The organism is Dawidia cretensis (assembly GCF_018598175.1).
Classification (GTDB): domain Bacteria; phylum Bacteroidota; class Bacteroidia; order Cytophagales; family Cyclobacteriaceae; genus Ohtaekwangia; species Ohtaekwangia cretensis.
In genome coordinates this window covers 1-217,112 of sequence record NZ_JAHESE010000007.1, presented here as the reverse complement: position 1 = coordinate 217,112, position 217,112 = coordinate 1, and the positions used below count along the sequence as shown (strand labels likewise).

Annotated in this window: 160 protein-coding genes; 94 read left to right on the top strand and 66 right to left on the bottom strand. The window is 52.1% G+C overall.

Annotation, left to right across the window (positions count from 1 at the left end):
• Positions 1-871: PAS domain S-box protein (locus KK062_RS10385; RefSeq protein ID WP_254084221.1), on the top strand; the 871-nt coding region annotated here is incomplete at its 5' end.
• Positions 872-1,317: 446 nt separating this feature from the next.
• Here KK062_RS10385 and msrA read toward each other — a convergent pair.
• From msrA to dinB, 9 genes are all read right to left on the bottom strand, one after another.
• A complete protein-coding gene (gene msrA, locus KK062_RS10380; protein ID WP_438835853.1) occupies positions 1,318-1,962 on the bottom strand; it encodes a peptide-methionine (S)-S-oxide reductase MsrA in 645 nt (214 codons plus the stop codon).
• Between the two features lie 112 nt (positions 1,963-2,074).
• Positions 2,075-3,250: a hypothetical protein gene (locus KK062_RS10375; protein ID WP_254084220.1), complete on the bottom strand. Its 1,176-nt coding sequence runs from the start codon at positions 3,248-3,250 to the stop codon at positions 2,075-2,077.
• 163 nt (positions 3,251-3,413) lie between these two features.
• Positions 3,414-4,751 carry an MFS transporter gene (locus KK062_RS10370; protein ID WP_254084219.1) on the bottom strand — a complete coding sequence of 446 codons (1,338 nt, stop codon included), beginning with the start codon at positions 4,749-4,751 and terminating at the stop codon, positions 3,414-3,416.
• 67 nt (positions 4,752-4,818) lie between these two features.
• Positions 4,819-7,227 carry a glycoside hydrolase family 31 protein gene (locus KK062_RS10365; RefSeq protein WP_254084218.1) on the bottom strand — a complete coding sequence of 803 codons (2,409 nt, stop codon included), beginning with the start codon at positions 7,225-7,227 and terminating at the stop codon, positions 4,819-4,821.
• A 374-nt stretch (positions 7,228-7,601) separates the two neighbouring features.
• Positions 7,602-8,648, bottom strand: coding sequence for a LacI family DNA-binding transcriptional regulator (locus tag KK062_RS10360; protein ID WP_254084217.1), 1,047 nt, complete (start codon positions 8,646-8,648; stop codon positions 7,602-7,604).
• Positions 8,649-8,756: 108 nt separating this feature from the next.
• Positions 8,757-11,789, bottom strand: a complete 3,033-nt coding sequence (locus tag KK062_RS10355; protein WP_254084216.1) for a DNA polymerase III subunit alpha — start codon at positions 11,787-11,789, stop codon at positions 8,757-8,759.
• A gap of 1 nt (position 11,790) precedes the next feature.
• Positions 11,791-13,926: a DNA helicase RecQ gene (recQ, locus tag KK062_RS10350; RefSeq protein WP_254084215.1), complete on the bottom strand. Its 2,136-nt coding sequence runs from the start codon at positions 13,924-13,926 to the stop codon at positions 11,791-11,793.
• A 49-nt stretch (positions 13,927-13,975) separates the two neighbouring features.
• Entirely contained in the window at positions 13,976-14,515 is a 540-nt protein-coding gene (locus KK062_RS10345; protein WP_254084214.1) for a 2'-5' RNA ligase family protein, read from the bottom strand.
• A 17-nt stretch (positions 14,516-14,532) separates the two neighbouring features.
• The gene (gene dinB / locus KK062_RS10340) at positions 14,533-15,720 is read right to left on the bottom strand and encodes a DNA polymerase IV (RefSeq protein WP_254084213.1); all 1,188 of its coding nucleotides are present in this window, start codon (positions 15,718-15,720) and stop codon (positions 14,533-14,535) included.
• A 314-nt stretch (positions 15,721-16,034) separates the two neighbouring features.
• On the opposite strand from dinB, the gene KK062_RS10335 reads away from it, so the two are divergent.
• From KK062_RS10335 to KK062_RS10315, 5 genes are all read left to right on the top strand, one after another.
• Positions 16,035-16,820 carry an XRE family transcriptional regulator gene (locus KK062_RS10335; protein ID WP_254084212.1) on the top strand — a complete coding sequence of 262 codons (786 nt, stop codon included), beginning with the start codon at positions 16,035-16,037 and terminating at the stop codon, positions 16,818-16,820.
• 422 nt (positions 16,821-17,242) lie between these two features.
• Positions 17,243-18,064 carry a helix-turn-helix domain-containing protein gene (locus KK062_RS10330; protein WP_254084211.1) on the top strand — a complete coding sequence of 274 codons (822 nt, stop codon included), beginning with the start codon at positions 17,243-17,245 and terminating at the stop codon, positions 18,062-18,064.
• Positions 18,065-18,130: 66 nt separating this feature from the next.
• Positions 18,131-18,652, top strand: a complete 522-nt coding sequence (locus KK062_RS10325; RefSeq protein WP_254084210.1) for a YybH family protein — start codon at positions 18,131-18,133, stop codon at positions 18,650-18,652.
• A gap of 24 nt (positions 18,653-18,676) precedes the next feature.
• Positions 18,677-19,141: a nuclear transport factor 2 family protein gene (locus KK062_RS10320; RefSeq protein WP_254084209.1), complete on the top strand. Its 465-nt coding sequence runs from the start codon at positions 18,677-18,679 to the stop codon at positions 19,139-19,141.
• Positions 19,138-20,388, top strand: coding sequence for a styrene monooxygenase/indole monooxygenase family protein (locus KK062_RS10315; protein ID WP_254084208.1), 1,251 nt, complete (start codon positions 19,138-19,140; stop codon positions 20,386-20,388). Before KK062_RS10320 ends, KK062_RS10315 begins: the two co-directional genes overlap by 4 nt.
• A gap of 85 nt (positions 20,389-20,473) precedes the next feature.
• Here the strand turns inward: KK062_RS10315 and KK062_RS10310 are convergent, their stop codons facing one another.
• Together KK062_RS10310 and KK062_RS10305 are read right to left on the bottom strand one after the other, a co-directional pair.
• Positions 20,474-21,862, bottom strand: coding sequence for a phospholipase D-like domain-containing protein (locus KK062_RS10310; RefSeq protein WP_254084207.1), 1,389 nt, complete (start codon positions 21,860-21,862; stop codon positions 20,474-20,476).
• Between the two features lie 262 nt (positions 21,863-22,124).
• The gene (locus KK062_RS10305; protein WP_254084206.1) at positions 22,125-22,532 is read right to left on the bottom strand and encodes an EthD family reductase; all 408 of its coding nucleotides are present in this window, start codon (positions 22,530-22,532) and stop codon (positions 22,125-22,127) included.
• A 236-nt stretch (positions 22,533-22,768) separates the two neighbouring features.
• On the opposite strand from KK062_RS10305, the gene KK062_RS10300 reads away from it, so the two are divergent.
• The 8 genes from KK062_RS10300 to KK062_RS10265 all read left to right on the top strand — a co-directional run bounded on the left by KK062_RS10300 (position 22,769) and on the right by KK062_RS10265 (position 35,738).
• Entirely contained in the window at positions 22,769-23,743 is a 975-nt protein-coding gene (locus KK062_RS10300) for a hypothetical protein (RefSeq protein WP_254084205.1), read from the top strand.
• Positions 23,744-24,176: 433 nt separating this feature from the next.
• The gene (locus tag KK062_RS10295; protein WP_254084204.1) at positions 24,177-25,979 is read left to right on the top strand and encodes a purple acid phosphatase family protein; all 1,803 of its coding nucleotides are present in this window, start codon (positions 24,177-24,179) and stop codon (positions 25,977-25,979) included.
• On the top strand, positions 25,976-26,425 hold the full coding sequence (locus tag KK062_RS10290; protein WP_254084203.1) for a hypothetical protein: 450 nt from the start codon (positions 25,976-25,978) through the stop codon (positions 26,423-26,425). The genes KK062_RS10295 and KK062_RS10290 overlap by 4 nt, the downstream gene beginning before the upstream one ends.
• 497 nt (positions 26,426-26,922) lie before the next feature.
• Entirely contained in the window at positions 26,923-30,324 is a 3,402-nt protein-coding gene (locus KK062_RS10285; protein ID WP_317195761.1) for a SusC/RagA family TonB-linked outer membrane protein, read from the top strand.
• An 11-nt stretch (positions 30,325-30,335) separates the two neighbouring features.
• Complete coding sequence (locus tag KK062_RS10280) at positions 30,336-31,982, top strand: SusD/RagB family nutrient-binding outer membrane lipoprotein (protein WP_254084202.1); 1,647 nt, start codon at positions 30,336-30,338, stop codon at positions 31,980-31,982.
• Positions 31,983-32,067: 85 nt separating this feature from the next.
• Positions 32,068-33,447 carry a purple acid phosphatase family protein gene (locus KK062_RS10275; RefSeq protein ID WP_254084201.1) on the top strand — a complete coding sequence of 460 codons (1,380 nt, stop codon included), beginning with the start codon at positions 32,068-32,070 and terminating at the stop codon, positions 33,445-33,447.
• A gap of 60 nt (positions 33,448-33,507) precedes the next feature.
• Complete coding sequence (locus tag KK062_RS10270; RefSeq protein WP_254084200.1) at positions 33,508-34,878, top strand: PhoPQ-activated pathogenicity-related family protein; 1,371 nt, start codon at positions 33,508-33,510, stop codon at positions 34,876-34,878.
• 11 nt (positions 34,879-34,889) lie between these two features.
• Positions 34,890-35,738: a glycerophosphodiester phosphodiesterase family protein gene (locus tag KK062_RS10265; RefSeq protein WP_254084199.1), complete on the top strand. Its 849-nt coding sequence runs from the start codon at positions 34,890-34,892 to the stop codon at positions 35,736-35,738.
• A 36-nt stretch (positions 35,739-35,774) separates the two neighbouring features.
• On the opposite strand, the gene KK062_RS10260 is transcribed toward KK062_RS10265, so the two are convergent.
• Together KK062_RS10260 and KK062_RS10255 are read right to left on the bottom strand one after the other, a co-directional pair.
• Positions 35,775-36,953 carry an AraC family transcriptional regulator gene (locus KK062_RS10260; protein ID WP_254084198.1) on the bottom strand — a complete coding sequence of 393 codons (1,179 nt, stop codon included), beginning with the start codon at positions 36,951-36,953 and terminating at the stop codon, positions 35,775-35,777.
• A gap of 320 nt (positions 36,954-37,273) precedes the next feature.
• A complete protein-coding gene (locus KK062_RS10255; protein ID WP_254084197.1) occupies positions 37,274-38,458 on the bottom strand; it encodes an OmpA family protein in 1,185 nt (394 codons plus the stop codon).
• A 418-nt stretch (positions 38,459-38,876) separates the two neighbouring features.
• Between KK062_RS10255 and KK062_RS10250 the strand changes: the two genes are divergently transcribed.
• From KK062_RS10250 to KK062_RS10235, 4 genes are all read left to right on the top strand, one after another.
• Positions 38,877-42,146: a SusC/RagA family TonB-linked outer membrane protein gene (locus KK062_RS10250; protein WP_254084196.1), complete on the top strand. Its 3,270-nt coding sequence runs from the start codon at positions 38,877-38,879 to the stop codon at positions 42,144-42,146.
• A gap of 13 nt (positions 42,147-42,159) precedes the next feature.
• On the top strand, positions 42,160-44,115 hold the full coding sequence (locus KK062_RS10245; protein ID WP_254084195.1) for a RagB/SusD family nutrient uptake outer membrane protein: 1,956 nt from the start codon (positions 42,160-42,162) through the stop codon (positions 44,113-44,115).
• A gap of 24 nt (positions 44,116-44,139) precedes the next feature.
• Entirely contained in the window at positions 44,140-45,429 is a 1,290-nt protein-coding gene (locus KK062_RS10240; protein ID WP_254084194.1) for a DUF5013 domain-containing protein, read from the top strand.
• A 109-nt stretch (positions 45,430-45,538) separates the two neighbouring features.
• Positions 45,539-46,480, top strand: coding sequence for a family 43 glycosylhydrolase (locus tag KK062_RS10235; protein WP_254084193.1), 942 nt, complete (start codon positions 45,539-45,541; stop codon positions 46,478-46,480).
• Between the two features lie 66 nt (positions 46,481-46,546).
• Here KK062_RS10235 and KK062_RS10230 read toward each other — a convergent pair whose 3' ends face one another.
• Together KK062_RS10230 and KK062_RS10225 are read right to left on the bottom strand one after the other, a co-directional pair.
• Positions 46,547-47,824: a glycoside hydrolase family 99 protein gene (locus KK062_RS10230; protein WP_254084192.1), complete on the bottom strand. Its 1,278-nt coding sequence runs from the start codon at positions 47,822-47,824 to the stop codon at positions 46,547-46,549.
• Between the two features lie 87 nt (positions 47,825-47,911).
• A complete protein-coding gene (locus KK062_RS10225) occupies positions 47,912-49,438 on the bottom strand; it encodes a M81 family metallopeptidase (RefSeq protein WP_254084225.1) in 1,527 nt (508 codons plus the stop codon).
• 426 nt (positions 49,439-49,864) lie between these two features.
• Here KK062_RS10225 and KK062_RS10220 point away from each other — a divergent pair, with 426 nt between their 5' ends.
• Positions 49,865-50,173: a hypothetical protein gene (locus KK062_RS10220; RefSeq protein ID WP_254084191.1), complete on the top strand. Its 309-nt coding sequence runs from the start codon at positions 49,865-49,867 to the stop codon at positions 50,171-50,173.
• A gap of 31 nt (positions 50,174-50,204) precedes the next feature.
• On the opposite strand, the gene KK062_RS10215 is transcribed toward KK062_RS10220, so the two are convergent.
• Positions 50,205-50,531 (bottom strand): hypothetical protein, encoded by a 327-nt coding sequence (locus KK062_RS10215; protein WP_254084190.1) that lies wholly within the window; start codon positions 50,529-50,531, stop codon positions 50,205-50,207.
• A 222-nt stretch (positions 50,532-50,753) separates the two neighbouring features.
• Between KK062_RS10215 and KK062_RS10210 the strand changes: the two genes are divergently transcribed.
• Both KK062_RS10210 and KK062_RS30910 read left to right on the top strand, forming a co-directional pair.
• The gene (locus tag KK062_RS10210) at positions 50,754-50,984 is read left to right on the top strand and encodes a hypothetical protein (RefSeq protein ID WP_254084189.1); all 231 of its coding nucleotides are present in this window, start codon (positions 50,754-50,756) and stop codon (positions 50,982-50,984) included.
• A 90-nt stretch (positions 50,985-51,074) separates the two neighbouring features.
• Positions 51,075-51,989 (top strand): VOC family protein, encoded by a 915-nt coding sequence (locus KK062_RS30910; RefSeq protein WP_317195762.1) that lies wholly within the window; start codon positions 51,075-51,077, stop codon positions 51,987-51,989.
• 73 nt (positions 51,990-52,062) lie between these two features.
• Here the strand turns inward: KK062_RS30910 and KK062_RS10200 are convergent, their stop codons facing one another.
• Positions 52,063-52,989, bottom strand: coding sequence for a DUF2167 domain-containing protein (locus KK062_RS10200; RefSeq protein WP_254084188.1), 927 nt, complete (start codon positions 52,987-52,989; stop codon positions 52,063-52,065).
• Positions 52,990-53,116: 127 nt separating this feature from the next.
• Positions 53,117-55,561 (bottom strand): ABC transporter permease, encoded by a 2,445-nt coding sequence (locus tag KK062_RS10195; protein ID WP_254084187.1) that lies wholly within the window; start codon positions 55,559-55,561, stop codon positions 53,117-53,119.
• 172 nt (positions 55,562-55,733) lie between these two features.
• Here KK062_RS10195 and KK062_RS10190 point away from each other — a divergent pair, with 172 nt between their 5' ends.
• Positions 55,734-58,235 carry an ABC transporter permease gene (locus KK062_RS10190; RefSeq protein WP_254084186.1) on the top strand — a complete coding sequence of 834 codons (2,502 nt, stop codon included), beginning with the start codon at positions 55,734-55,736 and terminating at the stop codon, positions 58,233-58,235.
• 10 nt (positions 58,236-58,245) lie between these two features.
• Here the strand turns inward: KK062_RS10190 and KK062_RS10185 are convergent, their stop codons facing one another.
• Positions 58,246-59,799, bottom strand: coding sequence for a sensor histidine kinase (locus tag KK062_RS10185; RefSeq protein ID WP_254084185.1), 1,554 nt, complete (start codon positions 59,797-59,799; stop codon positions 58,246-58,248).
• A 21-nt stretch (positions 59,800-59,820) separates the two neighbouring features.
• Complete coding sequence (hemF, locus tag KK062_RS10180) at positions 59,821-60,726, bottom strand: oxygen-dependent coproporphyrinogen oxidase (RefSeq protein ID WP_254084184.1); 906 nt, start codon at positions 60,724-60,726, stop codon at positions 59,821-59,823.
• A 151-nt stretch (positions 60,727-60,877) separates the two neighbouring features.
• Here hemF and KK062_RS10175 point away from each other — a divergent pair, with 151 nt between their 5' ends.
• Positions 60,878-62,974 carry an alpha-ketoacid dehydrogenase subunit alpha/beta gene (locus KK062_RS10175; RefSeq protein WP_254084183.1) on the top strand — a complete coding sequence of 699 codons (2,097 nt, stop codon included), beginning with the start codon at positions 60,878-60,880 and terminating at the stop codon, positions 62,972-62,974.
• Between the two features lie 17 nt (positions 62,975-62,991).
• Here KK062_RS10175 and tamL read toward each other — a convergent pair whose 3' ends face one another.
• Positions 62,992-65,562, bottom strand: coding sequence for a translocation and assembly module lipoprotein TamL (gene tamL, locus KK062_RS10170; RefSeq protein ID WP_254084182.1), 2,571 nt, complete (start codon positions 65,560-65,562; stop codon positions 62,992-62,994).
• A gap of 9 nt (positions 65,563-65,571) precedes the next feature.
• Here tamL and KK062_RS10165 point away from each other — a divergent pair, with 9 nt between their 5' ends.
• Positions 65,572-66,315, top strand: coding sequence for a TrmH family RNA methyltransferase (locus KK062_RS10165; RefSeq protein ID WP_254084181.1), 744 nt, complete (start codon positions 65,572-65,574; stop codon positions 66,313-66,315).
• A gap of 55 nt (positions 66,316-66,370) precedes the next feature.
• Positions 66,371-68,629 carry a WG repeat-containing protein gene (locus KK062_RS10160; protein WP_254084180.1) on the top strand — a complete coding sequence of 753 codons (2,259 nt, stop codon included), beginning with the start codon at positions 66,371-66,373 and terminating at the stop codon, positions 68,627-68,629.
• 73 nt (positions 68,630-68,702) lie between these two features.
• Here the strand turns inward: KK062_RS10160 and smc are convergent, their stop codons facing one another.
• Positions 68,703-72,239 carry a chromosome segregation protein SMC gene (smc, locus tag KK062_RS10155; RefSeq protein ID WP_254084179.1) on the bottom strand — a complete coding sequence of 1,179 codons (3,537 nt, stop codon included), beginning with the start codon at positions 72,237-72,239 and terminating at the stop codon, positions 68,703-68,705.
• 337 nt (positions 72,240-72,576) lie between these two features.
• Here smc and KK062_RS10150 point away from each other — a divergent pair, with 337 nt between their 5' ends.
• From KK062_RS10150 to KK062_RS10120, 7 genes are all read left to right on the top strand, one after another.
• Positions 72,577-73,182 carry a hypothetical protein gene (locus KK062_RS10150; RefSeq protein WP_254084178.1) on the top strand — a complete coding sequence of 202 codons (606 nt, stop codon included), beginning with the start codon at positions 72,577-72,579 and terminating at the stop codon, positions 73,180-73,182.
• 310 nt (positions 73,183-73,492) lie between these two features.
• Entirely contained in the window at positions 73,493-74,602 is a 1,110-nt protein-coding gene (locus tag KK062_RS10145) for a hypothetical protein (RefSeq protein WP_254084177.1), read from the top strand.
• Between the two features lie 133 nt (positions 74,603-74,735).
• Positions 74,736-75,482, top strand: a complete 747-nt coding sequence (locus tag KK062_RS10140; RefSeq protein WP_254084176.1) for a hypothetical protein — start codon at positions 74,736-74,738, stop codon at positions 75,480-75,482.
• A 359-nt stretch (positions 75,483-75,841) separates the two neighbouring features.
• Positions 75,842-76,297, top strand: coding sequence for a hypothetical protein (locus tag KK062_RS10135; RefSeq protein WP_254084175.1), 456 nt, complete (start codon positions 75,842-75,844; stop codon positions 76,295-76,297).
• A 134-nt stretch (positions 76,298-76,431) separates the two neighbouring features.
• A complete protein-coding gene (locus tag KK062_RS10130) occupies positions 76,432-76,629 on the top strand; it encodes a hypothetical protein (RefSeq protein ID WP_254084174.1) in 198 nt (65 codons plus the stop codon).
• Between the two features lie 367 nt (positions 76,630-76,996).
• Positions 76,997-77,755 carry a hypothetical protein gene (locus KK062_RS10125; protein WP_254084173.1) on the top strand — a complete coding sequence of 253 codons (759 nt, stop codon included), beginning with the start codon at positions 76,997-76,999 and terminating at the stop codon, positions 77,753-77,755.
• A 110-nt stretch (positions 77,756-77,865) separates the two neighbouring features.
• Complete coding sequence (locus KK062_RS10120) at positions 77,866-78,054, top strand: hypothetical protein (protein WP_254084172.1); 189 nt, start codon at positions 77,866-77,868, stop codon at positions 78,052-78,054.
• On the opposite strand, the gene KK062_RS10115 is transcribed toward KK062_RS10120, so the two are convergent.
• Genes KK062_RS10115 through KK062_RS10100 form a run of 4 tightly spaced genes read right to left on the bottom strand, consistent with a single transcriptional unit; the run spans position 78,039 to position 88,579 of the window.
• Complete coding sequence (locus tag KK062_RS10115; protein WP_254084171.1) at positions 78,039-80,162, bottom strand: sensor histidine kinase; 2,124 nt, start codon at positions 80,160-80,162, stop codon at positions 78,039-78,041. The two genes, KK062_RS10120 and KK062_RS10115, sit on opposite strands and share 16 nt — an antisense overlap.
• A gap of 4 nt (positions 80,163-80,166) precedes the next feature.
• Positions 80,167-81,756, bottom strand: a complete 1,590-nt coding sequence (locus KK062_RS10110; RefSeq protein WP_254084170.1) for a tetratricopeptide repeat protein — start codon at positions 81,754-81,756, stop codon at positions 80,167-80,169.
• A gap of 9 nt (positions 81,757-81,765) precedes the next feature.
• On the bottom strand, positions 81,766-82,695 hold the full coding sequence (locus KK062_RS10105) for a PorP/SprF family type IX secretion system membrane protein (RefSeq protein ID WP_254084169.1): 930 nt from the start codon (positions 82,693-82,695) through the stop codon (positions 81,766-81,768).
• 1 nt (position 82,696) lies between these two features.
• Positions 82,697-88,579: an HYR domain-containing protein gene (locus KK062_RS10100; protein WP_254084168.1), complete on the bottom strand. Its 5,883-nt coding sequence runs from the start codon at positions 88,577-88,579 to the stop codon at positions 82,697-82,699.
• A 239-nt stretch (positions 88,580-88,818) separates the two neighbouring features.
• Here KK062_RS10100 and KK062_RS10095 point away from each other — a divergent pair, with 239 nt between their 5' ends.
• Genes KK062_RS10095 through KK062_RS10085 form a run of 3 tightly spaced genes read left to right on the top strand, consistent with a single transcriptional unit; the run spans position 88,819 to position 91,258 of the window.
• Positions 88,819-89,052, top strand: a complete 234-nt coding sequence (locus tag KK062_RS10095) for a hypothetical protein (protein WP_254084167.1) — start codon at positions 88,819-88,821, stop codon at positions 89,050-89,052.
• 5 nt (positions 89,053-89,057) lie between these two features.
• Positions 89,058-89,777, top strand: a complete 720-nt coding sequence (locus KK062_RS10090) for an ABC transporter ATP-binding protein (RefSeq protein ID WP_254084166.1) — start codon at positions 89,058-89,060, stop codon at positions 89,775-89,777.
• Positions 89,774-91,258 carry a glycine betaine ABC transporter substrate-binding protein gene (locus KK062_RS10085; protein WP_254084165.1) on the top strand — a complete coding sequence of 495 codons (1,485 nt, stop codon included), beginning with the start codon at positions 89,774-89,776 and terminating at the stop codon, positions 91,256-91,258. The genes KK062_RS10090 and KK062_RS10085 overlap by 4 nt, the downstream gene beginning before the upstream one ends.
• A 10-nt stretch (positions 91,259-91,268) precedes the next feature.
• On the opposite strand, the gene KK062_RS10080 is transcribed toward KK062_RS10085, so the two are convergent.
• Both KK062_RS10080 and egtB read right to left on the bottom strand, forming a co-directional pair.
• Positions 91,269-92,234 carry an L-histidine N(alpha)-methyltransferase gene (locus tag KK062_RS10080; RefSeq protein WP_254084164.1) on the bottom strand — a complete coding sequence of 322 codons (966 nt, stop codon included), beginning with the start codon at positions 92,232-92,234 and terminating at the stop codon, positions 91,269-91,271.
• A complete protein-coding gene (gene egtB / locus KK062_RS10075) occupies positions 92,228-93,382 on the bottom strand; it encodes an ergothioneine biosynthesis protein EgtB (RefSeq protein ID WP_254084163.1) in 1,155 nt (384 codons plus the stop codon). Before egtB ends, KK062_RS10080 begins: the two co-directional genes overlap by 7 nt.
• A 164-nt stretch (positions 93,383-93,546) precedes the next feature.
• Here egtB and KK062_RS10070 point away from each other — a divergent pair, with 164 nt between their 5' ends.
• From KK062_RS10070 to KK062_RS10045, 6 genes are all read left to right on the top strand, one after another.
• Positions 93,547-94,950 (top strand): sensor histidine kinase, encoded by a 1,404-nt coding sequence (locus tag KK062_RS10070; protein WP_254084162.1) that lies wholly within the window; start codon positions 93,547-93,549, stop codon positions 94,948-94,950.
• Between the two features lie 21 nt (positions 94,951-94,971).
• Positions 94,972-96,633, top strand: coding sequence for an NAD(P)/FAD-dependent oxidoreductase (locus KK062_RS10065; RefSeq protein WP_254084161.1), 1,662 nt, complete (start codon positions 94,972-94,974; stop codon positions 96,631-96,633).
• A gap of 19 nt (positions 96,634-96,652) precedes the next feature.
• A complete protein-coding gene (locus tag KK062_RS10060; protein WP_317195760.1) occupies positions 96,653-96,910 on the top strand; it encodes a UBP-type zinc finger domain-containing protein in 258 nt (85 codons plus the stop codon).
• A 222-nt stretch (positions 96,911-97,132) separates the two neighbouring features.
• On the top strand, positions 97,133-97,696 hold the full coding sequence (locus tag KK062_RS10055) for a hypothetical protein (protein ID WP_254084159.1): 564 nt from the start codon (positions 97,133-97,135) through the stop codon (positions 97,694-97,696).
• 159 nt (positions 97,697-97,855) lie between these two features.
• Positions 97,856-98,191, top strand: coding sequence for a hypothetical protein (locus KK062_RS10050; RefSeq protein ID WP_254084158.1), 336 nt, complete (start codon positions 97,856-97,858; stop codon positions 98,189-98,191).
• Between the two features lie 32 nt (positions 98,192-98,223).
• Positions 98,224-110,055, top strand: coding sequence for a PKD-like domain-containing protein (locus KK062_RS10045; RefSeq protein WP_254084157.1), 11,832 nt, complete (start codon positions 98,224-98,226; stop codon positions 110,053-110,055).
• An 83-nt stretch (positions 110,056-110,138) separates the two neighbouring features.
• Here the strand turns inward: KK062_RS10045 and KK062_RS10040 are convergent, their stop codons facing one another.
• Positions 110,139-111,140: an acyl-CoA reductase gene (locus tag KK062_RS10040; protein WP_254084156.1), complete on the bottom strand. Its 1,002-nt coding sequence runs from the start codon at positions 111,138-111,140 to the stop codon at positions 110,139-110,141.
• Positions 111,141-111,346: 206 nt separating this feature from the next.
• On the opposite strand from KK062_RS10040, the gene KK062_RS10035 reads away from it, so the two are divergent.
• Complete coding sequence (locus KK062_RS10035; RefSeq protein WP_254084155.1) at positions 111,347-111,703, top strand: 4Fe-4S binding protein; 357 nt, start codon at positions 111,347-111,349, stop codon at positions 111,701-111,703.
• Positions 111,704-111,794: 91 nt separating this feature from the next.
• On the opposite strand, the gene KK062_RS10030 is transcribed toward KK062_RS10035, so the two are convergent.
• Complete coding sequence (locus KK062_RS10030) at positions 111,795-112,703, bottom strand: DUF58 domain-containing protein (RefSeq protein ID WP_254084154.1); 909 nt, start codon at positions 112,701-112,703, stop codon at positions 111,795-111,797.
• Between the two features lie 171 nt (positions 112,704-112,874).
• On the opposite strand from KK062_RS10030, the gene KK062_RS10025 reads away from it, so the two are divergent.
• The 3 genes from KK062_RS10025 (at position 112,875) to cas6 (ending at position 115,390) form a co-directional block, all read left to right on the top strand.
• Positions 112,875-113,246 (top strand): DUF3276 family protein, encoded by a 372-nt coding sequence (locus KK062_RS10025; RefSeq protein ID WP_254084153.1) that lies wholly within the window; start codon positions 112,875-112,877, stop codon positions 113,244-113,246.
• A 118-nt stretch (positions 113,247-113,364) separates the two neighbouring features.
• On the top strand, positions 113,365-114,462 hold the full coding sequence (gene ychF, locus KK062_RS10020; protein WP_254084152.1) for a redox-regulated ATPase YchF: 1,098 nt from the start codon (positions 113,365-113,367) through the stop codon (positions 114,460-114,462).
• A gap of 127 nt (positions 114,463-114,589) precedes the next feature.
• Positions 114,590-115,390 (top strand): CRISPR-associated endoribonuclease Cas6, encoded by an 801-nt coding sequence (gene cas6, locus KK062_RS10015; protein WP_254084151.1) that lies wholly within the window; start codon positions 114,590-114,592, stop codon positions 115,388-115,390.
• Here cas6 and KK062_RS10010 read toward each other — a convergent pair.
• Entirely contained in the window at positions 115,387-116,688 is a 1,302-nt protein-coding gene (locus tag KK062_RS10010) for a type IX secretion system plug protein (RefSeq protein WP_254084150.1), read from the bottom strand. The two genes, cas6 and KK062_RS10010, sit on opposite strands and share 4 nt — an antisense overlap.
• 165 nt (positions 116,689-116,853) lie before the next feature.
• Here KK062_RS10010 and KK062_RS10005 point away from each other — a divergent pair, with 165 nt between their 5' ends.
• Both KK062_RS10005 and KK062_RS10000 read left to right on the top strand, forming a co-directional pair.
• Entirely contained in the window at positions 116,854-117,411 is a 558-nt protein-coding gene (locus tag KK062_RS10005) for an RNA polymerase sigma factor (RefSeq protein ID WP_262899191.1), read from the top strand.
• The gene (locus KK062_RS10000) at positions 117,368-119,587 is read left to right on the top strand and encodes an outer membrane beta-barrel protein (protein ID WP_254084148.1); all 2,220 of its coding nucleotides are present in this window, start codon (positions 117,368-117,370) and stop codon (positions 119,585-119,587) included. Before KK062_RS10005 ends, KK062_RS10000 begins: the two co-directional genes overlap by 44 nt.
• A 405-nt stretch (positions 119,588-119,992) precedes the next feature.
• Here the strand turns inward: KK062_RS10000 and abc-f are convergent, their stop codons facing one another.
• Positions 119,993-121,903, bottom strand: a complete 1,911-nt coding sequence (gene abc-f / locus KK062_RS09995; protein ID WP_254084147.1) for a ribosomal protection-like ABC-F family protein — start codon at positions 121,901-121,903, stop codon at positions 119,993-119,995.
• Positions 121,904-122,081: 178 nt separating this feature from the next.
• Between abc-f and KK062_RS09990 the strand changes: the two genes are divergently transcribed.
• Both KK062_RS09990 and KK062_RS09985 read left to right on the top strand, forming a co-directional pair.
• The gene (locus KK062_RS09990) at positions 122,082-123,287 is read left to right on the top strand and encodes a PQQ-dependent sugar dehydrogenase (protein ID WP_254084146.1); all 1,206 of its coding nucleotides are present in this window, start codon (positions 122,082-122,084) and stop codon (positions 123,285-123,287) included.
• Positions 123,288-123,309: 22 nt separating this feature from the next.
• On the top strand, positions 123,310-124,449 hold the full coding sequence (locus KK062_RS09985; protein ID WP_254084145.1) for a C1 family peptidase: 1,140 nt from the start codon (positions 123,310-123,312) through the stop codon (positions 124,447-124,449).
• 15 nt (positions 124,450-124,464) lie between these two features.
• On the opposite strand, the gene KK062_RS09980 is transcribed toward KK062_RS09985, so the two are convergent.
• The 4 genes from KK062_RS09980 to KK062_RS09965 all read right to left on the bottom strand — a co-directional run bounded on the left by KK062_RS09980 (position 124,465) and on the right by KK062_RS09965 (position 126,803).
• Positions 124,465-124,890, bottom strand: coding sequence for an META domain-containing protein (locus KK062_RS09980; protein ID WP_254084144.1), 426 nt, complete (start codon positions 124,888-124,890; stop codon positions 124,465-124,467).
• A 70-nt stretch (positions 124,891-124,960) separates the two neighbouring features.
• Positions 124,961-125,719, bottom strand: a complete 759-nt coding sequence (locus tag KK062_RS09975) for a 3-keto-disaccharide hydrolase (protein WP_254084143.1) — start codon at positions 125,717-125,719, stop codon at positions 124,961-124,963.
• A gap of 23 nt (positions 125,720-125,742) precedes the next feature.
• A complete protein-coding gene (locus KK062_RS09970; RefSeq protein WP_254084142.1) occupies positions 125,743-126,270 on the bottom strand; it encodes a hypothetical protein in 528 nt (175 codons plus the stop codon).
• Between the two features lie 5 nt (positions 126,271-126,275).
• Positions 126,276-126,803 carry a DUF2911 domain-containing protein gene (locus KK062_RS09965; RefSeq protein WP_254084141.1) on the bottom strand — a complete coding sequence of 176 codons (528 nt, stop codon included), beginning with the start codon at positions 126,801-126,803 and terminating at the stop codon, positions 126,276-126,278.
• A gap of 99 nt (positions 126,804-126,902) precedes the next feature.
• On the opposite strand from KK062_RS09965, the gene KK062_RS09960 reads away from it, so the two are divergent.
• Positions 126,903-127,385: a deoxycytidylate deaminase gene (locus KK062_RS09960; RefSeq protein WP_254084223.1), complete on the top strand. Its 483-nt coding sequence runs from the start codon at positions 126,903-126,905 to the stop codon at positions 127,383-127,385.
• A 74-nt stretch (positions 127,386-127,459) separates the two neighbouring features.
• Here KK062_RS09960 and KK062_RS09955 read toward each other — a convergent pair whose 3' ends face one another.
• From KK062_RS09955 to KK062_RS09930, 6 genes are all read right to left on the bottom strand, one after another.
• Positions 127,460-127,789, bottom strand: a complete 330-nt coding sequence (locus KK062_RS09955; protein WP_254084140.1) for a hypothetical protein — start codon at positions 127,787-127,789, stop codon at positions 127,460-127,462.
• 508 nt (positions 127,790-128,297) lie between these two features.
• A complete protein-coding gene (murB, locus tag KK062_RS09950) occupies positions 128,298-129,311 on the bottom strand; it encodes a UDP-N-acetylmuramate dehydrogenase (protein ID WP_317195759.1) in 1,014 nt (337 codons plus the stop codon).
• Positions 129,312-129,416: 105 nt separating this feature from the next.
• A complete protein-coding gene (locus KK062_RS09945; protein WP_254084139.1) occupies positions 129,417-130,655 on the bottom strand; it encodes a hypothetical protein in 1,239 nt (412 codons plus the stop codon).
• Between the two features lie 8 nt (positions 130,656-130,663).
• Positions 130,664-131,569 carry an outer membrane beta-barrel protein gene (locus KK062_RS09940; protein ID WP_254084138.1) on the bottom strand — a complete coding sequence of 302 codons (906 nt, stop codon included), beginning with the start codon at positions 131,567-131,569 and terminating at the stop codon, positions 130,664-130,666.
• Positions 131,570-131,601: 32 nt separating this feature from the next.
• On the bottom strand, positions 131,602-133,332 hold the full coding sequence (locus KK062_RS09935) for a DUF1501 domain-containing protein (protein ID WP_254084137.1): 1,731 nt from the start codon (positions 133,330-133,332) through the stop codon (positions 131,602-131,604).
• A 12-nt stretch (positions 133,333-133,344) separates the two neighbouring features.
• Positions 133,345-135,126, bottom strand: a complete 1,782-nt coding sequence (locus tag KK062_RS09930) for a DUF1800 family protein (RefSeq protein WP_254084136.1) — start codon at positions 135,124-135,126, stop codon at positions 133,345-133,347.
• 220 nt (positions 135,127-135,346) lie between these two features.
• On the opposite strand from KK062_RS09930, the gene KK062_RS09925 reads away from it, so the two are divergent.
• Together KK062_RS09925 and KK062_RS09920 are read left to right on the top strand one after the other, a co-directional pair.
• On the top strand, positions 135,347-136,198 hold the full coding sequence (locus tag KK062_RS09925; protein WP_254084135.1) for a hydroxymethylglutaryl-CoA lyase-like TIM-barrel protein: 852 nt from the start codon (positions 135,347-135,349) through the stop codon (positions 136,196-136,198).
• Positions 136,199-136,263: 65 nt separating this feature from the next.
• On the top strand, positions 136,264-136,887 hold the full coding sequence (locus KK062_RS09920) for a tetratricopeptide repeat protein (protein ID WP_254084134.1): 624 nt from the start codon (positions 136,264-136,266) through the stop codon (positions 136,885-136,887).
• On the opposite strand, the gene dprA is transcribed toward KK062_RS09920, so the two are convergent.
• The 5 genes from dprA to KK062_RS09895 all read right to left on the bottom strand — a co-directional run bounded on the left by dprA (position 136,888) and on the right by KK062_RS09895 (position 141,562).
• The gene (gene dprA / locus KK062_RS09915) at positions 136,888-138,030 is read right to left on the bottom strand and encodes a DNA-processing protein DprA (RefSeq protein WP_254084133.1); all 1,143 of its coding nucleotides are present in this window, start codon (positions 138,028-138,030) and stop codon (positions 136,888-136,890) included.
• 71 nt (positions 138,031-138,101) lie between these two features.
• Complete coding sequence (locus tag KK062_RS09910) at positions 138,102-138,443, bottom strand: MerR family transcriptional regulator (RefSeq protein ID WP_254084132.1); 342 nt, start codon at positions 138,441-138,443, stop codon at positions 138,102-138,104.
• 1 nt (position 138,444) lies between these two features.
• The gene (locus KK062_RS09905; RefSeq protein WP_254084131.1) at positions 138,445-139,542 is read right to left on the bottom strand and encodes a CapA family protein; all 1,098 of its coding nucleotides are present in this window, start codon (positions 139,540-139,542) and stop codon (positions 138,445-138,447) included.
• Between the two features lie 80 nt (positions 139,543-139,622).
• Entirely contained in the window at positions 139,623-140,588 is a 966-nt protein-coding gene (locus KK062_RS09900) for a M23 family metallopeptidase (RefSeq protein WP_254084130.1), read from the bottom strand.
• On the bottom strand, positions 140,588-141,562 hold the full coding sequence (locus tag KK062_RS09895; RefSeq protein WP_254084129.1) for a M23 family metallopeptidase: 975 nt from the start codon (positions 141,560-141,562) through the stop codon (positions 140,588-140,590). Before KK062_RS09895 ends, KK062_RS09900 begins: the two co-directional genes overlap by 1 nt.
• Positions 141,563-141,741: 179 nt before the next feature.
• Here KK062_RS09895 and alaS point away from each other — a divergent pair, with 179 nt between their 5' ends.
• From alaS to KK062_RS09875, 4 genes are read left to right on the top strand one after another with little or no spacing between them, the layout of a single operon-like run.
• Positions 141,742-144,357, top strand: coding sequence for an alanine--tRNA ligase (alaS, locus tag KK062_RS09890; protein WP_254084128.1), 2,616 nt, complete (start codon positions 141,742-141,744; stop codon positions 144,355-144,357).
• A gap of 35 nt (positions 144,358-144,392) precedes the next feature.
• Positions 144,393-145,853: an Asp-tRNA(Asn)/Glu-tRNA(Gln) amidotransferase subunit GatB gene (gene gatB / locus KK062_RS09885; RefSeq protein ID WP_254084127.1), complete on the top strand. Its 1,461-nt coding sequence runs from the start codon at positions 144,393-144,395 to the stop codon at positions 145,851-145,853.
• Positions 145,850-147,064 (top strand): peroxiredoxin family protein, encoded by a 1,215-nt coding sequence (locus KK062_RS09880; protein WP_254084126.1) that lies wholly within the window; start codon positions 145,850-145,852, stop codon positions 147,062-147,064. Before gatB ends, KK062_RS09880 begins: the two co-directional genes overlap by 4 nt.
• A gap of 7 nt (positions 147,065-147,071) precedes the next feature.
• The gene (locus KK062_RS09875; RefSeq protein ID WP_254084125.1) at positions 147,072-147,842 is read left to right on the top strand and encodes a DUF3298 and DUF4163 domain-containing protein; all 771 of its coding nucleotides are present in this window, start codon (positions 147,072-147,074) and stop codon (positions 147,840-147,842) included.
• On the opposite strand, the gene KK062_RS09870 is transcribed toward KK062_RS09875, so the two are convergent.
• The gene (locus tag KK062_RS09870; RefSeq protein WP_254084124.1) at positions 147,823-149,346 is read right to left on the bottom strand and encodes an FG-GAP repeat domain-containing protein; all 1,524 of its coding nucleotides are present in this window, start codon (positions 149,344-149,346) and stop codon (positions 147,823-147,825) included. The genes KK062_RS09875 and KK062_RS09870 overlap by 20 nt on opposite strands.
• Entirely contained in the window at positions 149,346-150,026 is a 681-nt protein-coding gene (locus KK062_RS09865; protein ID WP_254084123.1) for a DUF4159 domain-containing protein, read from the bottom strand. Before KK062_RS09865 ends, KK062_RS09870 begins: the two co-directional genes overlap by 1 nt.
• A gap of 75 nt (positions 150,027-150,101) precedes the next feature.
• On the opposite strand from KK062_RS09865, the gene KK062_RS09860 reads away from it, so the two are divergent.
• The 15 genes from KK062_RS09860 to KK062_RS09795 all read left to right on the top strand — a co-directional run bounded on the left by KK062_RS09860 (position 150,102) and on the right by KK062_RS09795 (position 173,151).
• Entirely contained in the window at positions 150,102-150,980 is an 879-nt protein-coding gene (locus tag KK062_RS09860; RefSeq protein WP_254084122.1) for a hypothetical protein, read from the top strand.
• Positions 150,981-151,203: 223 nt separating this feature from the next.
• On the top strand, positions 151,204-151,998 hold the full coding sequence (thyA, locus tag KK062_RS09855; RefSeq protein WP_254084121.1) for a thymidylate synthase: 795 nt from the start codon (positions 151,204-151,206) through the stop codon (positions 151,996-151,998).
• Between the two features lie 104 nt (positions 151,999-152,102).
• Positions 152,103-152,564: a hypothetical protein gene (locus tag KK062_RS09850; RefSeq protein WP_254084120.1), complete on the top strand. Its 462-nt coding sequence runs from the start codon at positions 152,103-152,105 to the stop codon at positions 152,562-152,564.
• Positions 152,565-152,663: 99 nt separating this feature from the next.
• A complete protein-coding gene (locus KK062_RS09845; RefSeq protein WP_254084119.1) occupies positions 152,664-155,180 on the top strand; it encodes a PIG-L family deacetylase in 2,517 nt (838 codons plus the stop codon).
• 12 nt (positions 155,181-155,192) lie between these two features.
• Positions 155,193-155,318, top strand: a complete 126-nt coding sequence (locus KK062_RS30700) for a hypothetical protein (protein WP_262899189.1) — start codon at positions 155,193-155,195, stop codon at positions 155,316-155,318.
• Positions 155,315-157,018: a sodium:solute symporter family protein gene (locus KK062_RS09840; RefSeq protein WP_254084118.1), complete on the top strand. Its 1,704-nt coding sequence runs from the start codon at positions 155,315-155,317 to the stop codon at positions 157,016-157,018. Before KK062_RS30700 ends, KK062_RS09840 begins: the two co-directional genes overlap by 4 nt.
• Before the next feature lie 349 nt (positions 157,019-157,367).
• Positions 157,368-165,320 carry an Ig-like domain-containing protein gene (locus KK062_RS09835; protein ID WP_254084117.1) on the top strand — a complete coding sequence of 2,651 codons (7,953 nt, stop codon included), beginning with the start codon at positions 157,368-157,370 and terminating at the stop codon, positions 165,318-165,320.
• 174 nt (positions 165,321-165,494) lie between these two features.
• The gene (locus tag KK062_RS09830) at positions 165,495-166,442 is read left to right on the top strand and encodes an acetyl-CoA carboxylase carboxyltransferase subunit alpha (protein WP_254084116.1); all 948 of its coding nucleotides are present in this window, start codon (positions 165,495-165,497) and stop codon (positions 166,440-166,442) included.
• A gap of 6 nt (positions 166,443-166,448) precedes the next feature.
• Positions 166,449-167,282, top strand: coding sequence for an MBL fold metallo-hydrolase (locus KK062_RS09825; RefSeq protein WP_254084115.1), 834 nt, complete (start codon positions 166,449-166,451; stop codon positions 167,280-167,282).
• Between the two features lie 12 nt (positions 167,283-167,294).
• Complete coding sequence (locus KK062_RS09820; RefSeq protein WP_254084114.1) at positions 167,295-168,062, top strand: patatin-like phospholipase family protein; 768 nt, start codon at positions 167,295-167,297, stop codon at positions 168,060-168,062.
• Positions 168,059-170,059: a urocanate hydratase gene (gene hutU / locus KK062_RS09815; protein ID WP_254084113.1), complete on the top strand. Its 2,001-nt coding sequence runs from the start codon at positions 168,059-168,061 to the stop codon at positions 170,057-170,059. Before KK062_RS09820 ends, hutU begins: the two co-directional genes overlap by 4 nt.
• A 76-nt stretch (positions 170,060-170,135) precedes the next feature.
• Complete coding sequence (locus tag KK062_RS09810; protein WP_254084112.1) at positions 170,136-170,759, top strand: outer membrane beta-barrel protein; 624 nt, start codon at positions 170,136-170,138, stop codon at positions 170,757-170,759.
• A gap of 328 nt (positions 170,760-171,087) precedes the next feature.
• Complete coding sequence (locus KK062_RS09805) at positions 171,088-171,696, top strand: outer membrane beta-barrel protein (RefSeq protein WP_254084111.1); 609 nt, start codon at positions 171,088-171,090, stop codon at positions 171,694-171,696.
• A gap of 102 nt (positions 171,697-171,798) precedes the next feature.
• Positions 171,799-172,377 (top strand): porin family protein, encoded by a 579-nt coding sequence (locus tag KK062_RS09800; protein ID WP_254084110.1) that lies wholly within the window; start codon positions 171,799-171,801, stop codon positions 172,375-172,377.
• Positions 172,378-172,554: 177 nt separating this feature from the next.
• On the top strand, positions 172,555-173,151 hold the full coding sequence (locus tag KK062_RS09795; RefSeq protein ID WP_254084109.1) for a porin family protein: 597 nt from the start codon (positions 172,555-172,557) through the stop codon (positions 173,149-173,151).
• A 92-nt stretch (positions 173,152-173,243) separates the two neighbouring features.
• Here the strand turns inward: KK062_RS09795 and tyrS are convergent, their stop codons facing one another.
• The 4 genes from tyrS to KK062_RS09775 all read right to left on the bottom strand — a co-directional run bounded on the left by tyrS (position 173,244) and on the right by KK062_RS09775 (position 177,399).
• The gene (gene tyrS / locus KK062_RS09790; protein WP_254084108.1) at positions 173,244-174,533 is read right to left on the bottom strand and encodes a tyrosine--tRNA ligase; all 1,290 of its coding nucleotides are present in this window, start codon (positions 174,531-174,533) and stop codon (positions 173,244-173,246) included.
• Between the two features lie 90 nt (positions 174,534-174,623).
• Positions 174,624-176,192 carry a SulP family inorganic anion transporter gene (locus tag KK062_RS09785; protein ID WP_254084107.1) on the bottom strand — a complete coding sequence of 523 codons (1,569 nt, stop codon included), beginning with the start codon at positions 176,190-176,192 and terminating at the stop codon, positions 174,624-174,626.
• 25 nt (positions 176,193-176,217) lie between these two features.
• Positions 176,218-176,874, bottom strand: coding sequence for a carbonic anhydrase (locus tag KK062_RS09780; RefSeq protein ID WP_254084106.1), 657 nt, complete (start codon positions 176,872-176,874; stop codon positions 176,218-176,220).
• A 162-nt stretch (positions 176,875-177,036) separates the two neighbouring features.
• Positions 177,037-177,399 (bottom strand): hypothetical protein, encoded by a 363-nt coding sequence (locus tag KK062_RS09775; protein ID WP_254084105.1) that lies wholly within the window; start codon positions 177,397-177,399, stop codon positions 177,037-177,039.
• 96 nt (positions 177,400-177,495) lie between these two features.
• Here KK062_RS09775 and KK062_RS09770 point away from each other — a divergent pair, with 96 nt between their 5' ends.
• Complete coding sequence (locus KK062_RS09770) at positions 177,496-177,966, top strand: pyrophosphohydrolase domain-containing protein (RefSeq protein ID WP_254084104.1); 471 nt, start codon at positions 177,496-177,498, stop codon at positions 177,964-177,966.
• On the opposite strand, the gene KK062_RS09765 is transcribed toward KK062_RS09770, so the two are convergent.
• Both KK062_RS09765 and KK062_RS09760 read right to left on the bottom strand, forming a co-directional pair.
• Positions 177,963-178,190 (bottom strand): hypothetical protein, encoded by a 228-nt coding sequence (locus tag KK062_RS09765; protein ID WP_254084103.1) that lies wholly within the window; start codon positions 178,188-178,190, stop codon positions 177,963-177,965. The genes KK062_RS09770 and KK062_RS09765 overlap by 4 nt on opposite strands.
• A 12-nt stretch (positions 178,191-178,202) precedes the next feature.
• On the bottom strand, positions 178,203-178,445 hold the full coding sequence (locus KK062_RS09760; protein WP_254084102.1) for a hypothetical protein: 243 nt from the start codon (positions 178,443-178,445) through the stop codon (positions 178,203-178,205).
• A 350-nt stretch (positions 178,446-178,795) separates the two neighbouring features.
• Between KK062_RS09760 and KK062_RS09755 the strand changes: the two genes are divergently transcribed.
• The 9 genes from KK062_RS09755 (at position 178,796) to KK062_RS09715 (ending at position 191,306) form a co-directional block, all read left to right on the top strand.
• Positions 178,796-179,689 carry a hypothetical protein gene (locus tag KK062_RS09755; RefSeq protein ID WP_254084101.1) on the top strand — a complete coding sequence of 298 codons (894 nt, stop codon included), beginning with the start codon at positions 178,796-178,798 and terminating at the stop codon, positions 179,687-179,689.
• Positions 179,690-179,760: 71 nt separating this feature from the next.
• Positions 179,761-181,800: a carboxy terminal-processing peptidase gene (locus tag KK062_RS09750; protein ID WP_254084100.1), complete on the top strand. Its 2,040-nt coding sequence runs from the start codon at positions 179,761-179,763 to the stop codon at positions 181,798-181,800.
• A gap of 119 nt (positions 181,801-181,919) precedes the next feature.
• Positions 181,920-185,009, top strand: coding sequence for an ATP-binding cassette domain-containing protein (locus KK062_RS09745; RefSeq protein ID WP_254084099.1), 3,090 nt, complete (start codon positions 181,920-181,922; stop codon positions 185,007-185,009).
• 10 nt (positions 185,010-185,019) lie between these two features.
• Positions 185,020-185,457: a hypothetical protein gene (locus KK062_RS09740; protein WP_254084098.1), complete on the top strand. Its 438-nt coding sequence runs from the start codon at positions 185,020-185,022 to the stop codon at positions 185,455-185,457.
• 564 nt (positions 185,458-186,021) lie between these two features.
• Entirely contained in the window at positions 186,022-186,699 is a 678-nt protein-coding gene (gene sdaAB / locus KK062_RS09735; RefSeq protein WP_254084097.1) for an L-serine ammonia-lyase, iron-sulfur-dependent subunit beta, read from the top strand.
• Between the two features lie 4 nt (positions 186,700-186,703).
• A complete protein-coding gene (locus KK062_RS09730; RefSeq protein ID WP_254084096.1) occupies positions 186,704-188,188 on the top strand; it encodes a TolC family protein in 1,485 nt (494 codons plus the stop codon).
• A gap of 13 nt (positions 188,189-188,201) precedes the next feature.
• The gene (locus KK062_RS09725) at positions 188,202-189,566 is read left to right on the top strand and encodes an efflux RND transporter periplasmic adaptor subunit (RefSeq protein WP_254084095.1); all 1,365 of its coding nucleotides are present in this window, start codon (positions 188,202-188,204) and stop codon (positions 189,564-189,566) included.
• 79 nt (positions 189,567-189,645) lie between these two features.
• A complete protein-coding gene (locus tag KK062_RS09720; RefSeq protein WP_254084094.1) occupies positions 189,646-190,185 on the top strand; it encodes an inorganic diphosphatase in 540 nt (179 codons plus the stop codon).
• Positions 190,185-191,306 carry a glycosyltransferase family 4 protein gene (locus KK062_RS09715; RefSeq protein ID WP_254084093.1) on the top strand — a complete coding sequence of 374 codons (1,122 nt, stop codon included), beginning with the start codon at positions 190,185-190,187 and terminating at the stop codon, positions 191,304-191,306. Before KK062_RS09720 ends, KK062_RS09715 begins: the two co-directional genes overlap by 1 nt.
• 8 nt (positions 191,307-191,314) lie before the next feature.
• On the opposite strand, the gene KK062_RS09710 is transcribed toward KK062_RS09715, so the two are convergent.
• From KK062_RS09710 to accC, 5 genes are read right to left on the bottom strand one after another with little or no spacing between them, the layout of a single operon-like run.
• Positions 191,315-192,427, bottom strand: coding sequence for a glycosyltransferase family 4 protein (locus tag KK062_RS09710; protein ID WP_254084092.1), 1,113 nt, complete (start codon positions 192,425-192,427; stop codon positions 191,315-191,317).
• 9 nt (positions 192,428-192,436) lie between these two features.
• The gene (locus tag KK062_RS09705; RefSeq protein ID WP_254084091.1) at positions 192,437-193,204 is read right to left on the bottom strand and encodes a glycosyltransferase family 2 protein; all 768 of its coding nucleotides are present in this window, start codon (positions 193,202-193,204) and stop codon (positions 192,437-192,439) included.
• 12 nt (positions 193,205-193,216) lie between these two features.
• On the bottom strand, positions 193,217-193,792 hold the full coding sequence (locus KK062_RS09700) for a Maf family nucleotide pyrophosphatase (protein ID WP_254084090.1): 576 nt from the start codon (positions 193,790-193,792) through the stop codon (positions 193,217-193,219).
• An 8-nt stretch (positions 193,793-193,800) separates the two neighbouring features.
• Positions 193,801-195,096, bottom strand: a complete 1,296-nt coding sequence (locus tag KK062_RS09695; protein ID WP_254084089.1) for a DUF1015 domain-containing protein — start codon at positions 195,094-195,096, stop codon at positions 193,801-193,803.
• Positions 195,097-195,111: 15 nt separating this feature from the next.
• Positions 195,112-196,611 carry an acetyl-CoA carboxylase biotin carboxylase subunit gene (accC, locus tag KK062_RS09690; protein WP_254084088.1) on the bottom strand — a complete coding sequence of 500 codons (1,500 nt, stop codon included), beginning with the start codon at positions 196,609-196,611 and terminating at the stop codon, positions 195,112-195,114.
• Positions 196,612-196,723: 112 nt separating this feature from the next.
• Here accC and KK062_RS09685 point away from each other — a divergent pair, with 112 nt between their 5' ends.
• Positions 196,724-197,980 (top strand): aminotransferase class I/II-fold pyridoxal phosphate-dependent enzyme, encoded by a 1,257-nt coding sequence (locus KK062_RS09685; protein WP_254084087.1) that lies wholly within the window; start codon positions 196,724-196,726, stop codon positions 197,978-197,980.
• An 86-nt stretch (positions 197,981-198,066) separates the two neighbouring features.
• Complete coding sequence (locus KK062_RS09680) at positions 198,067-198,243, top strand: BF3379 family histone-like protein (protein WP_254084086.1); 177 nt, start codon at positions 198,067-198,069, stop codon at positions 198,241-198,243.
• Between the two features lie 84 nt (positions 198,244-198,327).
• Here the strand turns inward: KK062_RS09680 and bcp are convergent, their stop codons facing one another.
• The 3 genes from bcp to KK062_RS09665 are packed head-to-tail and all read right to left on the bottom strand — an operon-like array spanning position 198,328 to position 201,627.
• Entirely contained in the window at positions 198,328-199,125 is a 798-nt protein-coding gene (gene bcp, locus KK062_RS09675; protein ID WP_254084085.1) for a thioredoxin-dependent thiol peroxidase, read from the bottom strand.
• A gap of 5 nt (positions 199,126-199,130) precedes the next feature.
• Positions 199,131-201,047: a M23 family metallopeptidase gene (locus KK062_RS09670; RefSeq protein ID WP_254084084.1), complete on the bottom strand. Its 1,917-nt coding sequence runs from the start codon at positions 201,045-201,047 to the stop codon at positions 199,131-199,133.
• Positions 201,016-201,627 carry a fumarylacetoacetate hydrolase family protein gene (locus KK062_RS09665; protein ID WP_254084083.1) on the bottom strand — a complete coding sequence of 204 codons (612 nt, stop codon included), beginning with the start codon at positions 201,625-201,627 and terminating at the stop codon, positions 201,016-201,018. Before KK062_RS09665 ends, KK062_RS09670 begins: the two co-directional genes overlap by 32 nt.
• Positions 201,628-201,782: 155 nt before the next feature.
• On the opposite strand from KK062_RS09665, the gene KK062_RS09660 reads away from it, so the two are divergent.
• Positions 201,783-202,580 (top strand): M48 family metallopeptidase, encoded by a 798-nt coding sequence (locus tag KK062_RS09660; RefSeq protein WP_254084082.1) that lies wholly within the window; start codon positions 201,783-201,785, stop codon positions 202,578-202,580.
• A gap of 76 nt (positions 202,581-202,656) precedes the next feature.
• On the opposite strand, the gene KK062_RS09655 is transcribed toward KK062_RS09660, so the two are convergent.
• Entirely contained in the window at positions 202,657-203,460 is an 804-nt protein-coding gene (locus KK062_RS09655; protein WP_254084081.1) for a 3'-5' exonuclease, read from the bottom strand.
• 51 nt (positions 203,461-203,511) lie between these two features.
• Positions 203,512-204,885, bottom strand: a complete 1,374-nt coding sequence (locus tag KK062_RS09650) for a UDP-N-acetylmuramate--L-alanine ligase (protein WP_254084080.1) — start codon at positions 204,883-204,885, stop codon at positions 203,512-203,514.
• 201 nt (positions 204,886-205,086) lie between these two features.
• On the opposite strand from KK062_RS09650, the gene dnaB reads away from it, so the two are divergent.
• Together dnaB and KK062_RS09640 are read left to right on the top strand one after the other, a co-directional pair.
• Positions 205,087-206,622 carry a replicative DNA helicase gene (gene dnaB, locus KK062_RS09645; protein WP_254084079.1) on the top strand — a complete coding sequence of 512 codons (1,536 nt, stop codon included), beginning with the start codon at positions 205,087-205,089 and terminating at the stop codon, positions 206,620-206,622.
• A gap of 72 nt (positions 206,623-206,694) precedes the next feature.
• A complete protein-coding gene (locus tag KK062_RS09640) occupies positions 206,695-207,492 on the top strand; it encodes a SprB repeat-containing protein (RefSeq protein ID WP_254084078.1) in 798 nt (265 codons plus the stop codon).
• A gap of 3 nt (positions 207,493-207,495) precedes the next feature.
• Here KK062_RS09640 and KK062_RS09635 read toward each other — a convergent pair whose 3' ends face one another.
• Positions 207,496-207,807, bottom strand: a complete 312-nt coding sequence (locus KK062_RS09635; RefSeq protein WP_254084077.1) for a tetratricopeptide repeat protein — start codon at positions 207,805-207,807, stop codon at positions 207,496-207,498.
• A 184-nt stretch (positions 207,808-207,991) separates the two neighbouring features.
• Here KK062_RS09635 and KK062_RS09630 point away from each other — a divergent pair, with 184 nt between their 5' ends.
• From KK062_RS09630 to thrS, 8 genes are all read left to right on the top strand, one after another.
• Positions 207,992-208,732: an electron transfer flavoprotein subunit beta/FixA family protein gene (locus KK062_RS09630; RefSeq protein ID WP_254084076.1), complete on the top strand. Its 741-nt coding sequence runs from the start codon at positions 207,992-207,994 to the stop codon at positions 208,730-208,732.
• Positions 208,733-208,765: 33 nt separating this feature from the next.
• Positions 208,766-209,719 (top strand): electron transfer flavoprotein subunit alpha/FixB family protein, encoded by a 954-nt coding sequence (locus KK062_RS09625; RefSeq protein WP_254084075.1) that lies wholly within the window; start codon positions 208,766-208,768, stop codon positions 209,717-209,719.
• A 79-nt stretch (positions 209,720-209,798) separates the two neighbouring features.
• Positions 209,799-210,395: a bifunctional nuclease family protein gene (locus tag KK062_RS09620; protein WP_254084074.1), complete on the top strand. Its 597-nt coding sequence runs from the start codon at positions 209,799-209,801 to the stop codon at positions 210,393-210,395.
• Between the two features lie 182 nt (positions 210,396-210,577).
• Complete coding sequence (locus KK062_RS09615) at positions 210,578-211,885, top strand: NupC/NupG family nucleoside CNT transporter (RefSeq protein ID WP_254084073.1); 1,308 nt, start codon at positions 210,578-210,580, stop codon at positions 211,883-211,885.
• A gap of 33 nt (positions 211,886-211,918) precedes the next feature.
• Positions 211,919-212,602 (top strand): TrmH family RNA methyltransferase, encoded by a 684-nt coding sequence (locus tag KK062_RS09610; RefSeq protein WP_254084072.1) that lies wholly within the window; start codon positions 211,919-211,921, stop codon positions 212,600-212,602.
• A 26-nt stretch (positions 212,603-212,628) separates the two neighbouring features.
• Positions 212,629-213,267, top strand: coding sequence for a SanA/YdcF family protein (locus KK062_RS09605; RefSeq protein ID WP_254084071.1), 639 nt, complete (start codon positions 212,629-212,631; stop codon positions 213,265-213,267).
• A gap of 167 nt (positions 213,268-213,434) precedes the next feature.
• Complete coding sequence (locus KK062_RS09600) at positions 213,435-215,852, top strand: DUF5686 and carboxypeptidase-like regulatory domain-containing protein (RefSeq protein ID WP_254084070.1); 2,418 nt, start codon at positions 213,435-213,437, stop codon at positions 215,850-215,852.
• Between the two features lie 57 nt (positions 215,853-215,909).
• Positions 215,910-217,112 (top strand): threonine--tRNA ligase (thrS, locus tag KK062_RS09595; RefSeq protein ID WP_254084069.1); only part of this gene is annotated, 1,203 nt, incomplete at its 3' end.

Below are 217,112 nucleotides of genomic sequence, written 5' to 3'. Positions count from 1 at the left end.
CAATCAACACATACGCGAAGCCCATCAGGATGTGCCCCCCCCCCCCCCCGCACCCCCCCCTGCCTCTACGTGTCGGGGGCGCGGAGAGGTGCATACGAGACAGAAGAAATCCCGCACCCATCCGATGCCGCGGGGCGCAGGCCGGGCCGGCCAGGCCTGGCAGGAGGGCGACACCGTATACTTGACGGAAGTACCTCAAAACTACGTACGCATCGTGTCAGGTTTGGGTGACGCAAACCCTACCGCAGTCGTGATCGTGCCGCTGAAAGTAAACGACCAGATTTTCGGTGTCGTGGAGATCGCGTCATTCGGCGAGTTCAAGGACTTCGAGATCGAGTTTGTACAGAAGATCGCCGAGAGCATCGCTTCGACCATCTCTTCGGTGAAGGTCAACGCCCGCACCCAGCGCCTGCTGGAAGAATCGCAGGAGATGACCGAACAGATGCGTGCGCAAGAAGAAGAAATGCGTCAGAACATGGAAGAGCTGCAAGCCACACAAGAAGAAATGCAGCGCAGCCAGGGCGAGACCGAAAGCACGCTCAACGCTATTCACAGCTCGTTGGCCGTATCCGAGTACAACCCCGATGGTACGATCGTGAAAACAAACAGCAACTTCTTGGAGCTCTTTGGATACACGCAAGACGAAGTATTGGGTGAGCACCATCGTGTCCTGGCCTCCAAAGAAGAAAAGAATAGCGAGGAATACCGTCAATTCTGGAGAGACCTGGCCAATGGTTATCCCAAGAAAGGACTCTTCAAACGGCAGAACCGGAAAGGTGAGCTGATCAATGTCCGTTCAGCCTTCTCGCCCATCAAGAACCGCTCCGGCGAGGTCGTAAAGATCATGGAGATTGCCTATGAAATGAAGTAAAGCATACGAGCCTGACAACCGTCAGGCTGCCACCCGGAAGCCCGGAGTTCTACCAAGAGCTTCGGGCTTCTGCATTTAACAGATAGCCACTACGTTTGAATGATATTGGCAACGATACCGGTAAAGTCAGGTATACACATCAGCATATTGCAAATCGCCATAACAAGACGAAAATCATGCCTGCATAGAAAGCGTTGGCATCGGCAGGTGTGTAGCGTGTACTGTAGAGGATTCAGTACATTCTTCGGTGAAGTGTAGGAAAGGCCCAATAGATGGTATATAGAGATGATATATAACAGAAGAATGGGAAGTATATAAAATGCAAAAGAGCCCAGCGTCTCTGGGCTCTTTTGTTTTACCTAAACCTAAACCTATGAGAAGAATTACTCTACTCACTGTATACTAACGGAGACCGTAGCATGGGGTTTCATTAGGATTAAAAAAAGTTAAGATTTTTTCAGCTTGTCTTTAAACACCTTCTTGAACTTCTCCACCTTCGGTTGAATAACGAACGAGCAGTAGGGTGCACTGCCATTCAGGTTGTAATAGTTCTGATGGTAGTCCTCTGCTTTGTAGAATACTTCGAACGGTACAATCTCGGTGACGATCGGTGCAGTGAACGCACCGGATTTATCCAGCGCTTGTTTATACTTCTCCGCCAGTTGCTTCTGCTCATCGTTGTGATAGAAGATTGCCGAACGATACTGCGTACCCTCATCAGCACCTTGACGGTTCAACGTCGTTGGATCGTGTGTCTTCCAGAACACTTCCAGTAATTCGTCGTAGCTAATCTTCGCCGGGTCGTAGTGCACATGGATTACTTCCGCGTGGCCCGTCTGCCCGGTACACACTTCTTTGTAGGTAGGGTTCTTCACGTGGCCACCCGAGTAGCCGGATTCTACCAGTTCGACACCCTCCAGGTTTTGAAAGACCGCTTCTGTACACCAGAAACAACCGTTCCCAAAGGTTGCTACCGTCAGACCCTCTTTTACAGGTTTATTTGTCATCGTTGTTGCTTGTTTTTGCTTTTGTCCGCAGGAAGTCCCGGCGACCAGCAGTGCCAGGATCGTTGCCCATAATCCGAATTTCATAAGGAGTCCGTGTTTAGTCATAAAAACCTAAATACGGGAAAAATGGTTTGCCTGGATTCCCGTTTTCAGAAAAACGCAAATCCAGGCAAAGGACTGTACGCCAGGGAAGGCGTTAGTAGTTCTGATAGAATCCCTTAATGGCCGGGATCAGTTGATTATAGATCGGCTTGGTGAACTCCAGGAACAGGTCCTGGGCCACCGGCGGTTGTTGCTCGCGTTGTTTGGTCAGGGCAATCTGCTGGCTCGTCAGGGCGCGGTCGTCGCCGTTAAAGCGTGCCCACTGGCTTACCCACACATACTCACCGTTGAACTTCCGGTGTGCCAACACACCGTTGGTCTTGCCGTCCATCACGACCATGCTCAGCAGACCCGAGGAAACAATCTCCTTGCGGTAGGTTGTGTACTTGGCCTTCACCGTGTTATACACCGGCACGGTCTTGCCCGCCACTTTGGCTTCGCCGACTTTCACGCTGTCTTTGGAGAAAGTCTCTTCCTTCTCCTTCATGTTCGAATTGCCTACTGAGAAGTCGTCGAACTGCACACGCACGATCTGGTCAATGCGTTTCAGGCGAATTGTCTTCATCTCTTGAGGAGTATAGAAGTGGATAAAGGTTTGTTCCGTATAGTTGGAGCGTACAAACTCCTCGACCTTGTCCTGGAAAAAACCTCCGCTCAGGTTGTAACGTGCCGGCACGGGAATCTGCTCCAATACCACGATCAGTGTCGCTTCCTCTTTGGCTTTGTCGAGGTACTCCACCACATCCTTGTAGCCCGGCACAAAGCTCTGGGCATCTGCAAAGCTGTAATACGCCTTCTTGGCTTCGTTCCGGTTGCCCTTCATCAGGGCGTCTATGCCCGCGTTGTAGCTTTCTTCAGCAGCCTTTTCTTTCAGGGGGCCAATCTCCGCGTAAACGTTCACCGGGTTCTTGACAGCTTTCATACAACCGGGGCACGCGCGGATGGCCTCGTACATCTGGTTGATGGAGTTGTAATACTGGATGGAGTTTTTCCACTTAAAGGCCGCATTGGAGGCGATCTCGTTCTTGGCCTGGGTCTGGAATTGCTCGACCGCCAGCGGATAGGCATTCTTCAGCGCGTCGAGCGTCTTGGAGTGATCAGGGTTGCTGCGCAGCTTGTTCACCGCCTTCATCACGGCGCCGTAATAGTCGCCGCGCTCGTACGACTTCTTGGCAGAGCCGCAAGCGGAAAGATAAACAAGCGCGATAAAGAGAAAAATGAGCCTGCCTACCGTCAGGCAGGCGTGAAAACGTAAACGTCCGGTTTGCATAAAATGGTAGGTGTAAGAGAGGTCAGTCAAATAATAAACCAAAGTTAATCAGCCGGGCACGAAAAAGTAAACAGGTGTGTCTCGTCGGCCACACGTAGATATGTAATTTTTGACCCGGAAAAACACCTTTTAGATCGCTTTAGCGGGATGAACCGCTGCATGCCTACCTTTTCGCACGGTCCTCGGAGTCGTCAATAAACCGCGCAGAGACGGCGCCCAGCAGCATGAAGACGCCCGCCGTCACCAGCGCGTAGATGGCCTGCGAGCCATACAGGTATTTCACCACCGGGCCGCCGATAATGCCATTAACGATTTGCGGTAGTGTAATGAAGAAGTTGAAGATACCCATGTAGAGGCCCATCTTATGGGCGGGCAATGCGCCACCCAGAATGGCATACGGCATCGCCAGGATGCTGGCCCATGCTATCCCAACACCGACCATGGATATTACCAGCCATGCAGGATCGTGAATGAAATAGATGGAAATAAGCCCCAGGCCGCCCGCTGTCAGCGAGACTGCATGCGTGGTACGACGGCCCAGCTTAAACGCCAGGTAGGGCAGGAGCAAAGCATACACGGCCGATACGCCATTGTAAATACCAAACAATGAGCTTACCCAGTTGCCCGCGCGTTGGTACGCCACCGACGATGTGTCGCTGGCGGCCAGCCCATACACGTGTGTCGCAATGGCCGGTGTACTAAACACCCACATCGAGAATAGCGCAAACCAGGAGAAGAATTGTACCAGGCCGAGCTGCCGCATCGTGCGCGGCATCGCGGCAAAATCGTCGGCAATCTGGCGTAGGCCGTGGCCTTGTCCCTCGGCAGCGTCGTGATGTTGATATGGTGACTCCCGCGTCGTGAATACCGTCCACAAAATGGCCGACAAAAACACCGCACCGCCAATGTAAAACGAAAGCGAAAGATAAAAAGGCACCTCACCCTTGGGCAATGCTTCATCAAACCCGAGAAACGATGAAAGAATAGACGGCAGGAACGATCCAATGACCGCGCCTATACCGATGAGGCAGGTCTGAATGGAAAAGCCCAGCGTACGTTGGTCGGAAGGCAGCAAGTCCGCTACCAACGCGCGAAAGGGCTCCATCGCCACGTTAAAAGAAGCATCCATAATCATCAGAATGCCGGCCGCCGCATAGAGGGTTGGTAATGCATGCACCAGTACATCGGCATTTGGCATAAACAACATCGCTATCGATGCCGCTAGCGCACCGGCCAGGAAGTAGGGACGGCGTCGTCCCAGCCGCGTCCACGTACGGTCGGAATAATAGCCAATGATGGGCTGCACGATCATGCCCGTCAGCGGAGCCGCCAGCCAGAACCACGACAAGTGCTCCACATCGGCGCCGAAGATGCCGAGGATACGGGAGGCATTGCCATTTTGCAGGGCAAAACCAAACTGGATACCAAAAAAGCCAAAGCTCATGTTCCAGATCTGCCAGAACGACAAACGGGGCTTGGAAAGGGCGACGGTAGGTTGCATCAGGGTAGGTTCAAACGATTGAATCCACGAATGTGTCGAAAAACGAAGAGACAATCAAGCCGCGGTATTACCACTGGATCACGATCTCGCCCGCGGTATAGGCGATCTCCGCACTGTACACAGCCTCCTGAGGTGCCGGCTCGGGATCGAAGAACGGGTCGAACTTCTCCAACGCCGCCAGGAACTGGCTCACATCGGGATGGATCACCACCGGCTCGCCCTGGACCAACGCCTCCGTCGGATGCTCATCCAATCCGTGCCACACAATCTTGAGCTTCTTCACCGGCGAAACGTATGTGCCTTCCGTAGTGCCAACCACCAGCTTGCGTGCCGCGGCGTAGTACGCCAGTGGTCGCCGGGCATATATACCCGATTGGTATTCGAACGTCGCGCCGTCGTCTTCGTAATAAACAAACGTCGAGTCCTGCTTGCCGGTATAGAGGTGCAGAATCAGCAGCTCGCTCACCGCCTGTGTATTGGGCGCGGCCGGTTTCAGCGGAAGAAGCGCCCCCGCCTTCACAAACACCGGCAGCCGGTGTACCGGACATTCGGTAATCACTTCCGCGTGACCTGCGTGTTTATGGCCGGTATAGAGGGTATACCAATCGCCGTCCGGCAAATACACTTTGATAAACTCTTTCGTGCTTTCAGCCGGCGCAATCAACAGCGATGGCCCCAGCAGGTATTGATTGTGAAACTGGCCGTCGTACACCTTCCGGTCGTGGGTATAGTCAATCGCCAGCGAGCGTTGCACCGGCATGCCCGTTTCGCTGGCTTCGTGGAAGAGCGAATATAAATAGGGCAGGAGCTGGTAACGCAACTTGATATAATTGCGCGAGATCTGTTCCACTTCCTCACCATACGCCCACGGCTCGGAGTCGCGGCTGTTGATCATCGAGTGACCGCGGAAGAACGGCGAGAACGTACCGATGGATACCCAGCGCGCAAACAGCTTTGAGTTGGCGTCGCCCACAAAGCCACCGACATCATATCCGGCAAAGGCAATCCCCGACAAACCCATGCTGTTCACGAGTCGTACACCCAAAAGCATGTGCTCGTCATACGCCACATTGTCGCCCGTCCAGACCGCCGCATAGCGCTGCACACCCGAGTAGCCCGACCGTGTAAGGTTAAACGGCCGCCGTCCAGCCAGCAGGGCCTTGGTACCTTCATACGTGCTGCGGGCCATCAGGAAGCCGTATAAGTTTCGGCCGCGGCGCATCGTTGCCTGCTGACCTTCAAAATCCATCGTCATCAGCTCGGGCAACATCTGGCCCCAGGTGGCGATCTCGTTCATGTCGTTCCAGAAGCCATCGACCCCGAGTGCCACATATTCCTTGAACTGCTCTTGCCACCAGGCGCGTGCCCGAGGGTTGGAGAAATCGGGGAAGTGACACCACCCCGGCCATACCTGCCCGGTGTACGGCGTGCCATCGGGGTATTGAATAAAGATATTCTCCCGCATGCCCGCGTCGTACGTGGCATAGCCTTCTTCAACCTTGATACCAGGGTCGCACATCACCACCACGTGAAAGCCCATGTCGCGCAGTTGCGTCAGCAGGATCGCAGGATCTGCGAAGTCGCGGTTGTTCCAGGTAAAAATCTTATACTGGTCCATGTAGTGAATGTCGAACACGATCGTATCCGCCGGAATATCCTTCTCGCGAAACGTCCGCGCCAGGTTCAACACTTCTTTATCGGGATAATAACTATAGCGGCACTGCTGATAACCAATACTCCACAGCGGCGGCATCTCCATACGGCCCGTCAGGTGCGTGTAATGACGAATGATCTCGGCGACAGAGCTACCATGAATGAAATAATAATTCATCTCACCCGCGTCGGCATAAAAGCTCGCAAAGCGATCGTTCGAAGCACCGAAGTTGAAGAACGACTTAAAGCTGTTGTCAAAGAAGATACCATAGGCCACACCGTTGTGTACGCCGATGTAAAAAGGAATAGAGCAATACAGCGGATCCTGCCCGGGCGAATAAGCAAAGCTATCCGTCGCCCAGTTCTGATACCCTTGCCCTTTGCGATCGAGTGGGCCCGTCTTTTCGCCCAGGCCGATGAAGCGCTCACCCGTCTGCATCTTCTTGTACGTCGTTACTTGCTCACCATTCCAGCTCGTGCCAAAGGCGGGATCGTCCTCATTGATCGGTTGTCCCTGCAGGGTATAAAAACTAAAGCGCACCGGCGCGGTATCGATCTTCAAGACAAAAGCATTCGTACGCAACTCCAAAAAACCTGATAGCTCCGTCAGGGTAGGAGTGCCCTGCGGCGAAGCCACAACCGCATATGAGAAATCTTCAAACGCTTCGTCGCGCGTCACGCTGATGCGTGCGATGTGATCGTTGTAACATTGCACGCGGAATTTACCATAGCTGGTTTCTCCCTGAACACCGGCAGCCTCACGCTGCCACGAAGTAATATTTCCTAAGCTCTGGTTGAGCATACGATTGATCTTAAGGGTCATGTGTTTGTGGCGATTACATACCAAGTAACATGAATTCGTGCCATTAAACCTACGGCAATGCCGCACTAAAAAACAGAAATCGATTGCGGTAACTGGTTAGTCGCAATCCCGCAACCGGCTGAAATGCCACAAAACGCCCGAAAACTAAAAGTGTCGAAATGAATCGTATGGGTTGCGCAATCTGAACCCGACTTGTCGGCAGGTCAAAGCCTGGATTGCAGCATACCTGTTGTATGGCTGAAGCATAGCTGTGGCATAATTGAAGCAACCTATAGGGCGTTGCTTCTATGCTTGATCCTCCCGGTTTCGGCGGGAGATAATAAAAAAAAGCCGCCCTTTCAGGCGGCCTCCTAAACTTCAAAAACTCAAAAGACTTATTTCTTCTTGCCCGACTTCAGCGAAGAATCACGCACGATCAAACGTGTCTTGAGAAGCTTCGTCTCCGGTGTAGGATCAATATGCTCTTTCGACTTCACCTCGATCTGACGGATCAGCAGCTTCGCTGCTTCTTGACCCATTTCAAAACCAGGCTGGTCAACCGATGTCAGCGGCGGATCCATCAGCGAGCTAAAGAACCAGTTGCTGAAACCTACCACCGCAATGTCTTGCGGTATTTTCAGACCGGCTTCTTTAATAGTCTGCATGGCACCCATCGCAGCGGGGTCGTTTGTAGCGAAGATCGCATCCGGCGGATTGGCCATCTTCAACAGTTTTTCGGCCGCAGCCTTACCCTCTTCAATGGTGCCCTGCGGGCAGCTCACGATCAGATCCTCGTGTACGGGCAGGTTGTTTTCTGTCAGCGCTTCGCGGAAGCCTTGCAGACGCTGCTTCGTAATATCGAGGTTCGGAGGTCCTTCCAGGTGAGCAATGCGCTTGCAGCCTTGCTCAATCAGGTGCAGGGTGGCTTCTTTGGCACCGCTCAGGTCGTCCACGATCACTTTGCTGGAATTAGCAGAATCGTATACGCGGTCAAAGAACACCATCGGCACACCTTTCGCCATCATAGCGTCAATGTGCTCGAAGCTGTTGGTCTCGCGTGACAGCGAGATCAGCATACCGTCCACACGGCTGTTGAACAACGCTTTGATGTCAGTCTTCTCTCGCTGCAGTGACTCGTTTGACTGGGTGATAATGATGTTGTACCCGGCGCTGTAGGCCACATCTTCAATACCGCTAATGACGGTCGAGAAGAAAAAGTGAACAATCTCCGGGATGACGACCCCGAGTGTATTGGTCTTACTTTGGCGCAGGCTTAGCGCGACTATGTTGGGTTGATAATTCAGTTTCTCGGCCAGCTCGTTGACAGCTTTTTTCGTCTCCGGGCTAATGTCCGGGTGGTCTTTCAACGCCCTGGAAACAGTCGAAGGAGATATGCCCAGCTCGCGGGCAATGTCCTTAATGGTAACCTGATTGTACTTCATACCACAAGTTTAAAAACTCTTCCGGAATTCTCCGCAACGTTTGCGCAACTTTATTTACAAAATCGCAAACGAATGCGATTCCGATTCCGGATGCGGTTTTGTGACTTTTTAGGCCATCCCCACCGGCAATTCCGGCAACTCCGCCCGTTTATCGATCATCGGTACCTTCTCAAATCCATGCACCTCAATCATTGGCACCCCAAAATCTTCCACCACCTTTCCCTCGATATAATAAAACCCCCGCCCGCGAAACGGAAACTGCTTCGCCACGATAGGAAAGTGCACCGTGTCAAACACCTCGCCATGCCGGTCATAAAACGTCCCGAAGTACATCATCTCATGCTTCTGCGTCCAGGCATTCTTCGTCGTCACAACATATCCTAAAATCGACACCCGCTTCCCAACACAACCAACAAGCTCCCGTGCCGCAGTATCTCCCACGTGCCCACCCGACACCAATTGAAACGGATCACACAATGGAAACCCCAACAGCTCGATCTCATCAAATGCGTCTTCCTGTGCGTTCCGCTGCAACGTCGGCAGCGGATACTCTTTCGGCGCCGTGTCAAACAAGGTCTGCATCCCTGCCGGTTGCTTTGTTCGCGATTGCCCGAAAAACAACATTGCCTCCCACAACAGCTGCGGTTTAGTCTTACCCGTGAACCGAAACGCGCCCATCCGGATCAATACCCGCATTTGCTCCAACCCCAGTGGCAGACGGCGTAAGAAATTATCCAGGCTGGTATACGCACCCTGGCGCCCGCGCTCGACGGCGATCTCCCGCGCAATCCTTTCCTCGAGGCTTTTGACATGCACAAACCCGATGTATAGCGCACGCCCTTCTATCGTTGTCAGGTATTCACTATGGTTCACGCAAGGGGGCGAGATTTGCCCGCCGAGCATACGCGCCTCGTGAAAATAAAACTCGGTCTTATAGAAGCCCCCAAAGTTATTAATGACCCCCACCATAAATTCCAGCGGGTAATGTGCCTTGAGGAAAAGACTTTGATAGCTCTCCACGGCATAGCTCGCCGAGTGCCCCTTCGCAAACGAATAGCCCGAGAAGCTCTCGATCTCATACCACACCCGCTTGATCACCGCCTCGTCATATCCTTGTGCACGACAGGATGTATAAAACCTGTCCGCTACACGCTGAAACTCTTCACGCGAGCGATACTTCCCCGACATACCACGCCGCAGTACATCTGCCTCCGTCAACGTAAGCTTCGCAAAGTGGTGCGCCACCTTGATCACGTCCTCCTGGTAGATCATCACCCCAAACGTATCACGCATTAGCTCGTCCATCATGGGGTGAATCGATGCATACGACTCACCACGCCGCACCGCGTGAAAACGCTCCAGGTAGGTGCGCATCATCCCCGAGCTGGCAACTCCTGGCCGAATGATCGAGCTGGCGGCCACCAACGTCAGGTAATCGTCACAACGCAGCTTGCCCAGCAGCATACGCATGGCGGGCGACTCGACATAAAAGCAACCCACCGTCCGCCCGGTACGCATCAGGTCTTTGATACCTTCGTCCTGCGTAAAGGCCTCGAACTGGTGAATGTCCACGTGCGCATCCCGATTGCGTTTGACATGCCGAACGGTTTCTTTGAGATGGCCCAGACCACGCTGGCTGAGAATGTCGAACTTAAAGATGCCGAAGTCTTCCGCGTTGTGCATTTCGAAATGCGACACGGGCAGCCCTTTCGGCGGAAACTCGAGCGTCGTGAACCGGTAGATCGGCTCTTCCGTGATCAGCACACCCCCCGCGTGAATAGACATGTTCGAGGGCAAGTCCTTCATGCGCTCGGCATACCGCAAGATCAGTGGCGCAATATCCTCTCGATCGGGTGTATATTCATTGCGGTCCGCCAGCGCTTCAATCTCGTCCTTCGGCAAGCCAAACACCTTGCCCAGCTCCCGCAACAGCGATCGCCGCTGATAGGTCACGTGCGTGCCCAGTAAGCAGACATGCTGCTCACCATAGAGGTCAAAGAGATGCTGGTAAATCTCGTCACGATTGTCCCACGAAAAGTCGATGTCGAAGTCGGGTGGCGACGCGCGCTCTTCGTTCAGGAACCGCTCAAAGTAAAGATCGAGCTTGATCGGATCGACATTGGTAATGTCCAAACAATACGCCACCACGCTGTTCGCTCCACTGCCGCGGCCCACATAATCATAGCCCCGCTGCGTAGCGTATTGGGTCAGCTCGTAGGCAATCAGGTAATACGAAGCGAAGGACTTTTTATGGATAATGTCGAGCTCTTTCTCGATCCGTGTACGCACAACAGCCTCGTCTGCGTGGCCATAACGCCGTGTAAATCCCTTCCAGGTCTCTTCGGTCAGGTACGCGAGATCGGCGGCCCGGCTGCCGCGCAAGTGTTTTTTATTCTGATCACCACCGGGCCTCAAATCGAGCGAGCATTGCGCTATGAGCGCCTCGGCATTCGCGATCAGCTCCGGAAAGCGCGCATAGCGCTGCCGTAACTCTTCTTCGGTCAGCATAATCTCGTCAGGCTGCGCCTCCTGTGTTTTAGACAGCTTGCTCAGCAATGTATTGTTGGCCATCGCTCGCAGCAAACGATGCATGTTAAAGTCGGTCTTGCTGGCAAACGTCACGGGGTGCAGCGCAACAAACCGATCTGCATACTCCTGGTACGGTGCATACAACGTCAATGGACCCAGATCCTGCGGGCGTACCCCGAGATATTCATATGGCCGCAACACCTCCGGCGCGCAACGCCCAAGGGGATATAGAATGAAGACTTGATCAAATACCGGCGCTCGCTCCGGCAACGCCTTGTGCTCCCGGTTGTATCGGGACAGGAACCGGTTGAGCTCTTCAAAGCCCGCGTTATTCCGGGCGATGGCGATGTAGAGTAGCGCATTGTCTTCTCCGCGACATTCCACGCCGACGGCAACATCCAACACATAAGGCTCTTTTCCATACAGCGTCAACCCATCGGCACCGGGCCGATGCTCGTGACACAGGCGCAGCATCTCCAGATACGAAGCGGTATTGTTAATCTCCGTCAGTACCAACGTATGAACACCACATCGCCGCGCCTCGTCAAACAGCTTCTGCACGGTCAACGTGCCGTATCGAAAGCTAAAAGCCGTGTGACAGTTGAGATACATGTTAGGAACGTCCGCTCTGCGTGGCAACGACCATGCGAATCTCGCGGTAGCTGTAGGCATCACCCAGAATATCTTTGATAGGCGTCAGCATCAGGCCGCCGCTCTGCGCGATCGCCGCCTGAATAGCAGGAAGCCTGGTAACGTCTACTAATGCTTCGACCGGTATACGTCGTTGCTGTACATAAAACGCCAGGTGGCCTTCAATTGTAACGGGACTCAATTCACGCGTAGCGGCAATGGCCTCAATGGAATAGCCCTTATTGAATAGCTCCAGCGTCTGCTGTTTCGTGTCGTTGTCGCGGTCAGTGGAGTCCTTGCGCTTCGGCTTACGGGTCTTGAGGTGTATGCGTGAGGTAAGACCCTGCCGCGCGCAAAACGAGGTAATGATCTCACCAAAGGCGTCCGCATAGCGCTCCAGCTTTTGCTGACCAAAACCCGAGATACGACTGAACTCTTCGCGGCCATGCGGCAGATAGGAGGCAAGCTCTTGCAACGTCGCGTCCGACAGAACAATATACGCCGGTACATTGTCAGCCGCAGCCAGCTGACGACGCAGGTCTTTTAACTGCTGGAACAAGGAAGTATCATACGCAGGTGTAGCCTCTTCTACCGCCGCCGATTCAAGCTCGACCGGCCGTGCCAACGATTTTCGTAGCAATACGGTGCTCGTACGGCGTAGTACATCGTCACTGCGGTCGGTGAGTTGCAGGAGGGGATATTGCCCTTCTGCCTTGGCCAGGTAGCCCTGGTCGATGAGCTCCCGAATGACATCGTGCCAATCATCCTTGCTCACATCCGCACCGATGCCATACGTCGGCAGCTTCTTATGAAACTCTTGGATACGCGCGGCCTGCGAGCCCCGCAGGAAGTCGATGACATACCCGGCGCCAAAGCGCCCTTTTAATCGGGTTACCGCAGACAGCACCTTTTGAGAAAGGATGGTCGCGTCTACCAGCTCATGTTCTGCCAGGCAGATATCACAATTTCCGCAATGCTGTGGCGCGGTCTCGTCGAAGTATTGCAACAGAAACCGACGCCGGCAACTGCGAAGATCACCATACTCTGCCATCTGTTCGAGCTTGCGGAAGGCAATCTCGGTCTGCGCCTCATTGCCGGGCACCTGGGCCAGCCGTTTAATCTTGATCACATCGCCGTAGGAGAAGAACAATAGTGCTTCACTGTCCAGCCCATCGCGACCGGCGCGACCCGTCTCCTGGTAATACCCTTCGACACTTTTGGGCAGGTCCATGTGTACCACAAAGCGCACATTCGACTTATCGATCCCCATACCGAAAGCAATCGTCGCGACGATGATCTTGACCTCATCCCGCAGGAAGAGATCCTGGTGCTTGCTCCGTAGCGTGCGGTCCAGTCCGGCGTGGTAGGGTAGTGCATCAAAGCCTTCCCGTGTCAGAAAGGCGGCAACTTCCTCGGTACTGCTTCGCGACATACAATAAATCACCCCCGAGTCGTCGCGCCGCGAACGGAGAAACTCGACCAGCCGCTCGCTGCTTTGCCGTTTGGGCTCCACTGTATACCGGATGTTGGCGCGGTTGAAGCTCGACACAAACATCGCCGGGTCGCGCAGGGAAAGCTTGTCGACAATATCTTTTCGTGTCTGGCGATCGGCCGTCGCCGTCAGCGCAATCACAGGCACCTTCGGCAACAACGTGCGCAGCTGCGCGAGATTGAGATAGTCCGGCCGGAAGTCATGACCCCAATGCGAAATACAGTGCGCCTCGTCGATGGCCAGTAAACTAACGTTGTAGCGCGGCAACTCTTTCAGGAATGTGCTTTCCGGCGCCAGGTATAATAACTTGAGCGTGCCGGCACGGACTGCGTCGACGACGGCGCTTTGCTCGGGCGGTGATTGTGTCGAGTTAAGGAAGGCCGCGTGCACGCCGTTCAGGCGCAACGCGTCCACCTGGTTTTTCATCAGGGCAATGAGGGGGGAGATAACAACGGTCAGGCCCGGAAAACACAACGCAGGCACTTGGTAACACAACGATTTGCCCCCGCCCGTCGGCATCAGCACAAGCGTGTCGCGTTGCGCCAAAACGGCGTGGACAATGGCTTCCTGCTCCAACCGAAAGGACGAGTAGCCGAAATGTTTCTGGAGAATCTGTAACGGGTTCATGAGCATAAAGGTAACGAATTAGAAAAAAATGGGTAGTGCATTGTGGCTGCTAGTCTTCACCGAGCATAATGTCGCGATAATGCATCCAATGGCCATCGCCACGGGCCAACACCGTGATCCGGTCACACAGAAAATGTTGACTGTAGCGCAAGTCTTGCAGGTGCGGCCAGCATTTGTCGAAATCCTGTAAAGACAGCATCGGCGCAATGGTGATGTGGGGCGTATAATGTGAATCTTCACGCACCAGCTTTTCGAAGATATCGCGTACGGGATATTTGTTGATGATGTCGAGATAAATAGTCCGGTGATGGTTACCGTGGTGGAATGCCGCCAGATTCTTTACAAAAATGTTGAATGGCGTCATATAAACGGCTTTCGCCTCTACGTACCGGATCATGTCCTCCAGATGCTCATCTTTATACTTAAACAAAGAAATATGAGCCGTCGAATACCGGCCTGGAAATGGATGTCCAAGGAGGTAATGCACATCGTCTTTTAACACAAAGACGTCGCTGCGAATGTGGGGCGGGGGAGAGATAATGAACGATAATTCTTTTACAATAGAGCCGGTTTTTGTCGTGAGTTTCATATCGCTTCGTCGTTTAATTATTTTCCTTTGAACATGTTCATCTCCATGCGCACCCGGCGGCTAACGTCCAGGGTTGTGGCCCGGATCAGTTTCTCCGCACCGTGTTTGTGTTTGATAAAGTCAATCGCCTCGTACAGGTTAACCGAGGCCGCCGTGTCGTTGAACAGGTCGATCTGATGGCTACCATGCAGCAGGCCACTCAGCCGTACGCCCACCAGGCGGATCAGCATACGTCGATTATACAGCTTGTCAAACAGCGCGGTCACAGTCGGCAGCAACACGTGGTCAGACGCCGTATAGGGAATCTTTATTTGCTTGGTTTCCGTGTCGAAGTTGGTATAACGAACCTTGACCGTGACACAGGAGGTAAGCTTGCCCTGGTCACGTAACTGGAAGGCTACCTTCTCCACCATGGCAATCAGAATCGACTTGAGCTTGGCGGTGTCCATTGTGTCCGCATCGAACGTCGATTCCGTGGAGATCGACTTCGCCTCGCTATGGGGCACAATTGGGGAGTCGTCAATACCGTGGGCCTTGTTCCAGAGTGAAACACCGTTCTTACCAAACGCGCCGACCAGGAAGTTCATCGGCATCTCGCGCAGGGTCGCCACCGTGCGTACGCCCATATCATATAAGAAGCTCGCGGTCTGTTTGCCGATCATCGGAATCTTCTCCACACCGAGCGGCGCCAGGAATTCCTTTTCTGTACCCGCTAGAATCTGTTTCTGTGCGTTGGGCTTAAACTCGGCGGTGGCGATCTTGGAAACGAGCTTATTGACCGAAAAACCCAAAGAAATGGGCAGGCCACTTTCCTTTATAATATGGTGACGCAGCTCGACAGCCCATTTAAAGCCGCCAAAATAGCGGTCCATGCCACTGGCATCTATATAGAACTCATCGATGGACGCCTTTTCAAACAGCGGGGCCTTTTCGGCGATAATCTCCGTCACGATATGCGAGTGCTGGCTGTAGGCCTCCATGTCGCCGGAAATGACCCGGGCGTCGGGGCAGAGTTGCAGGGCCAGGTACATGGGCATGGCGGAATGCACGCCGAACCGGCGCGCCTCATAACTGCAGGCGGCCACGACCCCGCGACGGCTGCTACCCCCGACAATAAGGGGCAGGCCTTTCAGCGACGGGTTCTTTTTACATTCTACCGCCACGAAGAAAGCGTCCAGGTCAAAGTGGATGATGTTGCGATCCATGATTCGAAGTAACTAAAAATATTAGTTTGATTTTTGTTTTTGAACTAATTTTTTTAGCTTTGTTCCATCATTGTAGGAAACAAACAGAATACGCTGATTTTGCCATCTTGTAGATATTCTTTTGTCTAACAGTGACTACGTTGTGGTGACGTGAAACATCATAAGACCTCCTTCCATCGGCGACGCCGGTGGGGGAGGTTTTTGTTAATCCGTTGTGAATGTCAATGATATCGTGTAAAATCGATCTATAAAATGAACGTCCTGTACGTCCTATACACTTTCTCACCCATCGGTATACTTACCCCTAAACCACTATGGCCACTGTAAATCAGAATCTGAAGTTCTTACGCGCTGAAAAAGGGTTGACGCAAAAACAGCTCGCGGAAAAGCTCGGCCTCAAACAAGCCACCATTGGTGCCTATGAAGAAGAACGCGCCACCCCGCCGCTGCCCGCCCTGCTCGACTTCACGCGTATCTTCCAGGTAAGCCTGGACGCCCTCGTCAGCCAGGACCTCAGCAAGATTCCCGAAAAAGAACGCAAGAACCTGCGCCCCGGCCGCGGCAAAGAAGTCCTTGCCATCACCGTGGATAGCACCAGTAAAGAGAACGTCGAGCTCGTCATGCAAAAGGCATCGGCCGGCTACCTCAACGGTTACCAGGACCCTGAGTTCGTCCGCGACCTGCCTAAGATCAACCTCCCCGTCCTGAACCGTAACCGCACCTACCGTGCCTTCGAGATCCAGGGCGACTCCATGCTCCCCATCCAACCGGGCAGCATCATCTTCGGCGAGCACGTCGAAGACGTCTCCACCATCAAAAACGGCAAGCTCTATATATTAGTGACCAATCAGGAAGGTATCGTCTTCAAACGCGTCTTTAACTTCAACGACGAAGAAGGCAAAGTCCTGCTGGTATCCGACAACCGGCAGTACGCACCGTATGCTGTGGCGTCTACCGATGTGCTGGAGCTTTGGGCAGCGAAGGGTTTTTATTCTAACCAGTTTCCGGAAGGGTCGAATGATAACGTGGCGCTTTCGGATCAGCTGGCGTTGCAGTTGGTGAGGTTGCAGAGTGAAGGGGGAAAGAAGAAGAAGGCGTAAGGAAGGGGTATTATTAACTGCTGGTGTTGGAGATGACCAGACTTGTCGTTAGTATACCAATGTTCTGTTATTGGGAGTTATGGTTCGAATCCTTTCGCCTGGACTTCGCCCGCCGTCGCCTTGGCGATGGCTTTTTTTTATTCCATAGTTTTTGGGTACAGGTTTGTGGTGCATCAAGGCTACGTCGGGCGAGGCCTGACTGAGGTTGTTTGAATATTAAGTGTTATCGAATAGTTGTGGTTTGTTTACATTTTGAAATGCTCTGATGAACACTTGTATACAGGTTGTATTGAAAATCTGAGCGCAGACCTCGATTCCTCTATGGGGTTCCGGCAGCGGGGTTATCCGCGACTTGCATTGGCGTAGCGATTATCCACAACTTTTGTTATCTTTCTTTTGCCTACGACGTATAAGCAGCAAATATGCTCAGTTATCAGAAATATGGCTCCCAACCGATACTGGAACCGTTTATTGTGTGCTATTACGACCTTGCCTATACCCACGGTGAAACGCAGATTATCCAGTCGCCGCCCAGTGGCTACTCAGCCATAATTTTTAACCTGGGCGATCCGTATGCCGTGTGCACAGCAGTCGAAAAGGACTTCCAGACCTTGCCAGATTGTATATTGGCCGGACAGCAAACAAAAAACTATCGCATACGACTTTCGGGAGCCGTGCGCCAGGTAGGCGTCGTGTTTAAACCTACAGCCATTGCCACGCTGTTCGATTTTTCAATGCGCACCGTAGTAAACAAACGTATAAACCTTGATGCACTGCTGGGCGACCAGGCGAGTGCGCTTTATACATCCCTGAAAACTGACATGGACGTCGCCGAAAGGCTCGATATATTGAACACATATTTTGCAACGTGGTTAGACGGCCATGAGAAAAGAGTTAATGTCGCCGATATGGCCGCAGAGCTTATTCTAAAAAATACGGGTAATATAACCGTTGAACGCCTTATGGAAGAGCTGTGCGTAAGCCGCCGGCACCTTGAACGTAAATTCCTAGAAAAGACAGGTCTTACACCCAAACAATATTGTCGCATTGTACGTATGGCACCCATTTCAAACCAGGTGGCTCATGCTTCGCGCGTCGATTGGCAGGACATGGTTTTTCAGGGAGGCTTTCACGATCAGAACCATTTCATAAAAGATTTCAAAGCCCTGAACGATCTGAGCCCTGCACGCTACCTACAGGAACACGCGGAGCTTACACGACTGCTGGATAAAAAGAAAGAATAATACCCGACCGCATTTTTACTATCGTCGCCGGTTTGCACTCCATAGCTTTGTAAAAAAACAAGACTCATGAAAATTTTACTGATTAAAGGGATTGTGGCGGCAGCTTTTGCTGCACTATCTTTTATGGCCCCGGACCGTCCGGTGGTACGTGTAAGTGCAGACGAGGATGCTATCAAAAAAGTGATCATTGCCGAGACCGAAGCCTTCTGGGATAAAGACTTCAGCACCCTCGCGAACCAATGGGCGCACGGCGACTACGTGCGTGTAGTCGGGTGGTGGCAGCGTGGCGGTGTAACCGTAATGAAAGGGTGGTCGGTTATCGGAGGCCGGATGGAGAAGCTTATTATAGACAACCCTGAAAAGAACCGCCAGCAAGTGCGCCGTGAAAATATGAACATACGTGTTTCCGGAAACATGGCCTGGGTAACATTCGAGCAATACGGTACCGATACAGGTGAGACAGCTATGGACATGCCCGGTTTGAGTTATGAAACCCGTATACTCGAAAAACAGGACGGACGCTGGAAAATTGTATACGCCGGGTGGCTTCTGGATGGTGGCCCCGAATCGAAACAGGCAACGAAGTAAGTATAACTATAAAACAACCTCTCTATGAATGAAACAAAAACGCAGCAAAAGGAAGCAACCTCCGTGCTGCAAATGAAGGGAACCTGCATCGAGTTCTTTTCGGCGTATCAGGAAATGGATATCGAACGGATGCTGAACCTGTGCACCTCCGAAAGCATCGTTTACTTTGAGCCGCTGGATCAGGCCGGTACAGGTCTTGTTCATGCGCTCGGCAAAAACATCTGGACTGCACTGATGGATTGTTTCCCCGACCTCGACAACACAGTAACATCGCTGGAATGGATCGAAGCGCAGCACGCCGTAAAATGCCGGGTATCTATTTTCGGCACGCAACGAAAGGACTTTGCCGGTATTCCCGCGCACGGCCTTCGTTTCGATTCCGAGCACATCTTTATCTTCAAGTTTGACGACCAGTCGCACGTAACCGAGCTGCGCGTGTTGTGGGATCACGATAAGTTCGTACAACAACTTACCCCGGCAGGCCTATGAGGAAAATAGCAATCGCCGGTGCCGGTCAGTCTGGCCTGCACCTGGGCCTGGCATTGCTGCAAGCCGGTTACGATGTCACCCTGTTTTCCGATAAGACCGCTGACCAGATATTTAACGGTGCTCCTACCGGCGGCACCTATCTGTTTCACAGTAGCCTCCAGCTGGAAGATGCGCTCGGCATAAACGCATGGAAAGACCGTGCTTTTCATTCAACAGCATTCGATATCAATTTTGGTACGCCGGATGGTGCCTTTGCCTTCGGTGTACATGCTGACCTCCGGCAGCCGGGTGTGTCGATCGACCAGCGCCTCAAGTTCTATCACTGGATAACGCTGTTCCAGCAACGCGGCGGGAAGTTTATAGTCGGCGATGTCGACGTGCCGGCTGTCGCGCGCTGGACACAGACGTTTGACCTGGTGGTAATATCTACCGGTAAAGGTCCGTTGTGCGGCTTATTCACGCGCGACAATGCCCGTTCCTCCTGGAGCATGCCGGCGCGCAAGCTTGTGCAGCTCCACATCACCAGCCCGTACGATCTGCCGTTCAGATCGATCAACCTCGGTAATATCATGGAAGGGGGGCAGATCATCACGTGCCCGTTTTATCATAAGAGCGGCCTGCAGTGCGCATGGCTTTTGATGGAAGTGGTTCCGGGTGGCATACTGGATGTGTTCGATGACGTGCAGGGTGGTCCCGGGCTGCTGGCAAAGGCCAAAGAGGTAATCAATCGGTACATGCCCTGGCAGGCCGCCGCTTTTGATGATGTCGTGCTTGTAGACGACAACGCATTCCTCAAAGGCTCATTTGTTCCTGTAGTGCGCCACCCCGTGGCCATGGTGGCGAACAATGCTCCTGTGCTCGGTCTGGGCGACACTGTTATACTCAACGATCCGATTGTAGGGCAAGGAGGAAATAATGCGGCCAAAATGGCACATCACTACGCCACCTCCATTCTCGCCCAGGGCGACCGGCCGTTCGATGAAGCATGGATGCAGCGTACATTCGACTCGTTCTGGCAATACTCACAATACGTAAACCGGTTCTGCGACGTATTCTTGTTACCACCTTCGCCCTACGTTATGCGGATCATCGATGCGGCGCGATTTAATCCGTCCATTACAGCAGATCTCGTCAATGGCTTTAATCATCCACCCGATCTTTTTCCCTGGCTTGACGAGCCGGAGGCGGGCACAGCATACCTGGAACGCAATGCAGGAGCTGTAGCGAGCTCGGGTGTTATTCTGTAAAATTGTAATAGTCCGGTCTGTCTGTCCGGACTATTCTTCTATTGATGGAGCAATGCCCTTCATTGTACTCAAACCGGCAAACGCATTACCCCACGTATTTGCCAGGATCGAGCTCGAAAGCGAGCCCTTCCCAGGCATGATCACCGACTTCGTACTTTCTACGGTTCTCCCGGGCGATCTTTCGGAATAGTTGGAGCGCGTCACGATCACTTATATCCGACGTATCCTGATCGAGGTGCTCACGCAAAAGCTCACACCGGAGGGCGCGAACGGTATGGGGCTCTGAGAAGGCGACGTTCATCTCGCTATTTCCGAAGAGTGAAAAACGGTGAAGGTTGCATGAGCCGACAGTAGCCCATTCATCGTCAATTAACATGAGCTTGGCATGGACGTAGATTGATTTGCGACGACCATCAACGCCGATGCCTGCAATACCCGCCAGCATGAAGCCCTCGAAAGTCCCAAGCTCAGCCCGAGCTTTGAGAAACGTCTGTCGCTCTGGCGGAATCGGCAAACCCACGTCCGGTTCAGCCGGCATCAGCAACACCACGTCTACGCCTCGCGTGAGCGCCCGATGAAGGCAATCCACGATTTCAGGCACATCAACATACTGGTTTTCCATATAGATTGAGCCGCGTGCAGCATTGATGGCCGCACAATACTGATCGAAATTTGATTGCTCACCCGAAGCGATGTCGTATGATATTCCTTCCGGCGTTGCTTGCCCGTCGAGATAGCATCCCTGGTGGATGGTTCGTTGTATTTGCACGACTGCGCTACCGCGCGCACTGGAAACTTGGGTTGGAAACTGCAGCGTGGCTTCGCTCCCCGTTCCCCAACGACCATTTTCCGCCAATCGCTCGCTTGCTTCGTTCCAGCGTTGTACAAAGTTGTGATGAACATCGACCACCGAGGGGCCTGCTAATTCTACGTAAACGTCGTGATTGTGTCCCTCGCCGTTATGACCAGGCGTGACCATGGAATGGGGATTGAGATTAATCCCCCCGACAAAGGCTGTTTCATTTCTGATACCGGCATCCATAAGCCAGCTTTTCTGATGCTGGCAGAAACCGGGATGAGCGCAGTCCCAGCGGATTTTCACGCCAGATCGGCGTCCGTTGAGTAAATCAATATGGGCCGGAGATCCCCAGAATGCGTTGCGCCTGAGCCCCTCGGTCTTTGCTTCCGGCCGCCAAAAAATCACCCGCACATCGATGCCACGTGCAGCCGCGCGATCAAGAACGTCGAATGTACCACCACGGCCGTCCGGCATCTCAAAGTCTCCCCACATGAAAGTTACCGTCACCCAGACGCTCTTTTGAGCTGCCTCGATTGTCTCGCAGATGCGACGGAACGCGGGTTCGCCGTCAATTAACGGCCGCACCAAATTCCCAGGACGAATCGGATAGGAAGCTGATTGCACGAAGGGAATAACGTTGTTCGTCATCGTCACAATATCCACAAATTGCATCATTCACATACTAACATTTGCCAATGGTGTACCACAGAAAAATAATTTCCATCAATACAAAATTATACCCACCACGAGCCCATGCTGACGCGCCATCAAAACCATGATATCAGACATTATAAGAACCACCCTTTGCTCTAAAGCTTTTTCGGCTTGCTGATCCGGTACTTTGAGATGGAAGGAAGTGTTAGTAGACTGCTAACGCTATGGAGAGCGACCGGGAAGATTGTATACAAACCGGACATGGACGATTACAATAGAAGAGTTACCGGATCACCTCACTGACCAAAATTACCGGAGCAATATTCGTGTAGTTCGGAAAGTCGGCCATTATCGCATCTCTCTTTGGGGCAATTGCCGTCTGATAATCATTCAGGCTTTTTACATAAAATACACCAATTGCCATAAACGGCAATGGTTGGTTGGGAATACCGCTGGCAAGGCCTTTTTCAATGGTGTATTTTACCAAATTCGACCCCAAAAATCCCGCTACCATTGGCATATGCTTAGTTTCATAATACTCCATATTGAATGTCTTGCCTTCTGCAAAGGGGTACATGATGGATACTTTGATTAATCCTTTGTCTACAACAGCCGAACTGTTTTTTTCTTGACCAAATGCACTAAAACATGCGGTCAGAAATAAAAACGCCGTAATAAGTCTAATTTTCATTGGTATTTTTTTAGTTATTGAATGTAAGTCCACAAGGTTTTCCACCTGAAACCTCATACCCTAATGTCTGGAAACGGCATGTATTTACAAAATAGTATTTTTCGATGGGATCAATCGATATTGCCTTCAGGACGTTGCCGAGCTTCCACGGGTATTTTCCCGGTAACGTCTTCCTTTCGTATCATTCAGGCAGGCGAATTCGTAAGTTCGATAACAATACATCAAACCCTCCCTTTATGAAATTATCGAGAAACCCTCTCTCATTTCTCGTGGTCTTACTGCTGCTCATTGCCTGCGGTGAAGATCCACTACGAGATGTCACCGAACGCGATCTCGTCGCTCGCGAGGCCAATCCTGGTACAACGGGTATCGGCCCGCCGCCACCCCAGATTCCCTGGACGTGCTCGCTCACAACAAGCACAGAATCTCTCGCATATCATTTTTATGCGTTAGGTGACCAGTTCTTTCAGGGACAAGACCCGACGGCAGAAATTGTGCCGATAGAATATAATAGCCTGGGAAACCCCATCAGCATCAAGACATACGGCGGGTATTTCGATAGTACGCGTTCGGTTTTTAGCTACGATGCATCGGCACGGCTAAAACGCCTTGTCCGGAATGGATACCATATGATAAATAACGGGTTGAACTATACCACCACCTATAATTTTTCCTACCAGGGCACAACCTCTGTTACTGTATCCCGGGTAACAACGCCCAGTGCACTATGGCCGCCTTTCGATATGGGATACACAAAGCTTTATTTGGATGCCGAGGGGAGAGTCAGGGAAAAGCGTGAATATCATGCTTCTACGGATGCTACGGCACAGTATATTTTGAAGTATGCGTATAATTCAGCCGGTAACCTGTTGACCATACTCTATATCGAGCCGAACGAAGGTCAAATGACCCTGGCTAGATTTGATGCCTACGACACGAAAAAGAATCTCTATAAAACAAACAAGGTCTGGCAGATGCTGATGGAACAGTACAGTAATAATAATCCCACGGACTTTACGGTACAGTGGCCGGGAGCGGGTTTTAAAATGCGGTTTACCGTACAATATCTTTATAATTTGCCCGGCTATCCGATTAGTTTTGACAGAGAGCGGAATGACTACTATATCCCCACAGGCGAGTGGCAATATGCCTGCTGCACCGTCCACAATGAAATGACGTATAACTGTCGCGTGGTGCTGCCAACCCCGTAACCGGCGGCGCAATACCTTTCACCCCGACTTCGTCCGCCATCGCGCCGCTTAGCACGATGGCGGGCTTTTTATTTCCTGTTCCTCAAAACTTCACCGTCAGCGACCCCCGAATGATCCTGGGCGCCTGTGCATTCAGATAGTTACCCCAATACACTTCGTTGGTAAGATTATCGGCCTTCACCACTAACAATAAACGTCCGTAGATTATATAAATAGGTGAGTCCGGAATTCTGTAATAAACCACCCCAACCAGGCCGCTTTCATCGGGTCCCAAACACCAGGGCCACTTTGACGTTTTTTGAACCTTTCCTTACGCAAAGTTAAACATCTGCGCCCGTGCTCGTTCGCTATCTTTGATGGGCGCAGCAATTGAAATTGTATTGCACGGCGTGCCACGCTGGCGGTATGCGCTAGAAAGAATAATATGATTGATATGACGATAGACAGGCCTTTTGGGAAGTGGTGTACGTGTTTGGTATTGGTAATTCTGCTGTATGCATGCGGCGAAAAAGCCGATACGGTATCGGCGTTGTCGGTACACGAAGTGATGGATAGCGTCATCACAAGGCTGTACGCGCAGGTGCCAGCGGAGCAATTTGACAGCATTGATGATGCCTTTATGTTACGGTTTTTGACCCCCGAAGAAAAGAAGGTCCTGGCTACCCGGTATCAATACTTCCGCGTAAATGTGCCCGCGGTGGTATCGCTGATGCGACACAAGGATCAGCAGACGGTACCTTTTTGGCTGGAGGATACCGGCTTTATCCGATCAGAAAAGATCGTAAAAAACGAAGAATATGAGTATGAAGTGTGGCAAAAGCAATTCGAGCCCGGGTTGGTACAGCTTGGCATCAATGGATTCGACAAACACCGGCCGGTATACTTTGTTTCCGTAGGGCCGGTAAACGCCGCGGATGAGCTGAAAATAACAGACGCGTTTCCGGAGCAGTTCCCCACCGTGTCCATGAAGGTGGGAGCGTTTACGTACCATGACTGGCCGGGCCTGGAGTTGACGGCAGTACCGCCGGAACTGGTCGGACAACCGCTGTTTACGACGGTACGTGGTCGGGCGCGGGAAGCACATGTCGTCGGGGCGTTTCGCGAAACACTTTTCCCTTCGTCCGCCAGGCCGGATCAGGTCATGCTGACGTGGAGCGGCGATCCGCAAACGACAATGGATATACAGTGGCGTACGCGCCCAGGAGTAAAGGGCAGCGCCGTAAGGTATTGGGTGGCCGGGACGGCGGATACGTTGGAGGCAAAAGCGGTTTCGAATACGCTGCAAGACCGCATGCTGTACAATGACCGGTATATACAGCGTCACACCGCACAGCTACAGGCGTTGAAGCCGGGTACGACCTATGCCTACACCGTTGGCGCCGGGTCGGGTAATGACTGGTCGCCGGCTGCGACCTTCGGGACGGCAGAGGACGCTGGCAAGGGATTTTCTTTTATCTGGTTTGGCGATACTCATTGCTTCTTGGATTCCGGGCGAATGATTACACTGGCGGATCAGCAGCAGAAAGACATCGCCTTTTACTCCATCGCCGGCGACATCGTCAGCACGGGCCTGTATCGCGATGAATGGGACCGCTTGTTTCGGTACTCGGGCGAAGCGTTTTCCCGGAAACCGCTTATGCCTGTACCGGGCAACCATGACCGTCAGGACGGGCTGGGTGCGCAGCTATACTACGATCTTTTTAGTTTGCCGCACAACGGCCCGCCGCGCGTAGAACCGGAGGCATCGTATGCGTTCGAGTATGGTGATGCGCTGTTTCTCATGATCGACGCTACCTCCGAAGTGACCGACCACACCGCCTGGATCGAAGAGAAACTGAAGGGCACGAAGGCATCCTGGAAGTTTGCCATGTTCCACTTCCCGCCATACAACTTTGAGGAACCCTACCAGGATATTCAGCAAGCCTGGGTACCCCTGTTTGATAAGTACCATGTGGACCTGGTGATGGGTGGCCACATTCATTATTACATGCGTTCCAATCCCATGGCCGGAGGAAATGTGATGAATAGCTTCGATCAGGGCACCGTGTACACCATCTCGATCAGCATTCCCAGCGAACACAACGATATCGGTATAGAGCCCTACGCCGCCGTGCGGTATAAAGACGGATACTTTTACCAGCGGGTAGACATCGCGGGCGATGTGTTGAGCTACCGCACATTCGACGACAAGGGTACCTTGAAAGATTCGTTCACCATTCGCAAAAAGCAAAAATGATGAGACGTCTCGCATCTTATTCTTTTATACTGGCCGTTGGCTTGTCGATCGTGGCCTGTAAACCCGATCAACCCGCAGCCATCCGCCAGCCTGTTTTTCAGGACGTATCCTTTCAGCAGGACTACAGTAAGAAATATACTACGACCGACAGTACGCTGGTACTAAATCATGTCGGGACCGATCGCAATGGCGTGGTACAAATCCTGTCCTCTCAGGGGCTGCTGCATCCGTATGCCGGGGAATCTCTGTACCCGGGCACGTTGGTCGCCGACAGGTCTTTCCGGCCCTTACAGAATAAAAAGATACGTGCGTTTGCCACATATCGGCAACAACTGGTATACCTGGACGACAAAGCTGTGTCTGGTTGCCCTACTGGATGGGGCGCTACCTGGGTGTTATCGGCGCAGCCGACACCGTTAAACCTTAACCCCGAGCACGTAGGATAATAGGAGTCGACCTGGGGGAACCAACGTGCGGGCTGGAGTGGAATCAGAAGGGTGTATCCATCAGCAACGCGGTGAGATCTTTAACAACCGCGAGTCGCCGGCTGGAAATCTATCAATCTAGAAATGAGAACATCGCCTTGCTCGGCGCGGCGGCACTGCTCAACCGTCAGCCCGCGACTATCGGCATGCGATGAACCGTTAGGTGTACTATAGACTGTTATTGCGCGTATTCACCAACGCAAATTCTGCGTACGCGTGCCGCGATGTAAAAATATCTCTTTCACTTCTTGCGCAAAGACTGAACTGGTTAACGCAAAATGCGCGCACGGTGCGGGGCATTCGTCGCTACCTTTGTTCGTTGAAAGACGAATATATAGCGGTTGACGGAAAAAGTATAGATTATTTGATTGTATAGTTACTTCCGCTTTATGAAATGATTACCGTTTTATAATCACCGTAACCGAAACTTAACACACATAAAACAAACCTGTTTATATATGGAATTAGACTTTTACAAACAAAGGCAAGGACGGCGACGTGCACGGTTGCTGGCCCTGTTCATGATGCTGATTGTAAATGCCGGAATGGTGTTTGCATCGAACGACATTACGGTGTCGGGAAGAGTGACGTCTGCGGAGGACGGTACCGCACTGCCAGGTGTGAATGTATATGTCAAAGGCACGCAGTCGGGTACCATGACGGATGTTGAAGGTCGGTATACGTTATCCGTGGCAAATAGCGAAGCCGTTGTTATTTTTTCGTATATCGGGTTCACGACACAGGAAGTTGTTGTTGGCGACCGTACGACCGTGGACGTGACGTTATTACCGAATTCCGAGTCGTTGGACGAAGTGGTCGTAACGGCCCTCGGCATTAAACGCGAAGAACGTTCCCTGGGATATTCCGTGGGAAAAGTGAATGGCGAAGACCTGAGCCGCATTCCGCAGGAAAATGTGCTGAACGGCCTGGCCGGCCGGGTACCGGGTGTGGCTATATCTTCTACCGGCGGACCGGGTTCGTCTGTGAGCATGATTATCCGGGGAGCTAAATCCCTGAGCAGCGATAACCAGCCGCTCTTTGTCGTAGACGGCGTGCCGGTGGCGAGTGGCCTCAATAATATCGGCGGCTTTGGAAGCGACAATCGCGTGGACTATGGCAATGCTATTTCGGACATTAATACGGATAATATAGAGTCGGTGTCGGTGCTGAAAGGCGCCAGCGCGACCGCGTTGTACGGTTCGAGGGCAGGAAACGGTGTGGTGTTGATTACCACCAAATCCGGATCGCGGGCTAAGCGTATGACGATAAATGTATCCACCAACAATGCCTTTGATATACCGTACAAGTTTCTTCCTTTTCACAGCAAATTCGCTATCGGAGTACGTCCCTACACCCCCGACAATAACCCGTCCGGTGTGTTGACGATCGACGAGGAGTCGGTGGCCGGCAATGGCCCGGAACTTGACAAAGGTTATAAAGCCATCCAGTGGAACAGCCCGCTCGACGAGAATGGCAATCCCATTCCGACAGCATTGGTGTCGCACCCAGACAATGTAAAAGACTTTGTACAGACCGGGATCACGTCGACAAACTCAATCTCTATCGCTAACAGCACCGAGCAGCTGAATTACAATATTGCATACACAAACATGTCCAACCGCGGGATCATTCCCAACTCCGACCTTTTTCGGAACTCCCTGGATCTGAGTACCGGAGTGCAGCTGAATCCGAAGGTAAAGGTGAGCACCAACCTAAACTTCACCCGGAGCAATTCCAACAATCGCCCGGCTAACAACCGCGGCGCGAATCCCATTCAGTGGGCGTACTATGTATCACCGCACATCGATATCAACGATCTGCGTAATTACTGGGTAAAAGGCCAGGAAGGCCTACAACAGCTTACACAGGACAATGGAGCCGGGGAATACAACAATCCCTATTTCCTGGCGTATGAAGTGAACAATAGTTTTGTTCGCGATCGGGTGTATGGCAATATCAAAGCCGAATGGCAGATCTCCAACGCTTTCAGCCTGATGGGACGTTACTCGATGGATACGTATCGTGAGCAACGTGAATCCAAAATAGCCAACAGTTATACCGGCGAGCCAAACGGTGCCTATGGTGTGGTAAACATGGACCGGCTCGAACGCAACGCTGACTTTCTGCTTACCTATAAAAAAGACTTTGCGCCCTGGCACGTCACAGCGTCGGTGGGCGGGAACACGATGTATCAAAAGTCGGGCAATGTGTCGACTTCCAGCAAATCCGGAGCCGGTCTGATTACACCGGGAATATATACTATCCAGAATATTGCTGTGGACAACCTCGACTACAGTAACTATTTCGGTGAAAAAGGTATTTATAGCGCGTACGGCCTGGTAAACTTGGGGTATAAAGATATGATCTACCTGGATCTTACCGCGCGTAACGACTGGTCGAGTACGTTGCCGAAAGGAGAAAATTCTTACTTCTATCCATCCGCCTCCCTCAGTGTGCTGGTGAACGAAATGTTGCCCATGCCTGAACAGGTAAGCATGCTGAAGCTACGGGGCGCGGTGGCACAGGTGGGTAATGATACCGGTCCCTACCAGTTGATCAATATTATGAATACCGCCAGCGCATGGGAAGGCACGCCACGGGTAACAAGGCCGGCGGACTTGCTTACACCCGCCTTAAAGCCCGAGATCTCTACTTCTACGGAAGCGGGAGCGGAGTTCGGCCTGCTGGACAATCGCATACGATTCGAAGGAACATACTACACGACGGACAACAAAAACCAGATCATTCTGACGGACATGGCGCCGTCGTCGGGGTTCGAAAGGCAAAAAATAAACGCCGGACTTCTGCAGAGCCGTGGCTGGGAGTTTGGCCTGGGCGGTACACCCGTTCAAAAAGGCGACTTGCGCTGGGACGTTTCGGTGAATTACAGTCGCAACCGCACCAAGATCATAGAGCTGCCAGAGGAGCTTAAATTCTATTCTTTCTGGAGCGACGGGCGGGCCGAGGTGAGAACCTATGTCGGCGAAACCATCGGCGACATCTACGACAGCAAGATGGTGACGGTAGAAGATAAGAACTCTCCGTACTATGGTTACCCGCTCCTGAGCGACGAAGGCACCTGGCAGGTGATCAGAAGTAGCAATGTCAAGAACAAGATCGGAAACTTTAATCCCAACTTCACCATGGGGCTGCAAACTACGGTAGCGTACAAGGCCTTTACGTTGAATATGTCTTTCGACTGGCGCAAGGGTGGCGATTTTATCTCACAAACATATCGATACGCAGAGTCGGATTTGAAGACACAAAGATTTTTGGATTTGCTGATCAATCCGGGAAATCGCACAGGCCAGGAATTGCGCGATTGGCTGGTGGCAAACCAGGGAAGTTTGATTACCGATGGTATCAATATCGTCGGTGGTCCAACGGCAGCGTATGGCGGGCAACCACTGGAGCCCGGCGACGGTGTAACGCTCAATGACGGCGTCTTCAATCCCGGCGTAATAGCACAGTATGATGGTGACGGAAATATCATTGGGTATTCTGAAAATCTGGGTGGAGAGGGAACGAAGTATGTTCCCTACGCCGATAACTATCCCTGGGATTTTATGGGTGCTGCCATGTTCGATGCCTCATTCATCAAGCTCCGGGAGATCTCCCTCGCGTATCAGCTGCCGGCGCCGTGGGTACAATCCATCGGCATTCGCAACGCGTCGCTGTCGGTCTACGCCCGGAACATCATGCTCTGGACGGCCGCCAAGATAGGAGTAGATCCTGAACTGGCGTTCCAACCCGAGTCGGGCGCGCAGGGAAATGGTATCCAGTTCAAGCAAGGAATTGAACGGTACAACGTTAGCCCCTGGACTATTTCTACAGGTTTTAAATTGAGCCTCACTTTCTAAAACGCGATCACATGAAACTTAAATATTTCGCAATAGGTATCCTGATGGTCTGTCTCTCGTGTGACGACCTGACCGAACTCAACGAAAATCCGAACGGCGTAGAACCCGGCGTAATCAATCCCAACCTGGTATTACCAACTGTTGTGACGGAAGCATCAAAGCTATACCTCAACCTGGGTTTTGGAAACATTGCAGGGGTGATGCAGCATACGCAACTCGACGCATGGTTCGACGAGCATAACGACTACGCCTGGACGAATCAGAGCTGGACACCCTACTATGGCGTCTTGCGTGACAACAAAGTTTTATATGAGCGTTCTGCCGAGCTGCACATGGAGTTTCACCAGGGTGTTTCACTGATCATGAAGTCTATGATGTTTGGACTGATCACAGACCTGTGGGGAGACGCTCCCTATACCAATGCCCTGAACGGCGATCTGTCAGGCCTGGAGAATAAGCTGCCGGTATTCGATGATCAGGAGACGATCTATCGCGGCATTATTGCCGATTTGGAGACAGCCAACACGCTGCTGTCAAAAGACAAGCAAGAATATATCGGCCTATACGAAGATGACGAGGTACCGTACGCATCGATGCATATGGATCCGGCCCTATGGCGAAAGATGGCCAACTCCCTGTTATTGCGTTATTATATGCGTATCTCTTCCAGGCTTCCGGATGTTTCCCGTCAGGGAATTGAGAAGATTTACGCGCATCCCGACGAGTATCCGCTGATCACCTCCAGCGACGAAGACGCCACGATGTCCTATGCCGGCAATAGCGAGGGGGACTCCTGGCCGTCGAATGCGGTGTTCGATGCCAGCGGTAGCAACTACCGCCGGAACAGAATGTGTGCTACCCTGGTAGAGGTTTTGCAGGCATCGAACGATGCGCGACTCGGTGTATGGGCAAGCAAGGTGGAAATTCCACTGGTGGTCGACGCGGGGCTTCCGGAAGGTACCGATAAGATAGAGGACGGTATGCGCTACCTGTCGCCCGACGTCGTGGGAGCAAAATTGATTGATACCGACCCTGAGTACGTCGGTATACCGCCCAGTATTTCGAACTTGCCTTCGGGCTACAACCTGAATCCTACCCCAGGCCAGACGTCGAACAACCCACACGTTTCTTACCTCAGCCCGATATACGCCGACGCTGCCGGCCCGTTGCTGAAAGCCAGGCTGATCTCTGCTGCCGAGGTCCACTTTATCCTGGCCGAAGCTGCTCTGAAAGGTTGGGCCACAGGTGCTGCAAGCGAGCACTATTTGGCGGGTATCCAGGCGTCCTTCGAGACGTGGGGCGTAGCCGACACGTACGACGACTATGTAACGCAACCAGGCGTGATGCTGTCGGGTGACACCGATGAGCGTTTGGAAAAAGTAATGATGCAAAAATGGATCGCCAGTTGGTCGGCCACGACAGAGTCCTGGTTTGACTACCGTCGTACCGGCTTACCGGTTTTGAGCGCAGGACCTGCTGCTGCGCGAGATAAACTGCCCGTCCGGTTTTATTACATGCAGGACGAGATCGAGATGAACGCCGCCAACACAGCAAAGGCCCTCGAACGGTTGGAGAAAACGCAGTACACCCAGGCCGACGGCGCCAACAGCGCATGGTCCAAGCCGTGGTTGTTGCAAGGTACTTCGAAGCCCTGGTAACATTTGTTAGTAGTTTGTAGGTATAGCGGGGGCTATGGCTCCCGCTATTTTTTATACAATTTCATCGATTCAAATTCTGTTTTTCATGCATAAAAAGTGGTTTGTAGCGCTGGCAGTGGTTTTTACCGTGTCTGCTGGCTTTGTCCGGTATATGTACGTACGCGGCGCAGATGCCGAGTATTACGACTACAACGAGGAACATCATGGTCACACGCACGGCCATGCCGTTGCGCTGCCCAGCACGTTGCTATTCCCCAAGCCAGAGCCCGATCGGGTCATTCTGAACCTTTCGGAGATGCCGGAGACATGCCTGGCCGTAAATTGGCGGACCGATACCACGGTGGTGGCGGGCTTTGTGGAATATGCTGTGGCTACGGCAGGGCCGGAGTTCCGCGACAAGGTCATGCGGTTGCCGGCGCAACGCGAGTATCTCCAGGTGCGGCGCGAAGAAGAACCGATCGTCACCGCGCATTACTTTTCGGGACGTCTGGAAAAACTCACACCCGGTGAGCAATACGTATACCGCGTGGGGAGTGAAGCCGCGTGGAGCGAGTGGTTCCAGGTGCGCATGCCCGACGCTGCGCACAACAAGATCTCCTTTCTCTATTTTGGCGACGCGCAGAACGACCTCAAGTCCATGTGGTCGCGCGTTATCCGGGAGGCCTACAAAACGGTGCCACAAGTGGACTTCATGCTGCACGCGGGCGACCTGATCAACCGCTTCGATCGCGACGTGGAGTGGGGCGAATGGTTTTATGCAGGCAGTTATATTCACGCCACCGTGCCCAGCATGATGACGCCCGGAAACCACGAGTATGGAAAAGGCGTGCAGCTATCGCCGCAGTGGCGCCGGCAGTTCAATTTGCCACGCAACGGCCCCAAGGGCCTGGAGGAAACGTGCTATGCCGTGAACTATAAAAATCTGAAGGTGATCTCGCTCGACGCCGAGCAAATTGATGAGTCGACTGTATACCGGGAACAGCAGGCCGTATGGCTGGATTCCGTGCTAACGCACGACCCGCGCCCCTGGACGGCGATTACTTTTCATTACCCTGTATTTTCGACCTCGCCCAATCGTGACAACGAAAACCTGCGTAACCATTTTAAGCCGATCTTCGATAAACATCGTGTCGATATCGTGCTGCAGGGCCATGACCATGCCTATGGAAGGGGTATGGTGAAAAACGTGCCGACGGGCTATAGCGTCAAAGACAAGACATCGGGTACGGTATACGTTGTGTCGGTTAGCGGCCCCAAGATGTATGAGCTGTCCAACGATCCGTGGATGCAACGCAAAGCCCGTAATACACAACTGTTTCAGATCATTTCCATCGAAGGCAATACGTTGTCGTTCGGATCGTATACGGCCCGGGGCGAGCTGTACGACGCATTTGACCTGGTAAAATCGAAAAAGGGTGTCAACGCATTGGTAAACCGTATTCCCGATACCCCCGAACGCTTGTAACCGGCACTCCGGATAATTGTACTATTTTCACGACGCTTTTATATTACGAATGTCACTGCTATGATGAAAAATAAAGTACTGGTCGCCATTGTCCTGATGCTGCTGACGATCTTATTCTTTGCGCAAAGCCTCCCGGCACAATCCACCGTAACCGCCGCTGCGGCGCTGGAGGCGTATCTCGGTAACGGCGATACATCATACCGGTGGGAGGTGAAAGACACGTATACCCGGGGATCGGTCCAGGTATATAACATCCGGTTGGTATCGCAGCAGTGGCATGAATATCGGTGGACCCACCAGCTCTCCGTGTTAGTACCGGCAGATTGCCGTCACGACGGGGCGCTGCTTTTTATTACCGGTGGGGGGAATAAAAAAGGCGAACCCGAGTGGCGTGGTCCTGACGATAAGCTGACGGTAAGTCTCGGCGACATGGCGACCGCAAACCACGCGGTGGTCGCCATCCTGCGCCAGACTCCCAACCAGCCGCTGGTGGGCGATCTGACCGAGGACGCCCTGATCTCCTATACGCTGCATCAGTTCAAAGAAGATGGCGACTACTCCTGGCCGTTGTTGTTCCCGATGGTCAAAGGGGTGGTGCGCGCCATGGATGCGGTCCAGGAGTTTTCAACGAAAACGTTGCAGCGGGATCTACACCGGTTTGTGGTGACAGGTGCCTCCAAACGCGGCTGGACCACGTGGCTGACCGGCGCCAGCGACAAACGGGTGGCGGCCATTGCCCCGATGGTGATCGACGTGCTCAATATGCCGGTAAACCTGGATTACCAGGTCAAGATGCTGAAAGAATATAGTGTGCAGATTCAGGATTATGTCAAGCTGGGTATTCCGCAAACGGTTCATTCTGAAAAAGGAGACGCCATTACGGCGATGGTAGATCCCTATGCTTACCGTAAAAAACTGACGATGCCGAAGATGATCTTCATGGGGACGAACGACGAATACTGGACGGTCGACGCTGTGAAGCATTACATCGACAGCATACCGGGCCGTAACTTTATACACTATGTGCCAAACGTGGGGCACGACCTGGGCGATAAGAACCAAGCCTTTCAGGCCCTCAGCGCATTCCTGGGAATTACCCTGGCGCATCAGCCCTATACGGCCTGCCAGTGGAATGTTACCCCCGGTAAAAAAGGCGTGACCCTGAGCGTAACGGTAACACCGGATGCCCTGGTGGACGCCGTGCTTTGGTCGGCTGCGTCAGACGATACGGATTTCCGAAACGACACCTGGAAGGGACAATCGCTGGGACTTAAAAAGAAAACGGCGGTCATTACCACGACGACGCCGTACCCGCAGAAGGGGTACCGGGCCTTTTACCTGGATTTGAAATACAAAGATCCCAAAGGCGGTGAATATACTGAAAGCACCCGCATGTTTGTGACGGATAACGACGAAGTATTCTTAAAATAAACAGCTGCGATATGAACGTGCGTGTTTTAGGGTTGGTGTGTTGCGTATTTCTTTACTGGACCGATGCCACCGCCCAGCGAAGCATAGAAGCTATCCGCCAGGACTTCCGGAATGTTACCGGTACAACGGTATTGGTGGCCGCCCACCGGGCGGTACACAATCGTTACCCTGAAAATTCTATTCCGGCGATCCGGGAAGGCATTCAGGTGGGAGTGGACATTGTGGAGATCGATGTGAAGGTATCCCGCGACGGTGTGCCATTTCTGCTGCACGATCATACCCTCGATCGTACCACCACGGGTAAAGGCGAGGCCGAGGCGCTCACCTGGAAACAGCTGCAGGAGTTTTTCCTGGTTGACAAGGGCCGGAGAACATCGCTCAAAATCCCGTCGCTGGAAGAAGCTCTGGAGGCCGCCGCCGGACATGTGCTGGTCGACCTGGACCTGAAGACCGACAACATTATGCCAATCCTGGCGATTGTTAAAAAAACGGCCACAGAGGATATTGTCTTTTTCTTCGATTCGGATTATGCCATGCTTCGCCGTATTCAACGGGCGGAGGATAAGCTCATGATAATGCCGCGGGTGCACAACAATGCCGAGACTGACTCCGCGCTTGTCTTTGACCCGCCCGTGGTACACATCGACTTTACCTGTTATACCGAGCAGGTTACGCAGCGTATACGCGACAGTTTTGCCCGCACGTGGATTAACGCCCTCGGCGACCTCGACGACGATTTGCGTAAAGGCCGCGAGAAGCGTGCGTTAAAGACGTTGCTCGAGCACGGCGCGAACATCGTACAGACAGACGAGCCTGCGTTGTTGCTGACCATACTTCGCAAGAACGACCTGCACCCATAACAAACCTGCATTTCAAAGAAAGAACGGATTTACACACTATGCCGTAGCGCCTTGTTTTGCCAGCATATATTTTTTGCGATACTCCATCGGAGTAACACCCTTTATTTGTTTGAACTGCCGTGCAATGTTCTTGCTATCGCTTAGTCCCAGATCGAGCGCGATCTCGAAAATGGTCATGTCCGTTTCCAGTAGCTTTTGCGTAAAACGTTCAATACGCTGATTATAGATATATTCGTAGACGGGATACCCGGTAATCTGGATAAAACGTTTTTCAAGTGACCGGCGGGACAATGGCACTTCCTTTAATACCTGCTCCACATTGAGGTTTTTGTCCAGGTTATCGTGTATATATTTCAGCGCGCTAACAATATATTTGTCCTGGCTGGCAAAGATGTCGGTCGATTGCCGGGAAATTATCTGGGTCGGCCGTACGATGATGTCCGGGCCGGAGCAGGTGCCTGTACGGATCATTTGTTCCATGACACGAGCGGCGTCGTAACCGCTTTTTTCCGTGTCGAGGCCGAGGCTCGAAAGGGGAGGGTCGGAGAGGTTGCAGACCATCTCGTCGTTGTCCACACCCAGCACGGCCATGTCTTCGGGAATGCGTATGCCCGCGTGGCGCGCGGCCTCGGTAATATGATGCCCTTGGTTGTCATCGCAGGTCATCAGCGCCATCGGTGTGGGCAGTGACCGAAGCCACTGAATCAGCACGGAGGGTTTATAATACCATACATCCGCTGGAGCGTCTTCGCTATGCTCATAGTAATGCACCGTATGGCCCGCCTGCCGTAGACGCTCTTCAAAACCCTCGGCACGCTCACGTGACCAGACGATGTGCTGGAAGCCATAGAAGGCGAAATGGCTGAATCCTTTTTTTAGAAAATACTCAGCACCCATTCTTCCCGCTTCGTGGTAGTCGCCGGTAATGTTGGGGATATTCGTAAAACGTTCTTTGAAGTCCTGGGCCAGCACGGGGATTCCCGCCCGGGTGAATTTCTGGATTTCTTCGGTATGATAGAACTGACCGATGATGCCGTGCGCCCCCCATTCCCGAGCCCATTGCAGTATACCATCGATGCCGAGGTGCTCACGGAAGTATGCGGGCATACGACAAAAGGCCCAGGGACCGTGATCTTTCGAATAGCGGGTGATGCCGCGGAGCAGGCTCTTGCCATACTCCTCGCCGAAATCGAATAGTAGAATGATCTTGATCATAAGTATTATTATTAATGGTTTGGTAAAATCCTAATACTGATGTCATGTTATTCAACGTGTGTCTTCGCTCGAAACGGTTGGATTATAAAATATACTAATTTAAACGGAGTTCTTTTCGCGTTCACCGCGACGGAAGTGGGTGTTGTGGTGGGCATAGTGCAAAGGAAAGACTGGCGGTGGGCACCACAGCTGTAAGAGCATGCGATGTGAACCACCCCGGAACATAAAGGAAGATTTTTCCTGTGTCGTGGGCGTAATGGCTGTGTGAATATTATATTAACTTACATCGGCATGGCTATCCGAAAGAATCGAAGACTTCCTTAGTTTTTCAGGACCTCTACTTCTATCCGGTCGTTAGCAGCAGCCTGTTCATAAACAGCCAACTGGGCACCATAGCCTTTGGTACTGATGCGTGCGGCGTCAATGCCTTTGCTGACGAGGTATGCCTTAACGGCTTCGGCGCGAAGTCTTGACAGCTCCTTACCTGATCCATGGTTGGTGGTATTGGTGGCAGGGTCTGGCGCAAAAAAGTTAGTAGTAGTAGTACCGAGTGTTGTTATGTCGCCACGTTCGTTGCTGTGGGTGTGACCATTGAGGCGAATCCGACAGCGGGGATTGCCCATCAGGTTTACAAGCTGGAGAAGCTCGTCCTCAGATGCCGGTGTGAAGATGGCAGTATGATCAAAAAATTTAACGTTCTCGAGCTCTATATAGTCACCCTGGGCTACGGGCACAAGCTTGATGGGAATAACGCCATCTCCCGCAGCGCCAGGATTGTCGTAGGGTATGATCCGTTTGGCAAGCTTGTAACCGACCACATGGCAGACAATTGCCAGTTTCCTGGACGTTGGCGGAAGTATAATAACTTTCTCATCGGAGGCGATGCGCTGTGGCTGCGTGCCTGCCTCCTGCAGGAGGTAAACAGGGCCGGAAACTGCGGTGTTATCAGCACCGGTCGTAAGCCGGAAGATAAATTCTTTGCCTGCCGGCGTAGCAGGTGTTGTTTCGATGGCAGATTTAGTAGCCTCCGTATTGGCGGCAGAGTCTGTTGCCAACGTTTGTGGAGCCGGCGGTTCGGACTGGGTTGTGGCGATGACGTTGGAAGCAGGCAAAGGGGCGGCGCCTGTCTCTGTATCATATTCTGCGAGAGCGTTGGCCTCAATAGCCGCGTTTCCTTCAAGTGAACCCTGGTAGATCCAGGTACCCGTGAACTCGGATTCCAGGCGTAACCGATAGGCTATCTGCCGCGCGCGCTGCGGATCGGCGGTAACCTGTACGTATACATAGTAAAGCTTGCGGGCGGAATTGAACGCATATCGCGCCGGATGGTTACTGGCGAGCACATGCTCCGTGAACCGCTCGGCATTCTTTTGAACAGCAAAGCCACCGACAACCACATAATAGGTTTCGGACTGATTCTGGGCCTGGGCTATGCCGCATGTGACGGAAGCGATCAGGATGAGGAGATTCCGCAGCGCGGTAGAGGAGGGTCGACCTATAGACATAGAGGGGCGAATGTAAATCGAAAAACAAATAAAACCAGCGACACATTATTCCTTTCAACTCTTTTTTCGATCGCCCTTCAGGAGTTTCTGAAAATTCAGCCAGGGTAATTGTTTTGAGAAAACACGCAAGATGGATTGGAAACCTCCGCTTAAAATCGCGGCACCTCTCTTTTTAAGTAGAGATTAAGTTATCTCTCAGCCTCAATTTCTCCACGAGAATCAGTTTCCCAATCACCCCAACCCCACCAATTTTGAAAATTTTGAAAAAAATTATCGCATTAATGGGTTAAAAGCCGAATTAATAAGGATTTAAGAGAAAATTAATTGAACCCGCCTAGGTTTGGTTTACCGCCAACGATTGAATTATTGGTCGCAAACGGTAACAGTAATCATAACCAAAACCTAAATGTTCAATTCTATGGGTAAAATCTACCTGCTTTTTTCTCTGGCCTGGTGTGCTTTGGCCTCGGCGCAGGCGGCGTCAGTCAAGGGGACCGAGGCTTCTCTATGGGAGAATAAACATGCTGAAGGGCAACGAACCGTTGGCATTTCAACGGCAAGCGATGGGGCCTTCCGGGCAACTGGAAGGATGAAGAATGAAGAGGCTGATGCGGTGATTCCGCAAGGCAGGCAAGTTACCGGTACAGTGAACGACGAAACCGGTGCAGGGCTTCCGGGTGTTAGCGTCATCATCGAGGGGTCGACCGGGGGGACTGTGACAGACGCCGACGGAAAGTATTCCATCGTTGTCCCGTCAGACGAATCTGTGCTGTTATTCAGCTTTATAGGATATGTTATGCAGAAGGTCACAGTCGGCGCCCAATCGGCAGTCAATGTGTCCCTGGAGGCCGACGTCACAAGCCTGGGTGAAGTTGTTGTAATGGGTTACAGCACACAGAAAAGGGCAACCCTGACCGGCGCGGTATCGGTAATCGATAACAAGGATATCGTCCGGACCAAAAATGAAAACGTGCTGAATGCACTGACCGGTAAGCTGCCAGGCGTCCGGATCGTACAAAAAAGCGCTGCACCGGGCGCCTATGATACGCAAATTGATATTCGGGGTATGGGTGATCCATTGTTTGTCATCGATGGCATCGTGCGTGACAAAGACTTTTTCGCCCGGATGAGCTCGGAAGAAATAGAAAATGTGTCCATCCTGAAAGATGGCTCCGCAGCCGTCTACGGGTTGCGCGCAGCCAACGGTGTGGTCGTGGTAACAACCAAAAAAGGTGTTGCAAACCCGAACGGAAAGGTCGATATCACCTTGAATAGCAGCACCTCCTGGCAGCAATTCCTGTATGTACCCAAAAGCGTCAACGCCGTGGAATACATGACGTTGAAAAATGAGCAAGTGGCGCAGGACTTTGGAAAAAGCTACTTCGAGCGTGCCACGCCCATCTATACCGAAGATCAGATCGAGGAGTTCCGCAACGGAACCCGAAAATCCTACGACTGGTTCGATGAGGTATTTAAAAAAACTACCCCACAAACCGAAACCAACCTCAGCGTAAACGGCGGCGGCGAAAAAATGCGCTACTACTTCAACCTCGGCTATAATAAGCAGATGGGTTCCTATAGAAGTAACGACTACTACTCCTCCCGGTGGAACATGCGCACCAACATCGACGCTCAGATTACCGAAAGATTGAGCGCACGCGTTTCATTAGGAGCGATCATGGTCGATACACACCAACCGAATGGAACAGGCTGGAGCACCTACAAACAAACCTGGCTGGCCCGTCCGGATGCAGCCTTCTATGCAAACGACAATCCCATATTCCCGAACGGTGACCCCCAGTTCCTGCCCGAAAGCACCAACATGGTGACACAGACAAACTCGGACTATGTGGGCGAAAATATCACCAAAGACAGAAGGTTCAACGGAACCCTCACGCTGGAGTACGAGATTCCCGGAATAGAAGGACTGTCCGCAAAGGGCGTCTACGATTATTCTCCGAGCGTGCCCGATTACACTACGTATAAACGCGCATACACCGCGTTTCGCTACAACGCAGACACGGATACGTACAGCCCTATTGCGAGAAATACACCTTCCAGCATCCAACGGAGCGTCGACATCAACTACAGCACAAACATGCAGCTGGGATTGCACTACAACCACACCTTTGCAAGCGACCATAATGTAGGCAGCTTCCTGATTTATGAAGAAAGATACAACGCCTGGGATGGCATCAACGCATACCGCGAGCTGTTCGTAGATTCTGAATACTTATTCGCCGGTGAAGATAAAAATCAACAGGCCACCCAGCGCGGCGTGGGCGACCAGGCGAGCAAGTCGCTGATCGGTTCCTTAACCTATGACTTCCGTGGCAAATACATGGTCGATTTCAAATTCCGCTACGACGGATCCTCACGCTTTCCGGAAGGCAATCGTTTTGGTTTCTTCCCCTCTATCTCCGCCGGATGGCGCCTGAGCGAAGAAAGCTTCATTCGCGACAACTTCGACTTCTTGAACAACCTGAAGATAAGAGGTTCGTATGGCGAAATGGCGGACGACGCCATCGCCGGAATTTATCCTCCCGCACCGGGCTACAGCTTGAATGGTGGTGAGTACGGCTGGTACTACGGGGGCACACTAACGGGCGGTGTATCGGCCCAAGCCATTCCGAACGAGAACCTGACATGGTATAACGCGAAATCCTATAACGTCGGACTCGATTTCACGTTCCTCGACCAAAAGTTGAGCGGTACGTTCGACCTCTATAAGCGCGACCTGACCGGCATCCTGGCAACCAGCTCTGCTGTCATCCCGGGTACTGTAGGCGCCAGCTTGCCGCAGGAAAACCTAAACAGCGAACGTAACTTCGGATATGAAATATCCCTCCGCTATACCAATACTTTTAAAGACATCAATTACTATATCGGTGGCCAAATTTCCGCAACCAAGCGTAGAAGAATCGACTGGCTGGAAACACCCGCCGGTAACTCATACGACAAATGGAGAAACCGCACCGCCGGACGTAACACCGATATCTGGTGGGGCAACGAGTCTGAACATCAATTCACCAACTACGAACAAATTCAGAACTATGGAATTCCTGTAGGACAAGGCACATTGCCCGGCGATTGGGCCCTGAACGACTGGAACGATGATGGCGTGGTGAACAATTTGGATGAACATCCGATCGCGTCCATGGGCCGTCCTGTATTTAACTATGGCATTTCACTCGGTGGAAACTGGAAAGGGCTTGACCTGGCGTTAGACTTTCAGGGAGCGTGGGGTGTATACGTGCAGTATTCTGAAGTACTCACGGAAGCATTGCCATTCGGAGGACAAAATACACTGGACTACTTCATGGACCGCTGGCGTCCGGTGGATCCCAATGCGGATTATTTTAATCCCAATACACAGTGGATCTCCGGATATTACCCCGTTACAGGGCACGACGGTCGTCGCACAGGCACCAACGGTGTTCAGAATGCTTCCTATATGCGTTTGAAGACTGCGCAGATCGGTTATACACTTCCGTACGCATGGACATCGAAAATCAAGATGCAAAATTTGCGACTCTATGTAAGCGGCTACAATCTGCTGACGTTTACCGGTCTTGAGAACATCGATCCGGAACGTCCTACCTCCGGTGGTACCGGTGCCCAGTCCGTCGAGTTCTACAACTATCCGGTGAATAAGACCTACACCATTGGAGCAACTGTCAAATTCTGAAAAGAACTGAACTATGAAAAAACAATTTTTAATATATATAGTATTCCTGTGCTTTGGGATTTTCTCGTGCCAGGATTTGAATCTGGAGCCCAAAGGCATCCTGGGTGAGCCCGAGCTCTTTGGTAACGAGAACGGCGTGAAGAAATACTTCGCAGCGATTTACAACGGTCTCCCGATAGAGGATTTCATATACTTCGCAACGGAATCCGGCAACTATTCAGGATTCCGCCCCGACCCGGACGGCTACTGGCAGTCCGGTAAAAACAGCCAGGGAAACATGAGTGGCGAGTTTTTCAACACCTGGGTGCTGCCCGATAACGACGGGTTTGCGTATTGGCCCTACGACCGTGTTCGCGACGTGAATATGTTTATTCAGAACTTTCCCAACTACAAGGGAAATTATGCAGACGAAGTGTATAACAGTCTGCTGGGGGAAGCGCACTTCCTACGCGCGTTCTACTACTTCGGCATGGCGAAACGCTATGGCGGTGTTCCCATCGTGAGAGACGTACAGGATCCGCTGGCAGGCGCAGAAGTCCTGGAAGTACCCCGGAATACAGAATACGATACATGGAAGTTCATCTATGAAGACCTGACATTTGCCATTGCCAATATGGGGACAAAGGTCGATGAAATAGGACGGGCAAATAAGTATGTAGCCGCGGCATTGCTGTCACGCTCCATGCTGTACGCAGGTTCTATTGCGAAGTATAGCCAGTACCTGGGTTTTCAGGGTGAAGCCGCTACGGCCGCTGGCTTTGCGGGCATTGATGCTTCAAAGGCGGATGAGTTTTTCCAGTACTGCGTAGACGCAGGCAAAGTGGTCGAAGAAGGTCCTTTTGCATTGTATACCAAAGCATATCCCGACAAAGCCAAGAACTTCGCGGATCTTTTTCTGGACAAGTCGTCGACCGAGAATATCTTCGTCAAGCCCTACGACATAACCTCTCCCGGCGGCCTCCGGCTGCGTCACAACTATGATGCACTCATGTGCCCTGCGCCCGACATGTCATCGTTCGTTGGCGCGGAAAGCTATCCGCCGCTGGATTTCATGGAACTGTATGAAATGCCGGACATTGTGAACGACGACGACGGTACACCGGTTCGTTTTGACAATCGCAGCGATATCAAAAATGGCATGGAGCCGCGCGCGCTCGGCACGATGTATTTCGACGGCGATGTATTGCGTGGCGCGACCTTTAACATCCAACGAGGGATCTATAAGAAATTCGACGTATCGGCATCAGCGGCTGATTTCGGTAGCGGTCTTGCCCCGATTAACAGCGGCGGGAATCGAATAACAGGCACCAGAACCACGTTGGTAGAAATGGACGACAACGTGGAGTACTCCGTTACAGGAAGGCACGGGAATTTTGAAAACGAGGGTGGAGAGAATAACGGCTGGGGATCAGCTTTCGTGCGCAAGTATGTAAATCCGGCGCAGGCAACAAGTGATGTTCAGGTGTACCGCAGTGCCCAGTCCTGGATTGTATTCCGCCTGGGTGAAATCTATCTGAACTCCGCCGAAGCCCTGTATGAGCTTGGCAGCAGAGATGAGGCGTTCAATTATATCGAAAAAATCCGCGAGCGCGCGGGTGCCGCGACAGTCCGTCCAATTCTCGATGTGTCGACTACGAATATCGGTACCATCAACCAGGCGAACTATCCGTATTCACTCGAAAGATCCCTGCAGTACATCCGCGACGAACGCGCACGCGAGCTGTATGGTGAAAATCACTGGTGGTGGGATCTTCGCCGCTGGAGAACGGCCGACCAGGTGTTGAACCAGTTCCGTCACCGCCTGCTGAGTTGCTACTGGGTGTATGATGAAAATAAGTACATCTACCTCGAAGAGTATAACCGGATCAACCGCGCCTGGACAGCTTCCAAACAATGTTACTATGAGCCGATTCCATGGGGAGAGATTGGTAAGAATAACAAGCTCCTGCCGCAGAATCCGCTTTATTAATTGTTAACCATTGAGATGAATACTATGAAAAAGATACTATATATAGCGCTTGGCATATTATTGATGTCGGTTACCGCCTGTATGGAGGTCGACAACTGGGCCGAACCCGATGCGGGGGTTCATGGTCGGGTAATTGATTCCTATACAGGGGAGAATTTACTCACCGCACAAGGCGATTGGGGAATTCGTATCTGGGAGAGAACCTGGAAAGAGTCGGTCCCCACGCCTCAATCACTTTCTGTGAAGCAGGATGGATCCTATAATAACAGTAAGCTGTTTGGCGGCACATATGACATGCTTCCGTATGGTGGTCCGTTCTGGCCGGTGGATACCCTTCAGGATGTCGTATTCGGCGGAAATACCGAGCAGGACATTACCGTTACACCCTATTTGCAGTTGCTCGGTTTTGAATATGCACTGAATGGTTTAAAATTAACCTTGAGCTGCGTGGTGAAGGCCCCGATTCGTCAGGGGCTCCCGAACCTGATTGAAGTGAAGCCTTTCTTAAGCCTTAGCCAATTTTGCGGAGCAACAAATTACATTGATCAGGCAGACTATAACAACAAAAGAATACAGTATAACAAGTCCTGGACGGAAGCGTTCGGTGATGTTGAGGAGAGTACTGTTCTCCACATAGGTCCACTGCCAGTAAAAGCCGGTTATACTTATTATGTGCGTTTGGGGGCCAATGTCAACGATGCCAACAAGAAGTATAACTATTCAGAGATCATCAAAGTGGTGGTGCCGGCAGATGCTCAGAACGATCCGGACGCAATCCCTGATTTTAAGAACGGAACATATCCCTTTACCAAAGCGGACTGGGATGGCACACGGTGGGGCAATTTAGCGGACTGGAAAACCAACGCAGCCATGCGCACCCGGGAGGGCAGAGGTGGTTATGACGGTGGCTGGGAAGGTGCGGCAAATGATAGAAAAAGCTTGGGATTTGAACATTGGAACGCCGGTGAAACGGCTATCGTAAACGGTAAGCTCTATCAAACATTCGACCTCCCTGTTGCGGGCACGTACCGGTTTACCATGAGCCTGGCGGGAGATAATCCCATTAAAGCAAATGGCGGCAACGATCCGCGGTATATTGTGGCCGCGCTTGGCGAGGATCTGCCGGATATCGAAAACATAGCGACGGCGCTCGCCTCTACCAACTTTGCCGGCTTGAATCAGGATACCGGCATAGCAACGATCGACTTTACGATCGATGGCCCTAAAAAGGTGTCGGCTGGTTTTGTTGTCAACTTTACCGGTAACGAGCAAAATGTGAGGGCGTCCTTTGTAAAACTGGAAAAGATCAATTAGGTCGTAGTTTATAGAACGGTTGTCCGGCACTGTTGTGCGGGACAACCTTTTTTCTTTTCATGATCACACCCCGGTTAATTCGTTGACTAAAAAATAATGAAACACATTTATGAGCGTATTTAGTAGCACGATAGTTTTGTTTTTAACGGCATTGATTTTTGGTTCAATCAATGTCACGGCGCAGCAAAAAAAACCTTTTATCACCAACATGTATACGGCCGATCCTTCCGCGCACGTCTGGCAGGATGGTCGCTTGTATGTTTACGCATCGCACGATATAGCACCGCCCAAGGGGTGCGATCTCATGGACCAGTACCATGTATTTTCTACAGACGACATGGTGAACTGGACTGATCACGGTGAGATCTTACGTGCCAGCCAGGTAAAATGGGGGAGGCCCGAAGGCGGTTTTATGTGGGCGCCCGACTGTGCCTATAAAAACGGCACCTATTACTTTTATTTCCCACACCCCAGCGGTACAGAGTGGAACAAAACATGGAAAATAGGAGTCGCAACCAGCAAACATCCGGCAAAGGATTTTGTAGCACAAGGCTATATCGAGGGGTTGGAATCCATGATCGATCCATGTGTATTTGTCGATGATGATGGGCAGGCTTATTTCTACTACGGTGGTGGTGGTACCTGTAAAGGTGGAAAGTTGAAAGACAACATGGTGGAAGTCGACGGAGAGTTAAAGACCATGGAAGGCCTGGTGGATTTTCATGAAGCCAGCTGGGTGCACAAATATAAAGGTGTGTACTACCTGTCGTATTCTGATAACCACGACGAAAATAACGATAAGGAAGGTGTTAAAGGTGATAACCGCCTGCGATACGCTACCAGCAACAGCCCCCTGGGGCCCTGGAAACATCAGGGGATCTATATGCAGCCTACTGACAGCTATACAAACCACGGCTCTATCGTCGAGTACAAAGGCAAATGGTATTCCTTTTATCACAACAGCTCACTTTCCGATCACGATTGGTTGAGATCAATCTGTGTTGACGAGCTCTTTTATAATAAAGATGGAACGATAAAAATGGTGAAGTAGTCCACCGTTAAAAGTGAAACAGGAACGTGCGTTGCCATCCGCCGTTCCTGTTTTTATTTTATCATACTATTTCCGTTCGGGCAACGTAAGCGCCAGCGGCTTCTCGCGTCGCAGCATTTTTGCGGCTTCCCCCGTCAGCCATAGGTAGTGATCGGAAGGTTTGTGATCCATATCGATAAACAACGTATTCTTGCCAACGGGCGGGTTGTCGGAGCCCTTGAAAATAGCTGTGCCCTCGTTCACCTCATCGAACATGGCGACATACAGCATCTCGGCACCGGCATTCAGCGCTGTAGAGATCATCTGCCAATAAAACCGTCCACCTTGACGGGGAATAGACCCTACCGGTTTAATATCATCCGGGAACGCATGCACACTGAGGTTATGCCAGCTGAAGCCGGGATACACACACGGTACATAGTCGACGTTGTTCTCACGACACCATTTCATGTCCTGTAGAAGGATGTCGCGGTAACGATCAATGTCGCTGTGCAGCAAAGGAGAGAAACGTTGCACGGCCCACGGCATCACCAGGTCGGCGCGGCGGATGAGCTCGTGCAGGTAAGGATCGGGTGTGCAGTCGGCGTCGAGTGAGCGCCAGGCGGTAGGGACTCCCAGCATCACCGAGCAGTTGCCGTAGACGGGATCGTTCTTCAGAAAATCCAGGAACCGGTCCATGCCGATGTTGCGAATGTTGTACGGACGATCGGGAAACCCGAGGCCCCATATTACTACCAGCGGTTTGCCGCGATGGTGCAGGTATGTCTTCTCGCCTTTTTGCTGCGTTACCTTCAATTGGTCAACCAGGTATTTCCAGTCTTCGATCAGCGATGAGCAATCCTGGCCGGAGCCCTTCAGCCCGGAGAGGTCGTACATCACGGCAATAGCACGTTTGTATTTGGATGCGGCTTCGAACGCATTTTGCAGAATAACCGAGGACTCTCTCTTGCGGTTCTCATCCCGTGCGTCGTCAAAGAAGCGTTGCATAAAAACGCCGTCCACACCATACTGCTGCATCCACTTGAAATGCAGGTCGACCGTGCTCTTATCGAGCGAGCTGAAGAAACGCGCTGGCGTTCCGTCGGCAAGCTTGTGGGGTGTCTCGTACGTTTTTTCGTATTCGCTCACGTCGGGCCACATGTCCACGCCGGAGCGATTGTCGTCCCCATAGGCATATCGTTTGGTGGCGCTGCCGTCGCCGGCGGCACGAAACCAACCCTGATAGCCAGCCATCACTAACCCTTTATAGGAGGGGAAGAGCGTGGCCGTATTGTGACGCACCTGCGCAGATGTTACAGTAGCAAAACTGATGAGAAGTAAGGATAGGATATAGTTCTTTTTCATGGTCGCCAAACTAGCGCGACGCTCTTAAAAAGAGATTAACAACCGATTAAACACCGGGGCTTCAAATGGTTTTTTGATGATCGGTACTTACTGCGTTACTTCCACAAGCTTTGCTTTCAAGTCCGGCGCCGGCATATCCTTGTCGAAGGGAAACATAGGCCGTTGAATACGTTTAAACGGGAGACGTTGCAGGTCCTGGTCCACGCCGCCTGGCGTTAATGCCATAATCCAATCTGCACGCATGTCGTATAATTCAGGAACAAGGTATCCCAGCTTTACGACAACGATATCCGCCTTGCGTGGATCTAATCCCAATCGGGTGAAGTCTGTCTCATGATGATAGGGTTTTCGTTTTTTAGTCACGATCACGTTTACGCTGCCGACTTGAACGACCACCTCCGTTTCAGCATGCTCGTCGCCCTGCACGATTGCTTTTACAATACCGCGCAGGAGCACCGGTGGTGCATACCGGTTATCCACCGCAGCACCCGCTACTCCTTCTACCTTTCCGCCGACACCGGCTTTTACAGCCTTCTCCACGAATTCCGGTCCGGGGAGGGCGGCGTAGATGAGCGACGGGCCTTTTTCAGTTTTGAGCTCCGGACGCTTCAGAATCTCGGTTAACGTCCAGGTGACGTCACCCGCGCCACCAGCGGTAGGGTTGTCACCCATGTCGCTGATCATGAAGGGATGTTTGTCACTCTTCAGCGCCTTGTCAAGACTTTCCTGTAGCGTAGCCACCGGCGCGATAAACTCGAACTGATGTCGGACGTCCCAAAAGCTTTGTGCCAGGCGTTCCGCGGTCGACGTGACTTTGTCCCGGTCGTCTCCCACAACCATCACCACAGCATGATTACGCGGCTCATCGGCCCAGGCATAACCAATCCAGATGGCAGCGTCCACTACACCCGGTTGATCCGCCGCCGGTGCGACTTGCGCATACAAACTTTTACCGGGGTCTACACGTGTGCTGGTCTTTTCACCCGGCAACAAAATGGGTACGGTGACATAAGCCTTAAATGGCGGCTTACCCTTTCCGCTCTCGATACGCGACAACAGGTTGTCCACAGCACGTTTGTCTGATTGCACGGCGTCTTCATGCGGCGCCATGCGGTAGCAGGTGATCAGGTCGCTGTTTTGTGCCAGGCGCCAGGACACGTTGCCGTGCAAATCCATGGACGTAGAGATGATGGTTTTGAAGCCTACGATTTCGCGTATTCGGACAATCATGTCGCCTTCCGGATCATCAAGACCCACAACGCTCATCGCGCCGTGTATGTCGAAAAAGAGACCGTCGTACGGAAGATTTTTCCGAAGACTGTCAAGCATTTTAGTCATGAGTGACTCATAGGCCTCACGCGTCACAATCCCACCCGGTATGGCCCGGCCGATCAGGGCGGGAAACCATGTCGCCCGTTTAAAATCAGCCGAGTCGGGCGACAGGAATCCATAGGATGACAAAATCGACTGACCTGTCCTGGCGTGAAAAGCTTCTTCGTGGGTTTGTGCTGGTGAAAACGTGCTCGACTCAATGCCAAGCCCAGCAATGGCAATACGGGGAAGGTCGTTTTTAGCAACATCGCTTTTTTCGGACTTGCTGCAGCAGGCAAGCATCACGGCTACTATAACGATGCAAGAGGCGTGGAATATTCTCATTTTACATACTTTACAGTCAAAATATAGGACAACTTCCATGCAGCTGCAAGAAAAATGCAGCAATGTCCTACATTAAGTGACCATGCCGGGGATGTGTAAGAGAAACAACGCTGGAAATTTTCTTCCTGAAAATGAAAAATTTCCGTGGGCGGCATGAGAGGTAAATTTCGAACGATCCGGGAAGAAATCGCTATCCTTATTGACAGACGAAGTCCGTATCCTATCCCGCATCATGCCTGATCTACTTTCTTATCATCGATCACGGAGAAAACGGATCGGAGCAAGGAATCATGTGCTTAACCTACTACTCCGTACGTGACAAACATTCGTGCTGACTTCAGCGTTACCAGGGTAGTACGGTCATTCAAGAATAAACTGAATTGTATGAAAGCGCATCCATCAGGTTCACGAGTAACGCTACGTTCTAACAACGAACATGTCGTCGAGGTCACAATTCTGAAAAGCCAGATGGAAAAACGGTTTTCCATTTTCCCTGCCTTGAGTGCATGTGCCATCCAGCCGTTGCCAAGAATTACAGACGCAGGCGAAACGCTACTGTTCCGTTTCCATCTTGAAGATTGGAACAATGTCGTCAATGATTTTCTGGATGAACGTACGGTCCCCTACAGCAATTTTCGTGTTCTTACAGCGGAAACAAATCGCGCGAAGGGTATTCAGTTCCTGCCCGGGTAACGCGGGCGATAGGCCAGGCTAAGCGTAGAATTTACTGAAATATAGTAACAGAAGACTGAAAGTGCGCAATAGTAATGTGCCTCAACCGCGTAATCCCATCCGATGCATAGCCAATTCTCGTTTGCGATTGTCCGGCACGCTGGTCGGTAATATCGATCGTGACATTTTCAAAACCTGGCGTCAGCGCGAAGTCTCCTGCGTTGATAAGAATTCCACTGCAGTTAGGGTCTTTACGAACCCACACCGTCGTCATTTGAACCGTATCTCTGGTAGGAGACAGCAAAGCAAGCGAGCTTCCGATACCGGCCAGGCTAATACAGGCCACAGCGATAATGATGAAGAAGACTTTACGTTTCATGGCGTTCAGATTGGTTAAATAAGTGTTTCTCTTATTCCGTGGATAGTGAGCGCTATCCTTACGGCGCCATGAAGGTAGCCTACAAGATTTCCCCAATGTTGACAAAAATTTACGTTTGCGGGAGCGTTTTTTAGTTTTCAGGAAGCGTCCGGACCGTGCACGCAAAAAGCTGGCAGGCATCCTTTTTTAGCTACTGCCAACAACCTTAAAGCACTATCAATCATGGACGCACCCATCACATCAGAAATTAACATTGAAACCGGAATGGTATTAAAGGAGATCGCTACCGGTCGGCTCTTTTTGGTTGGCGAGCGCTTGCTGCAGAAAGTAGAAGTAGCGGGCGAAGATACCTGGCGCATAACGCCTACCGACGCTGAAAACCCGGATAGGTCATCCCGGGTGTTAACCCGTCAGGAACTCTCTGAAAGATATTTTGCCGAGGTCGAAGAGTAAGTATCATCCATAGAGGATCGTCACAAACAGCCCGCCAGGTTGTCGCTTTTGCACCCCTGACTGCCATCATTTTGTATGTAAGTTTGGTTCATACAAAACCCAATACCGTATGCAAAAAATAACCCCGCTTTATGGTTTGACAAAGAGGCGAAGGAGGCAGCCCGGTTTTATACATCGGTTTTCCCTTCGTCGAAGATCAACAGTGTAACAACGATGTACGATACGCCCTCCGGTGATTGTGACGTTGTTTGGTTCGAGCTCGCCGGACAGTCGTTCATGTCGATTAGCGCCGGGCCACTTTTTAAATTCACACCTGCGGTTTCGTTTCTGGTGGCGTGCAGCACAAAAGAAGAAGTCGATTCGCTTTGGAAGAAGCTGAACGACGGAGGCCAGGCACTGATGCCGCTGGATCAATATCCCTTCAGTGAACGGTATGGATGGACACAAGACAAATATGGCGTCTCGTGGCAGATTATGTATTTCAACCAGGAGATCAAACAAAAGATCACGCCGGTGCTGATGTTTGTAGGCGATGTCGCCGGTAAAGCCGAGGAAGCGATGCGTTTTTATACTTCCATATTCAAAGACAGTCGTATCGGCGATATCATGCGCTATAGCAAAGGCCAGGAGCCGGACCGCGAAGGCACCGTGGCACATGCTTCATTTACCCTGGCGGGACAACAGCTCGCAGCAATGGACAGTGCGCAGCAACATCACTTTACCTTTAATGAAGCTATATCCCTGTTGGTTTATTGCAAAGATCAACAGGAGATCGACTACTATTGGGAAAAACTGTCGGCCGTTCCGGAAGCAGAACAATGCGGATGGTTAAAAGACAAGTTCGGCCTTTCGTGGCAGATCGTTCCCGAGTCCATGGACAAGATGATGACCGACAAAGATTCTGCGCGCATGGCCCGCGTTACCCATGCATTTCTGAAAATGAAGAAATTCGATCTGGCAGAACTGGAAAGAGCGTATAGGGGAGAGGTCGGAGTTCCCTCCTGACGATCTTCATCCCATAGCAAAAAAAAGCCATCTATCGACAGATGGCTTTTTTTATGCTGACGGCAGCGGGCTGTTAAGCCTGCGGCGTATCGCTGTTCTCTTCTCCGCCGATCGTGCGTACGGTGGGCGGTTCGGTTTTGCGTTTAAACCATTTCCACACGCCTGTGAAGAGTGCCATAATGCCAAGGCCGATCAGCTTGATGTTCTTCAGGATGATGGCAAAGAAACCAGCTTTCGCCAATACCTTACCGGCTACGAGGCCGCCAATTGTCCAGGCAGCTACCTCGTCGACATCCGGATCGAAGTCTGCATACTTTTTGCCCTCTCCATACGTGAACGACGAAAGCACAGGGTCGATGTTGGCCTGCACGTCGGGCAGCTCATGCACCAGGGCTACAGCGTTCAGCACCAGCACACCTTTCCGGCCCAGTATCCGCACGTTGTAGTTCAGGGTATGCTCTACTTCCGCGCTGTCGCCAAACTGAATCTCCTTGGCCCAGTGGAGTACCTTTTTGTCGGCGTCATAATAGGGTTTCGCGGCCCATCCGATCATATACATCGGGTCATAACCTGCTTCTATGCGGGTCTTATTTATCTCGGGCTCCTCTTTCTGTATCCCTTCCAGCATCTCCTCATAGTTGATTTCATCGGCGTCGTCATCTTTCACGTAACCCATTTCATCGTAGGTAATGATGAACGCCCAGGCATCATTGGTAATAGCCATATTTTCAGGAACAAGCATACCCAGGGTTCCCTGACCACCCGGGTTTCCCCACATGTCGTGGATCACAAATCGGGCTTGCGCCGAGTCGAGGTAGCGAAATCCTTTCGGTACTTGTAGCGTGCCGATATCTCCGAATTTAATTTCACCCGTCTGGTACTGGAAGGATGCTTCCAGGCTGTCTAAAAATGTGTTGGTAGTATCATTTTCACCGGTGAACGCTGCGAAAGCAGGCATCATAAAAATGCCTGCCAGGAAGGTCAGTAGGATCTTTCTCATTTCGTTAAGTTGGTATTGCACATCGAAGAAAGATATTACGGGCCAAAAACGGAAACCGAAGTAAGTTTTTCAAATAAAAACGATTTTACGGCAGCCCTATCCTCCTATAGGAATTACCCCATGCGTTTCATTCGTGCTTCAAGGTATCGGCCGGATTCCTCATAGCAGCTTTCAGCACCTGGAAGCTGATGGTGAACGTGGCAATCAGCAGCACCGCGAGCAACGGTATCACAAACTGCGCCCACCCCGGCGTAACGCGATAGGCATATCCCTGAAGCCAGTGCTGCATACTGAAATAGGCAATGGGTATCGATAGCAAGGAGGCTATCAATACCAGCCGGACAAAGTCAGCAGAGAGTAACGAAACGATGTTGACAACAGAGGCGCCCAGTATTTTACGAATGCCGATCTCCTTCGTACGCTGCACTGCCGTATACGACGATAATCCAATAAGCCCCAAACATGCCACGATAATGGCAAGCCCGGTAAAGATGCTAACGATCTTTCCAAAACGCATGTCGTCATGATACTGGCGGTTGTAGCGGTCTTTCAGAAAGAAATATTCGAAGGCGTTTCCAGGGAAATACTTTTTATAGGTATTCTCAATGGACGCGAGGATACTTTTTGTGTCTTCTGTTTTTATTTTGATGGATGTAGCAGCATATGTACTATAGGTAGGCATCAGCACGGTAGGTTCCATGGGCGACTTCAGCGATTCCTGGTGAAAGTCCCGGATCACCCCGACAATGGTCCAGGCGTGCTTATCGTCCGTTAATTCTTTTCCGATGGCATCTTCCGGGGTACTGATCCCCAAAAGCCGGGTGGCATTGACATTGAGGATGATCGACCGGATCTTGTCGTAGTCCACCTGATGATCCGTCGGTAAAAATCCACGGCCTGCTACCAACGACATGTTGTAGGTACTCATGAAATGATGATCGACGCCGAGATAGCTAATGGTATACTTGGCAGATGTCTGCTCTTTCAGGTGCAGGTTGAAGCCCCGCGCCAGCCGGTCGCCAGGCAGGTTTGCGGATGTAGCGGCATGCTCCACCCCGGGAAGTTGTAGCAGAGCATGTTTGTAGCTCTCCACACGCTGCATGAAACTGGAGTCCCACGCAGACAGCTCGGGCGCGTTTACAATGACGGTATTGTCGATAACCATCCCGAGGTCAGCGTCGTTTATAAAATTCAACTGTTGGGATACAATGATCGTGCCCGTGATCAACGCCGCCGAAGACGTAAACTGAACAATGACGAGGGCTTTTCGGAGGAAATTACCCCGGGCGGAGCGCTGAAATTTTCCTTTGAGTACCGTAATGGGTTGGTAAGAAGAAAGAACCAGCGCCGGATAAAACCCCGACACCAGTGCGCCCAGGAGCAACAAGGCAGCAACAGCGACGAGGGTTCTCGTGTCGGTTGTTTGAATGATTCGCCACAGCGATAAATCATTGCCGGTAATTTTGTTAAACGGCGCTTGCAGCAGCTGCGCCATCATCATGGCGACCACAAAGGCGAGGCCTGTCAGAATAAACGATTCAAAAATGAACTGCTTGATGAGTTGTGTTTTGAATGCGCCCATTACTTTACGAAGCCCGACTTCCTTGGCACGGTCGAGTGCGCGCGAGGTCGTCAGGTTGATATAGTTGATCCACGCGATCAATAGGATGAAGAGCGCCACAATCAACATCGCCCATACGGCCTTGCCGCTCGCAACTTTGGCAATATCGTACTCATACTGAGAATAGAGGTGTGCATCGCGCAGGGGCTGCAGATAGAATTTCTCCACGCTGCCCGAAACCTTATCGCCCTGGAAATGGCGGTCGCTGAAGGCCGGAAACTTGGCTTCCAGTTGCGTATGGTCCACGCCGGGTTTTAGCACCAGATAATGCCGCATATCCGACCATGTCCAGCTGTTATCAGCCTCCATCTGGGTGGCGTGTACCAGGGTGGCATAGGATATTAGCACATCAAACTGGATATGAGAATTAGCGGGAATGTCCTGGCATATTGCCTTTACCGTGTACGGCTCCGTGTCCGTTCCCCAGTAAAATGTTTTTCCGATCATGGACGCATAGTCGGCCCCCTGTGCGGGGAAGAATTGTTTGGCTGCGTGCTCCGTCAGTACCGCCGAGAGCGGCTCTTTCAACGCCGTAAGACGGTCGCCGGCCAGCATGGAAAATGAAAACACGGAAAAGAAATGTTCATCGGCAAAATGAGACTGCCCGCTCCGGATGTGTTGATCGTCGATTCGGATATTCAGGGTTCCTGCCGGCATCAGGCGGGTATATTCTTCTATCTCCGGAAAGTCCCGGACCATCGCGGGGCCGACCGCCGGGTAGGTGATCGTGCCATGCTGAATCAGCTTGCCGTGCTGGAAACGGTCGTTGGTGACGCGGTAGGTGCGATCGATCTTGGCATGAAATGTATCGTAGCTCAGCTCGTAGCGAACGAATTGAAAAATAAGAAGACATGCCGCCAGTCCAATGCCAAGCCCTAAAATATTGATGCCCGAGAACACCTTATTCTTGACGATATTGCGGAAAGCGACGGTTAAATAGTTGCGCAGCATACGGGTACACTTTTCGTTGGCTCGAAGTATAGCTAAAAGTATAATTAATATTGGTGGAAGGCAAACGTAGATAGGAAGTGATTCTGTATCATTTTGTGCAATTGCCGACAGGAAAATGCTTTTTGTCAGGTAAAAAATAGTACTTTGTTTACTTGACTAAAAATATAAGTAAATGGCCAAAGACTTTCGTACCGCCGGTTTGCTGCAAAATCACTTCAGATTGGCAGTAAGGCATCTGATGAAAAGCAAAGGCTTTTCATTGATCAATATTCTTGGCCTTGCCGTCGCCATCACGTCGTTCTTCTTCATGATGGTCTATACATCGTTTGAGATGAGCTACGATGATCTCCACGCGAATAAGGACCGTATTTACAGGATTGCGCTCAACGGACACGAAGTTGGATCAAACGCCAATAGCGCAGCAAAAAGTTACCCGGGCATTTACAATTTCCTGCATGAGCTTTCCGATGTAGAGACAGCCACGCGCTTCATGAAGATCCCGGCCAATACCGGCTTCTTATTCGGACATGACAACAAGATGTTTAATGAGTCAGGTGGACACATCAACGCCGACTCCAACTTCTTTAAAGTGTTCCCAAGCCTACTGATAAAGGGAAATGCGGCAACCGTACTGAAAAATCCCAACAGCATTGTGATCTCCGAGTCCGTCGCCAGGAAGGTCTTTGGAAACACCGATGTGCTGGGACAACGGCTCGACCGCGTAGAGGAAAACGGCGAGGCTCCGCTGATCGTGACGGGAGTCATGATAGACATTCCAAAAAACGCGCACTTTCATGCAAGGTTTGTTTCAAAGCTCGAAGATGTATGGCCGGAAGTTTTGGAAGACAACTGGTTACCCTCCCTCATTTTTAACTATGCGATGTTAAAAGAACATACAGACCCCAGCGCTGTTAAATCCAGACTAAATCAAATGCTCGCACAAACGTCAAAGGAAACCCCGAAGATCAAAGGCACGTCTGTATTTCTTCAACCGCTCAAAGACATACACCTTCAATCAGATATAAAGGACGAGTATGAGGCGAACGGCAGCGCGACACTGGTTTACCTTTTGCTCGCAATCGGTGTTGTTATTATCATCATGGGCTGGATTAACTACATCAACGTCGAAACAGCGCGCTTTTTGAGAAGGGCAAAAGAGGTAGGGGTGAGGCGTATCATAGGGTCATCAAAGATAGACCTCGGGCTTCAGTTTTTAGTTGAATTTGTTTGCATCAATCTTTTGGCGCTGGCCATCGCCGGTATGCTGGTGTTCACGTTTACGCCTTATTTTGAAAATGTCAGTGGTATCCCCGTCCAACAGGCCTATCGGAATACACCGGGGCTTTGGCTGATGGCGCTCTTATTTTTCGCCGGGGGCTCGATCACCACCGGCATTTACCCGGGACTTTACCTCATAAAACTAAATGCAGCGCACGCGTTGAAAGGAAAATTCAGCCCACAAAAAAGTCGCGGCTTTCTTCGCAAGCCGTTGCTGGTGGTGCAATTCAGTGTGTCGATCATGCTGATAGCATTTCTGCTGGTAATCAATGGACAACTCGGGTACATGCAGCGGACAAACAAAGGCATTGAAGTGGAAAGCGCGGTCGCCGTGAGAAACCCGGTGGCCTATGCCAACCAGGAAGTATTCGAAAAGTACAACAACTATAAACGCCTTCGTGACAAACTATTGCAGCGCGCATCCGTGGACATGATATCGACATCGTCGGCGATACCGGGAACGGAGATCGGCTTTACATACGTGGACCTCATTAAAAGAAGCTTGAACGATTCCTATGATCCAACCCGCTACAAGACAATGTTTGTAGGAGAAAATTTTATTCCATTATATAAGATCAAAATATTAGCGGGACGAAATTTTGAGGCGGAAGAGGTCAACGTATGGAAGGAGCCCTGGGAAAGAAAAGACTGGCTGAAGATCATCCTGAACGAAAGTGCCATGAACGCGCTTGGATTCAAATCGCCGGAAGATGCCATGAACAAAACGGTCAAGTTTCAGGTCTTCGATGATTTTGAAGATCATGAGATCATCGGTGTGATGGAAGACTACCACCACGAAGCGGTAAAAAATGAAATCTATCCGATGATCCTGAAACTGAACTACAACAGCTATCAGCAAGTATACTACTCCATACGCTTGAATTCCGGAAGTAAGCCACAACAAGTACTGGGCGAAATAGAACAAACCTGGAAAGAAGCATTTCCGGGACAGCCGTTTGAATATTTCTTCATGGACGAATACTACGACCAGCAGTTCAAATCGGAAAGGCAATTTAGTCAGGTGTTCTCTGCCTTTTCAGGCATCGCGGTCTTCATAGCCTGCCTCGGCATTCTGGGAATGGCGTTGTTTGAAACCACTGCCCGCCTGAAAGAGATCAGCATCCGAAAAGTACTGGGAGCGTCCGTATCGCACCTGCTGGCGTTGCTCTTAAGTGATCAGGCGCGCTGTATTATCATTTCTTGCCTGGTAGCCATTCCGGTCGTCTGGTACGGCGCGGATCGATGGCTATCCTCATACCCCGCACACACCCCGCTATCGCCCTGGATCTTCGCCATTCCGCTGCTGACGGTTGTGTCCGCCGTCGCCGTTCTTTCGGGTATGCAAATGGTGAAAGTGGTAACACGAAATCCGGTCGATCACTTAAAGAGTGAATAAAAATATAATGCTACTTCCTCACCGGAAAGAAAACCCGGAATGTCGCGCCCGCATCCGGCACACTCTCCACCTCAATCCTGCCATTGAGCTTTTCCACCTGCTGCCGCACCAGGTACAGCCCCAGTCCTTTGCCTTCTGTATGCGTATGAAATCGCTTATACAACTTAAACAGATCACCCCCAAAACGCGTCAGATCAATACCCAGCCCGTTATCCGCAACCTCCAGCACCGCATACTCAGCGGTCTCGTGCGACGAGATCCGTATGAACGGCTTGCGATCCGGCGAACGATATTGAATCGCGTTACTCACCAGGTTATATAAAATACTGTTGACGTATGCCTTGATCGACACGATGTGCTCACACGCAAACCGCGCATCCACTTGCACGTCGTTCTCCCGCAGGAACGACTTCAGTGACTGCTTGATCAGATCCAGCTCATCCTTGAAACGTACGTTCTCCAACGCCGAGAACTTATCATGCCGTATATCGATGATCTTGTTCAGGTCGCGAATGATCGTCTCCAGCGACAGCGCCGACTGCTCGATCAGCTGCATGATGTTCGTTTTCTCCTCGTACGTATCCGCCAGGCGGTGGATATTCATCAGGCCCATCATGCTCGCGACCGGGCCCCGCAGGTTGTGCGATACCGTATAGGAAAACTGTTGCAGCTCGTTGTTCTGTTGCACCAGCTGTTGGTTGGTGTGCAGCAAGTCAAGGCTCTTTTCGTCAAGCGACTTCTCGAGAAAACGATTCTGCTCTTGCAGAGCGGTCTTCTGACGCTCGATCTCGTTGCTGGCAAGGATCAGACTTTCCTGGCTTTGAATCAGCTCTTCGCTTTGTGCCTGAATTTCTTCGTTCTGGGTCTCGATGTTTTTGTTGAGCTCGTGCAGCTCGCGGTTGGTGGACTCCAGCTCGAGATTCTTCAGGTTGAGGCGGGCGATCAATAATTCGTTGCGCGCTTCAAAGCGATCGAGTACACTCTTGAGCGACAGCACACAACTGGTCAGTAAGATATAGGAAGTAAGCAACGAAAGATTATCCCCAATATATTGCTTCGCGGTAGGCAGTGCGTGCAGGTTGCTGAAATAACGCAGGAAGATATCGACCGTCGCGAAGACCACCGCATGCACCATCATACACGCAAACATTACCAGCTTTTCCGAACGGGTAAAGATCAATGCGGGAATGATGGAGGTTGCCATCAATACCGAGTAGATGCCCGGCGAGCGGTAGTAGTCATACAGGTCGGGATGTTGTACGCGGTTCAGGAAGAGGATCGTAAGCGACGCCAGCGGAATGGCGAGGGCCAGCAGCACGCGCGCGAGGTGCACCTGCCTGGCGCGGTTCAGAATGGGGACGCTGCAGAGGACGAGTAGCGTTACCGAAAGCACCTGGGATGAAAAGCCCCACCCATGTGGCAGAATGTATACCAGGTAGACAGACGTAAGGATCGCCGAGATCAGGGCGATGATATTCGTCAGGATGATCGCCCGGGCATGCAGGGTAGGCATGTCCTCGGTGACGCCCGTTTGGATGAAGTTATTCCGAACCGATGATCTCATATAGGTTGTGCCGGCCTGTGCTTAGGCTATCCAGTCAATGTCTTTTTTCAACAGGTCGAGCGTGTGCTGCTCGGGCGAGTCCGGCGCGGGGTGGTGGTTGTATTCCCACCGAGCCTGGGGGGGAAGGCTCATCAGAATGGATTCGGTGCGCCCGTCGGTATCGAGCCCGAACTTCGTGCCGCGGTCCCATACGAGGTTAAACTCCACGTAACGGCCCCGGCGCATGTATTGCCATTCCTTTTGCCGCTCCGTATACGGCTTGCTGTGATTGTTCTGCATATAATAAATATACAACGGCGCGAACGCTGATCCCACCGCACGGATGAACTCAAAACGTGACGCTTTTGTAAAACCTTCGTTGTCTTTGAGGTAGTCAAAGAAAATACCGCCAATGCCGCGCGTCTCCTGCCGGTGTTTGATGTAGAAGTAGTCGTCTGCCCACTTCTTGAACTCCGGGTAATAGGAGGGATGATGCTCATCGCAGACGGCCTTCAGTTGATGATGGAAGTATCGCGCATCGGCTTCGTCCACGTAGTGCGGCGTCAGGTCGATGCCACCACCGAACCACCATGCGCCGTTGCTCATTTCAAAATAACGGGTGTTCATATGAATGATGGGCACCATGGGACTGTGCGGATGCAGCACGATCGATACCCCCGTAGCAAAGAACTCCAGCGACTCGCTGGCCGGAACTTTGAGGGAACGCAGCACATGCTCGGGCGCAGGGCCCCACACGGCAGAGAAGTTGACGCCACCCTTTTCGAGGATCTTGCCGTCTGTGATCACCCGGCTTACGCCACCGCCGCCACCGGGACGTTCCCAGGCGTCGGAGATAAAGGTGCCGGTGCCATCGGCTGCTTCCAACTGTGTACAGATATCCTGCTGGAGGGTCGAGAACCAGTCGCGGATAGAGTCTTTTGTAGGCATCGTGTTCAAAATCGGATGTAAAGTTAATCCTAAATCCTTCTTGCGGTGGCATTGCCTTCCGGAAACCCGGTGGAATTAGATGAAATGCAATCGAAATCGTTTGAATCGGTCGAAATCGTGTATCTTTATCCCGAGACCAATTGTTACCATCATGGCTGTTGAAGAGACCGCAAGAGCCAGAAAGATGATCCGGTCGGATGTTGACCGTACCATTCTTCTCGACGCTTATACCCACCTGTGCACAGCCCGGCGGATGGCTGATCTGTACGATGAGCACCGCGAGGTGTGCAGCAAGTATGTGCACAGCACTTCCCGTGGCCACGAGGCCATTCAACTCGCCGCCGGCATGCAGCTGGCGCCCCACGACTACGCATCCCTGTATTACCGCGACGAGTCTATGCTCCTGGGCATGGGCCTGGAGCCGTACGAGCTGATGCTGCAGCTCATGGCAAAACGCGACGACCCCTTCTCCGGCGGCCGCACGTACTATGGCCACCCATCATTACGACGCCCAGGCTTCCCAACCATACCGCACCAAAGCTCTGCCACCGGCATGCAGGCTATACCGGCCACCGGCATGGCCCACGGCATTGCCTACCTCGAGTCGCAAGGGCTGGCTTCCTGGCCGGCGCCACCCGTAGTGCTCTGCTCGCTCGGCGATGGCTCCGTCACCGAAGGGGAAGTAGCCGAAGCCTTCCAAATGGCCGTGCTCAAAAATCTCCCGATAGTCTACCTCGTACAAGACAACGACTGGGGTATCTCGGCCACCGGCGCCGAGATGCGCGCCATGGATGCCTACGAATATGCCGCAGGCTTCAAGGGCCTCGAACGCATGACCCTCAACGGGGCGGACTTCGTCGAGTCCTATACCGGCATGCAAAAAGCATTTGCCCACGTTCGCAGCCGCAAAGGTCCCATACTGGTGCACGCCCGTTGCCCGCTGTTGGGCCACCATACCTCCGGCGTACGCCGCGAGTGGTACCGCGGCGACGACCTGTCCATCCATCAGCAACGCGACCCGCTCGCGCACCTCGAAGCGTACCTCTTAGCCCACGGCGAAACCGAAGCAACACTCGACGCCCTGCGCACACGCGCAACGGCCCGTGTAGCCGCCGACTTCGAAAAAGCCCTGGTGGCCGCCGATCCCGATCCCGCGACGTTCGACACCCACGAGTTTGCACCCACACCTATCACGGAAGAGCGCGGCCGTCGTATACCGGCCGACGCCACCAAAGTGGTCATGGTGGATGCTGCCCTGCACGCGGTCGAAGAAATACTAAAAGACCATCCCGAAGCACTGTTCTATGGCCAGGACGTTGGCGGTCGCCTCGGCGGAGTCTTCCGCGAAGCCGCCACCCTTGCCGGCAAATACGGCGATGCGCGCGTCTTCAATACGCCGATCCAGGAAGCTTATATCGTAGGCTCGACCGCCGGTATGTCCGCCGTAGGAGCGAAGCCTATCGTCGAAATCCAGTTTGCCGACTATATCTGGCCGGGCATGAACCAGTTGGTGGAAGAGCTTTCCAAAAGCTGCTACCTTTCCAACGGCAAGTTCCCGATTCAGGCACTCATCCGTGTGCCCATTGGCGCCTACGGCGGGGGTGGACCCTATCACTCGGGCAGCGTGGAGTCAACGCTCCTCACCATCCGCGGCATCAAGATCGTATACCCCAGCAATGCCGCCGACATGAAAGGCCTGCTCAAAGCTGCCTTCTACGATCCCAACCCGGTGGTATTATTAGAACACAAAGGTCTTTATTGGTCTAAAGTCCCCGGCACCACCGACGCCAAGACCCCCGAGCCCGACCGCGACTATATCATTCCGCTGGGCAAAGCCGCCACGGTACAGCAAGCCACAGCAGACAAAATCGCCGTCGGCGAATCCTGTGTCGTGATTACCTACGGCATGGGCGTCTACTGGACCAAAGAAGCCGCCCGCGTCTACGAAGGCCGCGTGGAAATTATAGACCTGCGCACGCTCAACCCACTCGACTGGCACGCCGTCACCACCGCCGTACAACGCCACGGCCGCACGTGTATCGTCACCGAAGAACCCTTACTAAACTCCTTCGCCGAGTCCCTCGCCGGCCGCATCAGCAAAGAATGCTTCGAGTACCTGGATGCACCGGTATGGACCATCGGCGCCGCTGACTTACCCGCGGTAGCGTTGAATGTGGAGTTGGAAAAGATGATGTTGCCGAGCGCTGCCAAAGTGCAGCAGGCACTGAAGGAGTTGTTGGAGTATTGAGGTAGTAGAGCACGGGTTTAAAACGGGTAACCAATGCCCACATTATAAATAATCGGCTCGCGATAATTCGTCCAACCATCTGCTGTCTGTGTCGCATACGGCTTAAAGAACCGAACTTTATCCAATACAAACTTGTCGCCTTCTTCTCGCGCCGGATCCCACACTTTCATCCCCACATCCAATCGCAAAATCAGGAACGTGAAGTCAAAGCGAAGACCAAATCCCGTTCCCACAGCAATTTCTTTATAGAACTGATCAAACTTAAACTGCGAGTTGCCATTGGGGACCCCTGACTCCGATGTTGTCATCGGTCCGTTTTCTTCTCTTTCATTCTCGGGTATCAGCGTGTACACCGTTTTAAAGCGGTGCTGAAACGTCCAGGTATTACCGACGTCGACAAAGACTGCACCGCTCACAAAGCCGAACAGCTTCTGGCGGATTTCCAGGCTCGCCTCCAGCAAGATCTCGGCAGGCTGTTCGATGCTATAGTCAAATAGTCCATCGTTGCGTGGGTTGCCGTTGGGATTGCCGTTGATATCCACTTCTTCTGTGGTACGCGGTTTGAAGGAACCCGGTCCAAGACGACGAGGGCGCCAGGCGCGGATACTGTTACTACCGCCGGCAAAGAAGAACTTTTCATAGGGAAGACTCCTGCCGTCACTATACGAGTACGCCAACCCCGAATTAAACCGGTAGGCTACCGTGGTATTTTTGTGCAGCACGTTGATGCGCCGCATGTCGAGGCTAAAGCGAAAATATTTGAAATAGTTCAGATCGTACTGCGTCACGATTTTCGGATCGACAAAATTCCAGATCGTACCGCCGCTTTCCACCTGCGCGCGAATAAAGCCCGAGCTGCGCTCAGCGTTACCGTAGTTTTTGTAGTTCCACGTTACGCCGAAGATAATACTGTTCACAAATGACGGTCGAAAGGAATTAATCAGACTGAAGTTACCCTGTTCGGCCTGCTCCAGGAGCAGCGTTTTGAAGTCACCCGACAGGTTTGCCGTGTCGATCACGCTGAGGTTGACCGGTGTCAGCTGGTAGGAGCGACCCTTGTTGTTCTGCCAGGTATAGCTGCCCACGACCGACACCGCCGTACGCCGGTACTCGGGACGATCCGTGTACGCATAGCCCGCCGTAAACTTCGTCTTCGGGTTATACGCGGCATGCCGGAACCGCGTACGGTCGCGGAAAGGCCAGATAAACTGCGGGAACGTGAACGACGCGTTCACACCTGCTTCTGTGCTCTTGTAAAAGTTCTGATCACTTGTTGCAGACGCCACACCTTCGAAACCAAACCGGCCACTCAGGTCAAATGTCTCCATGCCCTTAAAGACATTGCGCTTTTTGAAGGAGATGTTATAGAAAGGACCCGGGTATCCTTGCGTTACGTTCACACCGGCTTCATTACTCCATTCATACCGTGACAGCGGACTGGTAAAGATATTGGCGACAAACCGGCCGCCGGTAGTGTCATAGTTGATGTTGACAAACTTAAAAGCGTCGATGTTGGCCAACTGGCGTTGCGTATTGAGCGTTAGCGCACGGCTGTATTGATCGCCCGGTTTCAGAAAGACGCGTTGGGAGAGAATCTTGAGGTTGTAGTTGTCTTCGTAGTACCGAAAGTGAATATCGCGGTATGAACGTTCCCGGCGCTCGCGGCGGAAGCGGTTGGTACTGGCGTCGGTCGTGAAATTTACCTCGTCAATGGTAAAGCGTTTGTGCTCCTCGCGCTTCGCCGGCTCGTGGATCTGCACCATGATGGAGATACGACGGTCGGGGCTTTCGTACGCGGTGTCCATCTTAAACTCAACATATTGACGGCTGAAATCGTAGTAGCCATTATCTTTTAACAGGATATCCAGGCGCTCGCGCTCACGCGTGAGATTGTCTTCGTCGTAACGATCGCCCTTTTTTAAGAAGCTGGCCCGTTCGTTCTCGATGACGGTGCGAAGAATGGCCGTATCGGTGATCTGGTAAAAAATTGAGTCGAGGTGGTAGGCCGCGCCAGGCTGAACGATATACAATACTTTTACACGCTTACGCAAAATGCGCGAGGTGTCAATGCGGGCATGTACCTTGTTGACAAAATAGCCTTTGGAGAATAAATATCCGCGGAAGCGCCCTTCGGTAATGCTCACCAGCGAGCTGTCGAACACCGCCACGGGCTCGCCCCATTGCATCACGGTGTTACCCTCGTCGATCTTTTTGTCGAACTTCTCGAGCTTCTGTTGTTTGCGGAACTGCAAGTTGTTGATCTTACGGGGCTTGGTGGCCGCGGCCATCTTGGCGTCGAACTTCTTCTCAGCCTTCTCCTTGCGTTTGATCATCTTCTCCTGATCGTAAGACCGATACCCTAGGTAATAAATGCCCACAAGGGGGGCAATGGGCAGGCCGAGCATCTTGCGGTTGGACTCCTGGGCATAGAATTTGCTCAGCTCGTCCCGGTCGATCTCGCGGGGGGCGTCGATGCGCTGCTGGTACAACAGCTTTTCGTTGTCCTTGAGATGCTTGATGCCCAGGCAGCCTGATAGCAGCGGGATGAGAGTGATAAAAAGAAAATATTTACCTTTCGAAGTTCTCACGCGTCAACCATGCTGTCAAAAGCCAGAATCAAGTTCATTAAATCATTGCAATTAAAGAAATACCGCAAACAGGAACAATGTTTTGTGGTCCAGGGTGCCAAGAGTGTTCAGGAATTATTGCATTCCGACTTCGAGACCCTGGCTGTACTGGGCACCGCCGAGTTTCTGGCCACGTGTCCACCCGCCGGCAAAGCCGAAGTGTTGGAAGTGAGCCCCAAAGCCCTGGAAGAGCTTGGCGAGTTCCAATCCAACGATGCCGCCCTGGCCGTGGCCCGCCTCAAACCCAACAACCCACTGACCGTCGGCCCCACCGAGTTTGCCCTCGCCCTCGACGACATCCGCGACCCCGGTAACCTGGGCACCATCTTGCGCACCGCCGACTGGTACGGCATCCGCAAAATCATTGCCTCTTCCGAAACCGCCGACTTCTATAACGCCAAAGTAATCAGCGCCACCATGGGCTCCTTCACCCGCGTGCAGGTCTACTACACCGACTTGGAGACCTACCTGCCCGCAGCAGGCTGCCCCGTCTTCGGCGCCTTCCTCAACGGCTCCAACGTACACATGACCAGTTTCGGGCCGAACGGCATCGTCTTGATCGGCAACGAGTCGCGCGGCATCAGCGATGCGCTGGCGCCGTCGGTCACCCACAAAGTCACCATCCCCCGCTACGGCCAGGCCGAGTCCCTCAACGCCGCCATCGCCACCGCCATCATCTGCGACAACCTGGCGCGGGGCCGCCACGCACTATAATGGGAATTTGAAATATTCCGCGTCACTCACTACTTTGTAGTGGATAAATTGCTGTATGCGCATGGTTTTTTCTTGCCGCGACGCCGTCGCAGCGTCATTGTTTCTGTTGATCGGTATGACCACCGCGTCGTGCAGCCGCAAATTGTCTCAGCAAACAACCGCCAAAACTATTCACCAGCTCCTCGGGCTGGACGCAGGCGGTTGCCAGTTCACCAGCCCCAAGCCCAAAAGCAGTGCTGTCTCCGACGAGCAGATGCCGGCCGTAGAACAGGGCCCGGTGACACCGGACTCGGTACTGGAGAAGATCCTGCGCGAAGCCAAGCCACGGTTTCTGCAACCCTCGCGGTATGCGGACAGGTTTACGGTGCCAGGCATAGTCCTCGCCAACGGCAATACGCTTTACATAGAAAATAACCGGTATGGATTGAAGAAATCGGACGGCACAGTCATACTGGCACCGATGTTTGACTATATAACGCCGGCATTCACCTACGCTGCACCCGACAGCGCGAAGGGATTTGCAGCTTGTGTCGGTACAGGCTGCAACTATTATGATGCTGATGGAAAAAAAGTGTTGGCAACGGACTACGCCGGCGTACTGCCTACCGCCGCGGGAACGTTCATTATATATACCCAGGAAGGCGTGGGCATAGTCGATGCCGCCGGTCGGACGCTAGTGGCGCCGTCGTTCTACGATATTACCACACTGGATGACTCACGCTACCGACCGGTTATTGGCCGCGATGGCCAGGGACCCCTTGTGCCGACGGCAGTAAACGTAAACGGAGAGACCTACAAAAGTCATTTCTTCTACCGCGTATATACCCATGCTTATCGATCGTTCCTATTGAGCGGAGATGTCAGCGATACGCTGTGGCTACCGGAAAGCAAATACGGGCATGAGTTATTTGATGTCCACCCCCACTTTGTCTCGGCTGGCCACCTGATGATCGACGACATGCTCGTAAACGTTAAGACCAGGCGCAAGCTGATCTGCGAGCCCGGCTATGAAGTCCGCGTGGTTAACGAAGTTCGCCAGTTGGCATCCGTTGTGGCTCCCGACGGCCTGGAGTATCTGGTGCATTTTGACGGTACGCTGGTAACACCCCAGGCGTTCTATAACATCGCGGGAGTCGACATGTATGAAGGAAATGAAGCGTCACCCAACCCCGTTTCGGTTGTATCAGGGGCCATGCCGGCCCCTGGTTCAGGCATAGATCCGGTAACCCTGGATGGAGCCATCGATCGTAACGGGCAATGGGTAATACCCCCTGAGTACAGTGTTGTTAGTATAATGGGGCCGGGCGTGCTGGCGGGGTACAGTGGCGGGACGATCGATTTGTTCGATGCGGCCGGAAACAAACTGACCGCCTTCAAATATACAGAGATATCCCCGTTCGGCGATGGATTGCTTCTGGTGGCAGGCGAAGGTGGGGCCGACGTTGTCCGCGCAAGCAGCGGCGAGAAGCTGCAACACGACTTACCGTATTCAAAAATCGAAGCAGTAGACTTTAACGGCGTTACATATTACATCGCCGAAGGACCGGAAGGAGAAACAGTCTTGAATGAAACGTTCACCCCGGTACTACCGGGATTCTACGCCGCGGTATTTGAGACACTGCATAACGGAGCGATTAAAGTATTAACGTCGTATGAGGAACGTTCCGGGCGGTATCGGCTTTACGAATGCAATGGCAAGGTTCGTAAAATTAAAGTTCAGGGACGGGAGTACGATTCTTTTTCCTGGATCGCCAGCCCTGACGCCGGTCTCACACACGTGGTGCTCAACGATGGCACCGCCTGGTTTGTTCTCTCTGACGGCAATAGCGTGCCGGGTGACGCCCGCATACGCACTATGGCGCCGGCCAACTATCGCAATCTATACATTACTTCTATTGCTATCCCGGAAGATTTGGGCGGAGGAGAAACGTTCCTTCGAATTAAGTACGGAATGGTTAATACCGAGGGCCAGACGGTAATACCGCCTACTTTTGACAAGATTGAACCCTTTTCTGCCGAAACAGGCCTTGCCTACTTTTTATACAACGAATTTAGCGATTACGCCGGGAGTGGCTACATTACTCATGGAGGCGACGTACTCTTCGATATGCAATACATGTATCCAACGGACCTGGAAGGCGGTCTTTTCAGAGTCTGGAAAAACCACCGGTGTGGTGTCGTGACACGTTCCAACAAAGTCATCGTGCCGATAGTCTACGACGAAATCGAACACAATGACTCCTTCTTTCTGCTTGAAGCTAAGCGAGGTAAAACCATAGACCGCTATACCCCCCAAGGCACAAAGATCAAGTGAGTATGAATGAAAAGCGAAAAAAAAAGCCCGTTACAATCGTAACAGGCTTTTTTAGTTATGGCGTTAAACAGTGTTACACCATCTCTCTCAAATCCACCGGCACGACGCGCGACACACCCTTCTCCACCATCGTAATACCGTAGATCACGTCCGTAGAGGTCATCGTACGCTTATTGTGTGTAACGATCACAAACTGTGAGTCCTTGCTAAAGGTCCGGATGATATTGTTGAACTTGTCGATGTTGGCGTCGTCCAACGGAGCGTCCACCTCATCGAAAATACAGAACGGCGCCGGCTTTAACAGATACATCGAGAACAGCAGGGCCGTAGCCGTCAGCGTCTTCTCACCACCCGACAGCTGGTTGATCGTCAGCGGGCGCTTGCCTTTCGGCTTGGCGATAATATCGATCTCCGACTCCAGCGGGTTGTTCGGGTCTACCAGGCGCAGGTCGCACTGGTCGTCTTCCGTAAACAACGACCGGAATACACGTACAAAGTGCTCCTTGATCTTGTTGAACGACTCCATGAAGGTGGCGCTCGCCACGCCTTCGATCTCGCCGATCGTGCTCAGCAGCGACTCCTTGGCCTTGACAAGGTCGTCCTTCTGTGCCATGATAAAGTCGTTGCGTTGTTTGATCTCCGTATAGGCTTCCATCGCCATCGGGTTGATGGGGCCCATGTTGTCGAGACGGTTGCGGATCTTCTGCACTTCCTCGCGAATCTTGACTTCGTCCATGGCGCTCAGCTGCTCCGCCTCTTCCGGCGTAGCTTCTCCTACGACCGTATCCAGGTCCACATTGAACTCGACTGACAGACGCTCTTTCACCGAGTTGAGGTGCATCTTGCTTTCGTTCAGCTGGCCTTGCAGCTCGATCAACGTGTTGTCGATCGCCTGACGCTGATGCTGAATCTCGCGCAGTGACTTCTCCACCTTGTCGATCGCGCCGCGCGCTTCGTAATATTCTTTTTCCGCTTCCGCCAGGCCTTTCTCCATGGCTTCTTTTTCTTCGTACATGCCCAGGAGCTCGTCGTCGTTGCTCTCGGTATTTTCGATGATGCGTTTTACTTCTTCTTCGTTCTTCTTCAGATCTTCCACGTTGACGTCGATCCGTCCCGCACTTTGCTCCATCGACTCCTGCTTAAAGCGGATCTCCTGGTCGATGCTCTTCACGCGGTTGTCCTGCTGGTGGAAGAAAATGTTCTGCTCGTTATAGGCGGCAGACTTCTGTGTCAGCAGCTCGTTGTTGCTGGCCAGGTCCTGTGCGATATCCGCGAGGCGCTCTTCCTGTGCTTCGTAGTCGCGTTGTATTTGTTGCGCTTTGGGGCGCAGGTCTTCCAGTTCCTGGCGCAGGGTGTCGATCTTTTCGAGAATGTCTTCGCGGCGCAGGTCGGCACTGTTCAGCATTTCGGAGAACTGCTCGCGCTTCGTGCGGAAGGAAACGTACTCTTCGTTTACCTGACGGATGGTGTTTTGCACCTCGTCGATCTGCTGGCGGATCTTGTTGTTGCGCAGCTTCTCGAGATCGGCTTGTTTTTCCAGCAGGCTGTGACGGATGTCGTCCAGCTTGGTGGTCAGCTCCTTGATCTCCTTCTCCAGCTTCTCCATGTTCTTGGCACGGCCGATCTTCTTACCTTCGAAGAGGCCCACGGAACCACCGGAGATGCTGAACCTGCGCTTGGTGAGCTTGCCGTTCTTGGTAATGAACGTATTCTCATCGCTGCCGGGCAGCTGCTTCATATCACCCTCGTAGATATATACCTTGTCGAGGATGTACGCCATCAGCTTGCGATACTTCTGGTCGTACTCGATGATCTCCGTTGCCGGGAAGGCGTTGTCGTAAATACGGCCCGGCGTGGACTCGAACTTGTCGAACGAGTCGAGTATAAAGAAGTGCGCCTTGCCTTTCGCCGCGTCGCTCAGAATGTTGATGGCTTCGTATGCCTCCGACTCATGCTCGACGATATAGTAGTTGAGGTATTGCTCGAGGTAGTTCTCGATCGCCACGCGATACTCTTCTGACGTTGTCAGGATATCCGACAGGAGGGGAGCATTCTTGCCTACTTTCTTCTTGAGGAACTTGATGGCTTCGGGGAAACCTTCCAGGTTCTCGACCAGTGACTTGGTCAGGTTATATTCGTTCTGGCGGGCGTCGAGCTTACGGCCGGTCACGTTCATCTCCTCACGGATCATCTCGATGGTTTTTTCCATCGCCGTGATGCGGCTCTGTACCTCTTCTTCTTCCTTCTTCAGGCGGTCCTGCTGCGCATTGCCTTTGTCAAGCTCTTCTTGTAAGACCTTCAGCTTGTTTTCGAACTCCACCAGGCTGGCGTTTTGCAGCGACGTATCCGAAGCGGTCTTCTCCAGCTCCTGTTTGAACGACGATACCTGGATCTCGCGGATCTCTACCGACTTGTTGATCTGGAAGCTCTCTTCCTGCTTCTCGCGTTGTACACGGCGCAGGGAGTCGGTCTGTGTTTGCAGCTCGGTGGTGACACGTTTCTGATCTTCGTACTCACCCTTCAGGCGTTCCAGCTTCTGGGTGATCTCTTCGAGAATGCCTTCGGCTGAGCCACGCTCGCCCTCGAGGCTCTGCACGCTGAAGCGCGCACGCTCGTTGCTTTTCTTATCCTGCTCAATCTGGTCGCGCAGACCGTTAGCCCGGTCGTTGAGATATTTGAGACGTTCGTTCTTGATCTGCTTTTCGCTTTCGTACTGGCGGATCTTCGACACAAACTCGTTGATCGCCTTCTGACGTGAGCTCAGCGTTTTTTCCTTGATGACCAGGTCGGCCTTTTCTTTTTCGATGGAGGCTTCCTTCTCTGCCACATCGGCGGCCATGCCGATCTTGCGGTCATTCTCCGCCTGCACTTGTTTGCTGATGGCGTCGAACTTGTCCTTTTGTCTGTTGACCACCACCTTGGCCAGGGTAATGCTTTTGGCCTTATACTCGTCCTTGACGCGGTAGTATGTCTCTGTCTGCTTGGCCTGCTTCTCCAGGCTCTTCATGTTCTTCTCGATCTCGAACTGCAAGTCGGCCACACGCTCCAGGTCGGCGTCGGTGTCTTCGAGCTTCTTGAGCGTCTCTTTCTTGCGTTTCTTAAACTTCGAGATTCCCGCCGCTTCTTCAAACAGCATCCGACGGGAGTGATCCTTGTCGTTGAGCAGGTCGTCGACCATGCCCAGCTGGATGATGGCGTAGCTGTTCGAGGCTACCCCGGTATCGAGGAACAAGTTGGTGATGTCTTTGAGACGACACGTCACGCCGTTCAGCAGGTATTCGCTCTCACCGGTGCGGTAGAGGCGCCGGGTAATCGTGATCTGCGAATATTCCGTTGGCAGAATGTTCTTGGTATTGTTAATGGTCAGCGCCACTTCCGCCATTTGCTGGGCGCCGCGGCCGCTGGTGCCGTTGAAGATTACGTTCTCCATCTTCTCCGAGCGTAGCGCACTGGTTTTCTGTTCTCCCAGCACCCACCGGATCGAGTCAACGACGTTCGATTTTCCACACCCATTCGGTCCGACGATGCCGGTGATCCCTTCATCAAAATTGATAACGACCTTGTCGGCAAAACTCTTGAAGCCTTTGATCTCCAGTTTCGCTAATTGCATGCTCTATCGATTGTTATAGATTGTTAAAAACCGCTGTATCCGCCTCCCATCCTGATCCGAGGGTGATGTAACCTTGTGGTAACGGCCCGTCAGGAAATAGGGAAGTCGGCAAAGATAAGGTACCGCATCGGGCAATTCAAAATTAAAATTGTGAGACCGCCAGGACGTCAAAAACGACGTTTTGAGGTCTTTTTCACCACCACCAGCCCAAAAACAGATCAAAATTCGACCGTCATCGCGCAGACCGGACATTAGGCACCCATGTGCTTTTTTTGATCGCTGTCAAAGGCACGGGCACCACGCCGTTCAGATATTTGACTAGCTAATCTTTTCCCTCATGATCCGATTTTTTCTGCCGGCTATTGCCGTATTTTTTGCCCTGGGCGCTTTTGCGCAATCGCCTGCCGCGTTGGACCAGGAACAGTACACGCTGGCCAGCATTCGTCGCATGCGTGCTGTTCAATTTTTGATGGGCCCCTGCGAGCCGCTTGCAAAGAAGAGTGTAATCCGGCGCCACCGGTATGAAGTCCGGCTGAAAGGCGACAGCACCTTTCAAAAAGCCGGCCGCATCGAGCGGTATGGGCGGGGTGATATCTTCGTTATGGGAGGTGGCCATAACTATGACATTATCAAACCCGACAGTACCGTACGCATGAACCGCATTGTGAACAATCGCCGGAAACTGGAGGGTGTGCCACACAAGGGTGGCTGGGTATTTCGTATTGTGACGGGTGCCGTTCGGGGATATTCGCCGTACCCGGAGGAGACACTGAGCCGCGTGGTCTATATGCAGCTCGAACCCAACGGTCCGATAGAAGTGGCCGACGTACAGCGTCTGGGTGAAATCATGGAGGGAAATGAAGCTGCCCTGGCGTTGCTGCGCAGGAAAAAGATCGGCGCTGCGATGGAGCGGTATAATCAGGACGTTGTCGGGGAGGAATAACCGCGGTAACGCATTGAGTTATCCACAGAGTTATTCACATTGTATGCACAAATATAGACGTCGAGTCCTTCATGTTTCCCCAAAAAGTATACTATAAGTCAAGATAATCCAGTTTTGATCCAGAAGTACCCTACTCCTGGGCTACTGTATACCTACATCTTATTAGATCTGGGTTATCTTCTTATGAAAAATAAATTAAGTGTCAGGTATATCCTGGTAAGATAGGAAGTTGCTATATTGTTCGTGGATACCGTTTGGACCCTCGCGGCGTTCGTATAGTAAACTCGTTATAACCGTTTAACCACCCTGTATGGCCTATCTAACCGAATTGAAATTTAGTGGAAGTCTCGGCGACTTCACCGCGTACAAAATGCGCGGCACTGACAAAACCGTCGTCCGTCGCAAGGGCGGCGCCAGCAAAGAAACGATCCGCACCTCCCGTCGGTTTGCCACGGCACGGCTATGGATGACCGAATTTGGCGGCTGCTCGACCATGGGAAAAGAAGTGCGCTTTATGATGAGCCCCATGAAAGCCCTCGCCGATTATAACTTCAGCGGCTTTGTAAACAAAGCGCTAAAACAAATCCAAAAACTGGACGGTGTCAGTGCGCTCGGACGCCGTGCCATCCGCCTTTCGCAATACCCGGAACTATTACAAGGTTTCTCGCTGAATAAATATACGACGTTTGATTCGATGGTCCGCACAGCCGTTACGTGTACCATCGACCGTGCCACGGGTTCCGCACGCATCAACATCCCCCAATTGGTACGCGACATCAATTTCTTCCCCAACAGTCAACACCCGGCGTATAGCATCGTGGTATGCCTGGGCGTTGTACCGGATTTTACCTTCAATAGTACCACCGGTAAATACGCCGCACCAAAATGGTACGACACCATGCAGGGCTGGAATATGGTCGAAACGCCCTGGTATTCGTCGCTCAAAGGCTCGCCCGCCCAGACACTGGACGTCGTGCTGAACAACACCATCCCGCCAGATGCGGGGTATAGCTTGCAACTAACGGTGGGGGTGCAGTTCGGCGCACTTCATGACAATGGTATGGTGAAACAAGTTAAACGTACAGGCGCCGCGAAAATCCTGGCTATTGCTGGTAGCGAATCAACAGACAAAACCATGCCCATTATAAAACCGGTTTCAGATACCGAGGCCTTTTTGCCAGAAACATTTTTAGCAGACAATTCTCAGAAAGCTATAACTGCCGTGTCCAGCCCGGCACCGGAAATGCCTGCGGAACCGAAGGCATGCCAGGAACCGCCGGCAGATCCGTGGAAAGTTACGTATACCTATACGTCCATGACTGATCGGGCGATTGATCCCACGGATAACAGGAGGGAGCGTGTTTTTGAAATCGGAGGGATGGGTTTGTACCATAGCGGCTGGTCCTATGGCGTACAGTAACCCGACCGCTGCGGAGGCAGACAACAGTATTTTAGGTAGTCATGAGCACGTAGAAAGAGTTGTTGGAGGACCTGATCGCCGCTTTCGCGCAATTCGTATATTGCACCATCGCTCTAAATAAACTACCCAAAAGATGCTCTCGATCCGCACCTTACTGTTTAGCATGTTGGTGTTTACATGTTGCTGCTCGTGTAGCAGCGATGACGACGCACCCAATGTGTCGCTGGAAGACGTCGCGCTAAGCTTCGCCGACTCGCTTTATTATATTCACCATGCGCCGCCGCTGGGGCTTTGGTCCCGCGATGATCACGCCAACCAGGCGCTGGATTATGTCGCGTTTGCCAACAATGTCATGATCAAGTACGTGCAACGCTATCTTACTCCGTCGCAGTGGACGGAAATTCTTGTCGAACAGCCAGTGGCAGGCAAGCCAGGTGTGAAGTACAGGACGCGCACGTGGTTTATTTACAACGATAACGAATATGCCTACCAGGTAAGTCAACAGCGTGGTCGTTATGTTTTTGAAGCGTTTATCAGGAAAGGCGAAGCGTGGAAGTCGGTGGTGTATGCCGAAGAATACCGGGACCGCAGCCGTGGACTCATGAAAGTTTACAGCCTTGCAACAGACGAAATAATTACCGAAGGCACCTGGGAGCGTCGAGACGATAGGTTTAACCTCATCCTGAAATATCCTGCCGCTAAATATCACGAGTTGCACATGGACATCGATGAAAAGACCGGTGCCGGTACGGTAAACCATTGGCAGGATGAACAACATATATACGACGTTACCTGGGATGCACTGGGCAGCGGTAGCTGGATCCGATACAATGCCGATAGCAATGTAGACGCTACGGGCACCTGGGAGGCAGACGATTAGAGAGATATGAGTAGGATAGGTTTCTGCATCGGATTATTGTCCGTTATTTTGTAAGCTGTTCTTCCCGGGAGGTACGTCAGGAGTATTTTGCCAATGGAACGCTAAAGTTGCAGACGGCCCTGGAAGCCGGGCTTCGGCATGGGGAAACGTTGGTATATGATTCGCTGGGAAATCTCCTTGAACGTCGGACTTATGTTCGGGACACGTTGCAAGGCTCACTTTTTACATACTTTAAAAGTGGCCATCTTTCAACGGTTACGGGGTACGTACAGGGAAAAAAGGAATGAGCTTTTTTTTCTTTTTATAGGAATGGGAATATTGCTCAATTCGGTCCTTTCAAAGGAGGTTACCAGTGTGGGATGTGGCAGAATTATAGCGAGACAGACAGCGGGAAGGTTATGTTGGAGGCCGGTGTGCTAAACGTGCAGGGACATGCTGAAACGTACTATTTGAAGCGGCCTTCGGCGGAGGGGAAAATGGTTTATACGTATTTACCGCTGGCGATCAGCCTGCGGCCTACGTTGAGTCGGAAGGATATGATGGTGTTTAGTGTTGAATTGTTTGAGAACGAATATGATAGCGCTTTTTTGATTGTTGGTGATTATGATGAAAACTTTTACCTGAAGGGGAAGGTCGATACGATAAAGGTGAAGGATAATCACGCCGTACTTAGATTTGTGGTAGAAAAATCCGGTACCTTTTTTGTGCGCGGATTCGTATGGACCTTTCAGACAACGACCTTCGAAGATTCTGTAATGTTATCGGAGACATTGCAATCTTCGTTGCATTTTGAGGAGAAGTATAAAGTTCTCTAGAGAGAATTTTTGTATCAAATTTGAGATAGTAAGAGGTAAAATGAGAAGAAGTGTTTGGGGAGTTGTTGTTACGACATGGACACTTCTATGAGTATTATGCTTCTGATAGCGGTAAGATCAAACTGGATATGTATATGGTCATCGTTGTCGAAGACGAGTACCTATACCACAACAAGCTGTATGATGAGCAAGGTGTTTTAATAAAAAAGGAGCGGACATTGGACGTTAGCATCGATAGCGTGCCGGATAAGAGAACCCAATTTTTGGTCAATATACACTATGTCGATTCGGTGACATACGACTCCATGAAAGGTGATCGTGGGGAAATTTGAGGAATTGAACGCAAAAGGAGTAAAGAAACTGGATGCAGTAAGGTTTAAGAATAACATGGCAAGCTTTGTGGTTGATACGCACGGCCTTGACGATTCTACCGTTAGAGGTACATTTCTTGCGTATTCACAGTTTGTGAAAGAGGATACCTTGGTTATGGAAACGCTGGTGAAGTTTTTCGAAGAGAGAATACCACAATGACGAGTATCGATGTTCGTACGTTAATGTTTATAAGTGTATAGTTGATAGTCTACACGTGTAATATTATAACTTCAAAAGCATATTATTCTGCTATCCGGCGTTTTTTAAACTGGAAGAAAAATTCAAAATTGCGTGCATAATTCACCTTCACAATTTTATCACCTTTCTATGAAAAAACTTAACAAGTTTCTATTGCTGGTTGCTTTCTCGGCAGCGGCGTTTTCGTGCTCGAAGGAAGACGATGCTACTCCCGAGAAGAGCCTGGAGGACGTAGCCTTTAGTATGTCGGGGTCAAGTAGCGTCGTTACGCCGCCTTCGGCCATGGCGAGCTCGGACGACACGTATGCGGTCCAAGCCTCTTCCTATGTGAATATGGCCAATGCAATGAGCGGCTACTTGCAGTATTTCAAGCCGCCGCAAGGCGCTGTGAAAGGCTCGACACCCATTATGGTTGCCAACGGACGCGTTGCTGCAACACAGACGGAGTACCTGGTCTATACCTGGACGGATTCGCAAGGTAGCGGCATGAGCGTAGCGTACCAGGTAAGCGAGCAGTCAAATAAATACGTATTTGAGATCTTTATCAAGTACTCTCAGGACGAAGGTTGGACGCGGTATGTATACGCTGAAGAGACTAAAGACGGCAGCGAAGGCCTGATGCACATCTACGGCGGCGACGACGTTGTGTTCATTACCTATAGCTGGAAGCATACCGGCGATAATTTTGATTTTGTCATATCGGGCGTTGAAGACCAGACTTCGTTCGAAGTAAACATCCATGTCAATACAAAAACAAAAGCCGGTTCAGTGGAGTATGTCATCAATGACGAGCTGATGTACAAAATGGAATGGGATGCAGCCGGTAACGGCGAGTGGGCGTACTATGTCGACGGCGAAGTAGACGAAAGCGGTACCTGGGAAGTTTAAGCTTCTCTTGCTATACATACGGCAGCCAGGGTTAATCGCCCTGGCTGCCTTATTTTTTAGGTTGGTAATCGATTCGAAATGATTATCTTCCGTGAGAAACCAGTTTCATTATGGGAGCAGCACAGATTCGGGAGGAATTGACTGAACTTATTAACCGTATGGACGAGCGTACATTGTATATCATTTATGAGGTAGTGATGCATGCTCACGGTGGATTAACGTTGGAACAAGAGAAAGATTTAGCGGAACGAATAGCCCGTTATAAAAGTGGCGAGTCAGCATCCTATACATCGGAATAGGCGCTCGACGGGATGGCCGTATCGGTATGCAGGGGAAGCTGAACGGTGAACTCTGTATATTCGCCGGGCACCGATTCGAGGGTGACGCTGCCTTCGAGTGCTTGCACCGATTTCTGCACGATGTACAACCCCAAACCGTTGCCTTTGGAGTCGGGGTGGCCTTTGAAGAACATGTCGAAGAGGCGGTGCTGGATGGCGGCGTCTACGCCGATGCCGTTGTCGCGAACGCTGAACCGGACTTCACCGTTTACGGTGGCCCTGAATGTGATGTGCGAGCCTTCGCCGTGCTGCATGAGGCTATAGACAAGCGCGTTTTCCACGAGGTTGTTGATCACCACTTCCACCAGGTTGGGATAGGAGTGGAAGATGAGATCGGCCGGGCAATCCACCACAAACGTCACGCGTTTTTCTTCCATGAGATTGCGATACCGGTACTGTACGTTCTCTACGATGCCGAGTAGCATAATGGATGAATAGCCTGTGGGTTGGTTAATCTCGCTGATGATGCTCAGTTTTTTCAGAAGCTTATCCATGCCTTCGGTGGTGTTGACTACACGTTGTACCAGTTCCCTGGGCTCACCGTTGGAGAGATGAATAGCGATGTTACAAAGCCCGATGATAGAGCAGACGGGTGTGCGCAGGTCGTGCGAGGCACGGTAGAGGAAGGTGTCGAGCTCGCGGTTTGCCTCGGCGAGCAATTTCGTGCGGTCTTCGACAATTGCTTCCAGGTTCTCGTTCACGCGCTTCACCTCCTCGTTCGCCAGCACCAGGTCTTTCTTCTGCCGGCGCAGGCGATTGCTGAACGTGATGAGCAACACAATGAGTACACCGAACACCAGCGCGACGAGCGAAATGAGAAGGAGCTGTCTGCGGAAAGCCGCCTGCTCCTGCAAGCGCCTGGCTTCGCTTTCCGAAAGCTTGTCTTCCAGCTGCTGGAAGTCAAAATATTTCTCCTTCAGGCCGTTTATGATCTGACGGTAGTCGCTCAGGTTTTTATAAAAGCGGCTTTCGTTTTCGGCCAGCAGTTGTTCCAACGCCATCAGGTCGCTGAAGACCATGGCCCGTGTATTTTCATCGAGGTTGGTAAAGCCCCTTTGGAGCTTTTGCTCGATGATGTGGATCTTTTCGTCGAATTCCGTACGCTGTATCTGCAGGCCCTTGCCCTCAGCCTGAGCCTGCTTCAACAGGTTCCGGATGTCTTCGCGCACAAACGACGAGTCGGAGATTCTGCCCATGAAGACGTTGCGGGTATAGCGCAGGGAATCTTCGAGCTGCGTCACCAGTTGTTTGAACTTGTCGTCGAGCTTGACCCGGGTGGCGGCATCCATGTTTTTCATGGACACGTTCTTGAAGATCGCGTAAAATACGGTGAGCGATTGAATGGAGTCGAGGTGATTAAGGTCGAAGTTCCTGAAGTAGTCTTTGCCGATCACCTGGTCTGGCGCGACTGCCGGGGTCTCCCGGGTGGCCGCCGCGGTTGTTTGCTCCACGGCCGCCACCTGTTTGATAAACTCCACGGTAAGCACACCTTCGGTGTTGGTCTGTTGGAAGTCGATCACGTTGTAGCCTTTTACGCTGAATTGATCGGCGCCATCGATCTTTTCATCAAGTGCGATCGGCAGTTCCAGTGTGCCGTTGGCGGCGCTGGTATAGTGGGCCGTCTTCTTACCTCTGAACGTTACAGACGTGTTGGCCACAGGGCCAGTGTTCTGGTCTTTCACCGTTAGATGCACTATCTGGTAGTCCTTTTTACGGACCACGATCTCGAGAATGCTTTTACTCAGGTTCCAGGCGGCCGGCTCGAGCTGTTCATTTCTTATTTTGAGTGTTTTTATCGGCAGCTCCGTTTCCAGTAATTCGGTAAACACTTCGCCCTTGTCACCCGTGGAGATAAAGTTTTTACCATTAATGGAAACCTCTACATTCTTCATGGGCTTCAATCGCTCGTCGAATGTCCTTACCTGGATCAATTGCCGTACCTGTGCCGTGGCGGGCGCATGGGCCAGCAGGATGGCAGCCAGAACGGCGATGCCATAGAGCCGGAGCCCAACGGTATATACCGTGCGCTGGGTTGTTGCGTGTCCTTTCATATCATCCCGATCCTCCATGTCTTTAAAAAGTGTCTTTTACAAATACAATTTCGTGGGCGCTGACCTGCCGCTGGTGTTTGGGTATTTCCAGTACTACAACGCTCTCCTTACCATCGTCCGTCACGACTCGTATTATATATTCGCTAAAATAAGGTACGATCACGGAAAAGTTGCCTTTGCCGTCGGTAGTGCTTTCGTATACGGTGGTGTTGCGCAGCTTATCGATAAGATATACCCGTGTATGGGACAGCAACACCAGCGCCGACGAGTCGCTCCAGGCATGCTCTTTCATCTTTACCACGCCGGCGATGTTCACCGGGTACGTCTGGATGTCCATCTCCACTTCGTAAAGGTCGTCGTTGTAGCCGCCGTTTTTCCGGTTGGATGAAAAGTAGCCGTGCGTGTCGAGCGAATCGACCACCATGCCGAAGTCGTCGTAGCTGGTGTTGATGGGAGAGCCCGCATTGCGCGGTTCGCTGTAACCCTCGGCGGTGATGGTGGTTTCAAAGATGTCGAGGCCGCCCATTCCGGGGTGACCATTGGATGCGAAGTATAGCGTCCGGTTTTGGTGGAGGAACGGGAACGCTTCGTCGTAAGGCGTGTTCACGGTTTCGCCGAGGTTTTGGGGTTGCGTCCACGTGTCGTCTACAAGGGTGGACTTATACAGGTCCTTGCCGCCCAGGCCGCCCCCCATATCGGACGAAAAGTAAAGCACCTTACCATCTTCGCTGATGGTGGGATCGCTGATGGAGTGATGCCGGCTGTTGTACGGAAAGGGCATGGTCTCGGTCCATTCGCCGTTTTTCCATTCGGCAAAAAAGAGCTGCAGGCTTCGCCGGCCACTGTTGCCGGTTTCACGCGCCGATGCAACGAATACCATTTTTTTTTCTTTATCGTAAAAAGCAATCGGTCCGGCGTTGAGCTTCGAGGCCAGCTCTTTGCTGAAAAGCATGGCCTTGTCGTATTGATGACCGTCTTTACCACCACCGGAAAGCACACGGGCGGAATAGATCTTGTAGAATGGCGCATTTATCGAGGCGTTTACTTTTTCGACAAGCCCGGGCTCTTTCCGATTCGACATAAATACAATCCTGTTCCTGTACGGCACGGCACAAAGCTCGCCATACCCGGTATTGAGCGAAAGAGGATGCACGGAAATATGCGCAGAGTCTTCGTACAGGTACTGGATGTTGCTCAGGCGCCATACTTTGCGCATGGCCAGCGCGTCGTCTTGTTTATTGGCGAGGTGTTTTTGGTAATACTCGATGGCGGTTTTGTAGTTGCCCGTGGCCGCCTGTACTTCGGCATAAGAATACATATCGCTCCACGGTAACGATCGCTTTTCCTTCAGGTAACGTTCGTAATAAAAAACGGCCTGGGTATATTCTTTCAAAGAATAATAACACCGGGCTACGCGCAGCTGTACGTCCGGATTGCGCCGGGTTGCTTCCCTATACAACTTCAGGGCGTTCAGATAATCCTTGTCCCGGTAGTATTTATCACCCAGGCTCACGTTGTTTCTGAATAACCCGAAAACGGTTTGCTGGCCATGTGCCACCGTTACGGCGACATGCAAGAGGAGCGGCAGCAATATGTTTCCGGGCTTGATCATGCGCATACGTTATCTCGGCGAGGCTACTCTGGTTTCCACAAACTTAAAAAGATACTGCACCATCAGCTCGTGCGACCCATTCGCCAGCCTGGCGACGCTGCCAATGGCATGATCGTAGGCATACCCGACCTGGAACTGCGGCGTGATCTGGGCCTTCAAAAGAAAGTCGACCGACTCCCGCTTTCGGTACGATAAGCCGAGCGTTAAAACTTTGCGGTAGATCATGTTGATGTTCACATCGTAGGAAAGAGGCAAGCCGGGAAAATATTTTAGCAGGATGGAGGGTTCGTATTCCAGGCTCTCATTTTGGGTGATCCGATATTTGGAGAACAGGAAGTAATTGGTTCGGCTCAAACGCACCGAGAGCGTGTCGGCCAGATTGATGGTCTCCGGCAAAAGCTGGGGTGCCGACAAACCGACGTGCAACCGCGGACTTCGGTAGTAAACGCCGGCTCCGAAGTCAAAAAAAGTCTCCGATATATTGGCATACAACCGCGGGTCATTGGTCACACCGCCGATCAGTGAAGCATAATCCGAACGGGTATCGTATATGCCGGCCTGTACACCCAGGGAGAGGAACGAGTGCTTACCGGTTTGAAGGTGATAGGCGTAATTGGTCAACGCGCTCAGATTTTTGTGTACACCGTATTGGTCGTTCACAATGGTGGCACCCAATCCGAAATGTTTTTTCCTGAACAGGGTATGACCGGTAAGCGTCTGCGTATTGGGGGCGTTGTCGATGCCGTTCCACTGGGCGCGGTGAATGAATGTAAGGCTCAGGGCTTCATCGGCGCCGGCATAGGCGGGATTGATCACCAGGTTATTGAACATGTACTGGCTGAACTGCACCTTTTGCTGCGCCACACTGGGATGAAACGTCAGCAGCATCGTTGCGAAGAATGCGGCGTGTAAAAAATGATCTCGTGTCGTTCTCCCCATATTATCGCAACAATTCAAAAAATCCGCTCTTCTTCAGGTGCTTTTCCAGGAAGTCCACTTCAATGACATAGTAATATGTTCCCGCGGGCACCTGCACACCGTTCGAATTCACACCGTTCCATGCTACGGTAGTGTTGTTGTATCCGCTCGCCTGATAGATCACACTTCCCCAACGGTCGAGAATGAATACCCTGTTCCGGTTGAATTTTTCGACGCGGGCGATGATCCATTCGTCATTTTTTCCGTCGCCATCGGGGGTCACTACCCGGGTCACTTCGATGTCCAGGTCTTCATACGACACGATCACGTTGAAGGCACACGTTACGGTAGTGCCGGCGTCGTTCGAGGCGGTGTATGTTATCACCGTCGTGCCTACCGGGAATATGTCGCCGGGTTGATGCGAGCTTGTCAGGGTCAGCGGACCGCATCGCGTCGAAGCGGTTGGTGGTTCCCACGTCACGGCTACCTCTCCTGATTCGCCTGCTTTCGCCAGAACATCGGCCGGGCAACCGGTGATCAAAGGCACTTCGCCATTGCGCACCTTTACATTGAAACGGCAAACCGAGGCATTACCGTGAATATCGGTAGCGGTATATACCACTTCGGTGATGCCGGTGTTAAATCGATCTCCGGGTTGATGTGTGCCGGTTATACCGGCCACGCTGCAATTATCAGCCGCTGCCGGCGGTGCCCAGGTCACGATGGCGCCACACGCATTGTCGGATGCCACCGCGATGTCGCCCGGGCAATTCAGAAACGTCGGAGACGTGGCATCATTCACGGTGATGGTAAACGAGCACGTGGTGCTGTTCCCGGAAATGTCGGCGGCGGTATAGGTAACGGTGGTCATGCCCACGGCAAAAAGATCACCCGGTGCATGATCGGCCGACAGGCTGACGATTCCCGGGCAGTTGTCGCTGGCCAGGGGCGGTGTCCAATGCACGGATGCGCCACAACCTGTATCGTTGGCGGAGGCTGTGATGTCGCCGGGACAATTGGCGAACACTGGGGCGACCGCGTCGCGGGCAATCACATCGAAAGAACAGGTCGTCAGATTGCCCGCTCCATCTGTGGCGGTATAGATCACGGTAGTGGTACCCGTCGGAAAAGCATCGCCGGGGTTGTGCGTGCTGGTGAGCACTACCGGGCAGTTATCGGCTGCTACGGGCGGTGTCCAGGTAGCGATGGCCTGGCATGTGGCATCGGTAGCCGCACTGATGTCGGCCGGACATCCGGTAATGACGGGCGCCGTGTTGTCGTGGACGGTTACCGTAAACGAGCACGTGGCCGAATTTCCGGCAGCATCCTGCGCGGTATACGTCACCGTGGTGGTGGTGCCTATCGGGAACTGGTCGCCAGGATTGAAGTTGCCGGTTACCGTGGGCGTTGCCGTGCAGTTGTCACTTGCCACAGGCACGGTCCACGATGGTGTTGCATGGCACGAAGCGGGATCGGCCGTCACCACGATGTTGGCCGGACAAACGGTAAATATTGGATCAGCGTCGTCGATCACCGTAATGGTGAAGGAACAGGTTTCTTTATTGCCGCCGGCATCGGTGGCTTCATAGGTTATGGTATGCACGCCTGACGCAAACGTTGCGCCGGGGTTGTGCGTGCTGGTGATAACCGGTGCGGCATCACAATTATCGGTCACGGCCGGCGGTGTCCAGCTCACTACTGCATCGCACGATGTAGTTCGGGTGAACACGTTGATGTTTGCAGGACAATTGGCGAACACGGGCTTGGTAGTATCGACCACAGTCACGGTAAACGAGCAGGTTTCCTTGTTGCCGGCGGCGTCAGTCGCTTCATACGTGATGGTATGAACGCCCAGGTTGAAAGTTGTTTCTGGATTGCCGGTACCGGTCACCACGGGCGAAGTATCGCAGTTGTCGGTCACGGTCGGTGGCGTCCAGCTCACCACGGCGTCGCACGTAGCGCTGGCAGACACGCTCATGTTGGCGGGACAGTTGGCAAATACAGGCTTGGTGCCGTCGGTCACTGTTATGGTGAAGGAACAGGTTTCTGTATTGCCGGCTGCATCGGTTGCCTCGTATGTGACGGTATGCACGCCCAGCGTAAACGTTGCGCCGGGATTGGCCGTGCTGGTTACGACCGGCGCGGTGTCGCAGTTGTCGGTAACAGTCGGCGGCATCCAGTTCACAACGGCATCGCACGACGCAGAATTGGTGGTTGCATGGATGTTGGCCGGGCAGTTGATAAACGTCGGCTTGGTGCCGTCGGTCACCGTGACGGTGAAGGAGCAAGTTTCCTTGTTGCCGCTGGCATCGGCTGCTTCGTAGGTCACGGTGTGCACGCCGAGCGTGAACGCCGACCCTGGTGTGTTGGTGGTCGTTACCACGGGCGCGGCATCGCAGTTGTCGGTCACGGTTGGCGGCGTCCAGTTTACCAGGGCATCGCATGACGTCGGACTGGTCGCTACGTTGATGTTGGCCGGGCAGCCGGCAAACATGGGTTTAATGTTGTCGGTGACTGTTACAGTAAACGAACAGGTTTCTTTGTTACCGGTGGCATCGGTGGCCTCGTAGGTCACGGTGTGCACGCCCAATGTAAAGGCTGATCCTGGTGTGTTGGTCGTCGTCACCACCGGCAACGCATCGCAGTTGTCGGTCGCGGTGGGTGGCGTCCAGTTTACCACGGCATCGCAGGTGGTGGGATTGGTGGGCACACTTATGTTAGCCGGGCAATTGGCAAACACCGGTTTTGTATTGTCGGTTACGGTTACGGTAAACGAGCAGGTCTCCTTGTTGCCGGCGGCATCAGTTGCTTCATACGTGATGGTATACATCCCCACTGCGAAGGTTGATCCAGGCGTGTTGGTCGTGGTTAGGACGGGCGATGCATCACAGTTGTCGGTCACGGTCGGCGGAATCCAATCCACTACGATGTCGCAGGTGGTCGGGCTGGTCGCCACGTTGATGTTGGCCGGGCAGTTGGTAAACACCGGTTTGGCGCCATCGGTCACCGTGACGGTGAATGAGCAAGTTTCCTTGTTGCCGCTGGCGTCAGTCGCTTCATAGATGACGGTGTGTACACCCCGGGCAAACGTCGATCCGGGGCCGTTGGTCGCAGTCACAACAGGAGCCAGGTCGCAGTTGTCGGTCACGGTGGGCGGCGCCCAGGTTACTACGGCATCGCATGTTGTCGGGCTGGTCGTCACGTTGATATTAGCCGGACAGCCGGCAAACACGGGTTTGGTGGCGTCGGTCACGGTTACGGTAAATGAACAGGTCTCCTTGTTGCCGGCGGCATCGGTCGCTTCATACGTAACGGTATGCACGCCTAGTGTGAACGTTGACCCAGATAGGTTGGTTGTGGTCACCACGGGCAATGCATCGCAGTTGTCGGTTACGGTGGGCGGCGCCCAGGTTGCCACAGCATCGCATGTGGTTGGATTTGTCGTTACGTTGATGTTGGCCGGGCAATTATTGAACACGGGTTTGGTGGCATCGGTCACCGTTACGGTAAACGAACAAATCTCTTTATTGCCGGCCGCGTCGGTCGCTTCGTAGGTTACTGTGTGTATACCTAATGTAAATGTCGATCCGGGTGCGTTGGTCATCGTCACCACCGGAGACGCATCGCAGTTGTCGGTCACGGTCGGCGGTGTCCAGCTTACAACAGCGTTGCATGTCGCCGGGTTGGTGGTTACGCTGATGCTGGTCGGGCAATTGGTGAATACAGGCTTGCTGCCGTCGGTGACGGTTACCGTGAACGAACAGGTTTCTTTGTTGCCGTCGGCATCGGTCGCTTCATACGTAACGGTATGCACGCCCGGTGTGAACGTTGATCCGGGTACGTTGGTCGTAGTCACTACGGGTGATGCATCGCAGTTGTCGGTCACGGTGGGCGGCGCCCAGTTTGCTATAGCATCGCACGTGGTTGGATTTGTTGTTACGTTAATGTTGGCGGGGCAGTTGGTAAACACGGGTTTGGTGGCGTCGGTCACGGTTACGGTGAACGAACAGGTTTCTTTGTTACCGGCTGCATCGGTCGCTTCGTAAGTCACGGTATATATGCCGGGCGTGAGCGCCGAGCCTGGTGTGTGTGTGGTCGTCACCACGGGTGCGGCGTCGCAGTTGTCGGTCACCGTGGGCGGCGTCCAGGTTACTGCGGCATCGCATGATGTTGGACTGGTTGCCACGCTGATGTTGGTCGGGCAATTACTGAATACTGGCTTGGTGGCATCGGTCACGGTGATGGTGAATGAGCAGGTCTCCTTGTTGCCAGCCATGTCTGTCGCTTCGTAGGTCACGGTGTGTGTGCCCGGTGTAAACGTTGATCCAGGTGTGTTGGTGGTTGTTACGACCGGCGATGCATCGCAGTTGTCGGTTGCCGTCGGCGGTGTCCAGTTTACGATGGCGTCGCATGTGGCAGGATCGGTATTTACGTGGATGTTTGCCGGGCAACCTGCGAACACAGGTTTGGTATAGTCTGTTACGGTCACGGTGAACGAGCAGGTTTCCTTGTTACCGGCTGCATCCGTGGCTTCGTATGTGACGGTATGCACGCCGGGCGCGAATGCTGATCCAGGGGTATTGGTCGTAGTTGTTACGGGCGAGGCGTCACAGTTGTCGGTGACGGTGGGTGGCGTCCAGCTCACCACCGCGTCGCACGTGGCGGGGTTGGCCGATACGGCGATGTTAGCAGGACAGTTGGTGAACAGGGGTTTTGTATTGTCCGTGACCGTTACGGTAAACGAACAGGTTTCTTTGTTGCCCGCCACATCCGTTGCCTCGTATGTCACTGTAGTTATACCGAACCCAAACGTTGCGCCGGGGCTGGCCGTACGGGTCACGGTAACCGACCCGCCGCAGTTATCATTGGCGGTGGGCGGTGTCCAGGTTGCCGTCGCGGTGCACGTGGCCGGGTTGGCGGGCACGCTGACGTTGGCGGGGCAGTTGGAAAATACGGGCTTGGTAGCATCGACCACCGTTATGGTAAAGGAGCATGTGCTTTGATTGCCCCGGGTATCTCTGGCAGTATAGGTGACGGTATGCGGACCCAGCGAAAGCGTGGTGCCGGGGTTGGTATTGCTGTTGATTTGGGGCGATGCGTCGCAGTTGTCGGTGGCGGTAGGCGGTGTCCAGCTCACTACGGCATTGCACGACAGGGGATTTGTGGGTACCGAAAAATCGGTGGGGCATCCGGCCAATACCGGTGGCGTGACGTCGCTGACAGTGACGTTGAAAGTACAATTGGCTGTGTTGCCGTAATTGTCCGTCGCGGTATACTTGACGGGGGTTGTACCTACCGGGAAGAAATCGCCCGGATTATGATCGGATACCACGGTGGCTACGGCACAATTATCGGTAACGGCAGGCGTCGTCCAGCCCACATTGGCGCCGCAGGCCGCGGCGTCGGCATTCACGTTGATGTTGGCGGGGCAGCTGGTAAAGTTTGGGGGCGTGCTTTCCATGTTCAGGCAGCAAATAGGCAATCCGCCCACACTTTCGCCGCCGGTCACTACAAAGTTGCCAAACGTGGTGCCGATCTTTACAGGATTGGAACACGACGTGCTGATATCCGCCAGGACCAGCAGTGTTGTGCGGATGGTTACATGATCGCCCACAAAGGGCATACCCGGACCCGCCGAGCTCTGTATGTGAAATGTACTGCCCGGCAACAGCAGCAACCCGCTGTAAATACTGCCGCCATCGTCGCGCACATCGACGGTAAGTCCGAGCAGGCCGGTGAACCGCACGGTGAGTTTTGTAAGCCCTACGTTGCAACCACATGTATTGATCGGCGGGCAGCTGCAACCCTGTCCAAAGGCCTGCTGTCCGCTGAGCAGGCCCAGCAAAACCAGCAACCCACCCAGGAAGAGCGTTTTTTGCCTTCTTACAAAATCAACCGGTAGCATATTTCAGCATGTAAATCCGCCAAAGGCCATGAAAGGCACCTCTGAATGTGAATGATTCTGTTTACAAACCCCTTCCTCTTAGCAAAAAAGCGCCCTGAAGCGAGAAACTAAGCATAATGGTTAGAAACAAAGTCGCTAAGTTAGTGATTTGATGGGGATTACGACTATTTTTTTAGAGTTCTGTATACTATAGACTGAAGACGGTAGCGAAGGCCTGATGCACATCTACGGTGCGATGTATGAAGAAGACGCTGTGTTCATTACCTATAACCGGACGGATACAGGCGGCAATTTTGATTTTGTACTATCGGAAGTCGAAGATGAGTCTTCGTTTGAATAAGCATCAAGTCAATACAAAAACAAAAGCCAGGTCGGTGGAGTATGCCTTCCATGATGCGCTGATGTGCACGATGGAATGGGATGCAGATTGGCAAATGTCTCCTGACTTTGATTACCTTGGCTCCCAAACATAACACGTTTGACGGGAGCCCCTTCGCCCATACAACTTCAGAACGTTTCGTTTGATTATGACACGGCGCCGCTGCTGCGGGATGTGAGCCATACGTTTGCCGCGCACATGGTGACAGCTGTGCTGGGGCGCAGTGGCAGCGGTAAGTCTACTATGCTGGAACTCATCAACGGTATGCTTAGGCCAAAGGCGGGCACGGTGGCAGTGTTTGGAAAATCACTGGACTATTCGCAGGTGTATGTGCTACGGAGTCAGATCGGGTATGTGGTGCAAAGCGCGGCGTTGTTTCCGCATATGACGGTGGGGCGGAACATGAGCCTGTCTGGTGTGGTGCAGGGGCAGTCGCAAGACGTGTTGTCGGCGCGGGTTCGTACGCTACTGGCGATGGCGCAGTTGCCGGAGGCGTATGCGGACAAGTATCCGCACGAGCTGTCGGGTGGGGAGCAGCAGCGGGTGAGCTTGTGTCGCGCGATGTTTTTGAATCCGCCGATCTTGTTGATGGATGAACCGTTCTCCGCGTTGGACTATGGTACCAAGCTGGCAATCTATGCGCACTTTCAGGCGTGGCAGGCGGCGGAGCCGCGTACGGTGATCCTGGTGACGCACGACTGGGAGGAGGCCAAACACCTGGCGGATGCTTTTGTGTGGGTTGACGATGGGCGCATTCGCTCGCATGGCAATAAGGAAGAATTGGATCGTTGGAAGGAAGAATACCTGGCACACCTATGAAGCGTTGGTTGCTCACCGCTCTTTTGTTGCTCGTATGGAGCAGTGTCGCGCTGGCGCAGGATGTGCTGCGCGTGGGGGCGAAGCATTTTAACGAAGGGTATATATTGGGTGAAATGGTAGCGCTTATCCTGGAAGATGGTGGCTTTACCGTCGAGCGAAGGTTTAACCTGGGCGGCACGGCTGTGAGCTTTGAGGCGCTGAAGAACGGAGCAATTGATGTATATCCAGAGTATACCGGTACGCTGGCGGCAGAGATTTTGGGAGCGCAGGAGCTGAAGAGGGTAGACGCGATCGACTCCGCGCTACAACAACGGTGGGGATTGCGGATCTCGGCATCGTATGGTTTTAACAATACGTATGCGTTGCTGATGCGGCCGCAACAGGCCGATAGCCTGTCCATGCGGGATATCATGGATCTACAAAAACACGCGGACCTGCAGCTCGGATTAAGCTACGAGTTTTTGAAACGCCGGGACGGCTGGGAACCGCTGGCGTCGGCGTATGGCCTGCCGCAGCAACCGGTGGGACTGGAGCATGGGCTGGCCTATCAAGCCCTGCGCGACGGACGGATCGATGTGACGGATGCTTATTCTACCGACGGAGAGATCGGGCGCTATGGTCTTCGGTTGCTGACGGATAACAAACACTTTTTCCCGACCTATGAAGCGGTGTCGTTTTATCGCGCGGGGTTGCCGGCAAAGGCAGTGGAACAGCTTCGGAAGCTTACCGGTAAAATCACTGCGGCCGAAATGCAGGCATTGAATGCACAAGCCCTGTTTGAAGAGAAACCCTTTCGTACCATTGCCTACGACTTTCTGCGTGCGAAGCAATTGATTGGAACAACGACAGACGCACCCGCATCAAAGGGAGCGGATATTATGGGCCACGTGTGGGATCACTTACTGTTGACGGGGTTGGCGTTGTTGGCGGCGGTTATGGTAGCGTTGCCGTTGGGCGTGGTCCTTTATCGGTTCTCGTATGTGGCGAAGACAGTACTGTACCTGACCGGCATTCTGCAAACGATCCCTTCTATTGCGTTGCTTGCGCTGATGATCCCGTTGTTTGGTATTGGCCTGGTGCCCGCGGTTATCGCTTTGTTTCTGTATGCGCTGTTGCCGATCCTGCGGAATACGGTCGTAGGACTAGTGACAGTAGACCCAGCGTTGAAGAAGGTGGCGGCGGGAATTGGACTGACGCCCTGGAACCGCCTTCGGTTGGTAGAGCTGCCGCTGGCGATGCCGTCGATTCTGACGGGCATTCGTACCGCGGCGGTCATTAACGTTGGGACGGCAACGCTGGCGGCGTTTATTGGCGCCGGTGGGTTAGGGGAGTTTATCGTGACGGGGTTGGCGTTGAATAACACTTCGCTGATTCTGCAAGGGGCGGTGCCGGCGGCGGTGTTGGCGGTGGGGATTGAGTTGTTGTTTGAATTACTGGAATGGTGGTTGGTGCCGGCGCACTTGCGCCGGCGATATCAATGATTGTTAGGAGTTAATGTTTGCGAAAGAGTATATCGCGGAAGTAGTCGCGGCTGTCGGCGAAGTGCCGGACGATTTCCAGGTTTGCTTTGCGGGCAAGGGACTCGATCATGGCAAGATCGTATTTGAGCGACACTTCGGTGTGGATGGTTTCCCAGGCGTTGAAGTGGATGGTTTGATGGGTTGCTTCGATGTGTACGTCCTGGTTGCGGAGGCTGACCAGGTAGCTTTTCGCAGCACCGGTCTCAGGGTCATAATAGGGAGCATGCTCGAACGCATCTATGTCGAAATTGGCGCCGAGCTCGCGGTTGAGGCGTGTTAGCAAGTTCAGATTGAAGGAGCGAGTTATGCCGTGTGGGTCGTCGTAGGCGGCCTTGATTACGCGTGGATCTTTTTTGAGGTCGAAGCCTATGAATAACAGGTCACCTGCATGCATGGCTCCCGCCAGGTTGTTGACGAAGGCTTGTGCTTCCAACAGGCTATAGTTGCCAATGTTTGCGCCCAGGAACATAAAGATATGACGGTGCTCGCGGTCTTCGGCGACGGTACGCAGAGCATCTTCGTGGCGATGGGCGATCGGGCTGATGGGAAGCGTGGGCAGCGAATGTTCCAGCCGCTCTTGCAGGATGGCCAGTACGTTGGGGGAGATGTCGGTGGGCCAATACTCGAAGTCTGTGTGCTGGTCGACGAAGTGTTTGAGGAGCAGCTCGGTTTTGAGTCCATCGCCCGCGCCGAGCTCGACCAGGCGGAACGGTGTGCCGGCGGCGGTGAACTGTTGACGGATGGCTTCCTTTTGTTTCTGGAAGATTTCATACTCGCAGCGCGTGGGGTAGTACTCGGGCATGCGCATGATGGATTGGAAGATGGCATCGCCCCGCTCGTCGTAAAACAGCCAGCTGGGGAGTTGCTTGGGTTTGCGTGTCAGGCCCGCCATGACGGCGGCGGCAACGGGAGCGGTTTTATTTTCGAGTATTACCATGTTTGTTTTTTACAGAGCCTGATGCCAGTAAATTGCCATTGCAGACTTGGGTGGAAAAAATTGCGATAGGTGTCGCGGCTGTGGCCGGCCGGTGTTGCCACCGAGGCACCGCGCAGCACCATTTGATTGATCATAAACTTGCCATTGTATTCGCCGATAGCACCCGGCGGCTTCTGATAACCAGGGTAGGCCAGGTAGGCACTGTTCGTGTGTTCCCAACGGTGGCCCCAGGCGATCCGGTTGGCGGCGGCTTCCCATTCAAATTCCGTAGGCAAACGCATGCCTTTCCATTCCGCGAAAGCGGCCGCCTCGTAGTAGCTGATGTGGGTGACAGGCTCGTCCATCGGTATTTCCTGTAAGCCCGACAACGCATAACGATGCCAGCGGCCGTCGATGTAGTGCCAGTACAGTGGACTGTTGACATTTTGCTCTTTCACCCACGCCCAGCCGTCGCTGTGCCACCACTGCGAAGTTTCATAGCCATTGTCTACCATGAACGCCAGGTAGTCGGCGTTTGTTTCAAGTGTGTTGCTAATGTTATAGGGAAGCAGGAATTGCTCGTGCGCGGCGTGCTCGTTGTCGAACGAAAAACCGGAACCGGTATAGCCGATGGCGTAGCGGCCTTCGGGCATGTCTGTAAAGCCAGGTGTTGCTGCTGCCAGCGCCGGTGTTTCGCGGAAGTTTGGATCGTACGGTGGAAACAGGGGGTTGTGACCGAGAATGTACTTGATGTCGGTATACAGCAGCTCCTGGTGTTGTTGCTCGTGGTTGAGGCCGATCTCGATCAGCCCGTGCAGATTGTCAGGCAGGGTTTCCAGGAAGCGCGTCATTTGCTCGTCGATATAATGACGGTAGTCCAGGATTTCGGCTACCGTGGGCCGCGACATATTGCCGCGGTGCAGACGTAGTACTCGTTCGCCGACGCTGTCGTAGTAGCTGTTAAAGAGGAAGGCGTAGCGCGGATGGAAGCGCTTGTAACCCGGTTGGTGTTTGGCCAGCACAAACTCTTCCCAAAACCACGTGCTGTGTGCGAGGTGCCACTTGGGCGGACTGACATCCGTGGTAGGTTGTACGACATAGTCTTCGGTTTGTAGCGGCCGACAGATATCTTCTGTATGACGCCGGATGGTGGTGAACCTTTGGTGCATGGGTGGTGAAAAAGTAAAAACCGATAGAAGATCGGAAATGTTCGCGATCTGCCTCGGCAAGGTGTTAAAATAGTGTGCCCGATAATTGTATAAACGCGAAATTTCGGCATACTTTTATGACCCTCAGGTGATTATAATAACGATCGGAGAGGCAAAAAATGGGTATGACAAAAGCAGAAGTTGCTGCGATGCTGAAGGGCCAGGTGCCTGAACTGGCCGGGGTGCCGCCCGCGCAGTTGGACTGGCTGGCCGAGCAGGGCACGCTGGAAACATATGCCGACGGCGCCAAGAACTTTAGCCGGGGCGAAGAGATTGTGGCCCTGACGGTTGTGTTGCAGGGGGGCTTGTCGATTTTTATTCCGCAAGCAGGTGGAGTCAAGCACCTGGGCGTGTTTGAAAAGGGTGAGATCACCGGCCTGTTGCCGTATTCAAGAATGAAAGCGGCCGTGGGCGATGCCTATGCCGCGGGCGAGACGGTGTTGCTGCGGCTGCCGCGCGAAAAGTTTCCCGAAATGATCGCAAGCCAACCCGAGCTGACCACGGCGCTGGTGCACGTAATGATGGACCGAATCCGCGATTTTACACGGCAACAGCAGCAAGACGATAAGATCATGGCGTTGGGTAAACTCTCCGCGGGCCTGGCACACGAGCTGAATAATCCTTCGGCGGCGGTGGTGCGCAATGCGCATGAGCTAAAGCGGCATTTTTCCATGGGGCCGGAGCGACTCAAGGCAGTGATTAAGATTTGCGTGTCGGACGAAGTGGTAGACCATGTCAACGGCCTGGTGCTGTTTAAGGCACGGCATGGCAATGCACACGGGCTGTCGATGATGGCGCGCTCGGAACGCGAAGATGCACTCGCGGACTGGCTGGAGCGAAACGGTTTGGACCACTCCGCGGAAGCGGCCGCCACCTTTGCGGATTTTGATTTTATTGAGGAAGATCTCGAATCGCTGCGCAGCTTGTTACGACCAGCAGACATTCCCCCGGTGATTCAATGGATGAACCAGGTGCTGATCACGGAACGGCTGGTGAATGAAATTCAGGAAGCTTCGCGCCGCATCAATACACTGGTATCGTCGATCAAGAGCTATACTCACATGGACCAGGCGCCGGTAAAAGAGCGCGTGGACATTCACGCTGGGATTCAGACAACGCTGACGTTGCTCAACCACAAGGTCAAACACAACCAGATACAGCTGAAGCTGGAATTTGAAGAAGGATTACCGGCAGCCAATATTTTTGTCGGTCCGATGAACCAGGTATGGACAAACCTGATCGACAATGCCGTCGACGCCATGGAGGGACGTACGGGGAACATACTCGAGATTCGTACGCAGCGCAGCCGTGAATCGATCCTGGTATATATCATTGACAATGGTCCGGGGATTCCGGCCGACATCCAGGATAAAATATTTGAGCCATTCTTTACGACCAAGCCGGTAGGCAAGGGTACGGGCATGGGCCTGGAGGTGGTGCGACAGATCATTACCCAACATGCGGGCCGACTGGAAATGAAAAGTGTGCCGGGCCGCACGGAGTTTAGTATATGCTTCCCCATTGGGTAGCGATCTATGATTTAACATAACATGACAAAACCAATACTTTTTATTGTCGATGACGACGCGCAGGTGCTGCGCACCATCGTGCGTGATGTCCGGAATGTGTATGGAAAAGAGTATCGCATTCTGAGCACGCCCTCGGCGCGCGAAGCGCTGGACTCGCTGAATGACCTGCGCAACAAGCGCGAGACGGTGGCGATGTTCTTATCCGACCAGCGTATGCCCGAGATGCTGGGTGTGGAGTTTTTGCGGCAAGCGAAGGATTATTTCCCCGAGGCCAAACGCATTTTGCTGACCGCGTATTCAGACACGGACGCGGCCATTCGCGCGATCAACGAAGTGCAGTTGGATTATTACCTGATGAAGCCCTGGGATCCGCCGGAGGAGCGGTTATACCCGGTGCTGAATGATCAACTGGAAGAATGGCAGAGTACGCACGTGCCGCCGTTTAAGGGCATTCGCATTGTGGGATATCAATGGTCTCCGCGTTCGCATGAGATCAAAGACTTCTTTTCAGGTAACTTGATTCCGTACCAATGGCAGGATGTCGAATCGAATCCGGACGCAAAGGAATTGATGTCGCTGAATAATATTGAAACGAAGGACCTGCCCGCGGTATTTTTTGACGACGGCGTGGTATTGCGCAACCCGACCACACGCGATATCGGCGAGAAGACCGGCATGCGCTCGAAGGGTACCAAGACGATGTACGATGTCACGATCATTGGTGCGGGGCCGGCGGGTTTGGCGGCGGCGGTATATGGAGGATCAGAAGGACTCAGTACCGCGTTGATTGAAAAACGCGCCCCGGGCGGACAGGCTGGTACGAGCTCGCGCATCGAAAACTATTTGGGCTTCCCCAACGGGTTGAGTGGAGCGGAATTGTCACGCCGGGCCCTCTCGCAGGTGACGCGTTTTGGCGTGGAACTGATCTCGCCATTGGAGGTGGTCGATATTGCTTTGAAAGATGGTTATAAGATCATTACGCTAAGCGACGGGAGTAAGCTTAATACACGCAGTATTGTTGTGACCACAGGGGTGGACTATCGTACGCTCGAGGCCGCCGATGTAGAGCGGTTTACCGGGGCGGGTGTATATTATGGCTCTGCTACTACCGAAGCTCATGCTTGTAGAGAGCAAGATGTATACGTGGTAGGCGGTGGAAATTCGGCCGGTCAGGCGGCGATGTATTTATCGACGTTTGCGCGAAAGGTATATATTGTTATTCGCAGACCGTCGCTGACGGAGTCGATGTCGCATTACCTGATCGAGCAGATCCGGGGCACGCCCAACATTGAGGTGGCGCCCTGTTCGGTCATTACCCGCCTGGGTGGCGGAGAGCGGTTGGAGGAGGTGACGTTGCAGGACGTGAAGACGGGAGCGGAGCGTACCGAGAAGGCCGCGGCACTGTTTATCTTTATCGGGGCGCGGCCCGTCACGGACTGGATCCAGGTGGATATCATCAAGGACAACAAAGGGTTTATCGAGACCGGTCGCGACTTGTTTAAGTATGACGACTTTAAGAAGTCGTGGAAGCTCGGTCGCGAGCCGTACCTGCTGGAGACGTGCAGCCCGGGCATTTTCGCCGCGGGCGACGTGCGGTCAGGGGCGATGAACCGGGTGGCCTCGGCGGTAGGCGAGGGGGCGATGGCAATTAAATTCATTCACGAATACCTGGCGGAAAACTGATATGGCAAAAGAACCGGATTTGTGTGATCATCTGCGCGACTGGACGGACATCAAGACCCCCCAGAAGCATGAATGTGAAGAATGCGTGAAGGTGGGTGGCCAATGGCTGCACTTGCGCACCTGCCAGACGTGCGGCGCAACGTTTTGCTGCGATTCGTCGCCGGGCCGCCATGCGTCGAAGCATGCCGCCAGCGCCGGGCATCCGGTGGCGATTTCGGCAGAGCCGGGCGAGCGTTGGGCGTGGTGTTACCGGGATGAGATATTCCGGGAGTATTAGTGTCGGAAAGGTTAATTGGCCTTTATTGCAATATTTTGTACTTGAGTAAATAGTCTCTGAACGGTTTTTCCTATTCGCCGCGCCCAGAAGAATGCTGCCAGGTTGGTAATCGTGCGGCTACTCAACGATGTACTCCTTGCCCGCTGGTCCATAAACGGCGCTTCCCGAGGGTACCCCCGTAACGCTTTAAAAATCGGAATATTTTGTTATTTTTGGATTTAAATGAAAGATTTTCAGGTCTGGTTTTATGTCATTCTAGGCATCATCTACGTGGTGACCCGGTTTATGAAAAAGCAGGAGACGCCGCCGCAGGACCAGGCTCCCAAGCGTCCGGAGAAGCCGGTACAGCGCTATGAAGAGCCTGCGAGTAAGCCGGCGCCCGGTCCGAAAGCGCTTACATTCGAGGAATTGTTGCGGGAGATTACGGAGAGCAAGACTGTAGAGTCGAAACCCGTTACGGCGCCATCGGTGCCCAAGACAACATACGTTGACTATGACGATAATCTTCAAGAGGAGGAAGAAGACCTGGAAGATGAGGAGTATGATTACCGTAAGCGCGACCAGGTATATAATGTCTACGAGGAGGCTAAGCGCCAGGCGTTCGAACGACCGTCGTTGGAAGAAACGATGAAGGCAGGAGAGACGGTCGGCACCTTTGGCAAGTTTAAGGCGTTTCAGGAGAAGCCGCAACGGAATTTGCTACAGGAATACCTGGGCAACTTCAGCGATGCAGAGGAGTTGAAGAAGGCTATCGTTATGAGTGAAGTGTTGAACCGGAAATTTTAAATCTTGGACCAAAAGGTACATAGATAAGAAATACGATTTTTTAGACTTACAGATTTTTTAAGCTACGCGTAGTAACCTCCATTTTTGTAGGCTTTAGTGGGTTACTATATATTTTTTAGTGCTATTTAGAGATAGTAGTGTTTTTTTAAGCTTCTACGCATGAAATTACTGACATACCTGACTTGCTTCGCCCTTTCGTGTCTTGCGATGGGCCACTCGCCTGAGCGTGAATCCATCTTTCAAGACGACTGTAAAGACGTCGAGGCGAAGGTGGTCGTCGCCAGGGCCACCGATGGCACCCATACCGCTACCGTGGAAATAAGCCGGGGAAATAAGTCAACTGCCGATATCCTGTTCTGCACAAAGGATGGGAGGGTTTTAAATGTAGATAAGCTTAAGGTGAACAGCCTGAAGAAATTGCGCGCGGGGGAATACTTCTGCGTGGTGGCAAATGCCGGCGCCTGTTCCAAGAAAATTAGCTTCACGATCGAATGAGTAAAACGTTTACTAGCCTACCCTTCACTACCATGAGGTCTATTTTTTTAGCTTCGTTCCTGGTTTGTCTGAGCTTTTTTGCAAAGGCGCAGGAATACACGTATGCCAGCCCCGACGGCCTGCTTAATGTGACGTTTACCGTCGTCAACCCATGCGGTGGAGCTGGGAACAATGGCTATATCCAGATGAGGGTCAACGCCGCATCAAGTCCGGTTTCACTTATATTCATAGACGTGGATCCCGATGGTAACAACCCTCCGGGAATAGAAACAATGTATGATTACCCCAATACGGGCGCGGTTGGCGCTATACCGGTGGGCGGCACCTATATCCATTCCCCAACACAAAACCTGATTGCCAATGTGTCAAACTGGATCCTTCAGGATAGCGACAATCAAATTAACACCTATACGTTTGCAACGACCGGTCACAATCCGTTTACGATGCAGAATATCACCACGCCGGTTTCCATTACACCTACTCAGAACGACAACACGGTGTGTACCAACCCGGTAAACGGGCAGGTGCAAGGTGTTATTAACGGTGGCTCAAAGACAATCGGCCCGGGATCGTATACGTATAGATGGGAATCGGACAACGGCCTGGCCGGGCTGCCACTGACCGGTATAACAGATGGTACGACACCTTTGAACCTGGCTGCTCAGCTGGGTGTTCCCGGTTTACCGGGTGGCACATACACGCTGACTGTAACAGACCGCTACTCGCCCTGCTCGGCGGTACAGGCTTTTACGATCACCGATCCGTCACCCATAAAACAGAACCTCACGACACCATCGCCGCTGAACGTTTGTGTCAACGACCCGAATATCACGCTCAACCTGGATGATTCCGAGAGTGGTGTGAACTATACCATTTACCGGAACAGTACCGCGACGGCCAATACATTTCCGGGTACGGGAGCGGGGCTTACGATGACCTTCCCCAACACAGGATTTGTTGATGGCGACACCCTGAAGGTGCGGGCTGTCAATGGCTTTTGTACGCCGGTCTGGATGAACGGATATACCATCCTGCGGCTACGGCCGCTTCCAGATCCAAAACTTACCGGCCTGCTGTCGGTATGTCAGAACCAGACGTTGGTCGTGTATGGCACGGACGGTTTTAAAACAAATTATCAATGGACAGTTTCCGCCGGCGGCACGATTACAGCCGGTGGCGGTGTAAACGACAGTACCGTAACCGTTACCTGGAATACACCGGGCAACCAAACGGTGTCGGTGAACTACGAAGATATTTACGGTTGTACCGCGCTGACACCCAAGTCGGTGACGGTCAATGTACGCGCGCTGCCTGTTTTGGCCGAGCCGCAAGAGAAATCGATCTGTACGGGCGATGCCGCCGCATACGAGATCTTATTGAATCCGGCGAATACGCCGGCCGGTACGGTGTTTAACTGGGCTGACCCCGATGCTGGTGGCCAGGCTACGGCGGGTGTGAATGTGCCGATGGGCGCTGCCGGTACCATCCACATCAACGACGTGCTGACGAATCTCACCACGGACCAGACGACGGTGACATATATTGTTACGCCGTCGTACGGCAGTGGTCTGTCGTGTCCCGGTGACACGGTGCACGTGAAGATTCGTGTGAACCCCCGCCCGGTACTGGTGGATAACCAAGCGAAAGAGATCTGTGCCGACGAGGCCGTAGGATGGGAGATCAAATTGGCCCCGGCCAATAAACCCGATGGCACAACCTTCAGTTGGCCTGATCCGGATGGTGGTGGCAAAGCTACCGCCGGAACAAACGTAGCGATGGGTGCCGCGGGTACTATCCACATCAACGACATCCTGGAGAATGCAACAACGGCTAACATCGTCGTCAATTATATTATCACGCCCCGCGTGGGTTCGTGCAATGGCACACCCGACACAGTGAAGATCACGGTGAAGCCGCGCCCGGTGCTGGCCGACAACCAATTGAAGAACATCTGTGATAACGAGGCGGCAGCTTACCATATATTATTAAATCCTGCCGAGGAACCAGCGGGTACGGTGTATAACTGGCCCGATCCGGATGGCCCGACAGGCCCCGCTACCGCGGGTGTGAACGTAGCTATGGGTACGCCGGGTACTTTTCATATCAACGACGTACTGCGGAATACGGGTACGACGCCGATCGACGTGGTTTATGTCGTTACACCGAGCAACCCGCTGTCTTCTTGCGTTGGCGTTGCGAAGAATGTAACAATCCGTGTCAACCCAAAGCCGGTATTGGAGAATAACCAGGAAGTAGAAATTTGTGCCGGTGATAATGTAGGCTGGGAGATCAAGCTGGCCCCATTGAACGAACCTGCCGGCACAACCTTTAGCTGGCCTGATCCGGATGGACCCTCGGGACCCGGCACGGCACGTACCAATGTACAGGCGGATCCCGCCGGTACGATTCATATCAATGATCCGTTGACTAACACGGACCCGACCGACCTGAAGGTATACTATATTATTACTCCGACCGTAGGAAGCTGTGCCGGTATTGCCGACACGGTAGAAGTGACGGTACGTCCGCGCCCCGTGCTGGCGCTGAACCAGGCCAAGACCATTTGCGCGGATGACACCACCAAATACCATATATTATTGAATCCGGTCGACAAACCGGATGGTACTATATTCAACTGGCCTGATCCGGATGGCCCGACAGGCCCTGCCACGGCCGGGGTAAACGTGCCGATGGGTACGGCGTCGACACTCCACATCAATGACATTCTCAAGAATGACGGGCAAACAGCCATTCAGGTAACGTATGTTGTTACGCCGTCACTGCCGGGCGGCTGTCCGGGAACACCCCGTAACATCGTCTTTACCGTAAACCCGAAGCCGGTGTTGGCCGATAATCAAGCCAAGACCATTTGCGCGGGCACCGCCGCAGGGTACCATATATTATTGGATCCGGCCCAGCAGCCACTGGGTACAACCTACACCTGGGCTGACCCGGATGGTCCCGGTGTCGGCAATCCTGCTACCGGTCGTACCAACGTGGCGATGGGGAGTGCGGCGACGATCCACATCAACGATATTCTGACGAACGCTGACATTACGGGTGCCGACATCGTGGTGAACTATGTCATCTTTCCCCGTACCGGGGCGTGCGTGGGCGACGCCGATACGGTGGCAATCACCGTGAAGCCGCGTCCTGTGGTGGCTTCGGGCCAGCTCAAGACAATTTGTAGCGGCGAGGCGGCGAACTATCACATCAACCTGAACCCGTTGGACGTGCCACCGGGTACGGTGTTCAACTGGCCTGATCCGGATGGCGCAGGCCCCGCTACCGCGGGAGTAGATGTGCCGATGGGTACCGCCGGTACGTTTCACATTACCGACATTCTGACCAACAACCTTCCTACCAAGGTCAACCTGGACGTAGTATACGTCGTGACGCCATCACACCCGTCGGCAACGTGCCCGGGGGCTCCGCAGAACGTTACCATTCGTGTGCGTCCTGTGCCGGTCGTAGCGAATAACCAGGAGAAGGAGATCTGCGCGGGTGACGCGGTAGGCTATCATATTCTATTAACGCCGGCGGACAGACCGACAGGCACGAACTTCAGCTGGCCTGATCCGGATGGAGCCGGTCCGGCTACCGGTCGTACGAACGTGGCGATGGGTACAGCGGCAACGATTCACATTACCGACGCTCTGACGAATACAACAGGTGAAGATGTGGTGGTGAACTATGTGATCACGCCGCGCATTGGGACTGGACCGGGTGCTTGTGCTGGTGTTGCTGACACCATACAGATCACGGTGAAGCCGCGCCCGGTGTTGCTCGACAAGCAGGCGAAGACTATTTGCTCGAACGAAAATACAGCGTACCGCATTCGGTTAAATCCTGCGGAGCTGCCGGAGGGTACGGTGTTCAACTGGCCTGATCCCGATGGCACGGGCCCTGCTAAGGCGGGTGTAGACGTGCTGCTGGGCACAGCACCAACAACGCATATTAACGATGTTCTGGAAAACACCGGCACGGAACCGATCGAGGTGAAGTACATCGTGACGCCTTCGCTGCCGGGTGCTCCTGGCGACTGCCCGGGTGTTGCAGACACGATTGTCTTTACCGTAAGCCCCAAACCGGTGTTAGCGGCCAACCAGGCCAAAACCATCTGCGCCGGTGTTGCGGCAAATTATCGCATTCTATTAACACCGGCGGACAAGCCGGACGGTACAACCTTTAGCTGGCCTGATCCTGATGGACCTACCGGCCCGGCGACGGCAGGCGTGAATGTGCCGATGGCTGATGTGATTCACATTGCAGATATACTGCAGAATACGACGGCGGATGATATTATCGTGAAGTATGCCATTACGCCTTCGGTGGATGGATGTAACGGTGCCGTGGATACGGTGAGAATTACGGTGAAGCCCCGCCCGGTATTGAGGGATAAACAGATAAAAGAGATCTGCTCCGGCGACGCGGTAGATTATCACATCCTGCTCGATCCGGTGGATAAGCCGGCGGGTACGGTATTTAACTGGGCCGATCCGGATGGTGCCGGTGGCGGCACGGCCGGTGTGGCTGTATCGATGGGTACCGCGGCCACCTTGCATATTCAGGACGTATTGACAAACAATACCCAGGATTCGGTCGACGTACATTATATTATAACGCCATCACATCCGGCCAGTGGTTGCGACGGCGTTGCTGATACTGTAACGATCCGCGTACGCCGGATTCCGGTTCTGGCCGACGGTCAGGAAGTCGAGATCTGCAGCGGCGAGAACGTAGGGTGGGAGATCAAGCTGAACCCGATAGGGCGGCCGTTGAAAACAACGTTCAGCTGGCCTGATCCGGATGGCGCGGGCCCTGCTACCGCGGGTACCAATGTGCTGATGGGACCTGCCGGTACCATTCACATCAATGATGAGTTGAGGAATACTTCCGGTGAGCCGATTACGGTGAACTATGTTATCACGCCTTCGCGCGGCGGCTTGTGTGCCGGTGTGGCCGACACGGTAAAAGTTATCGTGAACCCCGGCCCCGTGCTGGCCGACAACCAATTTAAACAGATCTGTGCGGGTGATACCGTAAACTATCATATTATGCTGAATCCGGCGGAGCGGCCGGTGGGCACGGAATTCAACTGGCCCGATCCTGATGGACCGACAGGCCCTGCTACGGCCGGCGTGAATGTATCGATGGGTACAGCCGCGACGTTGCATATTAAAGATATACTCCAGAATACGACCGGAGCGTCGATCGACGTGCTCTATATCATTACGCCGTCAACCCCGGGCTTGACCTGTGAGGGTGAGCCGGACACCGTGGTGATCCGCGTGAACCCGATACCGGTGCTGGCCGATGGTCAGGAAACCGAGATCTGCGCCGGCGAAACGGTAGGCTGGGAGATCAAGCTGAACCCTGCCAACCAACCGCTGGGTACAACCTTTAGCTGGGCTGATCCGGATGCAGGCGGTCCTGCTACCGCGGGTACGGATGTGGCAATGGGCACAGCGGGCACGATTCACATCGATGACGAGCTGTCCAATCTGACGGATGAGGATATTGTCCTTCATTATATCATTACGCCTACTGTCGGTACGTGTGCCGGTGACCCCGATACTGTACAAGTGACGGTGAAACCTCGCCCGGTATTGCTGGACAAGCAGGCGAAGATTATTTGTAGCGGCGATACGGTTAAATACCGGATTCTGCTGGCGCCGCCTGATCTGCCGGGTACAACGCTGAGCTGGCCTGATCCGGATGGTCCTACAGGCCCGGCCACGGCGGGCGTGAATGTGCTGGCGAGCGACCTGCTGCACATCACCGACGTGCTGACCAACACTACGTCTGTGCCGTTGGTGATACGCTATATTGTAACGCCGACAGACCCTGCGTCGTCTTGCGCGGGCTTGGCGGACACGGTGTTGATCACGGTGAATCCGAAGCCGGTATTAGTAGCATTGCAGGAAACCGAAGTATGTAGCGGCGACGCGGTGGGCTATTCTATTCGTCTTACCCCGGCAGGTCTGCCGGCGACAACCGTCTTCAACTGGGCTGACCCCGACGGTACCGGCCCTGCCACGGCGGGTGCAAATGTGTCGGTAGGCGCCGTGGGCACCGTACACATCGACGACATGCTGGAGAACACCAATACGACGACGGACCTGGTGGTAAAATACTTTGTGATTCCTTCCGCGGACGGATGTACCGGCCTGGGCGATACGATCAAAGTAACGGTCAAAGCGCGCCCGGTGCTGGCTGACAACCAGTCGAAGGTGATCTGCAGCGGCGACACGGTGAACTACTCGATCCAACTGACGCCTGCCGATGAACCGCTGGGTACAACCTTTAGCTGGCCTGACCCGGACGGTGCAGGTCCTGCCACGGCGGGTACGGGTGTACCGATGGGCGCTCCGGGCACGATCCATATTAAAGATATCCTGACGAACATCGGCATCGCGCCGATCACCGTAACATACGTGGTAACGCCGGATAACGTGGCGGCTACTTGCGAAGGTATTGCTAAGAATATCGTGATCACGGTGAATCCTGCGCCGAATGCAGGGACCAATACGATCAAGGATGAATGTAACGATCAGAGCAGCTACGACCTGCTGGCGAACCTGAATGGTACCCCGGATACAGGTGGTACCTGGACGGACCTGGATGCCAGCGGTGCGACGATTACAGGCAATATTATTGATCTGACCAGTCTGTCGGGCGGCAATAGCTACCGCTTCCGCTACATCGTAGACGGAGGAGGTATCTGTAAACCTGATACTGCGGTTCTGACACTGAATATTCAAGATGCTCCGTACGCAGGTGATGACGGTGCCGGTACAGTATGTACCCTGGATACGGATTACAACCTGTATGATCAACTGGCGCCTGTAGAGCGTACGCCGGATACCAATGGTGCCTGGACGGATATCGACGGCAGCGGTGCGGTTATTACGGGCCATCGGGCTGACTTTACGGGTGTTGCCGTGGGCACGTATACCTTCCGGTACATCGTTCCGGCAACGACTGCCTGTGAGGCTGACACAGCCTTTGTGGAGATCGAAGTAATTGACACGGCACCGGATGCCGGCGATGACAACACAGAAGTGGCGTGTAACAACAACGGTGCCTACAACCTGTTGGACGCCCTCGACGGCACCCCGGATGCGGGTGGCATCTGGCGTGACCTGGATGGCGTGGGCCGTCCGATCGTAGCCAACGTTATTAACCTGACCGATGTGACGGCAGGCCAATATAGATTCCGCTATGTGCTGGACATCCCTGGCTGCGGTAAGGACAGTGCCTTGGTGACATTGAATATAAACGACGCGTTGAGCGCCGGCGACAGCGATACATTGCAAATCTGTAACGTAGCGGCTTCGGTGAATCTCTTTAATGGTCTGGGCGGTACACCGGATGCCGGTGGCAACTGGTCTGAATTGACTGCCTCGGGACGGCCTATCTCGCCTGCCGGCGTGGTGGACCTGACCGGTATTGCTCTTGGAACCTATCGTTTTAGATATATTGTAACCAACACAACGCCATGCGTGAACGACACGGCGGTGGTGACCATTGAGCTCGGTGCTCCGCCAGATGCAGGCAACGGTGGCTCTGTGCCGGCATGTAACAGCGACGATGCCTTCGACCTGTCAACAGGTCTCAGCAGTCCGCATGACACGAATGGTGTCTGGACTGATCTGGATGCTTCTGGTGGCGTAATCACCGGCAACCTGATCGATCTGACAACGCCGGTAGCCCCGGGTACCTATCGCTTTAAGTATAAAGTGAGCGCCATTGGCCCGTGTGTAGCGGATAGTACGATCGTGACCGTGGTGGTGAGCCCGGCGCCGAACGCGGGTGTGGGTGGTACAGACGATGTCTGTACATCAGAAGATGACTACGACCTGTTTGCCTTCCTGACGGGAAGCCCGGCGACGGGTGGTACCTGGTCAGCGGCACAGCCCGCCAGTGGTGCCGTTATTACCGGCAATACGGTAGATCTGCGTGGAATAACAGTCGCGGGGCTTTATGACTTCTTGTATATCGTAGACGGTGTCGGTGTTTGTAAAGACGATACGGCAACGGTGTCACTGAATGTGACCCTGGCTGCTGACGCAGGTCTTCCGGACTCTGTGACAGTATGTAACACGAACACAGCGTATAACCTGTTTACAGAAGGCCTGCAAGGTACTCCGGACACGGGTGGTACCTGGACAGACCTGGATGGCAGTCTTGCCGTGCTCAATCCTACGACCGGCGTGGTGAACTTTACCGGTGTTACGCCGGCGTTCTACCGCTTCCGTTACATCGTGACGGGTACGCTGCCGTGTCAGAATGATACGTCGGTTGTGACCGTGAAGCTTATCAATACGACACCGGATCCGGGTATTGATACCGAAAAAGACGTATGTAGTAGCGAGACGGCTTACAATATGTATGCAGCCCTGGACGGTACTCCCGACCCGGGCGGAGACTGGGTAGACGTGGATGGCAGCGGTGCTACCATCACCGGCGACCTGATTAACCTTACTAATGTGGCGACGGGTACTTATCACTTCCGCTATGAATTGGATGTAGCGGGTTGCGGTTCGGCCAGTGCGATACTGACCCTGAACGTGACCGAAGGACCGGATGCCGGCGACGACACGACAGCTCCGGTGTGTACAGACGATGCTGCCAGTGTAAACCTGATTGCCCTGCTGACCGGTTCGCCCGACGCGGGCGGTAGCTGGTTGGATGTGGATGCAACGGGTGTGCCGATTACACCCGCAGGTATTGCTAACCTGAGCAGCCTGTCGATCGGTACGTACCATTTCGACTACGTCGTAGCCGGAACGGGTCCTTGCAAAAACGATACGACACGCCTGACTATCGAGCTGAGCAACCCGCCGAATGCCGGCCAGGACAGCACGGTAGTTATGTGTACCACTGTAACTTCGTTTGACTTGTTTACGGCCTTGAACCCTGCTCCGACGTCAATAACCGGTACATGGAGAGAGATTACGACTTCGGGTGCACCCATCGCAAACGGTGTGGTGAACCTGACGGGTATCGTAGCGGGTAACTATGTCTTTGAATACATACTGCCGACAATAGGGACATGTGATGGTGATACAGCACGTGTAACCCTCGACTACCGCGACAACCTGCATGCCGGCGACGACAATACGGTTGCGCCTTGTAGCGACGATCCTGCTTATGATCTGTTTGCACATCTGCCGGGTGCGCCCGATGCGGGGGGTGTCTGGAGCAGCCCGAATTGGCCGAAGGTATTGCCGGCAAGCGGCGTGATTGATTTGCGCGGAACGGCGCAGGGTACCTATATTTTCCACTATATAATAGGGGCGGGTACAGCCTGTAAAGCCGATACTGCAACGATCACGATGAACCTCAAAGAGGCGCCGAGCATCGCAAACGCCGGCCCGGATCAGATCATCTGTAACTCGCCGATCGGTTTAGCGACGTTAGGGGCGATCAAGCCTACACCATTCTTTGGTACGGGTACCTGGGTAACGGTATCGCCGGGTGGTTTCCCGGTGAGCCCGAACGATGCTAATTCACAATTCATCGGTGCGGACGGTCGCTGGTTTATGGTACGCTGGATCGTGACCAACGGAACCTGTACGCCAAGCGTCGACACGGTGATCATCAACTTTAAAGCAAGACCGGAGGTAATAAGCCCTGTGACGGTTTGTCTGAACTCAACCGGTACGGTGAAGCTGAACGCTTCGGCTCCGGGCGCACTGAGCTACAACTGGTACCTGGTACCGGCTACTGGCCCCCGCGTGTTCTTGGACAATACAGCGGCTGGTGAGTTTCCTGCAGGTCCGGAGCTTGTTCGAACTGCAACGGGTAGCTTCACCTATGAGGTAACAGCCATGTATAATTGTGGTGGTACGTTCTCAGAGAGCGGCGCGACACCGATTACAGTCAACGTATCGAACTCCGGTTCGTGCGGTGGCAGCAATCCTGGCAATCCGGGCACCTGTCCTGGTCTGACTAAAATTAAGATTATCGAAACACTGCCCACATGTGACATACCTGACGGTGGTGGCTTTACATTCGTCCTGTCGGGTGTCTACGATGTGAAACTGGAGAACAAAAATACTCCGCCCGCGTTGCCCACGGCAGTAGGCCTGGAGCGTGGTGACTCGGTGATCTTCACCGGTCTGACGGCTGGCCGATACCTGTACACGATCTATACGATCGGTTCGCCGCTCGACACCTGTAAAGAACAGATCGAGCTCGAGCTAAAGCTGAAGACTACAGTAACGGTTGATAGCGTGCGCAACCTGAAGAATGTGACATGCTTTGGCGGTCATGACGGTAATGCTACGATCTATGCGCATGGTAGCGTAACGGGTCAGTACTACTTCACCTACGTGAAGAACGGTGTAGAATCCGAGCCGATGTTGTTCACACCGGGCGCACCTCTGCCGGGTGGACTGCCAGGTGATGACTTGGATGACATTATCGTGAAAGTGGATAACGCTCCGATCTTTACATGTCCTGCAACGATTCGTCTCCAGATACGGCATAACACGCCGGAGATCACGAGAGACTACGTGGTTACGGGTGCAACGTGTAACGCAAACGACGGTTCGATTACAGTCAACAATGTTGGCGGTGGTAGCGGTGCACCGTATACCTATTCAATAGATGGCGGTGCTTTCGGATCTGACAGCGAATTCCTGGAACTGGCCGGTGGTAAGCACTGGGTAACGATCCGCAGCGGTAGTTGCGAGCGCGTTGACACGGTGGACGTAACCTTCCCGGGCTTTGTTGACTTTGAGGTTAAACTGCCGATTAGCGATGCGCAGTGTACGAATAACGGTAAGAGTGGAAAGATCATGTTCGAGTTTAAAAACCCAGGTCTATACTCAGTCGGCCTCTCGAACGATCCTACTGTTGAGCCGGAGAAATATGTAGACGTGTTGGTGACGTCGTCGATGAATTCGACCATTACGATTGATACCTTGCGCTACGGCGACTACTATATCTTCGCCAAGACCAGCTCGGCGCTGTGCGCGACCCAGCAAGGGCCGTTCCTGATCCGCGGCGTGCAAGCTATCAGCTATGATATTTATACCGAGTGTAAGGACAACGTGGTACTGATGTCGCTCATCAACGTGAAGGGTGACCCTAATGCAAGCCTCGACATTCGCATCTTCCGCAAGTTTGGTAGTGAGGTGTTCTTCACTTCGGTGGCATTCGACGAAACGGTAGCATTTGATAAGCCGAGCCTGTATCCGTTCCTGACGATACCGGATGAATATGTGATCCGCGTAACACAAACAAACATGCTGTGTGGAATCATGGCAGCGGATCAACAGCCTTATGTCGTACATGAGTCGCTCTCCGCGCAAGTCGGCGAACGCACGAAGTCTTATCCGGACATCTTCAATGGCAAGATGGAAGTGGTCAACTTCTTTGGCGGTGTGGTGCCGTACGATATCCAGATCAAACTCGATTCGGCTGCTGTACCCGGTCAAACCTACGCAACCGACTGGGAAGAAGTGCTGTTGAACAGCAACCTGCAATACGAGAAGCAATACGATCACTTGCCGGCCGGTCGCTACTCAGTGATGGTGGCTGATTCGATAGGCTGCGCGATCGAGTTGATTGGCCGTGTGCCGCTGGATACGGACATCTATATTCCGAACATCTTCACGCCGAATGAGGACGGTATAAACGATCTGTTCTTCATCCGCAATCTGCCGGCAGACAACGGCGCAAAGCTGGTGATCAGCGATCGTTGGGGTAAGCAAGTGTACTCTTCCAACGCCTACCAGAACAACTGGGATGCAAAAGATATATCGGATGGTATTTACTTCTACCGCCTGAAGATCGGTAGCGGCGAGCCGCTGGCCGGTTGGGTAGAAGTGCTTCGTGGTACAAAGCCTTAGTAAATAGTAGATAGTAATTAGTGAAAAAAGAAGGCTGCCCAAAAGGCAGCCTTCTTTGTTTTGAATGTTTGTGTCGTTAATTATTATAACGTGGAGAGGAACTGTAGCGTATCGACGCGGTCGGCATAGTCCCACACTTCGGGGAACTGTGCCTGGCCGAACGGCACAGTAGCGCCTGGGGCACGACCGACAATACACTGAAGCTTGTCGGAATTTTCCGCCAGGTTTGCGGCGAGTGCTTCCGGAGTTTTATAGTGTTCGTAGTATACGACGGAGATAGGGGAGACCTGCCGGGTGCTTTCATGTAACATCAGGAAGCCGTTGTCGAGGAATGGCGTAATATTGACGAGCATGATCGACTTTTGATAGTCGTAATTGTTACAATACTTGTGATGATGTATGATGTCGCGGTGCGCATCGAGCGATGGGTAGAAACGATCGAACGTGTAGCCGTCGGGGACCAGCAGTTTGGAGACGTTGCGACAGCCCAGGCCGAAGTAGCTGAAGATGTCGGTGCCCAGCGCGCCAAGCTCGGCTTCGGTTTCATCACCTTGAAGGATCGCGACGGACGTCCGGTTCTTCCGAATGATGTGTGGGTACTTGCTAAAGTAATAGTCAAAGTAGCGTGCGGAGTTGTCGCTGCCCGTGGCGATGACAGCCTGAAAGTCTTTTAGCTGCTCGGCGATTTGCACCTGTGCATGGAGCGCAGGCGAGATGACGGCCAGGGTTTCGAGCATATACTTAGGCAACGCCGCGTCTTTCGAGCTGAGCTTAATGAGCGCACGGTGGCCGCTGATCAGTACGGCAAGTAAGTCGTGAAAGCCAACGAGCGGAATGTTGCCGGCCAGTACGAGTGCGACCTGGCGGGAAGTACCTGGAAACGAGTACGGTGCAACCCATGTACGAAGTTTGCTTTCGTCGAGCATCCGGATGATGCCGTCGAGTGCCATGCGCACATTGTCTTGTGTGAACCAGGGATTTTCACGCGATGCGCGATCGGCGACCGACTGAAATTCGTCGTGGGTCAGATCTTTGAGATGGGTGCCCAATGTTGCGAGGGCATGTATTCTTTCTTCGATGTTCATGTTGTGTGAGGCCGCTTACGGGGGGCAAAAGTAGGGAAAGCAGCGCAAAGCAGCGTGTCGGAAATACCGCACAAACGTAAGCGAATTGAAAATACGCGCGAATTCCTACTTAAAAAGTGGATATTCGCTAAACTTTTATAAAGGGGTCTCCGTTTTACGGATGAATCGTTTATTTTTGTATTTGTAACGGACCAAAATTAGAAGGCATGGCTATTATTATCACGGACGAATGTATCAACTGCGGTGCATGCGAGCCGGAATGCCCCAACACGGCGATCTATGAAGGCGGCCGCGAGTGGAATTGGGCTGGGGGCACGAAGCTGGAGCAGGTTGAGTTGGAAGACGGGTCGGCTGTTGATGCCAAAGACCCGCAGGCACCGGTATCGGAAGAGTTTTATTATATCGTGGCAGGCAAGTGTACCGAGTGTACGGGTTTCCACGAAGAGCCGCAGTGTGCGGCGGTATGTCCGGTAGATTGTTGCGTACCGGATCCCGACTATGTGGAGACTCCCGACGAGCTGGTAGCCAAGAAGGTTTGGTTGCACCAGGAGATTGCGGCGTAAGGCTGCTTCGTATACCGTATTGAAGATTCGTTAATACCCGCGGCGGTGGCATAAAGCAATCGCCGGGTATTAACGAATTTTTGTTTTATACCTAGCGCATATTGGCGCGCTTGATCAGGTAGGTTTGTAGAATAAGGTTGAAGTCACTTTTGACATCGGCTTCGATAAAGTCGATCTTGTATTGGTTGCATCGCATCTTGAGCGCTTTGTAAAAACGGCCCGCTTCGTCCTGATAGGTTTGCTTGACATCGGCCGGATTAAGCTTTAGTTTCTCGCCCGTTTCCAGGTCGACAAACTCCAACGGCCTATCTTCAAAGCTGAAATACAATTCCGTTTGGTTATCCATCACGTGAAAGACGACCACCTCGTGTTTGTTATGCTTGAGGTGTTGCAACGCCTTGAATAACTCGTCGGCACTTTCGGCCGAATCGAACATATCGCTGAAGAGAATAACAAGGGAGCGCTTATGAATTTTTTCGGCTACTTCATGCAGTACCCGGGCCACGTTTGTATTGGTGGGTGTTTGCGGCTTGCGTTGTTCGAGCTCATTGAGCAACCGGAGTACTTTATTCAGGTGTGTGGGTGTAGACTTTACCGGTGTTAGCTCGTGTACTGTGTCGGAAAACAGGCATAAACCAACGGCATCGCGCTGGCGATTTAGCAGATAGGCCAGGGCAGCCGAAGCATATTTGGTGAATTGGATTTTAGCCTGGGTAGCCGCCGGATAGAACATCGACGCCGATACGTCAATGGCAATGAGACAACGCAGGTTGGTTTCCTCCTCGTAACGCTTGGTAAACAACCGGTCGGTGCGGGCATATACTTTCCAGTCCAGGTGACGGGTGCTTTCACCCTCGTTGTAGAGGCGGTGCTCTGCAAACTCGACCGAGAAACCGTGGTAGGGGGACTTGTGGAGCCCTGTAATAAACCCTTCTACTAACTGGCGGGCAAGCAGTTCGAGACTGGTGTGTGGGTTAATTTTTGTCAGATCTACCTTCACAGTGCTTGGAAAAACGAAATATTGTTCAGTATATTGGACTTGTTATCAAATAAAATTTGATGTCCTGACCGGAATCGTTAACGAAATATGATGGGTTAGTTTTGTAATAAAGACCCAAAGTACTAACTTAGTTCGAACCAAACTTAAACCTAACCTTAAATTTGACGGATTGTGGAAGAAAACAAGACAAGCGGTAGAGATGAGATCTACTCAACGAAAGTAAAGGCCGGCAAGAGGACGTATTTTTTTGATGTGAAGTCTACCCGTTCCAACGATTATTACCTGACAATCACAGAGAGCAAGAAGCGTTTTAAGGAAGATGGTTTTTCGTATGAAAAGCACAAGATCTTTCTGTATAAGGAAGACTTTAATAAATTTTTGGAAGCGTTGACCAGCACCGTAAATCACGTAAAGCAAGAGTTAATGCCGGATGTGGATTTCACACAATTCGATCATCCGCACGAGCATGAGCACGAGCACGAAGAGACAGCCACGGCGGGTGCGAAACCTTCGTCGCTGGACACTGAGCTTAAATGGGATTGACCTTACCTAACCCCGAACCTATAATAACCTGGGAAAGCCCCTGCATACGCAGGGGCTTTTCTTTTTGTCTCGGCGGGCGATTGTTATATTTGCGGCCTTAATTAAGAGAATCAATACCATGGGACTTCAATGTGGGATCGTAGGACTACCAAACGTAGGCAAATCGACGCTTTTTAATGCTATTTCTAACAATAAGGCAGAGGCGGCCAATTTCCCCTTTTGCACGATTGAGCCAAACGTAGGCGTGATTTCCGTACCCGATCTCCGGTTGAAAGTGCTGGAGGAGCTGGTGCAACCGGAACGCGTTGTTCCGACCACCATCGAGTTTGTGGATATTGCCGGCCTGGTGAAAGGCGCCAGCAAAGGAGAGGGCCTGGGCAACCAGTTCCTGGCCAACATCCGCGAAGTGGATGCCATTGTACACGTGGTACGTTGCTTTGAGAACGACAACATTGTGCACGTTGACGGCCGGGTAGATCCGGTGGCCGATAAAGAGATTATCGATACCGAACTGCAGTTGAAAGACCTCGAGTCGGTAGAGAAGAAAATAGCGCGTGTAGAAAAAGCGGCGAAAGCAGGCGACGCAAAGTTGAAGAAAGAACTGTCGGTGTTATTGCAATACAAGGAAACCTTGTTAGAGGGTAAAAATGCACGCGCGCTGCAAATCGACGAAGAAGATAAAAAGGCAGTGGCTGATCTTCAGCTGCTGACAGCCAAGCCGGTGATCTATGTAACAAACGTAGAGGAAGAGTCTATCCACACGGGCAACAAACACGTAGACGCTCTGCGCAAACACATACAAGGTGAGAATGCCGAGGTAGTGATTATCAGCGCGGCGATTGAAGCGCAGATTGCCGAGTTAGAAAGTGAAGAGGACCGGGCTGTTTTTCTGGCTGAATATGGTTTGAAAGAGTCGGGTTTGAACAAGTTATTGCAGGCTTCATACCATTTGCTAAACCTCGCCACCTACTTCACAGCCGGTGTAAAAGAAGTGCGGGCATGGCCTATAAAAAAAGGCTGGAAAGCGCCCCAGGCAGCCGGTGTTATTCACACCGATTTCGAGAAGGGGTTTATTCGTGCAGAGGTTATAAAATTCGCTGATTATCAACACTATAAAACGGAGCAAGCCTGCAAGGAAGCCGGCAAGATGTCGGTAGAGGGGAAAGAGTATGTAGTAGGTGACGGCGACGTGATGCATTTCCGGTTTAACGTGTAAAGTTTTCTTTGCGGAAAGCAGTGAAAGCTTCCTGTTTTTTCTTAGCTTTATAAACCGCTCACCCTCAGTATAGAGCGCGTTTTTTAAATTGGTTAATTTTTTAACCCCCAGGCTAAATTTTTGGGTTTTGAGAACCAGGATTATTTTTTCACTGAAGAATAGGGGAGCCTATGTGCCGTTCCACCATCAGTATCTTTTGGCACAGGTTATTAAAGGGCTGCTGATTTTCGGCCCTGAAAAGAATTACCTGGATTTTACGCACTACAACTTTTCAGGCCTCAAAGGCCAGACGAAGGTCAGTCGGAAGGGGCTGCATTACTTCTCGTCCAAAGTGACCTTGGTATTTGCCTGCTCAGACAAAGGCTTCATGGACTATTTTCTGGCCCGGTTGTTTGAACAGAAGGAAGTAATTGTCGGTAACCTGCACCTGGTGCCGGATGCCGTGGAGCAGGAAGAGCCGGTAACGATCGGCGATGAGGCCCGCTTCCTGTGTATCTCGCCGGTAGTGGTAATTCCGGCTGCCTTTAATGACGAAAGTGGTAAGAAGTTTGTCTCGCCGGAGAGCGATGAATTTTCTGATTTGTTATACGATTCTACCATAGCCCGCATGGAGGCTTATGCGCGGTATACTGCCGAACAGTTGACATCGTTCTATAAATTCCAGATCGTTCCGGATCACGATTATATTCAGCGTATTCAGGCATCGCATAAAAAGTTTGCACGTATCTATCCCCTGTACGACAACGATGTGAAGTTCGAGGTGCGGGGCTATACTTTTCCGTTCACGCTATATGCGGCAAAGGAAGTGCAGCAATTTGTATATGAAAATGGCTTGGGCTACTTCACACACAAAGGCTTCGGCATGTTGGACGTCGCGAACAACGACTCAATACAACGGGCCCCCCACCAGGAAATGGTATACGCTTAGCGGCGCGGGTTCGCGTCGATCCGTTCATAGCCAACAAGCAGATCGGCTTGCGGCTGGTACGGGCGATAATACACGAAGATCTCGTAGAAGTTTTCAGTCTCGAAGTGACTTCCCTCGAACATATAGGAAGGGCGGTTAGGCGCTCTGACCACGTATTGATAGTTATACCAGCCTTGCTTGAGTAACATCCGGGCGGTATAGGCATTTTGTACAGTGTCGTATTTCATTTTGTTGGCGACACCGAGATTCCAATAGTTGAACGCGCCGGCAACATACACATCGCCCTTGGCAACGGGTGGTACGGCCAACGTGAAATTGACGTTTACGTAGTTGGCATACGCCATGTCGCGGTAGTCATAGTTGTCGAGGTTGAAGTTACCGTTGATGTCTGGAATCTGCGGTTGGGAATAGGCTTCGTTCTCGCGGCTTTTGTCCTTTTGAATATAGGCTTCGAAAGGCTTAGCCGTTTTGTTGATGCGGTCTACGTTCTGGCCAGGATAGTTAAGCGAGCGCAGGTCGAAGAACCGGAACTCGTTGCCGCCGCGAAACATTTTGGCATCATCGAAGTAGCGGTACTCGATTTCCTTTTCGATCTCACGCACAAAGCTCGGGCGAACGTCGCTGACGATGTTGTCCCAGCGTTGGTTTTGACGCATGTTTACGTGCACGTCCGTCATGGCGTTCAGGATGTTGACGTTTTGATAATTGATGGTGAAGTTGAGCTGTTGGCTGATGTCGGCCGCATTGCCGGGGCCAATCAGGTTACCATCGCGCTTAAAGGTTACTTGCGTTTGGTAGACCATAAAGCGGCGACTCAGGATGATGTCATCTTTGTTCGACTCACGATAGACAACCAGTACATAGTTGCCGGAGAGCTTAACCCCGGGCACATTGAATTTATAGTGCACAAAAGGAACGTGTGTATCGACTGAGAACTCGAATGTGTTGATGGGAAACTCGTTGTAGCCCGTCATGAAATCGAGGTCTTTTAAATTTGATGGTGTCCAGTCGTAGTTACAGTGCACGATTCTGGCGTAGTAGTTGTCGTTATGGTCGCGCAGGTCGTCGAATTCGAGTACGAGGTTCCATTGGCCCAGGCGGGTGACGGCGGGGTCCAGGGGCTGCGCTTCGGGATGGAGCTGGATGGTTTTGATGACTGATTCGTAGGCCCGATCGATGAGCTGGAGGGTTTTGGCTTTTCCACCGGGAGTCGCGGTGGAAGCGGGCTGGTTAATCGGAACGCACGCAGATAATGCGGCTAAAGATATAATAATGAGGGAATTAAGCGTTATGTTCATGCGTTTTACCAAGGGGTGCCCGCCTTACAGGCCATTTGTTTTTGTTTCTAAAGAAACGTTTTCGATAGGGAATGGCCAAGGCTTTGCGGGAAATATCCGCCAAACGATTCCAACTTTCGGGCACAGGACGGTGTCTAATATGCAAAACGGCGATAATACGGACTAATGCTCAGCGAAAACGAGCTTATTGAAGGATGCCGAAAAGGCGAGAGGGGTGCACAACGCGCTCTGTATGATTCCTATTGCCGGAAAATGATGGTTGTCTGTCTGCGCTACTCGAAAGCTACTCCCGAAGCGGAGGACATCTTACAAGAAGGATTTGTCAAAGTATTCCAGGCAATCGGCAACTTCCGCGGAGAGTCTAAGCTGGAGACGTGGATCACCCGCATTATGGTGAACACCGCCCTGAACGCTAAACGCAAAAAGCTTTACCTGTTTCCCATGGTCGATATAGAAGAGACCAATCTTCCGGAAGAGGAGATGAGCATATCGGGAATTCACTTCACCCAGTTGCTGGAAATGATACAGGCCCTGCCGCAGGGATGTCAGATCGTATTCAACCTGTTTGCTATTGAAGGATTTAGTCATAAGGAAATTGCTGAACAGCTTGGCATTTCCGAAGGAACGTCGAAGTCGCAGTTCGCGCGGGCGAAGAGCCTGTTGCAACAGCGGCTCTTAAATGAATCAACGTATTATGAACGATATGGAGAGTCGAAAGTTTGAAGATGCCTTCAAGCGGGCTTTTGATGAAGCCGGCGTGAGTCCATCGGATAACGTATGGACGAATATCGAACGTATTCTGGACGATACAGAGAGTCGTAAGGTAGAAGGTGTCTTCCGACAGACTTTTGATGGAGCCGGTGTGAACCCATCGGAAAACGTATGGACGAACATCGAGCTGGACTTGATGAAAGCCGAAGGAGGCAAGATGAGGCGTCGCCTGGTGTTCTATCAGTTATTGGCCGCAGCGTCGATCACGTTTGCCCTGGGCGTTGCCGGTATGGGCTATTATTTGCTGAAGGATCGGGAATTGACGGGTGCAGCCGGACAACTGGCGTATCAGGAACAGCCCGCGGGAGCGAACAACAACAACAATACAACCGCTACAACGCCGACGGTTACCGGTGATACACATCAGGAGCTGTCGCAAGGGACAACAGCAACCTCGGGTGTAGGTGTTGATGGTCAGCAAACGCAAGACGTGGTGACCGGTATAACACTCCCGAACAATATCACCCACGAGGGCGATATACAGACTCAAACCGCCGTGACGGAAACTTCACAGACTCCTTTGACACAAAGTGCAACGACGCAACGTAACGGCATGCCGACACAGCAGGCTATGGCACGTCAGGAAGCTCAACGCAACAGGATGCGCACAACGGATGGCCAGGACATCGATCCATTAAAAGCCGACGGTAGCCGATCCAACCAGGGTCAGACGAGCGCTGATCAACAGACACTGGCCGCTGCAAATGATGCTGATGCGGGATCGAGTGATGCGCAGCAGCAACATGCACGGGTAACAACGCAACAGGCTAATACTGCCGACGCACGCTTATCGACACAAGGGCGAAATGGTGTTGAAAGTGATACTCCGATCACATCGGAGAATGGACAGCCACAATTGGCGGTGACGCAACAGCGTTCGGGAGCGACATCGCGTCGCCGGGTAGGAGATGCGACGAACGCTGAAACAACAGCGATAGGCGAAGCCATTCTTCCGGGGCAACTGCATAACGGTAGCGATAAGCAAACCACATCATCTGACCGTATCGGTGAGGACAACGTTCGCCTGGCACAGACCAATGAAACAACTGCAACGCGTCGCGAGACGGTAGTGGCGAATGGCAGCCAGCGTACGGAGACCAGCAACAACGCTGTGACTACTGATGGCGCTACTGCAACGACGATTACAACGACACCCACTGCGGATCAGCAAACGGGATATATATTGGCCTATTCACCAGTACCTTCCGAAGCTACTCCAGTAGTGACATCGATTGGGACGCGTGTTCAAAAACCGGCGAGCATGAAGGTAGAACCTGCGTCGACAGTAGACCCGCTGATGGCGTTGCTGGCTCGCCTGGATGAGCAGGAGAAGAATGCGAACGCGAAAGAGAAGAAGGACAAACACAAGGATGAAGAATTTGACTCGGAGAAACTGTGGACGTCAGTAGGATTTGCAGCAGGCTCGTTTAATAATGTCAATTCCAGCGTGGCGAGTTCTAGCGGTAGCTTGATGATGGCGGATGCCCGTTCGAGCGCCGTTGACGACGTGGCAAAACAACAGGCAAATGCTTCGGGGTCATCGTATTCTGTAGGCGTGAATCTCGGTGCGCGTATTTCTTCACGTTGGGTACTTCAGGGCGGAATAAATTATATGACCCAGGCCTCAGACTATGTCGCCAGCGCGATAGGCACAGCCGATTACCAGAACTTCTCTGCTCCATCCGCTAATTCCATCATGTCAGCCGATAAGCAATCAGCTGAATATGCGTCGCAGGTAGTGCCTACGGCTCCGTATAATGTTAACAACAGCATGCAGTTTGTTAGTGTACCGCTACAAGCGGGTTACTTGCTGGTTAACCGCAAGGTTGGTGTGCAGCTCAATGGTGGGCTTTCTACCGACCTATTCCTTCAGAATACGATTACACCAGAAAGTGACAGGCTGGAGAAGACGACAGAAGGCAGCGGTTCAAACTCACCCTACCGTACAGTGAACTTTAGCGGCCTGGTGGGAACAGAACTCAGTTACCGGTTTAGCAAACACTATCGTTTGGCCCTGAACCCAGGCCTGCGCTACCCGCTGAACTCGATCTACAAATCAGACCAGCCGGTAACGGCAGCGCCGATGACATTCGATATCGGATTAAGATTTCGTTATATTTTTCATTAAACCATTCCAACCTTTTACTACCAGGGGGTGTCTAAGTAGTTAAATAACCCGAAAAAGCCCTTCGTTTGTATGGATAGTACTTTGGAAAGCAGATTACAGAAGCGGATACACGTATCCTTGTATGCTCTACTGTTTCTTACGGCGCTTTTAGGAATCAGCATCGTGATGGAAGGTTGTTCGGATTCCTCGCAGGGGTCGGTTCATGATCAAACACATGGACCCGTTTACGCACCTGTCGTGCAGGTAGTGGTGAAAAAGAACGTTCAATCCTGGGGAAACCACTATTACAGTGGCAAGAAAAGAATTGCGTTGTCTCATCATACATCTTTAAAATGAGCTCCAGCCATCACTCCGGGGAACGGCTCTGGCCCCGGAGTTGGCCGGCTCAGACACAGACGCTTGCTATCATCCTAGCGCGTCGATCTCAGTAGCTAATGCTTCCCATTTATTGTTGGCCTCGGCCAATGCTGCTTCTGTCTTCTCGAAGGCAGCTTGTACTTCTTTTAACTTCGCGGGTTGGCCAAATACCTCCGGACTTGCCAGCTCGATCTCGAGCTTACTTTTAGTCTCTTCCAGCCGTGTAACTTCTTCCTCTGCTTTGCGCAGATCTTTTTCCAGCTGTTTACGGCGCGCGTCCTGACTCGGAGTATTAGCAGGCTTCGGAGCGACAGGCTCAGCTTTTTTGGCAGGCTTCGCCGGTTCTGCCTTTACCTGCTGTGCTTCATTCTTTTTGCGCCAGTATTCGTACTCGTCATACGTGCCCGGGTATTCTTTGATCTTTTTGTCTTCGATGTACCAGATTTTGTTGGCGATGTGGCTCACAAAGTGACGGTTGTGCGATACGACAATAAAGCTTCCGGCGTATTGCTGCAGCGCCTGGATCAGGATGTTCTCTGATATAAAGTCCAGGTGGTTGGTCGGCTCATCGAGCAACAAAAAGTTAGCTTCCGAAATAAGAGTCTTTGCCAGGGCTACACGCGATTTCTCACCGCCTGACAATACCTTGATCTTTTTGAAGACGTCCTCATCTGAGAATAGGAAACATCCCAGCACGTTTCGCAGCTCTTGCTCGGGCTTGCCGGAGCCAGCTTGCAGCATCTCTTCGAGGATTTCATTATCCACACGGAGCGACTCGAGTTGGTGCTGCGCATAGAAGGCTTTGATGACATTAAAGCCCAGCGTGCGCTCGCCGTCTACAGGCTCTTCCCCCGCGACAATGCGCAGGAGGGTAGACTTTCCTTTTCCGTTGGCGCCGATCAGCGCAATCTTGTCACCACGCTCAATGTTTATGCTGGTGTCTTTTAAGATCTCCAGCGGGCCATAGGCCTTAGACACATGGTCGAGGGTGACAATATATCGGCCGGGCTGCTGGTTGAACTTAAACCGGAAGTTCACAGCCGCCGTATCGTCTACAACCTCTTCGATCATATCCATTCTTTCCAGCGACTTGACACGCGACTGCACCTGGCGGGCTTTGGTAGCCTTCGCTTTGAAGCGCTCGATAAAGCGCTCGGTCTGGCGTATCTTCTGTTGCTGGTTTTCATATGCACCTTGTTGAATTTCCTGGCGCAGCTCTTTCTCCTGCAGATAAAAAGAGAAATTACCTTCGTAGGTCACCAGTTGCTGTTGGGTGACATCGACCGTCTTTGTGATGACATTATCGAGGAAGGTACGGTCGTGCGATACAACGATCACGGCGCCTTCGTAATTTCGTAAATAATTCTCCACCCACTCGATGGAAGGAAGGTCCAAGTGGTTGGTGGGCTCATCAAGCATGAGTAGCGACGGTTTCTCGAGCAGGAGCTTGGCCAGCATGACACGCATGCGCCAACCACCGGAGAATTGTTTCAGAGGACGGTGCAGGTCAGCGGAGGCAAAGCCAATACCTTCCAACACCTCTTCCGCCTTGGACTCAATGGTGTAGCCATCCAGATGGTCAAAACGCTCCTGTAGTTTGGCTAGTCTTTCTACGAGCTCGTCTGAATATTCGGTTTCGAGTTTTTTGATGGTGTCTTCCAGCTGACGCTCAATATCCACGACCTCTTTAAACGCGCCCATGGCCACCGTCAAAATAGAATCTTCAGTTTGATAGGAGAGGAGGTCCTGGTTCAGGAAGCCGATGGAGCATTCGTTGCTTTTGCTGATGGAGCCACTGTCGATCTTAAGATCGCCGTTGATAATCTTCAACAGGGTGGATTTTCCGCGGCCGTTTAGTCCAATCAGGCCGATCTTGTCTTTCGGCTTGATGAACATGTTCGCATTTTCGTACAGCGGGCGGCCCCCGATGTAGTAAGAGAGATTAGTAATAGAGATCATGATTCCGACACACTCATTCAGATACAAAAATACTCACTATTTGTAGCATTTCCGCCAGGTATGGAATGACCTTGCATTCTGATTTCAAAAACGCGTATTTTCCAGTATTAAAACTATTGCCGGGCATGTACGGGGACTTCGTATCTTGCTTAGGTACCACTCAACCCATTGCAGTTTTATGAAGTTTACATCTTTTCCGGTCATCACCCTCCTTTTACTGGTGGCCTGCAGCCATACCAGCTCACACAACGACGAAGCAGCTTCGGCAGAAGATTCCACAAACGTCCCGCAGTCGATTGCGGCGGCGGATGGCACTCTGCCCGCCCTAACCGAATATTCCAAAACGTTGCCACTCGACAAGATCAAAATGCCGGCGGGTTTTTCTATAGCCGTGTTTGCGGAAGTAGACAATGCGCGCTCCCTCGCGCTGAGCCCCTCGGGCGTTTTGTACGTGGGCAATCGTAACGGCGACAAAGTATACGCCGTGAAGGATTCTGACGGTGATTTTAAAGCCGACAAGAAATGGGTGGTCGCTTCGGGCCTGAACATGCCCAACGGTGTGGCCTTCCACGACGGCGACCTGTATGTGGCCGAAGTAAGCCGTATTCTGAAATACCCCAAAATCGAATCGTCCCTGCAAGCCCCGCCGAAGCCGGTGGTGATCAAGGATGACTATCCCACCGAGACACACCATGGATGGAAATACATTGCCTTCGGGCCGGATGGAAAACTTTACGTGCCCGTGGGGGCGCCGTGTAACATCTGCGAGCCCGAGAAGGAAATCTTCGCCTCTATTACACGACTGAACGCCGATGGCTCCGGGCTGGAGGTCTACGCCCACGGCATACGCAACACGGTGGGTTTTACCTGGCACCCCGAGACGAAAGAGCTGTGGTTTACCGACAACGGCCGCGATATGCTGGGCGATGAAAAGCCGGCGTGCGAGCTGAACGTTGCTCCGAAAGCAGGCATGCACTTTGGGTATCCATATTGCCACGAAGGCTCGATCAAAGATCCTGAATTTGGAAGCAAACGCCCCTGCAGCGACTTTACCGCACCAGCCGACAAACTTGGGCCGCACGTGGCCCCGCTGGGTTTGAAATTTTATACCGGGGCGCTCTTTCCGGCATCCTATAAGAACAAGCTGTTCGTGGCAGAGCACGGTTCGTGGAACCGCAGCAAAAAAAGTGGCTACAACGTCACGCTGGTTGAGCTGGCAGGACGCAGTGCGAAAAACCACGAAGTGTTTGCCAGTGGCTGGCTCGATGAAGCGACGCAAAAGGAATGGGGACGGCCGGTAGATGTGCTGGTGCTGCCGGATGGCTCGCTGTTGGTGTCGGACGATAAAGCCAACGTAGTCTATCGCATCTCCTACAAAGGATAAGCATACCAACACCTAACCCACCATGAAGAAATTACACCTGCTTGTAGCCGCGCTCTGCTGTGGCATTGTTTGGGGAATATCGAGCGATGCGTCTGCACAGGGACAATCTACGCCTCCCGCCGGATTCTCCCGCGTATACGAAGTACCTGCCACCGCTGTGAAAAATCAGGACAACACCGGCACGTGCTGGAGCTTTTCGACAACATCCTTAGTGGAGTCGCAGACGATGAAACAAGGATATGGCGAGTTCGATATTTCCGAGATGTTTACCGTGCGAAATATATACCTGGAGAAGGCCAGGAACTATATATTACGGCAAGGGGTTGCGCAGTTTAGCCCGGGGGGCTTAGGGCATGATGTGATCCGGGCCATGGCCACGTACGGCATCGTTCCGGAGACCGCTTATCCAGGGTTGGTGCTGGGACAAAAACAACACGACCACGGACGGCTCGACACCCGGCTGAAGACGTACCTCGATAGTTTGCTTAAGATCCGCCCCGTACCTGCCGACTGGCAGCGCGGGTTTGAAATAATCCTGGACGACCACCTGGGAAAAGCACCGACGACATTTATGTATCAGGAGAAATCCTACACACCCCTGACATTCGCATCAGAGGTGGTGCGTTTTTCGGCGTCGGACTATGTCAACATCACCTCGTTCTCGCATCATCCATTCTACACCTCGTTTATTCTGGAAGCTCCCGATAATTTTCTGAATGGTTCTTACTACAACCTGCCGGTTAATGAGATGATCACGTTAGCCGAGCGTGCGCTGGCGGGCGGCTATTCGATTATGTGGGATGCCGATGTTAGTAATAGCTGTTTCCGTCAGAAAGATGGGTATGCCATGCGCTGGAAAGACTGCAATGCACCACCGACAATCAATGCCGACGATACAGAGCTGCCCTACGACCAGGCGATCCGCCAGAGCTTGTACGAGAATTTGACGACGCAGGACGATCACCTCATGCACCTGGTAGGATTGGAGAAAACAAAAGGTGGTAAGAAGTTCTTTTTGGTGAAGAACTCCTGGGGAAAGATCGGACCCTTTAACGGATACATTCGCGTATCAGACAGCTACTTTGCCATCAACACCGTTAGTTTGGTAGTACCGAAGGCGGCATTGGACAATACACTTCGACAGAAGCTAGGTTTACGATAACACCACTACGCGCGACTAGTGCAAGTAAACGGACTCGAATTTGGCAAGGAAAGTACCGCCTTCATAAAGTTCGAGGGTTTCACCTGTGATTTTATAATGATCTGCTTCCGTGAGCACTTTTGTCAAAAAGTTCTCGACGTCCATACGGGATTCGCAGAACATCTTAGTGCTGATGGTTGTGAATTTTATCTTATCGCCCGTTAGCGTATAGCTACCACCGAGGCCATTGCAGCCGCCAAAGCCGCGTAACTGCTTTTCGCCGTCAGCCGAAGCCAGGACAATGTGTACTTCCTTTGCATCCGCCGGCGTAATGACGGGCATGCCATTCATCTCCGACAGTTTCCAATACGTATTTTCGAGGTGTGCAACGCTGGCAGTCTTTGCTGTTGGTTTGCAGCAAGCCAGGAATGCTATAATGATGGGAACGAATAATCTTTTCATATCGGTAGGTAGGAAAAATCTATGCCAGGAAAAAACAAGCCGGGAAATTATCCCGGCCTGTTGGTAATAATCAAAGATCACGGATCCAGATGTTGCGGAAGCTCACAGCATTGCCATGATCTTGCAGACGGATAGGGCCTTTTTCATAAGGTTTGTATACCGGCAACCCAATGTACTCTGTTGGTCCCCACAGGGCCACATGGTTTTGCGTCAATACACCATTGTGGATCAGGGTTACATAGGCGGGAGAAATCACACGGCCTTCTTTGTTAAAGCGGGGTGCGGTAAAGAAGATATCATACGCCTGCCACTCGCCAGGTTTACGGCTGGCATTGACCAACGGGATGTGCTGCTTGTAGATAGAGCCGGCCTGGCCGTTGGCGTAGGTCTTGTTATTATAGCTATCCAACACCTGCACTTCGAAACGCTCTTGCAGGAAGATACCGCTGTTACCGCGGCCCTGGCCCGTTTGCTTCGGGTCTACCGTCGCGGGTGAGCGCCACTCGATGTGCAGTTGGAAGTCACCAAACTCTTTCTTGGTACGGATGTCTTTGCCGCCGGGCAGTACCGTTACGGCGCCTTCTTTTACGGGCCACTTGGCCGGCGTATCGTCGATGCTGACCCATTGGTCAAGCGACTTGCCATCAAACAGCACGGTGGCATCCGAAGGCATATCACCGGGTTTTTCGCCAGGCGTAATGATGTGCGGCTCCGGCGACCACAGCTCGCTGGACTCGGGTGTTTTCTTGTCGGGTTGATCTTGTGCCTGAACGGTATTATAGGCGCCGAGCAAGGATAATAAGCAGAGTGATGAAATCGGTTTTTTCATGTATGGGTAATTGATCTGGTTATTTAAAAATCATTAGCGATGTCGTTGACTTTCTTGTTCTTGTCGTCTTTCATGCGGGCGAAGAGCGGCGGTGAAAGGTAGGTAAGCTCCAGGTGGTGTTTGCCCGTGGCCTGAAACTTCAGGATGATGCTATCGCTTTTCCAAAAGTAGATCTGATTCTTGATGTCATACTCGGCTTTTCCATAAAGGGATTCGAGCGCCTTCATCAACCGCGGGTCTTTATCGGTGGTCACGCTGATCTCGTAGATCATGTCGCGGTATGATTTCAGGGAGATTTCTTTGACCTTTACTTCGCCAATCCGTTCATAGTCGGGATGGCTGACCTCGTAGAGCCTGGCCGGGTATTGATCTTTTTCTTTGAATTCCTTTTTCATTTTGACTCCGTTGACCGAGTCGGCCGATGCGCCAAGTTGAATGTCTTTGAATCCGTTTCTTTTTTCAAGCTCGGCGATGGATTGTGCCGCCGCGCCGAAGCTTCCCATCACAATTGCCAATACGGGCAGGAGGCAGGAGAGTAGGTGTCTGATCATGAGAATTATAATATAAACTTAAGCGGGATAGAAACGCTTGTCCTATCCCATAATATCAAAAGGTCTGCCACATCGTTTCGCTGGTTGAATTTTAATGTGAGTGGCTCGTAGGTCACATCCGTTATCGGCGCCACAGGCACGTCGAATCGCATGACATCCTGTTTCTGATTGTAGTTATATGAACCCCACAGGCCAATGTCGCGGTTAATGATGATCGTCCACTTGTCTTTTTCAGGAATGGTAAAAATCGAATAAGTACCGGCTTTGAGGAGCGTGCCTTTCAGTACGACATCGCGGGTCGCAGTAATTTCGGTCGCTTCATTCGCGCCGGTGCGCCATACCTTGCCATACGGTACGATGCCGCCAAAGATCTCGCGGCCACGCTTTTGTGGCTGTGAGTAAGTGATCTTGACATAGGTGTCCTTATAGCGCATAGTCGCCAGCGCAATAGGGCTGGGGCGTGGCTCAATCGCTTCCTGCGCGAAGACGCTTGTCTGAATCAGCAGGCAGAGGGTGAGGATCGCATTTCTCATAGGGCGAAGATAGTCTTTTTTGGTCTGACGCAGCCCCACGAGTGGTCTTCTGCAACAATACGCATCATGAAGTTTATGACTTTTCGTTACTTTTGCGCCATGTCCCGTCCCGCTTTTGACGATATCTATATGGAGCTGGCTGTAAACCTGGCCCGCCGCTCACACTGCCTCAAGCGCCATGTAGGCGCAGTGCTGACCAAGGACACGCGCATTATTTCCATCGGTTACAATGGTCCGCCCCCCGGCACACACAACTGCGACGAAGAGTGGCCCGAAGTAGGATGCCCACGCGATTCCAAAGGCGGCTGTTCGCTGGCCATACATGCGGAGCAGAATGCTATTTTATATGCCGTTAAGAATAAGACCTCGGTGGAGGGTGCTACGCTGTATTGCACGTTGTCGCCATGCCTGGCCTGCGCACGCATTATCTTTTCCATGGGTATCCGCCGGGTGATTTACTACAAGTCGTATGCAGAACACAAGGGAATAGCCACCGATGAAGGCGTTGATTTTCTGGTGAAGTTTGGTGTAGCGGTGGAAAAATACGCCGGGCAGCTGTCGAACGCTACACAAATGATCTGACGCAGTCAGCGCAGGAACTGCGTGCAATAAGTGGGTTGGTGGTAATAATGGTTAGGTTGGTGGGCTACGCTGACTTACGCCGAAGTGTTGAGTGCACCCTCGAGGTCAGTAATCATCTTTGCCGTCACACCTTTTGTCTTCTTCGACTTCTCCGCTTGAAAGATAGTAAGTGTGCGGGCTGCCACCTCGTACAGGCCGGAAGGATTCAGATCATTCCGGTAGCTCCCCAGACACCACTCGATCTCCGATTGTAGTTGTTGCTCGATGCCCAACTCCTGGAGCTTTTTTAATGATTCGACACAAGCTTTCTCGATTTTGTCAGACGCACTTACACTGACTTTGGCGGCGGGGGTAGCCCGCTTAGTAGCAGTTTTTTTTACCGGTTTAGCAGTTTCTTTTGCCATGATTGTATGGATTGTTGTTGTTGAAGGGTAAGTTAAGGTGGTTACAGGGTGAAGGCAAGGAGATATTTTATAAAATTTATGCAACCGAGTGAAAATTTCTGTACTTCAAGCAGAAGTTGAAGTATGAGCCCGCATCACTACTACAATCAGTAATACATCGATGATGGCAACGGCGTCTTATCACGACATCATAACAACCGGAACGTTATAAAAAACGAAAGGGAAGTAAATCCGATTTACTTCCCTTCGCAAAGTTTCTTAGGTTTGAAGCCTAATTACTTCTTCTTTTTAGCAGCTTTCTTAGCAGTTTTTTTAACTGCTTTCTTAGCTACCTTTTTCGCTGATTTTGCCATAGCGTTTTAAATTTTATGTTTAAACTATACGAAAAGTAATAACAAAAAATTTATTCACAAAAATTTTCACGCAATTATTTTTAAGAGCGATTTTTTTTACAAGTACTCTCGCGATGATTTAAACATGAACGCAAAAAAAAATCACCGGATGTCGGTTACACTACGTTCACTTCAGGATGAATATCGATGTTGAATTTCTCTTTCACGCTGCGTTGTATCTGCAGCGCGAGTTGCCAGAGGTCGTTGCCTTTACCGCCACCATAATTGACGAGCACCAATGCTTGATGCTGATGTACGCCGATATTGCCAGTGCGTTTTCCCTTCCATCCACATTGCTCAATCAACCAACCTGCAGGAACTTTTACCATGCCTTCTTCCGCGGGATAACCCGGCGCAGCGGGATAGTACTGTTGCAACGCTGCATATTGCGCGGCAGGTATGGTCGGGTTCTTAAAGAAGCTCCCGGCGTTGCCAATCACGGCAGGATCGGGCAGTTTGCTTCGACGAATGTGAATAACTGCATCGCTGATGGCTTTCACGGAAGGCCCTGCATAACCCAGCGCCGTGATTGTTTCGCGCACGGCGCCATAGCTGATATTCAACGCATGATTGCGCTTGGTGAGCGCTAAAGTGATTGCTGTGATGATGTAGAGCCCCTTGGCCTGTTGTTTAAAAATACTGTCGCGGTAACCGAAGGCGCATGTTTCATTCGAGAAAGTGTGCACACTGGCCGTACGGATTTCGACAGCCTCTACTTCGACAATCACATCTTTCATCTCCGTGCCGTACGCGCCAATGTTTTGCATCGGAGCAGCACCGGCAGTGCCCGGTATGAGCGATAAGTTTTCGACTCCACCCCACCCACGCTCGACGCAATACAACACCAGAGCATGCCAATTTTCACCCGCGCCAAACTTTAATACGACCTGATCGTCTGTCTCTCGGACAATTTCCTTGCCCATGATCTCGATCTTGACAACCAGACCATTGAAGTCTTGCGTCAGCAGCAGGTTGCTGCCGCCTCCCAGCAGCAATACTTTTTGTTGTGTAAAAGCCGGGCTTTGTATCAAGGCTTGTACTTCCGATACGGAGCGGACCGTCGTAAATGCTTTTGCAGATGCCTGAATACCGAAGGTGTTATAAGGGGACAGGTCGATGTTTTGCTGCACGTGTATGGGGTTAGTTCCGATGGGTAGACGGTAAAAAAACTTGTGCCTGAAAACCAACCACAATGCAGGATGTCATCGCGGCGTTTTCAGGCACAAGTGTACGTACTACTTTACGTTCTCGGAAATTTCTCCCTTAGAAAGTTTGAAGAGGCAGATGCGGGAGAAGCGCCCAGCCACGTAGGTAGTACCGCACACGGCAAGCCCGCCATCTTTGGTAGGTGTAAGGCCGGCAACCTCATACGGATTGGAGAAGCCGAGGTAACGGCTGCTCATGAATGCGCCGGAGCTGGCGTCGTAGAAATAAAGTCCGATCTGCCGTGATTGCGTCGTGCTTGCGTAGATGACGACATCCTTTTCGTTGATCGTCGTACGCAAGATCTTCACGTGCGCTTCTGGCGTTAACTCAGGCAACGAAAAGCCGTTGGGGTTCAACTCCGTAATATTGGTTTGTACGCTGGGTGCGAGCTCCTGACGGGGCAGGAAAAAATTGTCGCCGAAATTAAACGACGCCAACGCAACCTGATTGTTTCCCAGGGGAGCCAACGCGCTTACACCACCCTTGTATTGCTGCCCGAGAACAACACCAGACGGAGGAGCTTCTGGTACAAAACTTGTAAAGCAGAGCGAAAGACTGTAATTGTAAAAGCCATTGAAGTAATACGGTCCATTTGGAATGCGTCCTGCTAAGAACGGCAGGCGTCTTCCTTTTTTGGTGAAGTGATCGATAATCGCCGCCTCTACTTCTTTGTCACCCCCCGGGCCAATGTCAAAGCTGGCACTTTGTAGTTGCGCGCCAGCAGTAGATAATGTTTTTATGACTGTTTTCCGATCAACATTGTCATAGCCCATCATGATAATATTGCTCTCTGAGCTAGAGGCTGCTGCCGGATAGGTAACGCCTACGTCGGACGCATTCGCCAGGTTACCCTGCTGATTGATGGTGATCATTTTTGCCTGGAAGGTTTGGACGTCACGGCAAAAGAAATAAAATGTGGTGTCGACTTGCACGAGATCACCCACCGGGCTTACATAATTAGATTCCAACTCATTCTCACGGATGAAATTTCCGTTTTTATCCGCCCGTATAATGTACGTATAGTAGAAGTTGGGATTGTTGGAGTTCGCATCCGGAGCGATAATTTCCTTGGCAGCCAATATGATGTATCCACCGTCGGCGGTTTGCTTGACGTCAATCGGAAAGTAGATCGCGTTGAGCTGATTGTTGTCGTAGATGCTGATAAATTTCTCGGCTTCGGTCCGGGGATCCGGTTCCTCACCGCACATCGTCAGCAGCGGGGCGATCAATAAAAGTAGGAGAGAGGTTCGTATAGTAGACTGTTGCATGCGGAAGATCATTTTTTGCGGTCGGCAGACTTGAAACTGTTTTCCAGGAAGCGCAGCGGGAAAAGACACCCCAGCGACACCGTGATGTTGTCGAGCAGAAGGTCGTCCATCGAATCGCCCACACCGGAAAGCCGGTCGTTTTCATAGCGATTCTTGGCAGACGTGATGTTGCTCATACCCGACTTATACATCAGGTCGAGGTTCAGCCGCACGTTGCCGAGCTTGTAATATAGCCCAGCGCCGCCAATCAATCCCCAATGGTTTTTGGCAAACAAATCTTTCGCACCGACAATGATGGGTTCGTTCTCAAATTGGCTTAGCCCACCGCTGGCGTTGTCGTTACCGGAGATTGTCACTTCTTTGGTCGCGTTCAACAGAACGCCCTGATAGAACCCGGCTTGCAGATACGGACGCAGACGGTTGCCAGCGACCTCATATTTGATCAGGATCGGAAACTGAAGATGATCGACCTTCTGCAATTGTTCATACTCCAGCTGAACAATCTGCCCGGCGTTTGTGCCGCCTTGCCAGATATACGTATTGCTATAGGAAAATGCAGTGTGCTGGTAAGTAGGTTGGAAACTGAATGAAAAGCGGCGATAATAAAACGCTATTTCAAACGTCACCTGGCTGCCTACCTGTTTGAACTTGTCATACTTCTTGGCAATCAGCGCAGGGTCATAGTTCGTCGGAGCCATAATGAAGTATTCCTTTTCAACACGGGGCTGGGAGAGGTTTATACCTCCCTTCGGTCCAAGCCACCATTGCTTCTCTAAGAATTTTTCAATCTCCTTGCTTTGTTTGTTGTAAGTTGCCGCTGTCTTCTTTCGCTTCTTACTGCTGTTGTTGCTCTGCGCGTAGGCCAGGTTTATAGCCAGCAACCCGCATAGCAGCACGAGGTAAAGTCTTTTCATGTTGGTCGGTAGGTGTTAATCGGGGTCAAGGGTTACTTTGTGATGACAAGTTTCTTCGCTTCTTTAAAGAAGCCACTTTTCAACTCATAAATATAAGTGCCTGCCGGTAAACCTGTTAAATCTACAGCTATTTTATGTTCTCCAACAGGGTATAAACCGTTTACGAGACTTTTTACTTTTTCACCCTTCTGCGTGTAGAGGTCTACGGTAACGTTGTAGGCGCTGTTTACATGGAAGACAATCGTGGTGCTGTCCTTGGCTGGGTTTGGATAGCAATCTTCAAGACGGAAGCGATCGCTGATGAAACCTTCCGAACCGGTAATGGTGCGTTGTGCGATTGGTAGGGGCGAGAACGGCACAGGGTCTGCGCCGCCTTTGTCAATGCCCTTGCTGATCAGGCCTGGAAAGATGACTTCTAATTGGCCGCGTTCCACCTGCATCCAGTCTTCCATGATGCTGCCGAACACCTCGCGGTAATCGTATTGCATTTCGACTGTGCGTTTGGTCAGATCGGGATTCGTACCCTGGACGCCGGCCTGTACGCCGCGACCGAAGAGGAACAACGGTGCGCCTGTGCCGTGGTCTGTGCCATAGCTGGCGTTGGATGCCACCTGGCGGCCGAACTCGGAAGTTGTCACTGTTAATACTTCGTTCTCATATCCACGCGCACGCAAGTCCTGCTGGAATGCGTTCATCGCCGTAGAAATATGGTACATGAGCGCAGCGTGCGAACCCATAGTAGGGTTATAGCTTTCTACCTGGTCGGCGTGCGTATCAAAGCCACCAACCTTTACGAGGAATACTTTGGTCTTACACCCTCCGGAGAGGAGGTTGGCGATCACTTTCAACTGAAATGATAAAGGATTTTTCTGACTTCCCAGCGGCGCATTGAATGGATATTTGTCTGGATATACAACACCGGAATCAATCTTCGACCCGTTTATATATTGTTCAGAGAGGCGCTTGGCGTACGACTTTGTTTTATCTTCCAGGCCCAAAATCCATTTCAGCTCTTTATAGTACGGAGAGCCGTTGAGGTATTCAGGGGGAATACCACGCGGATCGACAGCACCCGGTATATCTTTAAAACCATCAAGATCTTCGATAAAGCCGCCAAACGCTTCCGGGTTATTAGGAATCGCAATTGACGTTGGAATATTGCCGTCCTGATGGAAGATAAGCGATACATCATTACCCATTTCAATAGCCAACGGGTCTGGCATCGCTGCATTGGGGAAGTCGCGCGGATACTCGGCCGGAGCATAGAGCCCTTCCAGGTAGCGGCCGATCCAGCCGGATTGGAAGTACTCATTATAGTCTCCCCCCATATACCAGATATCGCGCCCGCGGAAGTGCGAACCGTTATTGTTTTTATAGGACACGCCTTGTACAATGGCCATGCGGCCCTGATCGTACAACGCTTTCATTGCCTGCATATCTGGGTGCAGGCCCACCTGTTTGTCGCTGGGTAGTGTGTTATCAAGGGGAATATAACCCCGGGCATTGTTTTTAGACGGAATAGCGATGTTGGGGCGTATGCTATAATATTGATCATACTTTTCAACCGGAATAACGCAGTTCAAACCGTCATTGCCACCATGCATTTGCAGGATAATAAGCCGTCTGTTTTCGCCGCCGGCGGCGGCCATTTGTGTTAATGTATTTTCTTCACCGAGTACACGCACAGGTACGTTTGCTAACGCAAAAGGAATGCTGGCCGCAACAGGTAATTTCTTTATAAAGTTTCTTCTGGATTGATTCATGGTCGGGCGGAATTAAGAAAGTTGATACTCGGGTGATTGCAACATGGCATTCAATAAGCGTTGCAATGAAGTGCGTACTTCGGCGAATTCTAGAGGATCGGGCCAGTAGAGAGCCCATTCACTTTCAGCCATCTCCATCTTCGCGAAGAACCAATTAAGACGTTGTGATGAGAGTGACGAGTTAATATCGTCGGAAGCGTCGTCAAAAGTCAGGTTCCTGCTGAAGGGTAAAAGATAATCGGCGAGTGTACGAATCAATAACTTGGCATCGGAAGCTACGCCGCCGAAGTGGGTTTCAACAAACGCCCGTACATCAAGGGTGTTAAAAACATTTTCGTTGCTCAAGCCACCACCGATTCCATCGATTATGCCGCGCGTAAAGGAGTACCGCTGTCCTAATGTATTAGGAGTGATCCACGCACGGTGGTAAATAGGATATTGGTGATAAGCTTCGTAGCCGGCCACATCAAACGGTTCGTAGAAGTTCATGCCTTGATACCGTGTACCAATCGTCTCAAGAATCCGGCCCGTACGGCGATAAAATTCGCTGGGGTCGGTTTCCATCGCGGGAATTGTGAAGTCAAAGAATTTTAATGTGCCGATCGTCAGATCGATGGGCGATTTGATTATGGCGCCAAAGTTGGCGTCATCGACAGGGTCGGCGTCAATGGTCTCGTAAAAATGCTTGCTCTTTAGCAGTTGTTTGACAACGGGTATCAGTTTATAATTATTCGCCTCAAAGGTAGCGACCATGTCATCAATTGTCTCCTCTACTTTTTGGGCCTCGTCCCTGGTATGGGGTGCCCATACAAAGAAACGGTAAATACGACGACAGATATTGCGGGCAGTTTCCGGCTGTGCATAAATGATGTCGATCAACTGCGTGATCTCATCGATCGCGCTCTCTTCAGTAGGGTTACCGTTAGGCATGAGAGTAGCGTCGGGAGTTATCGACACGCTGCCCAGGCGATTCGAGAATGTCTTTACCGTATTGTCGTGTTGGGAAGCGTTTTCTGCACTGCCTTTTACCTTGCCCCGGGGCAATAAAGTGTCTGGGTCAAAACCAAACACGCTCTGTTCGGGGGCTAAAGGATCGAACACACCTTCCAGGGTCATGGCGGTTTCCCAACCGGACAGTGTATAGGCAGCCTGGCGTATGTCCGCCTCTTTGTATACCACGTAATCACCCGGCTCCAAGCCGGTTGGAAGGTCGACGCCCTCCAGACCACGTCCGATCGTGTAAAGCTCGAACAGCTCACGAGCATAGTTTTCATTCACGCCGTTTACACCGCCCTTTACATTCGTGTCACCGTCCAGCAGACGGATCATGGCGTTGTCAATGCTGACCTTTACGGTCAGGCTTCTCATATCCAGTGACGTACCGTTGGGCAAGACACTATTATTCGTGGCAAACAGCCGGAACAGCTGATTCTGAAAATAGAGTGAGCGAACATTGTTCACCTTCGACTCGATGGTCGTAAAGTGCGTATGCAAAAAATACACCACCCGTTCGCGGGCCGCATGGGCAAGGGCGGTATTAATATCCATGATGCCCGGACTCATCATTTGACCCAGGAACCACTGCAGAAATTGATCGACCAGTGCAAAGGTGTTGCTATTCACACCGTCCTGAAAACCAGGATACACCCACTGCTGACCCGTCTTGAGATCGATAGGCGGTAACGGCTGGGGAAGAACTGTGTCGAACAACATATCAACCGCCGAGCTGGAGTTCATGTTGCCCACGGCATCAATTTGAGTCTTGCTGCCCCCAAAAGTCGCTCTTCTCAGCAAATGAGCGGCCCGTTTTGGGGTCAATGTTTCATTTAAAGGATCTAATGGCATGGAGTATGTTTGGTTTTGGACCGCTATATATCATGAGAATTGTACAAAAGTATTTAAATCGGTGACCAACTGCATTAGGCGACGACGACTGAAAGTTTTTTCCTACGGTTCATTGCTTACCAGATTCTTTACTTTTAAACTGCATGGTATCAAAGCATGTTATCAGCACATGAAAATCATTGAATGTCCACGCGACGCCATGCAAGGGCTGCCGGATTTTATTCCGACACCGTTAAAGTTACAGTACCTGCAGCAGTTGCTCACCGTCGGGTTTGACACCATCGACTTTGGTAGCTTTGTTTCACCGGCGGCAATCCCGCAGATGCGCGACACGGCTGAGGTACTGGCCGGCCTGGATCTGAGCAACACGCGGTCCAAATTACTGGCCATTGTTGCCAATACCCGCGGTGCGATCGACGCTGCACGCTTTGAGCAGATCACATACCTGGGATTCCCGCTTTCTATTTCGGAAACCTTCCAACGTCGGAATACCAACAAAACGATTGCTGAGGCGCTCCATACCTTGAACGAGATCCAGGATATTTGTAAAAAGAGCAATAAAACACTCGTAACCTACATCAGCATGGGTTTCGGAAACCCCTATGGTGATCCGTACGACACCGCGCTGGTGATGCAGTTTGTTGAGCTGCTGATTGCCCGTGGCATTTCGATCATCTCACTGGCCGATACGGTTGGCGTTGCAGAGGCCGTCAGTGTGCGTGCGTTGTTCCAATCACTGGCGCAGGAATATCCGGCGATAGAGCTTGGAGTACACTTACATGCTACGCCGGCTACTGCTATGACAAAGATCGCTGCGGCGTTTGAGGCAGGATGCAAACGCTTTGACGGTGCTATACGCGGTTACGGTGGTTGCCCAATGGCCAATGATGACCTGGTGGGCAATCTTCCTACCGAAACAATTCTTTCGTATCTGCAGACCCAGGGCGTAGTGTTTGACCTGGACCGTCACGCGTTTGAAAGGTCGCTAAAACTGGCGGATGAAATATTTCCAAAGCATTGAAAATATTACTTCGTGCCATGCAAGGAGGATTAATCCTGTACTTTTGTTTAAACTAGATAATGATTATGAGGGCCGTCGTACCTTTTATATGTTTCGTGTTGATTTCAGGAGGGGTGATTGCGCAAGATCCCAAAGACGCTAAGGGATATACGCAAAAGGGGCGCGAACTGTACGAGAAACACGAGTTCATGGAAGCGTTGCTGAACATAAACAAAGCCATCGAGCTTGACAAGAACTTTGCAGCAGCGTATTACCTGCGCGGTAACATCAAAGATAATTTTGATGATCGCCATGGCGCCATGAAGGACTATAACTCGGCCATCGAGAAGAATGCTAAGTTTGCCGATGCGTTCTTTGCACGCGGTAATGTCAAAATGAAGTTACAGGATTTTTACGGCGCCATTGCCGACTATACTTCCGCCATTACCATCAACGAAAACTATATCGAGGCATACTTTAACCGCGGCAAGGCCAAGCAATACCTGGAAGCGTACGAAGACGCCATCAACGATTGCTCGAAGATCATCGAGATCAATCCCAAGAACGTTGACGCGTTTTACATGCGCGGCATCTTGCGCATCAATTTTGGTGATCTGAAGAATGGTTGTCTCGACCTGAGCAAAGCCGGTGAGCTCGGCGACCTCAAAGCCTACGAGGCAATCAAAGAAAAGTGTAATCAGAAAGACTAATTAAGCCACAGCCATCGCTGCCGATTTACCGGGAGCCGGCATATTGATGCGGTAAGCGCTACCGGGCATCGGGGTGATTATTCCTTTTAGCTCCAGCGTTAATAGAATGCTTGCCAACTGGCCGGGAGGAAGTCCTGATCTTCCGCTCAAGGCATCGATCATCAACGGCGCAGCACTTTCCCACAACGTTCGTAACACAGCTTGTTCTTCTGGCTCGTAGTCGCTGTATGCCGGCGCGACATTCATCACGGCCACAGGTCGGGGCGTCTCCCAGTTCATGATATACTCCAGGTCTTTTACAGACGTGAGTAAATTGGCCTTATGGGCCTTGATAAGTTGGTTGCAGCCGTTAGAGTATTGTTGGCGGATGCTTCCCGGGTACGCAAATACATCTTTGAAATAGCCATTGGCCAGGTCGGCGGTAATTAATGCGCCTCCTTTATCGGCGGCTTCTACAACGACAAGGGCATCGCAGAGGCCTGCAATGATGCGGTTACGGGCAGGGAAGTTATGCGCGTCGGGTTTTGTCCCGAAGGGATTCTCGGTCACCAGGCCGCCCTGCTGTAACATCTTGCGCGCAGTGTCACTGTGCATAGCGGGGTAGATCACATCGATACCGCTTCCCAGCACGCCTACGGTAGACAGGCCGTATTTAAGGGCCAAACGGTGTGCTTGTATGTCAATGCCATAGGCCAGTCCACTCAGCACCAGGGCATCGTGCGCCGCCAGTCCTTCGAGCAATGACTCGAGGCAGGTCGTTCCATATTCGGTGGATCTGCGGGTACCAACAACGGCAACAATTTTTTTATGTTCCAGGTTGAGATTGCCCTGCAGGTATAAAAGCGAAGGAGCATCTTCGATGGTCCGTAAGCGCGAGGGGTACTGCGGATCGGTATAAAGCACCATGGAGACACCGGCCTTTCGGGCGCGCGTTAATTCTTCTTCGGCATGCTTCCACGACCGCCCTTGACGGATGGCGTCAGCAGTGACCGGACCAACGCCCGGTATCTGCAGAAGAGTAGTGCGCGAAGCGCGAAAAACATCTTGAGCCGAGCCACAGTATGTTACCAGCTGCCGCAACGTGCGGCCGCCAATGCCCGGAATAAAATGAAGTGCAATGCTGGACAGCCTGTTTTGATCCATAAGAATAACACACAAAAGATACCCTAAGATATATTTCCAACGCCGTCTTTCAAACGACCGCAAAGAATATTTTATCCCTGCAGCTTGTCACGCATCTCCACCAGGAAGCTTCTCACGCGTTTCAGAGACTCGATCATTTCCATCTTGTCGCGCACAGCCTGCGTATCGTTGCGCAGCATCTCTTTGGCACCTTGCAACGTAAAACCTTTCTCTTTTACCAGGTGGTAAATGGTCCGTACATTGTCAATGTCTTCCTTGGTAAACTGGCGATTACCCTTCCGATTCTTTTTAGGCTTGATAAGGTCGAATTCAGACTCCCAAAAACGGATGAGTGACGGTGCAACGGTGAACATTTCAGCTACTTCCCCAATCGAGAAATATAGCTTTTCAATTTCCTTTTCTTTATACGCCATGTTACTGAGCAAGGTAAGTAATTAAACCTTCTTCGTCAATTCGTATTCTCGTTTCCGGAAAATCTTTTTTAGTCAGTTCCTGAATCTTTTTTAGAACTTGCTGCTGCGGATCGACGCGTACGCCAGTGCCATAGGTCTGGTATGTCGATATGATACGTCCCTGGAAGAATTTACCGGTTCGGTCGGTATAGACCTTTACGATAGGGGCCATTCCGTTGACTCCCGTCACACTAATGCCGCGATAGGTACAGAAGTTACCCATGCTATAGGCGATGAAGCGGTCTTTATAGACCTCAATGGCGCGCGTAACATGCGGGCCGTGTCCGAAAATGATGTCGGCTCCGGCGTCGATCAGCGTATGCGAAAACTTGTAAACATCGCCGCGGTCCTCGCCGTGAAATAATTCATGTGTGCGGGGTACATTTTGATACTGTGCGCCTTCCGCGCCGCCGTGAAACGACACAACGATGATATCCACGAGAGAGTCGAGATGCTTTACCAGGGCCCTGGCACCTTCCAGGTCGTTCAGCGGCACGCAATTGCTGTTGGGAGCGAAAGCCACCAGGCCATATCGCACGCTGTCCTTTGTAAAAATGACAGTCTTCTGGTTCATCTGGCCGGCGTGGAGAATGCCTGCGGCCGAAAGGGTCTTCATGCTGCTACTGCGGCCCGCCTCCCCGAAGTCCCCGGCATGGTTATTCGCCAGGCTCATCATGTCAAAGCCTGCACTGACCAGGTTTTTAACGTAACGCGTTGGCGTGCGGAACACATAGCACACTTTCGGATCTTTACAGGTCTTGGGAGTACCCCCGGAATCAAGCAACGTGCCTTCCAGGTTGCCAAACGTAACATCGGCATCGCGCAGAATCGGTTCAACCTCCTTCATCAGAAAGCTACCGTCGGCAGAAGGCAGTTTATCCTCCGGGTAGGAGGTACCCATCATGATGTCGCCCACGCCCACAATGGTGAGTGTATCTTTCTGGACAAACGCCACGGTGTCGCCGGAGGCCGCTTGGCGCCCGGTGGAATCGGGCGTTACCTGGGCCAGGCAAAGGGTGGAGAAATTAAATAAGCTGACCAGTAATAAGATGCGCATCATCAACGATTTATGTGAGCGCAAAGAAACAGAGAATTGGCAACGAGTCAAAGCCTGCACGCAAGTTTTGACCCTGAAAAACATCAGTCGAGCGGGCGGTCTTGGCGGCTACCGATCTCGATCAGTTTTTGATACTCCTTGTTGCTCAGGTCGCGTTGAAAGAAATTGATCGGGTTTACGTGTTCCCCCTTGAACAACACTTCATAGTGCAAGTGCGCGGCCACCGAGTTTCCGGTGCTGCCCACATACCCAATCACCTGGCCACGTTTTACCACGTCGCCTTCCCTGACAGCAAAAGCTGACATGTGTGCATACCGGGTTTCAAAACTGTAGTGATGGTTGATATACACGACGTTTCCGTACGAGCTTGATGTATAGGCCATTGTCACCTTACCGTCGCCCGTGGCATAGATCGGCGTGCCAGAAGGTGCCGAGAAATCGAGACCTTTGTGATCCATGTATTTGTGAAAGATCGGGTGGAACCGCGAGCCGTAGGTCAGGTGTAATTGGTCGAGCTGTTTGTTGCTGATGGGTTGAATGGCGGGGCGTGAAGACCAGGCTTCGAGCTTTTCGTTCACCATCGCCTTCAGTTTGTCATACGACTGTACTTCGACATCCAATTGGTGCCGAAGGTTTTGAATGGAAGTATAACTGTTAAGTACTACCGGAAAATCGCCCAGGACCTCCTTGTCGATTTTGATACTACCACCAACACCGGCCTGACGCTCGCTGGGTTGCAGCGGTTCTGCGTCGAGGATCACGCGGTAGTTATGGTCGTCTTTTTCGATTAACTGTTGTAGCTCCGCCGTGGCTTTGCGCGTACGGTTTTCGAGTACCTGCCATTGTACCTTCAGGGCGTGGTTCCTCTCTTGAAGGATGATCTCATCGATTGATCCCACCTGGAGTACATAGCCGTAGTAAGCCGCCAGGGCCACTGTCAGCGACGCACAGAAATAGGTAGCGTACCGTTTCCACCGGGCTTTGCCTTTCAGGCGCCAGGGCTCGTACCGGCACGTCTCTGCGTTATATTGGTATTGAATGCGTGCCATTAATCGAGCGACTGGTTTTGTTTCTTGCTGCGTTCAAGCAGTTGGTTATGTTGCTTGGTCGTCATATTCTCGATAAAATACAAGACCGGGTCGACGTGCTCGCCATCGCGGATCACTTCATAATGCAGGTGTGGAGCAATGGAGCCACCGCTGTTACCAACGGTACCGATAGCGGCACCTTTTGAAACCCGCTGTCCGGTCTTTACATGAATTTCTTCTAAGTGAGCGTAGCGCGTGGACAAGCCGTTACCATGATCGATCACGATCGAGTTACCATAACCCGCCTGCAATTCGCTCTTGTTAATGCCGCTGACGTGCCCGCCGGCGGTAGCGCGTACCACGGTGCCACGCGGAGCCACCAGATCGACACCAGGATGCAGATAGAGTCCTTTGTGAAATGGATTAACGCGCTTGCCAAAGCCCGACACCAGAGCGTCGGGATTAGTTTCATCCAATGGCTGGATAGAAGGCAGCGATGTAAGCAATGCAATGTCGTCAGGTTCTACATGAATGCTTTCACCAAAGGCGCGATTGGTGCCGGCCGACTTGGCCGACAATTCGGCGGATCGGTCGCCGATTACTTTCAGCAACGAACGGAATCCGGAAGCATCGGCCACCAGTACATCTTCCTTGTGTACGGACGGCAACGCCGTGCTGGTTTCCGGTGGGGCAGTATTAAAAAGCTTGGTATACAGATCCTTCTCCTGCGTGCGCAGGGTAGCAAGGGTTGTTTCAATAGCCTCGAGGTTCTCTTCTAACGGAAGCTTATTTTCTCTTAAAGTCCTATTCTCAGCACGTAACGCGTGTTCATAGTCGGTCTCGACAAAGCGGTTGTGTAAAAATACGATCATCGTCAGGAGCAACGCAGACAGCGACAAGATACTGAACACAGCCCCCAGAGCACCTTGCCACGTCACGCGTGAGCGCTCGTACTGACAGGTCTTCGGGTTATAGATGTACTTCGGATGGGTCATGTGATTCGCGAAGAGGTTCTTATCAGCAGGTCGTCGAAAGCCAGAAAAAATTCTCCGATACCTGCTTAATCTCTGTCATCTGCGGTTAATTTTGTGATTTTCCGTTCCGAATTTTGTCGGATCAACGGGCTAATATAGTAAAAAACACATAGTAGCAAGCTTAAACAAGGTATCAGGCAATGGATTCGGGTTCGATCAGACGTAAGTTTCTAGAGTTTTTTGAGAAAAAAGGCCACACGATCGTGCCTTCAGCACCCCTGGTACTGAAGAACGATCCCACACTTTTGTTTACAAATTCGGGCATGGTCCAGTTCAAGGACTACTTCCTGGGCAACGCCCAGCCGAAAAACCCGCGCGTGGCCGATACCCAGAAGTGCCTGCGTGTCAGCGGGAAACACAACGACCTGGAAGAGGTAGGGATCGACACCTATCACCACACCATGTTCGAGATGCTCGGCAATTGGTCCTTTGGCGATTACTTTAAAAAAGAGGCCATCGCCTGGTCGTGGGAACTGCTAACCGAAGAATACAAACTTCCCAAAGATCGACTCTATGTCACTGTATTTGAAGGCGATGCAAAAGAAAATCTGCCATTCGACCAGGATGCCTACAATTTTTGGAAGGAACACATAGCGGAAGACCACATCCTGCGTGGCAATAAAAAAGATAACTTCTGGGAAATGGGGGAAACAGGCCCATGCGGTCCGTGCTCGGAAATCCACGTTGACCTACGTTCTGATGAAGAAGTGAAAAAACTGCCTGGTAAAGAGCTCGTTAACCAAAGCCATCCTCAGGTGATTGAGATCTGGAACAACGTGTTTATGGAGTTCAACCGCAAGGCTGATAAATCGCTGGAGAAGCTCCCTGCCCAACACGTCGACACCGGCATGGGCTTTGAACGCTTGTGCATGGCGATCCAGAAAAAGACCTCAAACTATGACACCGATGTATTTACGCCCCTGTTGAGCTTCATCGGCCAGGCAGCCGGCGTGACATATAAGGATAATGAGAAGACTGACATCGCCATGCGGGTTATTGCCGACCACGTGCGGGCAGTGGCCTTTGCCATTGCGGACGGTCAGCTACCATCCAATACAGGAGCAGGATATGTTATTCGCCGCATCCTGCGCCGTGCCGTGCGTTATGGCTTTACATTCTTGAATTTTAAAGAACCATTTATCTATAAACTGGTCCCCGTATTGGGCAACCAGTTGAAAGAAGTATTCCCGGAACTGGAGTCGCAAAAAGAGTATGTCGGCAAAGTGATCTTCGAAGAAGAGACCTCGTTCCTGCGTACGTTGGAAAAAGGTCTGAAACGACTCGACATCATTCAGTCCGAGCTGAAAGGCCAGGTCATCTCCGGCACACTGGCATTTGAACTATACGACACATTCGGCTTCCCGATCGACTTGACGTCGCTCATTGCCCGGGAGCGGGGTCTATCGGTGGACGAAGACAGCTTCAAAGCCGAGATGGAAAAACAAAAGTCGCGCTCCAAAGCCGATGCAGCGAAGGAGACAGGAGACTGGATTACCGTCGGCGCAGACGTGAAGCCCGAATTTATAGGGTATGACCACCAGGAAGCAGACGTACGCATCTTACGTTACCGCAAGATTAAACAAAAGAATAAAGAGCTCTTCCAATTGGTATTTGATCGTACACCATTCTATGCGGAAAGCGGTGGCCAGGTAGGGGATACCGGCTATATCGAAAGCGTCAACGAGAAAATATATATACACGACACCCGCAAGGAAAACGAGCTTATCGTGCATTTCACGGAGACGCTGCCGGAAAACTTGCAGGCAACGTTTCATGCGCAAATAGACAAGCAGAAGCGCCAGCTGAGCATGGACAACCACTCGGCTACACACTTGTTGCACGCGGCCCTGCGCCAGGTGCTCGGCAAACACGTAGAGCAGAAAGGCTCGTTGGTAAACGATCGCATGCTGCGTTTTGACTTTTCACACTTCTCGGCCATGACAGCCGAAGAGATTCAGAAGGTAGAGCATATCGTGAATCAAAAGGTCCGCGAAAACATTGCACTGGATGAGAGACGCAACGTTCCCATCGAGGACGCAAAGAAGCTTGGCGCGACGGCATTGTTTGGCGAGAAATACGGCGACTTTGTGCGCGTCATAACATTTGATCCGAAGTTCTCCATCGAGCTTTGCGGTGGTACACACGTACCGGCTACAGGCCAGATTGGATTGTTCAAGATCGTATCCGAAAGCTCCGTGGCCGCAGGCGTACGACGCATCGAAGCGATCACAGCCGACGAGGCTGAACGCTATGTAAGTGAATCGCTCGGGCTGCTCGACCAGGTACGGGAACTGCTCAAAAATCCGAAAGACCTCCTGGCGTCGACCCAGGGATTATTAGAGGAAAAACACGCATTGGAAAAAAAGCTCGAAGCCTTCCAGCAGGAGCAAGCCAATCAGTTAAAAGACCAGTTGGCGTCGCGTGCGCAACAGATCAACGGCTATCACCTCATTCTCGAGAAAGTCACCGTCTCCAGTGCCGACGCACTAAAAAACATAGCATATGGCCTGCGCAATCAGTTTGACGACCTGTTGTTGGTATTAGCCGCCGACGTCGAAGGCAAACCCCAGGTAGCCGTTATGTTGGGTGAGAAGCTTGCCGAAACCAACCGTTACCATGCCGGCAACATGGTGAAGGAGCTTGCCAGGGAAATCGGCGGCGGTGGCGGCGGTCAGCCATTTTTTGCTACCGCTGGTGGAAAGAACCTCGACGGGTTGAGTGCTGTGCTGGAAAAAGCACGTAAATTGATCCAGTAAGTGCCTATACGCTTAATACTACAGAGTTATAAGACATGAATAAGTCCAACCGCGAAAAATACACCCTGGTAATCGGCCTGGAAGTACACGCCCAGCTGTTAACGAAGAGTAAAATATACAACACCGATTCGACCGAATACGGTAGTATGCCCAATACCAACGTGGGCGTGATCACGCTGGCACACCCGGGCACGCTGCCGCGGCTGAACAAACGCGTGGCCGAATATGCTATAAAGATGGGCCTGGCCTGTCACTCGAGCATCACCCGGTTTAACATCTTTGACCGTAAAAATTACTTTTACCCCGATCTTCCGAAAGGCTACCAGATCACACAAGACCGGACGCCGATTTGTAAAGGAGGAACTGTTACCATCACCATCAAAGACGAAGGTGATAAGGTGGTCCGGCTGAACCGGATTCACATCGAAGAAGATGCTGGCAAGTCCATGCACTTGGCCGCGGAGACCGACACCCTGGTGGACTTTAACCGCGCCGGTGTGCCACTGATCGAAATCGTAAGTGAGCCTGACATGCGTACCTCGGACGAAGCCTACGCATTCCTGACAGAAGTACGGAAGCTGGTGCGTTACCTCGACATCTGTGACGGTAACATGGAAGAAGGCTCGCTGCGCTGTGACGCCAACATCTCCGTGATGCTGAAAGGCTCAGACGTGTATGGTAAAAAGGTGGAGGTGAAAAACATGAACTCCATCCGCAACGTACAGCGGGCCATCGAGCACGAGTTCGATCGTCAGATTGAAATGATCGAACGCGGGGAGACGATCATATCCGAAACCCGTACGTTTGATGCGGGAGATGGTATGACCTACGGCATGCGTACGAAGGAAGAGCTGAACGACTATCGCTACTTCCCCGATCCGGACTTGAGCCCGATGCAGATCTCCGACCGCTGGCTCGAAGAGATCAAGGCCTCCATGCCCGCACTTCCCCGCGAGCTGTATCAAAAGTACGTAACGACCTACGGCCTGTCGGACTACGACGCGCACGTATTAACCGACACGAAAGAAGTAGCGCTGTATTTTGAGGAAGTATGCAAGCTGACCCAGAACTACAAAGCAGCGTCCAACTGGGTAATGGGCCCGGTAAAATCCTATCTCAACGAGCTTACCCTGTCAGCCGACGAGTTTCCGTTGTCTCCAAAGATCATTGCCGAGATAATTACGTTAATAGACGAAGGGAAGGTCAACTTTGGAACAGCTTCGCAACGCGTGTTCCCCGAATTGTTAAAGAATCCGGGAAAAACAGCGCTGGAAGTTGCCCAACAGCTAAACCTCATTCAAGACAGTAATCAGGACTCGATCTTGCCCATTGTCGAACAGGTGATCAAAGAATTTCCACTGAAAGTGGAGGAATATAAAAACGGCAAGAAGGGGATCATCTCCATGTTTATGGGAGAAGTCATGAAGCGAAGCAAAGGCAAAGCCGACCCGAAAGTAGCGACCCAATTGTTAACCAAGAAACTGGAAGAAATATGAACGTAGCACATCGATACCGCACATCAGGCAACCCGTTGCGAAGCTTCTGGAGCCGGCTCAACGCCCTCAGCTTTATGATGCTGGTGCTGGGCTTCTCCTGCTCATCAACAAGCAAAGAAGAGTCGGCAGCCGACGAAGCCGTTGTCGAAGGCTGGACCGTCGTCGTCAGTGGCAAGGTAGGCTACCCCCAGGCCGGTGGAAAGATCACCATCCAGGAGTTAAATGCCTCCGGTGCGCCGGGATGGCAAGACACCATTCAACTGAAGAGCAACTATACATATTCTAAAACGGTCAAGCTGTCGGCACCTGGTTACTATAAACTGACATTCTTCGACCGTCAGCAGGTAGACTTTATACTCTTTAAAAGCAACGTGCAAATTAATGTAGACGGCAACGACGCACGCGGTTTTGTAGAGATCAAAGGCTCGCCCGAGATTGATGTCATTCGTCAGGCCCAGAGCATCATGGCGGAAGCCGAGCGCTCGCCGACGATTGCAAAACTGAACGAAGATTTCACAGCCGCGGTACAAGCGAAAGATGACGCTAAGATCGCGCAGATACAGACTACATATCAGCAGGAGATTGCTAAGACACACGAAAAGCTGGCCGAGTACCTCCGCAGCCAACCGGCGTCACTGGGCACCATCAACTTGCTGCAAAGCAACGTGCTGGACAAAGATCAATATATGTCCACCTATGTCGCGGTAGCCGAAAAGCTGAAGAAAGAGTGGCCGCAGTATGCCGTCGCAAAAGAATTTGCCAGCATGGTAGACCGCATGAAGGTATTGTCGATCGGCCAGGTAGCACCAGAAATTTCACTGCCCGATACAACGGGCAACGTGGTAAAATTGTCCTCCCTCAAAGGTAAATATGTACTCGTAGACTTCTGGGCAAAATGGTGCGGCCCCTGTCGCCAGGAAAACCCCAACGTCGTGCGTGCCTTCCAGAAATATAAGGACAAAGGCTTTACCGTATTCGGCGTGTCGCTGGATCGCAATAAGAAAGATTGGGTTCAGGCGATCAAACAAGACGGCCTGGCGTGGACACACGTGTCTGACCTAAAGTACTGGCAGTCAGAAGCAGCGAAGACCTATAACATTACAGGTATACCATTCTCGCTGTTGCTAGATCCCGATGGCAAGATCATCGCCAAAAACTTGCGTGGCGCTGCCCTGGACAATAAACTGAACGAGATCTTTGCAAAAAAATAAAATAAGCATGACCAGCAAGTTGCTGTTGCTTGCCGTAGGTATCGTGGTCGTTGCATCCTGTACGATGCGCGAAAAGAAAGAGGAAAAAGTCCCCGTCGCATACACCATGACATCGTTCCGGCTCGAATCGGCCGGTGGCTGTGCGACCGACTCGACGGCGTGTGCCTCGTATGAGATAGACTATCCGGTATTTACCGGGTTAGACTCGATGGTAAACGTCGTCATCTCCAAACGCATTCTTCTAACCGCCGACATGGGCAACCCCGAGCAACGCGGTAAGACCATGGAGGAGGTCGCCCACGATTTTATTCAAGACTTCGAGAAATTCACAAAGGAATTCCCCGATCCTTCCGGTGGTTGGTATTATGGCGCCACCGTATCGGTGGTGCTGCTGAACGATACCTTATTGACACTCGCCACGCAGGATGAATACTTCACGGGCGGTGCCCACGGGGGTGGCGGTAAATATTTCATCAACATCGACCCGCGCAACGGCCGCGATATTACGCTCGATGATATTTTTAAGCCTGGCTATGAGGCCGCGCTGACGACACAAGGCGAGCAGGCCTTCCGCAAAGCACGGGAGATGGCCGACACGACTTCGCTTCAACAGCAGGCCTTCGAGTTTCCCGACAACAAGTTTCAGCTAAACAAAAACTACGGGTTTACACAAGACGGCGTTACGTTTTATTACAACAGCTACGAGGTGGCCTCTTACGCCGCTGGCCCCACGGAGATTCATATACCGTATACAGCACTCACGGCCTGGCGGAAGTAGAAGCCAGGCCCGCAGTATTCTTGAGCACCAACAACGACGTTTTTCCAGAAGCCCATTGTTGAATTAATGGCCGGGGCACACCCGTATCAAAGTCCAATGCACCGATCAACAGATCCGGATAATGATCATGGTTTAGATCAGTTGTTTCCATTGTAATCCATCGCCCCCCGGCAGCGAGGGAAGTAGTATAGGCATGAAAGCTCCCGCCCGTATTTTCATAATACACAAATCCTTGCTCGGCATGCTCGCGGAAGTCGGGAAAAAAAGAAATGGCAGCGATGTCAAGGTCGCCGTCGCGATCAAAGTCCTGGGTACTGGTTTGAAACGCTCCATGAAGCGGTAAAAAGAAAGATTCCGTAAACCGGTTAGTACCGTCATTCAGAAATAGGCGCACACCGTGATAAGGTTTGAGAATAGGGGAGTAGTCGGCATTGTCACCATTACTGTAGACAATATCAGGATGTTGATCGTGATTAAAATCAACCAGCTCGAAGAAACTGCTGCCATAGACAGGCGGAAAGCGAAGCAGTGTCGTTACGCGAAACTTAAACTGGCCATAATTAAGCAAGAGTATAATGCGTTCGTCTCCTTGCGTAAGCAACGCCGCGATGTCGGGCAATCCGTTATTGTCGAAGTCACGTAGAATAGTCTTCCGCGCACCGGCACCGGTAGCCAATACGTGCTTTTTTAAAGTACCATCGGCCTGGCCTTCATACGCGAGCAAGGCACCCGTGTGGTTTCCAAAAGCACACACCAGGTAATCTTGGCGCCCGTCAGCATTTAAATCTGTCTGCTGAAAATGTACCGGACGCTGCAATGAATCGATCAGACCAAACGCAGTGCCGGTGTCCGGCTGAACCCACACCTGCCCGCGCGTAGCGTCGTTAGGATCCATAATTCCCATGGAAAGAAATATACGTTGATGATCATCCACAATCATGGCCGAAGGTGGACCAGGCAATGTGAGCGAGTCCTTTTTGACCAGATCTTCGGTCAGGGTATATACCTTAGACAAGCGCGTGCCCACGAAAAGCTGACGATGGAGTGTGTCCGCCTGAATCATCGTGATAAGCGGTGGCGTCGGTAGGTAATAAGGCATAGCATCAAACTGATGTAACGGCTGTGTCACGAGAGCGGTAGGTAACGTAAGTGTATCGGGAGCATGTCGTTGATAATATGCTTTGATATGCTCGAATTCTTCCTCCGAAAGCATCGGCTTGTCGGGCAAAATACGCATCAGGGCGTTGCGCTCATCTTCATCCATTTGAACGAGCTGATTCATACTTTCGAATCCCATCCGCAGGGCCATAGCAGGCATGATCCGCTCCGCCCACAACGCTTTGGGTAATAGCCCCGGTTCAGGATAAGCGTGGCAGCTCCCGCAGTATTGGCGGGCCAGTCGCTCGTCCCGGCGCTCGGGCGTTTCACAACCCAACGGTAACAAACCACAACCTATACCGATCAACGCGGCGGGTAAGAATCGGGTGATAAAATGCAAAGACACTAGCGCGCGCTGGTAAAGCTGTAGGCGATCAGGTTAGCACCCATACGGAGAGCCTGTTGCCGTTTTTCTTCGGGATCGTTATGAATACGACGGTCTTCCCAACCGTTGCCCAAATCACACTCGAACGAATAAAACACGACTAACCGGCCTTCATAGATCAGGCCGAAGCCTTGTGCTGGCTTTGCATCGTGCTCGTGAATCTTCGGCAATCCACGCGGAAAATCGAATTTCTGATGGTAGATAGCATGATCAAAGGGAAGCTCTATCAACTCCAGCTCAGGAAACACTTTTTTTAATTCGAGCCGTATAAACTTATCGAGTCCATAATTGTCATCGATGTGCAGAAACCCACCGCCCGTAAGATACTTGCGCAGGTTGGCAGCGTCGGCTTCTGAAAACACCACATTGCCGTGCCCTGTCATGTAGACGTATGGATACAAAAAAATATCACGGCTGCCCACTTCCACCACATCTTCCTCCGGCGCCAGACTCGTGTTTAATTCCTGATTGCAAAACTTAATGAGGTTGGGCAAGGCAGTTTTATTGGCATACCAGTCACCGCCACCAGGATATTTCAGTTTGGCTATCTTGACAGCAATCTGACTGCTGGCATTCAACGGCACCGCCAGCAGGAAATACAAAAAAACACTATATCTTAATCTTACGTTACGTTTTATCATGGGTACGCTTTTCGTATACCTGTTCCCAGGTTACTTTTCACCTTTCAAGCGTTTAAAACTAAGCAACTACGCGATATGACCAAAAGACCCTTCAAGATTCATCAACTTTTTCTGGTCGGTAGCCTTCTGATCGGCGCCAGCCTGCTCGAAGCCTGTAAAGACGAAATAGTCGGCCGGGCCGACCTCGAAGCTGTGCCGGAAGAGGCCCTGACCGAATCCTTCTACCAGGATTTGGACGACTTGGGCAGCGTAGCATTGCAAGAGCCCACCGACGACCAGTATGCCGGCGGCCGCACCGCCGCAACCATCACTGTCGACGACGACCGATTTGACTGCAACAATGTCGTTGTCACCGTACAACCCGCAGCAGGCTCGACCCTGCAAAACCCGCAAGGCGTCATCACTATCGACTTTGGTACGATTGGTTGTGCCGACCCACGCAATGTCCTCCGTCAGGGGAAATTGCACATTGTCTATTCCGGTCGACGGTTCATGCCCAACTCCCGCATCATCATCACCCCGGAGAACTATTCCGTCAGCGCCGTGAAAATCGAAGGCGTCCGCACGTCTGTAAATGTTTCGACCAGCACCGAAGCCGTGCCGTCCTTCCACGTCACCCTGGCCGACGGCCGCGCCACATTCCCCGACGGCACCACCATGACCCGTACGTCCGACATCACCTGGACCTGGAAACGCAACGAAAACCCCCTGAATGACGAACGCATCGTCGTGGCCGGCAGCACCGCTGGCGGCACTACCCGCACGGGCGTAGCCTACTCGGTATCAGTCGACGAAGACCTTGTATACCAACGCACCTGCCTGATCGCAGTAGACGGCGTAAAAGATTACATAATCAACAACACCAAAGACATCTCCGTCGACTACGGCTACGAAGACTGTCAACACGTAAGCATCACCGCTAACCGAGTCACCAAAGGTGTAAAGGTTTACTAGTCGTAAAAGGCCCCATAATTGCCACCCCACCTTAACGCGACCATACAGCGACCTGATAGCGATATTCAGCCATACCTAAATAGGGTCATACCCGTATCAAAGCCGTACTTACAGCCTACATAAGGCATACTAACACCATCCCTACGCCCGAAATTTGCCATCCTGAACTTTCTCCTGCATGCACGCGGTCGTATATTGCACCAATCTTGACTAGACAACTACCATGAAGCAATACCTCGACCTGATGCGCGATATTTTGGAGAACGGCGCGAAGAAGACGGATAGAACGGGCACAGGCACATTATCGCTTTTTGGCCGCCAGCTGCGGTTTGACCTTTCCGAAGGATTTCCATTGGTAACGACCAAAAAGCTCCACCTCCGCTCCATCATACACGAGCTGTTGTGGTTTTTGAAGGGTGAGACCAACATCAAGTACCTGAACGACAACAAAGTGACCATCTGGGATGAGTGGGCCGACGAAAATGGCGAGTTGGGCCCCGTCTATGGTCAACAATGGCGCAGCTGGCCGGCACCCGACGGCCGTCGGATCGCCCAGATTTCTCTGCTCATGCAGCCGCTTAAGCAAAAACCCGATTCACGCCGCCACATCGTAAGTGCCTGGAACCCAGCTGAGGTCGACCAAATGGCCTTGCCCCCCTGTCACGCCCTTTTTCAGTTCTACGTAGCCGACGGTAAGCTCTCCTGCCAGCTGTACCAGCGCAGTGCCGACTTCTTCCTGGGCGTACCCTTTAACATTGCCTCCTACGCATTGCTCACAGAAATGATAGCCCAGCAATGCGACCTGCAGCCGGGCGACTTCGTCTGGACTGGTGGTGACGTACACTTATACACCAATCACCTGGAACAGGCTCAGTTGCAGCTCACACGCACGCCACTACCGCTGCCCAGGCTGAAGATTGCCCGCAAACCGGCATCGATCTTCGACTATGTCTTCGAAGATTTTGAGATCGTCGACTACCAGGCGCACCCTTCCATCAAGGCTCCTATAGCCGTGTAAGGCATTTAATGCCATTACCTTACACCGGATGTAAATCCGGGAAGTAATCCGAACCTTTTTGTTCGCATCCCACGTTATAGACTGAAACCGGAAACGATTGCGGAATGAAGTGGTTATGCGTTGCCCTACTCGTATTTTTACTCCCTGAGGACGCACCCTACAGGGCAGGCGACGATTTTGAAGCCAGGTTAAAATTCGAGCTCAAACCGCGTCACGCAGCGCCCGTCGCCCAGGGCTACAGCAGCCTTCGATCTGACATCCACCAGGCGCCGCCGTTATTACCCTTCTTAACAATAGACTTTAAAGTACTCCGGCTCTATCCCGGCGAAGTACGCGTACGCATAGAAGATGGTATGGGCGAGACCGTATTGTCGCGTAAAGTAACTGAGGGGATGGCTCTACCGCTGGTGCTGGGATTTACCGATGATCTGAAAGGCCACCCCGACGGCTATGCTTATTCAATCTACTTCATGACCCAGGATCGCGAAGTCACCAGTCGGGTTGTTATCTTCTTCGAAGAGAACGGCATTTTTCGGATCAACGGCGAGCCCCGGGGTAAAATTTAACCGCTTCTATAAATAACAATTCATTAACAACGCTTCCGCCTGGATCGTAGCATCTTGCTTTCGTATTTTTGAGCTTTTGGTCCAATCATATTCCACCGAATGAAGCGACTTATAGTTATCTTTTTCCTCGTACCGGTTTACGTATTCTCCCAACAACAGCCCGATGCATCCCGCATCCACCAGCGTCTTAAAAAACTGGGCGTGCTCACATCCGTGTTGTATATGGCCGCACACCCCGACGACGAGAACACCCGCGTAATCACCCACTTCGCCAACGACCGCCTGGCCACCACGGCGTATCTTTCACTGACGCGCGGTGACGGCGGGCAAAACCTGATCGGTCCCGAAATGCGCGACCAGTTAGGGGTATTGCGTACACAAGAATTATTAGCCGCACGCCGCATAGACGGAGGGCAGCAATTCTTTACACGTGCCAACGACTTCGGTTTTTCTAAGTCGCCCAAAGAGACCTTTAAAATCTGGGGCGAAGAAGAGATTCTTTCGGACGTAGTGACGATTATCCGGCAATACCAGCCCGATGTCATCATCACACGATTCCCACCCGACGAACGTGCCGGCCACGGCCACCATACCGCGTCGGCCATACTCGCCGAGAAAGGTTTTGAAGCAGCAGCCCGTGCCGATCAATACCCCGACCAGGCACGCGAGCTCGGAGCCTGGCAGGTAAAACGGTTATATACCAATACCGGTCGCTGGTGGAATACATCCATCAACGAAAATACACCCGGTGTGGTCACGCTGCCGGTAGGAGGGTATAGCCCCCTCTTGGGCATGTCATATACCGAGATCGCAGCCATCAGCCGCAGTCAACACCGCAGCCAGGGCTTTGGCTCTGCCGGTACCCGCGGCGACCAGCCCGAGTACCTGGAGTACGTACGCGGCCAGCGCGCCGAGAAAGATCTGTTCGAAGGAATTAATACCACCTGGACACGCCTGCAAGGGGGAGAACGTATTCAGCCGTTGGTCGATAAGCTTATTGCAAGCTTCCGGCACGAAGCACCAGCCGAAAGTGTACCCGCCCTGTTGCAGATTCGTCAGGAGATGCTCAAGCTGTCGCCCAGCGTGTGGCGAGACCGTAAATTAGACGAAGTGGAACAGCTCGTGCAGGACTGCCTCGGCCTCTATGTCGAAGCAACCGCCAATACCTATCAATCGGCTGCTGGCCAATCCGTACGCACGACCTTGGAATTAGTAAATCGTTCCTCGACGACAGTATCCATCGTACGCATCGTGGCGCGTGGTCTCGGCTTCGACTCCACGTGTTCGGTGCCGCTAAAGAATAACATGCTGGTGAACATCAAAACAACAAAGACCATAAAAACGCGCGAGTTCTCGTCACCCTACTGGTTGTCCGAACCGCACAGCATCGGCCGGTTTACCGTGCAAGACCCGCGTCTGATCGGGCAAGCCGAAAATCCCCCGGCCATCAGCGTATCCGTCTTATACAACGTTGGTGGACAGGTGATCACGATCACACGTCCGCTGATCTACAAATGGACCGACCCCTCGCGGGGTGAGCTGTCACGTCCATTCCAGGTCGTACCACCGGTAGTCGTGACGTTGAGCAGCACCGTGCTGATCTTTCCTGACACAACATCGCGTACCATAAATGTTACACTGGTGGCAACGGGTAACGGCACCGTACAAGGCGGCTTACGCCTCGAAGCTCCTGCCGGGTGGAAGATCACGCCGAATAGCATTCCCTTTAAGCTCACGTTCCGTGACGAAGAGCAGGTGGTATCATTCCGCGTATCGCCGTCATCCGTTGAGGAAACGCAAACATTGAAAGCCTTTGCCGTAGTCGACAAGGCTGGCACGTTTGATCGTAGCATGCAAAACATCCAATACGATCATATTCCAACCCAAACATTACTGCCGCACGCAGAGGCCCGACTCGTGCGCGTAGCGTTAAAGAAAAATGGATCCGTCGTGGGCTATATCAAAGGCGCTGGCGACGACATACCCACGGCCTTGCGCGTCATGGGCTACGATGTGCTCGAGCTAAAACTCGAAGAGATCACGGCCGACAACCTGCGTCGCCTGGACGCCGTAGTCCTGGGCATTCGCGCCTGGAACACACAAGAACGCCTCAAGTTCTACATGCCCATACTGTTACAGTATGTAGAGCAGGGCGGAGCGTTGATTACCCAATACAACACGTCGGGTGGTGTAGACGCCAGTTTGCTGGCACCGTACCCGCTGACGATCTCGCGCGACCGCGTGACCGAAGAGGACGCCGTAGTCACCATCCTCAAGCCCGACCACCGTGTCATGCAGACACCTAACAAAATTACCCAGGCGGATTTTTCGGGATGGGTGCAGGAGCGGGGCCTATACTTTCCCAACCCGTGGGATCAGCGGTATGAAGCAATTCTGTCCATGAACGATACTGGCGAATCGCCCGCGAAAAACGGTAGCTTGCTCGTGGCACAATATGGCAGCGGCTATTTTGTATATACCGGCCTGTCGTTCTTCCGCGAGCTGCCCGAGGGAGTGCCCGGCGCATACCGCCTGTTTGCCAACCTGGTCTCATTGGGTAAAAAGCCTGCGGCCCCTGTGGCCCGCAAAGGCTCCAAACGAAAAAAACAAAAATAACCCGGTACTGCCATGAGCTCCACCACGCCCGATAGACCTCCGGTATTTAAACACTGGCGCACCTGGTACTGGCTTGTACTGGGTGTACTGGTCGTACAGATCCTGCTATATTCCTGGTTAACCCGGTTGTTTCTATGAATACGCTTGACTGGTGCATCTTGTTCGGCACGTTGATCTTCATCGTGCTCTATGGCACCTGGAAGACCCGGGGTAATAAAAACATCGAGGGATACCTGAAGGGCGACAACAGCATGCGCTGGTGGATGATGGGCGTGTCCATCATGGCCACGCAAGCCAGCGCCGTCACGTTCCTGTCCACACCGGGGCAAGCCATCGAGGACGGCATGCGCTTTCTCCAGTTCTACTTTGGATTGCCCATCGCCATGGTGATCATCTCCATCACCATGGTGCCGATCTACTACAAATTAAAAGTATTCACAGCCTACGAGTATCTCGAAAGCCGGTTTGATCTAAAGACACGTCTGCTCGCAGCCATCCTGTTCTTGATCTTGCGCGGACTCTCCGCAGGCATCACGTTGTTCGCACCGGCATTGGTCTTGTCAACCATTCTTGGATGGTCCACACCGGTCACGACAATCCTGATCGGTGGATTCGTGATCATCTATGTAACCGCCGGCGGTACAAAAGCCGTCAGCCTGACACAGCGTCAACAGATGGCGGTAATTATGGGCGGCATGATTCTCGCGGGCATCCTCGCGTATACCATGTTGCCAAAAAATGTCTCTTTCACCGACACGGTAAAGCTCGCAGGCTCATTGGGAAGAATGAACATCATCAATACCGAGTTCAACTTAAACGATCGCTACAACATCTGGTCCGGTCTCATTGCTGGCACCTTTTTGTTTCTTTCGTACTTCGGTACAGACCAATCACAAGTATCGCGTTACCTGAGCGGAACCTCCATCACCGAAAGCCGCCTGGGATTGATCTTTAACGGCCTGCTAAAAATTCCGATGCAGTTCATGATCCTCTTTATCGGTGTATTGGTATTTGTATTTTATCTCTTCAACCAACCGCCCGTATTTCACAATGTCGTATTAAAAGAGCGGGCGCAACAGACACCCCAGGGGGAGCAGCTACACGTCTATGAGCAACAGTACGATGCGCTCTTCCTGGAAAAACGTCAATCAGTCGACCGCCTGGTAGACGCGATCCAACACGACGATGCCGCGCAGGTGGATGTACTCAAAGAAGAAGTCAAAGGACTCGAAGCGCGCGAGCGCGTACTGCGCGATTCGGTGCGCGCTACCATAGCAACTGCGGTGCCCGGCGCTAAGGTCCAAGACCGCGACTACATCTTCCTGAACTTCGTGTTACAACATCTGCCCAACGGTATCATCGGTCTTTTGCTCGCTGTCATCTTTTCGGCAGCCATGTCTTCCATGGCCGGCGAGCTAAACGCGCTGGCGTCAACGACGACCGTCGATATTTATAAGCGATCGTTAAAGGCCGAAGCCAGCGAAAAACACTACCTGCGTGCATCGCAGGGCTTTACCGTGTTATGGGCACTCCTGGCCATGGTCTTTGCCATGCTGGCAACCTTTGCGGAAAACCTGATCCAGTTTGTGAACATCGTCGGGTCGTTATTCTACGGTACCATCCTGGGAATCTTCCTCACAGCATTCTATTTAAAGCGCGTGCAGTCCAATGCGGTCTTCTGGGCGGCGATCATTGCCGAAGCCGTGGTATTGTTCTGTTATTATAGCTTCCGCGAAGACATTGCCTTTCTATTATATAATGTGATCGGCTGCGGCGTCGTGATCATTCTTGCCCTTATTTTTCAGGTATTCACCAAACGTACACATCCGGCTCAGTAACCGGGTGTGTACGTTATGTGGTAATATGAAATCTCTATAAATGTATACTGTACCCGATCGGGTACCTGAAAAGTAAGGTATCTGAGTTGCCACTTGTATAGTTTTCAAACGCATACGTGTAGAATCGAAAAATAAGTGCCGCATTGTACGGGATATATAATTTATTTTTTATTACTTCACGAACGTGATTCGATCGTTAGGGTAACCACCAGCTGTAATTAGATCTTCTTGAAATCACAACACACCGGTCTTTTATAAGATGTGTCAGGGAATGTGCGGCGAGATCAGAGCGTCCGAAAGGACCGGTCTTGGGTAGTCTTTATTGTATAACTCTAAATAACCTATCTCGATGAAGCACATGTACGCTTTTCATTATCGATCTGTATGGCTATACATGATCGTGTTAGGGTTGGTTTTCTTTTCCAACCTTTCCGCCCTGGCCCAGCAAGGGGCCGCTGTTGAAACAGGTGTACTCCGTATTAAAGTCACGGAAGACCTGGCACAAGCGCTGGAACGCGCGCAGATCCGAAAGAGCTCCGCAAATGTAGTAATTACAGGTATTCAGTCGCTTGACCGCGCGGCCCTGCAATTCCGCGCAACAGGCATCAAGCGTGTGTTCCGTGCTGCCGGTAAGTTTGAAGCCAAGCACCGTCGCTATGGCTTGCACCGCTGGTACGAAGTACAACTTGACCCGACAGTGCCCGTGCAATCCGCGATAGCGGCGTATCGGGGCATCGAGAAGATTGAGTATGCGGAAGCAGTACACAAGAAGCAGATCATTGGTTCTGACAAACCGAACTTCGGTCCGGTGCGGGTAGATCCCAACACACTGGCGCGTGCTACACTTCCGGGCCCTTCTAACGACCCCTTGCTAGCCAGTCAATGGCACTATAATAATACAGGACAGGCCGGCGGAACGCCGGGTGCTGATATCAGCTTGTTCGAAGCCTGGGGCATTGAAACCGGCTCCAGCAATGTAATCGTAGCAGTGACAGACGGCGGCGCGCAAGTAAACCACCCCGACCTGGCCGCTAACATGTGGGTAAACGTAGACGAAGTTCCGGGCAACGGTGTCGACGATGACAACAACGGTTACGTAGACGACATCAATGGCTATGGTTTTGGTGATGATACCGGAACAATAGCGCCGAGTGATCACGGCAGCCATACAAGTGGTACGATTGCGGCCACAACAAATAACGGTGTAGGTGTAGCCGGCGTTGCAGGCGGTAGTGGTACGGGCGATGGCGTGCGCATCATGACCCTCGCCGCATTTGGCGCCACCGCCAATGGTGGTTTTGAAGATACCTATGTATACGGTGCCGACAACGGTGCAGTGATCTCGCAAAACAGCTGGGGGTATACGCAGCCCGATGCGTTTGATCAGGTAGTACTCGACGGCATTGACTATTTTATAGCAGAAGCTGGCCGGGATGAAAACGGCAACCAGGTAGGCCCGATGAACGGCGGTATCGTAATCTTTGCCGCCGGTAACGACAACCAGAATCTAAACTGGTATCCAGGCTTCTATGCACCCACACTGGCCGTCTCCGGCTTGAACAACCAGGACAAAAAATCCTGGTATACAAACTTTGGCGCATGGGTAGACATCGCGGCGCCCGGTGGTGAAACCTTTTTCGACAACGACCCCAAAGGTGTATTGAGCACTGTATCAGGGGGAGGCTATGCCTTCTTCCAGGGCACGTCCATGGCCTGTCCGCACGTAGCGGGTGTGGCAGCATTGCTGGTATCAAAATTTGGTGGCCCGGGCTTCACGCCGCAGATCGTACGCGATCGGCTCACACAATTTGTCGATCCCATAGATCAGCTCAATCCCAACTTCGCAGGCTTGCTCGGCTCCGGCCGCCTCAACGCGCTGCTAGCGCTGCAGTTCAGTGACGACGTGGCTCCCGAAGCCATCGACGACCTGGCAGTGCAGTCCACCGCCATCACCAGCATTACATTAACGTGGACGGCCCCTGCCGATTCCGGCAATCATTCCGCTACGCTGTATGATATCCGTTACTCCACTGCACCCATCACCGAAGCAAACTTCGAGGCTGCCACGGCCGTCTCCAATCCGCCGACGCCGGCACTGACCGATAGCACCGAAGTCTTTACCGTAACAGGCTTGCAGCCGGGCACACACTATTACTTTGCCATCAAATCAGAAGACTTCTTTGGTAACACGTCACCGCTCTCCAATGTAGCGGAAGGCACCACCAATCTGCCGCCGGACATATTCGTTGCTTCGACAGCAATCACCGTTGATCTGCAAACCGCCGGTACCACAGAACGAACCCTTGTCGTCTTCAATCAGGGATCTGGCCCGCTGGACTTTACCATAGCGCTGCCCGACGCCCCCGGATTTGCATCAGCCTCGCCGTTGGCAGGCTCTGTCGCACCGGGTGATAGCACATTTATTACCGTTGGATTTAACGCGGCAAACCTGCTGGCAGGCACCTACCAGGAGTCGCTGCTGGTATTGAGCAACGACCCCGATGAAGATACCGTCACAGTATCGCTTACACTGAATGTCACAAACAATGGTGCGCCCATCGCGGCCGTAGAACCAGACAGTGTAGACTTCGGACCGGTATTCGAAACGGGCTCCGCCCAGCGAACAGTACAGATAACCAACGCTGGTTCCGAGCCGTTGATCATCACATCGATCACGTCGAGCAATCCCGACTTCACCGTATCGGCCAGCGACACCGTTATCGTTCCGCCGTTCCGCTCGTATACCGTCACCATCACCTATGAGCCCAGTGGCCTGGGCCCTGCTGCAGGCGAATTGACGATCGTCACAAATGATCCTGCGCAGACAACGTTTACCGTGTGGTTATTCGGCGAAGGTGTGGAAGCTCCCGGCATTGCCGTAGCGCCTACGTCCCTGAGCGAAACACTGAATACCGATAAAACATCGACACAAACACTGACCGTGACCAACACCGGGGCCAGCGATCTGATCTTCGCGATCGAAGTGACTGGATCGGCACCGGACACGGCACGGACTGTGAAGACCATTACGCTGCCGTCAAAATCAGCAAGCCGGTCGTCAGCCGCGCAAAAGCAGCGTGCCACGACACCCGGTAAATATTCACAACAGGTAATTCTGCGGTCGCGCGCCATACAGCCGCTCGCGGTATCGAAGAGCGTGCTGATCGTTACACCCGATCTGGATGTTACAGATATCGAAACGTTGCTTGACAACTTCCCGGGTGTAGAAGCAGATGTATATCCTACTGCAGACCTGGCGTCAATCACACTGGCCGACCTGCAAGGCTACGATGTGGTGTTCACAACCAACAACACACAGTGGCTCGCCGCCGGTGGGGTAGAACCTTCCGTCATTGGCGACCTGCTGGCCGACTATGTCGACGGTGGTGGCCATGTGATCATCAACCAATTTGCCTATTCCTACGACGCATGGCAAATGACAGGCCGGTTCATTACAGAAAACTACGGACCGTTCACACCGTCGACAACTGACGAAGTACTGGACGTATCGTTAGGCGATATCGCCGCGCCGGGCCATCCGCTGCTGTCAGGTGTTAACACGCTGGACTATACAGGCTATGTACAGAACGTTGGCCTGACACCAGGAGCCACAGCCGTTGCCTACTGGGACAATGGCGACTTACTCGTCGCAGCGAACGACAACGTCGTAGCCTTGAACCTACTCCCGACCTATGGTGATGGCAGCGGTCTGAGCTGGTCCGGCGACCTGCCGACACTCTATCAGAACGCGATCACGTACCTGGCGGGTCCAACATTCGTAGACGTAACCCCCAAGCAAGGCACTGTAGCCCCGGGCGCGCAACTCAACCTGCAAGTTGAATTTGATGCTACCGATCTGCAAGCCGGTGTATATACCGCTTCGATCAACATCCATACAAATGTCCCCGGCCAGGAAGTTGTGGCCGTTCCGGTAACATTGACATCGGCAGGTCCCGAGTTTACCGTAGACCCGACCTCTTTGGAAGAAGAACTGGAACGCGAGCAGACCGTTACACGTACGCTGACGTTAAAGAACAACGGCCCCGACAACCATACCTTCCTGGTAAGTGTCTCCGGCCTCAGCGCTTCGACCGACGTAGTGGTACAGCCGGCAGCGGCAGTCGCCAGGGTAGAAGGCCAGGGCAAAGCCGATAAGCTCAAGCAAGCATCGGTCTCAAAACAACAGCCCGATCGTACGGGAACGCAGGCCTTGACACTGGCTGGCGCCGTAGCCGCGCGCTCGGCAGCGGTTGGACTGGCTTCCGAACAAGTATATGCCACCGACTTTGAAAGCTTCACAGTAGGGGATATACACAACCAGCAAGGCTGGCGAGCCCAGTTTGGAAACTGGACCGTCGAAGAAGCAAATCCCTCCAGCGGTGCGAAACACCTCCGCGGCCTGGCCGATGGCTTAGGACAGTCACTGTCCATCAGCCCCAACGCAGGCATCGGAACCGAAGAGAAGTCGACCGTAGCAGCGAAAATAAGCATCGACGGCACGGGCACCTCCTGGCAGATCATTCCGCAGTCGCCGACCGCAGCCCTGGTAAACACCCGCATAGAATTTAGCGCCGATGGTGCGATCTATGCCCTGACAACCGGTGGCTACGTACAGGCCGCGCCGTCGTACACGACAGGCTACTTTGATGTGACCATCCAGGTAGACCGCGACTCTGCATACTTCGATCTGTACATCAACGATGAGAAGATCTTTACTGGCCAGGGCTTCACCGGCAACGTCGAAGAAGTGGCAATCCTTTCCTTCATGGAAACTGCCGGCCCGGTATTGGATGTAGATGATCTTCAAATCTTCGATGGTGAGAAAGTAGAGGCTCCTACCTTTATCACAGTATCGCCGGTATCGGGTGTCATCCCTGCAGGAGGTACAGCAACCATCAACGTAACCTTTGCGTCGGACAACCTGCCGTACGGCGAGCACACGGCCAGCATTACTATTGCTGCCGGTGAATCACGCCTGGTGGTACCGGCTACACTGACGATCGTCGGTGATCCGGCCATCGAGGTAGACCCGACTGTGCTGCAAGCAGTAGTAGACTATCGTGGAGATACAACGCAGTACATACACATCGCCAACACGGGCGGCAATCCGCTGGAATATGGACTGCAAGTGATCGGCGCCGTAGTCGAAGACGATAAGGCACCGGTTGCAACAAAAGCAACCCGGTTTAAAGATCGCGCAACAGATAAGCGCATCGTCGAGAAAACTGCGCGCGACAAACAATCGTCTCGCGTCGAAGCAAAACAACAACGCAATGGCATCACGTTGCTGGCCGGCACAGCGCTGCTGGAAGAGCACTTCGAAGGTGCCAGCTTCCCGCCGTCAGGCTGGACAGTAGTAGACAACGCCGGCACAGGTGTGGACTGGAAATTTGCCGCCGATTATGGTGAAGGCAACTATGCAGGCACCGGTGAGGCAGCCACCGTCAGCAGTGACGCCGCCGGCTTTGTTGAGTTCGATACCGAGCTGCTCACGCCGACCATTGCTGTCCCTGGCTATAAAGACATTGCCGTACAATACAATGTCAACTATCAAAACCTCCTGAACCTCGATTTCCTCGACCTCGACATACAAGTCGACGGTGGTGCATGGACCAACATTCTGCACTGGAACGAAGATCACGGCACACTGCTCGACCTCCCTGGTGAGTTTGTCACCGTACTGCTGGAAGACTATCTGCAAAATGCGTCTAGTTTCCGCCTGCGCTGGCACTACTATGATCCGAATACGGATGATTGGGACTGGTATGCACAAATAGACGACGTCGTCATCTTACGCGACTCTCGCCCTTGGCTCACCGTAGCACCTGCCGCCGGAACCATTCCGGTAGGAGAGGCGGTTGACGTAGCCGCACACTTCGATGGTACAGCCGTCGGACCGGGCTTCTATGTCGCCGGCATCCTGGTAACAAGCAACGCACCGTCCGATTCGCTGACAGGCATTGTCGCCTCGCTGACCGTACGTGAACCGGCCGAGATCTCGGTAACGCCCGATTCGCTCGTCGAAGAGCTGTATGTCGGCGAACAAGCCACACAAACACTCACGATCAGCAACAGCGGCGCCAGCACCTTGCGTTATGCCTTCGGCAACACACCGCTGCCGGCCCGTGCGCCCGCTGCTGTGAAAGCAATCACGACCGGAAAAGAAGCCTTGCAGTCTCTGACCGCATCAGCCTCCGACCTGCGTGCGTTGTCACAAGGCGGCCCTGCAACAAAAGCATCGATCATTCAATACAGCACCGGCTTTGAAGACTTCAACATCGGTACGGTAAATGGTCAGCAAGGCTGGATCTCACAACGCAACGTATGGAATGTAAGTACGGGCAATGCCTATGAAGGCACCAGCCACATCCATGCCGAAGCAGATGGCAGTGGTCAGGTATTGGCCTTTTCGCCGGAAGTGGCGATAGGTTCCGACCCGATCTCATCGACATCCGTGCAGTTGAACTTTGACAACGGCGCAGGCACAACGTGGGAAGTGATCCCGCAATCGCCGACCGCTGAATTTGTGAACACACGCTTCCGCGTATTGTCCGATGGTAGCGTCTACGCCCTGGTAAACGATGGCGCAGGCAACGGCTCGTTCCAACCGATAGCCACAACGCTGCCGGCAGGATACTTTGAGCTGCGCATCGACATAGAACGTGCGACCAACAACTTCACGATCTACATTGACGGTACCGCCGTATTCTCCGGACTGGGCTTTGCCGGCGATATCGAGCAGGTAGTATTGCTCTCGCTCGCCGAGACAACCGGTACATCGTGGGATGTCGACAACATCGCGATCTTCGACGGCCCGGCCGAAACACCCTGGCTCACAACGTCACCGACTTCGGGCTCAGTACCTCCCGGTAGCAGTGCTACCGTAACGGTAACGTTTAATGCGGAAGAACTGACTGCCGGTATATACCGCGATAGCCTGCGACTGGCCAGCAACGACCCCGACAACTCACCGATCTTTATACCGGTTGAGCTGACGGTAATCCAAAATGTACCGCCCGTACTGGCGCCGATCGACACCGCCGTGGTAGCCACGCTGACATCAAAAGATGTGACCTTCACAGCAACCGATGCCGATGACTCGGTAGTAACGGTACAGCTGCTCGATGCTCCTTCCTTCGTAACATTGAAGAGCTCAGGCAACGGCACCGCCACCTACACCATCAGCCCGGCTGTAGGGCAGGAGGGTGAGTATAGTTTGTGGGTGCTGGCAACCGATGCCCGTGGCGCAAGCGACTCGGCCATCTTCCACCTGTCGGTGGTATCGTATGGTGTGCAAAGTTTTAGCGTAATCAATACCCGCACCGGTCAGGTAGTGACGACTTTCACCGATAGCCTGTGGCTGGATGCCTCGCGGCCGGAGTTCAAGCTCTACGCCCTGCGTGCCAACACCAATCCGGCAACAGTAGGCAGCGTACGCTTCTGGGACAACAACGTCACCAACGAGTACAAGCTGGACAACTCGGCGCCGTACGATCTCTTCCCGCTGATCTTCTACCTCGACGGTCAGCAGCACAGCATCAAGGCCCGCGCATACGCGCGTAGCGGTGGCCGTGGTTATGCAAGCCCCGTGAAGGAAGTATTCCTGCACCTGCACAACCCGACCAACGTAACAGACCTCGATGTCGTGAAGAACAACGGTCCGAAGGTTTCTGACCTGGTAGACGGCAGCGTGATCGACATCAGCAAACCGCAGAATAAAGGGATCAACATCCGCGCGAACTTCAGCGGTCCACTGCCACGCAGTATCGTATTTACCTTGAATGGCGCATTCTTCCGCGTAGACAATGCCGAAGCGTTTGTCTTGAATGGTAACTACAACGGCAACGGTATCGACGTACCGTGGCCGGCAGCACCAGGATCCTATACCCTGACCGCAACGCCTTACACCAACTGGAATGGCCTGGGCGTAGACGGCGAGTCTGTAACGGTACACTTCACCATCGTCAACGGCACAGCGCCGGCAACGGCTAGTGCACGCGGTACATCACCGGAAACCTTAGCGATTGTCGAAGAGACAAGCGCCGCGGGTAAATGGTCTGTCTATCCGGTACCGGTAGAAGATGTACTGAGCATCAGCCTGTCGGCGGAGATTGAAGGACCCGTAGGGCTTTCGATCCTCGATCCGCGCGGTGTAGCACAGTTCCACGAACAAGGTAGTGCCGACAAATTCCGTGACTATAGCATCAGCACCAACAAGCTGGGCCTGACCACAGGAGTATACTTTATACAGATCCAGTATGGCGTTGGAAAACGCGAGATCCGGAAATTCATCAAACAATAACCGATAACCGCAATAACCGTTAGCGCATTAATTAAGGTGGAAGCAGCTCAGCAAGGAGCGCTTCCACTTTTCTTTTTCCCCAGAAGTCACCTTTTTTGATAAATCCGCACTTTTCCGGAGATTCATTACCGATATTTCACAATCCTTTTAACTTTGTGCCGACAAAACCACTATATGCTATTGGATTTTGAAAAGCCGATCGCTGCTTTGGAGGCGAAATTAGGGGACATGCAGAGCTTGGCCAGCGACAGCGACAAGGAAGTACAAGCAGCTGTGAAAGCACTTGAAAAGAAAATCCTGGACCTGAAAAAAGAGACCTTTCAAAATTTGACAGGTTGGCAACGGGTACAGCTTTCCAGGCATCCGGACCGCCCGTACACCTTGGATTACATCTACGAGATCACATCTGATTTTATAGAAATTCACGGCGACCGTACAGTAGCGGACGACAAGGCCATGGTAGGCGGCTTCGGCACCATCGAGGGGCAAACCTTCATGCTGATTGGTCAGCAAAAGGGCCGCAACACCAAGCAACGTCAGCTCCGTAACTTCGGTATGGCAAACCCGGAAGGCTACCGCAAGGCACTCAGGCTCATGAAAATGGCCGAGAAGTTCAATAAACCCATTATCACCTTCATCGATACGCCAGGTGCCTTTCCCGGCCTGGAGGCAGAAGAGCGTGGTCAGGGCGAAGCCATTGCCCGCAACCTGAAAGAGATGTTTGGCCTGAAAGTGCCCGTAATCTGTATCGTGATCGGCGAAGGTGCCTCTGGCGGCGCGCTGGGCATCGGTATCGGCGACCGTGTACTGATGCTTGAAAACTCTTGGTACTCAGTCATTTCACCCGAAAACTGCTCGACCATCCTGTGGCGCAGCTGGGACTATAAAGAACAGGCAGCCGAGCTCCTGAAGCTCACCGCCAAAGACATGTCAACGCTCAAGCTGGTAGACGGCATCATCCGCGAGCCCCTGGGCGGTGCACATACCGATGTTAAGTGGATGGCCCACGAAGTAAAGCGGGTAATCCTGGAAACAACGGCCGAGCTGCAGAAGATCAACCCTGACACACTCATCGAGCAGCGCATTGATAAGTTCTGTTCTATGGGCGTTGTGCGCGAATAGCCAGGCATGAGGCTCCACGTAATCAACACCGGTTTATTTAAACTCGATGGCGGCGCCATGTTTGGTGTTGTGCCGAAGAGCCTCTGGCAAAAGACCAACCCTGCGGACGAAAGCAACCTCTGTACCTGGGCGATGCGTTGCCTGTTGATCGAAGACGGTAACAAGCTGATCCTGATCGACAACGGCATAGGCACCAAACAAGACGAAAAATTCTTTAGTCACTATCACCTCCATGGCGGCGACTCGCTCATCGCGTCGCTGCAAAAAGCAGGTTTCTCGGAAGGTGACGTAACCGATATGTTCCTGACGCATCTGCACTTCGACCACTGCGGTGGCGGCGTACGGTACGAAAACGCCAAATTGGAGCTGACGTTCAAGAACGCAACGTATTGGTCAAACGCTGACCACTGGACGTGGGCCACGCGGCCCAACCCGCGCGAGAAAGCAAGCTTCATTCGCGAGAACATCGAGCCGATGCAGCAAAGCGGCCACCTGAAGTTTGTGGAGCCAGCCGCGACCTTTCCACAGTTCGACATCGTGTTAGTCTCCGGGCATACTGAAAAAATGATGATCCCCAAGATCCGGTATAAAGGCAAGACGTTGGTGTATATGGCAGACCTGCTGCCATCCATCGGCCACATACCGTTACCGTATGTGATGGGCTACGATACACGGCCACTATTAACATTGGAGGAAAAAGAGACGTTTCTCAACGAAGCCGCGGACCAGGGTTATATACTTTTCTTAGAGCACGACCCGGTACATGAATGTTGTACAGTAAAACGTACGGAAAAGGGCGTGCGGGTAGATCAAACATTTTCGCTAGCGGACATCCGCTAAAATAATTTCAGCATGAAGATCGGAGTTGTTCTTTCCGGGGGAGGCGCCAGAGGCATTTCTCACATCGGTGTATTAAAGGCATTAGAAGAAATGGGAGTAGAGATCAGCTGCGTGGCGGGTACCAGCGCCGGCTCGATCGTTGGTGCGCTCTATGCATACGGTTATTCACCCGATAAGATTCTGGAAGCAATATTGGCAACGAGCTTCTTCCGCTCTATACGACCGGCCTGGGCCATGACGGGGTTACTAAACCTCGAAGGGCTGAGCCGAGTGCTGGCAAAATTTATACCGGAGAACTCGTTCGAAGCCCTAAAGATCCCGCTCGTCATTGCCGCGACCGACATTCGCCGCGGAAGCGCCGACTACTTCCGTTCCGGCGAGCTGATCCCTGCCATTATTGCATCATGTTGTGTACCGGCTGTCTTCAATCCCGTACATGTAAACGGTAAGACCTACGTCGACGGCGGCCTCGTGGACAACATGCCCGCCGCACAGATCCGTAAGGAATGCGACCTGTTGATCGGCTCGCACTGTAATCACATCGGAACAGAGTTCGATGCAAAGAATTTCAAAAACGTGATCGAGCGAAGCCTACTCATTGCAATCAACGGCAATACAACCGAAAGTAAAGGACTTTGTGATATACTGATCGAGCCGCCCGAAGTGGGGAAGGTGAGTGGTTTTGAGTTGGGACGGGCGCGCGAGCTGTTTACCATCGGGTACGAGTTTACCAGGGAACACTTCACGGCAACCCACTTCCAACAGAAAAAAGCAATATGACCACACGTTCCTTCCAGGAGCAGATACGCGAAGGCATTCCCGATATACTGCCACCGGCGAAAGCGTATGACCCCACCGTGAGCCATGCGCCCCGGCGGAAAGATATACTCACCCCCGCGGAGAAAAAGCTGGCCGTGCATAACGCCCTGCGTTACTTTCCGCCACAACACCACGCCTTACTCGCACCGGAATTTTACGAAGAGCTGCTCACCTATGGACGGATCTATATGCACCGCTTCCGGCCCGACTACGCCATGCATGCGCGACCGCTGCACGAATACCCCGCGCAGTCCCCGCAGGCCGCCGCGATCATGCTCATGATCCAGAATAACCTCGACCCTGCCGTAGCCCAACATCCACACGAGTTGATTACCTACGGTGGCAATGGCGCTGTATTTCAGAACTGGGCCCAATACCGGCTCACGATGCAGTACCTGTCGCGGATCACCAACGACCAGACGTTGCACATGTACTCGGGGCATCCCATGGGGTTATTTCCTTCGTCGCCCGAAGCGCCGCGTGTCGTGGTCACCAACGGCATGATGATCCCCAACTACTCCAGGCAAGATGATTGGGAGCGATTCAACGCGCTCGGCGTAACACAATACGGACAGATGACCGCAGGGTCATACATGTATATCGGTCCGCAAGGCATAGTACACGGCACAACCATCACGATACTCAATGCCGGCCGCATGATCAGCCGGGCAGGAGAGGGCCTCGCAGGCAAGTTGTTTGTTACATCAGGCCTCGGCGGCATGAGTGGCGCACAACCCAAAGCCGGCAACATCGCCGGATGTATATCGGTAGTCGCAGACGTAAACCGCCAGGCTACCGAAAAACGGCATGCCCAGGGCTGGGTAGACGAGATCACAGACGATCTGGATAAACTATGCGCACGCGTACGCGCGGCGCAAGCAAAGAAAGAGGTTGTATCGATTGCCTATCAGGGCAACATCGTAGATGTATGGGAGAAGTTCGATCAGGAACAACTATACATCGACCTGGGCTCTGACCAAACCTCCCTGCACAACCCGTGGGCCGGTGGTTATTATCCTGCCGGCATGAGCTTTGACGATGCCAACAAGCTCATGACCGGAGACCCCGCAGCATTTCGCGATCAGGTACAAGAATCCTTACGCCGACACGCCCGCGCGATTCATAAGCATACGACACGGGGCACCTACTTCTTCGACTACGGTAACGCCTTCCTGCTCGAAGCCTCCCGCGCGGGAGCCGACGTCATGGCCGGCGACGGCATCAACTTCCGATATCCTTCCTATGTACAAGACATCATGGGACCGCTATGTTTTGACTACGGTTTTGGCCCCTTCCGCTGGGTATGTACCTCTGGTAAAGACGAAGACCTGGCCATCACGGACGGGCTGGCCGCAGAAGTACTGGAATCTATGCTACGCGATGCACCTCCGGAGATACATCCGCAACTCCAGGATAACATTCAATGGATCCGCCAGGCCCGGCAAAATAAATTGGTAGTGGGATCGAAAGCGCGTATACTCTATGCCGATGCCGCCGGTCGTATCGCACTGGCACTGGCCTTCAACAACGCTATTCGTGCGGGACGTGTCGGTTCAATAGTATTGGGTCGCGATCACCATGACGTATCCGGCACAGACAGTCCATACCGCGAAACCTCGAACATATACGATGGCTCACGTTTCACCGCAGACATGGCCGTACACAACGTTATTGGCGACTCTTTCCGTGGAGCTACCTGGGTATCGATTCACAACGGGGGCGGTGTGGGATGGGGGGAAGTGATTAACGGCGGTTTTGGCATGTTGCTGGATGGTAGCATAGAAGCCGAACGCAGAGTGCAGTCCATGTTGTTTTTTGATGTCAACAACGGCATAGCCCGAAGAGCATGGGCCGGTAATAAGCATGCTATATTTTCTATCAACAGGGTGACGCAAAACAGCTCCATGCAGGTAACGCTTCCGTACGCAGTTGATCCGGAGTCGCTCCAATTTATATAGTAATTATTTTGGCACGGTTTTCGGTGTTAGAGTGTATCTGTATTATAGTTTAACTATCTACCTACTAAGAACACGTATGAACAAAATTTTAGCATTCTGCGCACTGGCGTTATCCGCCGGGTATGTACAGGCACAGACAACTGCCGGCCGCATGTTGATAGGCGGCAACGTCGGCTACACGTCACAAAAAAACGAAAGCTCATTGGGCGATACAAAGGTAACGAGCTTCAATGTCAATCCACAGTTCGGCTATTTCGTGGCCGATCACCTGGCCGTCGGACTTTATGTGGGTTATTACAATCAGAACGTCAATTATCCCGATCCTTTTACTGGCGATGGCGAGTTTGAGAGTAAATATTACTCCACTAGCCTGTTGCCGTTCGTTCGCTACTACATATTCACCCCGAACGAAAAATTTGCATTTTATGCCGAAGCCCGGACGGGCATCGGTTTTACAAGGACCGATTATGAAGCAGTCGACGAGAAAATTAAAGGCAGATATTTCTCGGCACAGCTCGCCCCCGGCTTCAGCTACTTCTTCAATGAGAAGTGGGCGTTGGACCTGCAGCTAGGGGGTATATCCTATTATTCGAGCAACAGCAATATAGATTCGGACGCTGAAAACAAAAAAGGCTCAGCGTTCAACATCGAAGCGTCACTGACTCCTGCCCTCGGCTTCCGCTACTTTATGGGCCAGTAGCCGACCTCCCCATCATCATGGGGGATCGGGTGTACAACGGTGTCGGTGTTGGCCGCCGGCGGCTACGTTAACCGTTAGCGTGTCAAACCCGATCCGTGGCTGCCCGTCATATTAATTTTGATTTAATCACGGCGTTGCGCGGCGAGCATGACTCGGTATAAGCATGCAATATTCTCGATCAACGGACCGGGCGGGGAGACGAACCGACTACATCCGACACTTCCAGGAAACGACGAGCCAGGCTTATTAAACTCCAACAGTAACCAATACGATTGTTTTTCGTATAGTTGGGGTAGCGAAATTTATATCTAAACAACAAACAACACGTATGAAAAAACTCTTCTTGATTTGCGTACTTGCGGCAGGCATGGCGGGCTATGCACAAGCACAGACAACAGCGGGTAACATGATGCTCGGCGGTACTTTCATGTATAGATCCGAAAAGCAGGAAACACCGGCAGAAGATGCAAAGCGTAACACCTTCACCTTTGCACCCCAGTTCGGATACTTTGTCGCCGACAACCTGGCGGTAGGTCTCGGCTTGGACTTGACCACGGTAAAGATAGATCAGCCCGATGGAGACGAAGACAAATCAACCGAATTTCTGTTCGAGCCGTTTGCCAGGTATTATATGTTTACGTCGAACGACAAGTTTGCGTTTTACGCCGAGGGAGCGTTAGGCTTCGGTTCTACAAAGGTGGAGCCCGACGGTGACGACGAGCAGAAAAGCAGCATGTTCCGATTCCGTGTATCTCCAGGCTTTTCCTACTTCTTTAATGAAAAGTGGGCGCTTGACTTCCAATTAAGTGGAATATCCTACACATCCGAAAACCCGAACACCGACTCGGATGCAGACGACGACAAGATCAATACGTTCGAATTTGGAGTATCGTCTCTGAGCCCGCAGTTAGGTTTCCGCTACTTCATTGGTAATTAATGACTTATTAGCGTATTAAAGACCTCTCCCAAACTCGGGAGAGGTTTTTTAGTGTATAAGGCACTATCTTTGTTGTGGAGAGACTTGTTTAAACAACTGATTATGAAGAAAATCATTATTACCTCATTTTTCCTGCTGGCAACCATGTACACTTTTGCACAGGCCCAGCTGGCCATCGGTATCAAAGCCGGTCCTAACTTTGCAAAACTCGACGGTACAAGCGCAGAAGGAACGTTCGAAAATCGCACCGGCTATCACTTCGGTGCCTTTGGCTTGATCAAACTGACCAAGATCGGTATACAACCCGAGATCCTCTTTTCACAGCAAGGCAGCAAGATCAAAACAAACACCGGCGATTTTGATGCGAACTTCAGTTACATCAACATTCCTATCATTATCAAATTATATACAATCGCAGGTATCAACCTGCAAGCGGGTCCTCAGTTCGGGTTCCTCTCACGTGCTGAGATTGAAGATCAGGATGTTAAGGACGCCGTGAAAAGTTCTGATGTTAGCCTCGCATTGGGTGCTGGCTGGGATCTTCCCTTTGGCTTGACGCTTGACGCCCGCTACAATCTGGGCCTGAGCAAGATCGATGAGGATGACCCTACTTTGAGCAAAATTAAGAACCAGGTATGGCAGATTTCAGTAGGTTATAAGCTGATCAAATTAGGCAAGTAGTCTATAAATAATATCGGCATTAGATGGCCTTTCCGCATAAAACCGAAAAGGCCTTTTTTGTTTCCAGCCATCAGTTGTATAAACGAAATCGTCGATTAATTGATGTTCAAACGTTTGCATTAGTCCGCAGTTCTATAGAAATTCGTTCATTATTTTTTAAACCATAAAATTCCCTTTATGAAAAAACTATTCTTAACGGTTGCGGCAGTAGCCCTGTGCACTGCGACACTTTTTGCTCAGATCAGCATTGGTGCAAAGGCCGGTGTAAACCTGGCCAATGTAAACGGCGATGACGTAGATGAAGCAGACATGCGCATAGGCTTCCACGTAGGAGGGTACTTGAATGTCGCTTTCTCCGACGCACTCTCTCTGCAACCTGAACTGCTGTTTAACTCCGTAGGCTACAAGACTTCCGAAGAGATTGCCGGCGACGATTATGATGTTGCTACAAATTTGAATTACCTGTCCATTCCGGTAAACCTGATGTACTCCTTCGGTGCGTTTAACGTTCATGCAGGCCCGCAGCTCGGTTTGCTTATGAGCGCCAAACTTAAATCATCCGATGTAGACGAATTGGACGGCGAGGATGTAAAGGACTTCTACAAAAGCTCTGATCTTGGTTTCAACGTAGGCATTGGCGGCAACTTCGGAAAACTGAATGCCACCGCCCGCTATACACTTGGCCTGTCAAACATTGCCGACGACGATGATGCGGATGTCAAGAATGGCGTAATCCAGATCTCACTGGGCTATAAGATCTTCGGCGGCGACTAATACCGACGTCTTTAGGAGGATTAAAAAGGATTAATAAAAAAGACCGTCTCTCAAGAGGCGGTCTTTCTTATTATCAGCGTTACAGGATGGGGCTATTGGATAGTAATCAGGTAATAATTTTTCTTACCTTTTTGCGCAATCAGGTACTTGTTCTGTAACAGATCAAACGAAGCGTTCTGGTTGGGATCTGTCAGTTTCACTTTGTTAACGCTCACGCCACCCGCCTGAATCATCTTACGTGCTTCACCTTTCGAGGGAAACACCAGGCTACCCGTGGCAACCGACAGCAGGTCGGTAACCGTGGCGGTGGCCTCGTAGTCGGCACGGCTAATGCTCGTCTGCGGTACCCCTTCAAAAAGAGAAAGCAGCGTACCTTCGTCCAGACTCTGTAGATCCTCCGTGGTAGAGTTACCGAATAGCACATTGGATGCCTGAATGGCTTTTGTATACTCAGCTTCCGAGTGTACCCGGATCGTGATGTCCTGTGCTAACGCTTTCTGCAGCTTGCGCTCCTGCGGCGCCTGGTCATGCTCGGCAATCAAGGCCTCGATTTCTTGCTGCTCGTTGAAGGTAAAGATGCGAATAAAGTTCTTGGCATCTTCATCCGATACGTTGAGCCAGTACTGGTAAAACTTATACGGTGAAGTCTTCGCCGGATCAAGCCACACGTTACCACCTTCGCTCTTTCCAAACTTGGTGCCGTCGGCCTTCGTGATCAGCTTGGTCGTCATGGCAAACGCATTGCCATCGGACTTCCGACGGATCAATTCTGTACCCGTCACAATATTGCCCCATTGATCGGAGCCACCCATCTGGATCTTACAGTTCTTATGCTCGTACAGCCACAGGAAGTCGTACCCTTGTACCAGCTGGTACGTGAACTCCGTAAACGACAATCCGTTCTCGCCTTCCAGGCGTTTCCGTACAGAGTCCTTTGCCATCATGTAGTTAACGGTAATGTGTTTACCCACATCTCGAATAAAATCCAGGAAACGGAATTCCTTAAACCAATCGTAATTATTAACCATTTCGGCGCCGCTGGCACCGCCGGTGAAATCCAGGAATTTCTCAAGCTGTTGGCGTACGCACGCTACGTTGTGACGCAATACATCTTCCGACAGGAGATTACGCTCGGCAGATTTGCCAGAGGGGTCGCCTACCATGCCGGTAGCGCCGCCAACCAGGGCAACAGGCTTATGCCCGCACCGCTGAAAGTGCACCAGCGTCATAATCTGCACCAGGTGCCCGATGTGAAGGGAGTCTGCCGTAGGGTCAAAGCCGATATAGCCGGCTGTAACTTCTTTGTTGAGCTGCTCTTCCGTACCGGGCATTACGTCGTGTACCATGCCGCGCCAGCGAAGCTCTTCTACAAAATTCTTCATCGCCAAATTTTGGGGCGAAGATAGGGAAAAGAAAAGAATCCAGGGGGTGGCCCAGGCAGCCAGCCCCCGAATTCAACTCCAAAATTTAGGTTAATGGCTCGATAGTTCGACGTCGCGAATGCCGATGGTCTCCACCTTGATGTTCCGGTTCGGGGCCGTCTGCATCTTAAAGTCCTGAATGATCTCCAGCACGTCGTGGTCGATCGCCACGGAATGAGACCCGTCAATAATCACTTTTGAATTCTCCGGCAGGTCGTCCAGGCTAAGCTGGATACTGGCCTTATTCAAAAACGTCACCTCTTCCGACAGACGGATCTTGATCACCTCGCCGTCATGATTCTTTTCCGTGACGTAGTGATAGGCGTGCCGGTAGTTCTTGCGCAGAATAAAGAAGATCGCAAAGACCATCCCGATCGCAATACCCTTCAGCAGGTCGGTGGCCAGAATGGCAGCAACCGTAATGACGAAGGGGACGAACTGTTCCCAGCCCAGCTTATACATGGTACGGTACAGCGATATTTTGGAAAGCTTGTACCCCACCATCAGCAGGATCGCCGCCAGCGACGCCAGCGGAATGAGATTCAGAAACCGCGGAATGAAGATCGCCGACAGCAGGAGGATAACCCCGTGCAGCATCGTCGCCATTTTGGATCGGCCACCCGCGCCGATGTTGGCCGAGCTGCGTACGATCACTTGGGTAATTGGCAGACCACCAATCATTCCCGAGATCATGTTGCCAATGCCTTGCGCTTTCAGCTCACGGTTCGTGGGCGTATTACGCTTGTACGGATCGAGCTTATCCGTCGCATCAACGCACAGTAGTGTCTCGACGCTGGCGACAATCGCAAGAGTTAAACCAGTGATATACACCTGCGGATTGCTCAGGGCGCCGAAGTCCGGCAGCCTGAAAAAGCTGATGAACTCGCCGGCACTCGCCGCAATCGGTAATTGTACCAGGTGGTCGTCTTGAAGGATCCAGGCCGGATTGATGCTCGACATCGTGGCATTTAATATAATGCCCGCAAGTACGACAAACAGTGCACCCGGCAAAAACCGGAAGAGCCCCAGCTTGCGCATAAACGGCCGCTCAAACAGGATCAACAGCGCCAGCGAAACGATACTGATCAGGATAGCGCCCGGGGCATTGAATCGAATCGCGTAATAGATTTCACTAAAGGTATTGTGGCTGTCCGCCTGCGTGAAGGCAAAGTCGCCGACAAAGTCTTTGTCGTACCCCAGCGCGTGGGGAATTTCTTTCAGGATGAGGGTCAGGCCGATCGCCGCCAACATGCCCTTGATGACGGAAGAAGGAAAATAATAGGCAATGATCCCTGCCCGGAGGAAACCCGCCAGAAGTTGTATTGCACCCCCCAATACCACTGCCATCAGCAGCGCTTCGAAGCTGCCCAGCGTGTTAATGGCACCTAGCACAATCACGACAAGCCCGGCGGCAGGCCCGGAAACACCCAGGGATGAGCCGCTTAGGCCGCCTACAATAATGCCTCCTATTATACCGGCAATAATGCCTGAGAAAACGAGATCTGTCCGGCCTGTGGACGCTAACCCCAGCCCCAGGCAAAGGGGAAGGGCTACTAAAAAGACCACCAGGCTGGCGGACATATCATACTTGAGATTCTGAAAAGAAAATTCTGATTTCATGTGTCGCAGACGTTCTAAAATCGGTTTATGCTTCTTGACCTGTCACTACTTTTCCGTCCATGCGGAAGACAGGGGCGTGATACGTCTGGCCATCCATCGTGATGTCCAGGTCCTTGATCAATCCCGTCTTCAGCTCATACACCCAACCGTGTACAAATGGAAGGCTTCGTTCTTTCCAGGCATTTTGAATGATGGAGGTCTTCGCGACGTGCTGAACTTGTTCAATCACATTCAGCTCCACGAGCCGGTTGACACGGGCCTCCGGGTCTTTAATATCGGTTAATTGTTGTGCGTGCATACCGCGCACGTCCTTGATGTGACGCAGCCAGTTGTCCACCAGACCGTGTTGCTCTTCGCCCATGGCAGCTTTTACACCACCGCAGCCGTAGTGACCACAGACGATGACGTGACGTACCTTCAGAATGTTGACCGAATAGTCGAGTACGCTCAGCATGTTCATATCGGAGTGAACCACCATGTTGGCAATATTGCGGTGAACGAAGATATCGCCCGGCTGCGTGCGTGTAATTTCGTTCGCAGGTACGCGACTGTCAGAACAGCCGATCCATAATACCTGCGGGCTTTGGCCTTGTGCCAGGCGTGTGAAGAATTCTGAATCCTCGTCGAGCTTCTCTTGTACCCACTGACGGTTGCCTTCCAATAATGACTTATATATGTCCATACGTTGATCGCTTTTAAGAATAAAACTTTAATGAATAAACCTTCCTGTCGGCCGCACAAAACACAACAAATGATCTGTGCCGGCGTACAGTAGACGGTAAGTTAGTACGTTGCTGAAATGATGTAGGGATACTGCGGTGAATGCAGTATAGAAGTGTGCGGATTAGGCTTCGGGAGGTTGTATCACGGTGTTGCGTGTGCCCGCCAATGTCTTTTGGCCATGGCTGGCCATATAGGTAAGCTGTTGAGGCAAAACGAGATAATCGCTGAGGGGTGTTCTGTGGTGGAGAAGGAGGTCTATTTCGGTAGCGCTCTTTAAATCTTCGCTACCGTTGCCTCCAAAAGCATCTTTCTCTTCTTCCGATGCGGCCCCCGCGACAAGCTTGGCGATGTTCTCAACCATCTTTTTGTTTTGCGTCAGCTTCAGGGCAGACACTTCCGCTAAAAAGAAGCTCATGTTCAGAAACAGCACACCCGTGACCAGGGTTGTTAGCGTAAGGACGACTCTGTTTCTAAAAACCTTCATTACTACAAAGGTACGTGTTTTTTTTAAAATTGTTTTCCTTTCGCTTTATTGGAACATTAAATCAACATTAGAACGATCTGAATCCACACTTCTTTTATGAAACAACCTGACGCCCTGACGCTTGTAATAGAATTCCATAATACCTTTAAACACCCCGTCCTGGAAAAACCGACTATCCCTTCAGAAGACCGCTGCAAATTGCGCGTAGCCCTGTTGGCCGAAGAATTAAAAGAGCTGGAGGTCGCTATTCTGGAAAAGGACATCGTGGAAGTAGCCGACGCGCTGTGTGACTTGCAATATGTATTGGCCGGCGCTATCCTCGAGTTTGGCCTGGGCGACAAGTTCAAAGCCCTCTTCGAAGAAGTGCAACGCTCGAACATGAGCAAAGCTTGCCGTTCAGAAGACGAAGCAAAAGCCACCGTGGAACACTATAAAAAGAAAGACGGTACAGAATGTTATTATACCGAAGAGCATGGCAAGTGGTTGGTGTACCGTAAGTCGGATAACAAAACAATCAAGTCAATCGAGTATAGCCCGGCCAACCTTGCGGGTATCGTAGAATCTTAAGTATAAAACTCGAACTGAAACACCGTGTCCTGTCCACCCAGCTGTAACGGATTGATGGCCAGGATCTGCGACTCATTATACGCTTTGATGAACTCCTGCCGGCTGATGCGCAGCTTGCTAAAGCCTGGCTTGATACGATGGTACTGCATACGGCCTGAGCCGTTCGCGGTGGCGCTAAAGATATAGCTGTATTGCAGCGGAATAGGGGACGGGATATACCGCATAATGCGTCATGGCTAAAGGTCTCTGAAATCAACATGCGACATATTGTTCTGGCATGCATTGTATTGCGCCAGCAACGTAAAGGCATTGTGCGGCACATAGTGGAACCGCGACTCGAGCTCATCGATCTTCAGGCAAAGCTCGTGTACGTAGAACCGGATCTGATCCAGGTTCCGGCAAGACGTAGGGCTTTCAAAGTTCCGACGCGTAAAAAGCTCGAACTCTTGGTCGATCTGGGTACGGAGATGCTCGCTCATGGCTTTTGTGCATTATTACACAATACTACGAAAAAAGAGCACTATTGGATACATTTTGTGTGTAAAAATGCACAATTCTTTCAACAGCGAAACCAATCCGCCGATTGGATAAAGAGCTCGGGAATGATATTTAAGTGTTTGATTGTTACTTAATTATAAGTGATCGGAGAGCGTACAGGCGGACGGGGGGTGTCCGCGAGGCAAAGCTTTCCAGTAACCCTAAGTCCACACACGTCATAGTTATACCAGTTGTATGCGAACATGACCGTTGCCGAAATAATGAGAAGCAACAAACGTTTGACAGATAGCAATTCGTTTAAATCAGTATATTTAAAACACTAACAACCTCTATGGAACCTACTGCTAATCCCTTTCTTGATATTTGGCACTCCTCGATGATAACGGGCGCGATACTCATGATCATAGCCGGGATCATCATCTATCTCTTACACAAGCTGCGTGTCTCCACGATCAAAGACTACAAAGCCAAATACGATTACATCAACAAGAAGGAGATTCGGAACTATAAGAAAATGTTCGTCTGCTTTGCTGTGGCTGCCACTATGTTTATCAACCTCTACGGTATGGGCAAGCTCAACACAATCGAGATCTGGTTCTTTGTGCGGTTGTTTATGTCCATCGCCGGTGGTACGCTGGTAGCATACGTGGCATTCCTGGTACTCGACTACTATTATCCTACCGTCCTGAATAAAAAGCTGCGCAAGTGGCGATACATGCCCCGTGTGAGCAAGGACGGCAACACCATGCGCCTCCTGAGCGAAGAAGAGGAAGACGTACACCTGGAAGAAGGCATGCAGGCAGAAGAGAATGTGTTCTCAATTGACTACGATGTGTGGATGGATGAGAAATCAGGTGAGGTAAAAGTCGACAAATATCCCGGTCACCTACAAGCCCTGCGATGCAACAGCTGTGGTTTTTACACGATGAAAATCGTCAAAGAAGAGATCACCCGCCATCCCAGCAAAGACGCCGCGGGCGAATTAATTAAACACTTTCAATGTTCTTATTGCAAATCTGTGCGCGCAACCGCGTACAACATCTCGACCAAAGAAGCGGATGACTACCGCAAGGCAGGCATGCACACCTTTAAGCGCAATAAAAACATCGACATGGTTCGGATCGAGATCCACTCCAGCATTTCCGGTAAGAAATTTTTTGAATTCCAGAACATGGAGCAGGCACAAAAGTTTTTGGATGAATATGACGCCGAAAAAGGATCATAAGTCTGACTTTTTACGTTAAAGAAATCGGGGCATGGGATTTGCCCCTTTGTATTACCAAAAATTAGGGAGTGATGATGAAGAAAATGATTTTTGCGGGGATGGCGAGCATGGCTTTGTTCGCAACGACCTTGGCCGCTACAGTGGCGGACACAACCCGCCTGAAGCCCAAGCCGGTATACGGAAAAGAAGCCAAGGTAATCACCTACATCCTGGACAACAATCATTATCGTAAGCTGTCGCTTAACGATTCCATGTCCTCGGTCATCCTGGATGAATTTATTAAGAGCCTTGACAATAATAAAACGTACTTCACACAGTCCGATCTGAAAAGCTTCGAGGCCTTTCGTTATAAGATCGACGATCTGACCCGCGCCGAAAATGTAGACCTGGCGTACGATGTCTATGCCGTGTTCCGCAAGCGGTTCAACACGCGTATGGACTACATCTTCAAAACACTACTCAAACAACAATTCACCTACACATCGGACGAATATTATGAATCCGATCGTGACAAGGAGCCGTGGGCCAAGGACGAGCAAGAGCTCAACGAAGTGTGGCGCAAGATTGTCAAAAGCCAGGCGCTCAGCCTGAAGCTGGCCGGCAAAACCCCCGAAGACATAGAGCGCATGCTGCGTGAGCGTTACGAGCGCTTCAGCAAATCCATTCTGCAATTCAACTCGGAAGATGTGTTCAGCATGTACATGAACAGCATTACTGAGTCATACGACCCCCACACGAACTATTTCTCGCCGCGTGCCGCCGACCTGTTCAAACAACAGATGAGCCTGTCGTTGGAAGGTATCGGTGCTAAACTGCAAACCGAGAACGACTATACCAAGATTGCCGAGGTTATTCCCGGTGGTCCGGCGGATAAGAGCAAGCTTGTACACAACAACGACCGCATCATCGGCGTAGCCCAGGGTGATGGCGAAATGGTAGACGTGATCGGCTGGCGCATTGATGACGTCGTAAAACTGATCAAAGGCCCCAAAGGCACCACCGTACGTCTGCAGATATTACCGGCTGCAACCGGGTTGAATGGTGCGCCCAAAATAATCCAGATTGTACGCGATAAGATCAAGCTGGAAGACCAACAGGCCAAAAAAAGTATCATCCACTACCAGAAAGATGGTAAAGACATGAGCCTGGGCGTCATCACCCTGCCGAGCTTCTATATGGACTTTGAGGCCTATCAAAAAGGCGATCCCAACTATACCAGCACAACGCGCGATGTACAGCGTCTCATTAAAGAGCTGCAAGCCGAGAACATCAGTGGCCTGGCGCTCGACCTACGCAACAACGGTGGTGGCTCGCTCACGGAAGCAATCGACCTGACCGGCCTGTTTATTAAAAACGGCCCGGTTGTGCAGGTGCGAAACACCATCAACAAGACGGAAGTCATGACCGACAACAACCCGGCCATCGGCTACAACGGACCGCTCGTCGTGCTGACCAACCGCTTCAGTGCTTCGGCATCCGAGATCTTCGCCGGTGCAATCCAGGACTATCACCGCGGCGTCGTAGTAGGAGAGTCCACCTTTGGAAAGGGCACCGTACAAACCGTGATCGACCTGAATCGCTTCATCAACGACCCGGCTAACCAGGTAGGCGAGTTGAAGCTTACGTTCCAAAAATTCTACCGTATAACCGGCAGCAGCACCCAGAACAAAGGTGTAACACCCGACGTCTTGTTGCCGACCCCGCTGGATCCTGAACAATTTGGCGAAAGCGCCAGCCCCAGCGCTATGCCCTGGGATGAGATCAATGGAACACTCTTCCAAAAAACACCCGTGATCAACGAAAAGGTGCTGAGCAATATCAACAAAGCTTACCAGGAACGTCTGAAAACCGATAAGTCGTTGAGCCAGTTTGTAATAGAGACCGATGAGATCCGAAAGAGCTACCGCGACACCCGCGTGTCCCTGAATGAGGTCGTGCGGAAGAAAGAGATGGACGATGCTGAGCAGAAAAAAGCGTCGGGCAGTAAATTGCAAGGACACATCCCGTCCAAGGAAGTGCCGGAACCGAAGACCCTCGACGATCTGGACGACGAGTACCTGCGCGAAGGCCTGTTTGTACTGAGCGACCTGATCACCACCAAGATCGGCTAAGCCCGGACATCCCCATAGAACCAGAAGAGCGGAAATTCCGCTCTTTTTGTTTTTGCAAGCCATCCAAACTGCATGCATTTACATTTTAATTGCTATTTTGGACGACCTAGACTTTTTCTATGAGTGAAGAATTACTCAAGGCGATCATTCAACTTTTTGCCATTGTTGTACGCGAGCGCATTACGGAAGACGAGCGGAACAAGATAAAGGAGTTCCTGGGCCTTCACCTCAACCGGGAGGCCACGAACTACTATCTCAAGCTTTTCGATGAATTCTGCCAGGCAAACCATATTAATGCCCGGCAGGAGCTCGATAACCTCGATGCCGATACCCAGCAGTTCGTGGACGACTGGTCCCGGATCATGCACATCATCAAGCAGGTGAACCAGGCCCTCACCATGCAGCAGAAGCTTGTCATGGTGGTCAAGATCATTGAGTTAGTCTACATCGACCGTACCTCGATCTCCGACCGCCAGGAGAACCTGATCTTCTATATCGGTCAGGCCCTCAGAATCCCCCAGGCCGACGTTCACGCCCTACAGCAGTTTATCATCGGCCAGGACATAGACGAGCTGTCGTCCAAACAGGTACTCGTCATCGACGAAGGCTCCGGCCACTACGACGGCCCCCGCATTATCGAGAAAGACCTGACCGGCCTCATCGCCATTCTCCGGCTGCCCGATGCGGAAACGTATTTCATCAAATACCTCGGCATCACCACGCTCTACCTCAATAGTATATTGCTAAAAAGCCGGAAGATAGACGTCTTCCCGACAGGCAGCACGATCCGCGGTGACAAGGTAGGGCCCATTTATTATAGCGACATCATCGGTAATTTTTTGACCGGCGATAGCCGTACCGGGATAACATTCACGGCCGACCACATCTTCTATCACTTCAAGAGTGGTCGCGCCGGCATCCAAAACCTCAACCTGGCTGAACAGGGCGGCAAGCTCATCGGCATCATGGGGGCCAGTGGCTCGGGCAAGTCTACGTTGCTCAATGTATTGAACGGCTCTGAAAAACCATCCAGCGGCCGGGTACTCGTCAACGGCATCGACATACACGAAAATTCGGATCAGGTAAACGGCATCATTGGCTATGTCCCTCAGGATGACCTGCTGATCGACGAGCTGACAGTATTTCAAAATCTGTATTACGCCGCCAAACTGTGCTTCAACCACTACGCCGATAAACAGATCATCGACCTGGTCATGCGCACGCTGATCAACCTGGGTCTGACCGAGATCCGCGACCTGAAGGTAGGCTCACCGTTGAACAAGACCATCAGCGGGGGCCAACGCAAACGACTGAACATTGCGCTGGAGCTGCTGCGCGAACCGACCATCCTGTTTGTCGATGAACCTACATCGGGCCTTTCGTCGCGCGATTCCGAAAACATCATGGACTTGCTCAAAGAATTGTCGCTACGCGGCAAGATGGTGTTTGTGGTCATCCACCAACCCTCGTCCGACATCTTCAAGATGTTCGATACGCTCATCATCATGGACGTCGGCGGCTTCCAGATATACTATGGTAATCCCGTGGAAGCCGTCATCTATTTCCGTGACATCATCAATGCAGCCAACAAAATGCAGGGGGCCTGTCCGGAATGTGGTAATATCAACCCCGAACAGATTTTTAGCATTATCGAGACTAAGGTCGTGAACGAATACGGCCGCCTGACAAACACCCGCAAAGTATCGCCCGGGCAATGGTACCAATACTTTAAGCAAAAGATCAAAATTCCGCGGCTCGAGCACTTACGCAACGAGCTGCCGGTGGTACAAGAAATCCCCCATTGGTTCAAACAATGGAAAGTGTTTATTACCCGCGATGTACTGTCGAAGCTGGCCAACCGCCAGTATATGCTCATCAACGTACTGGAGGCACCCGTGCTGGCATTCTTTATCGCGTTCATGGTCAAGTACCACAACGTGCTCGACGGTGAGGCAGACTATAGCTTCTACAACAACTACAACGTCCCCGTATACTTCTTTATGAGTGTGGTCGTGGCGTTGTTCCTCGGCTTGACTATGAGCGCAGAGGAAATCTTCCGCGACCGCATCATACTAAAACGCGAACAGTTTTTACACCTCAGCCGCAGCAGCTACCTCGTGTCGAAGGTGGCCGTCATGTTTGCCTCGTCCGCGATCCAAACCCTGCTCTTTACCGTGATCGGCAATTTGATCCTGGAGATACCGCTCACGGAGGTTCGCTACTGGGTAATTCTGTTCAGCTGCTCATGTTTTGCTAACATGCTGGGGCTGAATATTTCAGCATCGTTCAACTCCGCAGTAACAATCTATATCCTGATCCCTGTCCTGGTCATTCCGCAACTGTTACTGAGCGGTGTGGTGATCAGCTTTGATAAATTCAATCCCCGGGTGGGCAAACCCGTAGGCGTGCCCTTCATGGGCGAGACGATGGCCTCGCGCTGGGCTTTTGAAGCGTACATGGTGACCCAGTTCAGAGACAACCCCTTCGAGCGCGAGTTCTACGACCTCGACAAAGTGACCGCCGAATCGGATTACAAACGGGTATACTATATACCGCAACTGGAATCGAGGTTAGCCTACTGCCTGAATCACCCCAATAGCTGGCGCGTAAAGCGCAACGACGATGTAGAAGCGTCACTGAACCTGCTGCAAACCGAAATCAAAAACGAGTTGAAGTTTGTAGGCGACGCGAGGCTGCCCGAAGTCGACCGCCTGGCCATCGGCAAATTCGACTCAACGGTCTACCTCAAAACCTCCCGGTTTCTGAATTCGCTGAAGAAGTATTATGCCCGCAAGATGGACCGCGCAACGAAAGAGAAAGAAGCATTGATTGCCAGCCATACAAACACCCCCGATAAATCCCAGGAGTATGAGGTCAGCAAAGCCCGGTACGTAAACAAGGCCGTAACCGACGCCGTTAAAAATACCGGCTCGCCCGACCGGATCGTGGAATACGATGGAAAGCTGGTGCAAAAGATCTATCCCATCTACCAGGACGATCACCAGCCCAGCAACCCGCTGGACTTCTCCGCGAATTTATACCAACCTACCAAGCATTTCCTGGGAGCAGATATCGACACGTTATATTTTAACCTCGGTGTGATCTGGAGTATGACACTTGTATTATTTTTGACCTTGTATTTCGATGCCTTGAAAGGGATCATCAAGGTGTTGGAAGGAAACCGTAAGTATAAACGAAGAGACAAATAACCACGCCCCCATGAAACAGCTTAACCTTTTCTGCATGATGTGTTTGATCGCCGCCGTCGCGCTGGCGTGTTCTGGCAAGAAACAAGAAGCACACGAGCACGACACCGCCGCCGACGAATGGAAAGAAATGGACGACTTCCACATGCTGATGGCCGACGCGTTTCACCCCTATAAAGACTCGGCCAACCTGGCCCCCGCCAAAGAAAAAGCCGAAGCCCTGGCCGCCGGCGCCGAGCAATGGAAAAACGCCCCGCTCCCTGAAAAAGTAAATAACGACGAAGTCAAAGCCGCCCTGGCGCAACTGTCGACGGATGCCACCTCCTTTGCCGTCACGGCAAAAAGCGGCGATGACAAAGCCACCGGCGAGTCCCTCAACAAGCTCCACGACGAATTCCACCACATCCAGGAAATGTGGTACGGCGGCCACGGCCACGATCACCAGCACTAGATCAAAGCCGGATACTGGCAGGCGGCACCAGGCCAAAGGCATGCATAAAGCATAGATATTGCATGGATAAAGCAAAGGTAAAGCATAGATAAGCCACTATAGGGATCTATGCTTTATCACTGGTCTGATCCCGCGACATCCTGGCTACCACCGCGCCTTATCCCCAAAGATGACCTGACGAAGCCCCGAAACACGCCACCCATCGGGCGCATGTTTAAGAACCAGGCGTTAGCATCGTTGCGGAACTTGCGATAGTCCCGATCCTATCGGGGTAACAGAAACTGTTTGCAGTCTTAGAAATCGTCTCGCCCCGCAGCGCGCATAACCGTCTAAAACCGATAACACATGGAAACAACATCGATCTAACCCCGACTAGTCTCCGTGCTATAAGAACGGGCTTATATCGGACTATACTCAGGCTATACTCAGGCTCAACTCGGAGACATCTCCGAATTATCCGGACTACATGCCCCAAAACCGCCTCTGGCACCGAGCATTATTAATTCCTTAAAAAAACTGTAACGTCGCCATCTTTTTGGCGACATATTGCGTATTGTAACCCATATGGCAGAAAAAAGCAGTGTTTTTGATATGATTGGACCGGTTATGATCGGTCCCTCCAGCTCGCACACCGCCGGTGTTGTGCGCATCGCCCGGACCGCCTACAGACTGTTGGGCGATCGTCCCGAGGAAGCCGAGATCACCTTTTACAACTCCTTCGCCCGTACCTACGAGGGCCACGGCAGCGACCGGGCCATCATTGCCGGTCTGCTGGACTTTAAAACCGACGACAAACGCATCAAAGAGGCGCTGGACCTGGCCAAAGAGGCCGGACTGCAATACCACTTTAAGTCCGTCGGCAACGCCTCGACACTCCATCCGAACACCATCAAACTGGTACTGCGGAAAGGGGAGGAAACCCTGGAAGTGGTCGGCGAAAGCCGCGGCGGCGGCCTGATCAACATTGCCGAAGTAAACGGCTTTAAGGCCGACTTTGGTGCCAACGCGCACACCGTCATCATCACCGCCGACGACGTCAAAGGAAGCATCGCGTTTATCGCCGACGTCGTGGCACACGACGATTGTAACATTGCCACCATGTCGGTGTCCCGTAAGGGCCGGAACGATGTGGCGTGCCTGGTAATCGAAATGGATTCGGGCATTAAGCCTGTAACATTAGCGTACCTGCGGAGTCTTAGCTGGGTAAAACAGGTCATTTATATTCCCGATATTGATTGTTAGACTAATGATGAGAACACTACGCTGGACTTTTTTTCTTTTATGTGCGCCATTCCTGCTGCACGCGCAGCAGACACAGCCGGCCGCCGACACGGCACAATCCGGCACTGCCTGGACGCTGAAACAATGTATAGACTACGCCCTGGCCAACAGCCTGCAGGTGGAACGCAGCGGCTACAATGTGGAGAATAGTAAGCTGGACTATAATCTGTCCAGAGCCGAGGTTTTGCCATCGGTGAATGGCTCCGCACAATACGGACTCAGCTGGGGGCGTACGCTGGTACAGAATACGTATACCTATACCACGGGCGAGCAACGCTCGTTGAGCGGATCGCTCAATGCTTCGGTGCCGTTGTTCAATGGGTTCAGGATCCAAAACTCCATTCGCCAGTATTCGCATAATTATGATGCCGCAAACCTGGATCTGCAAAAGACTAAAAACGATGTTATCCTGAATGTAGCGTCGCTGTATATCACCGTGGTGTTCGATAAGGAACAGCTCGAAAATGCCAAATCACAACTGGCCTCCAGCCAGCAACAATACGAGCGCACCAAAAAGCAAGTGGCCGCAGGCTCGCTACCCAGGTCGAGTGAGCTCAACCTCGATGCACAGGTGGCGACCAATGAAGTAAATCTCATTACCCGCGAGAACAATCTAAATCTGTCGCTGCTACGTCTAAAGCAGGCGTTGCAGATGCCGGGCGGAGCTGCGCTCGATGTAGAGATCCCGCAGATCGACGTGGAAGACCTGGTGTTGGAGCAATCACGCGATCAGATCTTCGATATTGCGCGACAGTCGATGCCCGAAATTAAAAGCGCCGATCTTAAGAAAGAGGCTTCGTACTATGCCGTCAAGGCAGCAAAGGGCGATCTCTTGCCACGCCTGTCGTTGACGGCCTCGACAAATACTTATTATAGCAGCAGTGCGGATGGGCTACGCTTTATTTCCGACGGCTCACCGGCGACACCTGTGTATGACACGATTGGTAATGTACACGGCGTTGACGATCAATTCGTGATAGCCCGTACACCTAGAAATGAATTTTCAGGGAAACTTGTAAACGGCTATGGCTATCGTGACCAATTGAAAGACAACATTGCGCGTTCAGTAGGCCTCTCGCTGACAATTCCGATCCTCAACGGCTTCCGGTCGCGTACAGCCTGGCAGCGCGCCGTCATTTCACAAAGAGTCGCCGAGGTAGATGCTAAGGAAATGTCCAACACCCTTCGCCAAAGTGTCGAGACAGCCTATAACGACGCTGTGGCGGCCTCGAAGACCTACAACTCTTCCCTGCGCCAGGTGCAGGCGCGCGATGAAGCCTTTCGCATGACCAAACAACGCTTCGAAGCCGGGGCTACCAACTATGTAGAGTACCAGGTAGCAGAGAATGATCTCTTCCAGGCCAAGTCCGACCTGGTGCGCGCCAAATACGATTTTATCTTTAAGAAGAAAGTGCTCGACTTTTATCAGGGCAAGCCTTTAGCATATTAATACACTGACCGCAATGGCAAAAAAAAAGCAACAATCCAATAAGCTCATCCTTTGGCTCGTAATCATCGTGGGCGTTCTTCTGGTATTCGTAGTCGTTGGTAAATCGGCTGGGTGGATCGGCAAACCGAACGAGATCGAAGTAGAGTTGGCAAAAACCAAACACGCTACCATCATTGAAAAAGTCAGTGCCTCGGGTACCATCCAACCGGTAACGGAGGTCAAGCTTGCCCCGGAAGTATCGGGCGAGATTCGCGAGCTGCTGATCGAGGAAGGCGATTCGGTCAGCCGGGGTGACCTGCTGGTAAAAATACGTCCCGACACCTGGGTGTCACAGCTCGAGCGGGCAGAAGCCTCAATGAACCAGCAACGCGCGAACGAAGTAGCATCGGAAGCATCGCTGGCGCGCGCGGAAGCTACCTACCTTCGTGCCGAACAGGAATATAAGCGTAACGAACGACTGTGGAATGAGAAAGTTATCGCCGAAGCCGACTGGCAACTGGCCCAACAGAATTTCAAGGTAGCCGAGAACGATCTGAAGTCGGCGAAGCAATCGCTGCAAGCCTCGAAGTTTGTGGTGCGCAGCAGCGAAGCCTCGGTGCGCGAAGCGCGCGAGAACGTGCGACTGACCAGTGTACAGGCGCCCATGGACGGCATCGTATCAAAGCTCAGTGTAAAGAAAGGCGAGCGCGTGGTGGGAACACAGACTATGGCCGGAACGGAGATGATGCGTATAGCCGACCTGAACGCCATGGAAGTGCGCGTGGAAGTAAATGAAAACGACATCGTACGCGTGCACATTGGTGACACCGCCATTATTGATGTAGACGCATACTCAAACCAGGAAAAAGAATTCAGGGGCGTTGTGACACTCATTGCCAACACCGCTAAAGAGAAGACTTCGGCTGATGCCATTACCGAATTCGAAGTGCGTATCCTGATCCTGAACTCGTCGTACAAAGACCTCATACAAGAAGGTAAACGATACCCGTTCCTGCCCGGCATGACCGCGAGCGTGGATATTTTAACGCGACGCAAGATTGGCGTGCTGTCAGTACCCCTGGCCGCAGTGACAACACGGGGAAAAGATGATCAGGAGAAAAAGGAACAGGATGGACCGCCGCAAAATCAGTCTGCGAACGACGATAGCAAGCCCGCGAAGAAAGAGCTGGTGAAAACCGTTGTGTTCGTCAACGATAACGGCACAGCCAGGATGGTAGAGGTGAAAACCGGTATAAGTGATTACGATAATATAGAAATAATCTCCGGCGTGAGCGATAGCACAGAAGTAATCACAGGGCCGTTTTTGGCTGTATCCAAACGTTTGAAAGACGGCGACAAGGTTCGACTAATGGAAAAGGACGCGTCGCAAAAAAAATAAACCTGCGTGGTCCCAGAAAAGCCCTGATCGTAATCGGGGCTTTTTTGTTTAATATTGCCGTTAAAATCTAAAAAAGAACATGTCATTACATCCCTGGCACGAGGTTTCGGTTGGTGTTCATCCCCCGGACCAAGTCAACGCAATCATCGAGATTCCCAAAGGTTCCCGCGCAAAATACGAGATCGACAAGGAGAGCGGCCTGATCAAGCTGGACCGTGTTATATACGCGTCCATGTACTATCCACTGAACTACGGTTTTATTCCTCAGACCCTGGGTGAAGACCATGATCCCCTCGACATCGTTGTGTTGACGCAGGTAAGCGTGGTGCCAGGCTGTCTGATTCCCTGCAAGATCATCGGTGTGATGCAGATGATTGATCAGGGTGAGGCCGATGACAAGATCATTGCCGTAGCCGAGCAAGATCCGAGCGTAAGCCATATTCTGGATGTGAAAGACCTGCCCCAGCACTTGCGTGCCGAGCTGAAGCACTTCTTCGAAAGCTACAAGCAGCTGGAGAACAAGAAGGTTGTTGTAGATGAGTTTCTCTCTAAAGAGAAGGCAGAGGCCATCCTGCAAGCCAGCATGAAGCGTTACCAGGAGACCTACTCCAAGAAGTAATGCACATAGGCTTCGAGGCAAAGCGGTTCTTTACCAACTTTACCGGACTCGGTAACTATGCACGCTTTGTCGTCGACGCCCTGAGCGAGTTCTATCCCCGCGGTCACTACACGCTGTATTCTCCCAAGACAAGGACGCATCCCGAGATCGACCCGATCGTACGACGTTCAAACGTACAGGTCGTTGCGCCCACGGGAGGGTACCGGTTTCTTCATGGACTGTGGCGATCGTGGGGCGTGAGCCGTCACGCCACCATTAAGACATTGGATGTATACCACGGCCTGAGCCAGGAGCTACCGGCCGGCCTACCTGCCAGCGTAAAAAAGGTCGTGACGGTGCACGATCTGATCTATATACGGTACCCGCAGTTTTATAAACCCGTAGATGTCGCCATCTACAAAGCAAAAGCCAAAGCTGCCTGCACTCGGGCAGATCGTGTAATTGCCATCAGCCAGCAAACCGCCCAGGACCTTGTTGACTTCCTTCAAGTCGATCCGGGAAAGATCGACGTCGTGTACCAGGGCTGTCACCCCATCTTTAAGCAATCTGTTTCCGTGGACGTCCGGGCGCAGGTACGTCAGAAGTACAACCTGCCCGACCGGTATATTCTCAACGTCGGTACCCTCGAGTCGCGTAAGAATGTACACCAGCTGGTAAAGGCCGTCGCGCTGCTGCCGCGGGAGACGCGTATACCCCTGGTGTTGGTGGGCCGGGCCACGGCCTATAAAGAAGAGATCGTGCGTACCGCACGGGAAAGCGGCTTGGAAGACCAGGTGATCTTTCTGCACCAGGCTTCGTTTCAGGACTTTCCCGCCTTGTACCAGGGGGCGGAGGTGTTTGTATATCCGTCGTTGTTTGAAGGCTTTGGTATACCCCTCGTGGAAGCGATCGAGTCGGGTGTCCCCGTCGTAACCTCTACAGGCTCGTGTTTCCAGGAAGCTGCCGGCGACGGCGCTTTGTATGCCGATCCCCACAGTGCAGAAGCGCTGGCCCACCAGGTGGCCCGCACGTTGCAAGAGGCTACCCTGCGCAGCCAATTGGTCGAAGACGGCCGCCGGTACATACAGCAATTCCAGCCCGCTGCCATCGCACAGCGCCTGCAGGAAGTGTATCGGGGATAATAGGCTGATTATCGGGGTATATTCCCGACGACTTCATGATAGACCGCCAATGTGCGCGCGGCCATCTGTTCTTTTGAGAATTCCTTTACTTTTTCTTGTGACCCCTTGATCAGGGTCTTGCGCAACGCCGGATTGGTCATGATCGCTTCGATGTGTTCGGCCAGTGCGGTACTGTCACCCGTGGGCGCCAATAACCCGGTCTGTCCCGAAATAACCATTTCGGGTATGCCGCCGGCCTGGGTTGCAACAACCGGTACATGCGCCAGAAAAGCGTCGAGCACGGAAGTGCCCAGACCTTCCAATATCGAAGGCATCAGGAAAAGGTCAAGCTCAGGCAACAAGGCAACAAGGTCTTTCCGAAAACCGGTAAAGGTGATTACATCTTGTAACTGTTTATCCTGAACGTACTTTTTCAACGACTCCTCCTGCGACCCTTTGCCGATGATCACCGCCTGTATGGGCAGCTTCTTCTGCACGAGCTTGTTAACCGTATCGATAAACGTGATGTAGTCTTTCTCATATTCGAGCGCGGCGGTATTACCAATGACTGTAAGTCCCGGTCGGCGAATGCCCTCGCGGAGAAGAATGTCGCTCCGGCTGGCGGGATCAAACTTATGCAGATCGACACCACTATAGACTGTTACGGCTTTCTCTGGATGTTTCAGATAAGCCTGCATAACCTCCCGGGTCTTATCCGAGACACACAGCACCCTGGCAATAGCCGGGTGGTTGTATTTCCAGCGGGTGAACCACGAGCGCTTGGGCGAAAACATCACACGCCGGCTCAGCACCAGCGGCGTCTCGTTGCCAAGCACATGCGAGATAACCCCGAGGGCATGCGACTTGGCACTGTGCATGTGTACCAGGTCGATACTATGCTCCCGGCAATAACGTTTAATGGCCAGTGCCGTACCGATATCGATCGCATTCTTAAACGGTAAAACGATGACCGGTATGTTTTCTTTCCGGCAATGCGCCTCAAACGCCGACCCTTGACGAGCCGCCACATGGTTCCGGACACCTTGCTTATTCAGCTCTTCCAGCAGGTAAGCAATTTGTTGCTCGCCACCACGCCAGGTCTTTTCCGAGCTTAAGTGTAATATGGAAAGTGCTGCCGCCATCGTAAAATATTAACGGGTGGACTGATTTTTGCGCAGCTCGTGAAACCGGAGATACCGTAGATAACGCTCATACGCCGAGTTAACGGCGATCACAAAACCATAGAAGCCATCCAGGAAACCTGCCTGCAGAAAATACTTCTTCATGAACATAAACCAGGGCTTGATCAGCCCGTGCGTCACCAATCGATAACGCTTGCCCGCTTTAAAATCCTTTTCTGCCGCCAGTGCAGAGTAGGGGATGATCTTGCGAATATGGCTTTCGATCGTGGGGTATGAATAATGATACAAGTCGCCTTCCAGCCGTTGCGTGGTATAGGCGGTCTGGTTAAATATCAGTTCTTCGTGGATCAGACCGGCCCATTGCGTCAGACCTTTTTTGAAGAGCCGTATTTTATACTCCGGGTACCAGCCGCTGTGACGGATCCAATGTCCGCAGTAATTCGTCAAGCGGTTTACTTCGTATACCTCGGCTTTCGGGGCGGCCTTTACCTGTAAGATCGCTTGTTGCAACGCGGGGGAAAGTGCCTCGTCGGCATCGATCGACAGAATATAGTCGCCGGTGGTCAGGCTGTTGGCGTAGTTCTTCGACTCCGAGTAGCCGGTCCAGGCGCGCTGTACAGGTGTCAGACCGTGGCGTTTAATAATATCACAGGTGTCGTCGGTGGAGAGCGAGTCCAGAATAATGAACTCATCGACCACCGGCTGGAGCGACTCGATACACCGGCCGATGTTTTTCGCTTCGTTGAACGTAATGATGACTGCGGAAATTTTTGCCATTTTTTCTATATACTACCACGTTGCCAGGTGCTGATACACTTTGTGAATGGGGAGGCCCATTACATTAAAGTATGAACCGGCGATCTTTTCAATGGCGACCAGGCCAATCCAGTCCTGCGCGCCATAGGCGCCCGCCTTGTCGTAGGGCTTATACATATCGACATAAAAGTCGATCTCTTTGGGCGACAGCTTGACAAATGTCACATCGGTAATATCGTCAAAGGTCTCCTCGCGTTCCTGCGAAAGCATGCACACGCCGGTCATCACGCGATGCGTACGTCCGGACAGGTCGCTCAGCATGGCGACGGCCTCGGCGCGGTCTTGGGGTTTATTCAAAATGCGGTTGTCAAGGATCACGACGGTGTCCGCCGTGATGATGATCTCGCGGCCCATACGGGGGCGGAAATACTCCGCCTTCTTGGCCGCCAGGTAGCGAGCCACCTGTTCAGCCGGCAGCTCATGCGGAAAGTCTTCTTCTACATCGGGCTTCTCCACGGTAAACGTAAAGCCCGCTTCCTTCATCAGGTACTGTCTGCGGGGAGAGCTGGAAGCAAGTATGATCGATCGCGTATTGGTTGTAGTAGTCATATCGGTTGTTAAAAAGTGGCACAGACCGGCAGGGCAAATTCCGATTCGCTGATCGAGCTGAACAGGTAGCCGCCGATAACCTTGGGGTAAAAATACGTCGATTTTTGCGGCATGGTATACCCGCTATGGCACACAGCCTTCACTTCGTCGATCGAAACTTCATTGGTAATGACGGCGAGCTGTGCCTCTTGCTGCAAAACCTTCTTCATACAGTCCGCAAAGCTGCGGTCAAAGCTGACATTGGTAGCGCTGCGTTGCTCGCGGCCCGGTATGCCCAGCGCTTTCTCGATAATGAAGTAATGCATCACTGTCAGGTCAAGCGCCTTGACCACGGGCGGAAAAGGCCACGGCATTGTATCCAGGGCCTCGGGTTTCAGCCGCACTTTATAGGCGTTGTCCCGGAACATCAACCCAAACGCCCAGCGTTTGCCTACAATCACCTCCGGAAGGGTATCGGCATCATCCAGGGGTATAATGGTAAAATCTGCCTCCAGTCGTCGCAGAATGGTTTGCTCGTCAAAGTCTTTCAGCCCGTGGATGAGCCTGTGCGTGGGCAGAATGCGCAGGTCGTCCGCCTCTGTATTGGTCAGGTACATCAGGTGATAATTATACCCCTCCCGGCCGGTATGGGCAGGGTTGGCCGCCTGTTGTTTGTGTTTGTAGACCAACGACCCCTCATAACGGTGGTGGCCGTCGGCCAGGATGACATTGCCTTGCTGCAAAACATCCATAAAGCGCTGAACGATGGTATAGTCCTGGATGCAGGCCATGACATCTCGCACACCCTGGTAATCTTCCGTTTCGTAGAGTGGCTGCTGAATGGCCTCGTCCATATACCGCTCCAATGCAAACGTAGGGTCGGTATAGAGTCCATGGGTTGCGCTGGCGTGAAGCTGCGTATTTTCAAGCAGCTCAATGCGGTCGTTAACCGCTTGGGGAATGGTATTCTCGTGCCGCAGAATGACCTGCTCCTCCCAATCATATACCCGGATGTGGCACATAAAACCTTTCCGGCAGTATTCCTTCGACGACCCTGCTAACTTGAAATATTGATAGTATACATAGATTCCGGGCAGCCGGTCTTGCACCAGTATACCCTGGTGTTTCCATTGCGCCAGGCGCTTGCCGGCCGCCCCCGGCGTTTCCTGGGGCACCGACATATGAATACTATTATAGGGATGTTGATAGAGTGCCTTGCGTTGTTTTTCCGAGACGACGTCGAACAGGGGGGAAGTCAGTGAGTCGATGGATTGCGAAAGTGATTGGTTATAACGCCAGGGACGGATCGGTAAAATTTCGGGCATACTGGGAGTGTCGTATTAAGATCTGTTTTTTCTCCACTTGCTTGCCGTCGTGCCGGCCGTGGCAAGCGCGCCTTCGGCTACACGGTGGCCATTGCTTTTTAGCAACGTACCCGCCAGAATGGCGACAAGGGCTTCTTCGGTGTACGTGTGCTCAGGCTGCAGTCCGGCAGGGGTAAAATATTTCTCCACAAAGCGTGTGTTGAAGTTCCCCGAGCGAAAAGCTTCGTGCTTCATCACAAACTCGCAAAAGCCCAGGGTTGTTTCCAGGCCGGTAATCTCATAATCCTGAATGGCGCGAATCATTTTCTCGATCGCCGCCTCGCGGCTTTCGGCATGACAGATCAACTTGGCGATCATCGGGTCGTAATAGAAGGGGATAGCCATGCCTTGCTCAAAGCCGTCATCGACACGAATACCGTGACCCTGCGGACGCTTGTAGGTCTTTAGCGTACCGATGTCGGGTAAAAAGTTGTTGGCTGGATCTTCGGCATAGACGCGTATCTCGACGGCGTGGCCGTGCATCTGCAAGTCTTCCTGTTTGAACGGAATCTTCTCGCCTTCGGCAATTTTGATTTGTAACTGCACCAGGTCCAGCCCTGTGATAGCTTCCGTCACCGGGTGCTCTACCTGCAACCGGGTGTTCATTTCCAGGAAGTAGAAATTAAGCTTGTCATCCAGGATGAATTCAATCGTACCGGCACCGTAATAGCCACACGCCCTGGCAGCGTTGATGGCAGCTTCTCCCATCAACTTGCGCTTCTCCGGTGTCAGCACAGACGATGGTGCTTCTTCCACGACCTTCTGGTGACGGCGCTGAATGGAGCACTCACGTTCAAAGAGGTGTACCACGTTGCCGTGTTTGTCGCCAAAGATTTGAAACTCGATATGACGCGGACTGGTAACATATTTTTCGATAAAGACAGAGCCGTCGCCGAAGGCGGATGTGGCCTCGCTGATAGCGCGTTCCATTTGCTCGGCAAAGCTGGCTTCATTCTCCACCACACGCATGCCTTTACCACCGCCACCGGCGCTGGCTTTGATGAGCACGGGGTAGCCGATGTTGGCCGCGACTTCTTTGGCCTTGGCGACATCCGTAATAGGCTCTGCGGTGCCGGGCACTAGCGGCACGTTGAAGGCGGCGACCGCGGCTTTCGCCGCCAGCTTGCTGCCCATAAGCTCAATGGCTTTGGCCGACGGCCCGATGAAGATCAAGCCGGCGTCTTCCACACGCTGGGCAAATGTTTCGTTCTCAGAGAGGAAGCCGTATCCCGGGTGAATGGCATCGGCGCCGGTTTGCCGGGCTGCGTCCAGGATCTTATCAATGCGTAAATAGGATTCGGAGGAAGGGGGCGGGCCGATGCAGATGGCTTCGTCGGCATAACGTACGTGCAGCGACTGTCGATCGGCTTCACTAAACACCGCAACAGTCTGTATGCCGGCCTCCCGGGCGGAGCGCATGATGCGAAGGGCGATCTCACCACGGTTGGCGACCAGTATTTTTTTGATTTTTCTCATGGGTTAAGGGCCTGAATACAATGCTAGCGATAATTTCTGCATAGGCAAAGCCGGGACAGGCATGTATAAACACGATTTTTCCTTATTTTTGCGGCCAATAACTAATCCCGAAATGGTAGATTTATTTGACAAGCTTAAAATGGAGGCCGGTCCTCTGGCCAAGTATTCGCATCTCCCGGATGACTATTTCTTCTTTCCGAAACTGGAAGGTGACATAGGACCTCACATGAAGTTCAATGGCAAGGATGTTTTAAACTGGAGTTTAAATAACTACCTGGGCCTGGCGAACCATCCGGAAGTACGGAAGACCGATGGTGAGGCTGCTGCCCAATACGGTATGGGCTTGCCGATGGGCGCGCGGATGATGTCAGGGAACTCAGTAAATCACCTGGAGCTTGAACGTCAGCTCGCGGAATTCGAGAAAAAAGAAGATGTCATGCTGCTCAACTTTGGGTATCAGGGTGTGGTGTCGATCATCGACGCACTCGTGGACCGCAAAGACGTGATCGTGTATGATGCGGAGTCACATGCGTGTATCATCGACGGCGTACGTCTGCACATGGGGAAGCGTTTTGTATACACCCATAACGACATGGACAGCCTCGAGAAGCAACTGCAGCGTGCCACCAAACTAGCCGACGAGACGGGGGGTGGTATACTTGTGATCACCGAAGGTGTGTTTGGTATGTCAGGCAAGCAAGGCGATCTGAAAGGCGTGGTAGCCCTGAAGAGCAAATATAATTTCCGTCTGTTTGTAGACGACGCGCACGGTTTCGGTACCATGGGTAAGACCGGTGCCGGTACAGGCGAGGAGCAAGGTGTTCAGGATCAAGTTGATCTGTATTTCTCTACGTTCGCCAAATCCATGGCCAGCATTGGTGCATTTGTCGCGGGGTCGAAGAACATCATCAAGTACCTGCGGTACAGCGTGCGTTCGCAGATTTATGCGAAGAGCCTGCCGATGCCGCTGGTTGTCGGTGCTTTGAAGCGTCTGGAGCTGTTGAAAACCAATCCTTCCATGAAGGATAACCTGTGGAAGATCGTGAATGCCATGCAAAATGGTTTGAAAGAGCGCGGTTTCAACATCGGTACGACCACTTCGCCGGTCACGCCGGTGCTGTTCAAAGGCGGGGTAGGCGAGGCTGCCAACATGGCAATGGACCTGCGTGAAAACTACGGAATTTTCTGCTCTGTGGTGATCTATCCTGTTGTCCCTAAGGATGTTATCATGTTCCGCATCATTCCGACGGCGGTGCATACCCTGGAGGATGTAGAGCGGACTTTGAGTGCATTCTCGAAGCTCAAAACCAAGCTTGATAGCGGGTTTTACAAGGAGGAAGCTTTAGTGTCTGTAACGAAGGCAATCTAAAAAAAACCGCCTTAGGGGTTGTTTTTCGGCCTTTTTACTTAAATTGGCAGTAGAAACTAAATTTTAATCCTAAAACTCCAAAGACAATGCAAAAGTTTCAAGAGCTAAAAGACCTGATCGCTTCCTTAGAAGGTGATATTGACAAGTTTTATAACAAAGGCAATAGCGCTGCTGGTACCCGCGTTAGAAAGGGTATGCAAGACCTGAAAAATCTCGCACAAACCATCCGCTCTGAGGTTCAAGATATTAAGAATAAGGCTTAAGTTTATTCTGATAATAAAAAGACCGTTTCGGCAGTACATCAGGACATGCCGAAACGGTCTTTCACTTGTCTAACCGTTGCGAGATTATCGAGACTTCTTTTTAGTCTTCTTAGGTGCTTTTGTCACCTTCCTGGCTGATTTCTTAACTGCCTTCGCGGCCTTCACGCTCTTTTTCGGAGCGGACCTTGCAACCTTCTTAACAATTTTCTTCGTAGCCTTTTTCGCGGCAGCCTTCTTAGACACTTTCTTCGCTGCTTTTTTCGCTACTTTCTTAACGACCTTTTTAGGCGCGGCTTTCTTTGCGGCGACCGGTGCTTTGGCAGGGGCCTTCTTGGCTACCTTTTTTGTTACTGTCTTCTTGGCAGGCGCGGTGGCTGATGCAGGTGTACTCGGAATTGCGTCCGCCCTATATGTCGCCTCGCCATTAGATGCTGTTTTCAGGATCTGGCGGGTGTGGTTTTCGGTGTCTACCTTGTCGATGACATCTTCGATCACGCCCTGTTCATCGATGACAAACGTTACACGCGCGGTACCCATGTAATTGCGGCCGTACATCTGCTTTTCTACCCACGTGCCGTAGGCATCGTGCACTTTACGGTCAGTGTCTGCCAGCAGACGGAAAGGAAGATTTTGCTGCTCAATAAATTTACGGTGCGACTGCTCGTCGTCGGAGCTGATGCCGAGCACTTCGTAACCTTGCTGCTGCAGACGCTCATAGTTGTCCCGCAGGTTGCACGATTCGGCTGTGCAGCCGGGAGTCATATCCTTCGGATAAAAATACAGAACGACTTTCTGGCCCTGAAGGTCAGAAAGCTTTACGGGCACGCCATCCTGGTCGTTCACTTCGAAGTCAGGGGCTTTGTCACCAATTTTCAACGCCATATGTTTTAGGGGATTGTTTGTTTGAAAGTGCTTTTGTTACCCGCATTGTCGGTGACTACCAGCTCCAACGTTCCCTTCAGGGGCGCCTTGTCGGCACGCTCCGACCAGATGGTCGCGATCTTGCTGTCGTAGTGCATCAGCAACCACTGCCCGTTAATGCTGGCCTGGAAGGAGGCAATACCCGACAGCTCATCGCGGATCTTAAATCGAACCGTCTGGTTGTTGATGGAAATGGCCCGAATGGAAGGCGGTGCGACATCGCGCAGCAAGGTAAAATCGCCCAGCTCACGAGTTGTAAATTGAATGCGGTCGTTTACCCACTCACCGCCGATAAAGGCGTATGACCTTCCAGAGATGCGATACACGGCCCACCGGTCGTGGAGTGAATATGTGTTGTTTGTCTTGAGTGATACCGTAATGCTTTTGTGCAGCGGAATCACACGGGTGCCGATCGTAAACACCTCACCGCCGGCACGCAAGGAATGTGCTGTATTGAAGTACGCCGTATCGTATAACGCCCCCAGCGGAAACTGCAGGTCTATGGCCTCGCCGTAATACTTGTATTCCGTACCGGAGGGGATCGTCGCCGTCAATCCCGGCAACACGGTCTTGTTGTTTACGATGATCGAATCGGGCAAGCCCCGGCGTAAGTCCACCAGGTATACTTTACGACCGATATTGGCATAGTCGGGTTCAACTTCGGTCACCGCGCCGTGCACATATATCTTCGCTTTAGAGGCAAATTCTTTCGCGCCGCGGGCCGTCACCTGTAGGGTATTCCCCATAATTTCATAGGCTACATCCGTGGTTGCCGGCAGCGGCTCCAACGTAGGCACCTCGCGCGTGACGGGGTTTGGCTGAAGCTTAAAGGAAATCACACTGACGTTCTCACGGCTGTCTTTCATGCGAATCTGCACGGTCGAGAGCTTGTTGGGATTGACCGTGATCTTGCCTGGGGAAGGAGAGTTGCCGTAGAACTTAAGTGTGTTGCCGTCTTCGATGTAAAGCTTGTAGAAGCGCGTGCCCTTGGTACGCATGGTCTTAAAATCCATGAGCGTATAGATGGCACGTGTTTCATTCAGGTCGATCTTATCGATTGCCTGGCTGAAAACCAGGGTGCTGTCGACCCACATCTCCAGGTAATTAACGCCGCCGTAAAAAGGACTTTTAGGGGCCAGCTTGTCTTTCGCCAGAAGCTCCACACCAATCAGCCCGCTCGCCAGAATGGGACTGGCAATGACATAGCTGTTGCCAACCTTGTTACCATAAAACTCGAAGCGGCCGAACTTGTCGTTGATACGGGCATTTTTATCCAGCGTCACCAGCGCGATCTTCTCCGGTACGGGGGGGAGATTATCAGCAATTTCCTTAAAGCCCGCGACCTTCATGGGATCGAGTGCGTAGTTGTTGGGATCACGAATATCAAAGTGCACGTGCGGGCCACCCGAAGAGCCCGTGTTACCCGACAGGGCGATCAGTTCGCCCTGCTTGACAGGAAACTGACCCGGTTGAAAAAAGAGGTCTATTTCGCCTGACTTAAGTTTATATTGTTCCGCCAACACGTGTGGGGCGACTGCGCCCAGGAATTTTTCCAGGTGAGCGTACAATGTCGTGTATCCGTCGGGGTGCGTGATGTATAACACGTTGCCATAACCCGACGATCCCATGGACGCGCGCGAAATATAGCCACTCTTGGAGGCAACGACGGGATACCCCGTCATGTTGTTGGTGCGAATGTCGATACCGGAGTGGAAGTGTGTCGTCCGGAGCTCGCCCATTGTACCGGTAAGAGCGCCCGGCTGGCCGGGGTGTACCGGGTAAACAAACGACTCGGTCTGTGCCCGGGCGTGATATGACAAGGCCCCGGCAACGATGGCTGTCGTGGTAATTTTATTTAATGCTGAACTCCAATAGTTTCTCATTCTCAATAGATGCGGATAGCACATTCCCAACCTTCACCGGACCTACACCCTTGGGAGTGCCCGTAAAAATCAAATCTCCTGTGCGAAGTGTAAAAAATTTCGATACGTACGAAATTATAAAATCGAAGTTAAAAAGCATAAGGCTTGTATTGCCTTGTTGTTTTAATTCTCCATCAATGCTGAGACTGAAGTTGATATTGTTCACATCAAAATTGCCGACCGGAAGAAATGTGTCGCTGATCGGAGCCGAGCCGTTGAAGCCTTTGGCAATATCCCATGGCAGGCCTTTCTCTTTTGCCTTTTGCTGCAGGTCACGCGCCGTAAAATCTATGCCGATACCGATGGCGTCGTAATATTTACTCGCGAACCTGAGTTCAATATTCTTGCCTTCTTTGCAGATACGCAGCACAAGCTCTACTTCGTAATGAATGTCTGTGGAAAAATCGGGATAATAGAAGGGGGCATTGTTTCGGAGAACGGCCGTATCAGGCTTGGTAAAAATAACCGGTTCGTCGGGGCGCTCGTTGTTCAGTTCCTTAATGTGTTCGGCATAGTTCCGGCCGATCGCGAAGATTCTCATGGTACGGTTTTAGTTGATGGTCAATACATTTCGGAAAGACATTACCCGGGTATGCCGATTGATGCCGGCTACACAGGCGACTAACTTTCGCCCCCAATTTATGAAACAATCATGGTGGGGATTTGTATTTTTGTTCAAAATAAAATTTAACCCTTATGTGGAAAAAAGTAATCGTTTTTGCCGCTGTCCTCAGCGTGCTGTACGCCTGTAGCAAGGTGGCAGTAACCGGAAGGAGCCAGTTGAGCCTTGTTTCAAACGGTGAGATTATACCGATGGCGAATAAAGAATACGTAGAAGTCATCAAGAAGGGACCACTCTCCACAAACCAGGAACAGACCCAAATGGTGAAACGGGTAGGGGTGAAAATTCAAAAGGCAGTGGAACAATATATGGCGCAGAAAGGCGCCTCGTCCGAGCTGGCCGGTTTCGCATGGGAGTTTAACCTGATCGACGATCCCAAGATGGTAAACGCCTGGTGTATGCCGGGGGGTAAAGTGGCATTTTATACAGGTATCATGCCGATTTGTAAGGACGAGACCGGTGTGGCGGTCGTGATGGGCCATGAGGTAGCGCACGCGATTGCCAACCACGGTCGTGAACGGATGAGCCAGCAGATGATTGCCCAATACGGTCTGAGTACCGTCAGTGCGTTGATGGGCCAGAATCCAACCGCGGGTAAAGAATTGCTGATGCAAGCTGTCGGCGCTGGTACGAACGTCGGTATGTTGAAGTTCAGCCGCGAGCACGAGTCGGAAGCTGACCACATCGGTCTGATATTTATGGCCATGGCCGGCTATGATCCGGCGGCTGCGCCGGCCTTCTGGCAGCGCATGGGCCAGGGCGGCGGTTCAGAGCCTCCGGAATTTCTGTCGACCCACCCTTCGCACGGCACGCGTATAAAAGATTTGCAAGGCTGGATCCCCGAAGCGATGAAATATTACAAGAAACAATAATAACAGATGATACTATAGAAAAGGCTGATGTTGTCATGGACAGCATCAGCCTTTTTTATGGGAAGGTTGCTATAGGTTATTTCTTGAAGCTGCGCAGCTTGATCTCCGTCAGCTTGCGCTTCGTGTCCAGCGGAAAGTCGCCGTTCATCATCCAGTCGTAATACGCAGGCTCTTCTTTGAAAACAGTCGTAACGGGTTTGTTCTTATGCTTGCCAAAGTTGAAGAGCTCCTGGCCTTTGTTGTTCAGAATCATGCGGCCCGCGAGGTCGACCATATCGACACAAGTAAGCTTACCCAACACCTCCATGTCGTTTTTAATCTCACCCAGCGGACGGTTCAGACCATCGGTTACAGGCTGGCCTTCGTAACGTTCCACTTGCGCAAGGAACACCTCCATCGTGGCCTCCGTGTCCGCTTCGGCTGTGTGTGAGTCTACGAGCTCTTTGCCCACATAGAATTTATAGGCCGCCGACAGCGTCCGCTTTTCCATGAGGTGGAATATCTTCTGTGCGTCGATGATCTTTTTGCGGCTATAGTCAAACTCGACGCCGGCCCGCAAGAACTCTTCCACGAGTACGGGCACATCGAACTTCAGTACATTGAACCCGGCCAGGTCGGCACCTTCCAAAAATTTGGCATATTCTTTTGCCACTTCTTTAAAGGTAGGTTTGCCTGCGACATCTTCTTCGCGTATACCGTGAATGGCCGACGACTCGGGTGGAATGGGAATCGTAGGATTCAGGACATTGGACTTTCGGTGAATCTCACCGTTAGGCATCATCTTAATGACAGCGATCTCCAGAATACGGTCCTGGGTGATGTTGATACCCGTAGTTTCCAGATCGAAGAAACAAAGGGGGGTTCGGAGATTAAGTTTCATACAAATACAATAACGTTGGTCAGGAACGATACAATGCCAGCTAAATCAGCGCTAGGCTACAATCTTTTCAGCAAGCGTGTGAACATCAAGTCCCCCCAGGTTGCCCGAGCTCATAATCAATAAGTTCTTGTTCTTCCACGATTGTTGGAGCAGGAACTGCTCCAACGTTGCTGCATCGGTAAACACCTGCAGCGACGGCAGTCCAAACGCCGATCGTATAGCTGCTTCTGGAATGGCCTCCAACCCTTTAGCTTTTGTCTTCTCGGGATTTACATACACGACGGGAAGCTGAGCAGCCTTCAGGCTGTCTTTATAGTGGGGGAGAAAATCTTTATTCAGACTGCTATACGTATGCAGTTCCAGGCAGGCTACAAGCTCACGTGCCGGAAATATCTCTTTGAGTGCCTTAACCGTTGCTTTTGCTTTCGAGGGGGCATGGGCAAAATCTTTATAAACGGCAGTCGAACCATTCTCGCGGATCTTTTCAAGACGGCCTTCGGCGCCTTTGAAGCTTGGAATGGCCTCGAAGAATTGCTCGGGAGTGATACCGATCTTTTTCAATACTTCTTTGGCAGCACTGAGATTCTGGAAATTGTGGTTGCCGAAGAGCTGCGTGAGATGTCGTTCCTTACCGTTGGTCAGGAAGCAGTTGCCATTGGCATCTTGTGTATGGGCATGCGTCTTATACACCACTTGTACGATACCTTCGCGCTCTTTCTTACCAATCATCAGCGCGAGTGAGTCCTGTTCGGAATAGATCAGGATGCCGCCCTTGGGCGTATTGTCAGCAAAGATGTCGAATTGTTTTACGTAGTCTTCCTCCGACGGGAACGCGTTAACGTGGTCCCATGAAATGCCACTGATCACACCGACGTGATGCTGGTAGCGCAGGAACTTCGGCGTGGCGTCCAGGGCAGAAGAAGGATATTCGTCGCCCTCGATCACGATGATCGGGGCATGGGAAAGCTTGACAGTATAGTCCAGCCCGGTGATGCGTGCCCCGAGAACATAGTCGAAATCCCGGTTGAAGTATTTCAACACATGCACGACAATGGCGGTGATGGTGGTTTTACCATGACTGCCTGCAACGACGATACGTTGCTTATCAATGGATTGCTCGTAGATGTATTCCGGGAAGGACTTGATGGTTAGGCCAAGCTTTTTTGCCTGGAGCAGCTCGGGGTTATCAGGACGGGCGTGCATACCGAGGATGACCAAGTCGATGGAAGCGTCGAGCTTCTCTGGTGTCCATCCCTCTTTCTCAGGTAATAAGCCGTGCTTTGCTAAAGCGCTGCGCGAAGGCTCGAAGGCCTCGTCGTCTGATCCGGTAACGTGATGTCCCGCCTCTTTGAGCGCGACGGCCAGGCTGTGCATGACGCTACCGCCAATCGCGATAAAATGTATCTTTTGCTTTTTCGGGTGCATGGAAAAAACTAAATCCGGTTTTAAAATAAATCAAAATGTTGATGGCATACAAATTCAACCCGGATGTGCGGGCGGTTGCACTTTATTAACATGTCTAACGTTAACTTGTTGGTAACTTGTTTATAAGTTGTGTAGATAGTGCGCCGCGCGTATCGTACGTTTGTCCCCCCTAAAAAATTAAACACGCACAACAACCACTGTATGGAGCAAGACAGATCGACGTCCCTGAGGTTTGGTAATAGAGCTAATAAGTTGATTCAGAGAGACATCTCTGCTGGCTTGGGCAAATTGCCACCTCAGGTACTTGATCTGGAGGAAGCAGTGCTGGGTGCTGTGATGCTGGAGAAAAATGCACTCAACGCTGTGGTTGAGTTCTTAAAGCCTGAGCACTTCTATGTGGAAAAACATAAAGTGATCTACACAGCTGTACTTGAGCTGTTTAAGGCATCCGAGCCGGTAGATATGCGTACCGTGGTAAATCAGCTGCGCAAATCCGGCAATCTGGATAAGATCGAGGGCACCTTTTATATCGCCGAGCTAACCTCTAAAGTGAGCTCCGCGGCCAACATCGAATATCACGCCCGCGTGATCCTGGAAATGGCCATCAAGCGCGAGCTGATCGAAGTCGCTTCGCAGATTCAGAGCGACGCGTACGAAGATACGACAGACGTATTCCAGCTGCTCGACAAAACGGAGAGCGCCATCTTCGAAATCTCCGATGCCAACTTGCGCAAGAACTATGACAGTATGCGAAACCTGATGGCTCAGGCCATTCAGGAGCTTCAGATGCTGCGTGAGCATAAAGACGGGCTGACCGGTATACCGAGCGGATTCACAGCGCTCGACCGTCTCACATCCGGCTGGCAACGTTCCGACCTTGTTATCATTGCGGCTCGTCCCGGTATGGGTAAGACGGCATTTGTGGTGTCCGCTCTGCGAAATGCAGCCGTAGACTTTAAAATACCGGTGGCCATCTTCTCTCTTGAAATGGCATCGATTCAGTTGGTGAATCGTCTCATTGCGGCCGAGGCCGAGTTGGAAAGCGAAAAAATTAAGAAAGGTAATCTGGAAGACCACGAGTGGAAACAACTCGTACACAAGACTACAAAGCTCACGACTGCGCCGATCTTTATCGATGACACGCCCGCGCTCTCGATCCTCGAGCTTCGTGCCAAGTGCCGCCGCTTGAAAGCAGAGCACGGCGTACAGCTCGTCGTGATCGACTACCTGCAGCTCATGAAAGGCGAGCAGAGCGGCAATCGTGAACAAGAGATCGCGTCTATCTCGCGATCCTTAAAAGGTATCGCCAAGGAATTGAGCGTACCCGTACTGGCGCTGTCGCAGTTGAGTCGTAGTGTGGAGACCCGCGGCGGTGATAAACGGCCGCAGCTGTCTGACTTACGTGAATCGGGTTCTATCGAGCAGGATGCCGACATCGTAATGTTCTTGTATCGTCCGGAATACTATAAGATTACCGTGGACGAAGATGGTATGCCGACACAAGGTACCGGCGAGGTGATCATCGCCAAGCACCGGAACGGTTCGACCGACAACGTCAAGCTGAAATTTATCGGTAAGTATACCAAGTTCGCCGACCTCGACGGTCCGGCGTCTTACGATAATCCATTCTCGGGTTCAGGTATGGTGACGCGCGAAAGTCGTCTCAATACCCTGGGCAACGATATGCCGCCGCACATGCCACCGCCATCGGCCAACGATGATGAGACGCCATTTTAAGCGTTAATGCCTGGACCCGCTGCCACCAGTGCATTATGCCGGTAGCGTTATTCGCAGTACCTTTGGCGGTATATGCGGAGGCTGTTTTACTTCTCTTGTTCCCTTTTTATACTGACGAGCTGCGTATACCACGACCTGGATAAGCCCGTGATAGATTGTACGATAGCCGGTCCGTCGTTAACGCTGGAGTCTGTTACCCCGGCAAGCACCTGCGGTTCGCTCGACGGACGCATACACGTGGTGGCCGCCGGTGGCGAACAACCCTATACATATTTATTGAACAACACGGCACAAAGCTCCGGCGATTTTCAAGACCTCGCCGCGGGCATCTACTCGGTGGGGGTAGTGGATGTGAATGGCTGCGATACTGTTATTACCAATGTAATCGTGGCAGCCCGGGATTTTGCCTTTACGGCCGAGGTGACCAAGGATAGTTTATGCGAAGCGAACAGCGGCATCATCGTACTATCCGTGGAAGAAGTTAATCCACCCTATACCTACCAGTTGGACAACGGCGTCACCGCCGCCAGCAATACCTTTATGACAGTGAGCCATGGCGACCACACGGTGACCATACGTGACGGTCATGATTGTATGGTGTCGCTCCATGTAACCGTACCGCGTGGCATCACCGGTACCAGTTGGTCCACGGACATCCAACCGGTCATGGAAACCTATTGTGCATTAAGCGGTTGCCACAATGGCTCCGCGCGCGTAGACTTACGCAACTATAATAACGCCAGGACCTATGCCCAGCAGATCAAGTCCATGACAGAGGACCGGAGCATGCCCTTTGACGGCACGCCGTTAAAACAGAGCGACATCGATAAGATTGCTTGCTGGGTAGACGACGGTGCTCCCAACAACTAAGCGTTATTCAAAAAGTATTTCTTGCAGGGCATTCTGTAGCTCATGAACGCTTTTGGTGTCCCGTTGTGCACGAGCCTTTTCAACGCCGGCGTTAAAGATCTTGATGGCGTGATCCTTCTGCTCCAATGTCTGGTAAAGTTTACCCAGGTGATAGTACGTCGCCAGGTAGTTGGGGTGTTCAAGCACGAGTTGTTTGAACAGGCGTAGGGCGATGCTGTGGTCTGTCTTTTGATATTCCAACGCCAACGCATAGACATTGAACGGATCGGCAGGATCGTCCTCTAAAAATTTCCGAAGTTGTTCGAGACGGGTCATATGAAGTAAACGTAGGTGCCAAGTAACAAACAAAATCCAGGAATAAAATCTTTCGGCCAAAATGTTTCCAGGATGGGAAGTGGCATTTTGAAATTTGCAGGCGGTTTAGCGTTGGGAAAGTGGTTTTTTGTATCTTGGCCCTGTTTCTCAAAAAATAGTTTTGAACGTCCTGATTTAGAGCAAGATGAAGATATTAGTCTGTATTACCCATGTTCCGGATACCACATCCAAAATCAACTTTATAGAGAGCAACACAAAATTTGATCCGTCAGGAGTTCAATTTATTATTGGCCCGTACGACGACTACGCGCTGGCACGTGCCATTGAGCTGAAGGAAGCAAATGCGGGCACTACTGTTACGGTATTGAACGTTGGCCCCGCCGACACGGAGCCCACCATCCGCAAGGCGTTGGCCATCGGTGCCGATGATGCCATCCGCATCAATGCAGAGCCCATCGATTCATTCTTTGTTGCTACTCAGATCGCCGAAGAAGCCAAGGCAGGAAATTATACACTTATTTTAATGGGACGCGAGTCGATAGACTTCAACGGTGGCGTGGTACACAGCCTGGTAGGAGAGATGCTCGGCATTCCGTCGGTGTCACCCGTGATGAAGCTGGAGCTTTCAGGTAATGTTGCCAAGCTGACCCGCGAGATCGAAGGTGGTAAAGAAGAAGTAGAGGTGTCGCTGCCGCTCGTGGCAGGATGCCAGGAACCGATCGCCGAATGGAAGATTCCCAACATGCGCGGTATCATGTCCGCCCGCACAAAACCGTTGAAGGTCGTTGAGCCCAAAGCGGCCGACAGCGGCGTGAAGCTTCAGAAGTTCGAGTTGCCGCCGCCGAAAGGCGCCGTGAAAATGATCGCAGCGGATAACGTTGCCGAGCTGGTCAACCTGCTGAAGAACGAAGCAAAAGTTATTTGATTTTATCCACTACTTGTTAACGCTATATACGGTATGCCAACACTTGTTTTTGTAGAGAGTGCAGAAGGTAAAATAAAGAAGACGTCCCTGGAAGCGGTAGCCTATGCGCACGCATTGGGTACACCGGTAACGGCCATCGCGCTGGGAGCGGTCGACACGGCGGAGCTGGAGTCGCTCGGAAAATACGGTGCGCAGAAGGTGCTGCACGTAGCCGACAGCAAGTTTAACCAGGGCGTGATCCAGGCGTATGCCTCGGTGTTAACGCAGGCCCTGGCCGATGAGAAAGCCGACATCCTGGTGCTGGCAGATTCGTCCCTGGGAACTCCCATCGCCGCACGCGTGGCCGCGCGCACAGGTTCCAGCCTGGCCTCCAACGTTGTGGCATTGCCCGATACATCGGCAGGATTTGTCGTGAAACGTAGCATCTATACCGGCAAAGCCTTCGCCAACGTGGCCTTGAACAATGCGAAAAAGGTTATCAGCTTGAAGAAGAACGCAGCCGAAGCAAAAGAGATAGGCGGCACCGCATCCGTTACACCCTATACGGTGTCAGTACCGGAAACGGATTTTGCTGTTAAAATACTTTCTTCTGAAAAAGCTACCGGCGAGGTGCTGTTGCCAGAAGCCAACATTGTCGTATCGGGTGGTCGTGGTATGAAAGGCCCCGAGCATTGGGGTATGCTGGAAGACCTGGCCAGGGTATTGCACGCCGCCACCGGCTGTAGCAAGCCTGTATCGGATCTGGGCTGGCGGCCGCACCACGAGCACGTGGGACAGACCGGTGTGAAAGTTGCACCTCAACTGTATGTGGCAGTGGGTATTTCAGGTGCCATTCAACACCTGGCCGGGGTCAATTCCTCCAAATACATCGTGGTCATCAACAAGGATGCAGAGGCACCGTTTTTCAAGGCTGCTGATTACGGCATCGTGGGCGACGCTTTTGAGGTCATACCCAAGCTGACCGAGGCCCTGAAGGCCGCAAAATAATGAAAGAGGATTCGTGCCTAATCGGCCGATTTACGTAAGTTGTAAGAGGAAACGCAGTACAGGAGAGATTTAAGTAGAAGTGAAAAAAATTAAACTCGAAATATTAGGGCTTTCGTCCAGTCAGTCCCAGGCCGGTTCGTTTGCGTTGGTGCTGGGGGAAACTGAAGGCAACCGCCGACTTCCGATCATCATTGGCATGTTTGAGGCACAGGCCATCGCCATTGAGATCGAAAAGATCATTCCGAACCGCCCCATGACACACGACCTGTTCAAAGCCTTTGCCAACAACTTCCATTTTACAGTCGAAGAGATCATCATCTCAGATTTGAAGGAAGGTGTATTTTTTGGCAAGATCATCTGCTCGGACGGTCTGAAGAAAACAGAAGTCGACGCACGCCCGTCCGATGCGATTGCAATCGGCTTGCGTTTTGATTCCCCCATTTACACCTACGAGAACATCCTGGCCGAGGCGGGCATTGTTCTGACCGACGAGGCAGAAGAAGACAAGCCGGAGCCCAAGGTCGAAAAGGCCAAGGTCAAGAAAGAGCCCGTGCGGAAGGATGACTTCAAGAACTACACGGTAGACAAGCTCAACGAGCTGTTGAAGGAGGCGATCGACAAGGAAGATTATGAGCGCGCCGCCAAAATCCGCGACGAGCTGAGCAAACGTAACTAACAATAGAGAAGAATACTTTCGCAGCATCACATTCAACCAGGCGAGGTGCCGGAAAGTGTCTTGAAACCCATATTACACACCTAAACTTCTAAGAATTACCTGTTTACAGGAAAGCTTAAGGCTGAAAAAAGACAGATTCGGCTTTAAGCTTTTTATATGAACAGAAGTTCTTGCCCAACGTTATGGAGGATTATTTGCGTGCCCTGGGAGGCCTGGTTTTTATCGTAGGAATAGCCTACACTTTTTCGGCCGATCGAAAGGCCGTCAACTGGCGCCTCGTTGGCGCCGGCATCGCGTTACAAGTGGTATTCGCCCTCATAATCGCCAAGGTACCGTTTGTACAAAGTGGCTTCGAATATGTCAGCGCACAGTTTATTAAATTTTTGAGCTTCGCCCAGAAGGGAGCAGAGTTCCTGTACGGCGACCTTTCTAAAAACTCGGAAACCACACCCGGCGTACGCCATTCGCTTGGATTTTTATTCGCGTTCCAAACATTGCCCACCGTCATTTTCTTCTCAGCCTTTACAGCAGGGTTATACCACCTGGGTATTCTACAGAAGATCGTGTATGCATTTGCGTGGGTAATGACCCGTACGATGCGGATGTCGGGAGCTGAAAGCCTGTCCATTGCCGGCGACGTTTTTATGGGCCAGACCGAAGCGCCGCTGCTGGTGAAACCCTTTATCCCCGGCATGACCCAATCCGAGCTGCACTGCCTCATGGTCGGGGGCATGGCGCCGATTGCCGGGAGTGTCTTTGGTGCGTATGTGTCGTTCCTGGGCGGCAGTAGCCCTGCCGAGCAAACCCGGTTTGCAACGTACTTGCTAACCGCTTCACTGATGAGCGCGCCCGCGGCCGTGGTGATGGCTAAGCTCTTTTTGCCAGAGCGCGAGTCGGTCGATCAATCGCTGAAGCTGACCAAAGAAACGACCAGCGTAAACCTGATCGACGCCATTGCTACCGGCGCGGCCGACGGCCTGAAGCTTGCGTTGAATATTGGGGCGATGCTGCTGGCATTTATTGCCGTGATCTATGCAGTCAACTGGGTATTGGAAGATTTTGTTGGCCACTATACCGGCCTGAATGAGCTTATACAACAAAGTACCAACGGCACGTTTAAAGCCTTTTCGTTGCAATATATACTCGGCCAGGTGTTTCGTATCTTTGCCTTCGCCATCGGCGTGAACTGGGAGGAGAGCCTGGCCATTGGTAGTTTGCTGGGTGAGAAAATGGTGATCAACGAGTTTATTGCCTACTTCGATCTGGGCACCATGAAAGCTGCCGGCAAACTGAGCGACAAATCCATTCTGATTGCAACCTATGCCCTATGTGGTTTTGCCAACTTCAGCTCGATTGCCATTCAAATCGGCGGTACGGGCGGTATGGCGCCAACGCGTCAGGCTGACATCTCGCGTTTAGGCATGCGCGCCATGATTGCCGCAACGCTCGCGACTATGATGACCGCCACCATTGCCGGCGCACTTTTCTAACCTTGTCTTGTATTTCCTTTATTCTCATACTTCATGACCGACGCCGACATTCGTGTATTGCACCATCTGGAGCAGTTTGTTTCGGACCACAAGAAACAAGTCATGGAAAAGGTCTTGAACGACCGTACCCGTCATGTAACCGTCATGCTCGAAGATATCTTTCAGTCGCAGAATGCCAGCGCCGTCATTCGTACCGTCGAGTGTATGGGGTTACAAGATGTGCACATCGTCGAGAACCTGGCCAAGTACCAGCTGAACGTCAGGGTATTAAAAGGCTCTTACAAGTGGCTGAACCTGGAACGCTATAGATCGGGGGAGGAGAATAACACCGAGGTATGCTTTAAGCGCCTGAAGGCAGCAGGCTACCGCATCATGGTGGCCGACCCCGACGAAGACGGTATATCGATACAGGATGTCGATGTCACCGCCGGGAAAATAGCCTTGTTGTTTGGCAACGAGTTGCGAGGAATCTCTCCCTATGCGCGGGAGCATGCTGACCAGCGCATTCGTATACCGATGTACGGGTTTACCGAAAGTCTCAATATCTCCGTCAGCGTGGCCATTTGCCTGAATATATTAATTGCGAAGTTACATCAATCCGATTTTGGCTTCCGTCTTTCCGAAGAAGAGAAGCAGATCATACGATTGCAGTGGTTCCGAAAAATGGTACGCAAGTCCGATGTCATTGAGCGCGAATTTCTGCGCACAATTCAGTAGCTTTGTTTACGAATGTCTATAAAGCAATGCGGTGGCTGAAGAGAATTATTATTGGATTGTGCTGCCTGTTTTTGGTTTTCCTGATTGGGTGCAACGTTTGGATTGTCAAAAGTACGGAGAGCCAGGTATATGAAGACCTGCAGGATCTGCCCGCCCACCGGGTGGCCCTGGTATTAGGCACCAGCCATAAGCTCGCCGGAGGCAAAGCCAATCCATTTTTTGAAAAACGGATGGAGACTGCTGCGGAGCTCTACCGCATGGGTAAAATCGATCATTTTATTTTGAGTGGCGACAATCGCTCGCGGTTTTACAACGAACCGGTGGCCATGCGCAAGGCGTTGATGAAGCTCGGGGTGCCCGAAACCGCCATTACCCTGGACTATGCCGGGCTCCGTACCCTGGATTCGGTCGTGCGGTGTCAAAAGATTTTTGGACAGGATAAGATTACGATTATTACACAACCGTTTCATAGCTACCGGGCGTTGTTCATTAGCCAATATTATGATATCGATGCTGTTGCTATGGTAGCTGAAGAGCCGGACTTCGAGTATTCCTTTAAGGTTCGGCTCCGGGAATACCTGGCCCGTACCAAGGCCGTGCTGGATCTTTATGTGTTAAAAACAGAACCTCGTTTTATGGGCCGCAAAGAAGAATTGAATAGCTAACAGGCCCCGTTTGTACATGAGCATCCGTCTTCGTATAATTCGCTACTTTTATAAAACCGCCATTTGTGCGTAACGCGCTGAACTGCATGTTTTTAAAGCAATTTGTTTTTTTTGCGTTCCTGTTATCATTGTTTAGCGCTGGCTTCGTTCGTGCGCAGGAAACTGTTGTGAAAGGAAAGATAACCGACGTCAACACCGGCGATCCGATACCCTTTGTCAACGTGATCTATCAAGGCACCACGATCGGAACTACGACCGACTTTGATGGAAACTTTACGATCAAAACCGCGACACCCGGTGATACCATCGTGGCGTCCTACATCGGTTATAAACCCAAAAAGAAGGTCGTGACGAAGGGCGGCGTACAAACCGCCAACCTGCAGCTCGAAGAAGATGCGACGAGCTTACAGGAAGTGGTGATCAACGCGGGCGAAAATCCAGCGTATGCCATTCTGCGCGAGGTGGTACGCAACAAAGGTAAGAACGACAAACGCGAGCTTACCGCGTACGAATACGATACCTATACCAAGATCGAGATTGACGTCGATAACATTTCGGAGAAGCTTCGCCAGAAGAAGGTGATGAAGAAGATCAGTCAGGTGCTGGACAGTGTGCAGCGCATCGCGGGCGACGATGGTAAGCCGATCCTGCCGCTGTTTATTTCCGAAAGTGTATCCAAGCTGTACTACCGCGATGAACCGTCTTTGCGCAAGGAAAATATTCTTAAGACCAAGATCAACGGGGTGGGAGTGGAAGATGGTTCGGTGGTGACGCAATTTGTCGGATCTTCATTCCAGGAGTATAACTTCTACCAGAATTGGCTGACAATCGTTACAAAAGAGTTCGTGTCGCCTATTGCCGACGGATGGCGATTGTATTATGACTACGATTTGACAGACAGCGTATACATTGGTGACGACTATTGTTACCGGCTCGACTTTAATCCGCGCAGTCCGCAGGAGCTGGCGTTTACCGGTACGATGTGGATCACTAAAAATGAGTATGCGCTACGGCAGATCGATGCCTCGGTGGGGCGTGCGGCAAACCTGAACTTTATTGAGAAGATCCGCATCCAGCAAGAGCTGGAAGCAACGTCACTGGGTCCCTGGGTACCCGTCAAAAACCGCGTGCTGATCGACGTGGGGGAGGTGACCAACAACTCTGCCGGTATGCTGGCGAAGTTCTACACCAGCAACAAAAACATTGTTGTTAACAAACCCTACGACTTAAAATTCTATGAACGTCCGATTGTGTTGGCCGAAGACTCGCGGATGTATGACGATGAGGTGTATTGGGATACGCTGCGGCATGAACCACTAAGCGAGACGGAGAAGAACGTCTACAAGATGATCGACACGCTGCAGAACATTCCCGTGGTAAAAACCTATACGGACATTATCAAAGTGTTTATCGATGGATACTACGATGTAGGCAAGGTAGACATCGGTCCTTACCTGGGGCTGGTCGCCTGGAACGACATTGAAGGTGTGCGTGTGCAGGGCGGATTCCGCACCAACGCTGACTTCAGCAAAAAGTGGATCTATGCCGGACAGTTGGGCTACGGATTTAACGATTCACGCGTGAAATACATGGCCTCGGTCCAAACCATTCTGTCGCGGCATCGCTGGACGACAGTTACCGTCCGCGCACGGAGTGACTTGCGTCGGTTGGGAGTAGAGGAAGAGGATCTGGAGGACAACCCGTTGTTCCTCGTGGCTTCCCGTTGGGGTTATTTCCGACGGGGCTTCTACACCGATGAATACAAAGTCGCCTTCCAGCGTGAATTGTTCAAGGGCTTTACGCAAAAGGTGATGTTTAAGTACTGGACCTTTGAGCCCACATTTGACTTCGGATACTTTGATGACCCAGACATATCGGTCGCATTTAACCAGAACTTCCAGGCATCGGAAGTGATCCTGGAAACGCGTTTTGCCCGCGACGAATTGTTCATTCAGAACGACAATGAGCGTGTTAGCCTCGGTACAACCAAGTGGCCCATTATTACAGTACGCTATACCCGTGGCTTTCAGGGGCTGTGGGGCAGTGATTTTTCGTATGATAAGCTGCGGTTGAGCGTGGCCAAACGCATTAAGACCGGGCCGCTGGGTGTGGCCTATGTCACCGTGCAGGGAGAATATATTTTTAATACCCTACCGTATCCGTTGCTGGTGCTGCATTTGGGGAACCAATCGCCGTTGTATTCGGCTGTTACCTATAACCTCATGAATTATGGGGAATTCGTGAGCGACCACTATGCATCTCTACAGTACCGTCAATACCTGGAAGGTTTTCTGCTGAACCGGATACCGTTGATTCAGAAGTTACGGTGGCGGTTGTTGGGTACGGCTAACGTGATCATGGGTGGCTTGCGCAAGTCTAACCAGGAACTTATCAACACCTCTACGACGGACGAAGAATTGCGACCCGGTGGTTTTGTAGATCGCCGCCCCTATGTCGAGCTTGGCTATGGCGTAGAGAACATCTTCCGATTTTTGCGGGTTGATTTTGTTCACCGTGTTTCCTACCTTGACAACAAGGATGCGCGTAAATTTGGAGTTTTATTTACAGCTCAGTTCCAATTGTGATTTTGTTATCGTATGTTTTATTAATGAGCCTGTAAAAATCGCATATTTGCAACCGATATGAGTGATATACGAATTACCCTGCCGGATGGCACAGTAAAGACTTACCCCCACGGTGCTAACGGTGCAGCCATCGCTACCTCGATCAGCGAGGGGCTCGCGCGCGTAGCCCTGGCAATCGAAGTGGATGGCGAGGTCTGGGACCTGTCGCGCCCGATCGAGAAAGATGCTGCTGTAAAAATTCTGACATGGAACGATGCTAATGGGAAAATGGCGTTCTGGCACTCGTCGGCACACTTGCTGGCGGAAGCACTGGAAGCGTTGTATCCCGGCGTGAAGTTTGGTACTGGTCCGGCCATTACAAATGGCTTCTACTACGACGTAGACCTGGGCGGTATTCCTTTTGGCGATGAGCAACTGGCGGCGGTCGAGAGCAAGATGAAGGAGCTGGCAAAGAATAACAGCACCTTTGATCGTCGCGACGTGCCCAAAGCCGAAGCGCTGGAATTCTTTACCAAGAAAGGCGATCCGTATAAAATTGAGCTGATCGATGGTCTGCAAGACGGCTCCATCACCTTTTACCAGCAAGGCAACTTTACCGACCTCTGTAAAGGTCCACACATTCCGGGTACTGCCCTGATCAAGGCAGTGAAGCTGACGAACGTGGCGGGCGCCTATTGGCGTAATAATGAAAACAACAAGATGCTGACCCGCATCTATGGCATAACCTTTCCCAAACAGAAGGAGCTGGAAGAATACCTGCACCTGTTGGAGGAAGCCAAAAAACGTGACCACCGGAAACTCGGGCGGGAGCTCGAGCTCTTTGCCTTCTCCGAGCGGGTAGGCATGGGCCTACCGTTGTGGTTGCCGAAGGGCACCATCCTGCGCGAGCGGCTCGAACAGTTTATGCGCCGCGCGCAGATCAAAGCCGGTTATGATCCGGTGGTGACACCGCATATCGGTAGCAAGTCGCTCTATGTAACTTCGGGGCACTATGAGAAATATGGTAAAGATTCTTTCCAGCCAATCCGCACCCCGGACGAAGGAGAGGAGTTCTTGCTTAAGCCCATGAACTGTCCGCATCACTGCGAGATTTATAAAACCAAGCCGCGTTCGTACCGCGACCTCCCGATCCGCCTGGCGGAATTCGGTACGGTATACAGGTATGAGCAAAGCGGCGAGCTGCACGGCCTGACCCGTGTGCGCGGGTTTACGCAAGATGACGCGCACATCTTCTGCCGCCCCGAACAGGTGAAGGAAGAG

Bases quoted from the DNA above. Each gene is read 5' to 3' on its own strand.
- KK062_RS09985 (WP_254084145.1), top strand. From the start codon at position 123,310: ATGAAGAAATTACACCTGCTTGTAGCCGCGCTCTGCTGTGGCATTGTT.
- KK062_RS10120 (WP_254084172.1), top strand. From the start codon at position 77,866: ATGGGAGCAGCACAGATTCGGGAGGAATTGACTGAACTTATTAACCGT.
- KK062_RS09975 (WP_254084143.1), bottom strand. From the start codon at position 125,719: ATGAAAAAACCGATTTCATCACTCTGCTTATTATCCTTGCTCGGCGCC.
- hemF (WP_254084184.1), bottom strand. From the start codon at position 60,726: ATGCCTACAAAAGACTCTATCCGCGACTGGTTCTCGACCCTCCAGCAG.
- KK062_RS09605 (WP_254084071.1), top strand. From the start codon at position 212,629: ATGCGGTGGCTGAAGAGAATTATTATTGGATTGTGCTGCCTGTTTTTG.
- KK062_RS09795 (WP_254084109.1), top strand. From the start codon at position 172,555: ATGAAAAAACTATTCTTAACGGTTGCGGCAGTAGCCCTGTGCACTGCG.
- KK062_RS10245 (WP_254084195.1), top strand. From the start codon at position 42,160: ATGAAAAAACAATTTTTAATATATATAGTATTCCTGTGCTTTGGGATT.
- KK062_RS10270 (WP_254084200.1), top strand. From the start codon at position 33,508: ATGATGAAAAATAAAGTACTGGTCGCCATTGTCCTGATGCTGCTGACG.
- KK062_RS10305 (WP_254084206.1), bottom strand. From the start codon at position 22,532: ATGAAAATTAGACTTATTACGGCGTTTTTATTTCTGACCGCATGTTTT.
- KK062_RS10010 (WP_254084150.1), bottom strand. From the start codon at position 116,688: ATGAACATAACGCTTAATTCCCTCATTATTATATCTTTAGCCGCATTA.
- KK062_RS09830 (WP_254084116.1), top strand. From the start codon at position 165,495: ATGCTATTGGATTTTGAAAAGCCGATCGCTGCTTTGGAGGCGAAATTA.
- KK062_RS10290 (WP_254084203.1), top strand. From the start codon at position 25,976: ATGATGAGACGTCTCGCATCTTATTCTTTTATACTGGCCGTTGGCTTG.
- KK062_RS10130 (WP_254084174.1), top strand. From the start codon at position 76,432: ATGGTCATCGTTGTCGAAGACGAGTACCTATACCACAACAAGCTGTAT.
- KK062_RS10125 (WP_254084173.1), top strand. From the start codon at position 76,997: ATGAAAAAACTTAACAAGTTTCTATTGCTGGTTGCTTTCTCGGCAGCG.
- KK062_RS09610 (WP_254084072.1), top strand. From the start codon at position 211,919: ATGACCGACGCCGACATTCGTGTATTGCACCATCTGGAGCAGTTTGTT.
- KK062_RS09895 (WP_254084129.1), bottom strand. From the start codon at position 141,562: ATGACCCATCCGAAGTACATCTATAACCCGAAGACCTGTCAGTACGAG.
- KK062_RS09750 (WP_254084100.1), top strand. From the start codon at position 179,761: ATGATGAAGAAAATGATTTTTGCGGGGATGGCGAGCATGGCTTTGTTC.
- KK062_RS09680 (WP_254084086.1), top strand. From the start codon at position 198,067: ATGCAAAAGTTTCAAGAGCTAAAAGACCTGATCGCTTCCTTAGAAGGT.
- KK062_RS10360 (WP_254084217.1), bottom strand. From the start codon at position 8,648: ATGAAGTACAATCAGGTTACCATTAAGGACATTGCCCGCGAGCTGGGC.
- KK062_RS09800 (WP_254084110.1), top strand. From the start codon at position 171,799: ATGAAGAAAATCATTATTACCTCATTTTTCCTGCTGGCAACCATGTAC.
- KK062_RS10260 (WP_254084198.1), bottom strand. From the start codon at position 36,953: ATGATCAAGATCATTCTACTATTCGATTTCGGCGAGGAGTATGGCAAG.
- KK062_RS10295 (WP_254084204.1), top strand. From the start codon at position 24,177: ATGACGATAGACAGGCCTTTTGGGAAGTGGTGTACGTGTTTGGTATTG.
- msrA (WP_438835853.1), bottom strand. From the start codon at position 1,962: ATGAAATTCGGATTATGGGCAACGATCCTGGCACTGCTGGTCGCCGGG.
- KK062_RS10320 (WP_254084209.1), top strand. From the start codon at position 18,677: ATGAATGAAACAAAAACGCAGCAAAAGGAAGCAACCTCCGTGCTGCAA.
- KK062_RS09925 (WP_254084135.1), top strand. From the start codon at position 135,347: ATGAAAATCATTGAATGTCCACGCGACGCCATGCAAGGGCTGCCGGAT.
- KK062_RS09970 (WP_254084142.1), bottom strand. From the start codon at position 126,270: ATGATCAGACACCTACTCTCCTGCCTCCTGCCCGTATTGGCAATTGTG.
- KK062_RS09900 (WP_254084130.1), bottom strand. From the start codon at position 140,588: ATGGCACGCATTCAATACCAATATAACGCAGAGACGTGCCGGTACGAG.
- KK062_RS09920 (WP_254084134.1), top strand. From the start codon at position 136,264: ATGAGGGCCGTCGTACCTTTTATATGTTTCGTGTTGATTTCAGGAGGG.
- KK062_RS10000 (WP_254084148.1), top strand. From the start codon at position 117,368: ATGAATCAACGTATTATGAACGATATGGAGAGTCGAAAGTTTGAAGAT.
- KK062_RS09730 (WP_254084096.1), top strand. From the start codon at position 186,704: ATGATGAGAACACTACGCTGGACTTTTTTTCTTTTATGTGCGCCATTC.
- KK062_RS09805 (WP_254084111.1), top strand. From the start codon at position 171,088: ATGAAAAAACTCTTCTTGATTTGCGTACTTGCGGCAGGCATGGCGGGC.
- KK062_RS09670 (WP_254084084.1), bottom strand. From the start codon at position 201,047: ATGAGAAACTATTGGAGTTCAGCATTAAATAAAATTACCACGACAGCC.
- KK062_RS09835 (WP_254084117.1), top strand. From the start codon at position 157,368: ATGAAGCACATGTACGCTTTTCATTATCGATCTGTATGGCTATACATG.
- KK062_RS10225 (WP_254084225.1), bottom strand. From the start codon at position 49,438: ATGCTTGCCTGCTGCAGCAAGTCCGAAAAAAGCGATGTTGCTAAAAAC.
- smc (WP_254084179.1), bottom strand. From the start codon at position 72,239: ATGCAATTAGCGAAACTGGAGATCAAAGGCTTCAAGAGTTTTGCCGAC.
- KK062_RS09775 (WP_254084105.1), bottom strand. From the start codon at position 177,399: ATGAAGGTTTTTAGAAACAGAGTCGTCCTTACGCTAACAACCCTGGTC.
- KK062_RS10265 (WP_254084199.1), top strand. From the start codon at position 34,890: ATGAACGTGCGTGTTTTAGGGTTGGTGTGTTGCGTATTTCTTTACTGG.
- KK062_RS09740 (WP_254084098.1), top strand. From the start codon at position 185,020: ATGAAACAGCTTAACCTTTTCTGCATGATGTGTTTGATCGCCGCCGTC.
- KK062_RS10105 (WP_254084169.1), bottom strand. From the start codon at position 82,695: ATGGGGAGAACGACACGAGATCATTTTTTACACGCCGCATTCTTCGCA.
- KK062_RS09825 (WP_254084115.1), top strand. From the start codon at position 166,449: ATGAGGCTCCACGTAATCAACACCGGTTTATTTAAACTCGATGGCGGC.
- KK062_RS09905 (WP_254084131.1), bottom strand. From the start codon at position 139,542: ATGATGCGCATCTTATTACTGGTCAGCTTATTTAATTTCTCCACCCTT.
- KK062_RS09910 (WP_254084132.1), bottom strand. From the start codon at position 138,443: ATGGCGTATAAAGAAAAGGAAATTGAAAAGCTATATTTCTCGATTGGG.
- alaS (WP_254084128.1), top strand. From the start codon at position 141,742: ATGGATTCGGGTTCGATCAGACGTAAGTTTCTAGAGTTTTTTGAGAAA.
- KK062_RS09840 (WP_254084118.1), top strand. From the start codon at position 155,315: ATGAATACGCTTGACTGGTGCATCTTGTTCGGCACGTTGATCTTCATC.
- KK062_RS09990 (WP_254084146.1), top strand. From the start codon at position 122,082: ATGAAGTTTACATCTTTTCCGGTCATCACCCTCCTTTTACTGGTGGCC.
- KK062_RS10185 (WP_254084185.1), bottom strand. From the start codon at position 59,799: ATGAGATCATCGGTTCGGAATAACTTCATCCAAACGGGCGTCACCGAG.
- KK062_RS10080 (WP_254084164.1), bottom strand. From the start codon at position 92,234: ATGGTAATACTCGAAAATAAAACCGCTCCCGTTGCCGCCGCCGTCATG.
- sdaAB (WP_254084097.1), top strand. From the start codon at position 186,022: ATGGCAGAAAAAAGCAGTGTTTTTGATATGATTGGACCGGTTATGATC.
- KK062_RS09865 (WP_254084123.1), bottom strand. From the start codon at position 150,026: ATGATAAAACGTAACGTAAGATTAAGATATAGTGTTTTTTTGTATTTC.
- KK062_RS10005 (WP_262899191.1), top strand. From the start codon at position 116,854: ATGCTCAGCGAAAACGAGCTTATTGAAGGATGCCGAAAAGGCGAGAGG.
- KK062_RS09700 (WP_254084090.1), bottom strand. From the start codon at position 193,792: ATGACTACTACAACCAATACGCGATCGATCATACTTGCTTCCAGCTCT.
- thyA (WP_254084121.1), top strand. From the start codon at position 151,204: ATGAAGCAATACCTCGACCTGATGCGCGATATTTTGGAGAACGGCGCG.
- KK062_RS10220 (WP_254084191.1), top strand. From the start codon at position 49,865: ATGAAAGCGCATCCATCAGGTTCACGAGTAACGCTACGTTCTAACAAC.
- KK062_RS09955 (WP_254084140.1), bottom strand. From the start codon at position 127,789: ATGGCAAAAGAAACTGCTAAACCGGTAAAAAAAACTGCTACTAAGCGG.
- KK062_RS10235 (WP_254084193.1), top strand. From the start codon at position 45,539: ATGAGCGTATTTAGTAGCACGATAGTTTTGTTTTTAACGGCATTGATT.
- KK062_RS09655 (WP_254084081.1), bottom strand. From the start codon at position 203,460: ATGAAACTTAATCTCCGAACCCCCCTTTGTTTCTTCGATCTGGAAACT.
- KK062_RS10140 (WP_254084176.1), top strand. From the start codon at position 74,736: ATGCTCTCGATCCGCACCTTACTGTTTAGCATGTTGGTGTTTACATGT.
- KK062_RS10230 (WP_254084192.1), bottom strand. From the start codon at position 47,824: ATGAAAAAGAACTATATCCTATCCTTACTTCTCATCAGTTTTGCTACT.
- KK062_RS09685 (WP_254084087.1), top strand. From the start codon at position 196,724: ATGGTAGATTTATTTGACAAGCTTAAAATGGAGGCCGGTCCTCTGGCC.
- KK062_RS10255 (WP_254084197.1), bottom strand. From the start codon at position 38,458: ATGTCTATAGGTCGACCCTCCTCTACCGCGCTGCGGAATCTCCTCATC.
- KK062_RS09770 (WP_254084104.1), top strand. From the start codon at position 177,496: ATGAAACAACCTGACGCCCTGACGCTTGTAATAGAATTCCATAATACC.
- KK062_RS09660 (WP_254084082.1), top strand. From the start codon at position 201,783: ATGTGGAAAAAAGTAATCGTTTTTGCCGCTGTCCTCAGCGTGCTGTAC.
- KK062_RS09635 (WP_254084077.1), bottom strand. From the start codon at position 207,807: ATGACCCGTCTCGAACAACTTCGGAAATTTTTAGAGGACGATCCTGCC.
- KK062_RS09935 (WP_254084137.1), bottom strand. From the start codon at position 133,332: ATGAATCAATCCAGAAGAAACTTTATAAAGAAATTACCTGTTGCGGCC.
- KK062_RS10085 (WP_254084165.1), top strand. From the start codon at position 89,774: ATGAAGCGTTGGTTGCTCACCGCTCTTTTGTTGCTCGTATGGAGCAGT.
- KK062_RS10210 (WP_254084189.1), top strand. From the start codon at position 50,754: ATGGACGCACCCATCACATCAGAAATTAACATTGAAACCGGAATGGTA.
- tyrS (WP_254084108.1), bottom strand. From the start codon at position 174,533: ATGAAGAATTTTGTAGAAGAGCTTCGCTGGCGCGGCATGGTACACGAC.
- KK062_RS10280 (WP_254084202.1), top strand. From the start codon at position 30,336: ATGAAACTTAAATATTTCGCAATAGGTATCCTGATGGTCTGTCTCTCG.
- KK062_RS10135 (WP_254084175.1), top strand. From the start codon at position 75,842: ATGTGGCAGAATTATAGCGAGACAGACAGCGGGAAGGTTATGTTGGAG.
- KK062_RS10200 (WP_254084188.1), bottom strand. From the start codon at position 52,989: ATGAGAAAGATCCTACTGACCTTCCTGGCAGGCATTTTTATGATGCCT.
- KK062_RS10240 (WP_254084194.1), top strand. From the start codon at position 44,140: ATGAAAAAGATACTATATATAGCGCTTGGCATATTATTGATGTCGGTT.
- KK062_RS10065 (WP_254084161.1), top strand. From the start codon at position 94,972: ATGACAAAACCAATACTTTTTATTGTCGATGACGACGCGCAGGTGCTG.
- bcp (WP_254084085.1), bottom strand. From the start codon at position 199,125: ATGGCGTTGAAAATTGGTGACAAAGCCCCTGACTTCGAAGTGAACGAC.
- KK062_RS09755 (WP_254084101.1), top strand. From the start codon at position 178,796: ATGGAACCTACTGCTAATCCCTTTCTTGATATTTGGCACTCCTCGATG.
- KK062_RS09980 (WP_254084144.1), bottom strand. From the start codon at position 124,890: ATGAAAAGATTATTCGTTCCCATCATTATAGCATTCCTGGCTTGCTGC.
- egtB (WP_254084163.1), bottom strand. From the start codon at position 93,382: ATGCACCAAAGGTTCACCACCATCCGGCGTCATACAGAAGATATCTGT.
- KK062_RS09725 (WP_254084095.1), top strand. From the start codon at position 188,202: ATGGCAAAAAAAAAGCAACAATCCAATAAGCTCATCCTTTGGCTCGTA.
- KK062_RS10175 (WP_254084183.1), top strand. From the start codon at position 60,878: ATGGCTGTTGAAGAGACCGCAAGAGCCAGAAAGATGATCCGGTCGGAT.
- KK062_RS10370 (WP_254084219.1), bottom strand. From the start codon at position 4,751: ATGCAACCTACCGTCGCCCTTTCCAAGCCCCGTTTGTCGTTCTGGCAG.
- KK062_RS10365 (WP_254084218.1), bottom strand. From the start codon at position 7,227: ATGACCCTTAAGATCAATCGTATGCTCAACCAGAGCTTAGGAAATATT.
- KK062_RS10070 (WP_254084162.1), top strand. From the start codon at position 93,547: ATGACAAAAGCAGAAGTTGCTGCGATGCTGAAGGGCCAGGTGCCTGAA.
- KK062_RS10100 (WP_254084168.1), bottom strand. From the start codon at position 88,579: ATGCTACCGGTTGATTTTGTAAGAAGGCAAAAAACGCTCTTCCTGGGT.
- accC (WP_254084088.1), bottom strand. From the start codon at position 196,611: ATGAGAAAAATCAAAAAAATACTGGTCGCCAACCGTGGTGAGATCGCC.
- KK062_RS30700 (WP_262899189.1), top strand. From the start codon at position 155,193: ATGAGCTCCACCACGCCCGATAGACCTCCGGTATTTAAACACTGGCGC.
- KK062_RS09860 (WP_254084122.1), top strand. From the start codon at position 150,102: ATGACCAAAAGACCCTTCAAGATTCATCAACTTTTTCTGGTCGGTAGC.
- KK062_RS10115 (WP_254084171.1), bottom strand. From the start codon at position 80,162: ATGGAGGATCGGGATGATATGAAAGGACACGCAACAACCCAGCGCACG.
- KK062_RS10345 (WP_254084214.1), bottom strand. From the start codon at position 14,515: ATGAAACTCACGACAAAAACCGGCTCTATTGTAAAAGAATTATCGTTC.
- KK062_RS09705 (WP_254084091.1), bottom strand. From the start codon at position 193,204: ATGGCAAAAATTTCCGCAGTCATCATTACGTTCAACGAAGCGAAAAAC.
- KK062_RS09760 (WP_254084102.1), bottom strand. From the start codon at position 178,445: ATGAGCGAGCATCTCCGTACCCAGATCGACCAAGAGTTCGAGCTTTTT.
- KK062_RS09665 (WP_254084083.1), bottom strand. From the start codon at position 201,627: ATGAGAATCTTCGCGATCGGCCGGAACTATGCCGAACACATTAAGGAA.
- KK062_RS10045 (WP_254084157.1), top strand. From the start codon at position 98,224: ATGAGGTCTATTTTTTTAGCTTCGTTCCTGGTTTGTCTGAGCTTTTTT.
- KK062_RS09845 (WP_254084119.1), top strand. From the start codon at position 152,664: ATGAAGCGACTTATAGTTATCTTTTTCCTCGTACCGGTTTACGTATTC.
- KK062_RS09850 (WP_254084120.1), top strand. From the start codon at position 152,103: ATGAAGTGGTTATGCGTTGCCCTACTCGTATTTTTACTCCCTGAGGAC.
- KK062_RS10325 (WP_254084210.1), top strand. From the start codon at position 18,131: ATGAAAATTTTACTGATTAAAGGGATTGTGGCGGCAGCTTTTGCTGCA.
- KK062_RS09615 (WP_254084073.1), top strand. From the start codon at position 210,578: ATGGAGGATTATTTGCGTGCCCTGGGAGGCCTGGTTTTTATCGTAGGA.
- KK062_RS09780 (WP_254084106.1), bottom strand. From the start codon at position 176,874: ATGGACATATATAAGTCATTATTGGAAGGCAACCGTCAGTGGGTACAA.
- KK062_RS10145 (WP_254084177.1), top strand. From the start codon at position 73,493: ATGGCCTATCTAACCGAATTGAAATTTAGTGGAAGTCTCGGCGACTTC.
- KK062_RS10165 (WP_254084181.1), top strand. From the start codon at position 65,572: ATGCTGTCAAAAGCCAGAATCAAGTTCATTAAATCATTGCAATTAAAG.
- KK062_RS10300 (WP_254084205.1), top strand. From the start codon at position 22,769: ATGAAATTATCGAGAAACCCTCTCTCATTTCTCGTGGTCTTACTGCTG.
- KK062_RS10095 (WP_254084167.1), top strand. From the start codon at position 88,819: ATGAAGAAGACGCTGTGTTCATTACCTATAACCGGACGGATACAGGCG.
- KK062_RS10195 (WP_254084187.1), bottom strand. From the start codon at position 55,561: ATGCTGCGCAACTATTTAACCGTCGCTTTCCGCAATATCGTCAAGAAT.
- dnaB (WP_254084079.1), top strand. From the start codon at position 205,087: ATGGAGCAAGACAGATCGACGTCCCTGAGGTTTGGTAATAGAGCTAAT.
- gatB (WP_254084127.1), top strand. From the start codon at position 144,393: ATGAATAAGTCCAACCGCGAAAAATACACCCTGGTAATCGGCCTGGAA.
- KK062_RS10215 (WP_254084190.1), bottom strand. From the start codon at position 50,531: ATGAAACGTAAAGTCTTCTTCATCATTATCGCTGTGGCCTGTATTAGC.
- KK062_RS10055 (WP_254084159.1), top strand. From the start codon at position 97,133: ATGAAAGATTTTCAGGTCTGGTTTTATGTCATTCTAGGCATCATCTAC.
- KK062_RS10310 (WP_254084207.1), bottom strand. From the start codon at position 21,862: ATGATGCAATTTGTGGATATTGTGACGATGACGAACAACGTTATTCCC.
- KK062_RS10160 (WP_254084180.1), top strand. From the start codon at position 66,371: ATGCGCATGGTTTTTTCTTGCCGCGACGCCGTCGCAGCGTCATTGTTT.
- KK062_RS09630 (WP_254084076.1), top strand. From the start codon at position 207,992: ATGAAGATATTAGTCTGTATTACCCATGTTCCGGATACCACATCCAAA.
- KK062_RS10150 (WP_254084178.1), top strand. From the start codon at position 72,577: ATGATCCGATTTTTTCTGCCGGCTATTGCCGTATTTTTTGCCCTGGGC.
- KK062_RS09940 (WP_254084138.1), bottom strand. From the start codon at position 131,569: ATGAAAAGACTTTACCTCGTGCTGCTATGCGGGTTGCTGGCTATAAAC.
- KK062_RS09745 (WP_254084099.1), top strand. From the start codon at position 181,920: ATGAGTGAAGAATTACTCAAGGCGATCATTCAACTTTTTGCCATTGTT.
- hutU (WP_254084113.1), top strand. From the start codon at position 168,059: ATGACCACACGTTCCTTCCAGGAGCAGATACGCGAAGGCATTCCCGAT.
- KK062_RS10250 (WP_254084196.1), top strand. From the start codon at position 38,877: ATGGGTAAAATCTACCTGCTTTTTTCTCTGGCCTGGTGTGCTTTGGCC.
- KK062_RS10315 (WP_254084208.1), top strand. From the start codon at position 19,138: ATGAGGAAAATAGCAATCGCCGGTGCCGGTCAGTCTGGCCTGCACCTG.
- KK062_RS09625 (WP_254084075.1), top strand. From the start codon at position 208,766: ATGCCAACACTTGTTTTTGTAGAGAGTGCAGAAGGTAAAATAAAGAAG.
- KK062_RS10285 (WP_317195761.1), top strand. From the start codon at position 26,923: ATGGAATTAGACTTTTACAAACAAAGGCAAGGACGGCGACGTGCACGG.
- KK062_RS10275 (WP_254084201.1), top strand. From the start codon at position 32,068: ATGCATAAAAAGTGGTTTGTAGCGCTGGCAGTGGTTTTTACCGTGTCT.
- abc-f (WP_254084147.1), bottom strand. From the start codon at position 121,903: ATGATCTCTATTACTAATCTCTCTTACTACATCGGGGGCCGCCCGCTG.
- KK062_RS10330 (WP_254084211.1), top strand. From the start codon at position 17,243: ATGCTCAGTTATCAGAAATATGGCTCCCAACCGATACTGGAACCGTTT.
- KK062_RS09960 (WP_254084223.1), top strand. From the start codon at position 126,903: ATGTCCCGTCCCGCTTTTGACGATATCTATATGGAGCTGGCTGTAAAC.
- KK062_RS09650 (WP_254084080.1), bottom strand. From the start codon at position 204,885: ATGCACCCGAAAAAGCAAAAGATACATTTTATCGCGATTGGCGGTAGC.
- ychF (WP_254084152.1), top strand. From the start codon at position 113,365: ATGGGACTTCAATGTGGGATCGTAGGACTACCAAACGTAGGCAAATCG.
- KK062_RS09820 (WP_254084114.1), top strand. From the start codon at position 167,295: ATGAAGATCGGAGTTGTTCTTTCCGGGGGAGGCGCCAGAGGCATTTCT.
- KK062_RS09875 (WP_254084125.1), top strand. From the start codon at position 147,072: ATGACCAGCAAGTTGCTGTTGCTTGCCGTAGGTATCGTGGTCGTTGCA.
- KK062_RS10190 (WP_254084186.1), top strand. From the start codon at position 55,734: ATGGCCAAAGACTTTCGTACCGCCGGTTTGCTGCAAAATCACTTCAGA.
- KK062_RS09640 (WP_254084078.1), top strand. From the start codon at position 206,695: ATGCGGAGGCTGTTTTACTTCTCTTGTTCCCTTTTTATACTGACGAGC.
- KK062_RS09965 (WP_254084141.1), bottom strand. From the start codon at position 126,803: ATGAGAAATGCGATCCTCACCCTCTGCCTGCTGATTCAGACAAGCGTC.
- KK062_RS10355 (WP_254084216.1), bottom strand. From the start codon at position 11,789: ATGTATCTCAACTGTCACACGGCTTTTAGCTTTCGATACGGCACGTTG.
- KK062_RS10040 (WP_254084156.1), bottom strand. From the start codon at position 111,140: ATGAACATCGAAGAAAGAATACATGCCCTCGCAACATTGGGCACCCAT.
- KK062_RS09945 (WP_254084139.1), bottom strand. From the start codon at position 130,655: ATGCAACAGTCTACTATACGAACCTCTCTCCTACTTTTATTGATCGCC.
- KK062_RS09785 (WP_254084107.1), bottom strand. From the start codon at position 176,192: ATGAAATCAGAATTTTCTTTTCAGAATCTCAAGTATGATATGTCCGCC.
- KK062_RS10035 (WP_254084155.1), top strand. From the start codon at position 111,347: ATGGCTATTATTATCACGGACGAATGTATCAACTGCGGTGCATGCGAG.
- KK062_RS10375 (WP_254084220.1), bottom strand. From the start codon at position 3,250: ATGCAAACCGGACGTTTACGTTTTCACGCCTGCCTGACGGTAGGCAGG.
- KK062_RS09765 (WP_254084103.1), bottom strand. From the start codon at position 178,190: ATGCGGTATATCCCGTCCCCTATTCCGCTGCAATACAGCTATATCTTT.
- KK062_RS09880 (WP_254084126.1), top strand. From the start codon at position 145,850: ATGAACGTAGCACATCGATACCGCACATCAGGCAACCCGTTGCGAAGC.
- KK062_RS09710 (WP_254084092.1), bottom strand. From the start codon at position 192,427: ATGGCGGCAGCACTTTCCATATTACACTTAAGCTCGGAAAAGACCTGG.
- KK062_RS09810 (WP_254084112.1), top strand. From the start codon at position 170,136: ATGAACAAAATTTTAGCATTCTGCGCACTGGCGTTATCCGCCGGGTAT.
- KK062_RS10050 (WP_254084158.1), top strand. From the start codon at position 97,856: ATGAAATTACTGACATACCTGACTTGCTTCGCCCTTTCGTGTCTTGCG.
- dprA (WP_254084133.1), bottom strand. From the start codon at position 138,030: ATGGATCAAAACAGGCTGTCCAGCATTGCACTTCATTTTATTCCGGGC.
- KK062_RS09715 (WP_254084093.1), top strand. From the start codon at position 190,185: ATGCACATAGGCTTCGAGGCAAAGCGGTTCTTTACCAACTTTACCGGA.
- KK062_RS10335 (WP_254084212.1), top strand. From the start codon at position 16,035: ATGGCCACTGTAAATCAGAATCTGAAGTTCTTACGCGCTGAAAAAGGG.
- recQ (WP_254084215.1), bottom strand. From the start codon at position 13,926: ATGAACCCGTTACAGATTCTCCAGAAACATTTCGGCTACTCGTCCTTT.
- KK062_RS10110 (WP_254084170.1), bottom strand. From the start codon at position 81,756: ATGATCAAGCCCGGAAACATATTGCTGCCGCTCCTCTTGCATGTCGCC.
- KK062_RS09695 (WP_254084089.1), bottom strand. From the start codon at position 195,096: ATGCCCGAAATTTTACCGATCCGTCCCTGGCGTTATAACCAATCACTT.
- dinB (WP_254084213.1), bottom strand. From the start codon at position 15,720: ATGGATCGCAACATCATCCACTTTGACCTGGACGCTTTCTTCGTGGCG.
- KK062_RS09720 (WP_254084094.1), top strand. From the start codon at position 189,646: ATGTCATTACATCCCTGGCACGAGGTTTCGGTTGGTGTTCATCCCCCG.